This window comes from Streptomyces sp. TLI_053, assembly GCF_900105395.1.
Taxonomy (GTDB): domain Bacteria; phylum Actinomycetota; class Actinomycetes; order Streptomycetales; family Streptomycetaceae; genus Kitasatospora.
Genome location: NZ_LT629775.1, coordinates 57,219 through 287,904, shown reverse-complemented (window position 1 = coordinate 287,904; position 230,686 = coordinate 57,219). Strand labels below are relative to the sequence as shown.

General features: G+C 69.9%; 161 protein-coding genes, 12 pseudogenes and 1 riboswitch. Of the genes and pseudogenes, 92 read left to right on the top strand and 81 right to left on the bottom strand.

The window, feature by feature from the left end; all coding sequences use genetic code 11:
- Nucleotides 1-215 precede the first annotated feature (215 nt).
- Nucleotides 216-647 carry a hypothetical protein gene (locus BLU95_RS01105; protein ID WP_093858230.1) on the bottom strand — a complete coding sequence of 144 codons (432 nt, stop codon included), beginning with the start codon at nt 645-647 and terminating at the stop codon, nt 216-218.
- Between the two features lie 339 nt (nt 648-986).
- The gene (locus BLU95_RS44900; protein ID WP_159424695.1) at nt 987-5,681 is read right to left on the bottom strand and encodes an FG-GAP-like repeat-containing protein; all 4,695 of its coding nucleotides are present in this window, start codon (nt 5,679-5,681) and stop codon (nt 987-989) included.
- 729 nt (nt 5,682-6,410) lie between these two features.
- Between BLU95_RS44900 and BLU95_RS42010 the strand changes: the two genes are divergently transcribed.
- Nucleotides 6,411-12,809, top strand: a complete 6,399-nt coding sequence (locus BLU95_RS42010) for an RHS repeat domain-containing protein (RefSeq protein WP_159424694.1) — start codon at nt 6,411-6,413, stop codon at nt 12,807-12,809.
- Between the two features lie 186 nt (nt 12,810-12,995).
- On the opposite strand, the gene BLU95_RS01085 is transcribed toward BLU95_RS42010, so the two are convergent.
- The 3 genes from BLU95_RS01085 to BLU95_RS01075 all read right to left on the bottom strand — a co-directional run bounded on the left by BLU95_RS01085 (nt 12,996) and on the right by BLU95_RS01075 (nt 15,122).
- Nucleotides 12,996-13,193: a hypothetical protein gene (locus tag BLU95_RS01085; protein WP_093858226.1), complete on the bottom strand. Its 198-nt coding sequence runs from the start codon at nt 13,191-13,193 to the stop codon at nt 12,996-12,998.
- Between the two features lie 113 nt (nt 13,194-13,306).
- Complete coding sequence (locus tag BLU95_RS01080) at nt 13,307-13,915, bottom strand: hypothetical protein (RefSeq protein ID WP_093858225.1); 609 nt, start codon at nt 13,913-13,915, stop codon at nt 13,307-13,309.
- 352 nt (nt 13,916-14,267) lie between these two features.
- Nucleotides 14,268-15,122 (bottom strand): uridine kinase family protein, encoded by an 855-nt coding sequence (locus BLU95_RS01075; protein ID WP_093858224.1) that lies wholly within the window; start codon nt 15,120-15,122, stop codon nt 14,268-14,270.
- A gap of 854 nt (nt 15,123-15,976) precedes the next feature.
- Between BLU95_RS01075 and BLU95_RS01070 the strand changes: the two genes are divergently transcribed.
- Nucleotides 15,977-16,267 (top strand): hypothetical protein, encoded by a 291-nt coding sequence (locus BLU95_RS01070; RefSeq protein ID WP_159424693.1) that lies wholly within the window; start codon nt 15,977-15,979, stop codon nt 16,265-16,267.
- Nucleotides 16,268-16,667: 400 nt separating this feature from the next.
- Here the strand turns inward: BLU95_RS01070 and BLU95_RS01065 are convergent, their stop codons facing one another.
- Nucleotides 16,668-17,753 carry an IS110 family RNA-guided transposase gene (locus BLU95_RS01065; protein ID WP_093858222.1) on the bottom strand — a complete coding sequence of 362 codons (1,086 nt, stop codon included), beginning with the start codon at nt 17,751-17,753 and terminating at the stop codon, nt 16,668-16,670.
- Between the two features lie 247 nt (nt 17,754-18,000).
- Nucleotides 18,001-19,203, bottom strand: a complete 1,203-nt coding sequence (locus BLU95_RS01060; protein ID WP_093858221.1) for an IS110 family RNA-guided transposase — start codon at nt 19,201-19,203, stop codon at nt 18,001-18,003.
- Nucleotides 19,204-19,498: 295 nt separating this feature from the next.
- Here BLU95_RS01060 and BLU95_RS01055 point away from each other — a divergent pair.
- Nucleotides 19,499-20,059, top strand: a pseudogene (locus BLU95_RS01055) (IS5 family transposase); the annotation flags it as partial.
- A 274-nt stretch (nt 20,060-20,333) separates the two neighbouring features.
- Here the strand turns inward: BLU95_RS01055 and BLU95_RS01050 are convergent.
- From BLU95_RS01050 to BLU95_RS45455, 3 genes and pseudogenes are all read right to left on the bottom strand, one after another.
- The gene (locus tag BLU95_RS01050; protein WP_093858219.1) at nt 20,334-21,632 is read right to left on the bottom strand and encodes a tyrosine-type recombinase/integrase; all 1,299 of its coding nucleotides are present in this window, start codon (nt 21,630-21,632) and stop codon (nt 20,334-20,336) included.
- A complete protein-coding gene (locus tag BLU95_RS01045; RefSeq protein WP_093858218.1) occupies nt 21,632-21,820 on the bottom strand; it encodes a helix-turn-helix domain-containing protein in 189 nt (62 codons plus the stop codon). Before BLU95_RS01045 ends, BLU95_RS01050 begins: the two co-directional genes overlap by 1 nt.
- Nucleotides 21,817-22,983 (bottom strand): annotated as a pseudogene (locus BLU95_RS45455) (replication initiator). The gene BLU95_RS01045 and the pseudogene BLU95_RS45455 overlap by 4 nt, the downstream one beginning before the upstream one ends.
- Between BLU95_RS45455 and BLU95_RS01035 the strand changes: the two are divergent.
- From BLU95_RS01035 to BLU95_RS45775, 5 genes are all read left to right on the top strand, one after another.
- Nucleotides 22,969-23,346: a hypothetical protein gene (locus tag BLU95_RS01035; protein ID WP_353653532.1), complete on the top strand. Its 378-nt coding sequence runs from the start codon at nt 22,969-22,971 to the stop codon at nt 23,344-23,346. The pseudogene BLU95_RS45455 and the gene BLU95_RS01035 sit on opposite strands and share 15 nt — an antisense overlap.
- Nucleotides 23,346-23,597: a DUF7848 domain-containing protein gene (locus BLU95_RS01030; protein ID WP_093858217.1), complete on the top strand. Its 252-nt coding sequence runs from the start codon at nt 23,346-23,348 to the stop codon at nt 23,595-23,597. Before BLU95_RS01035 ends, BLU95_RS01030 begins: the two co-directional genes overlap by 1 nt.
- Before the next feature lie 210 nt (nt 23,598-23,807).
- Nucleotides 23,808-24,113, top strand: coding sequence for a hypothetical protein (locus BLU95_RS01025; protein ID WP_159424692.1), 306 nt, complete (start codon nt 23,808-23,810; stop codon nt 24,111-24,113).
- A 27-nt stretch (nt 24,114-24,140) separates the two neighbouring features.
- Nucleotides 24,141-24,473, top strand: coding sequence for a hypothetical protein (locus tag BLU95_RS42005; RefSeq protein ID WP_159424691.1), 333 nt, complete (start codon nt 24,141-24,143; stop codon nt 24,471-24,473).
- A gap of 715 nt (nt 24,474-25,188) precedes the next feature.
- A complete protein-coding gene (locus BLU95_RS45775) occupies nt 25,189-25,446 on the top strand; it encodes an Imm32 family immunity protein (RefSeq protein WP_093858215.1) in 258 nt (85 codons plus the stop codon).
- On the opposite strand, the gene BLU95_RS42000 is transcribed toward BLU95_RS45775, so the two are convergent.
- The gene (locus BLU95_RS42000) at nt 25,335-25,748 is read right to left on the bottom strand and encodes a hypothetical protein (protein WP_159424690.1); all 414 of its coding nucleotides are present in this window, start codon (nt 25,746-25,748) and stop codon (nt 25,335-25,337) included. The genes BLU95_RS45775 and BLU95_RS42000 overlap by 112 nt on opposite strands.
- A gap of 928 nt (nt 25,749-26,676) precedes the next feature.
- Here BLU95_RS42000 and BLU95_RS01010 point away from each other — a divergent pair.
- Complete coding sequence (locus tag BLU95_RS01010; RefSeq protein WP_093858214.1) at nt 26,677-27,765, top strand: helix-turn-helix domain-containing protein; 1,089 nt, start codon at nt 26,677-26,679, stop codon at nt 27,763-27,765.
- Between the two features lie 437 nt (nt 27,766-28,202).
- Here the strand turns inward: BLU95_RS01010 and BLU95_RS01005 are convergent, their stop codons facing one another.
- The 3 genes from BLU95_RS01005 to BLU95_RS00995 form a co-directional block, all read right to left on the bottom strand.
- Nucleotides 28,203-28,550 carry a PRC domain containing protein gene (locus BLU95_RS01005; protein ID WP_093858213.1) on the bottom strand — a complete coding sequence of 116 codons (348 nt, stop codon included), beginning with the start codon at nt 28,548-28,550 and terminating at the stop codon, nt 28,203-28,205.
- 205 nt (nt 28,551-28,755) lie between these two features.
- Nucleotides 28,756-30,426: an immunity 49 family protein gene (locus BLU95_RS01000; RefSeq protein ID WP_231978179.1), complete on the bottom strand. Its 1,671-nt coding sequence runs from the start codon at nt 30,424-30,426 to the stop codon at nt 28,756-28,758.
- A 121-nt stretch (nt 30,427-30,547) separates the two neighbouring features.
- Nucleotides 30,548-31,189 carry a DedA family protein gene (locus BLU95_RS00995; protein ID WP_093858212.1) on the bottom strand — a complete coding sequence of 214 codons (642 nt, stop codon included), beginning with the start codon at nt 31,187-31,189 and terminating at the stop codon, nt 30,548-30,550.
- 164 nt (nt 31,190-31,353) lie between these two features.
- On the opposite strand from BLU95_RS00995, the gene BLU95_RS00990 reads away from it, so the two are divergent.
- The 9 genes from BLU95_RS00990 to BLU95_RS00950 all read left to right on the top strand — a co-directional run bounded on the left by BLU95_RS00990 (nt 31,354) and on the right by BLU95_RS00950 (nt 44,337).
- The gene (locus BLU95_RS00990; protein ID WP_093858211.1) at nt 31,354-31,635 is read left to right on the top strand and encodes a hypothetical protein; all 282 of its coding nucleotides are present in this window, start codon (nt 31,354-31,356) and stop codon (nt 31,633-31,635) included.
- 32 nt (nt 31,636-31,667) lie between these two features.
- Nucleotides 31,668-32,099 carry a DUF6228 family protein gene (locus BLU95_RS00985; RefSeq protein WP_093864551.1) on the top strand — a complete coding sequence of 144 codons (432 nt, stop codon included), beginning with the start codon at nt 31,668-31,670 and terminating at the stop codon, nt 32,097-32,099.
- Nucleotides 32,100-33,296: 1,197 nt separating this feature from the next.
- Entirely contained in the window at nt 33,297-34,397 is a 1,101-nt protein-coding gene (locus BLU95_RS00980) for a hypothetical protein (RefSeq protein ID WP_093858210.1), read from the top strand.
- A gap of 641 nt (nt 34,398-35,038) precedes the next feature.
- Complete coding sequence (locus BLU95_RS41995) at nt 35,039-35,515, top strand: hypothetical protein (protein ID WP_159424688.1); 477 nt, start codon at nt 35,039-35,041, stop codon at nt 35,513-35,515.
- A 286-nt stretch (nt 35,516-35,801) separates the two neighbouring features.
- On the top strand, nt 35,802-36,488 hold the full coding sequence (locus BLU95_RS00970; RefSeq protein ID WP_159424687.1) for a hypothetical protein: 687 nt from the start codon (nt 35,802-35,804) through the stop codon (nt 36,486-36,488).
- Nucleotides 36,489-36,498: 10 nt separating this feature from the next.
- Complete coding sequence (locus BLU95_RS00965; protein ID WP_093858207.1) at nt 36,499-37,848, top strand: peptidoglycan-binding protein; 1,350 nt, start codon at nt 36,499-36,501, stop codon at nt 37,846-37,848.
- Entirely contained in the window at nt 37,845-38,516 is a 672-nt protein-coding gene (locus tag BLU95_RS00960; protein WP_093858206.1) for an ABC transporter ATP-binding protein, read from the top strand. The genes BLU95_RS00965 and BLU95_RS00960 overlap by 4 nt, the downstream gene beginning before the upstream one ends.
- Complete coding sequence (locus BLU95_RS00955) at nt 38,513-39,736, top strand: ABC transporter permease (RefSeq protein WP_093858205.1); 1,224 nt, start codon at nt 38,513-38,515, stop codon at nt 39,734-39,736. The genes BLU95_RS00960 and BLU95_RS00955 overlap by 4 nt, the downstream gene beginning before the upstream one ends.
- Before the next feature lie 311 nt (nt 39,737-40,047).
- Nucleotides 40,048-44,337: a golvesin C-terminal-like domain-containing protein gene (locus BLU95_RS00950; RefSeq protein WP_159424686.1), complete on the top strand. Its 4,290-nt coding sequence runs from the start codon at nt 40,048-40,050 to the stop codon at nt 44,335-44,337.
- A 79-nt stretch (nt 44,338-44,416) separates the two neighbouring features.
- Here BLU95_RS00950 and BLU95_RS00945 read toward each other — a convergent pair whose 3' ends face one another.
- Nucleotides 44,417-45,046: an IS110 family transposase gene (locus BLU95_RS00945; RefSeq protein ID WP_502689786.1), complete on the bottom strand. Its 630-nt coding sequence runs from the start codon at nt 45,044-45,046 to the stop codon at nt 44,417-44,419.
- 240 nt (nt 45,047-45,286) lie between these two features.
- Between BLU95_RS00945 and BLU95_RS00940 the strand changes: the two genes are divergently transcribed.
- Entirely contained in the window at nt 45,287-45,856 is a 570-nt protein-coding gene (locus tag BLU95_RS00940) for a DUF6461 domain-containing protein (protein WP_093858202.1), read from the top strand.
- Nucleotides 45,857-46,417: 561 nt separating this feature from the next.
- Here BLU95_RS00940 and BLU95_RS00935 read toward each other — a convergent pair.
- From BLU95_RS00935 to BLU95_RS43615, 6 genes are all read right to left on the bottom strand, one after another.
- Nucleotides 46,418-46,873, bottom strand: coding sequence for a hypothetical protein (locus BLU95_RS00935; protein WP_093858201.1), 456 nt, complete (start codon nt 46,871-46,873; stop codon nt 46,418-46,420).
- Between the two features lie 153 nt (nt 46,874-47,026).
- Nucleotides 47,027-47,479 (bottom strand): hypothetical protein, encoded by a 453-nt coding sequence (locus BLU95_RS00930; RefSeq protein ID WP_093858200.1) that lies wholly within the window; start codon nt 47,477-47,479, stop codon nt 47,027-47,029.
- Nucleotides 47,480-47,840: 361 nt separating this feature from the next.
- Nucleotides 47,841-48,371, bottom strand: a complete 531-nt coding sequence (locus BLU95_RS00925) for a hypothetical protein (RefSeq protein WP_159424685.1) — start codon at nt 48,369-48,371, stop codon at nt 47,841-47,843.
- Between the two features lie 79 nt (nt 48,372-48,450).
- Nucleotides 48,451-48,867: a hypothetical protein gene (locus BLU95_RS00920; protein WP_093858198.1), complete on the bottom strand. Its 417-nt coding sequence runs from the start codon at nt 48,865-48,867 to the stop codon at nt 48,451-48,453.
- Nucleotides 48,868-49,153: 286 nt separating this feature from the next.
- Nucleotides 49,154-51,493 (bottom strand): hypothetical protein, encoded by a 2,340-nt coding sequence (locus tag BLU95_RS41185; protein ID WP_159424684.1) that lies wholly within the window; start codon nt 51,491-51,493, stop codon nt 49,154-49,156.
- A 476-nt stretch (nt 51,494-51,969) separates the two neighbouring features.
- Nucleotides 51,970-52,455, bottom strand: coding sequence for a transposase (locus BLU95_RS43615; RefSeq protein WP_231978178.1), 486 nt, complete (start codon nt 52,453-52,455; stop codon nt 51,970-51,972).
- A 1,094-nt stretch (nt 52,456-53,549) separates the two neighbouring features.
- On the opposite strand from BLU95_RS43615, the gene BLU95_RS00900 reads away from it, so the two are divergent.
- Together BLU95_RS00900 and BLU95_RS45450 are read left to right on the top strand one after the other, a co-directional pair.
- Nucleotides 53,550-54,248, top strand: coding sequence for a hypothetical protein (locus tag BLU95_RS00900; protein ID WP_093858195.1), 699 nt, complete (start codon nt 53,550-53,552; stop codon nt 54,246-54,248).
- Between the two features lie 699 nt (nt 54,249-54,947).
- Nucleotides 54,948-55,529, top strand: a complete 582-nt coding sequence (locus BLU95_RS45450) for an RNaseH domain-containing protein (protein ID WP_093858194.1) — start codon at nt 54,948-54,950, stop codon at nt 55,527-55,529.
- Nucleotides 55,530-55,675: 146 nt separating this feature from the next.
- Here BLU95_RS45450 and BLU95_RS43610 read toward each other — a convergent pair whose 3' ends face one another.
- From BLU95_RS43610 to BLU95_RS00870, 5 genes are all read right to left on the bottom strand, one after another.
- Nucleotides 55,676-56,170, bottom strand: coding sequence for a hypothetical protein (locus BLU95_RS43610; protein ID WP_231978177.1), 495 nt, complete (start codon nt 56,168-56,170; stop codon nt 55,676-55,678).
- Between the two features lie 395 nt (nt 56,171-56,565).
- A complete protein-coding gene (locus tag BLU95_RS00885; RefSeq protein WP_093858193.1) occupies nt 56,566-56,844 on the bottom strand; it encodes a hypothetical protein in 279 nt (92 codons plus the stop codon).
- A gap of 281 nt (nt 56,845-57,125) precedes the next feature.
- Nucleotides 57,126-57,512, bottom strand: a complete 387-nt coding sequence (locus BLU95_RS00880) for a hypothetical protein (protein WP_093858192.1) — start codon at nt 57,510-57,512, stop codon at nt 57,126-57,128.
- 797 nt (nt 57,513-58,309) lie between these two features.
- Entirely contained in the window at nt 58,310-59,899 is a 1,590-nt protein-coding gene (locus BLU95_RS00875; RefSeq protein ID WP_093858191.1) for a choice-of-anchor A family protein, read from the bottom strand.
- A 308-nt stretch (nt 59,900-60,207) separates the two neighbouring features.
- Entirely contained in the window at nt 60,208-60,627 is a 420-nt protein-coding gene (locus tag BLU95_RS00870; protein WP_159424682.1) for a transposase, read from the bottom strand.
- A gap of 816 nt (nt 60,628-61,443) precedes the next feature.
- On the opposite strand from BLU95_RS00870, the gene BLU95_RS00865 reads away from it, so the two are divergent.
- From BLU95_RS00865 to BLU95_RS00825, 10 genes and pseudogenes are all read left to right on the top strand, one after another.
- Nucleotides 61,444-61,983, top strand: a complete 540-nt coding sequence (locus BLU95_RS00865; RefSeq protein ID WP_093858189.1) for a GNAT family N-acetyltransferase — start codon at nt 61,444-61,446, stop codon at nt 61,981-61,983.
- A gap of 138 nt (nt 61,984-62,121) precedes the next feature.
- Nucleotides 62,122-62,647: pseudogene (locus tag BLU95_RS45770) on the top strand (winged helix-turn-helix domain-containing protein); the annotation flags it as partial.
- Between the two features lie 63 nt (nt 62,648-62,710).
- The gene (locus BLU95_RS00855; RefSeq protein ID WP_502689785.1) at nt 62,711-62,884 is read left to right on the top strand and encodes a hypothetical protein; all 174 of its coding nucleotides are present in this window, start codon (nt 62,711-62,713) and stop codon (nt 62,882-62,884) included.
- Nucleotides 62,881-63,027, top strand: a complete 147-nt coding sequence (locus tag BLU95_RS42865) for a hypothetical protein (RefSeq protein ID WP_162497181.1) — start codon at nt 62,881-62,883, stop codon at nt 63,025-63,027. Before BLU95_RS00855 ends, BLU95_RS42865 begins: the two co-directional genes overlap by 4 nt.
- Nucleotides 63,028-63,037: 10 nt before the next feature.
- On the top strand, nt 63,038-63,232 hold the full coding sequence (locus tag BLU95_RS00850) for a hypothetical protein (RefSeq protein ID WP_093858188.1): 195 nt from the start codon (nt 63,038-63,040) through the stop codon (nt 63,230-63,232).
- A 7-nt stretch (nt 63,233-63,239) separates the two neighbouring features.
- A complete protein-coding gene (locus tag BLU95_RS00845; RefSeq protein ID WP_093858187.1) occupies nt 63,240-63,779 on the top strand; it encodes a DUF6879 family protein in 540 nt (179 codons plus the stop codon).
- Nucleotides 63,776-64,618: a helix-turn-helix domain-containing protein gene (locus tag BLU95_RS00840; protein ID WP_093858186.1), complete on the top strand. Its 843-nt coding sequence runs from the start codon at nt 63,776-63,778 to the stop codon at nt 64,616-64,618. The genes BLU95_RS00845 and BLU95_RS00840 overlap by 4 nt, the downstream gene beginning before the upstream one ends.
- Nucleotides 64,619-64,775: 157 nt before the next feature.
- The gene (locus BLU95_RS00835) at nt 64,776-65,276 is read left to right on the top strand and encodes a hypothetical protein (RefSeq protein WP_093858185.1); all 501 of its coding nucleotides are present in this window, start codon (nt 64,776-64,778) and stop codon (nt 65,274-65,276) included.
- Nucleotides 65,277-65,553: 277 nt separating this feature from the next.
- Nucleotides 65,554-65,913 carry a hypothetical protein gene (locus BLU95_RS00830; protein ID WP_093858184.1) on the top strand — a complete coding sequence of 120 codons (360 nt, stop codon included), beginning with the start codon at nt 65,554-65,556 and terminating at the stop codon, nt 65,911-65,913.
- Between the two features lie 449 nt (nt 65,914-66,362).
- Entirely contained in the window at nt 66,363-66,740 is a 378-nt protein-coding gene (locus tag BLU95_RS00825) for a peptidase inhibitor family I36 protein (RefSeq protein ID WP_093858183.1), read from the top strand.
- Nucleotides 66,741-67,976: 1,236 nt separating this feature from the next.
- On the opposite strand, the gene BLU95_RS00815 is transcribed toward BLU95_RS00825, so the two are convergent.
- The 4 genes from BLU95_RS00815 to BLU95_RS41990 form a co-directional block, all read right to left on the bottom strand.
- Entirely contained in the window at nt 67,977-70,880 is a 2,904-nt protein-coding gene (locus tag BLU95_RS00815) for a tetratricopeptide repeat protein (RefSeq protein WP_231978176.1), read from the bottom strand.
- A 239-nt stretch (nt 70,881-71,119) separates the two neighbouring features.
- Nucleotides 71,120-71,602, bottom strand: a complete 483-nt coding sequence (locus BLU95_RS44895) for a hypothetical protein (protein WP_159424681.1) — start codon at nt 71,600-71,602, stop codon at nt 71,120-71,122.
- Between the two features lie 499 nt (nt 71,603-72,101).
- Nucleotides 72,102-72,386 carry a hypothetical protein gene (locus tag BLU95_RS00805; protein WP_093858180.1) on the bottom strand — a complete coding sequence of 95 codons (285 nt, stop codon included), beginning with the start codon at nt 72,384-72,386 and terminating at the stop codon, nt 72,102-72,104.
- Between the two features lie 25 nt (nt 72,387-72,411).
- Nucleotides 72,412-73,365, bottom strand: a complete 954-nt coding sequence (locus BLU95_RS41990; RefSeq protein WP_093858179.1) for a hypothetical protein — start codon at nt 73,363-73,365, stop codon at nt 72,412-72,414.
- An 837-nt stretch (nt 73,366-74,202) separates the two neighbouring features.
- Between BLU95_RS41990 and BLU95_RS00795 the strand changes: the two genes are divergently transcribed.
- From BLU95_RS00795 to BLU95_RS00785, 3 genes are all read left to right on the top strand, one after another.
- Nucleotides 74,203-74,859, top strand: a complete 657-nt coding sequence (locus BLU95_RS00795; RefSeq protein WP_093858178.1) for a maleylpyruvate isomerase N-terminal domain-containing protein — start codon at nt 74,203-74,205, stop codon at nt 74,857-74,859.
- A 273-nt stretch (nt 74,860-75,132) separates the two neighbouring features.
- Entirely contained in the window at nt 75,133-76,020 is an 888-nt protein-coding gene (locus BLU95_RS00790; protein ID WP_159424680.1) for a transcriptional regulator, read from the top strand.
- A 32-nt stretch (nt 76,021-76,052) separates the two neighbouring features.
- On the top strand, nt 76,053-77,039 hold the full coding sequence (locus tag BLU95_RS00785) for an alanine racemase (protein ID WP_231978175.1): 987 nt from the start codon (nt 76,053-76,055) through the stop codon (nt 77,037-77,039).
- Between the two features lie 767 nt (nt 77,040-77,806).
- Here the strand turns inward: BLU95_RS00785 and BLU95_RS41985 are convergent.
- Complete coding sequence (locus BLU95_RS41985; RefSeq protein ID WP_159424679.1) at nt 77,807-77,980, bottom strand: hypothetical protein; 174 nt, start codon at nt 77,978-77,980, stop codon at nt 77,807-77,809.
- Nucleotides 77,981-78,988: 1,008 nt separating this feature from the next.
- Nucleotides 78,989-79,639 carry a 3,4-dihydroxy-2-butanone-4-phosphate synthase gene (gene ribB / locus BLU95_RS00780; protein ID WP_093858175.1) on the bottom strand — a complete coding sequence of 217 codons (651 nt, stop codon included), beginning with the start codon at nt 79,637-79,639 and terminating at the stop codon, nt 78,989-78,991.
- A 247-nt stretch (nt 79,640-79,886) separates the two neighbouring features.
- Nucleotides 79,887-80,017, bottom strand: a riboswitch (FMN riboswitch).
- Nucleotides 80,018-80,046: 29 nt separating this feature from the next.
- On the opposite strand from ribB, the gene BLU95_RS45445 reads away from it, so the two are divergent.
- Nucleotides 80,047-81,210: an ABC transporter permease gene (locus BLU95_RS45445; protein WP_502689784.1), complete on the top strand. Its 1,164-nt coding sequence runs from the start codon at nt 80,047-80,049 to the stop codon at nt 81,208-81,210.
- On the opposite strand, the pseudogene BLU95_RS45765 reads toward BLU95_RS45445, so the two are convergent.
- The 4 genes and pseudogenes from BLU95_RS45765 to BLU95_RS00765 form a co-directional block, all read right to left on the bottom strand.
- Nucleotides 81,186-81,794: pseudogene (locus BLU95_RS45765) on the bottom strand (MFS transporter); the annotation flags it as partial. The gene BLU95_RS45445 and the pseudogene BLU95_RS45765 overlap by 25 nt on opposite strands.
- Nucleotides 81,787-82,451: pseudogene (locus BLU95_RS45760) on the bottom strand (AMP-binding protein); the annotation flags it as partial. The pseudogenes BLU95_RS45765 and BLU95_RS45760, both read right to left, overlap by 8 nt.
- A 114-nt stretch (nt 82,452-82,565) precedes the next feature.
- The gene (locus BLU95_RS41980; RefSeq protein WP_159424678.1) at nt 82,566-82,733 is read right to left on the bottom strand and encodes a hypothetical protein; all 168 of its coding nucleotides are present in this window, start codon (nt 82,731-82,733) and stop codon (nt 82,566-82,568) included.
- 692 nt (nt 82,734-83,425) lie between these two features.
- Nucleotides 83,426-84,253 carry an SDR family oxidoreductase gene (locus BLU95_RS00765; protein WP_093858174.1) on the bottom strand — a complete coding sequence of 276 codons (828 nt, stop codon included), beginning with the start codon at nt 84,251-84,253 and terminating at the stop codon, nt 83,426-83,428.
- A 377-nt stretch (nt 84,254-84,630) separates the two neighbouring features.
- Here BLU95_RS00765 and BLU95_RS00760 point away from each other — a divergent pair, with 377 nt between their 5' ends.
- Together BLU95_RS00760 and BLU95_RS00755 are read left to right on the top strand one after the other, a co-directional pair.
- On the top strand, nt 84,631-85,071 hold the full coding sequence (locus BLU95_RS00760; RefSeq protein WP_159424677.1) for a hypothetical protein: 441 nt from the start codon (nt 84,631-84,633) through the stop codon (nt 85,069-85,071).
- Between the two features lie 1,714 nt (nt 85,072-86,785).
- Nucleotides 86,786-87,328, top strand: coding sequence for a hypothetical protein (locus BLU95_RS00755; protein WP_093858172.1), 543 nt, complete (start codon nt 86,786-86,788; stop codon nt 87,326-87,328).
- 468 nt (nt 87,329-87,796) lie between these two features.
- Here BLU95_RS00755 and BLU95_RS00750 read toward each other — a convergent pair whose 3' ends face one another.
- The gene (locus BLU95_RS00750; RefSeq protein ID WP_159424676.1) at nt 87,797-89,170 is read right to left on the bottom strand and encodes an NsdA family TPR-like regulatory protein; all 1,374 of its coding nucleotides are present in this window, start codon (nt 89,168-89,170) and stop codon (nt 87,797-87,799) included.
- A gap of 347 nt (nt 89,171-89,517) precedes the next feature.
- Between BLU95_RS00750 and BLU95_RS41975 the strand changes: the two genes are divergently transcribed.
- The 4 genes from BLU95_RS41975 (at nt 89,518) to BLU95_RS00735 (ending at nt 93,468) form a co-directional block, all read left to right on the top strand.
- On the top strand, nt 89,518-89,715 hold the full coding sequence (locus BLU95_RS41975; RefSeq protein WP_159424675.1) for a hypothetical protein: 198 nt from the start codon (nt 89,518-89,520) through the stop codon (nt 89,713-89,715).
- 65 nt (nt 89,716-89,780) lie between these two features.
- Nucleotides 89,781-91,913: a peptidase domain-containing ABC transporter gene (locus tag BLU95_RS00745; RefSeq protein ID WP_159424674.1), complete on the top strand. Its 2,133-nt coding sequence runs from the start codon at nt 89,781-89,783 to the stop codon at nt 91,911-91,913.
- The gene (locus BLU95_RS00740; protein WP_093858169.1) at nt 91,907-93,175 is read left to right on the top strand and encodes a glycosyltransferase family 2 protein; all 1,269 of its coding nucleotides are present in this window, start codon (nt 91,907-91,909) and stop codon (nt 93,173-93,175) included. The genes BLU95_RS00745 and BLU95_RS00740 overlap by 7 nt, the downstream gene beginning before the upstream one ends.
- Before the next feature lie 83 nt (nt 93,176-93,258).
- Nucleotides 93,259-93,468, top strand: coding sequence for a hypothetical protein (locus BLU95_RS00735; RefSeq protein ID WP_093858168.1), 210 nt, complete (start codon nt 93,259-93,261; stop codon nt 93,466-93,468).
- Nucleotides 93,469-93,853: 385 nt separating this feature from the next.
- On the opposite strand, the gene BLU95_RS00730 is transcribed toward BLU95_RS00735, so the two are convergent.
- The 3 genes from BLU95_RS00730 to BLU95_RS00720 form a co-directional block, all read right to left on the bottom strand.
- Nucleotides 93,854-94,525, bottom strand: a complete 672-nt coding sequence (locus BLU95_RS00730) for a hypothetical protein (protein WP_231978174.1) — start codon at nt 94,523-94,525, stop codon at nt 93,854-93,856.
- A gap of 1,207 nt (nt 94,526-95,732) precedes the next feature.
- Complete coding sequence (locus BLU95_RS00725) at nt 95,733-96,689, bottom strand: hypothetical protein (RefSeq protein ID WP_093858167.1); 957 nt, start codon at nt 96,687-96,689, stop codon at nt 95,733-95,735.
- A complete protein-coding gene (locus tag BLU95_RS00720; RefSeq protein WP_159424673.1) occupies nt 96,686-98,479 on the bottom strand; it encodes an AAA family ATPase in 1,794 nt (597 codons plus the stop codon). The genes BLU95_RS00725 and BLU95_RS00720 overlap by 4 nt, the downstream gene beginning before the upstream one ends.
- A gap of 203 nt (nt 98,480-98,682) precedes the next feature.
- Here BLU95_RS00720 and BLU95_RS00715 point away from each other — a divergent pair, with 203 nt between their 5' ends.
- Both BLU95_RS00715 and BLU95_RS43190 read left to right on the top strand, forming a co-directional pair.
- Nucleotides 98,683-99,045, top strand: a complete 363-nt coding sequence (locus BLU95_RS00715; protein WP_093858165.1) for a 3'-5' exonuclease — start codon at nt 98,683-98,685, stop codon at nt 99,043-99,045.
- A 417-nt stretch (nt 99,046-99,462) separates the two neighbouring features.
- Entirely contained in the window at nt 99,463-100,737 is a 1,275-nt protein-coding gene (locus tag BLU95_RS43190) for an HNH endonuclease signature motif containing protein (RefSeq protein ID WP_197698693.1), read from the top strand.
- Between the two features lie 628 nt (nt 100,738-101,365).
- On the opposite strand, the gene BLU95_RS43585 is transcribed toward BLU95_RS43190, so the two are convergent.
- The 4 genes from BLU95_RS43585 to BLU95_RS00690 form a co-directional block, all read right to left on the bottom strand.
- On the bottom strand, nt 101,366-103,336 hold the full coding sequence (locus BLU95_RS43585; protein WP_093858164.1) for a DUF3732 domain-containing protein: 1,971 nt from the start codon (nt 103,334-103,336) through the stop codon (nt 101,366-101,368).
- A 4-nt stretch (nt 103,337-103,340) separates the two neighbouring features.
- Complete coding sequence (locus tag BLU95_RS00700; protein WP_093858163.1) at nt 103,341-103,820, bottom strand: three component ABC system middle component; 480 nt, start codon at nt 103,818-103,820, stop codon at nt 103,341-103,343.
- A complete protein-coding gene (locus BLU95_RS00695; protein ID WP_093858162.1) occupies nt 103,813-104,997 on the bottom strand; it encodes an ABC-three component system protein in 1,185 nt (394 codons plus the stop codon). The genes BLU95_RS00700 and BLU95_RS00695 overlap by 8 nt, the downstream gene beginning before the upstream one ends.
- 1,233 nt (nt 104,998-106,230) lie before the next feature.
- A complete protein-coding gene (locus tag BLU95_RS00690) occupies nt 106,231-108,381 on the bottom strand; it encodes a hypothetical protein (protein WP_231978172.1) in 2,151 nt (716 codons plus the stop codon).
- A 378-nt stretch (nt 108,382-108,759) separates the two neighbouring features.
- Here BLU95_RS00690 and BLU95_RS00685 point away from each other — a divergent pair, with 378 nt between their 5' ends.
- The 4 genes from BLU95_RS00685 to BLU95_RS00670 all read left to right on the top strand — a co-directional run bounded on the left by BLU95_RS00685 (nt 108,760) and on the right by BLU95_RS00670 (nt 120,829).
- Nucleotides 108,760-115,176, top strand: coding sequence for an ATP-binding protein (locus BLU95_RS00685; protein WP_159424672.1), 6,417 nt, complete (start codon nt 108,760-108,762; stop codon nt 115,174-115,176).
- A 277-nt stretch (nt 115,177-115,453) separates the two neighbouring features.
- Nucleotides 115,454-116,728, top strand: a complete 1,275-nt coding sequence (locus BLU95_RS43180; protein ID WP_197698692.1) for an HNH endonuclease — start codon at nt 115,454-115,456, stop codon at nt 116,726-116,728.
- A gap of 632 nt (nt 116,729-117,360) precedes the next feature.
- Nucleotides 117,361-117,615, top strand: coding sequence for a hypothetical protein (locus tag BLU95_RS00675; protein WP_093858160.1), 255 nt, complete (start codon nt 117,361-117,363; stop codon nt 117,613-117,615).
- Between the two features lie 40 nt (nt 117,616-117,655).
- Entirely contained in the window at nt 117,656-120,829 is a 3,174-nt protein-coding gene (locus BLU95_RS00670) for a hypothetical protein (protein ID WP_093858159.1), read from the top strand.
- 329 nt (nt 120,830-121,158) lie between these two features.
- Here the strand turns inward: BLU95_RS00670 and BLU95_RS43580 are convergent, their stop codons facing one another.
- On the bottom strand, nt 121,159-121,617 hold the full coding sequence (locus tag BLU95_RS43580) for a DUF3732 domain-containing protein (RefSeq protein WP_231978171.1): 459 nt from the start codon (nt 121,615-121,617) through the stop codon (nt 121,159-121,161).
- Nucleotides 121,538-122,632, bottom strand: coding sequence for a terpene synthase family protein (locus BLU95_RS00660; RefSeq protein ID WP_093858158.1), 1,095 nt, complete (start codon nt 122,630-122,632; stop codon nt 121,538-121,540). The genes BLU95_RS43580 and BLU95_RS00660 overlap by 80 nt, the downstream gene beginning before the upstream one ends.
- Before the next feature lie 1,387 nt (nt 122,633-124,019).
- On the opposite strand from BLU95_RS00660, the gene BLU95_RS00650 reads away from it, so the two are divergent.
- Nucleotides 124,020-124,763, top strand: coding sequence for a hypothetical protein (locus BLU95_RS00650; protein WP_159424671.1), 744 nt, complete (start codon nt 124,020-124,022; stop codon nt 124,761-124,763).
- A 1,749-nt stretch (nt 124,764-126,512) separates the two neighbouring features.
- Here the strand turns inward: BLU95_RS00650 and BLU95_RS00645 are convergent.
- The 4 genes and pseudogenes from BLU95_RS00645 to BLU95_RS00630 form a co-directional block, all read right to left on the bottom strand.
- Complete coding sequence (locus tag BLU95_RS00645) at nt 126,513-127,808, bottom strand: NsdA family TPR-like regulatory protein (RefSeq protein WP_093858155.1); 1,296 nt, start codon at nt 127,806-127,808, stop codon at nt 126,513-126,515.
- 331 nt (nt 127,809-128,139) lie between these two features.
- Nucleotides 128,140-128,643, bottom strand: a pseudogene (locus tag BLU95_RS45440) (DDE-type integrase/transposase/recombinase); the annotation flags it as partial.
- 107 nt (nt 128,644-128,750) lie between these two features.
- Nucleotides 128,751-128,888, bottom strand: a pseudogene (locus tag BLU95_RS45435) (IS3 family transposase); the annotation flags it as partial.
- 364 nt (nt 128,889-129,252) lie between these two features.
- Nucleotides 129,253-130,290: a terpene synthase family protein gene (locus BLU95_RS00630; protein ID WP_093858153.1), complete on the bottom strand. Its 1,038-nt coding sequence runs from the start codon at nt 130,288-130,290 to the stop codon at nt 129,253-129,255.
- A 2,410-nt stretch (nt 130,291-132,700) separates the two neighbouring features.
- Here BLU95_RS00630 and mvk point away from each other — a divergent pair.
- The 10 genes from mvk (at nt 132,701) to BLU95_RS00575 (ending at nt 144,272) form a co-directional block, all read left to right on the top strand.
- On the top strand, nt 132,701-133,696 hold the full coding sequence (mvk, locus tag BLU95_RS00620; RefSeq protein WP_093858151.1) for a mevalonate kinase: 996 nt from the start codon (nt 132,701-132,703) through the stop codon (nt 133,694-133,696).
- Nucleotides 133,686-134,738 (top strand): diphosphomevalonate decarboxylase, encoded by a 1,053-nt coding sequence (gene mvaD, locus BLU95_RS00615; RefSeq protein ID WP_093858150.1) that lies wholly within the window; start codon nt 133,686-133,688, stop codon nt 134,736-134,738. Before mvk ends, mvaD begins: the two co-directional genes overlap by 11 nt.
- The gene (locus BLU95_RS00610) at nt 134,735-135,868 is read left to right on the top strand and encodes a phosphomevalonate kinase (protein WP_093858149.1); all 1,134 of its coding nucleotides are present in this window, start codon (nt 134,735-134,737) and stop codon (nt 135,866-135,868) included. The genes mvaD and BLU95_RS00610 overlap by 4 nt, the downstream gene beginning before the upstream one ends.
- Nucleotides 135,858-136,964, top strand: a complete 1,107-nt coding sequence (gene fni / locus BLU95_RS00605; RefSeq protein ID WP_093858148.1) for a type 2 isopentenyl-diphosphate Delta-isomerase — start codon at nt 135,858-135,860, stop codon at nt 136,962-136,964. The genes BLU95_RS00610 and fni overlap by 11 nt, the downstream gene beginning before the upstream one ends.
- 409 nt (nt 136,965-137,373) lie before the next feature.
- A complete protein-coding gene (locus tag BLU95_RS00600) occupies nt 137,374-138,546 on the top strand; it encodes a hydroxymethylglutaryl-CoA synthase (protein ID WP_093858147.1) in 1,173 nt (390 codons plus the stop codon).
- Between the two features lie 6 nt (nt 138,547-138,552).
- Nucleotides 138,553-139,587, top strand: a complete 1,035-nt coding sequence (locus BLU95_RS00595; RefSeq protein ID WP_093858146.1) for a beta-ketoacyl-ACP synthase III — start codon at nt 138,553-138,555, stop codon at nt 139,585-139,587.
- A 44-nt stretch (nt 139,588-139,631) separates the two neighbouring features.
- Nucleotides 139,632-139,874 carry an acyl carrier protein gene (locus tag BLU95_RS00590; RefSeq protein WP_093858145.1) on the top strand — a complete coding sequence of 81 codons (243 nt, stop codon included), beginning with the start codon at nt 139,632-139,634 and terminating at the stop codon, nt 139,872-139,874.
- A gap of 388 nt (nt 139,875-140,262) precedes the next feature.
- Complete coding sequence (locus tag BLU95_RS00585) at nt 140,263-141,342, top strand: hydroxymethylglutaryl-coenzyme A reductase family protein (protein ID WP_159424670.1); 1,080 nt, start codon at nt 140,263-140,265, stop codon at nt 141,340-141,342.
- Between the two features lie 379 nt (nt 141,343-141,721).
- A complete protein-coding gene (locus tag BLU95_RS00580) occupies nt 141,722-142,777 on the top strand; it encodes a polyprenyl synthetase family protein (protein ID WP_159424669.1) in 1,056 nt (351 codons plus the stop codon).
- A gap of 40 nt (nt 142,778-142,817) precedes the next feature.
- Complete coding sequence (locus BLU95_RS00575) at nt 142,818-144,272, top strand: MFS transporter (RefSeq protein WP_093858143.1); 1,455 nt, start codon at nt 142,818-142,820, stop codon at nt 144,270-144,272.
- 62 nt (nt 144,273-144,334) lie between these two features.
- Here the strand turns inward: BLU95_RS00575 and BLU95_RS42855 are convergent.
- Nucleotides 144,335-144,517: pseudogene (locus BLU95_RS42855) on the bottom strand (IS5/IS1182 family transposase); the annotation flags it as partial.
- Nucleotides 144,518-144,781: 264 nt separating this feature from the next.
- Between BLU95_RS42855 and BLU95_RS00565 the strand changes: the two are divergent.
- Nucleotides 144,782-145,726 carry a terpene synthase family protein gene (locus BLU95_RS00565; RefSeq protein ID WP_093858142.1) on the top strand — a complete coding sequence of 315 codons (945 nt, stop codon included), beginning with the start codon at nt 144,782-144,784 and terminating at the stop codon, nt 145,724-145,726.
- Nucleotides 145,727-146,797: 1,071 nt separating this feature from the next.
- Nucleotides 146,798-146,935 (top strand): hypothetical protein, encoded by a 138-nt coding sequence (locus tag BLU95_RS41960; RefSeq protein ID WP_159424667.1) that lies wholly within the window; start codon nt 146,798-146,800, stop codon nt 146,933-146,935.
- A gap of 359 nt (nt 146,936-147,294) precedes the next feature.
- Here the strand turns inward: BLU95_RS41960 and BLU95_RS41955 are convergent, their stop codons facing one another.
- Nucleotides 147,295-148,170 (bottom strand): hypothetical protein, encoded by an 876-nt coding sequence (locus BLU95_RS41955; protein WP_159424666.1) that lies wholly within the window; start codon nt 148,168-148,170, stop codon nt 147,295-147,297.
- Nucleotides 148,171-149,068: 898 nt separating this feature from the next.
- The gene (locus BLU95_RS00555) at nt 149,069-149,518 is read right to left on the bottom strand and encodes a hypothetical protein (protein WP_093858140.1); all 450 of its coding nucleotides are present in this window, start codon (nt 149,516-149,518) and stop codon (nt 149,069-149,071) included.
- A gap of 175 nt (nt 149,519-149,693) precedes the next feature.
- Between BLU95_RS00555 and BLU95_RS41950 the strand changes: the two genes are divergently transcribed.
- Nucleotides 149,694-149,888, top strand: coding sequence for a hypothetical protein (locus BLU95_RS41950; protein WP_159424665.1), 195 nt, complete (start codon nt 149,694-149,696; stop codon nt 149,886-149,888).
- Between the two features lie 826 nt (nt 149,889-150,714).
- On the opposite strand, the gene BLU95_RS00550 is transcribed toward BLU95_RS41950, so the two are convergent.
- Nucleotides 150,715-154,410, bottom strand: coding sequence for a family 78 glycoside hydrolase catalytic domain (locus BLU95_RS00550; RefSeq protein WP_159424664.1), 3,696 nt, complete (start codon nt 154,408-154,410; stop codon nt 150,715-150,717).
- A gap of 1,008 nt (nt 154,411-155,418) precedes the next feature.
- On the opposite strand from BLU95_RS00550, the gene BLU95_RS00545 reads away from it, so the two are divergent.
- From BLU95_RS00545 to BLU95_RS00525, 5 genes are all read left to right on the top strand, one after another.
- Nucleotides 155,419-155,862, top strand: a complete 444-nt coding sequence (locus BLU95_RS00545; protein ID WP_159424663.1) for an ATP-binding protein — start codon at nt 155,419-155,421, stop codon at nt 155,860-155,862.
- Nucleotides 155,863-156,028: 166 nt separating this feature from the next.
- Complete coding sequence (locus BLU95_RS00540; RefSeq protein ID WP_159424662.1) at nt 156,029-158,878, top strand: ATP-binding protein; 2,850 nt, start codon at nt 156,029-156,031, stop codon at nt 158,876-158,878.
- Between the two features lie 261 nt (nt 158,879-159,139).
- Nucleotides 159,140-160,120, top strand: a complete 981-nt coding sequence (locus BLU95_RS00535) for an ABC transporter permease (protein ID WP_093864544.1) — start codon at nt 159,140-159,142, stop codon at nt 160,118-160,120.
- Nucleotides 160,121-160,166: 46 nt separating this feature from the next.
- Nucleotides 160,167-163,328: a dipeptide ABC transporter ATP-binding protein gene (locus tag BLU95_RS00530; RefSeq protein WP_093858136.1), complete on the top strand. Its 3,162-nt coding sequence runs from the start codon at nt 160,167-160,169 to the stop codon at nt 163,326-163,328.
- Between the two features lie 358 nt (nt 163,329-163,686).
- Nucleotides 163,687-166,035 (top strand): terpene synthase family protein, encoded by a 2,349-nt coding sequence (locus tag BLU95_RS00525; protein WP_159424661.1) that lies wholly within the window; start codon nt 163,687-163,689, stop codon nt 166,033-166,035.
- On the opposite strand, the gene BLU95_RS00520 is transcribed toward BLU95_RS00525, so the two are convergent.
- The 4 genes from BLU95_RS00520 to BLU95_RS00505 all read right to left on the bottom strand — a co-directional run bounded on the left by BLU95_RS00520 (nt 166,025) and on the right by BLU95_RS00505 (nt 170,508).
- Nucleotides 166,025-166,732 carry a FadR/GntR family transcriptional regulator gene (locus tag BLU95_RS00520; protein WP_093858134.1) on the bottom strand — a complete coding sequence of 236 codons (708 nt, stop codon included), beginning with the start codon at nt 166,730-166,732 and terminating at the stop codon, nt 166,025-166,027. The two genes, BLU95_RS00525 and BLU95_RS00520, sit on opposite strands and share 11 nt — an antisense overlap.
- A gap of 75 nt (nt 166,733-166,807) precedes the next feature.
- Nucleotides 166,808-167,839, bottom strand: coding sequence for an ABC transporter permease (locus BLU95_RS00515; RefSeq protein ID WP_093858133.1), 1,032 nt, complete (start codon nt 167,837-167,839; stop codon nt 166,808-166,810).
- Nucleotides 167,823-169,379 (bottom strand): sugar ABC transporter ATP-binding protein, encoded by a 1,557-nt coding sequence (locus BLU95_RS00510; protein ID WP_093858132.1) that lies wholly within the window; start codon nt 169,377-169,379, stop codon nt 167,823-167,825. The genes BLU95_RS00515 and BLU95_RS00510 overlap by 17 nt, the downstream gene beginning before the upstream one ends.
- Before the next feature lie 85 nt (nt 169,380-169,464).
- Nucleotides 169,465-170,508, bottom strand: coding sequence for a sugar ABC transporter substrate-binding protein (locus BLU95_RS00505; protein ID WP_093858131.1), 1,044 nt, complete (start codon nt 170,506-170,508; stop codon nt 169,465-169,467).
- Between the two features lie 457 nt (nt 170,509-170,965).
- On the opposite strand from BLU95_RS00505, the gene BLU95_RS00500 reads away from it, so the two are divergent.
- From BLU95_RS00500 to BLU95_RS45750, 8 genes and pseudogenes are all read left to right on the top strand, one after another.
- Nucleotides 170,966-171,817 (top strand): fumarylacetoacetate hydrolase family protein, encoded by an 852-nt coding sequence (locus tag BLU95_RS00500; protein WP_093858130.1) that lies wholly within the window; start codon nt 170,966-170,968, stop codon nt 171,815-171,817.
- 11 nt (nt 171,818-171,828) lie between these two features.
- A complete protein-coding gene (locus tag BLU95_RS00495; RefSeq protein WP_093858129.1) occupies nt 171,829-173,169 on the top strand; it encodes an L-fuconate dehydratase in 1,341 nt (446 codons plus the stop codon).
- Nucleotides 173,166-173,927 (top strand): SDR family NAD(P)-dependent oxidoreductase, encoded by a 762-nt coding sequence (locus BLU95_RS00490; protein WP_093858128.1) that lies wholly within the window; start codon nt 173,166-173,168, stop codon nt 173,925-173,927. The genes BLU95_RS00495 and BLU95_RS00490 overlap by 4 nt, the downstream gene beginning before the upstream one ends.
- Nucleotides 173,924-174,922 carry an aldo/keto reductase gene (locus tag BLU95_RS00485; RefSeq protein ID WP_093858127.1) on the top strand — a complete coding sequence of 333 codons (999 nt, stop codon included), beginning with the start codon at nt 173,924-173,926 and terminating at the stop codon, nt 174,920-174,922. Before BLU95_RS00490 ends, BLU95_RS00485 begins: the two co-directional genes overlap by 4 nt.
- A gap of 38 nt (nt 174,923-174,960) precedes the next feature.
- Entirely contained in the window at nt 174,961-175,272 is a 312-nt protein-coding gene (locus BLU95_RS00480; RefSeq protein ID WP_093858126.1) for an L-rhamnose mutarotase, read from the top strand.
- Nucleotides 175,269-176,150 (top strand): amidohydrolase family protein, encoded by an 882-nt coding sequence (locus tag BLU95_RS00475; RefSeq protein ID WP_093858125.1) that lies wholly within the window; start codon nt 175,269-175,271, stop codon nt 176,148-176,150. The genes BLU95_RS00480 and BLU95_RS00475 overlap by 4 nt, the downstream gene beginning before the upstream one ends.
- Before the next feature lie 73 nt (nt 176,151-176,223).
- Nucleotides 176,224-176,551: pseudogene (locus tag BLU95_RS45755) on the top strand (FadR/GntR family transcriptional regulator); the annotation flags it as partial.
- Nucleotides 176,542-176,919, top strand: coding sequence for a FadR/GntR family transcriptional regulator (locus tag BLU95_RS45750; RefSeq protein WP_502689878.1), 378 nt, complete (start codon nt 176,542-176,544; stop codon nt 176,917-176,919). The pseudogene BLU95_RS45755 and the gene BLU95_RS45750, both read left to right, overlap by 10 nt.
- Nucleotides 176,920-177,039: 120 nt before the next feature.
- Here BLU95_RS45750 and BLU95_RS00465 read toward each other — a convergent pair.
- Both BLU95_RS00465 and BLU95_RS00460 read right to left on the bottom strand, forming a co-directional pair.
- Nucleotides 177,040-177,413: pseudogene (locus BLU95_RS00465) on the bottom strand (IS5 family transposase); the annotation flags it as partial.
- 678 nt (nt 177,414-178,091) lie between these two features.
- Nucleotides 178,092-178,692, bottom strand: a pseudogene (locus BLU95_RS00460) (DUF4158 domain-containing protein); the annotation flags it as partial.
- On the opposite strand from BLU95_RS00460, the gene BLU95_RS43575 reads away from it, so the two are divergent.
- A complete protein-coding gene (locus tag BLU95_RS43575) occupies nt 178,691-178,834 on the top strand; it encodes a hypothetical protein (RefSeq protein ID WP_231978953.1) in 144 nt (47 codons plus the stop codon). The pseudogene BLU95_RS00460 and the gene BLU95_RS43575 sit on opposite strands and share 2 nt — an antisense overlap.
- 39 nt (nt 178,835-178,873) lie before the next feature.
- Here the strand turns inward: BLU95_RS43575 and BLU95_RS00455 are convergent, their stop codons facing one another.
- From BLU95_RS00455 to BLU95_RS44885, 5 genes are all read right to left on the bottom strand, one after another.
- Nucleotides 178,874-179,185, bottom strand: a complete 312-nt coding sequence (locus tag BLU95_RS00455) for a hypothetical protein (RefSeq protein WP_159424659.1) — start codon at nt 179,183-179,185, stop codon at nt 178,874-178,876.
- 63 nt (nt 179,186-179,248) lie between these two features.
- Nucleotides 179,249-179,494, bottom strand: coding sequence for a hypothetical protein (locus BLU95_RS41945; RefSeq protein WP_159424658.1), 246 nt, complete (start codon nt 179,492-179,494; stop codon nt 179,249-179,251).
- A gap of 99 nt (nt 179,495-179,593) precedes the next feature.
- Complete coding sequence (locus tag BLU95_RS00445; protein ID WP_231978170.1) at nt 179,594-179,974, bottom strand: hypothetical protein; 381 nt, start codon at nt 179,972-179,974, stop codon at nt 179,594-179,596.
- Between the two features lie 395 nt (nt 179,975-180,369).
- On the bottom strand, nt 180,370-180,735 hold the full coding sequence (locus BLU95_RS00440) for a hypothetical protein (protein WP_159424657.1): 366 nt from the start codon (nt 180,733-180,735) through the stop codon (nt 180,370-180,372).
- 312 nt (nt 180,736-181,047) lie between these two features.
- A complete protein-coding gene (locus BLU95_RS44885; protein WP_093858119.1) occupies nt 181,048-183,957 on the bottom strand; it encodes an ATP-binding protein in 2,910 nt (969 codons plus the stop codon).
- Nucleotides 183,958-184,121: 164 nt separating this feature from the next.
- Between BLU95_RS44885 and BLU95_RS00430 the strand changes: the two genes are divergently transcribed.
- Nucleotides 184,122-185,768 (top strand): ABC transporter family substrate-binding protein, encoded by a 1,647-nt coding sequence (locus BLU95_RS00430; protein ID WP_231978169.1) that lies wholly within the window; start codon nt 184,122-184,124, stop codon nt 185,766-185,768.
- 51 nt (nt 185,769-185,819) lie between these two features.
- On the opposite strand, the gene BLU95_RS00425 is transcribed toward BLU95_RS00430, so the two are convergent.
- The 6 genes from BLU95_RS00425 to rhaI all read right to left on the bottom strand — a co-directional run bounded on the left by BLU95_RS00425 (nt 185,820) and on the right by rhaI (nt 193,753).
- Nucleotides 185,820-186,464 carry a LutC/YkgG family protein gene (locus BLU95_RS00425; RefSeq protein ID WP_093858117.1) on the bottom strand — a complete coding sequence of 215 codons (645 nt, stop codon included), beginning with the start codon at nt 186,462-186,464 and terminating at the stop codon, nt 185,820-185,822.
- Complete coding sequence (locus BLU95_RS00420; RefSeq protein ID WP_093858116.1) at nt 186,461-187,936, bottom strand: lactate utilization protein B; 1,476 nt, start codon at nt 187,934-187,936, stop codon at nt 186,461-186,463. Before BLU95_RS00420 ends, BLU95_RS00425 begins: the two co-directional genes overlap by 4 nt.
- Nucleotides 187,933-188,763 carry a (Fe-S)-binding protein gene (locus BLU95_RS00415; RefSeq protein WP_093858115.1) on the bottom strand — a complete coding sequence of 277 codons (831 nt, stop codon included), beginning with the start codon at nt 188,761-188,763 and terminating at the stop codon, nt 187,933-187,935. The genes BLU95_RS00420 and BLU95_RS00415 overlap by 4 nt, the downstream gene beginning before the upstream one ends.
- A gap of 41 nt (nt 188,764-188,804) precedes the next feature.
- On the bottom strand, nt 188,805-190,289 hold the full coding sequence (locus tag BLU95_RS00410; RefSeq protein ID WP_093864543.1) for a rhamnulokinase: 1,485 nt from the start codon (nt 190,287-190,289) through the stop codon (nt 188,805-188,807).
- 137 nt (nt 190,290-190,426) lie between these two features.
- Nucleotides 190,427-192,466, bottom strand: a complete 2,040-nt coding sequence (locus BLU95_RS00405) for a bifunctional aldolase/short-chain dehydrogenase (RefSeq protein ID WP_093858114.1) — start codon at nt 192,464-192,466, stop codon at nt 190,427-190,429.
- 114 nt (nt 192,467-192,580) lie between these two features.
- Nucleotides 192,581-193,753, bottom strand: coding sequence for an L-rhamnose isomerase (rhaI, locus tag BLU95_RS00400; protein ID WP_093858113.1), 1,173 nt, complete (start codon nt 193,751-193,753; stop codon nt 192,581-192,583).
- A gap of 499 nt (nt 193,754-194,252) precedes the next feature.
- On the opposite strand from rhaI, the gene BLU95_RS00395 reads away from it, so the two are divergent.
- The 6 genes from BLU95_RS00395 (at nt 194,253) to BLU95_RS00370 (ending at nt 200,503) form a co-directional block, all read left to right on the top strand.
- Entirely contained in the window at nt 194,253-195,773 is a 1,521-nt protein-coding gene (locus BLU95_RS00395; RefSeq protein WP_093858112.1) for a sugar ABC transporter ATP-binding protein, read from the top strand.
- Nucleotides 195,770-196,855 (top strand): ABC transporter permease, encoded by a 1,086-nt coding sequence (locus BLU95_RS00390; protein WP_093858111.1) that lies wholly within the window; start codon nt 195,770-195,772, stop codon nt 196,853-196,855. Before BLU95_RS00395 ends, BLU95_RS00390 begins: the two co-directional genes overlap by 4 nt.
- The gene (locus BLU95_RS00385) at nt 196,848-197,891 is read left to right on the top strand and encodes an ABC transporter permease (protein ID WP_093858110.1); all 1,044 of its coding nucleotides are present in this window, start codon (nt 196,848-196,850) and stop codon (nt 197,889-197,891) included. The genes BLU95_RS00390 and BLU95_RS00385 overlap by 8 nt, the downstream gene beginning before the upstream one ends.
- Before the next feature lie 49 nt (nt 197,892-197,940).
- Complete coding sequence (rhaS, locus tag BLU95_RS00380) at nt 197,941-199,035, top strand: rhamnose ABC transporter substrate-binding protein (RefSeq protein WP_093858109.1); 1,095 nt, start codon at nt 197,941-197,943, stop codon at nt 199,033-199,035.
- Between the two features lie 59 nt (nt 199,036-199,094).
- Nucleotides 199,095-199,415 carry an L-rhamnose mutarotase gene (locus BLU95_RS00375; protein ID WP_093858108.1) on the top strand — a complete coding sequence of 107 codons (321 nt, stop codon included), beginning with the start codon at nt 199,095-199,097 and terminating at the stop codon, nt 199,413-199,415.
- A gap of 71 nt (nt 199,416-199,486) precedes the next feature.
- A complete protein-coding gene (locus BLU95_RS00370; protein ID WP_093858107.1) occupies nt 199,487-200,503 on the top strand; it encodes a LacI family DNA-binding transcriptional regulator in 1,017 nt (338 codons plus the stop codon).
- A 99-nt stretch (nt 200,504-200,602) separates the two neighbouring features.
- Here BLU95_RS00370 and BLU95_RS00365 read toward each other — a convergent pair whose 3' ends face one another.
- On the bottom strand, nt 200,603-201,541 hold the full coding sequence (locus tag BLU95_RS00365) for a helix-turn-helix domain-containing protein (RefSeq protein WP_093858106.1): 939 nt from the start codon (nt 201,539-201,541) through the stop codon (nt 200,603-200,605).
- Between the two features lie 149 nt (nt 201,542-201,690).
- On the opposite strand from BLU95_RS00365, the gene BLU95_RS00360 reads away from it, so the two are divergent.
- Entirely contained in the window at nt 201,691-202,449 is a 759-nt protein-coding gene (locus BLU95_RS00360) for an SDR family oxidoreductase (RefSeq protein ID WP_093858105.1), read from the top strand.
- A 504-nt stretch (nt 202,450-202,953) separates the two neighbouring features.
- On the opposite strand, the gene BLU95_RS43175 is transcribed toward BLU95_RS00360, so the two are convergent.
- Nucleotides 202,954-203,145 carry a hypothetical protein gene (locus BLU95_RS43175; RefSeq protein WP_197698691.1) on the bottom strand — a complete coding sequence of 64 codons (192 nt, stop codon included), beginning with the start codon at nt 203,143-203,145 and terminating at the stop codon, nt 202,954-202,956.
- 1,182 nt (nt 203,146-204,327) lie between these two features.
- Between BLU95_RS43175 and BLU95_RS00350 the strand changes: the two genes are divergently transcribed.
- Both BLU95_RS00350 and BLU95_RS00345 read left to right on the top strand, forming a co-directional pair.
- Nucleotides 204,328-204,525: a hypothetical protein gene (locus BLU95_RS00350; protein WP_159424656.1), complete on the top strand. Its 198-nt coding sequence runs from the start codon at nt 204,328-204,330 to the stop codon at nt 204,523-204,525.
- A gap of 410 nt (nt 204,526-204,935) precedes the next feature.
- Nucleotides 204,936-205,334 carry a hypothetical protein gene (locus BLU95_RS00345; RefSeq protein ID WP_093858102.1) on the top strand — a complete coding sequence of 133 codons (399 nt, stop codon included), beginning with the start codon at nt 204,936-204,938 and terminating at the stop codon, nt 205,332-205,334.
- 1,093 nt (nt 205,335-206,427) lie between these two features.
- Here BLU95_RS00345 and BLU95_RS00340 read toward each other — a convergent pair.
- Together BLU95_RS00340 and BLU95_RS00335 are read right to left on the bottom strand one after the other, a co-directional pair.
- Complete coding sequence (locus BLU95_RS00340) at nt 206,428-207,999, bottom strand: glycoside hydrolase family 53 protein (protein WP_093858101.1); 1,572 nt, start codon at nt 207,997-207,999, stop codon at nt 206,428-206,430.
- Between the two features lie 56 nt (nt 208,000-208,055).
- On the bottom strand, nt 208,056-210,074 hold the full coding sequence (locus BLU95_RS00335; protein WP_093858100.1) for a beta-galactosidase: 2,019 nt from the start codon (nt 210,072-210,074) through the stop codon (nt 208,056-208,058).
- Between the two features lie 157 nt (nt 210,075-210,231).
- Between BLU95_RS00335 and BLU95_RS00330 the strand changes: the two genes are divergently transcribed.
- The 5 genes from BLU95_RS00330 to BLU95_RS00310 all read left to right on the top strand — a co-directional run bounded on the left by BLU95_RS00330 (nt 210,232) and on the right by BLU95_RS00310 (nt 215,200).
- The gene (locus BLU95_RS00330; protein WP_093858099.1) at nt 210,232-211,545 is read left to right on the top strand and encodes an ABC transporter substrate-binding protein; all 1,314 of its coding nucleotides are present in this window, start codon (nt 210,232-210,234) and stop codon (nt 211,543-211,545) included.
- A 74-nt stretch (nt 211,546-211,619) separates the two neighbouring features.
- Complete coding sequence (locus BLU95_RS00325; protein WP_093858098.1) at nt 211,620-212,534, top strand: carbohydrate ABC transporter permease; 915 nt, start codon at nt 211,620-211,622, stop codon at nt 212,532-212,534.
- Entirely contained in the window at nt 212,534-213,373 is an 840-nt protein-coding gene (locus tag BLU95_RS00320) for a carbohydrate ABC transporter permease (protein ID WP_093858097.1), read from the top strand. Before BLU95_RS00325 ends, BLU95_RS00320 begins: the two co-directional genes overlap by 1 nt.
- A gap of 52 nt (nt 213,374-213,425) precedes the next feature.
- Nucleotides 213,426-214,469 carry a LacI family DNA-binding transcriptional regulator gene (locus BLU95_RS00315; RefSeq protein WP_093858096.1) on the top strand — a complete coding sequence of 348 codons (1,044 nt, stop codon included), beginning with the start codon at nt 213,426-213,428 and terminating at the stop codon, nt 214,467-214,469.
- A gap of 470 nt (nt 214,470-214,939) precedes the next feature.
- Nucleotides 214,940-215,200: a hypothetical protein gene (locus BLU95_RS00310; RefSeq protein WP_159424655.1), complete on the top strand. Its 261-nt coding sequence runs from the start codon at nt 214,940-214,942 to the stop codon at nt 215,198-215,200.
- On the opposite strand, the gene BLU95_RS00305 is transcribed toward BLU95_RS00310, so the two are convergent.
- Nucleotides 215,175-216,077 carry a hypothetical protein gene (locus tag BLU95_RS00305; RefSeq protein ID WP_159424654.1) on the bottom strand — a complete coding sequence of 301 codons (903 nt, stop codon included), beginning with the start codon at nt 216,075-216,077 and terminating at the stop codon, nt 215,175-215,177. The two genes, BLU95_RS00310 and BLU95_RS00305, sit on opposite strands and share 26 nt — an antisense overlap.
- Nucleotides 216,078-216,101: 24 nt before the next feature.
- On the opposite strand from BLU95_RS00305, the pseudogene BLU95_RS45745 reads away from it, so the two are divergent.
- Both BLU95_RS45745 and BLU95_RS00295 read left to right on the top strand, forming a co-directional pair.
- Nucleotides 216,102-216,233: pseudogene (locus BLU95_RS45745) on the top strand (IS630 family transposase); the annotation flags it as partial.
- A gap of 380 nt (nt 216,234-216,613) precedes the next feature.
- On the top strand, nt 216,614-219,919 hold the full coding sequence (locus BLU95_RS00295; protein ID WP_093858093.1) for an alpha-L-rhamnosidase-related protein: 3,306 nt from the start codon (nt 216,614-216,616) through the stop codon (nt 219,917-219,919).
- A 99-nt stretch (nt 219,920-220,018) separates the two neighbouring features.
- On the opposite strand, the gene BLU95_RS43555 is transcribed toward BLU95_RS00295, so the two are convergent.
- The 5 genes from BLU95_RS43555 to BLU95_RS00265 form a co-directional block, all read right to left on the bottom strand.
- Nucleotides 220,019-220,903 (bottom strand): hypothetical protein, encoded by an 885-nt coding sequence (locus BLU95_RS43555; protein WP_231978167.1) that lies wholly within the window; start codon nt 220,901-220,903, stop codon nt 220,019-220,021.
- Nucleotides 220,904-221,671: 768 nt separating this feature from the next.
- Complete coding sequence (locus BLU95_RS00280; protein ID WP_159424652.1) at nt 221,672-222,604, bottom strand: spirocyclase AveC family protein; 933 nt, start codon at nt 222,602-222,604, stop codon at nt 221,672-221,674.
- Nucleotides 222,605-222,693: 89 nt separating this feature from the next.
- Nucleotides 222,694-223,563, bottom strand: coding sequence for an oxygenase MpaB family protein (locus BLU95_RS00275; RefSeq protein WP_093858091.1), 870 nt, complete (start codon nt 223,561-223,563; stop codon nt 222,694-222,696).
- The gene (locus tag BLU95_RS00270) at nt 223,560-228,785 is read right to left on the bottom strand and encodes a type I polyketide synthase (protein ID WP_286158669.1); all 5,226 of its coding nucleotides are present in this window, start codon (nt 228,783-228,785) and stop codon (nt 223,560-223,562) included. Before BLU95_RS00270 ends, BLU95_RS00275 begins: the two co-directional genes overlap by 4 nt.
- A 33-nt stretch (nt 228,786-228,818) precedes the next feature.
- Entirely contained in the window at nt 228,819-229,022 is a 204-nt protein-coding gene (locus BLU95_RS00265) for a DUF5988 family protein (RefSeq protein WP_093858089.1), read from the bottom strand.
- Nucleotides 229,023-230,686 lie beyond the last annotated feature (1,664 nt).

Sequence of the window (230,686 nt, the reverse complement as noted above, 5' to 3'; positions counted from 1 at the left end):
GGCGGGGACGGGGAGGACGCGCGGGGGGCGATTCCTTGTCCGACCCGCACGACAGGTCTCGCTCCCCGGTGTTCGCGGGGCGGTCCCGGCCCGGGGTGGTCGAGCCGCCGGGGCGTGCGGGGGTTCCTTCCGTCCTCCGGGCGGGGCCCGTTCACCGGCCGGTGCCGCCCCCGTCCGGCAGGGCCGGGGGGCGGTGGCGGCACGGCGGTGGCGGGTCAGGCCTTCGCGTCGGCGGAGGATTCCGCCCGCTGTTTGGCGACCAGGCGGTGGCGCAGGGCCGCGGCGGCGGGGTCGGCGTCGACCTCGCGCCAGCGGCGGCGGTCGAAGCCCGGGGTGTCGGCCCATTCCTCGGCGGCTTCCACCAGGGACTGCCAGCTCTGGCGCAGGCTGTTCAGGTTGTCGGTGCGGTGCCGGTCCTCGGGGGCGTCGGTCAGGCGCTGGAGCGTGGCCTCGGCGCGGGCGGTCGCGGTGCGCACGAGACTGGACAGTGCCCGTGCGGCGCGCTGTTCCGCGCTGCCGAACGCGGCGTCCCCCTCCAGGGGGCGGATCTGCTCGCGCAGGAAGGCGTGGATGGCCCGGACATCGGCCGGGGTGAGGTCGACCGCGTAGTGCAGCGGCTCGGTGGGCGGGGCAGTGGTGTCGGCCACGGGTGTTCCCTCGGTCTCGGGAAGGCGGCCGGACGTGTCGTCACGCCGGCTGGATCGCCTGGGACAGGCCATGTCTATCGGATGGGACGGGATGTGACGGGTGTTTCGGTGAGAACTGTCCGGCGGGGCGGCGGGCCGGGTGCGGTGCCGGCCGCCGCGCCCGCCGCCGAGGCGGCTTCCGCCGGGAGTTCCTGCCGGGGTGGTCCAACGAGCGGTCGCGTTCCCGCCCGCCCTGCCGGCCCGAGCACGCCGGCCCCGGTCGGCATCGGCTGGATGCCCGGCCGGGGCCGGCCACTGCCCCTGGGCGACCGGTGGCCGTTCAGGCGGGGTGGGCGGCGGCTACCAGAGGCCGGCCGCGGTCTCCCAGCCGGGCAGGTTGCCGGTGAACGTGCCGTCGGGGCGGCCGGGGACGACGGCGAGGCTGAAGCGGGTGTCGCCGTAGTCGTACATGAACGTCAGGTCGGCACGGTTGTCGCCGTCGTACTTGCCTCCGGTGAGGGTGAGCGCGTTCCAGTCCCAGTTGCCGGGCGGGATGTCCCAGCCGCCGGTGAAGCCGCTGACCGTGCCGTCGGGCCGGCCGGTGAAGGTGAAGAAGCGGACGCGGCCGTCGGGGTAGCTGTAGACGGCGCCGATGTCGGCGTAGCCGTCGCCGTTGAAGTCACCGGCGGCGTACTTCGCGCGCTCGGGCCACCAGTCGTTCGGGGCGCCGGTCCAGGCGATGGACGCGGCGTTGAATCCGCCGTCGGGGCGGGCGCGGAATGTGAGCAGCCGGGCGTTGCCGTTGCCGTAGTCGTACATGACGCCGATGTCGCTGCGGCCGTCCTTGTCGAAGTCACCGGCCAGCAGGGTGGAGGACACCGCGCACCAGTTGCCCGCGCCGGAGCGGTAGCTCGCGAGTTCGGTGGCGAAGCTGCCGCTGGTCTGGCCGTAGAGGGTGAACAGGCCGGAGTCGCAGTTGCCGAAGTCGTACAGGAAGGCGATGTCGTCGCGGTGGTCACCGTTGAAGTCGCCGGTGACCGGCTTGATCGCGTTCCAGCTCCAGTTGCCGGGCGGTACGTCGCGGCCCAGTTGCTCGTCGAAGGAACCGTCCGACCGGCTGAACCAGGTGAAGATCTTCACCCGGCCGTCCCCGTAGCCGTACAGGGCGGCCAGGTCGTCGCGTCCGTCGCCGTTGAAGTCTCCCGCCAGGTACTTGGCGCTGCCGTAGCACCACCAGTCCTTGGGCCAGCTCTTGCGCTCGACCGGGTTCGCGGGTTTGCCGTCGGGGCCGGTGGTGAACGTCCAGATGCCCATGGCGCAGGTGCCGTAGTCGACGAAGGTGGCGACGTCGTCGCGTCCGTCGCCGTTGAAGTCGCCGGCCACATTGGTGCGGGCCATCGGGCGTTCGTCACCGCCGTGGTAGTCGGTCGAGCCGCCCGCGACGCCGTTCCAGCGGATGTAGCCGCCGGTGAAGCTGGAGCGGCGCCCGGCGGCGACGGTGAACTCGTCACTGGTCGGGAAGCCCAGGTAGCTGTTCTCCCAACCCAGTCGGGACCACTTGGCGCGGATGTCGCCGTGCACCTCGTGCGCGCCGGTCTCCGGGCTCCAGTAGATCGACAGGTACGGTTCGGTGCCGCCCGAGGGCAGGACGAAGTGGTTGTACCGTCCGGGCTTGACCGGGGTCGCCGTCTCGTCCGTCGTGGGGAACCCGACGACGTTGTGCCCGCCGAGGGCGAGGTAGCGCTGGTAGATGGCACCGTGCATCTCGTGGGTGCCCGCCGAGCCGGTGAAGGTGATCGCTCCGGGCGTCATGCCGGGCGCGCCGGCGAAGGTCGAGATCCACGAGGTGTCCAGGCCGCCGATGTTGAGCTCGTCCGTGGTGGGGTATCCCAGGTAGCTCTGCTCCCATCCGAGTTCGGCCCACTTGTTGCGGATGTTGCCGTTGACGAAGTGGGCGCCGGTGTCGGGCGACCAGTAGACGGAGCCGGCCGAGCCGCCGCCGTCGTCGGCCGCGCCGGATCGGAAGTGTACGTAGCGGCCGATCCCGTCGGGGGTGACGGTGGTGCCGGTCACAGGGTTGCGAAGCGGCCCGGTCGGTCCGCCGAGGGCGAGGTACTTGTCGAGGATCGGTCCGCAGACACTCCGTCCGGAGAAGCTCTGGCAGTCGGTCCACAGGCTGACGCTGTCGGCGAGCGGCACGGCGGCGCCGAATCCGCCGCCGGGGCCCGTGCCGGTCCCGGGGTACAGGGACAGGTGCTTGTCGGCGCCGCGGGCCCACAGGTCCGGTTTGCCGTCGCCGGTGAGGTCGCCGCCGCTGCCCAGCAGCGGCTGAGCGGCGGTCCGGAAAGTACCGCCGACGGCGGTGCCGGGGCCGAGCACGAGGGTGCTGCCCGCGGTGGTGAGCGAGTACTGGGTGAGCGATCCCGTGGTCCCCTTCCGTGCCCACACCTCGGGCCGGCCGTCGCCGGTCAGATCACCGGGTGTGCTGAGGGTGGTGTCGGCCCAGCCCGAGCCGAGCAGCACCGGGCTCCGGCCCGCGGCGTCCAACGTGCCCGAGCCGTCGCCCTGGTAGAGCCACAGTTCGCCGCCGGAGAGCACGAGCAGGTCCGGGTAGCCGGAGCCGAGGCCGGTGTCGTCGCCGGTGGCGTTGTCGACGGCGAGCAGGTCCGTGGCGGCCGCGATCCGGGCCCGGTTGGTGTCGTCGCGGACGGGCATCGGCTGGTAGCCGGAGCACTCCTTGTCCACGCAGACGCGTCCGTCGCCGAGTCCGGGGTGCAGGTACATCTCGACCGTGCCCGTGGTCGGATCGGTGCGGCGCACGAGGGCGTCGGCGTAGCCGTCGCCGTTCCAGTCGCCGCGGCTGGTGAGGAGGTTGCCCTTCCAGGCGGTGGCGTTGTTGGGGAGGGTGTCGGTGTACCGGGAGGCGCGGGCGGGTGTGCCGAGGCCGGTGCCGGTGCCCGGGTAGAACAGGAGGCGGCCGTCCGGGTCCGTCGTGAGGACGTCCACCTTTCCGTCGCCGTCGAGGTCGCCCGGTGCGTCGACCGTGCCGCTGCCCCTGGCCCAGAAGTCGTAGGTCGTGACGTCCGAGTAGTTGCCCGCCCGGTCCTTGCTGCGGACGGACAGGGTGTGCGGTCCGGGGTTGGGGATCCGGAGGTCGATGCCGCGGTCGCAGCCCGCGCACGGGGCGTCGACCGCCCGGTGGTCGGGGTCCCATTCCGTCCAGTACTCGTACCGGGCGACGTCGTTCACCCCGTTGGCGGTGAAGGTGAACGGACCGGTGCCGCGGGCGGGCCCGGTCCGGGCCGGGTCGGGGCCGTAGGCGGTGGAGGTCACCACCGGTGGTTTGGAGGGCCTGGAGCGGTCGATGCCGAAGCGGCACGACGGGGACCACCCGGACCATGCCGCGTCGTCGAACGCCACCACGTCCCAGGTGTACTCGCCGGTGGGCAGGTCCCGGGTCGGCACGTCGAGCGTCCCGACGTTCCCGGCCGAGACCGCCACCATCCCGGCGTCCCGGACCGGGCCGCCCGTCGGGTAGAGCCGGAAGTACAGCTTGACGGTGCCGCCGTCGCGGTCCTGGCCGCGGGCGCGCAGCCGGACCGCCGGGGCGTCGCCGAGGACGACGGAGCCGTCGCAGCTGGTCCCCGGGTCCGTGGACAGCCAGTCCGGCGTCTCCGGAGGGTAGTTCGCCTCCGTGGACAGGATCGCGCTGGAAGCCTGGAACTTCGTCCACGAGTAGGCGGTGCTCTCGTCGTTCGCGCGCAGGCCGAGCGACCAGTTGTACCAGTGGTTGCCGGCGGCGAGCCGGGCCGGGCCGGTGGTGTCCCACTCGACGTCACCGCCGGGGCAGTCCGCGCCGCCGCCCGCTCCGGTCTTCGCGGTGGAGACCGGATAGCCCCACCAGCCGGCCGAGTTGTTCCAGTTGGTGGACGGGCTGATCTTGGGCGTGTCGTAGAGCGTGATCGGCTTCGCGGTGCAGGACCAGCTGTGGGTGGCTCGTAGGCGGAACGTCGATCCGATGATGTTGGCGTCCCACAGGTTCGTGGTGTCCAGTTCGAAGAAGGAGCGGGCGGTGCCGTTGGTGTCGGTCTCGTGGCCGACCCGGGCAACGGAGGTCCAGCTGTTGCCGTCGCCCTCGTTGAAGCCCGCGCCGTTCCAGTACCCGGTGTTGGGCGTGGGCTTGTACGCGGTCGTCCAGTTTTGCAGCCGGCCGGGGAAGGTCGGGTCGATCACCACGGGGAACACCGTGTCCGGCGCGGTGAGCAGCGACTGCTCGGGGGTGATCGTGAGCCTGGTGTCGTCGCCGGCGCCGGAGACGGTGGCCGTCATCGGGCGGGCCTCCAGGGGCGCGTCGGCGGGCGCAGCGCCGGGCGGCGGCGAGGCTTCCGGCGCGGCGTCGGGCACGGCCTCCGGCGCGGCTCCCGGCGCGGTGGAGCGCTTCGTCGCGGCCTTCGCCCGGGAGTCCCACATGAGCGGCTGGGAGCCGGTGAAGAACTCCTTGCCGGTGGAGTCCGCGGCCCGGAGCGTGCCGTCGCCCTCGGTGCGGACGGTCACTCCGGTGCCCTTGGTGGTGAACGTCAGCTGCCCGAGCTTCGGGTTCCGGGCCGCCTCCGCCGTCCTGACGACCAGGACCTCGGAGAACTCCTCGGCGTGCGCGGTGACGACCAGGTCGACGTCCGGGAGCACGTTCGCGTACGTCGCCACCGGGCCGGCGAGCGTCGGGACCGGGAGCGGGACGTCCCAGGAGAACGCGAGGCCGCGCCCGGCCCGGTCCAACTCGGCGAGCGCCTGTCCGGGCCTGCCGCCCGAGAAGCTCATGCCGAGCGGTGTGGCCACGGGCCGAACGCTTCCGTCCGGGGCGAACCGGAGCGTCGGGTCGATGGCGGTCCACTTGCCGTCGACCTTCACCCGCTGCGGCTGGAAGGCCTGTTCTACGGTGAAGGTGCCCGAGGGGTTCGCGAACACCTGGGTGTACTCGGTCCGGGCGGAGCCGACCTCGATCCTGCGACCGGCGAGCCGGGCCTGCGCCGAAGCCTCGGCGCGGGTGGCTCTCACCTCCGGGTCGTTCGGGGCACCGGCGACGCTCACCGCGGGCGCTACCGGTGCCGTTGCCGTCACCGGCGCGGCGGCGGCCGTCGGTAAGTGGACGGGAACGGCTGTCACCACGGCTGCTGCGACGGCCAGGGCGACCGGCCTCCAGCGGTGGCGCGTTCGCTCCTTGCGCGGGGTACGGGCGGTCAAGGCGACCTCCAGGGTCCGGGCCATGAGCGCCCCGGTCCCCGCGCGCGACTGCGTGAAGAGCCTTGGGCGCTGCGGGAGTTCGGAGACTAGCGTGCACCGGCCCGGGGTCGCGGTGTGACGAGGGTCACGCATCGGGAGCGGTCGGACGGCCTCCGGATCCGGCGCCGGCCGGCAGGTGGGTCGGATGCACCCTTCGCCCCCGATTCGTCCGCACGTAAGTGCGGTATAACGCGCCGTTCGTGCCGCTCCGGATGTCATGGTCCAGACATCGACAAAACGGCGCGTTGCGATGTGGTGCACATCATGCCCCTTGTCCGAGTCCTCAATGCCGCTGGGGCGACGCCCGATTGACGCAGCGCCACACCCGGCGAGAATTGACGGTGCATTGCTGATCTTCGAGTGCTCCGTTCGCACGGTCCCACAGCGATGTGTCATGCGGGGGCGGGGCATGACCGGGACGGGGGAACCGCCGTGGCATTCGCGTTCAGGGACAACCGCACTCCAATGCCGTTACCGCGCAGGGGAAGAGACCCCCTGCGACTGGTGACCGTGTCCGGCTTGGCCGGGCTGCTGCTCACGGGGCTGCTCGGCCCGACCGCGGCGTTCGCCGCGAAGCCGTCACCGCCCGGCGCCGTCGGTCCGGCCGCGGCTCCGGCCCGGGTGCGGCCGGTCGTACCGAAGCCCCTGCCGGCCGACACCGAGACCGTGACGCCACCGCCCGCCGTCGCCTGGCCGCAGGAGGCGGAAGCCGCGGTCGACCTCACGGCCGGCCGCACCGGCCCCACCGGCCCGGGCCGCTTCGCGGCGGTGGGCGGGCTGCCCGTGCAGCTCTCGCTCGACGCCGGACCGGGCGTACCCGACAGCACCACGGAACGGCGGACGACCCCCTCGGTGCGGGTGAAGGTGCTGGACGCCGGGAAGGCCCGCGCCGCCGGCGTCAGCGGCCTGCTCCTCACGGTGGACACCGGCACGCTCGGCGGCAGTCCGCTCTCGGTGCGGGTCGACTACCGGTCGATCGCCGGGGCGGGCGGCGCGGGCTGGGGCTCCCGGCTGCGACTGGTGCGGCTCCCCGCCTGCGTCCTCACCACCCCCGAGGTCCCGGCCTGCCAGGTCCGCACCGACCTCGCCTCGGTCAACGACGCCGGGGCCGCGACCGTGACCGCGCAGCTGCCCGGCACCCTGACCGAGGCGCGGACCGGCACGCAGACCGACCTGCCGACCGGCGCGCCCGCGACCCAGCCGCTCGAAGCGGCCCCGTCCGACACGCGGTCCCCCGTAGCGGCCGCACCGGCGGTGCTGGCGGCGGAGCCGCAGGCCGCGGGCGCGAGCGGCGACTTCAAGGCCACCGGCCTCGCCCCCTCCGGCTCGTGGACCGGCGGCAGTTCGGCGGGCGGGTTCGCCTGGACGTACCCCGTCCCCACACCCGAGGTGTTCGGCGGCCCGCGACCCGACCTCGCGCTGTCCTACTCCTCGCAGTCCGTCGACGGTCGCACCTCGGTCAGCAACAACCAGTCCAACTGGGTCGGCGACGGCTGGTCGTTCGCCGAGAACTTCGTCGAACGCCGCTACCGCACCTGCTCCGACGACATGGGCGGCACCGCCACCAACACCACCAGGAGCGGCGACCTCTGCTGGTACACCGACAACGCCACCCTCTCCCTCAACGGCACCACCGCCGAACTCGTCCGCGCCGCCGACGGCAGCTGGCACCCCGTCAACGACACCGCCGCGAAGGTGGAGCGGCTCACCGGCGCCGCGAACGGCGACAACGACGGCGAGTACTGGAAGGTCACCGACGCCAAGGGCGTGCAGTACTTCTTCGGCCTCAACCGACTGCCCGGCTGGACCGCCGGCAAGGACGAGACCAACTCGGCGTGGACCGTCCCCGTCTTCGGCAACAACCCCGGCGAGGACTGCAACAAACCCGGCAACCACGCCGCCTCCTGGTGCCAGCAGGCCTGGCGGTGGAACCTCGACCACGTCGTCGACCCGCGCGGCAACGCCATGACGGTCTACTACGCCAAGGAGACCAACAACTACGGCCGCAACGGCAACCTCACCACCGGCGCCTCCACCGCCACCTCCTACGTACGCGGCGGCCACCCGCTGCGGATGGAGTACGGCCTGCGCGCCGACGCCGTCTACGCCACCCCCGCCGCCCGGGTCGACTTCACCGTGACCGAACGGTGCGTACCCGACACCGCGGCCAGGATCACTTGCGCCCCGGGGGAGTTGAAGACCGACCCCGACCCCTCCAAGGACACCACCCGCTGGTGGCCCGACGTCCCCTTCGACCTCGACTGCGCCGACGGCAAGGAGTGCAAGGGCCAGTTCTCGCCCTCCTTCTGGACCCGCAAGCGCCTCACCGGCATCACCACCAAGGTCCTGGTGGGCGGCAGCCTCAAGGACGTCGACACCTGGACCCTCACCCAGACCTTCCCGCCCACCGGCGACACCGCCAAGGAGTTCCCGCTCTGGCTGGAGGCCATCACCCGCACCGGCACCGCCGGCACCGGCAGCCCGATCACCCTCCCCCCGGTCACCTTCAACGGCATCCAGCTCCCCAACCGCGTCGACGGCACCGGCGACGGCGCACCACCCTTCCTGCGCCGCCGCGTCAACAGCATCACCACCGAGACCGGCGCGACCGTCGCCGCCGTCTACTCCGCGCAGGACTGCACCACCACCGACCTCCCGGCCCCCGAGACCAACAACCGCCGCTGCTACCCGGTCTTCTGGCAGAAACCCTCCGACGCCAAGCCGACCCTCGACTGGTTCCACAAGTACGTGGTCACCCAGGTCCGCGAGGAGGACAACACCGGCGGCTCCCCGGCGAAGGTCACCGACTACACCTACCTCGGCGGACCCGCCTGGACGAAGTCCACCGACGAACTCGCCAAGCCCGAACACCGCACCTGGTCCGAGTACCGCGGCTATGCCACCGTCCAGACCCGCACTGGCGCCGGCAACGACCCGCGCACCCTCGCCGAGACCGTCTACCTGCGCGGCATCCCCGGCGCCAAGGTCGTCGACTCGGAGGGCAACACCGTCGACGACGACACCGCCTTCCAGGGCACGGCCCGCGAAACCCGCAGCTACCTCGGCGACGGCGGCCCCCTCGTCAGCGCCACCACCAACACCCCCTGGCAGTCCGGCCCCACCGCCACCCGCACCCGACCGGGCCTCCCCGACCTCGTCTCCCGCTACTCCGGCACCGCCCGCACCGCCACCCGCACCCTCGTCGACGGCGGCACCTGGCGCCGCACCGGGACCACCACGACCTACGACGCCTACGGGATGGTCACCGCGGTCGACGACGCCGGCGACCTCGCCGTCTCCACCGACGACCGCTGCACCCGCACCGAGTACGCCCGCAACACCGCGGCCAACCTGCTCGGCCTCCCGTCCCGCGTCGAAACCGTCGCCACGGGGTGCGCCAACACCCCGGTCAGGCCGCGCGACGTCGTCGCCGACAACCGCAGCGCCTACGACGGCGGCGCGGCGGGCACGCCACCGACCCGCGGACTGCTCACCGCGACCGAGCAGATCAAGGGCGACGGATCCGGCTACGCCCCGGTCACCACGGTCGGATACGACCTCTACGGTCGTGCGACGTCCATGACCAACGCCGCCGGTGCCACCACCAGCACCGCCTACACACCGGCGCAGGGCGAAGCCGCGGCGAGCAGCGTGGTCACCAATCCGCTCGGCCACACCGTCACCAGCGAGTTCGACCCGCGCCGCGGCCTCACCACCGCGACCGTGGACCCCAACGGCAAACGGACCGACTCGGTGTACGACGCCCTCGGCCGCCTCGTCCGGTCCTGGTCACCCGGCTGGCCCAAGGCCGGTCACGAGTCCTACCCCAGCGTGCAGTACGACTACCGGCTGAACGCCGGTGCGCCGACCGTGGTGACCACGAAGACCCTCATGCACACGGGTGCCTATCAGACCGGCTACACCGTGCTCGACTCGTTCCTGCGGGCCCGGCAGACCCAGACCGTGACCTTCGGCGGCCGACTGATCACGGAGACCTTCTACGACACCCACGGGTGGACCACTCGAGAGTTCAACCCCTACTGGACCACTGGGCCGCCGGAACCGAGGCTTGTCACGGGCGACCCGTACGGCGTGGTGAACCAGCGGGTCACCGAGTACGACGGCGCCGGTCGCCCGACCGCGGTCGTCTCCAAGTATCTCAACCAGGAGGTGACCCGCACCACCACCCTCTACGGCGGCGACCGCACCACCGTCCTCCCGCCGAACGGCGGCACCGCCACCACCACGATCACGGACGCGCGCGGCAATACCACCGAACTGCGCCAGTACACCAACACGGCGCGCACCGCCTGGACCACCACCTCGTACGCGTACCAGGACCGTGGACTCCTCACCCGGATGACGGCGCCCGGCGACAACACCTGGCACTACAGCTACGACGTCAGGGGGCGCCGGATCGCGACCGTCGATCCGGACCGGGGCACCAGCAGCACGACCTACGACGGACTCGACCGCCCGGTGACGGTCACCGGACCGACCGGTGTCACCCTCACCACCGACTACGACGCCCTCGGCCGAACCACCGCAGTGAGGAACGGCGCCACCACGCTGGCCGCGTGGACCTTCGACAGCATCGCCGAAGGTCAGCCCACCTCGTCCACCCGCTTCGTCGACGGACAGCCCTACACCACCACGATCACGGGCTACGACGACCGCTACCGGCCCACCGGACGCCGGGTCTCCGTACCCGCCGCCGAAGGCCGTCTCGCGGGCACCTACTCCTGGACGTACGACTACGACCCGCAGACCGGCAAACCGCGGAGTACCACCCTTCCGGCCGCCGGGCCGTTCGCCGCCGAGACCCTCGGCTTCGGCTACGAGAACCTCCTCGGGCTGCCCCTGAGCACCGGTGGAACCCTTCCCTACGTCCAGAACACCACCTACGACAACTACGGCTCGGTCAGTGGCATCGACTCGTCCATCACCGGCCGACGCGTCTACCAGCGTTTCGCCTACGACCCGCACACCCGGCGACTGACCGACACCGCGGTCAAACGCGACCTGGCGCCCGTCGACCTCACCGCCACCCACTACAGCTACGACGCCGTGGGCAACGTCACAGGTATCGCCGAGCAACAGCAGGCCGGCGCCGGTCCCGTCCTGACGGACACCCAGTGCTACACCTATGACGCGCTCCGTCGCATGACGGAGGCATGGACCGCGACCGACCGCTGCGCCGGGCCCGCCACCACCGGTGGGCCGGCGTCGAACGTCGGCGGCCCCGAGGCCTACTGGACCAGTTACCGCTTCGACGACAGCGGCAACCGCACCGGCGAGACCCGCCACGGCCTGGGCGTCGCCGACACCGTCCGCACCTACACCAACGCCGGCCACCGGACCACCGGTGTGGACGAGACCGGCCCCGCAGGGCGGCGCACCGAGACCTACGCCTACGACGCGGCCGGCAACACCGCCCGCCGGACCGCGACCGGGAGCGGCACCACCTTCGACCGGACCCTTATCTGGGACGCCCAAGGTCACCTCGCCACGGACAAGCCGGCCGGGAGCACCGACGGCTCCGGCTACCTCTACGACGCCGACGGGAACCGGCTCCTGCGCAAGGACGCCAACCTGGTCACCCTCTACCTCGGGGAGACCGAACTGACCTGGGACAAGGTTTCCACCGAGGTCCTCGGCACCCGCACCTACACCCACAACGGCACCGTCGTGGCTGTGCGCACCGGCAAGCCCGGCGGCGGCACCACGGTCGTCTTCCAGACGACCGACCGTCAGGGCACGGCGACGACCACCATCGACGGTGCCAACCAGCAGGTCACCCGCCGCAGGAAGACACCGTACGGCGCGCCACGTGGCGTCCAGCCCGCCACCTGGCCCAACGACAAGGGCTTCCTCGGCAAACCGCAGGACAGCACTGGTCTCACTCACATCGGGGCCCGTGAATACGATCCGGCGCTCGGCCGGTTCCTCAGTGTCGACCCGGTGATGGACGAGTCGAGTCCCGGGCAGTTGCACGGTTACACCTACGCGAACGCGAACCCGGTCTCCTTCGGCGACCCCACCGGGCTCGTCTGCGTCGCTTGGGAGAACCCGAGCGACGCCACCAGCCCGTGCACCCACGACACCGGGGAGGACGGCGACGAGCCCAAGTACCAGCCCTCACAGGGGCCGAGGGACGCTCCCGCGAAGCCGGGGACGAAATGCTCCAGCGCCTGTGGGAAGGGCCTGGAGTCGCTGATCGCGAGGTTCGACAACGGAACGGACAAGAAGGGCGCACGTTACAACCTCGCGGTGCAGTTGAGGGACTACGTCCTGGCCCGCACCGATCCGGGCTCCTGCGAACACGGTAGCGGGTCCAGGGGAACCGTGGCTGCCTGCTCCGAGATGTGGGAGCTGAGCGGATCGGACCGGGACTGGACGGATGTCCTGTACAACTGGGCGATCGGTGACGACAGCGGGATGGTGTTCGACGGCAACGACACACTGACCACGGCATTCGCCGGGCTCGACGACAACGTCGACATCATGTGGCACGTGATGATGACCATGGAACGAGACCGGTACGCCCGGCCGGACATCATGGGCGGCGACGGCAGCTACCACGACTCCTTTTTCAACATCGGCAAGGACCTGGCGGGGATGATGACCGGGGGCAGAGTGGGCACCGAGATGCCCAAGGCGTTCTTCGGATCGTACGACCTCGTGTACCAGCTGATCGAGGGCCCCGGCGGGCCGAACTCCACCACCACCGTGGCGTTCGCCGCAACCAACGACACCAGTGTGAGTTCACTGACGCACTTTCTTCCGGACGCCCCGCAGGGCCAGGCCGGAGCCACGGTGCGGCAGTACTACTTCTGGACGGCCACCATCGACATGTCCGGCCGCGTGTCGGTCAACCGGGGCCCGTACGCCGGAGGAGGCTGACCCGGCCCGGCTCGGTGATCGAGGCCGGCCGTCGGCGAGCCCCGACCTTCTTCGGGGCCGGAGTCGGCCGGCGGGCCCGGTGATGGTCCGGGCCCGCCGGCTGCGCTGATCAGGCGGTGGCCGCGGCCCCGCCGGCGGCCGGAGAGCCGGCCTTGGTGTGCTGGTTCAGCTTGCCGCCGAGGGCGGTCAGGTTGCCGTCTTCGCTGCTCGTGCCGCCGCCTTCACCGTCTCGCCGCAGCTGCCCGGTGCGGCCTTGACGACGGTGTCGGCCGCGATCTTGGCCGTCTTCTCCGCATGTTCGGTGGCGGTCTGCAGGGCCGCCTGGGCGCGTGCGCCCGCGTCCTTGTCGTTGCTGGCGGCGGCCTCGATGCCCTTGGTGAGCACTTGGTCACCATGGTCACCGGCAGCCGAACACCAGGATCCCCTGCGGGGTCGAGTCGAGGAGACCGGCCGGTGCGGTGACCGGCCGGCCGGACCGGTTTCCCGTCGTTCTCGTTTCAGCCCAGGGTGCAGGCGAGCTGGTCCTTGACCGCGTTGCGGAGGTCCTCCTGGGCGCGGCACTGGCCGCTGAAGACGTCCTCCCACTTGGGGCTGATGACGTGGACGTTCACGATCTCGGTGACGATGTTGACGTTGCCCTGGGCCACGATGGTGTTGTGTGCGATCGCCACCTGTGAGGTCGGAGCGGTGCCGGCACCGATGACGCCGCCTTCGCCGTAGAACAGGTTGGTGATCTTGGTGTAGACGGTGACCTCCTTGCCCTGGATGTTGTTGCCGACGACGGCGACGGTCCAGTCCTTGTAGTTGCGCTGCCAGCTGTAGTTGCTCCGCTGGTTCAGGGCCTGCACGGCGGCGTACTGGAGCCGAACGACCCAGTGGTGCTTGATCAGCGGACGCCCGCCCGGGTGGTCCCGGGGGTGCGCCGGCTCTCCCGGCTGCACGGCGCCGGCCAGGTCCTGGTTCCCGCTGCTCCGGCTTTCCGCCGCCGAACCCACCTGGGTCGCGGCGCCGGCCGGCGCGGCCACGCCACCAGTGACGGCGAGGGCCAGAACCCCCGCGGCCACGACCGTCTTCCATTCCCCGGCGAGCCGCTGAGCGATCGTCATCCTGGTATTCCTCGTTCCCGTACGTCGACGAACAGACGGCCACGCTCGCGCGCCCGCCACCGGTCATCACCCGGCACCCCCGACTTTCGCCGACCGGCGCGTGGTGGGCATCAGTCATCCGACTGCATCTGACGGCCCGCGACCGCCCCGGACGGCGTCGACCGGAGCACGGTCAGCGGCCGAGGGTGCGGTGGCGGCGGACCGACAGTGGCCGCCCGGGCCCGGGCCCGGGGCGCCGCCGTGCCCGGGCGGTGGTGCCGCCCGAACACCCCAGGTCCCGCCGTCCCTACAACACCTTGTCCAGCGCCGCGTGCGGGCCGAGCAGCCCGATCGGAATGCACTCTTCCCGCTGTCAGCAGCCACTGACAAGGAGCTTGGCTCGGGACTGTGGCCATGTGGTGTGCAGGTAGTAGTCCTCGGCGGCGCGCCAACGTTCGATCCACGCCTCGGGATTCTCTCCCCTTGCCCGCACGCGCTGCAGGCAGACGTCTCGCGGGGTGTCGACGTAGGTGGTGAAGTGGTAGTAACGGGCCAGCTCCGGGCGGGTGGAGTAGACCCCTTCGACGATGACCACGGTTCCAGGGGCGATCTCGCGCCAGGCTCCGAGTTGTCCGGTGGTCCAGTCGTAGATCTGGTAGCGGGCGGCCTGGCGGTCCCGTAGCGGGATCAGGACTTGGTCCCGGAGGCGTTCCCAGTCGAAGTAGCGGTGGTAGCCCTGTTCCGCGTCGAGTTGCTCCCGCTCGTGGTCGGGCATCGGACGGTAGAAGTCGTCGACGTGGACGATGACGGCGCCGTCGAGGTTCAGGGCCACTGCGGCAGCCAGTGTCGTTTTACCTGATCCCCCGGTGCCGTCGATGGCGATGATTCTGGTGGTGGCCTCCTGGGTCCGCGCCAGGTTCAGGAGGCCGTCGGCAACGTCCCTCGCCTGCTCGACCACGTCCGTGAGTTGCTGATGCGACGACAGCTCGGTGGTCCGCGCGGCGCTCGACAGCACGATCCGCTTCGCTTCCCCCAGGTCGCCGGGGCCGGCTCCCAGGAGTCCCCGGGTAACGATGATCGAGTCCATGACTTCGACCCCGAGGTCTCGCAGCAGCCGCTGGGCACGCTCCATGCCCTCGTCCCGGTCGAGCAACGGCTCGCACTGCTCGACCAGGTGGGTAAGTCGTGCGGCATGCTCCGGAGAAAGGCCCCGGATGTTTTCGAACATGGGAACTCCTCAAAGGCGGCGTGCAGGGCAAGGACAAGCGTAGGACGTGCGGGTGGACGCGCTTGTGGAGCAGGGTCGGGCAGGCTTCGGCAGCGGCTCGGACGTGGATGGCCAGGCGTTGGGCGACGGCGTCGCGGGTGAGGCGTCGCCTGGCTGTCCCGGCACATCCACCGGAGTCCGGCGGGCCACGGCGGCAACGGCGAACAGGTCGCGGCACGGTGACGCAGCTCCCACCCGGCTCGACCCGCCACCGCACCGCGGCGCACGCGCGCACCGGCCCTTCAAGAAGCTTCGCCTACGTGGCACAGTTGTCCACCGGGGAGCCGCGGCCGCCTCGTGGAACGGGTGCGCCGCTTCTTTGCTGTGAGACCGCTCGCGCGGTGACCGCACCCGGGCCCCAAGGCCCGGGCGCGGCCGCGGCAGAGGTCGAGGAGCTGGTTCTTGCGGATGGCGAGGTACGTTTCGCCGTCCGGTCGGTGGCGGTGTCCGCCGCCCGTCCGGGGTGCGGGCGGCGATCGTCGCGGCTGTACTGCTACTACCGGCGGCGTTGTGCCGACCGTCCGGTGTAGGGTCGGCGGGTACGGCTGGTCCTGCGGGCGCTTCGTTTCGTGTGCGGGAACGACCGGTGCGGACGGCGGACGTTCGCCGGGCAGATCGAGGCTCTGACGTTCCGGCACGCACGTCGCACGACCGCGCTCGTCACCCAGCTCACCGACCGACGTCGTGCTGTTCCCGGGCGGCCGGCCGGAGGCCGGATCTCCGGGCGTCTGGCCATGACCACGTGCCGGGACACCCTGCTCCGGCTCATTCGTGCGCTTCCCGTTCCGTCGTCGGGCCTCGTCCCTCGTCTGGGGGTGGACGAGTACCCCGTCCGGGGCGGTCGCACCTGTGTGACGGTCCTGGTGGACATGGACACCCATCGTCCCGTCGACGTCCTCGCTGATCGCACCGCGAACGCCTTCGCCACCAGGCTGCGCGACCACCCCTGCTCCGCCAGTACCTCGCAGACGTCGGCGGACCGGCGCCAGCGCAGGTGCAGCGCCAACTGGTGGCCGGTCCTGTGGGAATCGAACGGACACCAGAACATCTGGAGCACGTCGCAGTCGGCGGGCCCGCCGAACAGGCCGGGCACGTCCTTCCGGTAGAGCTGGGCGACGGCCAGCAGGGGGATCGGGTAGGTGTTCGCCAGCCACGGGGCGTGCCACCCGCGCTTCAGCGAGGAACGGACCTCCCGTTCGGCGCCGGTCGGCCCGGGCCTGACTCCCGGCTCCGGGGCACGTCGCCAGGCCTCGGCCCTAATCCGACGCTTGAGCCGGAACCTTGCTTGGAGATCTTGTGGGATCGCTCTGGGGCGGCAGGTCAGCCTGTGACGGACAGTTCGACGAGGCGGTCCGGTACCTGTCCAACGCCTTCGCCGACGGCGACGTAGCAGTCCCTCGGGGCCAGGGGGCATTGGATCTCCGAGGGTCGACGGGTTCGGCGCCGGGCGGGCGCCGAACCCGTCGTGCCCAGCTGTGTCGGGTTTGTGGGATGCTCCTATGGATGTCAAGCCGCAGGAGCGAGGTCGGTTTGAGTGATTTGTTGGGTTGGTGTGCTGGTCAGCGCGCGGTAGATCTCGCGGGCGACGAAGCGCTTGAGACAGCGCATGATGTCCTTCTTGGACAGGCCTTCCTTGGTGCGGCGTTCGACGTAGGCGCGGGTGCGCTCGTCGAAGCGCATACGGACCAGAACGATGGTGTGCAGGGCGTTGTTTGCCGCTCGGTCGCCTCCACGGTTGAGCCGATGGCGGTGAGTACGACCGGAGGACGCGGGGATCGGAGCGACCCCGGCCAGGTGGGCGAAGGCGGCCTCGGAACGCATCCGTTCGGGGTTGTCCCCGGCTGAGGCCAGCAGCTGGCCGGCGGTCTCCGGGCCGACACCGAACAGCGCGAGCAGCTCCGGGGCGGCCTCCTTGAGCAGCGGGCCGATCTCGGCGTCGAGTTCGGCGATCTCGTCGTCCAGTGCCTGGTGGCGGCGGGCCAGGCGCCGCAGTGCGGCCTTGGTCGCGGCCAGTGGCGCCGACAGGTCACTGCCGGAGCGCAGGCGGGCACAGGTGCGTATCAGGACGCTCCGGTCCAGGCCGGCCAGTCGTTCGCGCAGCATCGCCGGAGCGGACACGAGCAGACCGCGGATCTGGTTCATCGCCTGGGTGCGGGCCTTGACCGCACTGCGGCGTGTCACGCGCAGGACCCGGACAGCCTCGACCACGCCGTCGCGGCTCTTGGGGACACCGGTGGCCCGTCCGGAGGCCACCGCCGTCGCGGCGGCGTAGGCATCGATCGGGTCGGACTTGCCCTTCATTCGGCGGGTCTTGCGGTCCGGCCGGTCGACGTCGACGACCGTGACGCCGGCGGCGGTCAGGACCCGGGCGAGTTCGGCGCCGTAGGCACCGGTGCCCTCCACACCCACGGCGGTCACCGTCCCGTGCGCACGCATCCAGTCCAGCAGGGCCCGGTAGCCGGCGATGGTGGCGGGGAACTCCTGGTCGGCGAGGTGCCGGCCGAGCGGATCGATCACGGCCGCATGATGGGTCAGGCCATGGGTATCGACACCGCCGGTGATCTCCGGGTTGTCATGCGTCATGCTGGTCATGTCCGTCCTTGCCGCTTGTCCGAGCCGAGGGCGGCACGCGCCGGTCGGGCGGGTGGACAAGACAGTGACGGGGCTTCTGGACCAAGCTCCTATGAAGTCACAAGCGCCCGTCCGGCCGCGTGCGTGGCGGCCTCGCTGACGAGCCGACAAATCCCAAACAGGACAGTCCGAGACGTCAGTCAGAGGGCGAGTCAGGCTCATCAGCAGAACCACCAGTCACATCATCACTGTGCCCCTATAGCTTTCGTCAAGCAGTGGCCGTGGCCGGCGGCTGGTAGAGGGTGCCGTCGCGGAGCATGGCGAAGAGGACGTCGATGCGGCGGCGGGCAAGTGCGACGAGGGCCGCGACGTGGTGCTTGCCCTCGCGTCGTTTCCGGTCGTAGTAGGCGCGTGACTCCGGCTGGGACAGCGAGGCGAACGCGGCGAGGTAGAAGGCCCGTTTGAGCTGTTTGTTGCCGCGCCGGGACGGGTGCTCGCCCCGGACGGACGACCCGGAGGCGCGGGTGACGGGCGCCAGGCCGGCGTAGGCGGCGAGGTGGGCGGCGCTCGGGAAGGCGCGGGCGTCACCGACGTCGACGAGGATCCGGGCGGCGGTCCTGACCCCGATGCCGGGCATCGAGGTCAGGACCGGGGAAAGAGGGTGGGCCTCCAGGAGTTCCTCGATCCTCGCGGCGAGGAGTCTGCGCTGGTCGAGGACCGCGGTCAGCGAGGTGGCGAGGCTGGGGACGATCAGCGCGGCGGCCTCGGTGCCGGGCACGACGACGGTCTGCTCGTCGAGGGCTGCGAATATGTCCTCGACCAGGCGCTCGGCCATCCGCGGGGCCTTGGACCGTAGCAGTGCGGTCAGTCGCCGTCGGCCTGCCTTCCTCAACTGGGCCGGGGAACCGTGCCGTTCGAGCAATGACAGGACGGCCGGGTGGTCGAGCCGAGGCCCCAGGACCCGCTCCAAGGAGGGGTGGATCTGGGTGAGCAGGCCGCGCAGGCGGTTCTTGATCCTCGTCGACTCGCCGGCGAGGTCGTCGTCGAATCCGGCGATCATCTCCAGCTCGGCGACGGTCTCGTCGGCTGGCACCAGGTCGCGCAGGGTGTGCGGCATGGCGCGGGCGGCGTCCGCGATGACGTGCGCGTCGCGGGCGTCGGTCTTCGCCTCGCCCGGATAGAGGTCCGCGATCCGGCGCATGGTCAGGCCGGGCAGGTAGGCGGTGCGGCAGCCGGTGTCGCGGGCGACGGCCAGCGGCAGGGCGCCGATGGTGGCCGGCTGGTCGACCACCACGAGCACGGTCCCGTGCTTGGCCTGGAGTTTCGTGAACAGCTCGCGGAGCCTGGGCTCGTTGTTGGGCAGTGCCTTGTCGAAGACCTTCTTGCCGGCCGGGGTGAGCGCGGTCGCGTGGTGCTCGCCCTTGCCGACGTCCAGGCCGAGATAGACGTCAATGCTGTCGGTGCTGGTCAACTGCCCCTCCCCAGGTCTCGCTCTCCCGGCCCTGTGGCATCGGCGTGCCGGCATCCACGTTACGGAGAGCCTGCCTCGCCCGGTGTGGGATCGGCGCTCAAGCCCCTCATCAGCGGTCTGCCAACGCCTCCGAGCCCGGTGACACCACCTTTTCGATCATCCTCGACAGGGGGCGGAAGTCATGCCGGGCCGGGAGGCCGGGAACCCCGTTGCGGGGCCACGAAAACGGTAACGGGGTTCCGCTGCCGCAGCAGGAGGCCGTGCTGCGGGTCGTGCGGAGCCGACGCCGGACGTCGCAGCCGACTCCGCGCAGGTTCGTGCCCAGGCACGCCGTCGGCGCGGGGCCCGGGCCGCGAGAGCCGGACTCGGCCGGTCCCGGGGCGGTCTGAGCAGCAAGGTCCATGCGGCTGTCGACTCCGTCGGCCTGCCGTTGGCGTTCGTGCTGACCCCGGGCCAGGCCGCGGACTGCCGTCAGTTCCGGCCCGTGCTGGAGAAGATCCGGGTGCGCGGCCCGGTCGGCCGGCCGCGCACCCGGCCGGACACGGTGGCCGCCGACAAGGCCTACTCCTCGAAGGCCAACCGCGCCTACCTGCGCGGACGCGGGATCACCGCGGTGATCCCGGAGAGGGCGGACCAGGCGGCGAACCGGAAGCGGAAGGGTTCCGCCGGCGGCCGACCCGTCACGTTCGATCCCGACCGCTACAAGCGGCGCAACACCGTCGAGCGGTGCTTCCAGAAGCTCAAGACCTGGCGTGGCCTGGCGACCCGGTACGACAAGAGCCCGGAAAGCTACCTGGCAGGCATCCACCTACGCGGATCGATCATGTGGCTGAAGTCCCTGACTCCAGCCACATGATCCGAACCCTGAACAGCTCCTAGTGGCGACGGCGACTGACGAGTTCGGCTCTGCGGCGTGAAGTAATGTCAGAATAGGCGGCATCGTCGTTTTGGCTCAATCGGCTGATAGAGACCGCTCTATTTGCTCGCCAATTGCGGCTAGCTAGTTTCACCGGTTTGCAGGAATTAAAGAAATCTGCGAATTGGCTATGTGGGTGTCATGGCAGAAGGGCCTCGCCGAACTTCTCGGCGAGGCCCTTCTAAGCTCTTGACGGCAGTAGTTGACGGCAACGTCAGCGGACGGGTGCTGCACAAAGCGGTGGGTCGTCGCCGTCGTCGGGGTTGGTGGTGGCCTCGGAGGGCTTGCCGAGGGTACGGCCGAGGAGATGGATGGCGTCGCGCTGGAGGCGCAGCCGGACGTGCGCGTAGACGGTGGCGGTGACGCCGATGTGGGCGTGACCGAGGAGTTCCTTGATGACGACGAGTTCGACGCCCTGTTCGAGCAGGAGGGTCGTAGTCGAGTGCCTCAGGTCGTGGAAGCGGATCTGCCGGAGGTGAGCACGGCGGAGCAGGGCCTTGAAGTGGCGGGTGAGGGTGGCGGGTTCGATGGGGTGTCCGTCGGGTCGGGTGAAGACGTGGCGGCTGTCCACCCAGCCCGCGCCGGCCTTCTCCTTCTCCTGGGCTTGCTGCTTGCGGTGGGCGCGGAGTGAGAGCAGACAGGGGGCCGGGAGGACGATGCGGCGTTCGGAGCTGACTGTCTTGGTGGGGAGGGTGGTCAAACCGCCGGTGCGGGTGCGCTGGAGGGTGCGGCGGATGCTTGCGGTGCCGCTGCCGTGGTCGAGGTCTTCCCAGCGAAGGCCGAGGAGTTCGCCCTTGCGCAGCCCGGTGCGCAGGGCGAGTTCGAACAGTGCCTGCAGGCGGTGGCTGCTGGTGGCGGCCAGGAACATGCGCGCCTCCCTGGTAGTGAGGGGTTCGAAGCGGCGCGGGCGGGGCGTGCCCGTGCGGACGTTGCGGGCGACGTTGCGGGGGATCTCCTCTTCGCGGACCGCGTGCTCCAGCGCGGACTTGAGTACGGAGTGCACGTAGGCCAGGGTCGGCGCGGAGAGCCGCTTGTGGCAGCACTTCCCGACGGCGCAGCACTGTGGCTGGTCGCGTCCGGCGTCGAGGCCGCGCGCGCAGCACTGGCAGGCGGTGCGGAGCTCGTTGAGCCCGGTGCGGACGTCCTTGGCGGTGAGTTTGGCGAGCTTCTTCCGGCCCAGGCCCGGGATCAGGTAGAGCCGGGCGACGGCGGTGTATCGGGTGTGGGTGTTCTCTCGGAGGTGGTGGACGGCGACGTTCTCCAGCCAGTACGTGAGGAAGGCCGCGAGGCTTCCCTGGGCGGTGACGACGGGGAGGCCGCGGTTGCTGGCGGCGACCTTCTCCGTCAACTTCACGAGCGCGTCGTTCCGCGTCACGCCGTAGACGCGGACGCGCTTGCGGGTGTTGCCGGGCGCGAGGACGTAGCCGACGGCTTCCCAGCGGCCGTCCTTGCGCTGGTAGACGGTGCCGTCGCTGTTGGCGCGGGTCCTGCGAGAGATGGAGGGCGTGGTCATCAGGCTGCTTCCTGTTCGAGTCGGGTGTGGATGAGGTGGTCGAGGGCATGGGTGGGGATGCGGCGGGCACTGCCGAGGGTGAGGGAGGCGAGCTGCCGGGTGCGGATGAGGTCGTAGACGGCGGATCGGCTGATCTTGAGCCGGTCCATGACCTCGGGGACGGTGAGGAGCTGGGCGCTGGCGATCACGCGGTGACCCCCGTCCGGTCGGCGCGGGTCGACCGGTGACCGCAGCGGTGGCCGCCGGAGTGACCGGGGCCTTCCGGGCGACGCCGGTCAGGCCGGGTGGGCCGCCGTGTTTCCAGGAGGTCGGCGAGGTGGGCGAGTTCGGGCAGGAGCCCGGTCCCCGCGTACTGCCAGTGCGAGACGACCAAGGTCGTGTCCGCACTCCCTCGCTGACCGGCCCCGTCGCGGTGACCGGCACAGCGACCAGCGGTCAGGTCACCGTGGTCAGCGCGGTCACCGCCCCGGTCAGTGACCGGCTGCCGACCGGTGGACACGTTGCTGCCGACGGCCGTCTGCTCGGTGTGCTGGCCGACCGGTGCCGGAGCGGTGGCGTCGGCTTGGCGGGTTCGCCAAGTAGTGCGTTCGGCTCGGAGGCGGGTGAGGGTGGTGGAGTAGTGGCGGGTTCGGGTGGAGAAGTGGCCTCGGAAGCCAAGCATGTGGGCCTACTGCCGCAGGCGGAGGTGGGCGTGCTCGGGACGTGCGCCGAGGTGCCAAGCGGTGTGGATCATGCGGCGGGCGTGGTCGGTGATGTCGAACTGGGCGAGCTCGGCGAGGAAGCGGAGGCGGCGGTCGAGGGTGCCGGTGGTGGTCTCGGCACCCTTGGTGGCGTACTTGGCGATGTAGGCGGCGACGTGCCGGTCGGTCACCGGGCCGTCGCCAGTGAAGTCGGTGCCACGGATCGGGCGGACGTCGATCTGCCGCCCGAACCGGAACACCAACGCCGGTACCCGGTCAGCGCCCTGGGCCCGGGGTGCGTCCCCGGCGGGCTGCGGTCGTTCCCGGTGGGGCTGGCCTTCGTGCGGGACGCGGGTGCGTCGGGCGGCTGCGTGGACGGCGTGGTCGAGGAGCTCGGTGGTGGCCCAGACGGGCGGCGCGCTTGCGGGGCCGGTGGGTCCGTCGAGGCGGATGACAGCGTGGAAGTGGACCTGGCCGCGTTTCTGGTACTCGGCGACCTTGGCGTACGACAGGGTGGCGTGGTGTCGCAGGGTGCGCTGTGTGAGCCCCGCCGTCTTGGCGATCTCGCGGTGCAGGTGGGTGGTGAAGGGCTCCGCAAGCGTGCGCGCGGAGCCGTGCGCAGCCGCGACCGGTCCCGGCTGACCGACGTGCGGGCGATGCAGGACAGCCACTGCAAGGCCGACCACGGGCAGGCGCCGATGAACAACAAGGGCAGTCACGCGGAGCGCACGATTGACGGACTGCGGCTGCTTCCGTGGACCGCCTCGGACGGTCGCCTCTGCTACCTGAGCACCAACGGTCAGGGTTACCTCTCGACGCTCGCGGACGGCATCGAGACGATGCAGCTCAGCATGGGCGAGGAACTGTTGGAGTACGCCCGGGGTGTCTTGGATCCGGGAGAGCGGGTGCCATCGAGCGTCGAGTATCGGTGGCTGGCCTGCCGGCTGACCGAGGCCCTGTCGGATGCGCTCAGGGTCGCGGACTCACGCGGGCAGCGCATCCCGGCGCCGCAGGAGCAGGACGGGGAAAGCTGATGGGCAAGACCAGCCGCTACCCCTTCCGCGAGTACCACGTGACCACCGTGATCGATCTCTTGGCGCTGCGGACCTTCGAGGCGGTCTGCGTCACCGGCGAAGAACGGGACTGCGCTGCCGCGTCCGGCGAGCTGCACACTCCCGAGGAGCTGACGCGCTGGATCGCCGGACACTGCGCGCAGACTGGTCACCAGTCGTACGAGCAGACCACGCGCACCATCGTCCGCGCCGAGCCCGGTGCCTGGCAGTAGGATCACGCGCGCACCCGGCGACAGCACAACTGGTCTACACCTCTGACGGCAGTAGCGACGGCAACAAGCACGGACTTCAGCGCACATCCACGAACACCGACGGACCGTCAAACCACCGCTGACCTGCGAAAAAGCAGGTGGAGAGGGGTCGCGTAGCACACGTACTATGTACTTGCCGGTACGGTGCCCGTACTGGTGCACAATTCTGAATTGTGCCCAGAGAAGATCGACGACGTCTTCCATAACCCCAGCGGCAGATCTTCTCAGGATCAGTTCGAATACCACTGGGACAAGCACGCCAAGGGGCGCGGTGTCACGCGTGAGCAGTACCTCCAGGATGCGCAAGACTGGGCGACGGGAATCGCCCAGCCAGGAGGGAAGAGGGGGCTCAACGCCAGCTTGGAGACGCTGGCGGACGGTGCGCGCGGGATAAAATACGTGGACCCCCAGACGGGTAAGGGCGGGATCATCGGACCCGGCGGCAAGGCTGTAACCTTCTGGTATGGCGCCGACTAATGAGAGGACGAGTTGTTGTCGGATTTCATGGAGAGCTACGCCCTCTGGCGATCCTTGCCATTTCCCGGCCTGCGCCGCGGTGAGAATCTGTTGCGTGCGGGAGAGAACCTTGCACTTATTCATGGCGACCTAGCTCTCGCCGACGAACATGTGACCCAGGTGATCCTTTTTGTCAACGAGGGGGTATTCAGGCCGAGTCGGGCGGACGTCATGGCGTTGCTTGAAGGGATAATCTCTCGCCTGGAACGATTTGGCGAAAGCATGGCCGCCGAAGAGCGAGAAGTTGTCGACGCCCATTATCAGTATGCAGTTCTACTGCATCAAATCTATGCTGAATTTCTGCGCATAGGGGCTCCGTAGCCCGTCGCCTGACCGGCAGGGAATAACAATGAGCCGTCTAAAGTATGGGCGGCTCATTGTTTCTGCTGGAGCCTTTGGCGCGCGACGCGGTTGCAGGTCGCGTCGGCGAACTTCCCGTCTCTCCAAGTCGAAAACTGATCTCTGACGCGAAGCTCGGTCGCCCGGCGCGGGGTATTCCCAGTCGATAACGGCCAGCGATAACACGGAGGCCCCACCGGAATGATGTCCCGGTGGGGCCTCTGTGGTGCCTGACGGCAGTAGCTGACGGCACGTACTATGTACTCGCTGGCAACACGCCGATCTTGGTTCATGTCTCGATGCCGTGCGAGCCTTGGATCTCAGTTGGAAAATTCGATAGCAAGGGCCATCCGGTAGATGGAACGCGCATATCTACTGACGATGCTCTCAAATCGGCAGAAGCATGGGTCGGGCCCGGGTATACGGAGCCTGTTCCGGGCAGTGGTCGTTTCGTTTCCGCAGACGGAACGCGCGTTGCTAGAATGGGAGAGACGGACATTACTGGGCAGCATGGCGGCGGTCCGCACATGAACTTCGAGCGATTGGCCCCAAATCCTAAGAAGCCTGGAAAAATGATGGTCATTGAGAATCGACACGTTTATCTGGGTTGAATCCGGTAGTGCGCCGAGGTGGCTGCCTGGGGCGATGGTCTCGGGTGGTCACTTCCTTTGAGTCCAAGCAGTATTTGGGAGTGAAAATGGAGCACGTGCTAAATGTTCCCGAGATTCGGCCTGGCGGGGGGCTTCGATTTGAGTGGGAAGATGACTTTGAAATTTCCCTCTCTGCAACTTCGGCCGAGGTCGTACTCAGGGCAAATCGCGCAGGCCTTGTTTCCTTGGCACGTCATCTGCTCACTCTCGCGCAGGAGGGTGCGAGTTCAGGGGCGCACGTCCATCTCACGGCAGACCAGGAAATTGACTCGAGCGTGGATCTGATCCTTGAGCTAATGGCCTGAATTTGAAATCCAGCAGCCCCGGCCAGATGAAATCTGGCCGGGGCTGCTGGTGTCTGACGGCAGTAACTGGCGATGACGTCGGCGGACGGGTGCTGAATAAGGTGCAGGCTCGCCACCGCCGTGCGGTAGCGCCGGTTGGCGGGGGTCGGCAGCCGTTCGGCCAGGCCGAACGGCGCGGTGACCCGTTTCCCGATGCCTCGCACGACGGTGAGTCCGGCGTCGTCGATGACGGCCTCCGATCCGTCGTCGAGGTGGCTGTGGTAGAGGATCCGGGTGCCGATCGCGGCGGCGAGGCGGTACATCTGGCGGTCCGTCTCCAGGGTCTGGCCGTCCTGCCAGGTGTCCGTGCGCTCGGCGGTCGTGCGGGCGGCGACCTGGAGGTAGGCGGGGAAGCGGGACGGCGGCGCGGTGGGTCGTGAGGGGTGGAGGCCGGGGTGGCTCCGCGTGGGGCCGGGACGATGACGTGAGACGTGAGCCGGTTGCAGCGGTCGGTGTCCGGTGCGGGGCCGTGCCGGGGCAGGGCCGGTGGCTCGATGCCGCTGTTCCTCGTTCCGGGACGAGGAACAGGGGTGTGTGGTCCTGGTCGTGCGTGGTGAGCGTGTCGGCGCGGCCCGGGCGTGCCGGCCCAGGAGGCCGCAGTCCGGTTGCCGTGCGCCGAGGAGCCCGGACCGGTGCGGTCGACCGCGCGGCGGTCGGGCACGGGCGGAGGTTCGGGGCGTTCGTCGGGCTGGTGGTGGGAGGTACCCGGGCCCGGCCGGTCACCGCCGGCCCGAGGAGGGCGGCGCCGGTCGTGCGCCGGTCACCGCACCACGTTCGCGTGCCCGTTCGTGAGCGTGGCCCCCGGTGGTACGCGGAGCGGGCGGGCGCCCATGGCGGTACCCCGGCCAGCCGCCCGGACCCCGGCGATCCGAGCACGGCAGCTGGCGTCCGCGTCCGTCGAGCACCGGCCGGGTCGCTCGGCAGCAGCGCGGGCGGGCGCCGCGCTGATGCTTGCTCCTCGCGTGCTCCTCGTCCGCCCGGACGCACCACCGTCGTCTCGGCTGCACGCCCGCCCGCCCTGAAGCGCGAGCGGCCGGCGGTCGGCATGCGAAGCACGCCTGCCGGTCCTCCTCGTTCGGGCATGCAACGTCTTCACCTCGCTCCCCGTCGGTCACGGTTGAGGGTCGTTCGCTCGCCCCGTCGTCGCTCGAGCCGCTGGGAACGCGCTTCCGGGAGTCCGGCTGCGGTGGCATGATGTGGATCAATACGCAGGTCAGAGCGGTGAGGATCGTTTTGGAGAAGTCGGAGATCCGCTCCGGAGCGGCCGTGCGCTACACGACCGCGGGGCTGCCGGCGTCGCGCAGGCGCGCGTACTGGCGGGAGGCTCTCTCGGAGACCTTCGGATCCGTGGACACGAAGGTGCCCGCCGAGGTCGACCACGGGTCGATCCACGCGTCGCCACTGGGCCCGCTCCAGGCCGTGACCGTGGAGGGGGACGCCCACCGGGCGGAACGGAGCCGGCGTCTCATCGCGGGCAGCGACAACGAGGAGTTCGTCGTCGTCAAGCTCCTCAACCGGGGCACGGTGCACGTCGAGCAGAACTCCCGGGAGAGCTCCATGGCCGCGGGGCAGCTCTTCATGTACGACATGGCACGCCCGATCCGGTTGATCGTGCCCGAGAGGTTCCGTACCCAGTCCCTGGTGATGCCCCGCCAGGCGCTGGGACTGGGGGAGTCCGGCCTCCAGCGGATCACCGCGGTGCCGCTGGGCGGCGACTCGCCCCTCGGCAGGCTGGTGGGGTCGTTCCTGTCCGGGCTCGTCGACACGGCGGACACCTACCAGCCGCACACGGGAGCCTCGGTCGCCGACCACGCGGTGAGCCTGATCCGGACGCTGGCGCAGGAACAACTGGGCCAGGACCTGCGGGAGGCGCCGGACGCCTCGCGGATGATGCTGCTGCGGGTCCAGGCGTACATCAACGAACATCTCGCCGACCGGAACCTCACCCCGGAGACGATCGCCCGTCATCACCACGTGTCCCTGCGCTATCTGCACAAGATCTTCGAGCACGAGGGGCTCACCGTCAGCCGCTGGATCCATCGCCGCCGCCTGGAGCAGTGCCACCGCGCCCTCGGTGACCCACGGAAGGCGGGCAGGGCCATCGCGGCCGTGGCCCACGACTGGGGCTTCGCCAACGCCCCGCACTTCAGCCGTTCGTTCAAGTCCGTCTACGGCGTCTCCCCGCGCGAATGGCGCAGTACGGCCCTGTCCGCGGTCGGGAAGCCGGACTACGCGCAGCGGTCCGGCGGCACTACCGCCTGCCCGGCGGACACCGCCTGACCGAGGGGGACCCGAATACCCTGGGCAACCGCCCCCGCCCCTCACCCGCGCCGGAAGGGACCGGTGGAGGCGGGCCGGGCAGGCCGGCGCAATCCGATACGGACCCCGGCCCTGCGCCCGCCGCGCCCGCCGCACCGGAGGCGGCACCTCGGTGTGCGGCCTCCGCTTCCGGGGTGGGGTCCACCGGCCCGCGCCCCGGCGGTTCCACGGGGCCGAGGCGCCTTGCGGGGTGGCGGGCGTGACGGACCGCCGGGCCGGCCGGACTCCCGGGGCGGCGGCCGGCCTCCTGCCGCTTCTCCCGCCACGGGGTCGGTGATCCTGCGGCGGGGTGACTGGATCGCGGCGGGCCGCCTCGAGCGGGGCGCCGTCCGCCCTCTGTCGTCCGCCGGGCCCCGACCACGCGGTCGGGGCCCGGCGGACGACAGAGGGCGGACGGGTCAGGCGGCACCGCTGTAGTAGTCGCCGACCGTGAGGTGGTAGTCGAGGTCGCCGGCGTGCCGGTCCTGGTGGTACTCGGGCGCGTTCTTGATCTCGTCCTTCGTCCGGTTCACCCACACCGCCCGTTCCCCGGCGTCCACCCGCCGGACCGTTCCGGCGGGCAGGAGGATCTCTCGGCCGAGGACCCACGGGCCAGTGTCGACCACGAGGTGCGCGAAGTCGACGTCCGGGCTGTGCCGGTCGAGCTTCCCGACGTACCCGTCCTTTGCTTCGACCCGGTATCCCGTCAGGTCCAGTGTCGCGCCGTATCCCTCGGCGTTGCTGTAGTCCCACAGTCCGCTGCTCACGGAAGCCTCCTGTGCGGTCGCCGGTCTGCGTGGTGCGACGGTCGCCTTCCCCGGTCGGACCGGAGTATGCGGACCCGGTGCCGTCCGGGGCCCTTGTCCGGCATTCCGCCGCCCGGGTCCGTGCACACCCGGACGGGGCGGGGTGCCCCCGGTCGCTGCGGTTCCTCCCGCGCAGGTGGCCGTGGCGGCCCGTGGCGGCCCGGGGTCAGGTCCGGCCGGCGGCCTGCAGGAGGCGGGGCGGGAGGTAGGGCGAGCGGACGCGGGTGACCCAGCCGCGGGTGCGGCGGGCGTGGCAGGCGAGGGCGAGGACGTCGAGGCTGAGCGGTGCGCCCGGTTCGGTGCCGCGGTCGGCGACGCTGTGGTGGTCGCGGTGGGCTTCCAGGGCGTCGAGGAGGGCGAGGTCGAAGCCGGTCGCGTCGCCCCCGATCAGCTGCGAGAGGAGGACGGCCGGGGCCGGGAGCCAGCCCTCCCGGATGCGCTCCGCCTCCTTCAGCGCCCGCTCGGTGGCCGGGAGCGGGTCGGCGCCGCGGAGGTGGTCGTGCAGGGCGGTGCGGTAGGAGGCGGACGGGGAGCGGTCCTCGGCGGCGATCGTGGGGCCGGCCAGGACCAGGGGTTCGAGGTCCTCGCGGGAGCCCGTGATCAGGGCGAAGGACAGGGCGGTCTGCCAGAGCGCCGGGCCGAAGTCCCGGTCCCGGCGGGCGGGGAAGCGAAGGGCGCGGCCGTCGATCGTCGCCTCGGTCTCGGTGCCCGGCTCGGCGAGGGCGGCCCGGAACACGGCGGCGCCCAGCTGGGAGCCGCGCCGCAGGGTGGCGATCACGGCGTCGGTGGCGTCGTCGCACTCCGAGGCGCGTGCCGCGAGGAGGTAGGTCTGGTAGCGCAGGGCGCCCGTGAGGTCCCGGGCGTTCAGCGGCCGGCCCTCCCCGGCCGTGACGGCTTCCAGGGTGAGCCGCTCCAACCGCGCCTCGTTCTCCGGGCTGCACGGGAGGGCCGGGCCGGTCCGCCCGACGTGGACGGGCCCGGCGGCGAGCGCGGCCAGGGCGTCGGGTCGCGGGTCGCGGCCGAAGGCGCGGACGCGCGGGCCGGCCGTCTCGAAGCCGGTGATCAGGGCGTGCGGGAGGTAGTCGGTGTCGACCGACGGAGTCCAGCCGTGGGTGCGGTACGCGAGGGCGGCGAGGGCTATCGGGACCAGCGGCAGGAGGCTCGCCGGGCCGGTGCCCTGCGGCTCGTCCCGGAGCAGAGCGAGCAGGGCGGCGTCGAAGGCCTCGCGGTCCCCGGCGGCGAGGGCACGCAGAACGCGCAGGCCGGGCTGCAGGTCGGCGACGGGTGCGGTGCTGCCGTCCGGGACGCCGTCGTCCTCGAAGAAGTAGGCCAGGAGGCCGTCGACGAGTTCGAGGGTGGGCGTGGCCGGCCCGCCGGGCATCAGCTGCCGGGCCCAGCCGAAGGCCTCGCCGTGGACGGAGACCTGGTCGCAGACGATGGCGAGGCAGAAGGCGTCGAGCCACTCCCCGGCGGTGACCCGGTGGTGGGGGTCGCGCTCCCGGCCGCGCTCGCGGTCGTAGCTCATGCCGAAGTTCGGGTAGTCGAGGAAGACGTGGAAGCTGTCGACCGGGTAGTAGGCGGCGAAGGAAACGGCGCCGGCGGCCGCGGCGGCGGCGTCCCTGAGCACGGCCCTGGCCTCGGCGCAGTGCAGGTCGGGCCGGGTGGTGGAGAGGGCGCCGAGGTAGTCGAGGAAGGAGTCGGAGATCATCTGCCACTCGGTGGTGGTCATCAGACCGGCGCGGGAGTAGGAGTGGACCTGCCTCCCGATCCGGTTCACGAAGTCCTCGCGGGCTTCCGCCACCCGCGCCCCGTCCACCTGGTGACGTTCGATCCGCACAGTCCCGCTCCCTTGATCATCGGCTGCCCCCAGCCTAGGCAGTGGGTCCGACACCCGGGCCCGCGGGTTCCGGCACCGGGGCCTGTCCCGGCACCCGCCGGCGGACCGCCGCCGGGGCGGTTCAGGGCTCCCGGCCGCTGCCGCGGTCCGACCGGTCCCGACCGTGCGAGCGCCGCCGCCGCAGGTAGTGGACCAGCACCGCGACGGCGACGGCCGCGCCGATCGCGATCGCGGTGAGCCGGCCGACCGTGCCCTCCACCCTGGTGTAGGCGGCTCCGGCGAAGTAGCCGAGCAAGGTGAAACCGACGCCCCAGGCGACCCCACCGAGGGCGTTGTAGAGCAGGAACCGGCGGTACGGCATCCGCGACATCCCGGCCAGCGAGGGCACCAGCGGGCGGAAGAAGGCGATGAACCGTCCGACGAGGACGGCGGCCGGCCCCCGTCGGCGGAGCAGGTCCTGCGCCGTGTCGATCCGCTCGGCGTGGCGCCGCAACGGGCGGGTGCGCAGGATCGCCGGACCGAGGTGGCGGCCGATCTCGTAGCCGGCGGAGTCACCGAGGACGGCCGCGCAGACCACGACCACGACCATCCAGCCGAGGGAGGCCCTGCCCTGGTGGGAGAGGAAGCCACCGAGTACCGCAGCGCTCTCGCCAGGGATGAAGAAACTGAAGAACAGGGCGTCCTCGGCGAGGACCGTGCCACCGACGATCGCGTACACGACGGGTCCGGACAGGCCGCGCAGCCAGTCGGTGATCGAGTGCACGGGCCCACACCCCATCGGCGATCGTGTCTCTTCCACCCCAATGTAGTGTTTCCTCCCCGATGCCTCCCCCGCGCCTCGCCCTGCGGCGCGGGCCACTTGCCACCGCAAGCCCGGCGGCGGGGCGCTGGCTGGTCACCGAGCTGGAGCGGCGAGGTGACGCCGCCATGCGGGAGGCCGCCCCCGGCCTGCCGGCGGACCTGGCCGTCCGGCCGGCGTACGGGCTTTACGAGCACGAGGCGGCCGCGCGGTTGCGCCACAACGCCAGGTCCGCCCAGCCCGATGTCGAATTCGTCCTGGAGATGCGGGTCACCTACTGGGACCAGGGTGGCTGCGTAGGTGGAAATGAAGAACGTTTGTTGATGAGAGCTGGCAGCGCCGAGCGGCTGATGCGCCCTCAAATGTCGATGACAAGTAGGAACGGCTCCGGAGCCTGGGAATGGTGGTGACGCCGACCTGGGGTGTCCGTATTCTTCGCTGGGTGAGTCTGATCGAGATGGTTCCAGGGCAGGTCGAGCTCGTCGTGAAGGGTACAGAGGCGTCGTCGGCTTCTGTCCGGTTGTTCGACTGGTCCCGGGCGGAGTACGAGGTCGCCTTCGCTGTGGAGGCCATCGACGACGGTGTGCAGGCGCGGCTGGAGGCCGTGACCGTGACCGTCTGGGACAAGATGAGCGAGTTCTTCGACGGCCTCGCGCGCGACTTCCGCGGTTGGGAGGGCGAGCGTGTCTGGACCAACAATCACCTGGTCGTGACGGCGGCGTTCGGCTCAGGTGGTCATGTGTATCTGGGCTGGACCCTGCGGTCCGGGTTCTTCCCCGGCGACTGGAGCTGCACTGTGACGACCGTGATCGAGGTCGGCGAAGGAATGACCGCGCTCGCCGCGGACCTGCGGGAATTCCTGCGCGAGGAGTAGGCCGTCGGTGGTCGGCCCGTCCTGGGCACCAATCCAGCTGTCCGCCACGCTCATCCGGAGTGGGTCCTCGCAGGCCTGTGCTGCTCGCGGGCTCTCGCGAACCGCGTTGAGGCGGTCCGGGTCGGCGGGCCAGGAGCCGTCGAGGACGGTGAGGGCGGCGTGGCCGCCGCACTGCCGGGCGCGGTCCGCGCGGGTCAGTGAGAGCGGGGTGCGGTGGGCGCCGACGACGAGCCGCGTGAGGACCTCGTCCGGCGGCCGTGCCGCGGCGAGGCTGATCAGGTCGTCGGCGACGGGGAGGTCCAACGACGTGACGGGCGGGGCCGGTTCGCGGTCCGGCCGCACGGCCTGGCGTAGGAGGTGGGCCGCGCGATCCTACCGGCCCCATGCGCCCGGCCGCCGGGAAACACCGGGCAACCCACTGTTCCCGGCGACCCGTCGGCCCGGGCCGCCCCGCACTCCTCCACGTAGTGCCCGGCCGACCAAAGGAACCGGTCTCACCGAGGTAGGGCCGTGTCCCGCTGAAGTCGGAGAGGCCACCGGGGCATCAGTGACGGGGCCCGGGCACGGTGACGCGGCCTCCACCCAGCTCGACCCGCCACCGTACTGCGGCGCACGCGCACGCCTACGGGCCTTCAGGAAGCTTCGCCTACGTGGCACAGTGGTCCGCCGGGGAGCTGCGGCCGCCTCGTGGAACAGGTGTGCCGCTTCTTCGCTGTGAGACCGCTCGCGCGGTGACCGCGCCCGGGCCCCAGGGCCCGGGCGCGGCCCGGCATGACGCGACCGGCGGCGGTGACCGATGTTCGGGGCCCGCCACGGTGATCGGCGGGCCGCACCCGCCCGGCCCGCACGATCCACCCCCACGAGCGCGGACGCCGCCTTGGCGTGACCGTCCCCCGGCCGGTGGACCACGTCCGCGACCGGCGCCGGCGCGCTCACCGCACCGGCCGCCCACCCGGTTTCGGCATTGAGGCTCGCAAGCAACGGAACGCGGCCTTGTGACTCCACGGCCGGTCCATGGTTGTGCTGCAGACAACCTGGGACCAGCCCGCCTCCCTTCCCGCTGTTGAGATGCCCGACGGATCCCTTGAGACGGCGCTCGCACTCGCTGCGACGGTGCCACCAGGTCTGGGCCCGGCCAAGCACTGGTGACAGGTCACCCTTACCTGCGCCGACCACCCGCTCCCGCCGCTTCCGCCGTTGACGGGTCCGGCTCTGATCGCCGCGGACCAGAGCCTGTGGCAGACCTTCGTCCGCGCTGCTGACAGCGGTACCACCTACGGGTCGCACCGCTTCGACATCGTCGCCTCAGGCGCCTCTCTTGCCGGCACCCTCGCTGCTCCCAAACTCGTCTGGCCGGGCATAGGGAGCATCCTGGAACGGGCCACCGCAGCTTCGGGAACCCGGCTGCGCCCCAGCGCCGCGGGCAAGCGCGCCGCCATCGCCGAACCCCTCCTCGGCGCGCGCAAGGCCCTCGAAGCCCTGGCGGCCAGCCCCGGCTGGCCGCTCCTGCGCCGCTTCCTGCCCGACGATTCCCGCAAGGACCTGCCCCAGGACAGCTGGTGGAAGCTGAAGTCCGCGGTCGTGCTGTCCTGGGAAGCAGTCGTCGCGCAGGACGACGCTGATTGGGACGCACCCGCGCGGCGCGCACAGATCGACGAGTGGACCAGGCAAGGTGTGCTGCGCCGGGGGCTGGTGCTGGGCTGCGGCCACTGCCCGATCTTCGAGTTCTACCCGCTCGCTGAAATCAGCCAGGACCACCGCTGCCGGCGCTGCGGGGGCGGCAACAGTCTCGTGCAGGACCGCTGGAAGCCGTTCGGCGAGCCGCGCTGGTTCTTCGACCTCCACCCGGCCGTTCTGGAGCTGATCGCGAACGACGGCGACGTCCCGCTGCTGGCCACCCAGTACCTGCGAACCCAGCCCTGGGCCCGGCCCGCACTGGTCGGGGAGGAATTCGAACTCCTCCGAGACGGGAACCCCTTCGTCGAGATCGACTTCGCAGTCGCCACCAACGACGAACTGTGGCTCGGCGAGGCGAAGAAGGGCGACAGGTTCGACGGCAATCGCAAGGAGCAGAAGCGGGAGATCTGCAAACTCTTCGAAGGCTGTTCGGCAGTCGGAGCTACCGGACTCGTGCCGGCGACCGCTCAACCTGCCTGGAGCGCTGAACTGATCGGGGTCATCCGGGACGAACTGCGCGGCCGCAGGCAAGCGTACAAGGACATTCCCGGGGTGCGGCTTCTGGCGGGCCTTCGGGAACACCCGCGACTGACATCGCTGTCGCCGAGCGACGCCGGCTGACGGCCGGGTGAGGCCGAGTCGGACACGAGGTGGTGGAGCACAGAAGCGGCGTGCGGCGGAAAGTGGACGGTCCGTGATCGTGGGAGCCAGGTCGGCCCGGTGCAGGTGGTCGGCCCGGGCTCACGAGCGTTCAAGGGCTCCGGCGCGGCATCCGGACCGCCCTGATCGGCAGCAGCCGACAGGCGACCGCGGATTGACTCCGGTCCGTGAGCCGGGCGTTGAGGGTTCGAGGGCTCTGCACCTGGGGCCGTACCGCGACTTTTGTCCGCGGCTCGTCTGCTTTGCGGGACAATCCTTGGCCGGATGGATGTACCCGCCCCGCCGACTGGTTGGGATTTTCCGTGTCGGGACCCGCTGATCGGCTGGATACGCGTCGCGTCGAGTGCGATTCACGGGTGGACCTGATGCTTGATCGTTATCAAACATTCGACGGCTTGTCCGGTTTTGTTCGACATTGGGACGGTGGATTTCTTGGAATCTTCCCCGGTGGCCCTGCCGGTGGAGGTGATTGAAAGACAGAGTTCACCTGCCGCCTCCGGGTTGCACTTTCGTGTGCTCTCGGACGAAGATCCTTCCGATGCCTGACCGGGCGGTCTCTTCGGGCCTGTCCGGGGGAGTTCTATTTCATGAAGGGGAATGCAATGGTGATCTCTCGATCTGCTCGTACGGTCTTTGCCGGTTCCATCGCGGCGCTGGCGATCGGCTGCCTGTCCGCGCCCTCGGCGTCCGCCAACGGGGCGGACAACCACCAGAGTGCGGACGCGTGCAACAGTCATGTGACCAGTGGCTTCAAGTTCTCGCTCTGGTACAACTCTTCGTACGCCGGGTCGCACCGCAACTTCGGCTCGGCTGTCGCCAATTTCGATGACGAGCCCTACGGCGGTTCGATGCCCAGTACCGAGCCGCAGCCCCTCCACTTCTGCCCCGACCAGGGCAACGGGTCAAATGTGCGCGTCAAGAACAATGCCGCGTCCGCGCAGAACCGCAGCACCAGCAACAATTCCGTCATCTTCTTCAGTAGCTGGATGAAGGGTGCCAGGGACACGCTGACGCCGATGTCCAGCTGGTTCAAGCTGAAAGAAACGTACAACAACAACGCTTCTTTCGACTGGCGCTGACGGACGTTGTTGCGGCAGGCGTAGCCCGGCGCGACGCCGGAAATCTCTTCCACCTTTTTCTGTGTCCGATTGGAGATCGGGAACCATCATGCCTTTTGGTCGCCGGGGTTTGGCGGTGCTTGGCGCCGCAGCGGTGTGCGTCACCGCCGCCGGGTGCTCCCACGATTCGACGTCCGCCGCAGGCCGCCCCGACCCCGCACCGGCCACGGCCGCGCCGGTCCCCACGGGTGCCGGCTTCGACCGCGCCAACCCGGCGACGTGGAAGCTCCCCCTGGAGGCGTACCTCATGTCGGACGAGGAACTGAGCCAGCTGGGACGCGCCATGAGCTCCCTGACCGAGGACTGCATGCGCGACGCCGGCCGCAGTAACTACCGCGCGCTGCCGCAACTGCCCAAGGCCGGACCCAAGACCCTGACCGACCAGCGCTACGGCAGCCACGACGCCGTGCTGGCCGGCACCCGCGGGTATCACCCCGACGCCGCGGAGAAGGCCGCCCACGACGCGGCCGTGGAAGCCATGGTCGCCTCGGGAACGCGGGGCGAGGACGCCGTGGCCGAGAACGGATGCGGGCAGCAGGCCAAGCAGCGGATCGGCGATGCGCAGGCGGGATTCCAGCTGGCCGAGCGACTGGCCAACGAAGCGTTCCTCAAGGCCAAGCAGGAACCCGAGGTCACGGCGGCGTTCACGCAGTGGTCGGCGTGCATGAAGGAAAGCGGCTACAACTACCGCGAGCCGCTCGACGCCTCGGACGACCCGAAGTTCGGGCGCGAGGTGACCAAGGCCGAGATCGACACGGCCCTGACCGACCTGAAGTGCCGCACCCGCACGGACGTGGCGTGGATCTGGTACGAGGCCGAGGCCCGGTTGCAGAAGGACGCTGCGGAGAAGAACGCCCAGGCCCTGCATGCCGCGCGCACGAACCTGGACACCACCGTGAAGAACATCAGCGCCGTCCTGGCCGGCAAGCGCTAGGGAGGCGCAGATGACATCGGATGGTCCTGCCGCCGCACCAATCGACGGCCCGCAGGAGCCGCGACAGGACGCGCCCTCCCGCGGGAGCCGGCGCGAGGACCCGGGTACGCGCCGCCGCGGGCTGCTGGCCGCCGTGGTGATCGGTTCGGTACTGGTGGGCGCGGCCGGTGCCGGTGCCGCCGCCCTGCTGAAGTCACCCGCCCAGGTGGCGGCCGAGACTGCGGCACCCGAGCCGGACACGCTCACCGCCCCGGTCGAGCACAAGGTCATCGCGGACCTGCTGGTCACCCGCGGCAAGGTCACCGCCGCGTCGACCACCGATATCTCCGTACCGAGCGGCGGCGGAGCACCGGGCACCCGCCCGCTGGTCACCAAGGTCAAGGTGAAGGCCGGCGACCAACTCTCGCACGGAAAGGTGCTGTTCGAGATGTCGGGCCGCCCGGTGTTCACGCTCGCCGGAGCACTGCCCGCGTACCGGGACCTGCAGACCGGGGCCAAGGGCGAGGACGTCGCCCAGCTCCAGAACGCCCTGGCCAGGGCCGGCCACCGCACCTCGCCGGACGCCTCCGGGACGTTCGGCGCCGGTACCGAACGAGCGGTGACCGCGTTCTACAAGTCGATCGGCTACGCCCCGGTCCGGAACACGGTTCCGGCGCCCGACGCCAAGCCGGCCCCGGACGGCCCGGCCCGGTCGGGACCGGGCGACAAGAGCAGCGACGGAAAGACGGCGCCGATGACGCCGACGGCCTCACCGACCACCCCCGCCCGGCCCCGCACGACCGTCACGGTGCCCATGTCGGAAGTGGTGTTCCTGAACACCCTGCCCGTACGCGCGGACACCGTCGAGGCCACCGTCGGCAAGGCACCGGGAGAGAAGCTGATGACGGTCTCCACCGGCAGCCCCCTCGTCGTCGCCGACGTGTCGGCCCGGGAGAAGACCCTCCTCAGGAATGGCCAGCCGGCCGAGATCGTCGCCGAGGACACCGGGGCGAGGACACCCGGGACCGTCCAGGACGTCACCGACGCCCCCCGGACGGCCAAGGGGGACCAGCCCGGCGCAGCCTCCGGCTACCTGCTGCGCGTCCTGCCCGCAGCCCCGCTCCCCGCCGAACTCGCCGGCAAGGAGGTCCGGGTCTCCGTCACCGCCTCCTCCTCCGAAGGACCGGTTCTCGCCGTACCGTCGACGGCAGTCTCGACAGGTGCCGACGGCCGGACCGGCGTCACCGTACTCGGCGCCGACGGCATCCGCCGCGTCCCGGTACACCCCGGCGCCTCCGGCGGCGGATTCGTCGAGGTCGTCCCCGACACGGGCGCGACGCTCGTCCCCGGCGACAAGGTCGTGGTCGGCGGCAGCCGATGAGCGAACCGGTCATCGAGCTGCACCGCGCCGGGCTGACCTACCCCGGCCCGCCCGAGGTGACGGCACTGCACCCGTGCGACCTGAGCGTGGAACGCGGCGACTACATCACGGTCATGGGCCCCTCCGGCGCCGGAAAGTCCACCTTCCTCAACATCATCGGCCTCCTCGACGAGCCCACGTGCGGCCGCTACGTCCTGGACGGCATCGACACCGCCACCATCGGCGACGCCGAGCGCACCTCCCTGCGCGGCAGGCGCATCGGATTCGTCTTCCAGTCCTTCCACCTGCTGGCCCACCGCAGCGCCCGCGAGAACGTCGAACTGGCCATGCTCTACCAGCGCGTCGCCCGCGGTGTGCGCAGGCAGCGGGCCGAACAGGCACTGCGCCGCGTCGGCCTGGGCCACCGCCTCGGCGCGCTGCCCACCAGACTCTCCGGAGGCGAACGCCAGCGCGTCGCCATCGCCCGGGCGCTGGCCGCCGAACCGTCCCTGCTGCTGTGCGACGAGCCGACCGGCAACCTCGATTCGCAGACCGCCGGCTCCCTCCTCGACCTGCTCGACGGCCTGCACCGCGACGGCATGACCATCGTCGTGATCACCCACGATCCCGAGGTCGCCCGCCGTGGCCGACGGACCATCACCATTCGCGACGGCCAGGTGCTGGCATGAAGCTACCCCGTTCCCGGATGTCCTTTCGCGACCTCGCCTCGGAGGCCGTGGCCGGCGTACTGCAGCGCCCGGCCCGCTCCGCGCTGACCGCCGTCGGCACCGTGCTGGGCGTCGGAACCCTGATCGCCGTCACCGGCCTCACCAGCACCGCCGCCTCCCAGATCGACGCCCGCTTCAGCGAACTGACCGCGACCGAGGTCACCGTCGACGACATCGCGCCCCAAACGCCCGGCCAGAACAGCCCGGCGTTCCCCGCGGACGCCGACGCACGGATCGAGGCGCTTCGGGGCGTCACCGCCGCCGGTGTCTCCTGGCACGTACGGCTGCCGACCGGCCAGAGCGTCGCCAGCGGCCCGCCCGGCGCAACCTACTCCGTCACCGACCGCCAGGCTCAGCTCGTCGCCGCGTCCGCCGGCACCCTGCGGGCCACCGAACCCGCCCTGCGCCAGGGCCGTGCCTACGACGACTTCCACGACCGGCACCGCCAGCGGGTCGCCCTGCTCGGCGCCACCACCGCCGCACGACTGGGCATCACCGACCTGCGGGCGCAGCCCGCCGTGTTCATCGGCAGCACCCCCTTCTCCGTCATCGGCATCATCAACGACGTCCGGCGCCGTCCGGACCTGCTCACCTCCGTGATCGTCCCGCGCACCACCGCCGAGGAACTCTGGGGCCCGCCGACCGACGACCGCGCCAAGATGCTCATCACCACCCGGCTCGGCGCGGCCACCCAGGTCGCCGCCGAAGCCCCCCTGGCCCTGCGCCCCGAGCATCCCGACCACCTGCGCGCCACCCCGCCGCCCGACCCCCGCAGCCTGCGCACAGGAGTGGAGAACGACCTCGGGCAGCTCTTCCTCCTCCTCGCGACGGTCTGTCTCGTGATCGGGGCGGTCGGCATCGCCAACACCACGCTGGTCGCCGTCCTGGAACGCAGCGGTGAGATCGGTCTGCGCCGCGCCCTCGGCGCCCGCGCAGGACACATCACCGCCCAGTTCCTCGCCGAATCCACCATGCTGGGCCTGCTCGGCGGCCTGGCCGGGGCCTGCCTGGGCACCGTGACCATCGTCGCCGTCGCCGCCGCAAAGCAGTGGACCCCGGTCCTGCACCCGGCCACCATCGCCACCGCCCCGCTCCTGGGACTGGCCACCGGGCTGATCGCCGGTGTCTACCCCGCCTGGCGGGCCTCCCGGATCCAACCCGCCGAAGCGCTCAGACGGTAACCCCCAGTACCCGATCGCCCGAAGTGTCCCCTCGCACCGCCAGGGGACACCAGGCCCCGCCGCCGCCCTGCCGACCGGTCTCCTCGTCACCCGCCCCGGTCGCCGGCAGCCCGCGCCCCGACTTGGGCGCGGACCCCCCCTCGCGAGAAGTTGCCCCCGACTACGGAGGCGCCCGGCCCCGGACAGCGCCGCGACCGCCGCCCGGGTACCCACCGCCACCTCGCGCACGCGTTCGGCTTCGGCCTCCCCGCTTCCGGTCCGCGCCACAGGCCCGGGCCGGCCGTCGCGCCACAACGCGGCACCCACCGAAGATGAAGGAGCCACTCTTGCGGCTGAAACCAATTTTCGGACGCCCGGCCGCAGTGGTGATCACCACTGCCCTGGCCGCGTCCCTGATACAGGGGGTGGCGGCCAGAGCCGATACCCCGGTGCCCGCCGACCCGCCCTCACAGCAGACTGTCGAGCACCCCTCCGAGATCGACCCCGCCAAGCGCACGGAGATCCTCGGCAAGGGCTGGGAGCACTCCGCTGACAAGGCCTGGACGACCTCCGGCGACGGCGACGGCTTCCACATCCTGGCCGCGAACGCCAAGGACGGCTACAACTGGCGGACCGTCACCACACTGCGTGAGAACGGCTTCGACGCTGATCAGTGGATCGGCAACGCCTGCCTCACCGGCTCCGGCAAGCACGTCGTCGCCGTCTACGCGCCACGGACCTTCACCAACAAGCCCGAACTGTTCGAGCGCGGGGGCTTCAGCGCCGTCGTCGACCTGGAGAGCGGGAACGTCGCCAAGCTGCCGGTCCACGCCTCGCTCGCCTATTTCAGCCCCGGCTGCGGCAACGGCGAGGACGCCGTCCTCACCCAGGGCGGCGAGGACAAGGGCGGCACCCGGCTGATCCGGGTCGACGCGGCGGCGGCGAAGAGCTCCGCCCCCGTCACCGTCGATGGACAGGTCACCTCCGCTGTCCCGGTCAAGGAAGGCGCCATCGTTGCGGCCGACACCAACCGCCTGATCACGATCAGCGACAAGGGGGAGCGTCGACAGCTCGCCGTCACCGACGGCACACCGTTTCACGTGAAGGCGGACCAGGACGGCGGCGTCGTGTTCATGGACGCCGCCGGGAACAACGCCCAGGTCAAGCGCGTGCAGACCGACACGCCCGTGCCGGACCCCAAGACCCGGACCCTCGCCACGGGCGAACTCCCGGAACTCGGGCTCACCTCCGCCGCACAGGGCAAGGTCTACATCACCGGCAGCCCGAAGAAGGTCGAGACCCTCCCGGAAGGGGTGAGGACCGTCCAGGCCCCCGCCGACGCCACCGTCTCCACCGAAGGCCTCGCCGCCGTCGCCCGCCCCAGCCCGACGGTACCGGGCAACCCGGTACCGTCCTCGGACACCGCAGCAGGACCCAGGCCCGTCGCCATCACCGTCAGCGTCCCCTCGACCGGCAAGTCGGCCGAGTTCACCGTGACCCCCTCCCCAGCCGCCGAAGGCGCCGTCGCCGTGCCGTCGCCCGCGCTCCCAGGCAGCACACCGGCCCCCTCGGTGCCCGCTGGGCTGAAGGGACGCAGCGCTCCCGCACAGATATTCCCGGCCGCCGCAGCCACGCCGGTGCGAGAAGGCTCGCCTTCGGATCCGGTCGAGACCGAGCGCACCTGTGCGGTCCCACGCAATGACCCGCGCAACCAGGCCATGCAGCCCAAACCCCGCCAGGTCGAATGGGCCGTCGACCAGGCAGTCGTCGGCAACCTCAACATCCAGCGGCCGGCGAACTGGAAGAACCTCGCCATGCCGGCCTACACCCCGCAGGGACTCTTCCCCTCGATCCCGCTGGAAGGCGGGGGCCGCGTCCCCGCGCAGATCATGCTGGGCATCATCGCCCAGGAATCCAACATGTGGCAGGCCAGCCGTGTCGCGGTGCCCGGCGTCACCGGCAACACACTGATCGGCAACTTCTACGGCCGCGAACTGTACAACGCCTCTACCGGCGACGACTGGGACATCCACTGGGACAAGGCCGACTGCGGCTACGGCCTCACCCAGCAGACGGACGGCATGCGCCTGCCGCAGGACAGCCCGGACGGGAAAGCCCTGCCACACCAGACCCAGCGCGCGGTCGCCCTCGACTACGCCACCAACGTGGCGGCTGGCCTGCGCACCCTCCAGGAGAAGTGGAACCAGACCAGGTCGGCGGGCATGGTCCTCAACAACGGGGACTCCGCGAAGGTGGAGAACTGGTTCTACGCGGCCTGGGCCTACAACTCCGGCTTCTACGCCAAGACTGCCGACGGCTCCCCCTGGGGCCTGGGTTGGTCCAACAACCCGGCGAACCCCAACTACCCGGCCAACCGCAAGCCGTTTCTCCACCACAACAGTTATGCCGATGCCGCCCACCCGCAGAACTGGCCCTACCCGGAGAAGGTCATGGGCTGGGCCGCATACCCGATCGAGGCGCTGGAATCCCCGGGCAAGACCGTCTCCGGCTACCGCCAAGCCTGGTGGAACGGCGACGCCAACCGCACCGCCAGCACCCCGCCGCGGGACCTGTTCTGCAACGACTCGAACTCCTGCAGGCCCGGCCAGTCCTTCACCCCCAACGCGCCGGAGGTGGCCGGGGCCAAGGCCGGCCCCTGCGCCCGCCAGAACGCCGCAGGCCAGTACGACCTGAAGTGCTGGTTCAACCAGTCGGCCACCTGGAAGAAGGACTGCTCCTACTCCTGCGGCAACGACCTCGTCCGCTTCAACACCACCTACCCGGAAGAAGCCGACGGCACCGCCTATCCGCCCAAATGCGCCGTTGGCGCGAGCCTCCCGGCCGGCGCCCTGATCATCGACGACATCGCCGACAACATTGCCTCCGTGCGTCCGAACTGCCAGCGCACCCCCAACGCCGGGACGTTCACCTTCGACTTCCCCAAGGACTCGACCGGCCACTACCCGTCCAAGGTTGACCTCCACCAACTCGGTGCGGGATTCGGTGGCCACTTCTACTTCTCCCACACACGAAAGGACGACGAGAAGGGCCGACGGCTGAAGATCACGGGCACCTGGACCTTCAAGGACAAGGTCGCCGGGCCCGCCACGGTATACATCCACATCCCCGACCACGGGGCGCAGACGGCTGACGCCCGCTACCAGGTCGAGACCGCCGACGGGATCAGGACCTTCCCGATCCATCAGAAGGCGAACGCGAACCGCTGGCTCGCCATCGGGGACTTCTGGTTCCGCGACCCGCCCAAGATCTCGCTCAGCACCATCGCCCTCGACGGCACCGGGGACGCCGACATCGCCTGGGACGCCGTCGCCGTCGCCCCCTTGGAACCCTCGGCAGCGGTCCTCCCGGACGTCATCCTGCCTCCCGAGAACCCCGACGCCCCCGAGTCCGACTACGAGGAGAGCGGCAAGCCCCTGCTCCTCGACAACACCGTCACCCCGAGCGCCAAGACCCCCAGCCTGTTCCGGTCGCCGAAGGCGGCGGCCGAGGCCCGGACAGCGGTGCGCTCGGCGGCCGCCGGCGCGGGCATCCCGCCCTCGCTCGTCGACTGGTGCAACAACGGCCCAGGGCAGAAGCAGATCACCAGGTTCGAGACCTGCTTCGCCAAACCGGTTGACGTCATCGCCTACCAGGACAAGGTCCCCGTCGGCCACGCCCGGTTCCTCATGCAGGACGAGACCAAGGCGGTCAAGAACAACACGAAGATCCAGCACAGGGTCATCCTGGTACCCGTCGACAACAACATCCCCGAACTCACGCTGACGTTCAAGCCGCAGTGCCTGCCTGCCGCCGAGTGCACCATGTCCAGCGCCACGTGGACAGGATCGCCGACCTGGGTTCCCGGCGACGCGCACGCCGTCAGCATCGACTACACCACCACCTGGTACCAGGGCGCGAAGAGCCTCTCCACGCTCCAGTTCCTCTCCACTCTCACCGGGTCGGTACCGGGCTCCACGACCGTCTCCGACGCCACCTGGGGCGACAACCGATTCAGCTTCCGGTGCGACGAGAGGCCCCACGGAACGGGTTTCAACCGCGGCTGCGTTGTGCCCGCCTACACGCCCACCTACACCGTGAACACGGCACGCTTCCCGACCGCGAGCGCCATGTACTGGATCCTCCAGAAGCGGCTGCGGACCACCCCCGGCAGCAAGGCCAACAAGACCCCGTTGCACCGGGAGGCCGACCAGGACGTACGCGACCGCAACCGCGCCAAGATCTGCCCGGACAACTACCCCCGTTACGACCAGGTCCCGAAACCGACCTGCGACGAATACCCCTTCGCCGCGACGAAGGAGAGCGGCGGCCAGAACGGAGCGACCGGCAACGACTGCGTCCAACTGGTCGGACTCCAACTGCCCAACGGCGGATGGGAACTGCGCACCGACCCCCGGCCTCAGTTCTCCGGACCGCCCACCTGGTCCGAGGTCTGCGGGCGGGCAACCATCACCGACCCGCACAACAACGGGGCCGGACGGCACCTGGGGATCTTCTACAACGCCCAACGAGTCATCGACAACGACCCCTTCTACGTCGACACACCGGGGTTCGAGAACTGCACGAACACGGTCTGCAGGATCGACCCGGCGATCAAGCCGTAAGGTCATGAACACCTGCGGCGGGACGGGCACCCCCGTCCCGCCGCGCCTCAGTCACAGAAGGAGCTTCCCAATCGTGATGTCAAGCCGCAGTCGTGACGGGAGGTGAACCTTGATAGCACTGTCCGTCATGGATCATTGCCCACAGGACGTTGAGCCTGCGCCGGGCGAGAGCGAGCAGAGCCTGCTTGTGGCCCTTCCCCTCGGCCCGTTTGCGCTGGTAGCACGCCTTGGAGGTGGGGCACGTCGTGGTGCTGACCATGGCCGAGAGGTGCATGCTCCGCAGCAGGCCGCGGTGGTATCGCTTGGGCCTGCGGAGGTTGCCGCTCACGCGGCCGGAGTCGCGGGGTCCGGGGGCAAGGCAGGCGAACCCGGCCAGGCGATCGGCGATGGCGAAGGCGTCCTTCGCATCGGTCTTGCCTTTGCCGCCCTTGTAGGTGGCCGAGGCGCGGTAGACCGCCAGGCCCGTCAGACAGGCCATGGGTTGGTCGTGGCCGAGCGGCAGACCGATCAGCAGGGCGGCACCGCCGTGGTTGAGGTCGACGGCCCACAGCACGTCGGTGGACATCGCCAGGACATCGCCGATGGGATCCAGCAGTTCCGCCTCGCCGTTCAGGACCCGGCGGGACAGCAGCCGCTCACCGTCAGCGTTGATCACCACGCAGTGGTGGTGTTCCTTGCCGATGTCCACCCCGGCCCACATCTCGGGCACGTTCCGCTCCGCCAGCTCGTCCCATCACGTCACACCCGCAGACGACCTCGCCGACGTTGTCCTGCGGCAGTGATCGAGTCGCGTCTCCCAATTGGCGGTCGAGCCGTCGCAGGGCTCCGGACGGCCAAGTCCTTTGAGTCATCCAACGGCGGCACGCACATCAGCCATACCCAGAACACCTGGCCGTTCTGATCCTACGAATTGTCAGAGCAGACCCACACCTAGAAAGGTAGGACCCACATGAGCGACCACACGCACGACCACAGCTGGTTCCGCACCCACTACCCGTCCCTGCAGGACGCTTACTGCCTGACCCTGGTCGAAGGCGTACCGGCCGGCGAACTGCTGCGTCGGGCAGGCGCGCTGAGCGGCCCCTGGGTCACGGGCATCGACGCAGTCTGCGAGGCGGCCGAGAACCTGGAGGCCGAAACCGGCGGCGAGCGGATGCTCGTCGCCGTGGCCGACCTGGCCGACGGCTGGACCCTGGTCCTCGAGCCCAACGGCTACCTCGGCGTCCACGAGGAGACCATCGCGGCATGGGCGGACACCACCCTCGTCTCCCACTTCCGCAACGTCAACGCGAGCACCCGATTCTGCTGGTATGCGAACGGAACCGCCCGCCTGCGCACCGAGGACATGGCCCCCGGCACCGTCTCCGCCGCCGTACCGGATTTCGACCCGGCCCCCTACCCGGACAGGACCGAACTCGCCCTGGCCCTCGCCGAACACCTCACCGGCGTCCACCTGACCCCGGAACTCCTCGAAGGCACCCCCTTCGCCACCGGGACCGTCGACGAACCCTGGAACTGACCTCAGCAAGGGTCCATCGGCACGCCGCAACCGGTGAACCCGGGGCCGCGCGGGCCACGAAACACACCACCGAGGCAGACAGCGCGCAACGCCCACCCCGATCCTCCCAGGCCACCCAGACGCCCTCACCCCAGCCACCCGACGCATCTGCCTCCCGCCCGTGCGGCCGCCTGCACCGTGGGCCGTGACCGGTGCGCCACCGCGCCGACGAGCAGTGGTACGAGGCGGCCGCGCGGATGGCCGAGGCCGCCTGGTACGGAACCGTTGCCGCCGGCCTCGCGCCGTTGCACGGGCGGGAGCGGTTCCGCGAGTCCTCGACGACGACTTCGCAGGCCGCGCGGGGGAGAGCCGCCGCTGGCCCCGGGACGGCCCGAGCGGCCGCGGAGCCCGCCCTCGCGCTGCGCAGGGCGGCCGAGCTGAAGCACCTGCTGCGTACCCGGGCAGGGGAGCGGGCGGCGGTTACTGCGCCCGAGGCCTCGACATCGAGCTCAACGACATCGCCTGGATGGACCTGGAGATCTGCCCCCGCCGCACCCCTTTGTCCCACTGTGGCCGGGCGCTTCAGCCGCAGTGCTCGTTGCTGTAGCCGCCGTCACCATATCCCGAGAACTCGTTGTACCTCAGCTCCCCCATGAAGTCGATGCAGGCCTCCTTGCCGTACGTGTAGACCGGGCCGGCGTACCGGGTGTAGTTCTGGCCGGTGCCGTCGCTCACCCAGGTGCCGCCCCCGGAGCGCCGGATGAAGACAGCGATCCGGTTCTGGCCGGTGACTGTCGCGTCGTTCCCGCGGGCGATCGCGCAGTTGTATCCGTTCCCGCTGTTGTAGTAGATATCTATGAATCCGACCACCACGCCGAGGTTGTGACGGTCGTTGATGGTCCAGCTCTTCTTGAAGGCGTACGAGCTTCCGCACTTGTTGACCCGGTCGGCGGCGTGGGCCGAGCCGGCGGAGAGGCCCACGAAGCCTCCGGCGAGGACCGTGGCCGTGAGTACGGTCGCGAGGTGCTTCTTGATCACGGAGAGCTCCTTCGTCAAGTCTTGGTTGCTGAGGGCCGGAACGGCCGGGCTACCGTCGCTGTGGGACGGCTCGGGCCCGGCTCCGGAGCGTTGCCTGGTCACAGTGGGCGGCCGACCGCCCCGTCGTCAGCGGTCGGCCGCCAGGCCATGGTTTCAGCCGCAGTGCTGGGAGTTGTAGCCGGAAGCCCCTTGACCCGCGGACTCGTTGTACTTCAGCCCCCCGACGAAGTCGATGCAGGCCCCCTTGGCGTACGCGTAGACCGGGCCCGCGTACCGGGTGTAGTTACTGCCGGCACCGTCGTTGATCCAGTCGTTCGTTCCGGAGCGTCGGACGGCGACGAAGATCTCGTGGTGATTGGTGACTGTCGCGTCGTTCCCGCGGGCGATCGCGCAGTTGTATCCGTTCCCGCTGTTGTAGTAAATGTCGATGAATCCGGCCACGCGTGCGTCGCCGTTGTCGTTGATGGTCCAGCTCTTCTTGAAGGCGTACGAGCTTCCGCACTTGTTGACCCGGTCGGCGGCGTGGGCCGAGCCGGCGGAGAGGCCCACGAAGCCTCCGGCGAGGACCGTGGCCGTGAGTACGGTCGCGAGGTGCTTCTTGATCACGGAGAGCTCCTTCGTCAAGTCTTGGCGCGGGCTCCGACGAGTTGCCGAAGACCCGGTGGAGCTCCCACAGTGCGAGCACATTTGATTGTCCGCCAACAAAACCAGGTCGCGGCCCAGGTGAACAGCGGACAACCCGGAATGGCCGCGGACACAAGGACGCCCTGCCGTCCCTGCGGCTGCCCGTTGTCCCCGACCTGGCGAGCGACACCCTGATGATCCCGGCCACCGCCGTCACCCTCCTGCTGCGCGCCATCGCCGTCGACCGGAGCGCCTGCGACGACCCTGACCACCAGGAGACGGCGGCCCCCTTCGCTGCCTCCCTCACCGGTGGGGACTCCCGCCCGGCCTTGGTGTCCGGCCCTCACGCACCTTCACCGTTGGCCTCGGCCATCTTGTCCCGGACGGAGTACGCCCTGCCGTCCGGCCCCGTAGAGGAGATGTCACCGACCGGATCGCCGCGAGTTCCCAGGACGACCACGAAGTTCGGGCCTTCCGCGGAGAGCGTGCCGACGATCGGCACGTCCTCCACGGCACCCCGCCGTTCCACGCGGACGGCAGTGACCTCCTTTCTGGCGATGCCGAACGCCACCGTCGAGCCGTCCGGAAATCTCTGCACCGCGACATTGAAAGGCGCGACCTCAAGGCTCATTCCGCAGTCGGCAGAGCTCTCCAGCAGGTCTACCTTCACCATCAGACAGGAAATCCCCTCACCGTTCTCACCGCGCAGCAACTGCCAGGTGTGTCCGACCGCCTGGCCGGACGCCACGGGACGGTAGCCGGACGGGGCCTTCCGGGATCCGCCGTGCGGCGTGGAACAGCCGGCGACCGCGGTGGCTGCGAACGCGAGCAGGAGCAATGCGAAGCGCACCGGCCTCGCTGGAGCGTCTTTCATGCCGACTTCCTCTTTGGTCCGGACGGGACGACCGTCCCGGGCGGCCCGGCCGCCCGGGACGGTCACGCGGTACGACCTGCTACCAGGCGTAGTGATCGACGCTGATCCCCGCGAGTGCGGTGGTGTGCTTCGCGGTCACCCGCGTGTAGTACTCGCCCCAGCTGAGCAGGTCCTTGTTCTCGATGCAGTACCGCCCGCTGCTGTAGTGGTCGGAGCTCCAGAAGGCCCCGGACTGGTCCTTCGCCCGCCGGATGGAGCTGAACCAGCCGTTCGGGTCCCATCCGTTCGCACCCGCGTAGCCGCTCACGCTGGTGCAGGAGGTGTTGTAGCGGCCGGTCGCGTTGACCGTGCTCTTCCACTTGTCGCCGCTCGCGCCCAGGTTCTCCAGGTTTCCGAGGTACTGGTGGACCTCGGTGGCGGATGCCACTCCGGGAGCCGCCAGCAGCAGGGTGCCGCTCGCGATCAGGGCCGCCGCTGCGGTCTTGAGCTTCCTCATCGTTTCCTCCTCACAAAGTCGATTCCCTACGGTGACCACGCCCGGGCATCCGACTTTCCGTCGGAATTCCTCGGATCGCGTGCTCCTCGCACCGGGCCCGTCCTGGGCCCGTGGAATCGTCGGTGGTCCCACCATCCGGTCCGCCTGTTTGTCCATCAACGGCGAACGGTCGAAGGCCAGGTGAGTGCCGGACAACCCGCTTTGTCCGCCGAGGAGTCGGAGGCCGATCGGAGACGCTTCGCGAGCACGCCGGGGTGACCGGCGTTCCACGCCCGGGAGCGCCGGGCTACCTGGCGGCGGTCAGGGTGACCGCCGGGCCGCCGATTCTCGTCCAGCGGGTGGGATTGCCGCTGGGTGCTTCGTAGACGGCGCTGTGGTCGGGCGCGAGGCGGAAGATGTGGTCGTTCGTGACGGCGAACTCGGCCCCCGCCTCGCTGACGGGGTCCCAGAACTGGGGCCGGCGGCTGTAGCGAAGGAAGGTGCCCCGGTCGGGGCTGGTGGCGAACACGTCCGACGGGCCGGCGTAGAGGTCCTGGGCGGGACCGCCGATGAGGCTCCAGTCACTGCCCGTGCCGTCCCACTGGAGCACCTGCCTGCGGTCCGGCGAGAGTCCGTAGAGGTGGGTGTCGCTGACGGCGAAGGTCGCTCCCTCGTTGCCCACGTAGGGCCAGAAGTCCTTCTCCTCGTCGTAGCGGAAGATTTGGGTGTTGCGCGGATCGGTCGCGAACAGGCCCGCCGCGCCCCCGAACAGCCGCCCGGCCGGGCCGCCCACCCTGGTCCAGCCGGTTCCGGTGCCCTTCCAGCGGTAGACGCCGGTGTGGTCCGAGGCGAGGCGGTAGAGCCGACTGCCGCTGATCGCGAAGTCGGCGCCGGGCTCGCCGACGGGCGTCCAGCTGCCGGGGGTCCCGCCGTAACCGAGCAGCCGCTTGTTGTCCGCGTCCACGACGAACACCCCGGCCCGTCCGGCGAGGACCCGCTCCGCCGGGCCCCCGATGCGCGTCCAGGCCGTGCCGCTGCCCTGCCACTGATAGACGGCCCGGTCGTCCGGGGAGATCGAGTACAGTGCGCCCGGTACGGACGGCACGACCCCGGGCCATGGCGACGGTTCGGGCACCGCGACGGGCGCAACGTCCGGCGTGCTGCGGTCCTGCGGGGTGCTCGACGCCTCGGGCGGCGACGCCGAGGTCGCGCTGGCTGCAGGTGCCGCGTTTCCAGGAGGCAGGGCAGCCGACGGACGCGTCGTCGGGGCGGCCGCACCGGACGAAGGAGAGGCCGGCGACTGGGGACTCGTCGACGGCGAGCCGGGCAGGGGCGCCGTGCCGGCCGGGGACGGAACCGGGGCGGGTGCCAGGCCGGCCGGGGACGGAACCGGGGCGGGCGCCGTCGATGCCTGACCGTCCGTCCCCGGGGAGGCCGGCCTGGCAGGAGTTCCACCCGCGGACCAGGACGGGGAGGGCGCCGAGGATCCTTCGGACTCGACGACCGCCGGCACGTGCTGGCCGTCACCCAAGCTCGGCACCGACGCATCCGGTACCGCGACCGGCCCGCCGACCCGCGTGCCGAGCAGCATCCCGGCCAGCACCAGCACCACGGCCGCCAGGATGGCGGTGACCACCCGGGAACGCCTCCGCGCCGGGCCCGCGGCGGGCCCGCCCGTGAACGGGACGACGCGCACAGGGCCGAGGCGGACAACGGGGCCGGGCGGACAGTTGTCCGCACCGCCGACGATCTCACCGCGGACAATCCGGGGAAGCGGTGGGCGCGGCACCGCGAGAGACCGTCCGTCCGTCTCCCGGCTCCGGACGGCGGCGGCCTCGCGTTCCCGGGCCTCGCGTTCTCCGACGAGGTCACCGGCCATCCGTCGCAGCACCGGCAGGTGCGCCCGCGCCCGGCCGATCACCGCTGGTTCGGCACCGGGCAGCCGGTGCTCGTCCGCCCGGGCGTGCGTACCGGCTCCGACGGCCGACCGCCCGGCGGTGGTCGGTTCCGCTTCCGGGTCCGCCTCCCGCTCCGGTGCACGCGGCGGCTGTGCCGCCCGCCGTGCCTCCTCCACGGTCCGCCGCAGGCGCCGCACCTCGGCCAGACCGCGGGCGACCTCCCGCAGGCGGGACCGGCGCGGCTCCGCCGTGTCCCCCTCCGCCCACCGCGGCGCAGCCGCACCGGTGCCGTCCGAAGCCCGGTCGCCCAGTTCCCTCCGCAGTTCGGCCACGGCCGCGGTCAACGCGCGGATCAGCTCGTCCGCCTCCGCCACGTTCGCCTCGGCCCGGCTCTGCGCCTGCCGGGCCCGCTCGATCGCCTGCTGCGCGTCGGCCCGCCCCTGTGCCGGGCGCCGCGCGCCCCGCGCCGCGGCGGCGGCCCCCTCGTGCAGTCGCGCGGCGCGGGCCAGCAACGCCCTCCGGGCCTGCGGTTCCGGTACCCGGTCGTGGACCACCCGCTCCAGCAGGTGCCACGGGATGTCCTTCTCCCCCGACCGGTACTCGCTCCAACTGGTCTTGCCCGCGCGGTAGTGCCGGGCGAGTTCGCGGACGGTGATTCCGGACGTCACCTCCCGCACGAACCGTGCCAGGTCGTCAGCCTGGTCGGTCTCCCCCTTGAGTCGCCCCTGCGGGCGTCCGACACCAGTCACCCTGTACCCCCTCAGCCTGTCCGCGGCCCGCCCGGACCGGACAGGCATTTGTCGGTACACCATCAGACACGTCTCGCCCCACGGCCTCCACCGTTTCTTCGGACAAACTTTCCTGGCAGCGACACGTGGTGCGTGGGCCGGCGCTGCCCGGTCTCTGCCGGCGGCAGTGCGGCGGCCCGGCTACGGCCCTGGCGGTTCCTCCCGGGGCCGTGCTCGGACGCTCGTCGTGCCGCGCCCGGGCCCGCGTGGACCCGGGCCCGCGTACACCCGGTGCCGGTGCCGGTGGCCGCTGCGGCGGCCGGCCGCCTTGCCTCGGATGATGCGCCGCCCTTCCCGGGGGAACAGGAAATCTTGCGGTCCATTGGCCAGAGAATGGCTCGCCCGCTCCCGGAGTGTGCCGAAGATCTTCCTGTTCCCGGTCGGTTGCGGAGGTGACGGGACGAACAGGCCCTCGCCGTCCCGTGCCTGCTCCACCACTACGCCCTGATCACCCACGACACCCGCAACGGCGACCGCGCCGTACGCCTGCACGCCCTCACCGCCCGCGCTGCCCGTGAATTCATCCCGCCCACCCAACTTCCCGCGACCTGACCGTCGTTCTGCGCGCCAACACCGAAACCCTCGCTGCCCACGCCGACGACCGTCTCTGGCACCTCCACCGCCACCCGGTCCTGTGCACCGCGGGCACCAGCCTGAACAGCACCGGCCAGTTCGGCGTCGCCGTGACCCACTGGCAGAGCCTCGCAACCGACGCCGAACGGATCCTGCGCGTCGACGATCCCCGCCGTCTGCTCCCGGTCGCCGCCGGCAGTCTTGCGGACCCGGTCGCGCAGCCGGTCGTGGAACTCGCCGAACAGACCCCTGTCCCGCCAGCGCCGGAAGAACGCGTGGACGCGGTCCCATGCGGGGAAGTCCGCAGGCATCGCCCGCCAGGCGATGCCGCCCGCGACCAGGTAGCGCACCGCGTCCACCATCTGCCAGTGGCACTAGCCCTCCGGCTGCCCGCCCCGGCCCTCCAACCGGCCCGGCACCGGCAACGCATCGCGGACCACGGCCCCATTCGGCATCCGTCATGTCCGACGGGTAATTCGGCCGCCCGTCCGGTTGATCCGCCGCGTTCCCTAGCCGGTGAGCGAGACAGCCACACTCACGAGCAACCGAGTTGGAACCTGCGGGCGCGAGAGCGTACAACGCGGCGGCGGTGATCCCACACGTCCGCCCCGCGCGGAGGGGCGGCATGGAGGCCGACTCCTTTCACCACCGGACACCGGCGCCGCCCGCACGCAGCCATGATCGTCGGGGCATTTCAGGAGCTTGTCCGGGCTGGTGGTCGCCGGGGAGGCACCCGATGCACTCGAGTTGGCCCTGGCCGGGAGAGGTACTGCGATGCCGCGCAGGCAGGCTGGCTGCGGATGACGCGGGGCCGTCGGACACCGCCGGCGGCTCGGCCCAAGCGTGGGCCCAGGCTGGAAGCGGCGCCGGGGCGAAGGACCCCAACAGTGACCGTGACACTGGGCGGCAGTAGATCGGTCTGCCTGTTGGACCGCCCGTGGGGACGAGATCGTTCTGCCCGTCGATCGTGTCGGACGCAGTGTGGAACTGGTTGAGCCGTAGCTGCCTGAACCGGCTGCGGAGCTGATGGCACGCCGACCGGCTGCGTGGAATGACGTCCGCATGCGGGCCATCTCTACCTGGATCCGCTTCGTGGTCGGGCCGATCCTGTGAGTCTCAAGTAGGCCGGCCGTGGCTGGCTACGGCGGCGGCCGTCGGCACCCGGGTTGAGGGGCTTCGCGCCCGTTGGACGGAGCCGGGCTCCCGCGCGGCGCGTTTGCTGGGCTTCCGAAGGTCGGGAAACGAGTGCTTTCACTGCCCGGGATGACAATTCGCGTGAACTTGTCCTTGAAGTTTGTAAGTTTCGAAACAGCTCCACTCAATCCCATTGCCTGGCCGGATATCTTTGCCTCTGCGGGAAGTGGCCGCGCCTTCGACGGTCGGCCCGGAGGATATTATCCTGCGCCCTCGTCATCATTCGCTAGCGAATCACAGGTGGAGAGCAATGGCAGACTTTGTGTACGGCGAGAAGTTCTCGGAGACGAATCCCGTTGCCCGTTTCACGCCCGATCAGTACAGGAGGATCGCCGGACTCCCCAACTCCGATTTCATCAAGCTTCGCAATCGAGTGCTGAGCATGGAGGGCGACGACCCTCAGACGAAGGCCCTGAAGGCATCTTTCTACTCCAATGCCATCACGGGAGTCCCTGCATGGGCCCAGTCTGCTGCGGCCATGAACGCTGCGGCCCAGCATGACTTCCGCTACACCATCGGGCCGACGGTCCTTCCGGAGGGCGAACAGATCGACGACCGCCATGCGGCGGACTGGCAGATGGCCGACGATATATCGAAAATTAAAAATCTTCCAAGGAGTGGAATCCCGGCGATCGATGCGGCGATCGATGCAGTGGATTCGACCGTCTCAAGCATTCACGCCCTTTCCAAAGCTCTTGTCCTGCGGGGTGTTGGGTGGCTGAACTATACGCCATCTCCGGTGAGCGAAACTCCCCCGTCAGGTCTTCCTGAATTGGATGACGATTCTCCCCTCGGTGGCCGATCCGGTAGATCCGGGCGTTCTTCGGAGGAGACGGACGACGATGGGGATGACGGCGACGAGAGTGGCGAGGGGGACGGCGGCGGCGAGGGCACCGGCACCGGGATCGCCGCAGTCGCGATGAAACGAACAGGCGCCTCGGACCGGTGACGCAGCAGGCGCAGGCCGGAGTCGGGGAGCGCACGGCGTCTCGCCACCTCAGAGGGCTGACCGCCGTCCAGAAAAGGATGGACTCCGCTGTCCTCGCCCAGCCACGGCCCGTCACGCTCTCCTGGCAGGAACCCGACCCGCACCACCCCGGACAGCTCCTGTGCAGGCAGGCCCTGATCCACGACACCACCACCCGACCGGCCGACACCACCCGGCCGTGCACCCGCACCGAGATCCTCGACCGCTGGGGAACGGCCGGCACCCACATCAACCCACCCGACCGACAACTCACCTCCTGGGTCCAACGCTTCGACCTCACCACCAACGACGCCATGCCGCGCACCATCGGCTCCCTGCGCTCCATGGCGGACACCGTCGGCGACGTCCACGGGTGGGGCGAGTGGTCGCTGCCGGTGTTCGAGGCGGCCTGCGCACGCCTGTTCCGCTGGTGGAGCTGGAGGCCGGAGCAGCTGGACGATGCCGGCCGCGGCGAGATCGACGTGCAGGTCCGCGCGCTGGATTGCTGGTGCCGGGTGATCTACGACGACCGGGAGATGGAGGGGGCTCAAGACTGGCCGGATGTCAGCCGCCGAAACCTTGCGGGCCCGGCCGGTTCACGTGGTTCGCGCCGTTGTCACTTCTCTCTCGGTGTCCGACTTCGCGAGCTGCGCACCGAGGTCGGGGTGAACGGCCTCGAAGGTGTCCAAGCCGGAGAACGGCAGGCAGGCCGCCACGCCCGCGGACCTGCAGGCGTGGGTACAGGCCGCCCGGAGTCGGAGGGTGAGCCGAAAGGTCGCCTCCAGGGTCTGGAATCGCGCTACCGGACGTGGAAGCGACTGCGACGGCCGGCGCCGAGACCCACACCGCCCCGCGACACCGGACGACTGGCTGCACCAGCGCACGACCACCACCGGTGTCACCAGCTGGTACCTGGCCCAGGCATCCCGGACCTACAACGGATTCGGGCAGACCTCCGTCAACGGCTCCCAGCACACGCGGTTCACCATCCCCGAGCACCAGCGCACTGCGCTTCTGGCTAAGGACTGGAGCAGCTTCACCGCCATCCAGATCACCGTCCCCGAGCCTGGACCGTACCCGGCCGAGAACCTCGCCGCGCTCGCTGCCGCCCTATGTCACCAGTCCTTGGTCTGGGACTCCCGAACCCGCCACCCCGCTCCCCTCCGCGTCGCGGGATGCGTCGACCGGAACCATACCGAGTACCGGGGAGCCAGTCTCACGGAACAGGGACCAAGTGACGAGGAGAACGCGGATCAGCCATGACCCCGCAACTTCGGGGCAGTGATCCGCTGATGGCATTCCGGTTGCCCGGCCTGCTGACCTGTGGGCATCCCACTGTGTTTTGACAGTCCGGGAGAGTCGTGGGAAAGGCCGGGCGAGTCAGACGGCGGACAGTGGCTGGTGTGGGCTCAGACCGCATCAGAGAGCTCGATGTGGAGGGACGGGCCGAAGACCTGGTCGAAGGCGAGGGCGCGGTCGGATGGGACGAGGAGGTAGGGCGCGCCGGAACCTGCGGTGGTTCGCGGCCCGTGGATACCCGTGCCGAGGGCGTCGCTGGGGGTGAGGAGGTCGAGGTTGTCGAAGGCGTAGTACAGCGGCAGGCGGGTCCAGGCGACGAGCTGGAGATGGGCGGTGACGGCGGCGTTCTCGATGGCGTGCCGACTGCTGGTCCGGCTGGTCATCCGGCTCTTGCAGTCGATCAAGACGACCTGCCTGTCACGGGCCGCGATGAGGTCGGGGGTCCAGCGAAGGAAACTGTCGGTGCTGCGGAGGGCCAGGCGCACGGGCTCGCCCATGACTCCTTGGCCCCAGGGACTGACATCCCAGCCGCGGTGGTTGAGTTCCTCGGTGACGCGTCGCTCATGGGCGTCACCGATCACCTTCCTGTCGTGAAAGCTCGGCATGCTGGAAGTGTGGCGCGACCTGGCCCTGACGAAACGACAACTGCTCCTGGCACGCCCGGGTTCGGCCAGGCCCGTTCGCTGTCCGTGGAGGTTCGTGGTTGTCCGCGGGGGTCCCAGGCTGTCTCACCGTGTCTCATCGTCGGCGGTCTGAACATGACCGGATTCAGCCCCCGTCGACGAAGGGTTTTCTGCGATCTGGACGGTGGTCCTCCACCAGCGGTGATCGCGCCTCGGACGCCGGTGATCGCGCCTCGGACGCCGGTGGTCGGGCCGGTGGGTGTGCGGGGTGTCGGCTGGGAGCGCGGGGGATTGCCGGAGCAGAGCCGCCCGGGAGCATCCGCCACTTGTCGGCGAGGCGGCGCGGTCGCGGCCCGGGGTGAGTCCTCGACCTCCCACTACTGTTCGGTGTCCGCCCGCGGGTCGGGGCACCAGCGGAGCGCCGCCCCGGCCCTGGCCGACGCGCCGAACGCCTCGGCCAGGCCCAGGACGGCTGTCCGGTCCGCGCCCGGCAGCGGTGTGTGGTACTCGGAGAGCTGGCCGGCGAGAGCCCCGACGGCCAGCTCCCACTCGCCCGCATCCCCTGTCGACATCGTGCCGGCTGCCGGCACCGCCGGGTCCAGCAGGCCCGCGAGTCGCAGGAACCCGGGGTAGTGGATCGTGAAGGGAGCCGTCACGGCAGCTGTAGCACCGAGAGCCCGATGGCTCCGCCAGGACCTCCCGCGCGACCCGACGTCGCGATCGGGATCCCCCGGCGGGCCGGTCACCGGCACCGGGCGACCGGTCCTCGACAATGTCGCCGTCCCGGCCGAACGGCCGGCCCGTGGCGGCCACGTGCTCGTCGGCGCCACGGTCGCGGAGGCCGCCTTCGCGGTCATCGGCACCATCGACCCGCACGATCGGGCGGTCCACCTCCACCGCAGGAGCGGGTCGGTACGTCCCCGGGGCGGACGACGGGTCACGGTGGGTCGGTGAGGCGAGCGGCAACCGTCAGGAGCAGCAGCCGGCCGGTGGCGGCGGCGGCCCTGAAGTCGAGGACACCGGCGAACGGCCCGGTGACCAGCAGCAGGGTGCGGTGCGCGCGGAGCGCGCGCTGCCACTGACGCCCGGCGGCGACAGGACCCTCGTACCAGGGGCGCCCACCGGGCCGGTGCACGGCCAGCTGCTGCCCGTCGAGGACGGCGGACCACCCGGGGGCGGGGTCGCACCCGGGGACGTGCGCCGTCCACCCCTCCCCGGACAGAACCGCAGGCCCGGCCATGGCGGGCACGACCAGGACGGGGCGTCGGTCGGGCAGCAGCTCCGGCCACGGCGAGCCGCGCAGACCCGTACCGGTCAACTCCACACACGACCCCTTTCCCCGGCCCGGGCCGCCCCACAACCCCGCAGGCCCCATCATCGGCCACCACCCGGGCCAGCGGAGGCGAAATCCGCCGACGAACCGACCGACACCCCTGCGGGAGGACGCCACTGCCGACCCACACGCCCCGCCCCGCCCCCTGCTCTGCAGGCCGCTGCGCCGGGCCGCAGGGCGAGCCGGACACCCACCCGCCTCCGCGACACTCCGCACCGGCGTACCGCCCCTTTCGAGCCCACGCCGCTACGCTGCCGGTGGTGCCCGCCCGGCCTCGAGACGCACACCCCGGGCCATCACCGGTGGGCACCACCAACCCGCGCCCGGCCCCGCAGCCCGCCTTGCCACTCACCCGGGCACCTACCGTCCTGGTTCGGCTGACCCCCGCCTGCGCGGGGAGGACGTCTTGGTGGCAACGCCCCACTGCTCAGCGAGCGGCTGACCCCGCGGGCGCGGGGAGGACCTCACTGCCCGGTGTGACAAGTCGCCACCTGTTCGAGCCGGGATGGGCACTTGTCCTGGCGATCCGCGCGGAGCCAGATCACGATGCGCTGTGGGCTATGCGGAGCGAAGAACGGGGTCGATCCCGGTCAGGATCTCGTGCAGTTGATGAGCGCCCAGGGCAACGCGGTCGTCTCAAATGCCAGCACAACTCCCAGCTGATCCGTCGACCAACGCGACACAACGGCCGGGGGACACGGCACTGCCGGAACAGGGACCAAAGGGGGCGGCCGGGGCTATGACCACCGGCTACCCCCTTCGAGGTAGTGCTCCACATACGCGGGCTGTCAGCCGGTCCGACCACGACGGTGCCTGGCGGCGAACACGGCGATGACAGCACCGAGACCGACCAGGACGAGACCCGCCAGGCCGAAGACCAGCGAGCTTCCGTCCGCGCCAGTGTGAGGCAACTGGCCGCCGCCGGACTGGGCACTGGTCGGGTCCGCGCCGGTGCTCGGCGTGGCCCCGCCAGCACCCGAGGAGCTCGGCTCGGAAGTGGCCGGCGTCGGCGAGGAGGACGGATCGGGCGAGGACGACGGGCTCGACGAAGGCGAGGAGCTGGGGCTGGAGGACGGCGAGGACGACGGGCTCGACGAAGGCGAGGAGCTGGGGCTGGAGGACGGCGAGGACGACGGGCTCGACGAAGGCGAGGAGCTGGGGCTGGAGGACGGCGAGGACGACGGGCTCGACGAAGGCGAGGAGCTGGGCGAGGGGCTCGACGACGGCGTGCAGCCCGGCAGGTCCCCGTCGAACGGGTAGCTGTGGAGCTCGTACCCGCCCGTCCCTGTGTGGATCAGGTTGCCCGCGAGGTACACGCGCCCGTTCATGCCCGGTATGGAGATGGTCGTCGTGCCGCCCGGGTTGCCCACGAGCACCGAGCCCTGGAACTGGGAGCTGCCGAGGAGCTGGACGTTGGTGGCGGTCGGGAAGTTGTACATCAGCTTCGACCGCATGTCGGTGGTCTGGTCCCCCGCCAGGCCCGTGCCCGTGTAGGTGTTGATGATCGGGCTGTCCCCGAGCATGTTCACCACGACGGTGGCGCCGGCCGGGATGTTGTTGAAGACCAGGCCGATCTGCCCGCCGTCGGCCCTGGTGAGGTTCTGCGAGACATTGAAGACCTGCTTCATGCTGGTCCCGTCACCGGTGAAGACCGCAGCCTCGTTGGCCGTTCCTTGGGGGGTGGTGCTCTCGACGACTCTCATCGCACCGGTAGCCGCAGCCTTTCCCACGCAGTCGGAGGTTTCCTCGATCTGGGTCAGCATGCTCTGGTAGGGCGCGGCGGCGTTCGGGTCCGCGATGGACTCGCCGGTTGGGGCGATGCTGACGGTGCCGGTGCCGGTGCCGGTGACGGTGCCCGCGTGGCGCAGGTTGCCGAAGGCCGTGCCGTGCGAGTCACTGCCGCCGATGAAGAGCATGTTGCCCATGACCACATCGATCGTGCCGCCGACGGTGACGAAGTCGCTGCCGTTCGGCGGCACCACGCGCGAGCCGACGTCGACGACGCCCATGCTGTAGTTTGCGGCGCCCGCCTTGTTGACGGTCAGGTTCCCGAGGGTGACGATCTTTCCCTCGGCCTCGGCCGCGTTGCCGTCGACAGTGAAGTTGCCGCCGGTGAAGACGCTGATGCTGGCGTCCTGGCCGGTGAAGTCGCCGTTGGTGAGCTCCGGCCAGGTCGCCGGGCAGTCCGGCCCGGTACAGGCGCCCAGCGGCGCGGCCAGCGGCGCGGCCGTACCCACCGACGACAGCACGACGGCAATCGGCAGCGCCGTGACGGCGGTGGCCGCGGCGATGCGGACGGCCCTGCGGCGCCCGGTGGCGGGCGCCCTCCTCGTAGCGGTGCTCCTGTGACCCGGCGTACCGGTGCGACCCTGACTCACTTCTCAATACTCCTTGATGCAATGACAATAGAGATAGGCATGTTTCTGCCTCCACGCATACTCTCGGCCACACCCGACAAGAAAGCTGATCCGACAGTGTGAACCATGCGTGCACTTACATATTCCGCGGGTTCCTTTCCTCCCGGCCTGGCACGGCAATGGCCAGTGTTCCGACGGAAGCCATCGGGCCGCAGTATATTCGCACACGCATGCCCTGCGGCCGATCCTGAGGAAAAGCACATTTCCGCTCAGCGGCAGAGCGCGCCTCTGCGGCGCCACGTGCGCCTCGTTGCATGTTCCCTTAAAACTCAGGAAGTGCGTCGAATCCCGGTTCTCCATTTCACGTCGGTCACGTTCGGCTGCCCCTCCATCCCTGAAGGGCTGACGCGGCCGCCCTTCAGGATGTCCACGTGTGCGACCCGTTCATCGAGGTCCAGCGGGTCGGCCTCTCGTAGCTCGGCCATCAGCTCTGCCAGCAGGAGGAGATGCAGACGGGGCCAGATTCCGATCTCGACCCACTCCCTCAACCGACGCCAGGAGGTCACGCCGGCACAGCCCACGGTGGCGACAGGAACCTGACGCCAAGCGACACCGGTCCGCAGGACATACATGATGCCGCCGAGAGCGGTGCGATTAGGCACACGCGGCCGTCCGCGGCCCCCACGGACAGGCGGCATCAGTGGGGCCACTTGCTCCCACAATTCGTCCGAGATGAGATCAGAGCGCATTCCAGGCATCATGCCCGCTATCAACATCGGATGCAATTCCGGAGCGCTCAAATCTCACCTTATGCAACCAGGAAGGGACTTTAGTCCTACCTTTAGGCAGGTTTTCAACCAACGCGAGAAGCTTTCGCGGGACAGAGTGGCGGGACAGAGTGATCGTATGCGATGATTCACTCTCCATCCGGCGACCGGATCACCTCAGGTACCAGTAAATGAGAATTTGATGAATATATCGGAGTACGGGGCGTCGCATGAACCCTGAACTACTTGTCCTAGCCCCCGACGCCTACGACCAGGAAGTCGCGCCGCGCCTACAGCGCGCGTACCATGCCGTTCTCCGAGAGAACGACGACGGCTCACGCCCGGGCCTTTGGCCACGCGCTGATCTGATCGTGCCGGCATCCGCCCAGAAACGGCCCCGTATCGTCGAGGCCATAGACAGTACGGCGTTCGCGACTCTTCTTCGCGGTTCTCATGCCTGGCCAAGGAGTGAGCGGCCCACATCGGTACCTGATCCGGCTTTCGATCCTGAGGTACCCATCGCCACCGTGATGACGGCGGCTTGGCTACTGAAGTTGAATGCGTGATGTCGGGTCCTGTCGCTCGGGGGTGACAGGTCCAGCTCGCGGTTTCCCAATGTGGCCAGAGCCCAACGAAGATGTTCGTGCCCTCGCTGATCGGCCCACGTGCAGTCTTGGGCCCTCTCCATCTGCCCGGCCCGTGAACACCGACGTCCAGATCGGGCCGATGGGTCAGAACTGCTGCCGTTGACCGTCATTTGAGCCTCCTGCCCAGCGAGCGTGCGATAGTTTCCCAGCCATGACTGATCTTGGACTCGTCGTCTGGCCACCTGCCCCGATACGGACCGAGCGGCTCGTGCTCCGCGAGTCCGAGGCCCGGGACCGCGCGGCGGTCATCGAGCTGAACTCCTCGCCAGAGGTGAACACCTACCTCGGTGTCCCTCGACCGCGCGCCGAGCTCGAACGCACGGTGCCCGAGGTGCCCGGGCAGCGCCGTGGCTGGTTCGTGGCTGAGCTCGACGGAGCAATGATCGGCACGATCCAGCTCAAACCGCACGCCCCGAGCAACCACCGTCTGGAGGCCGGGGAGACGGAGCTCGGCTACTTGTTCCTATCGGAAGCATGGGGCCACGGGTACGCCACCGAGGCGTGCACAGCGGCACTCGACTGGTTTGCCGGCGCGCTGCCCGGTGAGCCGGTGGTGCTCTACACACAGACCGCCAACGCCAGCTCGATGCGCCTCGCGGCGAAGCTGGGATTCACCGAGGTGGAGCGGTTCGAGGCGTGGGGCGCCGAGCAGTGGTTTGGCGTGTGGTCCTCGGTCACCCTGTTCGGTTGAGCCTGTGCTCGACAGCGGGGATTCACGAGGTCACCGATCGGTCGTCGGCCGCGGCGCGCCGCTTGAGTACTCAGCTTGATTGGGTGATGGTCGAGCCTTTCGCCTGACGGGGCCCGTCGGTTCCGGTAGCCCTTGGCTGTGAGGCACGCGCAGGGCGGCGGGCTGACCGACGCGGAGAGGACCGCGCGGGAGCGGATCCGGCTGCAGGCCGTGGAACGCTTCGAGGGCGGGGAGAAGAATCGGGAGATCGCTGCCGCGCTGCGGGTGAGCGAGCGGTCGGTGGAGCGGTGGCGCCGGGCCTGGCGCGAGCGCGGAGAAGTCGGGGTCCAGTCGAAGGGCTCGCCGGGCCGTGCTCCAACTCCCGCTCCAGCCCGCCCCGGATCGCCAGGCTGGAGCGGGAGTTGGAGCACGGCCCGCTCGTCCACGGCTGGGCGGACCAGCGGTGGACACTGGCGAGGGTGAAGACGCTGATCGGCCGGCTGTTCCACGTCTCCTACACCGTGGAGGGCACCTGGCGGCTGCTGAAGCGACACGGCTGGTCGTGGCAGCAGCCCACTCGCCGGGCGATCGAGCGCGACGATGCGGCGGTCGAGGTGTGGAGGAAGGAGACCTGGCCGCAGGTAAAAGCACCGCGGCGGCGCTCGGGGCCTGGGTCGTCTTCGAGTTGCGCCGTGAGGCGCTGTGATTCGTGTGGAGGTGAGAGACCTTCACCGCTGACCTGCGGTGGGTGGTCGAGCAGGTCAACGGCACCCTTATGCTCCACCGGCGCCTCGCCCGTGACTACGACCACCGGCCCGACAACGCGGCCTCCCGCGCCTACTGGGCCCCCACCGCGGTCATGCTCTGCCGCCTCACCACCCCCAGCCCCGCTTGGCGCGACGATGTCGAGCTGGCCGCGTGAACGTCGCCGAACTCCTGCGGCTGCTGCAAGCCGAGCACGGCGAGACCGCCGCACGAGCCGACTACCTGCGCGAACAGATCGACCAACTCACCAGTGCCCTGGCCGAGGCCGAGGTGTCAACGGTCTCTGAAATTTGGTTCTGACCCCCTTTCAGTGCCGGAGCCAGTTTTCACGAACGAGCACGGCGACTGTCCGACCCTGTACGAGACGGAGACGGGCGACATCGTCGTACAGGGCGACGAGTTGACCGACCCGGACGGCATCGCTCAGCTGCTCCACCTGAAAACCGGTGAGACGGCAGTCGTGATCCCGCGGGCGCTGCTGACGCGGTTCGCGCCGAAGGACTAGGCCGACTGTGCCCGAGATCATTCCCTTCGCCGAGGCGGCGCCGCGCCTGTTCGAGACGTTCGCACACACCGCGTTCCGTCTGGAGACACGTCGCGGCTACGCATCGGATCGTGCCGGAGCCAGGTACCAGGCGTTCGTGGCCGGTGTGATGCCGCAGTACGAGCCGGAAGTCGCCTGGAACGTCAGCGTCCGAGCAGCAGTCGCGGACGGTCGCCGGTTCGAACGTGTTCGCATCGTCGACGACCCGCCCACCGACGGGCAGCGTTTCCTCCTCGCGTCCGGACCGGGCAACGTCGAGGCCGGCGAGGACATCCGCAACCTCTGGCGCACCGACGCCGACCAGCTCGATCTACCCGACTTCGACTTCTGGCTGTTCGACAGCGCCGTCCTCGCGAGGTTCCACTTCGACGACGACGACCGGACGCTCGGAGTCGAGCTGATCACCGACCCGGCCGAAGTACTCCGAGCCTGCCAGGCGCGTGATGCGTCGTGGCACTTCGCGGTCCCCACCGTCGAGTTCGCCGCGGCGGTACCGTCCCGCGTGTGAGTACCGACCATCAGCAGGGCCGGGTGGCCCTCGGAGCGCGCCTTCGCGAGCTGCGCACCGAGGCGGACCTCTCCGGCCGGGCCCTCGCCGGACAGCTCGGCTGGGTGCAGTCGAAGGTGTCGAAACTGGAGACCGGCCGGCAGACGCCGAGCCCGGCGGACCTGGACGCCTGGGCCTCGGCGACCGGCAGCCCCGGAGCCGCAGTCGAGCTGCGGGCCCGGTTGCGAGGGTTGGAGACGCAGTACCGGTCCTGGAACCGCCAGCTCTCCGGCGGACATCGCGAGCGGCAGGAGGCCGCGGTCCTGGAAACGCGCCGCACGCAGGTCGTCCGGGCCTTCGAGTCCGCCCGGATCCCGGGCCTGCTCCAGACTGCCGACTACGCGCGGCACATGCTCGCGGCGGGCTGCGAGTTCATCGGCTCGCCCAGGGACACCGAGGACGCCGTGCGGACCCGCATACGCCGCCAGGAAGCGCTCTACGACGCCGGCCGCCGCTTTCACTTCCTCGTCTGGGAGGCCGCGCTGTACGTGACGATCGGCCCGCCCGAGGTGATGGCCGCCCAACTGGACCGGCTCGTCGGGCTGCTGGGCCTCGACACCGTCGACCTCGGCATCATCCCGCTCGGCAGCGCACCGCGCCGCACACCGGCGCACGGGTTCTGGATCTACGACGAGCGCCTCGTGATCGTCGAGACGATCAATGCCGAGCTGTGGCTCGACAGTCCCGCCGACATCGCCCTCTACCGCAAGGCCTGGGACTGGCTGGCCGAGAGCGCCGTTACCGGCCACCAGGCGCACCGGCTCATCGGCCGTGCGGGGGCCTCGCTGACACCTCGCTGAGGATCACCGAGCACGATCCCAGCCGATCGGAGAATCATCGAGGATCACGGCCTGATCCGAGAATCGCCGCGCCCTACCGTACCGGTGCGGCCGAGGACCGCACCTGCTCGGTTTCCTCGGCCCCGCCCCGTTCGGCACGGCCAAGGAGAGACAAGGCATGGGCCCGACCAACGACGAGGAATGGACCGTGAGCGTCGGGGGCGGGCTCCTGCCCCCGACGACCCTGGCACCCGCGGCCGCCCTGACCGAGATCTGGCGGACCGTGCGGGACTTCGACCTCGGGCCCCAGCAGCACGCCGCACTGCGGCGGCTGTTCGGAGCCGGCGGCACCGAGGCCGTCGAGGACTGCCTGGACGGCGACGTCTTCGACTTCCCCGTCGTACTGCCCGGGGACCGGCTCGTCGCCGTCCGGGTCCGGCGCGGCGACGGCCTGACCGGCCGCCACCGGAACGCCGCCCGGTACGAGCCCGTACAACTGCCCGCAGAGGGGCGTGATCCGGGACTGTGGGCCGTGAAGGACAGCGCGACGGACGACCTGGTCCGCGACGACGGGCACGTGCTCCGCTGGGGAATCCGGTCCAGCGCGGAGTCCTGGATTCGCAGAGAGGTCTCCCGCGGCGACTACCGGCAATGGAACGGTCGCGCCAACGCCGGCTGACCCCCGCGGGCGCGGGGAGGACAGCCCCGGCACCCTGACCGCCGCCAACGCGTCCGGCTGACCCCCGCGTTCGCGGGGAGGACTCGTCCGGCGAGAGCCCGCCCGACTCGATCAACGGCTGACCCCGCGGGCGCGGGAGGACCTTTCGCAACCTGCAGCGTTGTCGTTGCTTCGCCATCATGCTGTGGTGGCTCACGACATAGTGTTCTTCCTGGCACCCGACGACGGGGCTGTCACCGCGATGCGGGGGCGGCGACCAAGTCCAGAATTTGATTCCGTGACCTGCCGCTTCATCGAACCGGACAGTGCCATCGCCGAGTGGGACATGTACCTCCAGGAGCCCTCTGCGAAGGTGCCGACACCCGAGCAGCTCCACGGGCGGTGGCCGCAGTGGGTCACTGCCCCATCGAACGACGGCGTCGAGGTGTTCGTTCTGCCACAGCGGTTGACCCGGGCGCTGGCCGACGCCGGCTCCACGGAGCTGGAAGAACTCGCCGATCGCTGGACCACCAGGCTCAGGTCCCACGACGGCGACGACATGACCGACGACGATCTGCCGGCGGTCCTCCAGGGAGTCGCCCAGCTCGCGGTGTCCGCGGTGAGCACTGGCGCAGGCCTGTACAGCTGGAGCTTCTGACCGACCGTCCAGCAGAACGCGGCGATCCCGCTGATGACTTTGGCAGGGAATGATCCACCGCCGCCTTCCCGCTGGGCGTCGGGAAGGCGTTCGGCGATTCGCCTGCCGGCCAGCGCACCGGGCAGCCGATCCCGTGATGTCCCGATCTGGCCATGATCAACCTCCAAATCCGCAGTCGCGGCCCGCCGGTTGTTATCGACAGCGATAGCCCTGTGCCTCGAACGCTCCGGATGCAATGCTTGATGGGCAGCAGTTTTGGCCGTTTTCGCTGGTCGGATCTGTGACTGACAGATGAGCCGGAACAGGCTGCCGCAGTGATGCTCCAGACGATCCGGACTGGCTTGTTCCTGGGTTACCGCTCGCCATGGTACAGGTGAAACTGCCTGTTACGACCCGAACTGTATCGGACGGGTCGGTGGAAGAGTTCGTTTCATTCCAAAGGAGGGTCAGTGAATTCCCGTACGAAGTTCACTCTGGCCATGACCGTTGGCCTCTTCGGCAGCGCACTTGTGCTTTCTCCTGCGGCCCAGGCCAGCAACACCACCATCAGTGGCTACGAAACCTGCGGCTCCGGTTGGATCTGCTTCTACTCGGAGCAGAACGGCAACGGTCAGAAGTGTCAGTGGAGCGAGAACGCACCGAACGCCCGTCCGCAGTGTTCGTGGATGGCTGGAGGCACCAAAACCCGGTCGGTGTACAACCACACTGGTGACAAGTACGAGTACTTCCACAACGCCAACTACAGCAGCCGGATCGGCAGCACCACCGCCGGAAACAAGGGAAACCTTGCCGGAACCTACACGATCGGTTCTCTGCGGAGGGCCTAGGGCGCCTTTCACCTTGAGCTCCGAAGCTGGCAGCTTGAAACGGAGACCCTGCGGGTGATGGGGGACCTTGGAACTGTTGCTACCTGGCCTGGGCGACTCCTCCCGGGTTGATGGTCAATGACGAGGGGGTGTTCAGCTCCGGTGCCCCGTGGCATTTGAGAGGAACACCGCTTCGTTGTCCGCCTTCGCATGAGCCGGTCCTGCCCACAGATGACGCTCTTGGCATGTCTGTTCACAGTCGACGACCCGGCTGAGCATCGGATACGGCACCTGCGAAGCGCGGCTCGCCAACGAGAGAAGGACGGCACCGCGCGCCTGGGCCTGACGACGTCCAGACCATCCCGGCACCCCGACCGCCCCCGCAGCCGGTCCCGGCCGCTGGGCCCCCAGTGCCGCGCCCGGCTCGGCCGCAGGCGCGGAAGGAAATCCCGGTCGGCGGGGTGCGGTGCCGACTTCGGCGCGCTGCGTACCGCCTGCGGGCCGGTCGGGGCGTTGTCGGCATTCCGGTGGGTCGTTGTGCGTGGTGTTGTTCAGGCATCGTGGGAGGCGTACATGACCACGGCGACCAGCAGCGGCACCACGCACAGCAGTGCGGACTGCACCCCAGACCTCCCGTGCATGGGCCTCCTGGCGTGTGACGTCCACCGTCCGCAGGGCGTGGTGGTTTCCCTGATCGAGCTCACGGGATTGCCCGGGATCCCCGACGACTGCGACTACGACTGCGTCGGCTTCCTGCGCTACGACCGCCACCGGAGGTGACGCCGAGTACGACAGCGGATCGGGTCCGCCACCGCCTACGGCGCCCGCTCGGGGACCAGGTCGGCGGCGAGCAGGGGCATGGCGAGGCGGTGGGCGGTGGCTGCGCACAGCGCGTCCGCCATGGTCAGGTCGTGGCCTGGCTACTTCAGTGCGCTGTCGTCCTGTCCTTCGACCGTTTGCTACTGCGCCGTCCTTGTGCCGGTTCGGGGCGGATCGCGGTTTACTCGCCGACACCGGCGAGGTGGAACCCGCCACCTGCGTTCGCGGCCCCGCGCCCCGGTCTCGTTCGCGCTCGCCGGGCGGGGCCGAGACCAATGCCCTGGAACATCGGGAACCTGCTGCTGGAGGCCGAGAGGGGTTGTGGGCAGGGTGCTTGCGGGAACGGGCGCGCGGTGAGGCCTGCCGGTGCTCGCCGCACAGACTGTCGACCGGTGGCTGCCTCCCGGCGGGTCTGCGTCACGGGGCGAGGAGGTGGGGTCATGGCCGACTCCTGTCCGCAGCATCGTCTCCAGGACTGAATGGTGCCGGCGTGGCCACGACCTGCAGAGCCCGTGACCGGAAGTCGGCGGCGGCTTCCGGCTGCCCGTCGGCGTCCAGCACCGCGGCGCAAAGCCCGTACGCGCCGGCGAGCACGGGGCCGTACTCGGCCTGATCACCCGACAGGTACGGGCCGACCGCCTGGACCACCTCGGCCGCATCCCGCCACGCGCCCGCCGTGTCACCGGGCAGCAGACCACGCCCCCGCTCGGTCAGCACACGCGCCAGGCCCACCCTGGACATCATGGTGTCCGGGTGCGAGGGACCGAGAACACGGTCCCGGTCCTCCACAACGCAACGCAACAGGTCAATGGTCTCGCCGGTGCGTCCTGCCCGGCGGTAGGAGGTGGCGAGGTTGCCGCGGGCGGTCAGGGTGTCGGGGTGGTCCTCGCCGAGCAGCCGCTCGGCGTCGGCGACCACCCGCTCCTCGATCACGATCGCCTCGCCGGTGCGCCCCGCCTGGCGGTAGGAGGCGGCGAGGTTGCCGCGGGCGGTCAGGGTGTCGGGGTGGTCCTCGCCGAGCAGCCGCTCGCGATCGGACAGCACCTGCTCCAGAAGGGCGATCGCCTCGCCGGTGCGCCCCGCCTGCCAGTAGGAGGCGGCGAGGTTGGCACGGGCGGTCAGGGTGTCGGGGTGGTCCTCGCCGAGCAGCCGCTCGCGATCGGACAGCAGCCGCTCCTCGATCACGATCGCCTCGCCGGTGCGCCCCGCCTTCCAATAGGAGGCGGCGAGGTTGCCACAGGCGGTCAGCGTACTGGGGTGGTCCTCGCCGAGCAGCCGCTCGCGATCGGACAGCACCTGCTCCAGAAGGGTGATCGCCTCGCCGGTGCGCCCGGCCTTCCAGTAGGAGGCGGCGAGGTTGCCGCGGGCGGTCAGGGTATCGGGGTGGTCCTCGCCGAGTAGCCGCTCGCTGTCGGACAGCACCTGCTCCAGAAGGGTGATCGCCTCGCCGGTGCGTCCCGCCTGGCGGTAGGAGGTGGCGAGGTTGCCGCGGGCGGTCAGGGTGTGGGGGTGGTCCTCGCCGAGCAGCCGCTCGCGATCGGACAGCACCTGCTCCAGAAGGGTGATCGCCTCGCCGGTGCGCCCCGCCTGCCAGTAGGAGGCGGCGAGGTTGCCGCGGGCGGTCAGCGTACTGGGGTGGTCCTCGCCGAGCAGCCGCTCGGCGTCGGCGACCACCCGCTCCTCGATCACGATCGCCTCGCCGGTGCGCCCCGCCTGCCGGTGAGAGGTGGCGAGATTGGCACGGGCGGTCAGGGTGTCGGGGTGGTCCTCGCCGAGCAGCCGCTCGGCGTCGGCCGCGAAGTGCTGCCAGTAGGTGACAGCGGCGTGGGGCAGGCCGGCGCGGAGCAGGCTGTTACCCGCGGTGAACAGGACGGAGTGGCTGCCGGGGCGCCAGAGGAGGTCGTCGGCGTGGGTGCTGAGGGTGTCGGTGTTGGCGCGCAGCACGGTGGTCAGGTCGCGTGCGGTGTGCTCGTGTTCGGGCCAGGTCGCGGCGAGGGCGTCGGCGGCGGCGCGGACGGTGGCGGGGAGTTGGGCGGGCGGCGTGGTTTCGCGGGCGGCGCGGGCGGTGAGGGCGTGCAGTCGGACGGCGCGGTGGGTGTCGTGGGTGGTGTGGGTGATGAGGGCGTAGTGGTGGAGCAGGCGCAGGGTGGCACGGGCCTGGTCGGGGGTGACGGGTTCCGGGTCCGGGCGGGTGCCCTGGGTCGGTGTTCGGAGGGTGGTGAGGTAGTGGGTGACCGTGTCGGTGGCCCAGAGGGTGTCGGGGTGGCCGGCGGGGTCGAGGTGGGCGGCGAGGCGGATCGCTGGGGTGGCGAGGCCGACGGGTTCGCGTTGCTGGGCGGCGTCGAGGGCCAGGAGGAGGGAGGTGGTGACCTGGCGGCCGTAGCCGTCGGTGTCCGCGCCCGGCGGCAGCAGCGTATCCAGGCGGGAGGCGCGGTCGGTGAACAGGCGGAGGTAGGTGGCGCAGTCGGTGTCCTCGTTGATCATGTAGGCGGCGGCGTGGGCCAGCGCGAGCGGCAGCCCGCCCAGCGCCTCGGCCAGGTCGTCGGCGCGGTCGTCGAGGAGATGCCCGGCGCCGGCTTCGCCGAGGCGCTCGCGCAGGTAGGCGAGGGCTTCGTCGGTGGTGTAGGTGCCGATGTCGACGATCGCGCGGCCGGTTCCGGTGACGAGGGCGTCGCGGCGGCGGGTGGTGGCCAGCACCCGCCCGTTCGTGCCGGCGGGCGGGCGGGGCCACCACTGGGCGGCGTGCTCTAGGTCGGTGAGGTCGTCCAGGACCACCAGCCAGGAGCGGTCGGTGACCGCCAGCCAGTCCAGGAACGCGGCGGCGTCGCGCTCCGCGTCCTGCCCGTCCGCGCCGGGCAGAGCGGCCTTCGCCGCGGCCTGCGCGTACGTCGAGACGATCTGGGTGATCTCGGTGGCGTCCACCCACACCAGCACGTCGATGCCGTCGGTGTGGGCCCGGTGGGCGCAGAAGGCGGCGAGCTGGGACTTGCCGACGCCCCCGCCGCCGGACAGGACCTGGGTGAGGACCACGGTGGCGTTGCGCTCCCGGGCCCGGTCGATCTTCTCCGTCAGGCCGGGGCGGGACTGGAACGCGGAGGCGAGCGGCGGCACCGTACCCACCCGTACCGGCCGCCACGCCGGTGCGGTCGGCGTTTCGGGGTGGTGGTGGGTGTGGTTGATGGTCAGGTCGCGGCCGACCTGGAGCACATCACGGCCGACCGTGGTGTGCTCGATCCGGTTGTCCACCACGGTGTGCTCGACCCGGCTGCCCGCACCGATCGCGGAGTGGGTGATGTCGCGCCCCGCACCGACGGACCCCTCGCCCGACACATCGACCCGCACCGAGGACGACGTCGCCGGGCTCCCTGTGCCCGCCGGGGCCGGGGGCGGGGGCGCGTTGTCGGGGCGGGCCGGGGCAGGAATCGAGGGATCGTCTTCGACTCGGGGCGCCGGTTCGCCCTGCCCAGCCGTGTCGACTTGGCCGGTCGGGCCGGTCGGGCCGGTCGGGCCGGTCGGGCCGCCGGCGGCGGGGGCGCCGGTGTGCTCGCCGGGTTTCCTGCGCCACGGCCAGGACCGTGGTGTCATTGGTGGTTCCCGTTCAGGTCGATGCCGTGGATGTCGCCGCCGGCGCCGACGGAGCCGGGGCCGGTGACGTGGATGTCGCGCCTGTCGATCCGCGGCGTGACACCGCCGTTGTCGTCGGGCGCGGTCGGTCGTACGGTCCCGGCCGCGGTGATGTCGCCCCCGGCGCCGACACCGCCTCCCTCGACCCGGACCCGGACCTCCCGCACAGCACCGTCCCCGGCACCGTCGCCACCGCCCGCTGCCGCAGCGAAGCCGCCGCCGGTGTCCGGCGCCCCGGTCCCCGCCGCACCCGCCCCGGGCGGGCGTTCGCGCAGCAGGGCCCGGACCGTGAACGCCAGGCCCGCCAGGGCGAGGACTGCGCCCACCACGCTCGCGACCTTGTCCGCCGTCTCCAGATCCACCCACAACGCCACCGCGACCAGTCCGGCCCCGGCCGCCGCGCACAGCCCGGCCACCGTCCACCACACCCATCGACGCATCCGCGCCCGCCCCCTCGCCGACTCCCCGACCGCACAGCCCCCGTGGCCGGAAGTGTCCCACCACCCGGCCCGACCCGAGCGGCGAACCACCAAACGGACCGGTCCGCCGCCAGGAGGATCATGACCCCCCAGAGCGGCAGCCCCTGATGGGCGGCCCGGTACTCACCGATCAGCGCCGACAGCGTTCATCGGCTGGCACAGCATCGTCCCGCTGTGGGTGATCAGTGCCGACCGCTCCTGCGGTAGTCGAACGCGCATCGCGGGTCGGCATGGGCCTGTTGTCCGCCACCTGGAGCTGGCACCGGTTATGCCGGTGAGAGTCAGCATCGAGCGTCCGTAGAGAGCGAAGGCGTGGTGTCCCGTTGACCACCTGGGTTCGGCGGGACACCACGCCTTCGGTGTTCACCGGTCCGGCCGTGCAGGTTCTCCGGACGGGGGATCGAGGCCGAACCTTGAACAGTTCCTGGGCCGGCACCGGACCCGCCGGATCTGGATGAACTCAGCGCGGGCTGTTCCGGCGATGATGGAGGACGTCCGCGGCAGCACCGGCGAGGCCGCCCAGGGTGAGGGCCGGGATCACGGAACTGCCCACATTGCCCTGTGCGATGCCCAAGCCGACGATGCCGGTTGCAACCGTCACGGCCGAAACCCTGCCGGTGACGGACTTTGGGACGAGGTGCAGCGGGTGGCCGTGGCGGCGGCGATTGCGGTGGCGGACGGCCAGGACCACGAAGGCCACTCCCAGTAGCCCGGGGACCAGGATGTAAATGGCGGTGGTGTTCATTGCAGCCTCCCGTTGAATCCTGGCACTACTGGCAGTATCCGCCGCTGTACTGGTCGGCCGCGAAGGTGGGGACCTTGATCTTCACGCACTGCCCCTTACCTGCCGCGATCGTGGCTACTCGAGAGATGTTCGCCGCGTTGAGGACACCGTAGACATCGAACGGCGGAGGCGCCCACGCGAACAGGACCGCGACGAAGGCACTGTTCGCCGCTGTGGAGATCGTCTCGTCCTTGTCGAAGTAGACGGTTCCGGTGATGATGCCCCAGGTCCACTTGGGGTCTGCGACGACGGGGAAGGTGGTGTCCTTGGTGGTGTGCACCTCCTGGACGAGGGTGTTGCCGTCGCGCTTGTAGCTGGTGGGGACGGTCCGTCCGTTGGCGTCCTTGGCCCAGGGGGCGTCTATCTGTCCCATCACGAACCTGCCGCCCTGCGGGGAGCTCTTGGTGATGTCGTAGCCGCCCTGGTCGTTGGCTATGAGCTCGGCGCCGTCGGGCAGGTTCAGGGTGAAGCGGTGTTCGGTCGGCGCGCCGGCGTCCTTGAGTGTGACCAGGGAGCGGGCGCCGCCGTCGGTGGTGGGCTGTACGGCGATGTCGGTGTTCTTCGCGGCGTCCGGGTAGACGATGGTGCCGGCGCCGGCCTTGACCCCTGTGACGTTCTTGGTGTTCGGCAGATCGACGGTGAGGGTGGAGCCGTCGGGTGCGACCGTCCTCACCTCGCCCGCCGAGCCGGTCGGCGCGGTGACGGTGACGTTCCCGGCGGCGGTGCTGACCGTGGCCTCGCCCGCGCCGCCGGACGTCGCCTTGGCTAGTGCGAGGTTGTCTGTGCCAGTGGCGCGTTCGACGGTGTTCGCGGCCCGGTTCGCTGCAGAGGACCCGTCATCGGCGAGTGCGGCCGGAGCGACCGCGAGGAGTACGGACCCGGCGGCGATGGCAGTGACCAGGCAAGAGGCAATGAGCTGACGGTGGTGACGGTGGTTCACGGAGCACTCTCTTTTTCTGTCCGTTCGGAGTCATCGGCGCAAGGCGGTGGTAGTGCCTGCACCGAGGTGACCTTAGGTCAAAAGGTGCCATATGCCGTAGGTCTGATGAAAGGGGCATATGGGTAATTGATCAAGAAACGGGACTTCCGTCCTGAATCGGCACACTGATCGGCGGATCGATGGACCTGGCTCGGCGACCCGGTCGGGAACTACCAGCTGCCCCGAAGCGGCCTGGTGCCAGCCAGCCAGCCAGCCAGCCGGTCTTGGTCGGACGCCACCGATCCGGATACCGGGACCGTCGGGTGCGGGACGCAGAGCGGGATCAGTCCACCACCGGCCCGCCTGCCGGTCCGGGTGGCTGTCGTCCGCCCCGGAGGTGTGAGGACGGACATCGCCACCGCCGGACTGTCGCAGGCGCGTGGCCGGGGACTGGCCTCGGCGCCCGCCCGACTCGACCGCCTGCGCGGGTACAGCGAGGAATTCCTGAGGATGCCCGCACCGCAGGCCGCCCGCATCCGCGGCGGCTCCGGTGCCGGGTCCGCAGGCCCGCGTCGAGCACGACCGGCCCCGAGGAAGCCTGGGCAACCTGGTGCAGCGGCGCCACCGTCCGTGCGGTGTCGATGCCTGCCGCCATAGCTCCCTTGATCCCTCCTGGCGTTCCCGGCCCGGCGGACTCGGGTCCGGGGCCGTCGGGCCACGGCCCTACGTCCCGGCACCGAGGTCCCGGCACCCGGCCCGGGATGCGGCGCGGGGGAGTGGCCGCAGCCCACGGGCGTCGATCCCGCGGCCCGTCCCGCGGCCCGTCCGGTGGGCGGCGGGCGGTGGTAGCTTGCCGGGGTGGGACTGTTCGAACGGTCATGGGCCGCGCTGCGGTCGGCGGTGGACGCGCTCGCGCCGGAGGACTTCCCGGCGCCGTTGGGGTGCGCGGGCTGGCTGGTGCGAGATTTGGTCTGCCACCTGGTCATCGACGCCCAGGACGTGCTGATCACGCTGGTCACCCCGGCCGGGGCGGAACCGACCCGTGACGCGGCGTCGTACTGGCAGGTCTCGTCCGAACCACCGGACGGACAGGACCCGTTGGACGCGCTCACGGTACGGCTCGCCGCCGCCTACGGGGACCCGGCCCTGCTGCGGTTCCATCTGGAGGACGTGGGCTGCGCGGCGGGGCGCGCCGCCCGACTGGCCGACCCGTGCCTGCGGGTGTCCACCCAGGGCCAGGTCCTGACGGCCGGTGACTACCTGGACGCGTACGTCCTGGAGTGGACGCTGCACCATCTGGACCTGGTCGCCCACCTCCCACACGTTCCGGGCCCGCCCGCCGAGGGTGCGGCCGCGTCCCGCCGATTGCTGGAACGCATCGCCGGGGCGGCCTTCCCGCCCGGACTCCCGGACACGGACGCCCTGTTGATCGGTACGGGGCGCCGGAGCGCGACCCCCGCCGAAACGGCGACCCTCGGCCCGCTCGGCGCGCGCCTGCCGCTGTTCCTCGGCTGACGACGGCCCGGGCGGGGGCAAGTTGAACCGGTGGCGCGGTAGGCGGCAGTGCCTTGGGCGGTGCCTCGTCCTTTGGTGTCGGCTGAACGTACATGCCTACGATCGGGTGTTCTCGTCGGAACTTTCGGGCGGGGCGACGGGAACCGGCCGAGGCCAGGTGCTCCGTCACCCCTGCGTGGATCGGGGAATCGGATGTCTTACCAACCTGGCAGAACCTTCGCGCCCGCGCTGCCCGGAACGTGCCAGGGCGACCCGGTGGAGCGTCACGCTCGGATGACGACCACCCTTCCGATCACGTCCCTCCTGCCGGGGGAGTCCCCACGTAGCCGCGGGCTCGACCAGGAGCACGTTGCTCCGTCGGCCGGCCAGGAAGAAGCGTTGCCGCCGATCCTGGTGAGACGCTCGGACCTGCGGGTTGCCGACGGGACGCACCGGCTCGAAGCGGCCCGCGGAGAGGGGCGGGCGGCAGTCGAGGTGGAGCTCTTCGACGTCACGGCGCACGAATCCTTCCTGCACGCGGCCGGGATCGACGGTCGGCATGGCCTGGCGCTCTCGCCGGCCGACCGGCGCGCCGCCGGCACCAGGATCCTGGCGTCGCACCCGCAGCTGTCGGACCGTGCGATCGCCCAGGTGCCCGGCCTCGGTGCCAGGACCGTCGCCACCCAGCGACACCGCTCAACCCCGGAAGCGCACTGGAACACCCGCACCGGCCGCGACGGACGCACACGACCGCTCGACCCCGCTGTTGGCCGCCGCCGCGCAGCCGACCTGATCACCGGCGATCCGAACGCCTCGCTGCGTACGGTCGCCCGGCTCGCGGGTATCGCACCCGCAACGGCTGCGGACGTCCGCAAACGCCTGTCCGCCGGCCAGCTCGCCACCACCGGCCCTGTGCCCGTCGACACCCGGCCAGCCCCGCCGCATGCCGCAGGGCGCAAGGCCGACGCCCCTGACCGCGGCACACAGCTCCCCGTACGGACCGCCCCACGTCCCGGCGACCATCACGAGCCGCGGACGGTCCCACCGAACCTCAGGCGGACCCTGATGCTCGAGAAGCTTTCGCACGATCCGTCACTGCGTCCGAAGGAGGAGGGTCGTCACCGCCTGCAACTGCTGCGGCAGAACGTCGGCGCACGCGAGGAAAGGCGGCAAGGCGGATGAGGCTCCCCGAGGGGCTGACGACACCGTCGCTCGTGGTGGACCTCGCCGCGCTCGACGGCAACATCGCACGCATGCAAGCCGCCGCGCGGACGGGCGGATTCGCCCTGCGTCCGCACGCCAAGGCCCACAAGTGCCCGCAGGTGGCACGGCGGCAGTTGGCCGCCGGTGCAGAGGGTCTGACGGTCGCAACCCTCGCCGAGGCCGAAGTATTCGTCGCCGCCGGGTGCGAGGACCTGTTCGTGGCGACCCCGATGTGGATCGACGAGGCGAAGGGGCGTCGGCTGGGGCAGGCACTGGGCGGTGCCGCAGGGTCCGTGGAGGTCCTCGTGGAGGTGGACTGCGGTATCGGCCGAACGGGGGTGTCCCCTTCCAGGGCCGGGGAGCTGACCAGGTCAGCGCACACTGCCGGGCTTCGCGTGGCAGGAGTGTTCACCTTTCCCGGACACGGCTACGGCCACGACCCCGGAGCCCGCGAACGCGCCGCGCGGGACGAGGAGCGAGTCCTGGCGGAGGCCGTGGGGTCGATGCGGGAGGAAGGCGTGGAGTCCCCTGTCGTCAGCGGCGGCTCCACCCCCACCGCAGGTGCCTGGCGGCCCGGAGTCGTCAATGAGCTGCGCCCCGGCGTCTACGTCTTCAACGACGCCACACAGCACGCGATCGGGACCTGCTCCGTCGACGACCTGGCTCTGATGGCGACGGCGACCGTGATCAGCGTGCCCGCCCATGACCGGTTCGTCCTGGACGTCGGGACCAAGGTGCTGGGCGCTGACCGGTCCCCCTGGGTGTCGGGTCGGGGGTTCCTGCCGCAGTACCCGAAGGCGACGGTCACTGGACTGTGGGAACACCATGCGGTCGTCCGGCCGGCGGAAGGACACGGAGTACCCGCTCTCGGCCGCGTTCTCACAGTCGTCCCCAACCACGTCTGTACAGCGGTCAACCTGGCCGATGAACTCGTCGTCATCGAGGACGGCGAAGTGCTCGACCACTGGTCCGTCGCAGCTCGCGGAGCGAACACGTGACGGTGGCCAGGTCCCACCCCGTGGTCGAAGGAGTCCCGCTCCACCTGCGGTGACGCAGGCCATGGACATGGATCCGGCCCTGCGGCGGGACGGCCGGAGAGGGGCACCCCGGGGGCGTTCGTGAGGTAACGACCTGCGGATATTCGTGTCCGGTGAGACATTTGACCGCGAGCCGGAAGACGATGTGACGGATCCTCGGACGACCGGCCCTGCGGGGGGCCGGTCGTCCCCGCGCACGGGACGACGTGCCCTCGGGTCCAGCCGTACCCGACGCCCCGCCACCGGACGGTCGGCAGGACGGCGGCGGTGGTAGCGGTGCAGCCGCGACGACTTCCGTCCGCACCCCGGGCGGACGGCCGAGGCCGCCACTGACCGGAGGTCTGTCGCTGATCGAGGAGTCCGTGCCGACCACGCTCGGGTGGTGGGCATGACCTCGGCGTGATGGACTGCGTGTAGTGGACCTTCTCTTCTCGGGGACCGGCGTGGAGGTCGAGGAGATGTTTCTGGTGGTGGCGAAGGTCGACTCGCCGTGCGAATTTGATCCAGAATCACGGTTGGACCGTGGACGACACAATGGCCGTGCGTGTGAGGACGCCGGAGGTGTGATTCCTGCGGCGCCTTCGTGGGACGAGCCCGGCCGCCGCCACCGGTAGGGGCAGCGGCCGGATTGCCGGGGCAGATGAGCCCTCACACGGTCAGCGAGGGCAGTTCCCCGGCCGTGGCTGTTCCGAGTCTCTTCTCCCGGGCGGACATGCACGTCGTGTCCGTCACCTCCGCCACGACCCCGTCCTGGTCAGGATCAAGGTGTAGCCCGCGCTGAGGACCAACACGGCGCCGACGACAGGGACCGCGATCTTCTCGGCCGCCTCCTTGTTGAAACGGCCGACAACCAAGGCGTCGGCCGAGTCTGTCCCAGCCTTGATCAGGCAGTTCTTGCCCATGAGTGTCTTCCGGCGGGGTCTGATCCACCGACCGACTGACCTCGGGTCCTCGACCGGACCCGTCGGCCCTGTCCGGAGGCCGCTCGTCTGCATCCACCGGCCCGGTCTGCGTGACTTCACAAGAGGGCCGCATCGACACGGCTGCCACGCCGTCATGCAGTACCGCGCTGTGCGCGTACGGGGGGAGAACGACGCCGACAGGGTCGTCGACAGGACGGACAGGGGCGCCGATGGCCCGGCCGACCGGACGTGCGGGGCCGGAACCGGCAGCCGGCTCCACCGCCTTCCTCGAGTCCTACGTCGACATCGGCGTCGGACTCGGCGCCTGGCGGAGCTGCTGGATCCGGGGCCCGTGCACAGACCGATCCCGACCCCACCGTCCCGCCCTTCGCCCGCCGCGCCCGCCGGCCGCTCCACTGGTGATACCGGCCCGACGTCCCCGGCACCCCGGCACGGCGGACACCTTGGTGTCCTCGTCGACCAGCACGATTCCCCCTCCCCGGGCCCGGGGCGGTTCACTTCGGCGCAGTGTGAGGCGGAGACCTGGGAGTCGGACGCTCCGATGGCCGAGGAACTCGCGACTGCCGTGGCCGGCCGACCACTGTCCCCCGACCCGGAGCCGTTGGGCGATCACGCCAGCCTGCGGGCGTGATCCAGGGCTCCGGCCCAGTACGAGTTGATCGACAACCACCGCGGTTGATCCGGACGCCGGTTGCGGCCCGGCTGACCGCACTCACCGAGGCCAGGCCGCGGGCTGTGGGCGTGCCGATGCCGCACCGGCGACGGAATCCTCCGCACTGGCGCACCGGTGGCACACGGGAGCGTTCGCCCGTACCGGCGCCGGTACGGGCGAACGCTCCACCGCCCGCGGTTACGGCAGGAGGGAGTTGTCAAAAGCGTCCTGCACCGTGACCGGCTCGGTGCGCAGGCTGCGGGAGCGCGTCGACTCCTCCAGGCGCTCCCCGACGGCCGGCTCGGAGCAGCCGGGCTCCGAGCCGACCGGGTCGCTCAGGTGGTCGACTGCTGGGCGGCCAGCCGGTAGGCGACCAGATCGCCCACCGAGATCAGCGCCAACCCGTCGCGTGCGGCGAGTTCCCGCAGGTCGTCGAGGCGGGCCATGCTCCAGTCGGGCCGTACGACCTCGCACATGGTGGTGACGCCGGACAGCCCGGCCAGTCGGGACAGGTCCACCCCGGCCTCGGTGTGGCCGTCGCGCTCCAGCACTCCGCCGCGCGCGGCACGCACCGGGAAGATGTGGCCGGGTCGGGCGAAGTCGCCCGCCTGGGCGGTCGGGTCTGACAACGCCTGTACGGTGCGGGCCCGCTCGTCGACCGGGATACCGGTGGTCCCGCCGGCGAGCAGGTCCACCGACACGGTGAAGGCCGTACTGTGCAGGCCGGAGTTGTCCGCCGTCATCTGCGGCAGATCGAGCTCCGCGCACCGCTCGTAAGGCACCGCCGCGCAGACCACACCGGAGGAGTGGTCGAGCATGTACCGCATCGCGGTCTCGTCGGTGTACTCGGCGGCCACCATCAGGTCGCCCTCGTTCTCGCGGGACTCGTCGTCGAAGACAACCACGAAGGCACCGCGACGGAAGGACTCGATCGCCTGTTCCACCTGCCGCAAGCGGTCAGTGCGGTTGAGAAGGGTGTTTGCCATCTGATCTCTCCTGAGGTCGGGGAACCCCTGGGCCCGTGGGCCCGGGAGTTCACTGATCTGCGAGAGAACGCGGCCATCCAGAAGGACGCGTGCTTGCGCACACGGCCTCCGCAATGGACGGCGTCAGGTGCGCGGGGAGGGATGGCGAGTGGCAGCTCGCCCCCGTGCACAGACGCCGTTCCGGGGAGAGCGAGCACCGAATCCGGGCGCCGGGGCGGCAAGCCGCTCCTGGCCGGACAATGTGTCGCCGCGCACTACCTTTCATCCGGACTTTCACCGTCGGTCCTGGAGTTTCACCAGGTCAACCAGCCGATGGCGTCGGCTGGGTCGCGGACTTTAACCGCCGGTTCGGAATTGCACCGACCCCGGAGCGCGCGAACACTCGGGAGGATCATGCCACGTATGCGGTGGATTGTGGATGTGTTCCACGGCACACACGCCGACCCGGCACTCGGCGGCCGTGCACAGGAGCTGCCTCGGTCACCGGGAGAATCGGCCACCTGTACGGCTCGGGCACAGGCGAAGCGGACAGCAGCCGTGTGAGGACGGGCCCCAAGAAGCCGACGGGAGCCGTCCGGGATCGGCTCGGGGCGGTGCTGACCCCGCTCGCGCCCGGCGTGCTTCTCCTCCTGCCGCGGGCGGGCGCGGTCGAGGGTTGCGCCGTGTCCTCGTTCTTCCTCCCTCACCCGGTCGACCTGGCAGGGGCGTTCGTAGCGGCCCTGGGCCGGGGCGCGCTGCTGGACGCGACGGTCACGGCACTGTACGAGAGCCTCGCCGGCGTCGCGCCGGGGACGGCCGTGGCGCTGCCGCTCGGTTGTCTGCTCGCCTGCGGCCGCCTCGCGGCCCGCGCGCTGCAGCCGTACCTGGCAGCGCGTCAGGCCGTCCCGGCAGTAGCCCTCGCACCGCTGCTCGCCTCGGGGCTCGGGTGCGGGACGTGGCCCGTGGTGGTGCTGTGCGCGCCGGTGGTGTTCTTCCCCGTTCTGGTCAACAACCTCTGGGCATCCGAGGCCTGGAGCGGGAGGTCCTGGCCGCGGCACGGGCCGACGGGGTCGGAGCGTGGGGGATTGACGCGGCGCATCGAGTTCCCGCTCGCCCCGCCGAGCGTGCTCCCCGGGCTCCGGGCCGGCGTCGCGTTGTCGGCCACCGGCGCGATGGTGCGCGAGTTCGTGATGGGCGGTGAGGGCCTGGGTCAACTGCTCGCCGTGCAGCGCAACGGCTCGGAGACGTTCGGGACGTTATCCACCCTCCTGATGCTCTCGCTCCTGGCCGTTGCCCTGTACGGGGCGTTGCGGCTGGTGGAGGGTGGCGTCGAGCGGCGCCGACCGAGGCGCCTGACGGGCAATCAGGTACGGGCGGTGTACACGGGGCGGGTGCGTTCGGTCCACCGCATGGTGGCGGGGAACAGCAGGTACCCGAGGAGGAAGACCGCGCCCACGAGCAGCCAGCCGAGCCAGGCCAGCCGGTCGGTGAGAGCGGTGACCATGAGCGGCCCGAGAACCCTGGGCAGTGCGGTGCCCAGTTGGAACGCGCCGCCGTACTGTCCCTGCGCACCGGGGTCCGCGAGGTCGTAGCGGAGCGTCCAGCGCGCACTGTTCCCCCACAGCTCGCCGAGCGTCAGCAGGGCGACCGAGCAGGCGAGTACGGCGACCGCGAGCCAGGTGGGGAGGCGGTCGGTGGCCGATGCCAGGGCGCAGGACGCCGCCAGGCCGAGGAACGCCCACCGGTGGAGCCTCGTCGCACCGGCGAGGGTGTCGGCACCGCGAGCCGCGCGGACCTGGAACACCATCACGAGCAGGGTGTTGACCCCGATCAGCCACGAGGCCGCGGGCCGGGGCGCGTGGGTGTGGGACACCACCCACAGCGGCAGGCCGACGGTCAGCAGGATGTCTCCCAGCATGACGATCCCGCTGACCTGGGCCATCGCCAGGTAGGGCAGGTCGCGCAGCGCGGTGAGGCCGGACGGTGCGTCCTTGCGCTCGCGGGTGCCGGGGATCCTGGGGAGGCGCAGGTACAGCACGCACACCAGGAGCGCGGTGCCGGCGTTGCCGAGCATCAGCGCGGTGTAGGCAGCTCTGGTGTCCGCGGCCACGGCGAGGCCCGCCGCCAACACGCCCAGGGAGAAACCTCCGTTGAAGACCGCCCGGCTGTACGCGGACACCGTGACCCGTTGCTCGGGCCCGATCAGGGCGGACAGGATGGCCTGCCGTCCGACGTCCGCGGCGATCTCGCCGGGCTCGATCCGGAAGCCGCGGATCTTCACCTGGTCGTCGGCGCGGCCGAGGAACTCCAGCGTCCCGTCGGCGCGGCGGCGGGCGAGGTCGCCGGTGCGGTACATCAGCGAGCCGGGCGGGCCGAAGGGGTCGGCGAGGAAGCGCTCGGCGGTGAGGTCGGGGCGGCCGAGGTAGCCGAGGGCGAGGCAGGCGCCGGCCACGTAGAGCTCACCGGCGGCGCCGTCGGGGGCGGGGCGCAGCGAGCCGTCGAGCACGTAGGCGCGCGAGCCGCGGACGACCCGGCCGACCGGGGCGCCGTCCGGACCGGGGGTCCAGGTGTAGGCGTCGACGGTGGTCTCGGTGGGGCCGTAGAGGTTGACGGGGCTCAGGCCGTCGACGGCGGTGAGGCGGCGCCAGAGCGGCTCGGGGGTGGCCTCGCCGCCGACCGCGACCACGGCGGGGCGGTGGGCGTCCTCGGCGAGCAGGCCCTCGGCGATCAGCACGTCCAGGTAGGAGGGGGTGACGTCGAGGTAGTCGATCCGCTCGTCGCGGACGTGGCCGACGAGGGCGGCCGGGTCGCGGTAGGTCTCGTCGTCGAGCAACTGGGCCGAGAGCGTCATGGCCATCCCTGTTCAGTCGATGACCATGGTGCTGCGCGATTTCGTCGTCCATGATGTGGCCGACCGGGAGGAGCTTCACGACCGGTTGCTCGGCGCCTACCTGGACGAATGGACCGGGTACGCCTCGTCGGAGGAACTGCGGCAGGCGCACCGGATCGCCCAGCCGGCCGCGGTGCTCTGCCGGGCGCTCAGCTGGCGCGACAGTGTCGCCTCGCTCGGGAAGCCGCGCCGCCACCAGTACTTGCGCCCGGCGGTGGCGGGCAACACCCGGCGCCTTCGGCCCGGGCAGCTGTCGGCGGGTCCCGGGCCCGCCGACCTCCGGCCGTCGCCGGTTCACGAATATCCACAGAGGCTCCGCCCCGCGTGCTCGCCGAGCACGCGGGGCGGAGTGGTGCACGGAGGAGCGCGGCTGCCCAGCGTCTCGTGTGGCCCACGCGGGAGAGCGCGACGCCGACCCTGCGGTACGCCCCTGCCGCCGGCCCGCCTGCCGCGGTCCAGGCAGCACATGCCCACACGCCGGCCCTTCTCCGGGTACCCGCGCGGCGAACCGGAGGATCCGTGGGCGCCCGGTCGACAGGGTCGGTGCCGAGGTCGGCCGGGCACTGCATCCTCCGGTGGAGGTGGTGCGGACGGTGTAGGTGACGATGCCTGTGCTTCCGGCCGAGGCCGCGACTTCGGGCAGGGGAGTACTGGATCAGGGGGGATGGGATTCGAGTGATCCCGCGTGTCATGGAGGGGCGGGCCGTTCGAACTCCTCGCCCGGCGAGGTATCCAGCTCGACGCCCGGCTTCCGCAGCTGCTGGCCGCGCGGCGCAGGTTGCCGGTCGGCCTCGTCCCGGGACGACAGATCCGACGCCGGCGTGACAGTGGGCCTGCGGCGTGTTCCGTCTTGTTCGAGGGCTGTGCGTTCTCGCCGGAGTCTGAGCGTGGGCGGTCGCGTCGCCGGGGAGAGGGGTTCACGTCCCGGCGGCGAGGAACTGGCGGGCGCCGCGGAGTGCTGTCCGGAGCCGGTCCTGGGTGGCACGGCTGTCGAGGCGGACGTCGAGTGCCCCGGGAAGTGCGCTGTCGGCCCGCAGGCCGGTGGGAAGCCGGGAGGCGTCGAGCCCGTCGCGTCGGGCGATGAGGGTGGCGAGTTCGTGGCGGCTCAGGGCATCGGTTCCTGCCAGGTGGTGGACGCCGGACCGGTCGCCGCAGGCGAGTTCCAGCAGGGCGGCGGCCAGGTCGGCGACGTGTACGGGGCAGCGGATGTCGTCGGTGAACAGGACGCCGGTGCGGGTGCCGGCGGCGAGGTCGTGCACCGCGCGTACGTGTTCCGATCTCCGGTCGCCGATGATCAGGGAGGTGCGGGCTACGACGGCGCCCGGGTTCACGAGGCGGACACCTGTCTCCGCCGCGGCCTTCGCGGCACCGTAGGGGGTGAGGGGGTCGGGGAGGCAGGATTCGTCGTAGTGGACGCGCAGGCCGGAGAACACGGCGTCGCTGGACACATGGACCAGGCGGCTGCCGTGCTTCGCCGCGGTCATCGCCAGGCGGACCGGTCCCTCGGCCGTGACCGTCCAGTCGGGTCCCCCGCTCGTCGCGTTGACGACCACGTGGGGTTCCACCTCGGTCATGATCGCCTCGATGCGGCTGAAGTCGCGCAGGTCGAGGGCGTGCCACGAGACCCCCGGGGTGCTGCCGGGCCGGGTGGTGAACGTCGCAGCCGTCGTGCGGCCCGCCGCTGCGGCCTGGCGGACCAGCTCGGTGCCCAGGAATCCACTGCCACCGATGATCAGAATGGTCATGGTGCGACACAGTAGAGGAGGACAGCTGGAGAACACCGGCCTGCGGGGCCGACTCGCCAGCGCTCGCCAGGACGACCGGGAGGAGCGCTCGATCGCCTGGCCGGAGCGGGGCCGCCGCTGTTCGCCGCGGCCGCGAAGCGCCTCTTCACCGCCCGCCGACCGATGCGGGGAACGGGGCCACAAACGACGCGCTGAACGGGCGTCACCCACGGCGCAGATCGGGGCGTCATGAGTGACGGCCTGCTCGCTCCACGCGGTGAGCAGGAGGGAAGATTCAAGGAAGGTGTACGAAGGTCTCATTTCGCGGAATGGGACCCACCACTAGATTCGATGGAAAGCGAGAGCAGTACGTTTTCTCGTGCCGATCGTTCATGGGAATGAAGTTGAAGAAATTCGCAGCAGGTCTCACCTCAATAGTGATAGCGGGAAGCATCCTCGTGACCGGCACCGCCGCCCACGCGGCTCCGGCTGAGCCGATGTCGGTGTCGGTGTCGGTGACTGAACTCCCCGCGGGCACCGCCACCGAGGCGTCCACGGGTGTGAACGTGATCGACGCCCCCGTTCTGGTGGACCCGCGGCAGGACCACAACGCCGTCAACTGCCGCTTCGGGAAGAACGAGGCGGACCGGGAGAAGTACTGCAAGGCACTCGGGGCCAGGCCGATGACGGAGACGGCGAAGAACTGCCTGATCCGCATGGGCGTCGGCGGCGCCGCCGCCCTGATCGCCGGAAAGGTGAACAAGAAGGTGGCCAGGGAGATCACGGTGAACACGGTGGCGGCCGGGGCCTCGGGCTGCCTGACGGCGCTGCTCACGTGACCGGGGGTCTTGCCAAGGCAGGGGTCCTGGCCCTCTGGGGCGGGGTCCTGGTGGCAGCCGATCACGTGACCTCCTCCTTCTGGTACCGGATCGCCGTCGCTGTCGCCACCGCTGTCCCGATGGCGTGGGCTCTCGACCGGATCGGCGGCCGCCGCCCCTGAGGTTTCGCGTGGACCGGCCCGCCGACCGGTCCACGCGAAACCTCAGGGGCGGCGGCCCGGGTCCCACGTCGAACCGACGGTCACCAACGGCAGGCCGCGCGGCGGGTTTCGCCGGCACTGAACGGCGCTCGGAGGGGGTCGGGGCCCGTCCGGCTCCTGGAGGGTCTCGACGAGAGAGCTGTTCGGCCGTCGGATCTGGTCGTGCTGGCGGGAGTTGAGCCGGGACAGGAATCCCGGTCTCCGGGCTCTGGAGGGTTCCCGCCGTTGCGGAGTGCGTCCCCCCGGGGGGTGGGCAGCTGGGTGGGGACGGTGCCCGTGTCCTGGTGGGTGGCGGGCCGGCGGTGATCGGTGCGGCGGGCTCGCCCGGACGTTGCCCTGGGGTGCGGGCGTTCGGATTCGGGGTGCTGGTGTCGTGGGGGAGGGGCCGGGCGCCGGGTGCGGTGTTCACCATGTCCGATGGTCCGGTGGCTCCCGATGCCGCGCCCGGGGCCGGTTTGCGCGTCGGGTCGGTGTGTCGGGCAGGTGCGCCTGTCGTGGGCGGTGCGGTGTGCGGTCGTCGTCGTGCCGCGCCCGGGCCCGTGCGTACCGTGCCGGCGCCGGCGGTGGTGGCCGGCCGCCCGGCCTGGGACGATGCGCCGTCTTCCCTGGGGAGCAGGAAATCTTGCGGTCCTGCTGGCAAAGAATGGCTCGCACGATCCCGGGGTGTGCCGAAGATTTTCCTGTTCCCGGGTGTGTTGCGGAGGTGACGGGATGTCGGTCCGGGCGGGATGCGTGCCGGTGCCGGGGGAGTGTCGTTGCGGGCACGGGCGGTGCCCGCAACCGGAGCCGTGGGCGCCGCCGGAACCGTCCGTGACGCGTGCGGTGCCCGGCGGGTGGTTTCCCCTTCGTGCTGGCTGAGGTTGTCGGGGCGCCCTTCGCGGTGACGTCGTGCCGGTGTCCTCGTGTGCCTGTGCCGCCAACCCGCCCCGCCCGCGTGGTCGGAGGCTGCTGCTGGCCAGGCCGCGCACCGACCGAGGCGGCTCGCCTTCCCCGGAGGGCCGGACCGGTGGGCGGAGCACCCCCGGCGCTGGGGCGCCACCGTGCCGGACTCCCTGAAGCCGGGCTCGAGGACCACCGGTGCCGAAGCCACCGCTGTCCCGGTGGGAGCCAGGGCGGTCCGATCCGGAATTGGCTGCCGGTCGGCATGCCCGGGGGCCTGCCGCGCTGGCGGAGGTCGGCGAAGTGACGCCGTCGAGTGTCGGTCCGGAGCTGGAGCTGCGGGAGTGCGCGCTGTGTGTCAGCGACCGGGAGGAGAAAGAGCTGGGTCTGCGGGTGTTGCCTGTTCCGGCCCGGTGCGGGAGCGGTTGGCCGTCCGTCTCCCGGCCCCGGCGGGCCGGTGGCGGGAGGAGCGGGTGCGGGACGCCGGGCCGGCCCGGCGGGGGAGCGGCTGGGCTTGTGGCGGGGCGGCGAACGGTCAGACTCCTGTTGGGGGTTGCTGCCTGTGGGTGGGGGAATTCCCTGTGCAGTGGGGCAGATGTCTGTCTGTCCTGGCGGTACGGGGGAAGGGTGGGGCAGTGGGTGAGGAACTGTGTCCAGAGGAGAGGCTGCGTCTGGTCCAGTGGCACTTGGTGCGGGCGGACGGGCTTCGTCTGGGGCTGGTGAACCGGGCAGGTGCTCTCCTGAGCGCTGATGCGCTCGTCGTGACCGGTGTGGTGTTCGCCTCCGGGGCGACGTCCTCGGAGGTGTCGCCCGTCCTCGGGGCGGTCGGGCTGGCCGCGTTGGTCGTGAGCGTGTGTTCGGTGGCCCTGGCGGCTCTGGTGCTCACCGGGTCGGGAAGGCTGCCTGCGTTGTCGCGGCCGTCCGGCGCCGTGGTGCCGATCGCGTTCAGCTACGGCGACACCGTCGAGGCGTTCGCCTCCGTGGAGCAGTTCCGCGCGGGGCTCTGTGCGCAGACCCTCGAGGCGGCTGCCGATGCCGCCGCTGTCGAGCTGTGGCGGTGCATCAGTGTCCATCAGGTCCGGGCGCGAAGGATGCGCCACGCCACGCAGTACCTGCTGGGCGGTGCGGTGCTCCTGGTCGCGATGGCCGCGGCGAGGCTCGTCACCGCTCTTGCCTGAGGCCCGGGCCGGTCCCAGGGACCGGGCGGCGTTCCGTCCCGTCTGCCTTCGGCCGCGCCGCCGTACCGGCCCGCGGGCCGGCGCTCCCGGACCGCCGGTGTGCGGGTCACGGACCGGTTGGCGTGCAGAGGAAGCCGGCGCGGAGCGGGGCCCGCAGGGCCACCCGGTGCGGATGCCCACCTCGCCCGGCCGGTGGTCGACGACGGCGGCGGGGCCCTGGACGTCGACAGGCTGCCTTCCGTCGATCGTCACGAGGAGTCCGTGGGGGGCATCCCGGGCGGTGATCGGTGTGAACGGGCCAGGGACGCCCTGTCCGACGTGCTGGACGGACTCGGTGCCCACTGCTGTCCCCTGACCGGGGGCGCCCTGTTGCCGGGGAGGCGGCTGTGGCTTCGCGTCCTGGCCCGGATCGGCGGCGACGCGCTCGGTCGCTCGGTCGGTCGGGCACGGCCGGGGCCGACGGCGCGGTCAGTCGGGACCGGTCCGCCAGTACGGGGCGGGCCGGTCGGCCAGGTGGTCGAGCAGTTCCCGTGTGCCGGGATGTGCGGAGTGGGGGGTCAGACGGTGGCGGAACCAGCGGGCGAGTCCGGGTGGCAGGGTGCCCGCCCGGTCGGCGGCGGCGCGAACGGCGGCGGTGGCCGCGTCGATGTCCCCGGTGGCCAGCTGGGCCTCCACGACCGGGCGCAGGCGTGCGGCGGCGTGCGGGGAGGGAGGCTGTGAGGGGGGCGTGCCGTCGGTGAGGACGCTGTGGTAGCAGGAGAGCGCGCGGACCGGTTCTCCCAGGCGCAGCCAGGTCTGGCCGCGGGCGAGGGTGAGGAACTCGTCGTTGACGTAGCTGCCGGTGGGGTCGGCTTGCGCGTCCCAGGTCGGGGAGGTCCCGGCCAGGGCTCGCTCGGCGTGGTCCAGGGCCCGGAGGGCGGCGGCGTGTTCGCCGAGCCGGGCGAGCGCGCGGGCGTGGCGGGTGTGCTGGATGACGGCGAGGCGGTGGGTGGGGCGGGGGTCGACGGTGCGGGAGGCCCGGAGCAGGGAGAGGGCATCGCGGGGGTCTCCGCGGCGCAGGTGCCTGAGGGAGAGCAGGGAGAGATAGGCGGCGGTGTGGCGGGGCGCGCCCGCGGCGGACGCGGCCCGGATCGCGGCCAGGGCGTAGCGCTCGGCACGGACCTCTTCCCCCAGCGCGCCGCTGATCCAGGTGCACAGGGCGGCGCTGCGGGCCGCGAGGAGGAGCAGCCGGGCGCCTGTGGCGGGGTCGTATCCGCAGCGGGTCAGCAGGTCGCTGACGAGTCGGTACTCGGCGCGGGCAGCCAGGTAGAGGGCGCCCTGGTGCATGGGGCTGCCGGCTTCGAGTTCTTCGAGGGCGCGGATGCGGGCCTCGGACCAGGTGAGTGTCGCGGGGGTGATGCGGGGGCCGTCGCGGGCGGGGGGCCGGGGATCGGTGAGTGCTTGTACGGCGCCGCGGATCTGGCCGGCGAGGGAGGGTCCGGTGATGATCAGCGTGGGGCCGCAGTCCCAGGTCGCTTCCGCGGTCGCCCGCGTGACCCCGATGGCGGCCTGCGGGTTCCACGGTTGTCCCGACAGCGCGTGGTCACCGGTGGCGCCCGGCAGCCATCGCGGCCAGCCCAGGCGCAGGACGATGTCCCGGTCCACGTCGTGGATGCGGGCGATGGCGAGCTGGGCGCTGAGTTCGGGGGTGATCCGGCCGGATTCCCAGCGGGACACCTTCTCCCGCCGCGCGGCCATCTGCCCGTGACCGAGTTCCGCGTGCACCCGGGCGATCAGCTGGGCGTACGCGGACTGCGAGAGGCCGGTCGCGGTTCTGAGCGCGACCAGGGGATGCGCTGCCATGTCGGTGTGTCGGGCGTGCGTGCCGGCCCCGACCGGCACGTGGAAATTTCGTCGAAGTATCAACAAATCTCGAATTCATAGTAACAGATCGACTCCGAAGCGTCAAAGTCGCGAGGCAACACCGAGCACCCCGATCCGCCTTGCCCGTCAGGTCTCGTCCGATTTCTAATGTTCAGGCGGGGCGAGCGGCCGACCGGAAATTCCGGGCGCCGCACCCAAGGGGATCCGAACCGGATTCCCGAATCCGATCACCATCGATCACCACCGATCGCCGCCGCATTCCGATGAATATCACGGAGCACACGCATGTGCTTTCCGGAGATCAACCGAGAGACAAGGACAGCAAGATGAGTCTGACCGACCTGCGGGCGATGGGCTTCCCGGCACTCGACGCCGCCGCCGCCGAAGCAGCGGCCGGAGAGGGCCTCAACGCCGCCCAGTGCGCCCACATCAAGGCGCTCAGCTTCACCAGCGCGGTGATCTCCTGCGGCGGGACCCCGGCGAACTACATGGCCATCTACAACCGCGAGTGCAAGGGCAAGTAGGGACATCGCCGAGCGCCGCGGCCGGCCCCACGGCCGGCCGCGGCACCCGGCAGAGGAACCATGCAGTGAACTTCCGACGATTCCACACCCACCAGAGCGGCGACACCGACTGCGGCCCCGCCTGCGTCCGCACCGTCCTGCGCCGACACGGCCGCCTCGTCGACACCACCGTCCTACGGGACTCCGTCGGGCTGGGGCAGCGGGGCTCGACCCTCGCCCGCCTGCACCGCGTCCTCGCCGACCACGGCGTGGCGTCCGAACTCCTGCGCCTGGACACCGCACAGCTCGCCCTGGCCCTGGAGGTCGCGGGACCGGCGATCATCCGGGTGCACATCGACAGCCGACCGCACTTCATCGTCGTCCACACCGTGCGCGGCAACCGGTTCGTGGTCAGCGACCCGCTGTTCTCCGGCCCCACCCTCATCGATCCGCAGGACCTCACCGAAGTGTTCACCGGCCACGCCCTGGTGACCGGCCGCCCGGTCACGGGCCTCTCGCGGTGGGCGCGCCTGCGCGGACCCCGCCCACAGCCGGTGCTGCGGCCACTGGTCAGGGCGCACTGGCCCGCGCTGGCCCTCCTGCTCTCGCTGACCGGCGCGGTCTCCCTGGCCGCACTGGCCACCAGTCTCTTCCTCAAAGTCGGCACCGACCTGGTACTGCGGGAGGACTCCACCCACTCCCTCGACCTGCTCGCCGCCGTCCTGGCCCTGGTGGTCATGGTCGCCGCCGGCGCCAACCACCTGCGCGGGCGGATGAGCGTCACCCTCGGACAGTCCCTCCAGCGCCGGCTGTCCGAGGACTACATCCGCCGACTGCTGCGCCTGCCGCTCGCCTTCCACCAGGGGCGGCGCGCCGGGGACCTGGTGAACCGCGTCGACGACGTGGGGGAGATCCAGTCCCTGGTGGCCTCCTCCACGGTCCGCGCAGCCATCGACCTGGGCATCGCGCTGCTCACCGGTAGCTACCTCGCCTTCGACGACCCGCCGGTTCTGGGCATCCTGGCGGCCTCCGCCGCGGTGAACCTCTGGTCCTCCTGGCTCCTGTTCCGTCCGATCCGGACGGCGTCGGAGGAGGCCCTCCAGCGCGACGCGACGCTCAAGGCCGAACTGTTCAACATCCTGCGCGGCTACGAGCATGTCGTGGCCCTCGCAGCCCGTGACTTCGCCGTCCGCCGCGTACTGGACCGGCTCGAACACCGGATCGCCGCCGAGACGAGGCTGGGGCGGCTGGGCAACACCAACACCGTGCTCAAGGGCCTCAACCTGGGCCTGACCACACTCCTCGTCGTGTGGGCATGCCTGCACCAGAACCACGCCGGCACCCGGAGCGTGGGCGAGATCCTCTCCACCGTCGCCCTGGCCGGCTGCTTCCTCGCCGCGGTCGACTCCCTGGCCGGCCTGCAGGTCGCATTCCAGCACTTGGCAGCCGCTGTCGGCCGCTACCGCGACGTGACACAACAGCGCGAGGACCCCTTGCTCACCGTCCCCGCCGGCGCCGGCAGGCCTACCGTGCCGAACACCGGCGTCGACGCACGAGCCCTGACCGTCGTCTACCCGGAGCAGACCCGACCCGCCCTCGCCGACTTCGACCTGTCCGTCGGCCCGGGGGAGCGGATCCGCCTCGTCGGCGCCAACGGCCGGGGCAAGAGCACCGCCCTCAAGGCCCTCGCCGGGTTCATCGCCCACCACGGCGGCACGGTGCGGATCGGCGGTCGGGACCTCGCCGCGATCGGCGACGCGTCGCTGCGCGAACGCGTCCTCTACCTGGCCGACACCCCTCTGCTGCTGGCCGCCAGTGTGCGGGAGAACCTCGACTTCGGCGTGCCGGCCGACGACCGGGCCCGGGCTCTCGCCTGCCGGACGGCCTGCTTCGACGAGGTCGTGGCCGGCCTGCCCGAAGGGCTCGACACCCTGGTGCACGAGGACGGCAGCGGGCTGTCCCGTGGCCAGGTCCAGCGTCTGGCACTGGCCCGGGCTGTCCTGCGCAGGCCTGATGTCTACCTCCTCGACGAGGCGTTCAGCGGGATCGACCGCACCACGGTCCACCGGATCTGGGCCAACCTCGCCGAGCTCCCGGCCGCCAAGGTCGTGGTGTCGCACACCGCCGCCACCGACCTCGCCTTCGACCGCGTCATCGAGCTGCCCGCCCCCGCCCCCGCCACCCCGGCCCCGCACGCCGAGGAGCACCCGGCATGCTGATCCACGACCTGCTCGACCGGCCCGACACACATCCTGGCCCGGCCCTCGAGGGCCTCGCGCTGATCAGCGGGATGTCCCCGCAACTGGCACACCTTCCGGTTCCCGCCGGTGACCGACGGCACCGAACGGCGCCCCGCGTCACCGCTGTCGTCCTGACCCAGGACGAGGAGGACACGATCGGCCGCTGCCTGGACGCCCTCACCCAGGACGTCGACGAGGCGCTGATCGTGGACTCCGGCTCCTCGGACCGCACCCTGGACATCGTGGCGGCACATCCGCTGCCCACCCGGGTCGTCCACGCCCCGTGGCAGGAGGACTTCGCGCACCAACGCAACCTCGCCCTCGACCACGTTCACGACGGCTGGGTCCTCATGATCGACGCCGACGAGGTGCTCGCACCCGCCGACGCCGGAACCGTCCGCCGCGCCGCAGTCCTCCTGGACCACATCCTGCCCCATGCCGACCTCGCGGCGTGCCCGCTGGTGCTCGACGATCACGACCCGGCCGGCCGCTACCCCGACCTGCCGCGCCTCGTGCGGGCGCGCACCGCACTGCGCTACCGCGGTCGCATCCACGAGCGTCCCTACGACAGCGACGGCAACGCGCCCCCGACGGTCCACCTCACCACCGTCCTTCGCCACCACGGCTACCACCCGACCGTCATCACCGCGAAGGCAAAGCTCGACCGCCACGCCAGGCTGACGGCACTGTGCCGTGCCGAGGAGCCGGACAATCCGAAGTGGGTGTTCTACCAGGCCCGGGCCGAACTTCCCCAGCACACCGGCCCCGAGGCCGCGCGGTCCCTCTTCGGCCGGCTCGCCGCGGCACCCGCCCGCGACGGCCTCCCCCCGTGCGACTACACCGACGAACGCCGCCAGGACACCTGGGTACTGCTGTGCGAACTTGCCCTGCGCTTCGGCGGATCGGACGAGATCGACACCTACACCGCGCTCCTGGAGCGGGCCGGGCGCGGCGCCGAGGCCACCTACTTCCGCACCGTCGTCACGACGAGCCGCAGCCTGAGGGTCCTCGCCGGGCTCGCCGACACCGCGGCCGACGCGGTGCGCGAGACCGCCTGTGCGGACATCCGGGTCATGGGGCGCCTTCACGAACTGCACGGCCTGCTGTCCCTGGCGACCGGCCGTTACGAGCATGCCGCTCCGGCCCTGGGGGCAGCACTCGCGCTCGGCGCCGGAACGTTCCTGAGCGCCGAACTGGAACGGCTGCGGGAGGAAATCGGGCCGAAGGATCCGGCCCGCTGAGCCCCGGCCCCGCCTCCCGCCGACAGGAACCGGGAAATGCGCGGCCGTAGCATGGAAGAAATCCACGATCAAGGAGGAAACGAATGTCGATGGGACCGGGTCTCGCCGGAATGCCGATGGACGAATGGAAGATCCGCACACCGAACGGAAAGGAATACGCCTTCGACACCGAGCAGGAAGCCCGCGAGGCGCTCCACGAATACGACCCGGGCAGCACGCTGTGGAAAAGAAAGGCATACCGCGGCTTCGCCGGGATCAGCACCTCCCCCCGCGGTTGGACGCAGGTCGACTGACAGCCAGGATGCACACGAGCGGCTTCCGGACGGGGCCGACAGAACCCTGTCAAGGACCCGAGGTCGGTCGGTCGGTGGGTCGGGCCCCGCCGGAAGACGCTCATGAGCATCCGCACTGTTCAGTCGACCTGCGACTTCACAAGCGCCCGGTCGGAGGCCCCATCGCTGTCCTGTCCACCTGCCGGACCGGTGCCTGCCCCCCTGACCGCTCCAACGGAGAGGATGATGACGTCATGGTGGGCCCGGTTGGCAGCAGGTCGTCTCGAAGGAGCCCGGTGCCGGTTCGGCCGGTGCCTTGGTGCGCGTTACGGGTCGCAGCAGTGTGTCCGGGAGGCCCGGCGTGGCCTGTCCTGATCGTTCATGTGGACAGGGGGTCGACCGGCGGTCAGGGGTGGCCCAGTTGCTCGGCGTCATGCGAACCTTCCCGGACCTCGGCGGTGGCGCGGGGATCGCCTGCGGTCGGCTGGGCTTCGAGGTGTTCGGCCTGGTCCGACGGGTCGTCGGCGGAGACCGGGAGGGTCGTCCCGAACTGGAGCCAGGGCCGGTCTGCATCGGCCCGGTTGCGGGGATGCATCAGGACGACGTGGAGTCGGTCCGGTTCGTTGCGGGAGGCCCGGACGCCGTGCAACTCGCAGTCCCATCTGGCGAGCCAGTCCCCGCGTGTCCTCGGTCGCGCCTCGAGCAGCCGCGCAACCGCCCCTGCCGGCCACTCCCGACTGCGGTCCTCCTTGGCTCGCAGGACCTCGTCCTTGTACTGACCGGCGGTGAACCGAAGCTCCGGCAGGTCGAAGTCCTGATTGGCAGGGTCGCGCCAGCCGGTCCGGGCAACATGATTCCCGTCACGCCTGACCGTCATGTACAGGGCGCCACAGCACTCCTCCACGCCGCACCCGGACCAGGCGGGACGAACTTCCCGGGGCGTCGCCGCGGCATGCAACGGCCCGTCCGGGCCCAACAGATACCGGGGGCCTACTCCTTGGTACCGGGAGCCTCCCACGCCACCGGGGACCGCCTCGGCCAGAAGATCCCGGCCGTTGACGATCGGGCGGACCTCCACGCTGCCCTTGTTGGGTGGTGGGCACGATGCTCAGACGGAGAAGGTCCGGTCTCGTGGTCATCGGCTGATGATCGCGGAGCCGGCTCGCTGTTGTCACGTGAAATTTCGCGTGACCTCCGATCAGGACGGTGGTCGGGCGGCTCGAAGCCATGCCGGGGCCTCCGGACACGATCGCGGACAGCGTCCCCAGCGCCTCTGGACACACCAGGGCGGTCGCGGTCCACGCCGCGGCGGGCTCCGGGTGGGCGGTGCGCGAGTACGTCGGGACCTCCGTAAGACCGAACTCCGTGAAACGCGATCCTCCGGACGGTGAAGCTGCGCGCCTTCAACCCGCGCGCCACCGAGTTGCGAAGTCTCAGCTGGATGTCCTGAGGCTGTCTCACTGATGTGTCAATGACGCCTTGGCCAAGGGCGCAGGCAGGTGCGGGCGTCCTCCTTCACCTGGATGTCATTGAATGAGATCGGCGTATGACGACTTGTGGGAATTTCCAAGTCACTCTGGTGAGAATTGCAATGGCCGCAGCCCTCTGGCCAGCCGCTTTGGAGCCGCTGCGTCTGCATACGCAGGAAATCGGCTCCGCTGAAGGCGCCGGGACTCGGCCGGGCTTGCGGTGTGGTCAGAGCGGGGTCGTCTTGTCATGCAGGAGGAGTGAGGACCGGAGGGAGGGAAACGGCAGCCCTGCGTGCGCGGGGACGGTGCGGTCGGTCAGCGCGAGCTCGGTGATGCCGCGGGTGTCAGCCCTGCGTGCGCGGGGACGGTTCCGAGGTAGACGACGCTGCCTTCGCCGTAGGGGTGTCAGCCCTGCATGTGCGGGGACGGCATTTCCTGACCTGTGACTCTAGCTGTTTAAGACGCTGTTCTGTGCCGGTTCGGCGGGCCAGGGCAGCGGCGGCCGGCTGGGGGGAGCGGGACAGGCCAGCCCGTGGCACCCGGTCGGCGTGGAGAGGCCACGGCGCGCCCGGACAACCACTGCCAGGCGTGCGTGCACGGTGCCCACGTCGGCGACGGTCAGCCCAGACTCGCCCGGAACAGCCCCGCGCACCGGTCCCGCGAAGCCCTCCCGTGTGCATGGCCGACGGGGGCGTACCGCAGCCGACCCGCCCCGGAGAGAGGGGCGAAGCATTCCCGCGGGCGGCTGAACCGGAGCGGCGGGTCGGCAGGGCGAATCAAGGACGGAGGCCGAGGGCCGACCCGCCCACGCCGGTCCTACACGGGTGGAGCGCTATCAGGGCAGCTGCTCTCACGCAGCCACTGCTCCAGCTTCTCGAACAGGGGGTGGCGCAGGTCGTTGAGATCCACCTTTCCCATGAGCAGCAGTTCCAGCGAGGGGCCGGCTTGGTATGTCCGGGTCGTGTCTCGGTTGAAGACGGACTTGCAGCGCGCTTTGAGGAACTGAACGACGAGCTCGCTGATGTCGTGGCCGTTGACGAAGTGCCGGGGGTCGCCTGTGACGAGCTTCTCGAGCTCACCGAACCGCTTGAGGAGTGATTCCTTCGTGGTGGCGCCGCGTTCCGCCTTCCCGGTCCCGTTCAGGGCGTCCTGGAATATCTCGCCGACAGTGATGGGCAAGGACGTGGCCGAGAAGATCTTCTCGAAGGCCTTGTTCGGAACAGCTGCTCCGCATCCCGATTCACGCAGACAGGCGCGGATTAGGAAGAGCGTCACCAGGCCCGGTGTGACCGCCGTGAGGACGTCTGCGGCGGTCACCGTCTCCGGCGCTCCAAGCCCCATCCTCAGAAGCTTGTTCATGGTCCGTTCGTTGAACGCGTAGGCCTCGAGCGCCGAGAAGTCTGTGCGCAGGAGGAGGTCGTTCTCCGCGTCGGCGTCGAGCCCGATGCTCACGAGGTCCGCGTCCATCACCAGGCGGGCCGCCCCGGAGTCGACTCCCAGCTCCGACAGGACGTTCGACAGGTGCAGCACTCTGCTTCGTTGCCCGGTCAACAGGCCGTACTTGATCAGCTCCGAGTCCGGAAGGTCCACGCGGTCGGAGACGGCATAGACCCGGACAAGCCCCCGCGACGGTGTCTCGGAGACGAACCAGGTGAAGAAGTTTCTGTCGCCGCGCCCCTCTACGATGACGTCCCGAATCTCGGGCTCCAGGAAGTACAGCGTGGCCAGTTCCTCCGGGCGGCGTCGAAGCTCCATCTCCCCGTCCCGCGTCACTGCTCTGTCTCCTCCGACTCCCAAGCCTCGCCGTCGGCCTGACCTTCCTCCTCCAGGTCGAGCTCGGGCTCGCGCTGACGGGAGATCATCCGAGCGAGGGAGCTGCGGTGCCCGGTCACTACCTCGATGGAGTGGGTGGCGACGATGAACTGGACCTGGCTGCCCTCGGTGCAGGCCAGCATCGCGTCCATGAGCTGCCGCTGCCACTTCACATTCAGGCTCAGCTCGGGCTCGTCGATCAGGAACAGCCGTGTGTTCCCGGGCGCGAGAAGAGTGTTGAGTAGGAGTAGGAGGATCTGCCGCTCTCCGGACGACAACTGCTCCGGGAAGAGGCTCCCGCCCAGACCCGAGTTCCGGCTACGGGAGCCGATTGCACTGGGCATGCGACCCGGCACGTGCCTGACCTGAAGTCCGCGGCCGCGACTGTAGGTGACCTCCTTCCCGCTGCTGTTGAAGAACCGATTCATCTCCGTCGTGAAGGTGCGGACCAGGCTGACGGTCCCCGCCAAAGCCTCAAGCCGCGCCTGCTGCGCATCGATGAAGGGGCTCAGCACGTCCTCGACCACACCGATCTTCGACGAGGGCACAGCTTTGACCGCCTCGACGAACTGGTCCCGCTCGAACGAGGGAAGTAGACCGTACCTGCTGTACTCACGGCTCTGTTCCGCCAATTGGTCGAGGCTCTCGATGAGCTCCTCGCGAGTCCTCTCGTCGGCTTTGGTGAGGTCGGTGGACGCCGCGCGTTGCAGAATTCCGAGGTAGGCGCTGTTGGAGCCCTTTGACCCCTGGACGCTGCCGGCGAGCGCCTTCCTCTGGATCATCGCGTTCACGCGGCTGATCGCATTGGCCAGCTCCGCCGCCACCCCGCCGCCAGGACCCTCGTCCTGCTGCACACCGAGTCTGGGCGGCGGCCGATAGTCCGCCTCATAGCGCGGACGCCTGTCGGGCTGCGACGTGATCGTATCCCCGTAGATCTGCCTGTCGTCGGCCAGGAGATACGGGGCGGCGTTCAGCTTCTCGAGGTAGGCGACGAACGCGTTGTCCGTTCCCAGTACACGTCGTCTGGAAGCGACCTCCCGTTGACGCCGGATCGGGTCGCCGTGCCAGCGCGGCCCGGATTGCGGATCGTCGAAGAGCCCTTCCTGCGACGGCCCGGGAGCCGACAGGCTTTCCGGGGAGACGGCGATCACGTCACCGCGGTTCGGAAGCTCGACGTACAGCTGCTCCAACCGGGGCACTCCGTCCGTCGTCACCTTGACGAGAAAGCCCCCGACCAGAAGCCCGTTCAGCTTGGAGATCCGGATGACGTCCCCGTTGGTGAGGTGAACGATAAACGACTTGAACGGGGTCCTGGCAATGCCAGCCCGATGATCATGAGAGTCGGACGGGGACAACGTATGCCACAGGAGCTTGAGAATGGTGGTCTTGCCACTGCCGTTGTTCCCGTAGATCAGCGTCAGGCGATCGCTCTGCATGTCTGAGCTCGTGCCGACGCCGAAACTCAACTCATAGCTGTAGAGCCCGAAGAGCTCCTCCACCTCAACGGCGGAGACGAGCGGCTGGTGAAATGGTCTCATTCCGTCCCTTTCGGACCGGTGCAGGCGGCAACCCGCACAGAAGCGACAACAGTAGTCCGCGGTCGGCTTTGCGCGGGTCGCGGCCCGCATCGCCCCGTGACACTTCAGGATCTCCTGAAGAACGACACCGCCTGCCTGCTCCTCGGACTGCTCCGGCTCGCCGACCGGCCTAACGGCCTGGCCCCCCGTGTGGCGCGAGGCCTCGGCAGGCATGCTCCGCATCCACGGATCCGGCGACGACGAAGCCACTCAACGCCACACCGGCGAACACCTCGCCCCGCCTCACCGCTCAACTGCGTACCTGGCTGCACGCCAACCCGCCGTCGGCCACCTCGGCCGCCACCGTCGTCGGACACCTTCTGGACCTCCTCGACGCACCCGCGCTGCGCCGGTACGTGAAGGCAACGACTCCCTCCATGGACCTCGACCTCATCACCGAGGCGTTCGAAGCCCGCCTTGACGCCGCCGTTTACGAAGCAGCCGAATGGAGCGATGTCCTCGAGGGGCTCGAGGCCGCCGACGCGATCGTCCTGCTCACCGCACACCGCAGCAAAGGCCTCGAGTACGACACCGTCTTCCTCCTCGGCCTCGACGAGAACCAGTGGTGGGCCTACAGCCGAGACCCGATCGAAAGCCAGAGGGCCTTCTTCGTCGGTCTCTCCAGGGCCGCGGAGCGTCTGATCGTCACCACCACCATGCCGGACGCCCGCACGGGACCCATTGCCGGCCTCTTTGCGCTCCTCGACCACGCCGGCGTGCCCGAGATCACCCGATCATGATCCCGAGCCCGGTGAGAGCTTCCGCAGTACAAGGGCCCTCCGGGGGCGATGGCCCAGGACTTCCTGCGCCGGGCCGCAGGCCGGACCCGCACCGACGACGCAAGCACACGGCCTTCGAGCCCGCGATACAGCGCGAGCCGGTGGGTACGGGCGACCGCGGTGACGGCGTCGAGCCGGACACCGTCCAGCCGCTCCAGCACTCCCTCCGCGGTGTGCGGCCGGTGGCGGAGGGCTGATGCGTGGAGCGCGAGGTGCCTCGCTTCCGCGCGGGCCGGATCAGGCTCCTTGCGAGCGGTCATGCTTCTCCGGGGCGGCCGGGAGGAGGTTCAACGTGGTCCGGGCCGGCCCGAAGTTTGTGCGTCGCCTGATCCCTCGGGGCCGTCGGCTTGCTCGTCGGGCGGATCATAGGATGTCGCGGTGATCGAGGACAGGCCCACCGATGTGGAAGAGGACGACTTCCTGGAGTTCGTCGGCGACTACACCAGTGTCTGGGCGAGCGACCGACGCAGTGTGGTCCTTCGGCGCACCCGGTGGTTCACGGTCCTCGTCTCGCTGCACCGCGGATCCCGGCCCCGGGTCACGCTCACCCTGACCGGGCCGTACTGGGCGCCCGGGGACGGGAAACGGCGGGCGGAGGTCCTGTCGGGCCTGCGCCGGGAGCAGGACGACCTGCTGGACATCCTGGGCCCGGGGTGCGAGGTGCGCTTCGACCGGCAGCGCAGCGCGGTCTCGGTGACAGCGGACGTGCCGGTGCGCTGGGAGTCGAACGGGTGCCCGCCGGCCGAGCACCTGGCGTCGCGCAGCCGCGCCCGCAAGTGGATCGTCCGCGCGGACGAGCTCCTGGTGCACGGTGCCCGGCTCGGCCTGGGACGGCGGCCCGCTGAGCCGGAGCCGGGCCGGGCTCGGACCCTGCCGCCGCGTCCGGTTCCGGCGCGGTCGGTGCCGCAGCCCCGCCTCAAGGGGGAGCCGGTGGTGGAGTGGCCCATTCCGCTCACCGCAGCCCGTGCGCAGGATTCGCCGCCGTCGCGCGAAAGTGTCGGCCGTTCCGTGCCGACACTTCCCCCGCTCCCACCGGCGGTACCCGGGCCGGCACGCGCCGAGCCGGCCCCGCCAGTGGCCGAGAGGGCCGGCAGGATCTGCCCGGTGTGCGGCGAACGGCTGACCACGCCGGGCCGTAGCCGTCACCAGCGGTGCGAGGGCCGTGCGCTCACTGTGGACGCTGCGGTGCGGCGTGCGGCTCCGCAGCCTGCGGAACCCCGGCCTGCGGCACGGGAACCCGCCACCGCGGAGGCCGTGGAGCGCTACCGGACGCTGGTGGCGGACGTGGAGCGGCGCGAGGCCGCTCTCCCCGGCCGGCGGCGTGATGCGGTGAGCCGGAACCCGGTGCGGATCCCGCAGGCCCGGGAGGCTGTACTGCTTCGTTGCCAGGGGTTCTGCGAGAACCCTGGCTGTGGTGGTCAGCCCGTCGACTGCACCGATGACGGCCGGGCGATCCTGGAGGTGGACCACGTGCGGCGGCTTGCGGAGGGTGGGCGTGACCATCCGTCGCAGATGGTTGCGCTGTGCCCCAACTGCCATGCGATGAAGGAGCGTGGCTCGTGCCGGGAGGAGCTCGTCCGGGTACTCCTGGTGGTGGCCCGTGAGGCGCACGGGCGGTGGCTACCGGGGCAGGGGGCTTGCGCCGGCCGGTAGATGTTCGGGAGAGGCTCCTCGGTGCCCGACGGGCAGGGCTGTGACGGTCGGGGCCCCGGGTGCGGTGGACGGCTCGGCCAGGGGTGTCGGCCTCGCACGGGTGGCAGCGAGAAGCCTCGCCCCGGATCACACGGCCTCGACGCCGGTGCCGGCCCCGCACTTGCGGGGACGAGCGGGCCTTGCGTCGGAGCCGGGTTGCCACACCGTGTCAGCCCTGCGCGCGCGGGGATCGCGTCTTCACGTCTGCGGCGACGGCACGGCTGTTGATGACCTCCGGGGCGCTGGCCCCGAGCCCGGCCGTGGTGGCGTGGGTGCGGGTTCGCGAGGGGGTCTCGCTTACCGCTTGCGCACCGTGATCGAATCGGCCGCCGGGAGTTCATGACAGCGGGTCGGTCATGACCGTTTCCCCCGGTGCTCTCGAGCCGCCTTCCTTCAGACGCCCGCAGCGATCTCTTCCAGCAAGGTCCTGGGCATTCGGTTCACGATCCGCCTGTCAGCCGGCCGGATGCTCACGGAGGCAAGGCCAGGGCGGCCACCCTCCTTCCCCTGTCTGGTGCTCTGTGCGTCGTGGCGGCAGGGGCGCCGGCAGTGGAGGAGCCCGGTGCCGCGGAGGCGGGATTCACACGGGTCAGGCACCGGCGGAGTGCTGGTCGATCCAGGTCTGGGGGATGAGGGCTTCGCCGTCGCGCCAGTTGTAGCGGACGCAGTCCTGGAACCAGGGGTCGGGGAGGTTGGCGTGGTCGCTGACGATCATCTGGAAGCCGGGGGAGAGGCTGGTGGTGACCTGATGCATGAGTTCGAAGAGCCGTTTGACGGTTTCTCGGTCCTCGTCGAGGGTGATGTCTTCGAGGCGACCGCTTCGTTTGGCCATGTCGGAGGGGTAGTAGGGCTGGGTCGGCTGGTCGAGCATCAGGAACCGCGGGACGGGCCGTTGGTTGGCGACCAGGTACTGGTGCAGGGCGAGGTGGGCGGCGATGTGGTAGCCGACCCAGTTCTTGCCGCTGCCGATCCGCAACAGTTCCGTCGGGCCCTGTGGGGTGTCCGCGACGACGGTCAGTCTCTTCACATCGAGGCGCACCAGGCGGTCGCCGTGTTCGAGGCGCAGGTGGCGGGCGTGACTGGTCAGCTTGCCGCTGATGTAGCTGAGGCTGTGGATGAGGCGGTCCTCGGCGTCGTCGCCGTCGAGTTGGGCTTCGAGTCCGGTGACGACGCGTTGGGCGATCGCGACGTCGGCTTCCAGGCGCTGCAGGTCGCCGCCGGGGCCGGCCGCGTCGATCTGAGAGAGGTAGGCGTCGATGCGGCCGCGAGTGTAGGCCTGGGTCTCGGAGTGGGCGAGGAGTCCGGCGTGGCGTGAGCGTTCCTCGGCGATGACGCTCAGCGCGCCTTCGACGCCGCGCAGCTGCTGGCGGATCTCCGCGGCCTGGAGGTCCAGTTCCCGCAGGGCGTGCTCGCGGCGCGGGCGTGCGGCGTGGACCGCGTCCAGTTGCCGGGTGAGGTCGCCCAGGGTGGCATGCATGTCGGTGACGGTCGGATCGGGCTCGTCCAGCACCGACCCACACACCGGGCACGATTCCTCGCCGGGGAATGCGTCGGGGACGAGGTGGAGCGCGGACAGGCGGGACATACCGCGGCCGACCGCGCTGGTATAGCCGCTCTCCTGGGCCTGGAGGTCGGTCAGGAGCTTACGTTCCTCGGCGATGACCCGTAGCTGGCGCCTCAGAGTGCCGGCCTGCTGGCCGAGTTCCAGTTCCCGGCCCCGCTGTGTCTCGTCGTCGGTGACGCGCCGGCTCTGGAAGGACGCCGCACGCCGCAAAGCGCCGGTGATCGCGGCCCGGTCGTTGCCGAGTGCTTCGCCGTCGTCGACGAGCCCGTGCACGCCGGCCTCGGCCAGCAGGGACCGCAGGCGCGTCTCGACGTCACGGTTGAGGTCCTGCGCGCTCCTCAGTTCGCCCTGGGCCCGGCGCAGAGCCCGGCGGGCCTGGAGGAGTTCCTGCTGTCGGGCGGCCTGGTCCTCGGGGACGGCACCCAGGAAGTAGGGCAGGGTCGCCTTGAGCGCGGAGCGGATGGCTGCGTCGTCGTTCTGCCGGTGGAACAGGCCCCGCTTGGAGCCCACTTCGTCCTGGTTCTGCAGGCAGAGCAGGGCGGCGTGGCCGAGGTTGGCGCTCAGGGGGGAGGCGAGGCTGCCGGGTGCGGTCCCGCTGAGGGGATCGCCGATGCCGATCCTGCGGCCCAACTGCTGGCGGATCTGCGTGGAGTCGGCGTTGACCCGCAGGTCGGCCAGCTCCGGCGGCTCGAGGTCGGCCCCGATCTCCAGCATGCCGTTGGTGACGGACCTGGCGCCCCTGCGCGGTGCGGGCCGTGCGACGAGGGCGCGCGTGTCCTGGAGCTGGAAGATGACCGCGTACCAGGCGACCGTGGCGGTGATCGGGCCGACCGGCAGTGTCACCTCGTCCCGGCCCAGGCAGAAGTCCACGATGTCCAGCAGGGCGCTCTTGCCGGTCTGGGAGGTGCCCGTGACGATGTTCAGTTCGCCGAGCCGGAATTCCAGGACGCGCTTCTCGCCGCTCTTGCTGTAAAGGATGATCGACCGCAGCTGCACGCGCCTAGGGTCTCATGCCCAGCAAGGCGAAGACCGTCGAAGGGCTGTCGGTGCGGGTCATCCACCTGCCGGCCAGAGCGGCGGCCCGCAACAGCTCGCCCAACTCGTCTTCCGACCTGCCGGGGCCGCCGAGAAGGCCCCGCACCGCGCCCTGCTCCACGGCGAGCATGCGGTGGCGGACACCGAACCGCATACCCTCACGGATCGACGGAAGCAGCGAGGCCGTCCGCGCGGGCAGCCCCGCCACCAACACGGGATGGTCACTGACCCACGACGACAGATGCGTGCGCACCGAGCCCGGCAGCGCCTGACGGGTGGGCCGGTGCAGGACGAGCGGCGCCACCACGAAACTCAGCGGCCACACCATCAGCCGGCCGCCGCTCTCACGCTCGTAGGCCCGCGCGGCACAGGACTGCACCGCGGCGAGCAGTGCCGGATTCAAGAACGCGGAGCCGGCCTGCGACCGGTCGCCCCAGCTAGGCACGGGCAGCCCGGGTCAGAGCCGCGACCCGGTCCACAAAGTCCGGATGCCAGCCGATCCGCCCGCGATCGGCCAGCTCATGGCACTTGCCCCGCCCGAAGAACGCCTCGCCGTAGCGCTCGCGGACCTGGTACCTCGTCTGGTCCAAGGTCTTCCTCAACAACTCCCGGCCAGCCCGCTCCCGCTGCGCGTCACTGGCGTCCTCACCCAGATCGTCGAGCATCCAGTCGAACTCACGCTCCCACTCATCGGACAGGTTCCCCTCGAACCGCGCGAGCTCGTCCAGACCGACCAGGTCGTCCTCCAGCCACTCCACCGTCTGCGTGTACGCGCGGTAGTAGTCCACCATCGCCTTGTTCAGCTGCCGGGCAGCGCCCACCCACCGCAGCTGGTGCGCGAAGCACGCGTCCGCGAGATCCTCCTCGGCCCGGGCGGGAAAGTCCTCCCGGCCGACCAGTGTCGGCAGCCGGTCCGCAGTGTAGTCGTCCCTGATCCGGCTCACGGCGGCCATCAACCGGTCCACCGACACACTTGTGCGGCGCTTCTGCAGCATCTCCACCGTCTGCTCGTACCACCACGCCCACAGCTGCCGCATGAACGGATTCTCATGCCCCTGCGGCAGCCCAGCCCGCAGCCTCGCACGGACCGCCCTGTCCACGTCGTCGATGGTCGGGGAACCGTCGATCACCCGCATCCGCCGCACGAACACCGCCCGCTCGGCAACCGGCAGCCCCAGGAACCTCTCCCGCGCCCCCCGGGTTGCCTTCGCGTCGGAGCCCTGCGCCGCAGCCGTCAGCAGATCCAACGCCGCCACGGGATCGCGCCCCGGAAGACGCAGCGCCGCCATCGCACTACCCGCCCGCGCCCGCTGAGTGGTCACCAGCGTCAACCACGGCCCGCACGCATCACCCGGATCATGAGTGTCCATCCACGACCGGACGGTCCGCCAGACATCGTCGTCCATGTCCCCCAGCAACCGCACACCCCGGATGTGGTGCTTCACCTGCAAGAGATCGACCGGCCGCCCGCCCTCCTCCCACGCGACATCATCGTGCAGCTCCAAGCTGATTGCCCCGTCCGGACGCTCCTCGGCGCCGCGCAACAACTCGAGCAGGGCCAGCTGCGCCTGGAACAGGTAGCCCAGAGCTGACGAGGAAGCCTCGTGTGTGGAGGATGCCATTTTCCCAGTCTCCCGATCCTCTGTCCGCCGTGTCCAGGAGGCATTAAATCGAACATGTGAATCAATATGCAGGTTAGTGGCTCGCGAGGGTACCGCTCTCGCTTTCCGGGAACTCCGCATGCTCTGGTCGTACCAGTTGGCGCCTCCTGTGCTGGCACCAAGCGGAGCCGTGCCTCCGGCGCGGCCGAGGAGATCGGGTCCGAAGGACACGGCCTGCGACAACTGGGCATACCGGCGACCCGCAGGAAGCCTCTGAGGGCTTGGGAAGGAGGAGGCCCGGGCCCCGTTCCCATCGGGCCGAGCGCCCCCGAGCGTGCAGGGACGGGCCGGACGGGGGCTTGAAGGCGTCGGTCTGCTGCTGCTCAGCATGCGCGCGGCGACGATGTCGGCAGGCACCCGACACAGGCATGGCCGCGTGCCGACTCCAAGTTCTGCGGAAGGGTGAGGACTCGTTCCACCGGCGGACCCGGTTCCCCGCGCTGTCGGCCCTGCGTACGAAGGGACGGCCTGACGAGACGTCTGAACATGAACAGATACGCGGGGGTGTCGGCCCTGCATCGCGTATGCAGGGCTGACACGGGCGATCAGACCCCCGAGCTGTGGAAGGCACCCTCGTCCCGCGCGCCCGGGGGCGAGGAGAGGCGCACCGAGTATGTGGACCGGGCCGAGGTGTCAGCCCTGCGTGCGCGGGGACGGTCCGTAGCAGGCCTCGGGCTTCCCGGTGACACCGGTGTCAGCCCTGCGTGCGCGGGGACGGTTGGCGGGGGTAGCGGGTCCGTGCGGCCCGGATGGTGTCAGCCCTGCATACGCGAGGACCTTCCGTGTGAGGGGGCGAGACTTTTCATCATCGGACGGTGGAGGCGCAGGCAGTGTCATCCCTGCACGCGCAGGGACGGTACGGAGGCGATCGACAGCAAGCTCCTGGCGCCGGTGTCAGCCCTGCGTGCGCGGGGACGGTGGGGCCAGGCCGAGCCGGTCCTCCTCGGGGAAGGAATCAGCCCGCGTGCGCGGGACGGCACTACCTGTCCCGTGACTTTAGCTGCCCACGACGCTGTTGTGTGCCGACTCGGCGGATTGTCGGGCGTAGGGCGGACCAGGACGGGCGGATCGGGGGTCGGCGCAGTGGATCTGTCGATGATGGCAGCGGTCAGGGGTGCCCGCGGGTAGAGGTGGTGCCGTCCCGGTCGTTGGGCCTGTTCCAGAGGTTTCTGTAGGTGCGGAGCTCGTCCGCTGTCAGTTCGGGGTCGCCTGTGACCGCGGACAGGGTGGTGTCCCAGTCCCGGAAGCCGTCGGTGCGGGGAGTGAGGAGGACACCGATGTGAGGTTCGCGAGGTCCGTGTGCTCGCCGCGTTCGTGATGCCGGAGCCGGAGCCATGCGGAGAACGCGGCGCGCGTGGTGTCGGTCAGGGCGGAGCATACGGCGAAGCCGAGCTGGTCCTCGCCGGGCCCGGCCATGAACGTTCGCATCCACCACGCCGTGGTGCCTTCCGCGGCCTCGGGGGCCGCGGCCAGAGCGTCGAGGAGACGGCGGCCCAGTTCCGTGCGGTGCCCGACCGGCAGGCTGTCGAGGGAAGCCAGGACCTCCTGCAGGGTCTCCTGCTCCTCGGGGGCGATCGGGCTGGTGGCGACATCCTCGAGCATGAGGCGCACCATGGTGTGGGCCTCGTCGTCGTCGCTGCCGGCCGGGGCCGCGGGCAGCAGCGGAATGCTGCGTGTCTGTGCGCCGCGTGGCGCCCATGACGGTTCCACCGGTCCCGGGGGAGCGTCGGCGTCGGCGGCGGCCAGTTCGTAGTAGCGTTCCGGCTCGCCGCCGAGGACGGGCGTCGAGGTGGCGACGCGGTGGAGGTAGGCGACCACCGCGTGGGTGGAACGCAGCTGGTCGAACAGGAACTCCCAGTCCCGGCGCAGCAGGGCGATCACGGGCGTTGCGCCGTCCTGTGCGGGGACGTCCAGCTCTTGTGGGGGGTCGGGGTGCTCGATGACGGTGACGCCGACCCAGGCGATGGCCGGACTGTCGATGTCGAGACCGGTACCCCGCCCGCTGACCATCCGGGCGCCCTGGGCCTTGAGCCGGCGTGCGCTGCCCTGGATCTGCTTTCCCGCCGAGACCAGCTGTTTGAGGACCCAGGACCTCTCGCGTTCGGCAGTACCGGGCTCGCCTTCGCGTGCCTTGACCTGAACGATGACGCCCCGGCCGCCGACCACGAGCAGTCCGTCGCTGATCTCCCGCACCCCGCGTCCTTTGCGTTCCACGCTCGGTGACATCACGAAGTCGGGCAGTCCCCAGGTCGCTGCGGCGTCGGTGACGGCCGTCTCCGCGGCGCTGCCCCGCCGGTCATGGTGGCGCAGAGGCGTGGCGTGCGGGACGGCCCGCTCGTACACCCCGTGGGGCGTGCTCACCATCAGGGTGAGCGTGTCGCTGTCCTGGACCCGTCCCAGACCGATGCCCGACGAGGCAAGGGCCGCGAGCTCGTCGGCCGACCAGTGCCTCGAGGACCGTGTGGCGTCGATCCAGGTGTCCGAACGGTCGGCAGGGTCGGGGGGCAGTACGCGTCGGCTGCCCGGGACCTGGCTGGAGAGCCAGGCGAACGAGAGCGCGAACCGGGTCACCGTCTCGATCGCGAGTGTCTGCCTCCCATCGAAAGTGTCCTCGGTGTCGAGTGGGGCGAACCCTTCGGTGAAGCACAGGTCGACGTAGGTGCCTGCCTGCGTGCTCACGGCGACACCCGGGTGGTAGGAGCTCAGCCGGTAGCGCGCCAGGACGCGTTCCTCGTCCCCGAGCGGACCGGGCTCCGCGGCCTCCAGCCACTCGACCACGGCGGGCGCTTCGGCATGGACCTGCGGCTCGACGGGAGTCGCCCACACGCCCACCGTCGCGCCCGCATCCAGAGCCGCCTCCCACTCCAGCAGGTGGGCCAGGCCCCGGCGGATCCCGTCGACGACCTCGTCGCCCGTTTGTCCGTGGAAGGGCTGGCAGTCCCGGACCATCGCCACGTGCGAGCGCAAGGTCCCGTCCATGCACGACTCCGCCAGCAACGCCCGGAGCCCCTCCGGCGAATCGGCGACCGGGAAGAACCGGGGCATTTCCGGCCTGCGCGGACGGCGCTGCACACTGAACGCCTCGACCGACTCCTCCACCAGCGCATCCAGGCACGCCCACAGCTCTACGACACATCGGCGGAACAGCCTGGTCAGTTCAGCCTGCGCCCCGGGCGGCCACGCCACCCTCGCACCGATGACGCCGGATCCATCGGCATCCGTGACCACACCCTCCTCGACAAGCCCGTCCTCAAGAAGCCGGCCCCACAACACCGCCATCGCCGCCTTGGCCTGCCGCGCATCCTGCAGATGCTGCCACGCGCGGGGATAGTGCTCTCTGATCACAGGGTCGACCGTAGCGCCGGGCACTGTCACTGCCCGCTACTCGGGTCCGGTCGGCGGACTGCGCTCGTCGGCGGGCGGGCCACCTGCAGCATCCCGGGTTCTCGACAACACGGGCCGCCCCGACAGGGGTGACCTGTCGGAAGGGACCGCTACCGTACGCACGACCGAGCGCCCGGCCGGTTCGCCCGCCGGTGCCCGGCCTGGTGTCCTCACCGACTGCCGCAGCCCGGGCGGCTGCAGCGTGCCCGAAGAGCATGGCGGCCGGGGAACAGACCGGGGCACGCCACGCAGACCGCGTCTCGGTGACAGGCTCTCCAGCAGGGCTGCGGCCGGGCGCAGCGCTTGTCCGCCACGGCGCGCAGAACCAGCTGCAGCTGCTTGTCGGCCGCCTGCCGCTGTCACAGGTTCGTCACGTCTCCACCAGACGGGTGCCCGACCGGAGACAATGGCGACGACATGGGCGATCTCACTGCCGCGCACCGCGGGTACGAGTACCAGGACCTGATGGAGGCGTGCCGTGTCGTCGACATGCTCCTCGGCGGGATCAGCGCGGTCCATGTCGACGAGAAGCTGGTGGACGACGACCGCTTCGACGACCTCACCGTCATCAACGAGGACGGGTCCCGTGAACGGACCCAGTTCAAACACTCGGACGACGACGGTCCTCTCGGCTACGCCACGTTCACGACCGACAAGCGTGATCTGAGGCTGGACCGCCTCGTGGCGGCTGCCGTCGCCGACAGGGACGGCCCCGGGGCTGATGCCAGCACGCACCGGCTGCGCATCGTGGTGCGCGACGCGCCACCGGACGATGCCGTACTGAGCGCGGTCATGGTGCCCGCCCGCCCTTCCGACAGGCCGTTCCTGGCGGGGATGAACACCACGCTGCTGCGGTTCGACGCCGAGGCCCTGTGGCGAGGGTTCGAGCTTCCCGCGCAGGGCCGGCGCAGGGCGGGCGACGTCCTCGGGTTCCTGACCGGCGGTGACACAGCCGTGTCCAAAGAGGACCTGGAATGGCTGTGCGAGCACCTGGTGGTGGAAGTCGGCGCACCGGCCATGACGATGGACCTCCAGCAACCTGGCCCGGCCGAGCAGCTTCTCCTCCAACGTGTACAGGGCGAGCTCGGCGCGGGGATCTACCCCAACGAGGGGCGTTCGCCGGTGGACGTCGCCGAGGCGCTGATCCGCGCGGTCCGCTCCGCCCGGCAACGCGGCACCAAGGTGACGCCGCGCGAGCTGCTGCGCCATGCCCAGTTGCGCAGCGACCTCGGCGCCGTCGTGCGAAAGAACCCTGTCGACCGCGCCCTGGAAGTGGCCCGGCCCGCCACGGTCGGCGTCCTTGCGGAAGCGGCCGCGACGGCGGCAGCCGACGGGGGAGTCCTGCTGGTCACAGGTCCTCCGGGACAGGGCAAGTCGTGGGCGTGCCAGCAACTGGTCGACCAACTCACCGGCGACGGATGGCTGGTCGCCGAGCACTACTGCTACCTCGGCGACGCCGATGGCGACCAGTTGACCCGGGTGGTCACCGAAACGGTCTTCGGGAGTCTGCTGGGCCGGCTGGCCGAGGCGGAGCCCGAACTCGTCCAGGAGCAGCGCCCGCGTTTCGCCGCCGACGCGCAAGCGCTGACCACGGCGGTGGACACCGCTCTGCGCAAGGACCCCGCCCGGCGCGTGGCGCTCGTCGTGGACGGACTGGACCATGTCACCCGCGTCCAAGGAGGAAGGACCAGGAGAGCCGATCCGTCCCTGGCCCTCGCCGCCGTCCTCGGCGCGCTGCCGCTTCCGCCCGGCAGTGCCCTCATCGTGCTCAGCCAGCCCGGAAGCCACCTTGCCCCCCTCCACGACACGGGTGCGGCTTCCGTTGCCGTGCCGCCGCTGACCGCGCACGAGTGCCGCGCCGTGGCGCGGCGGCTCGAACTCGTCCCGGCGGCGGACGACGATCGCACCGAACCGCTCCTGACCGACGACCGCGACGTGACCGACTTCCTGGACGCGCTGCTGGAACGCTCGGGCGGCAACGCCCTGTACACGACGTACCTCTGCCGCGAGGTCGCCCTCCGGCCGGAGACGATCACGAGAGCCGCCGCAGTGGTGCGGGCGCTCCCCGCCTACCAGGGATCGTTGGAGGGCTACTACGACCACCTCCACGACACCCTCGGCGCGGAAGCCGACATCGTCGCGGACATCATCGCCCTGCTCGGCGTGTCCGTCACCCGCGAGGAGCTCGGGCAGATCGTCCCGGACCGGGCGCACAGGATCGACGGCGCGCTGAAAGTGCTGGCCCCAGTGCTCTGTGCGACGGCCGGACCCGGAGAAATCCGCGTCTACCACGAGTCGTTCGCCCGCTACCTGCGCCTGGGCTACGACAACGACCCCGAGGCCCTGGAATCGACTCTGGCGCTGATCGCCACCTGGCTGACCGGGAAGGGACTGTTCGACGACTCGCGGGCCTTCCGCCGCCTCCTGCAGATCCTCGCCGAAGCGGGACGCGACGCGGAAGTGCTCGACCACATCGGGCGGGACTTCGTCACCCGCGCCGTCGCCACCGCCCACCCGGCCTCGGCGATCAGGGACAACCTGGCCACCGGCGTGCGCTGCGCCGCCAGGACGGCGAACTGGCCCCTCGTCGCGCGCTGTGTCGAACTGGCCAGGGCCGCGCAGACGTACGAGTTCGAGCGCTTCGAGTCGGACCTGGTGGAATTCGCCGACGTGCCGATCGCCTTGATGGGGGCTCAGACGCTGGCGGATCGGCTCCTGCACGACGGGCGGACCGTCATGCCCGCCCGGGCAGGTCTGCAGATGTGCGCCGTCCTCGACGAGGCAGGCGCCGTGGCACCCTGGCACGCGTACATGACGGCACACGACCACGAGGCGGAATCGGACCACACCTCCTACGGGGCGCAGTCCGACCGGGCCGTCGAACTGGCCTACCTGCGCGGCCGGCTGCGCCTGTCGGCGACCGACCACGGGACAGGGGAGGAAGCGCGCGAGGACGGGCCCGGCCGGCCGGTGTCGCTGGACCGCGTCGCCGAGTGGCTCGACGAACGGGGTGACCAGGCAGCGGCCGACGCCGTCGTGAAGATACTCCTCGACACGGTCGGGATCGAGGCCGTCACCGACCTGGTGCCGCGCCTTGGGACCGGCGGCCCGGTATGCCTCTCGCTCGCCGAGCAGATCGCCGCAGGTGCGGTACCGGGAGTGGCGGGCAGCACCGCGCACTGGGCGCGGAAGGCCGCTGGCCTGGGCTACGTGCCGGGAACGGCGCACCGGCTCATCGCACTGGGGGTCGCCGCCGCCGACCTCGCCGCAGGCCCTGCGGCAGACGAAACCGCGACGGCCCGTGACACCCTGTTCTCCCTCACCCGCGACGTCCAGGACGAACAGGTCCGGTGGAGCCCCATGCTCGCGGCCAGGTGGCTCGACGCACTGGCGGTCACCGCACGGACCGACCCCATCGCCCTGGACGCGGCACCGGCTCTCATCCAGGGACCCGGCTGGTACCCCTGCTGGCTGCGGTTCGCGATCGCCCTCGCCCGCGCCGAAGCCGCCGAAGCACCCACCCGTTCCGGCCTGGCCACCGAAGCCATCGGGCTCCTGACCGCAGACCTCAGCCGCGACACCGGCAAACCGCGCGCCTGCGACCTCTACCCGATCCATCCGCTCATCGAAGACTCGGTACGCCGGGCGGCCGCCCTCGTGTCCGACCAGGACTGGCCCCAGGCCTGGAAGACCCTCATCCACGTCAGCCGGGAAATCAGCGTCAGCCTGCGCGGCGAGATGGGCGGACCGCTGCCGGCCGACACGCTCCTGACGATCGCCGTCGAGCACACCACGCCCGCACGGCGGGCCGGCGTGGACGAAGCCGTCCGCAACGAGCTCCTCCAACAGGCCGGCGGACGCTTCTACGGCGATCTCGCCCGCTACCGCCTCATCCACGCGCGCCACGCCCTCACCACCGACGACCCCGCCGGGGCCGAGGAACTCTGGCTCGCGGCCTGCGGCTTCCTGGTGGCCTACGGCTGGCGCAAGGACATCACCGTCTACGAGGTCCTTGATCCGCTGCCCGCCCTGGTCGCCGCCGACCCGGCCCGGGGCCGGACCAGGGTGGCGCGCATCCAGCCGCTGTGCGAACGCCTCGTCCTCCACACCGACGGCAAGGAGACCAACGCCGCCCGCCCGCGATGGTGGAACGTCCTCGCCGCAGCAGACCCCGCGGCCCTCGCCGATCTCGCCGCCACCGGCCTGCTCAGCGACTGCAACGGCCCGAACCCCCTCCTCCACGGCGCCCGAAAAGCCCTCTGGGACGCATGGAACGACACCGCCGACCCGGTCATGGCAACCGCCCTGCGCCTCACCCTCGACACCCCGCTCCGCCAAGGCGACGCCGCACTCCTGGACCGGCTCGCCCGGACCATCGACCCCTCCACGCCCGACGGCGTTCCACAACTGCTGCGCCTCGCACTGAGCAGGGCCGACGAGCGACAGGCCCACCGCGACTCCTCCACCGACCACACCGAGCCGGACGAAGCGCAACTGGTCGCGGAACTCAACGCCGTCGCCGAACGCATCGGCGCCCCGCACCTCGCCCCTCTGCCCGAACCACCGGCCGCCGACGAACCCCACAACCACCGCACCGCACCCGCCCCCACGCAGCCGGCCACGGTCCCGACCTCTCCCGCCGCCCCGCCGCCCGCGCCCTCCGAACCGGTCGGCCTGATCCGGGTGCTGCGCGCATGGCACCTGAGCCCGTACACGGCCGACACACCGCAACACACCCTCGAACAGATGACAGACCTTGTCGGTGACGGCCTCCTCGACCTCGCCACCCGAGGACAGACCGACGAGGCCGCACAAGTCCTGCGCGCCATCGCCGGCCCCTTCGACTTCCGCGACGGCCCCCTCCTGCTGCGCCACCTCGCGGACAAGCTCCACCAGAACGGCCACGACGCTCTCGCCGCCGAAGCCTACGCACTGACCTGGGTACGCACCCGCGGGCACGGCGGATGGCTGAACTTCGGAGGCGAGACAGCCCTCGACGCCCTTCGCACGGCCTCCCAACTCGACCCCGCCCTCACCCACCGCGTCATCACCGAGGAAGTGGAAGCAGTGGTCGGCGCCGGCCGGTACGGGACCCACGGCATCACCCAGGCACTGATCTTCGCCTTCGCCCACCAAGCCCTCGGCCTACCCCCGAACGACTCCCTCGACGTGGCCTTCGCCCTCTGGGACGAAGCCGCAACGGTCATCGAGAACAGAGCACCCCGCGTCCACGACAGCGACGACCCCCAGCACCCCTACCGCGCCCCCGACAACGACAACGGCACCCCCGCACCCGGCAATCTCGACCGCGCCTTCGCGACCGCGACACTGGCGGCGCTCGCCCACGCCGACCGGGAAGGCAAACGCCGCGCGATGGTCGCGACACGGGCCCTGACAACACTGCGCCCCGAAGCCACAGCACCCGCCGTCGCCCTCGCGCTCAAGCAACTCTCCGACCCGGCAACCCTGATGTGGCTACTGTGCCTCCTCCACGAACAGGGACCGGCGGCCCAACGCGTCGTCGACCACTGCCAGCACGCACTCGAAGCACTGGCCCAAGGACCGCTGCTCACCGTCCGAGCTCTCGCCCGCCGACTACTCACCAATGCGGCAGGCCTGCCCATGGGACCCTCCGACCCGGCCGCACTGAACCCGCCGATCCTCCTGCGGACCTCCACCGCACCGGAAGACAGCCAGAAAGACCGCTTCGTGCGAGGGATGGTCGCAGAGGTGGCACGCGTACGGCTGAACAAAGCCGAGCAGCTGCAACCCGGGCTGATCCGAGCGGTCCTCACCGAGGCCCGCCGTCAACTCGACACCGAGCGCATCATCGAGCGGAACAAGACCCAGCTCCGCGCCAACCGCAGTGCCGACGAGGACGAGCTGCCGGACGCCTACCTCGCCCTCGAGGAAGCCATCGAAAAGGCGATCCAGACGGTGGCAGCCGGCAGCCGCGCGCACAGGGTCTCGCACGGCACGGGTGCGAGCGATCCGACCGATTGGGAGGACCAACTGGCCACCGTGCTGACAGACGACCCCCGCATCCCGCTGGCCTTCGAAGAAGCACGCTGGCCGCGCCCCGACCTTCCTCTTCCACCCGGCCCGGACAACCCGTCCGACCAAAACACCCCGGCGGCCCGAACAACCACCGAGACCACCTCCGTGCGGCCACTGGCACAAGCCGCCGCCCTCACCGGACAGAACCTCCCGGACTGGCGCATCCTTGCTTCCGCGGAGCAACGCAGGTTCCTGTCACCGCAGACCAGGACGACCGGCCTGACCGTCGTGACCCTCTCAGGCCCGGAAGTGACGGACACCGGGAATCAGCAAGGCAGCGCCGCCCCCTTCCTCCTGAACGGAGACCTCGAGGAGTGGACCCGACCCTCGGGGCAACACCCCGACGCTGACCTCCCGCCGGGAACCCCACTCCTCGGCCTCGACCGAAACATGGCCGCCACCGCAGACGCCGCCCAAGGCCTGGGCCTGCCCGGCTTCGCACTGACACCCACCCCATGGCTGCGCGCCGCGCTGCGCCTGACACCCGGAGCACCGCTGACACTGGACGACGACCGCGGTCCGGCCCTACGGCTCATCTGCTGGCGCACCGAGTACGAGCACATCGCCTACTGCCTGCCGTGGCCACGGACGACTGGCTGCGCAGTTGCAATCCGCCCCGATCTCCTGGACGTCTTGTCCGAACGAATGTCCGCGCCGATCGTCATCCGAGACTTCGTCATGCAATCGGGAGCGGACTGAGACGAGAAGAACGAGACACTGCAGTTGGAAGGACAGAGAGGCTGGGATAGGGCCAGCACTCCCTCCGTGGTGTGCTGCCAATGGAGGGCTGATGCGTGGAGCGCGAGGTGCCTCGCTTTCGCCCGGGCCGGATCAGTCCCCTTGCGAGCGGTCATGCTTCTCCGGGCCGATCGGCCGGGTGAGGTCCCACGTGGTCCGGGCGGGGCCGGAGACTGTGCGTCGCCGCAGCCACGTGGGGCCGTCGGCTTGCTCGTCGGGCGGATCGTAGGATGTCGCGGTGATCGAGGACAGGCCCACCGATGTGGAAGCGGACGACTTCCTGGAGTTTGTCGGCGCCTACACCAGTGCCTGGGCGAGCGACCGACGCAGTGTGGTCCTTCGGCGCACCCGGTGGTTCACGGTCCTCGTCTCGCTGCACCGCGGATCCCGCCCCCGGGTCACGCTCACCCTGACCGGGCCGTACTGGGCGCCCGGGGACGGGAAACGGCGAGCGGAGGTCCTGTCGGGCCTGCGCCGAGAGCAGGACGACCTGCTGGACATCCTGGGCCCGGAGTGCGAGGTGCGCTTCGACCGGCAGCGCAGCGCGGTCTCGGTGACAGCGGACGTACCGGTGCGCTGGGAGTCGAACGGGTGCCCGCCGACCGAGCACCTGGCGTCGCGCAGCCGCGCCCGCAAGTGGATCGTCCGCGCGGACGAGCTCCTGGTGCACGGTGCCCGGCTCGGCCTGGGACGGCGGCCCCCTGAGCCGGAGCCGGGCCGGACTCGGACCCTGCCGCCGCGTCCGGTTCCAGCGCGGTCGGTGCCGCAGCCCCGCCTCAAGGGGGAGTCGGTGGTGGAGTGGCCCATTCCGCTCACCGCAGCCCGCGCGCAGAATGCGCCGCCGTCACGCGAAAGTGTCGGCCCTTCCGCGCCGACACTTCCCCCGCTCCCACCGGCGGTACCCGGGCCGGCACGCGCCGAGCCGGCCCCGCCAGTGGCCGAGAGGGCCGGCAGGATCTGCCCGGTGTGCGGCGAACGGCTGACCACGCCGGGCCGCAGCCGTCACCAGCGGTGCGAGGGCCGTGCGCTCACTGTGGACGCTGCGGTGCGGCGTGCGGCTCCGCAGCCTGCGGAACGCCGGCCCGCGGCACGCGAACCCGCCACCGCGGAGGCCGTGGAGCGCTACCGGACACTGGTGGGCGACGTGGACCGGCGCGAGGCCGCTCTCCCCGGCCGGCGCCGGGAAGCGGTGAGCCGGAACCCAGTACGGATCCCGCAGGCCCGGGAGGCTGTACTGCTCCGTTGCCAGGGGTTCTGCGAGAACCCTGGCTGCGGCGGTCAGCCCGTCGACTGCACCGACGACGGCCGGGCGATCCTGGAGGTGGACCACGTGCGGCGGCTTGCGGAGGGCGGGCGTGACCATCCTTCGCAGATGGTTGCGCTGTGCCCCAACTGCCATGCGATGAAGGAGCGTGGCTCGCGCCGGGAGGAACTGGTCCGGGCGCTCCTGGTGGTGGCCCGTGAGGCGCACGGGCGATGGCTACCGGGCCAGGGGGCTCGCGGCGGACGGTAGATGTTCGGGCGAGGCCGCTCCCCGGTGCCCGACGGGCAGGGCTGTCACGGTCGAGGTCCCGGGTGCCGTGGACGGCCCGGCCATAAGTGCGGCCTCGCACGGGTGGCAACGAGAAGCCTCGCCCCGCACCACACGGCCTCGACGCCGGTGCCGTCCCCGCAGCTGCGGGGACGGCACCGGCTCCATCCACGTCGGCCACTCGTCCGGGGTGTCAGCCCTGCGTGCGCAGGGACGGTTTCAACCCGCCCTACTCCTACCGAGTCGCCGAGGTGTCAGCCCTGCGTGTGCGGGGACGGTACCGCCCATGCGGTACTGATCAGGGTGCAGAGGGTGTCAGCCCGGCGTGCGCGGGGACGGTGCCGTGCCCGGGCTGCTGGGCTCCGACTCCGCGGTGTCAGCCCGGCGTGTGCGGGGACGGTACTTCCTGACCTGTGACTTTAGCTGTCCAAGGCGCTGTTCTGTGCACGTTTGGCGGGTTGAGCTTATAGCGGTACGGGTTGGCAGGAGCGGGGTGAGATCGGGGTGGGCGGGTTGAGGGTCGACATGGCTGCGAGTGGCTGACCGGTCGCAGGGCCGGGTGCGAACGGTCAAGCTTCACCGGGGACGGGCGCACGACATGCGGTGAGATCACGATGACCGAGGAATTCGTTGTGCGCCGGTCGGCGCAGGACTTTCCACCGATGGATCACCGCGTGGGCCGGTGGATGCAGTCTGACTGGGGTCCGGGCCGAGAGCACATGGCCCGGGGCAGGGGGCTGCGGCAGGCGTCGCTGTTCGGCGCTCGGACTTTCGCGGTGACCGACACCGAGGAGAGCGTAACGGTCGACCGGTCGAAGGACACGGGGGAGCCGGTGTCATCGGACGACTTGTCTGTCGGCGGTTGGTGATAGTGATGGATGCGCGGCACCAGCGGAGCAGGAGAGCAGAATGGCAGACGAGCGAGACGATCCGGAGCAGGTACGCCTGAGCGCGCTTGTGAGCCGGCGCCAGTCCGGTTCCCTTCCACCGCCCATGGCCGCGGCCATCCTTCCGTGCGGGGATCTCGCACCACCGGTTTTTGAACGCCTGGTCGGTGAGACGATGTGGCTGGTGGACGGGATGAACGACATCCGGGGCTACGGGCGTTCCGGTCAGGACCAAGGCGGTCTCGACCTGATCGGCCGCAAGGACGGAAGCACACACGTCTACCAGGTTCGAAGGATCCGCTCCTTGAGTGCCACCGCGTTGCGTAAGGCGGTGGCCGACTTCGCAGGCCCGGCACGGACGAGAACCCCCCAGCCGCAGTGGACGCAGCGGCGATTCGAAGCAGTCCGCTTCGTCCTGGCCGTGGGCTGCAAGGTCGACGACACCGCGGTCGAGAACGAACTCGTCGCCCTGCAGGAGGAGTACGAGGGCGATCTGCGGATCGACCTCTACGACGCCGGCGCGTTGACCCGCTTCCTGCGGGAGCGGCCGAGTGTCGTGGGCGGGGTGTTCGGCCCGCAGTGGGCCATGGCCCTTTACGGCCTCGAGCTGCCCGCCCCGCCCGTGTTGCCGAGCGGCTACGCCCTGCTCAACGATCCTCTGGAACACCTGGGGCTCTCACCTGCCCTGGCAAGAGCCGAGACGATGGCCATTGCCGACCCGCTCGAGGCAGCGGTGCTGATAGCAGATCTGGTAGAGATCCTTCTGCAGGAGAACTACCGGGCCCACGCCGAGGTGTTCCGCGTCCGCCGAAGGGAACTGCTCGAGGAAGCGGGCGAGCCCGACGAGGCCCTGGCCCTCTCGGCGGGCATCCTGATGGACCGCCATGACGACGGACTGCGAGCACAGGACGAACTCGTCCACGCCGAGCGCCTCGCCCGTGCCTGCACAGGAGCCCAGACACATCTCTACACCGCACTGCGGGCCCTCGACGACTGGTACGTCCACGGGTACGACCTGGAACCTGTCGTCAGCGCCGTCACCGCGATCGTGCACGCCGACCTGCCGCTGGCGGGCCGAATCCTGCTCGCGGTCGCCGAGCAGGTCGTGGTGGACGACGACCCGCTGGACAACCCGCAGGACCTGCAGGCCCTGCTGGATGCCGTCGCAGGCTCCCAACCGGCCGATATCCGCATACGGATGCAATGCTGCTCGGCGGACCTCACCATCCGCGCAGGTACACAACCCGGCCAGGCCTACGCCGACCTGGCCAGCCGGGCACTCGGCGGACGCATCCCCGAGCGGTTCGCGTCCCTGGTACTCATGCGCCAGGGACGCGCACTGGCCATGGCGGACGAGGGACCCGACGCCCTCGAGGCATACCGCCGAGCCGTCCTGGCGGCCATACGCGCGGGCCTGGGAGCGGACGCCCGCTGCGCCCTGCGGTCCATCTCGATGCTCTCCCACCAGTTCTCGTTCGGCGTGAGCGGCTTCGACCAGTCCGTCAAGGCCCTGCAGGGGGCCCGCACGATCGGATCCCGTGAGCAGGGAATCATCCACGGAGTGATCGACCCGGTGGTCGGCGCGCTGGAGGAACTGGTTGACAACCGCCCGCGCGGGGCTGTCCGTATGGCTCGCCGCTGGCTCTGGAAGGAGCGGCTCGGCGGAGCCCTGATGGATGAGAAGATCGCCCGCAGGCGGCTGGGCGAGGCTTGGGAGCTCGCCGAACTGCCTCGGCACGCCGTGGGGCAGTACGTTCTCGCCGGAGAGCGGGAGAAGGCCGTCGCCGCCGCCACGAAAGCAGAGGAGTTTCTCGGTTCCGGCCGCTTCCTCGAGGTCGGGGCCCGCTGGGTGAGAGCAGCGGCGGCAGCCGTCCTCGAAGCACAGGGCGACTTGGTCCCCGACGACGAGGTCGACACCCTCGCCCATGCTCTGGCCGACATCGTCCTGGCCGGTCCGCCCGACGGGCCGTCGGCAAGCGACCCCGTCGGGCACGCAACCGGTGCGCTGGCCGCGCTCGGCCACCGACTCCCGCAGACCGTCGCCACCCGCATCCTGCCGACCGTCCTGACCTGGTTGCCCAGAGAACCCCAGCACTACCGGTACACCGATCAGTCGATGCTCATGTTCCTGTCGGCCTGCACCGAAGCCCGCCTCACCGAGGCAGGCCAAGCAGTCGACGCACTCTGGGAAGCCGTGAAACTCGACATCCACCGGGCAGAGGCGCACCTGGCCGCCGTCACCGTGCACCACGACCGCATCGAACAGGAACTGCGCCAACACGCCGGTGACGGCAACCTCAACGCCGCAATCGTCCTGGCGAGCTGGCACATCGACGACCCCGCAGTGGAGAACACTGCACGAGAACTCGCCGCGCACGTCCTCGCCGAACCCGTGGGAACACCCCGCAACGGCTACGAGATCGGTGACGGCCCCGCCCTGTGCGCGGCACTCCTGGCCGCAGCCACCGCAGGCAACAGCACCCGTGACACGCAAACCGCCGCCCTCGGACAACTACGGATCGACGTCGCACACCACCTGCTGTCCTGGGCACAGGACCACCTCGACACCGCGGACCGGCGCACCACCGCGCTGCGGGCACTGGCCCAACTGGCCTCCACCCTGCCGCGCACGACCCGCACCGCCATGGTCGACGCCCTGATCGCCGTCCACGACCACCCGGGCAGCCACACCCTGGACGACTTCGAACAGCGCTCCCGACACCCCCTGAGCACCTTCACCATGACCACCGACGCCCAGAACCTGCGGGCGGCAGCACTCCACGCAGCCGCCGAATGCGCCACGACTCCCGAACAGGCTGCAACCGTCGAACGCCTCACCCTCGCCCATGCCAGTGGCCACCAGGACAACACCGGAACAACCCGCCTCTGCGCCCAGACCCTGCGCACCACCGACCTGCTCGCACCGGTCCCGCTCCACCTCGTAGCCGCGCACCGGGCGGCCCCCCTTCGCCAGTGCGCGGTCATCTGCTGGGCCCGCCGGCCCCATGAAGCTCCCGACCTCGCGCAGGTCTTCGCCCAGGACGCGAACACCGCTGTCAGGGTCAACCTGGCACACGTGCTGAGCCACTTCCCGCTCACTCAACAGGAACCGTACGGCCCGGTCCTCGACCTCCTGCGAGAAGACCGCAGCGCCCGGGTGCGGCAGGCAGCGACCGGCCTGCTTCCGAGTCAGTGACGAGCGGAGCCGCTGCTGCGCTCTCTGCCCGGCAGCGGGATACGAGAGCCCTGGCCGGGTGTGAAACACCCCGGTCAGGGAGGCCGTACTGCTGCGCTGCCGGGAGCCCTGCACGAGCCCTGACTGCGGCTGCCAGCCCGCCGAGCGCACCGATGACGACCGGGCGATCCTGGCGGCGAAGCGCATGCGGGGACGGCTCGGCGCAGGTCAGATGCCGGCGCGGTGTCGGTCGATCCAGGACCCGGGGGATGAGGGCTTCGCCGTCGCGCCAGCTGTAGCGGGCGCAGTCCTGGAACCAGGGGCGGGGAGGTTCGCGTGGTCGCTGACGATCACCAGGAAGCCGGGGGAGAGGCTGGTGGTGACCTGGTGCATCGGTTCGAAGAGCCGTTTGACGGTTTCGCGGTCCTCGTCGAGGGCATGTCGGAGGGGTAGTTACGGCTGGGTCGGCTGGTCGGGCATGGGAACCGCGGGGCGGGCCGCTGGTGGGCGACGAGGTACTGCAGGGCGAGGTGGACGGTGATGTGACAGCCGACCCGGTTCTTGCCGCTGGCGATCCGCAGCCATTCCGTCGGGCCCTGTGGGGTGTCCGCGACGACGGTCGGTCTCTTCGCATCGAGGCGCGCCGGGCTGTCACCGTGTTCGAGGCGCAGACGGCGGGCGTGGCTGGTCAGCCTGCCGCTGGTGCAGCCGAGGCTGTGGACGAGGCGGTCAGAGGTGGTCCCACCACCAGGAAACGGAGGGGTAGGCGAGGGGTGTGTCGGTCTTGGGCGGACGGTTGGTGAGTTCACCCCAGACCAGGCGGATCGGCTGGGGCGGGGTCCCGACGGGGTCGGTGTAGCGGGGGACGAGCGGAGGCCAGTCGATCGCGTCGACGCGGACCTCGAGGAGTGCGAGGTCGAGGTAGGCGAGGGTGTCACGGGCCAGTCCGGCCTGGTCGGCCCGGTGCCGCAGCCGCAGGAGCAGGTGCATGATCCGGTCGCGGTAGCCGGTGAGGAGGGCGACCGCAGTGGCGGTGTCGCAGTGGTGCTCCCGTTGGAGAAGTGGCACGGCCGAGGGCTCGGCCGAAGGTTCGCGTCCGGACTCGACGGCTTGCAGGGTCTCCTTCGGCAGGGAGTAGATGTCGTCGTCGAGGCCGATCAGGGTCCAGGCGGCCTCGACGGCGGCGCGCACCAGCGGGTGGTGGCGTTCCGGTTCCGGGACGGACAGTCCGCAGGCGATCTCGGCCGAGATCAGCGGCAGGGCGGAGCCCGCGAGGCGGGCCCGTACGGCGAGGAAGTCGTCGAACGAGGTGGGTGCGCCGGTGGTGCGCCGGGCCGATTCCCAGAGGGCTCCCCAGCTGAAGTCACGGTGGACCTCAACCCAGCGCCGCCACAGTTGCGGCAGCGTGCAGTCCCGCACCCTGCGGGAGAGGGCCGCGAAGGCGTTCATCAGCGGATCCGCTGACGCTCCGTGGGGAAGGTGGTCGGGGCGTGCCAGGAGTTCCGTCCAGTCGTGCAGCCAGTTCATCAGCTTGCCCGTGCTGGTGGCCGTGGGGCCGAGGTCGGTGCGCAGGTCGTCGAAGAGGAACATCAGGTAGGCCCAGTCGACGCCGGGCTGGACCAGGTCGGTCGGCGCATCGGGCGTCACCTGGCCCACGAGGATGTGCGACTTCGTGGCTTCGGCCTTCCTCCGGATCTCCGGGGCGGTGAACAGGCCCTGGGCCGCCAGCCAGTCCAGGGCCCGGCTCTCGAGGTGTTCCTGGGCCGGGTGCGGTCGGGAGGGGTGCAGCGGGCAGTAGCGGGCAGGTACGTGGAATTCGACCATCCGGGTCCTTGTCCTTCCTTCGGACGCGGCAGGGAACGGTGGGCCGCGGCGGGCTCACCCGGCTTCCTGGAGGCGGGGTGCGGTCGCGCAGGTCGGTCGAGCCGGTGGACGAGGAGGGCCGGCAGGGGCGTGGCGAGGACGGCGGTCGCAACGATGAGGCTTCCCGGTCGCGCCGCCCGAGGATCCGGCGGGTCGGACGGAAGGGCCGCACCGCTCGGCACTTCCGCTGTCAGCAGGAGGACGAGGAGCGGCGGTAGCGGGTCGCCGGAACCAGGTGGCGACGGGGTTGGGTGAACACGGCGGCCGGCCGGGCGGCGGCCGCGAGCGAGGTGGTGGTGATGCCCGGCCGATCGCCCAGGAGGGTGTTCGGTCCCTGGACGGCCGTGGCTGCGACGAGCAGTTCCCCCGGCCCTCGTCGTGGCTCGGAGCGTGCGATGGCGGGCCTCCAGCAGGGCACTGCGGCTCCCGAGGAGCCGGTGCGGCAGAAGAAGTTCCACGAGGAGGTAGAAGGGCTCGGGGCGTCCCGGGCCGTCCGGAGGCAGCGAGGCAACGGTGGCACCGGAAGTGTTCGGTGGGCTCGGCTCACCCGCACCAGGCCGGCGAGGGATCCTGCGACCGCGGCCGCCGTGAGGAGCGTGAACAGTGGCATGCGGCTCTCCTCAGCCGTTGCCCGGCGTGATGTCGGCCGACTCGGTGGGTGCGCCGGCCTTCCTTGAAACCGGGGTTCTTGCAGACCATCGGGCTTCAGGAGCCCTGGCCGCGGCACAGGTTGCCCCCGGCACGGGTTCACCGGAGCGCCGCAGTCCGTACAGGTGCCGCCCACTCGGAGCAGGCGGGGACGAGCGGATCCAGGCGGCAGTTGCCGGGTGGGCGGGGTGCCCTGCGTGCGCAGGGACGGCAGATCCCGGGCCGACCGGGCGGCCTCGTTCGGGGTGGTGGTGTCAGCCCTGCGTGCGCAGGAGGGACGTTCCTCCCTGTGATTCTAACTGTCCGAGACGCTGTTCTGTGCAGGTACGGGCGGACCTGCACAGGACAGCCGTGGCTGCTGGTGGGTCGTCACGAGCGGGGGGGTGGAGCGGGCGGGGCGAGGGCCGACGTGGCGGATCTGCCGACGAGGACCCCGCTCAGGGGCCCACCGGCACGGAGTTCCTGTCCTGACCGTCTTCCCTGTCCCAGGGCTTCCTGCAACCACGGAGTTCGCCCTCCGGCGGACGTGAGGTTCGCAAGGTCCGTGCGCCCCTCGCGCGCTCGTGATGCCAAAGCCGCAGCCGTACGCAGAAGCGCGGCGTCCGTGGTCCGGTCCGGGCGGACCCGGTGAAGCGGCTGTTCCGTCGGTTCCTTCAACGACGGTGCCGACTGTCGCAGCCGGCGGCTAACCTACGCCGGTATGAGCGCTGCTTCCCGACGGCCGATCGGTGAGTTGCCGGGCGATCCGGCCCGGCTGCACCTCACCTACACCCACGGCCACCCCCTCAGGCCCTGGGACGACGAGGACACCCTGGAGTGCTGGCACGCCCGGATCTCCTACGGCCTCGACGGTGACGACGACGAGCAGGACGAGGATCCCGAGGAGACCGCGACCGACGGCCTGCCGGCGACTCCTGAACCCGGGTCACCGGTCGGCCGTGTCATCCTCTACCGGCTGAGGGCGGACACCGGACGCAACCGGTGGCGCGTCGCCGACGACCACTCCGGCGATCTCGAGGTCATCGCCAGCGCAGTCCTCGCCAGGAACGGCCGCGGCTACACCACGGCCTTCGAGGACGCCGTCACCCTGCCGGCCGGTGACCTGCTCGTCCTCGACCGTGTCCGCCTCGCCAAGGAGTGGCGCGGCTTCGGCCTCGGGCCGATCTGCGCGGCGGAGGCGATACGCCGACTGTCCGCCGGCTGCTGTGCCGTTGCCACGTATCCGGCCATGGCCGAGTATCCGGCCGACCGGCAGGAGGTGACCGAGGCCTACCGCAGCACCGCGAAGAAGAAGATCGAGGCCCTGTGGGAGAGCATCGGCTTCCACCCCTTCAAGAACGGCGTGTGGCTGCTGGACCCGGCACTGCGAGAGCCCGGCGACCGCCTCGTGGCATGCCGGGCCGATCTGGAGAACCTTTCCGCGCGCTGGTCCCGGCAACGCTGAACCAGAACGGGGCGGCGGCCCGGACAGCGCTGCGCCCGTCCCTCCCGGCCGGTCGGCGCGATCCCGTTCGGCCTCACCACGGCCCGCCGTGCCCACGACAGCCGCTGCTGGTTGCCGAACACGCCCGGCCCCCGGCGCTCATCGTGAACGCCGGCCCACCCCGGGGGACCGACCGCCCGCGCGAGGACGTCCTGCGCCTCGAGGGCCTGCTCGGCCCCGGCACTGCGGCACGATTGTCGTACAGCGTCGGAGCGGCGGCCGACGCCGCCCACTCGGCTGCGGGGACTGTCCCGCCCGTGGCCGAGTACCTGCGCATCCGGCAGCTGATCTCCCACCTGCACCGCCACTTCGTCCTGACCGAGTGGCGCAGGGCTTCGAAATGCCCACCGACCTGCTACTCGATCAGCAGATCAGGGACCTGGCCGACCTGGCCGTTCAGATCATCGCTCTCACCAACGATCGGGGATGACCCTCAACGGCGTGTCGGTGCCGGCCGCTCTCGTACAGCGGGGCCGGCAAGCAGCTTCGTCCGACCGAGGACCTCGCGCTCGGCCTCGAGCGGACCGAGGAGAAGGTCCCGTTGCCGACCTCGGTGCCGCGGCCCGCACCGGTCCGGCGACGGACGCCGGACCTCGTCCGGCTCCTACGGCCGTCGCCCACGGGCGAGTCCGGTCCGCCGGGCCGGGTCAATGGGTGCTCATGAGTCGCTATGACAGGATCGACTGTGAACGTGCACATGAGGGTAGCATCGTATCGTCCAATCGTTTGGCCAGGAGGAAGGTCATTGACAAGCCTCCATAAGCTCGGTCTACTGTGAACGTACACAGTTATTGGACGGCAGCCTCGGGAGGGTCGATCCCCGTGAACCGTCACCCCTCGCGCCGTGGCGGCCACCGTGCTGACCGCCGTGCGTGAGCTCTCGGTCTGCCCCGTCTTCGCCCTCCGGCCGAGTCGACGGGCGCCACCTGCTGGCCGGCGCCGTGGGAGCCTGGGCCGGATACGAGAGGGTCCCGTGAGGCCGCTTGCAGCGCCTGCGAGGGAACGGAGTGACAGCGCCCGCGCCCCGTTGCGCGACCGGCCGGCTCAGGGCTCTGCGGGCCGTCCGCAGCGTTGCCGCTCAGGTAGGCGTCTTGGGCGGCAATGCTTGCCGGGTCTTTCAGAGTTTCCGCCACGTGGGCGCAGCGCAGTCGCTCGCGTGGCGCGGTCGAGAAGCCAGGGGAGCCTGGTCAGCCGAGCAATCCGTTGCCTGCCTGCCCAGCACCCGGGTGTGCTTTCCTTGCCGGATCCCAGGAATGCCCCTGCGAGCAGCGACGGCGTTCCAGTTCGTCAAAGGCACGAGCTGCCTTGCTCCGGTCGTCGACGGCGAGCGTTTGCGCCGGTCGTCGACTGTGTCCTCGTGACGGGCCTGGTGGTGCCCTTGACGGTGCCCTGAGTGGTTCGGTGCGCGCCCCTGCGACAGGGCTGCCCGGCCGGACGGCATCTCCGCCCCACCTTGCTGTCGAGCCCGAGTCCCGGCCCGTCACGGAGAGCCTCTCCGCCGAGAGCGATCGGGCTGACGAGGATGGGTGTGGGAACGGCTGGTTCCGTGGTTCGGTAAACGTTCCGCAGACCGTTCGAGGCTGCGGAGACCGGTTCTCCTAAGGAATGTTTGTGGACGATCCCCCTTTCGGTCCGCACACCAGGCCCTGCGACATCCCGCCGGCTCTCCGCCCGGCAAGGGATGTTGACCCGGTCTCCGTGCGCGGTCTGTCAGAGCGCAGACCCGCAGTGGTTGGCCAGCTGGCGGCGCAGTGCTGTTGCCCGGTAGTGGTTCGGGACGACCGCGAGGGCTGCGTGCAGGCGGCGTGCTGCTGCTTCGGACTGCGCGGCCCGGACGGCGGGCAGGAGTTCGAGGAACAGCGCCGTGTGGGTGCACGCGTCGTCGACATGACCGTTCTCGGCGAGTAGCTGGGCGAGGGCTGCGTGCGTGTGGGCTCGTCGGCGGCGCTGATCGGCAGGCCGGTGTGCCAGGCTGGCGCGGAAGGCCTGCGCGGCCCTGCTGGGTTCGCCCAGAGTGGTGAATATCCGTGCGCGCTGGTATTCCAGCCCGGCGCGGGGATAGCTCTCGAACAGTCCCTGCCCCGACCCGGTCTGCTGGGAGAATTCCTTCTCCGCGTGCGTCAGGTCGGTGACAGCCTGGCGGTCGTGGCCCTGGGCAGCGTGGACGAGGGCGAGCTGGACATGGACGTAGGCCCGCAGCCCCGGCACCGCGATGCTGGCGTGCTCCAGCGATGTCTGGGCGAGGTCGAGTGCGGCCGCGGTGTCACCGGTGGCCTGGGCCTGGGCCGAAAGTGCGCGCAGGATGATTGCGTTCAGCATCTGGTCCCCGCTGGCTGAGGACAGCTCGATGGCGGCGCGGAAGAAGATCTGGGAGTCGGCCTCATGGCCGGCGTTGTAGGACATGGTGGCCATCAGGTGGGCCAGGCGCGCGTAGCCGGCCGTCTGGACAGTGCCGGGCGCGGGAACGGCGGAGAAGGCGATGTAGCCGGCGAGGGCGGCGCGCACGTGGGCGGGGCTGTGCGTGCCGTCCATCAGCGCGAAGCTGGCGGTGATCTCCTTGAGGACGTCGGAGCCTTGCAGGACCGGCCGGGGCTCGGTCGTCGTGACGTCGAGGAATGTGCGGTAGCTGACGATGCGTCGGGTGGGGGCTTCCTCCAGGCCCAGGACTGCGCGACTGGCCAAAATCAGGTTCGTGACAGGGTCCCGGCCGCTGTTCGCCGTGGCGGCACGGCGCGGGGGGAAGCCGGCGTCGGTGTCGGTGATGACGCGTCTGAGTCTGGTGGACAGAACGATGAGGATCAGGTCGCGCGTCGCGGGACGGGGCAAAGTGCCGGCCAGCCAGTGGGCGACCGCCGTGTCGTCGTATCGCGTTGACAGGCCGCGTTGGCACGACTGGGTGTTGACGGCACGCGCGAGCTGGGCGTTGCGCCAGTTGGCTTGCGCGATCAATGCTGCCAGGCGCGTGTTGCGTGACCGGGACAACTTCGCCCCCAAAATGGCTTTCATACTTTCGCGGATTTCATGACTTCAATTCATTGTCCACTGCCGGCAGACAACCCGTAAAGGGTTGGAAGACCCAGCCGCCCAAAGTAACTCCTCTGCCGCGTGTGCTCGCCTTTGCGCCACCCCCCACATCCCTGTCACGACTTCCGGCCGCACCTGCCCACCGGGCCCACCGCCCCGCGTCGCCTCTCATTCGTTCACTGCGGGGCCGAAGGCGCCTCAGCACACGGCTTCCAGCTGCCGAACCGGGTCGACCCCCCCGCCCGTGAGCTGGACTACCTTCCAGGTGCACGGTCCGAAGTGGGCTTGCCCCCGGGTAGGTGGACACGGGGTTTCATTGCGGCGAGTGTGATCCCACGGAACGCCGCTGTCCGATGTTCGAACTGGATCGGACTGAGGTGGCCGAGCGTGGAGTGGTGACGGCTGAGGCTGTCGAAGGAGACCCAGGGGAACAATCCCCAGCCTCGCCGGACACTGGCTGCTCCAGCGTGCCCCGTGCATCAACTCCGCTGTCAGCTAAGCGAAGAAGCTCTCCGCGGGTGGCGCTGGCGTAGCTGGAGTCGACGCCCCCGATGCTTCGCCGGATCCGGTGGCATCGGCACAAGCCGCGAACTCGGCCGATCCGTATGGGGCGAGCCACTGTGTCGGAGTGGAAGATCACGCCGTCGACCAGGCCGCCGCGGGCCGCCACCGCGGCCTCCCGGGCGTCGGCGACGAGCCGGGTGTGCATGGGGCCGGCCACCGACCAGCCCACGAGCCGGCGCGAGTGCAGGTCGATGACGGTAGCCAGATACATCCACGAGCCGCCGAGCGGCAGATACGTGATGTCGCCGACCCACCGGACATCGGGCCCGCCCCGGTGAAGTCCCGTCCAACCAGGTCCGGCCCTGCCGGCACACTCTGGTCCAGACGGTGACTCGGCAGATGTTGCGCAGGTGACGGGCTGACGATGCCGCGTTCGTCCATCAGGCGGGCTGTCAGCTTGGGTTTGACCAGACGACCTTGGGCCCGCAGTTCCGCGTGCACCTTCGGCGCGCCGTGGGCGCCCCGCGTCTCCCGGGGGACCGCGCGGATCACGCCCACCAGCGCGGCCTCCGCAGCAGCCCGGTCGGCACGCGCCCGAGCACCGGCCCGCCAGGCGCAGTAACCGAATCGCGCGGAACCCAGGGTCTCGCGCGACCGCTGGACACCGAACTCGGTGCCATGGGTGGCGGGTGAAGTCCCAGCGGCGGGACCTCACTTCATCGTCGGTGCCGAGTACGCGGCTGCCCCGGCGCAGGACCTCCTTCTCGACCTGCCACTCGAGCTCGGCCCGCTCCTCGGCGTTCAGCGTCTGCCCGGCCGAGCCGGCCCGGCATCGGCAGCGCACCCAGTTCCGCAGGGTCTGCGCGGCTCCGTCGAGGGCTGCCCCTTCGCACCCCGCGCTGTGGGGCGGCAGCCACCACTGTCAGCCGAGCTGGTCCCACCACCAGGCGATCGTCGGGTACGGGGCGGGCTCAGACGAGAGCTCCGCTGGCGGGGCGGTGAGAACCACTGGCCGGGGGGCGTTCCTTGGCGTGACGTAGCGCGTGGCGCTGGTGCCGAAGCGAACATTGCCGCCGATGACCAGATCGAGGGTGGCGAAGTATCGGGCGAGGTCCTCGCTCGCGTCGGTGAGGATCTTGTCGCGCAGGCGGACGTAGAGCGACATGATCCGGTCGCGCAGGCGGACGCCTTCCACGATGGACTCTGCTTCGGACAGGTACGGGTTGTCATGTCGCATGGCCTTGAACAGGTTGTACTTCGCCTTGCCCGGTTGGGACTCCCTCAACAGCGAGTACCGGTCGTTGTCCAGTGCGGAGGCGAAAGCCCCTGCTTCGCAGGCGGCGCGGACACAGGAACGGGCGAGTTCACCGTCAGGGGTCTCGATGCCGGCAACGGCGTCGATGCAGCCGTGGGTGGCATACACGCCGACGGCGCCGACACGCATGGCGAGATAGTCGTTGACGCCCAGCTGCTTCTGCTTCTCTCGCAGGGCCGTCTCCCAGGTCATCTGCCAGAGCCAGGTGGACTGCGCGTTGACGAACCGCTCGAACTGAAGGGGAGTGGTGCGGGCTCGGATCCGGAGCAAGGAATCCCTCAGCGCGGCCTCCAAGGGCGTGCCGTACGCGCCGTAGGTGTCGATCGAGCGCATCACGCGCGCCCAACGGTTCATGTCGTCCACCACATCGCAGGTGGCGGCCGTACCAGGCTCGGGCACGGCATGGTCGTTGACGACGAACGCCCAGGCCGAGTAGTCGGCCAGTGCCTGGGCCAGTTCACCCGTGACGCGCGGGAAGAAGTGGGCTGTCATCGCCGCCCCGGTGTCGGCGTGGGCGGCATCCCCGAACCCGAACCTCCGTACCCAGGCGCGAGTGCCCTGTGAGAGGAGGTCGTTGTCGGGGCTGAGTTCGCTCTTGAAGGGGCAGTAGAAGGTGAGGAGGTGCGGCGGAAGGTCAGACATCATGGGGTGCTAACTCCTCATGTCCCGTGGAGTGCTCGGTTCAGCCGTCCCGGCCAATGGTCAATTGGGTCAGACGTTCGGGTCCGCAGCGGCCAGCGGCTCGGGCGAACTGCCCGACAAGTGTTCCTGCGAGTACGCCCCGGCCTGTCGCGCTGTCCGGGCGCAGCCTCCCGCCTCTGCGCGGGGCGCGTCGGGCAGGCGACGCCGGAAAGTGCCCACCAGGACGGCCCGGCGCATCCGGGCCGCGTGGATGAGGGCGTCGTGCAGTAACGGGGCACTGTGCACTGGCTCGGCCGGCAGCGCGCTTCCGTGCCCGTATTCCGCAGGACCTCCCGCACCTTGAACGCCGGCCGCGGCGGAGGGACCACAGGGGCAGGAGCCTTGCCGCCCCGATGACAGCGTGGGACAGCCGTGCCACAGCGCTCGTCCTCCCATCAAGGCAGTCGACAGGACCTGCCACAAGTACGGGCCGGGGGCGCACCGGAAGCACATGGTGCGCCACGGGACCGCCCTCCTCCCCCCGTACGCCTCCACGCACCGCCCGCACTCGAGAGGGAGGTGCCCGAGCTGTTCTCCGCAAGGACAGCGTTCCCACGTGGGTGGGGCCTCCGGCGTCTGCGCCGCCCGGGGCTCGATGCTGGAGGGGGTGCGGGCCGGTGGTTGGGTGAGCGGGAGTCGTGGGCGCGTCGTGGCAGTCCGAGCGGCTCCTCACCCGGGGTCCGGGGAGGTTCGTGCCCGCCTCTTCCGGGGAGCGTCCCGCGTTCCCGGCCGTCTGCGGCCCCGTGCACGGTCGGCGGTGGCCTGCGCACGCTCGGGGCGTCGCACCGGCCGCCAGTCGACGTTGACGGCACGCGCGAGCTGGGTGCTGTGCCGGCCGGCTTCGGCGATCAGTGCTGCCAGGCGCGTGGTTGCGTGACCAGGACAACTCCACCCCTGCATGGCTTTTCATACTTTCACGGCTTTCATGGCTTCCAGCCATCGTCCTCTTCCCGCAGGGGAGTTGCAGGGGGTTCGATGGGTACACAGTCGCCTGCGGCAGATCCTCCGCCGCGAGGGTGCACCCTTGCGCGGACCCCCTGAGCCCCCCCACTCCCGACAGGGCCTCTGCCGGGACCACCGTCCCGCCGTTTCTGTCCCACTCACTCACTGCAGCGTGTGGACGCCCCGCAAACCCCGGGCTTCCGGCCGTCACAACCGGTCACCGGTCCGTCAGCCGGGACACCGCCTGGGCGCGAGGTCCGCACCGACCGCAGATCCCCGGCGAACCTACTGCAGCCGCCACCATCCTCGCCCCCCACTACCCGACCCCGCAGTGGACAGGGGCGGCATCCCCGACGTTCATCGACGACAAGAACCGCGACGTCACGTCACCGGAACAGCCAGCCGACCGCCCCCGGAGCCCCAAGGCTTGCTTCGTCGCCGAAGGCAAGCGACCCCGTTCTGCACACTCGGCCAGTCCGCGGTCCGCCACGACCCGGCATCGTGTCAGACCGTCACCAACACCGCAGCACTGGCAGATCCTCATGCCTCCGCCCTGACCCGCGACATCCTTGACCGCTCCGGCACGCGTCGAAGCGAGCCCCCCAGCGCACCGAACCCTCCCAGCACGCCACCGCCGCTCTGCCAGGACCACGGACCAGACCGTCCGGGCACCGGCACGGCCATCCGTGCCGGCGACCTCGCACCGCGCCGATCGGACGGACCCGCCCACACGGCCGGTCCGCCCCCCGGAACGCCACCGATCAAGCACTGCGCCCACCGGACACCACGCGCACCGAAGGCCCCACCGCCCGTACCCGAGTCTCGCGGCGACCGGCGACCTGACAGGCAATGCCGCCTCCGCCGACCGTCCTCCGCCACAGGAACACCGAGTACACGGCCGAAACCCCCAGGGACGCCTGCGCCGTCGTCACCGGCTCCGAGCAGAACCCGACCACCTCACCGCCCGCGCCGTGCTCGTTCGGGAGACCATCCACCTACGGCACGACCGCCTCGATCTCGTCGGTAACCCCCATCCGACCCACGAACCACACCCCGACAACCTGCGTGAGGGCAGACCTACGGTGCTGGTCAACCCACGCGCCCCACCACGACGCCCCGACCGGTGCCCTCGGCCGCGTCCCCGACAGGCGACCCACAGCCCGACAGGAACGCTGCCGCACAGCACGTTCGCCACCGCCCAGAGCCCCGAACGAGGTCGATCACACGATCCGCCGGGCGGAACGGGCACCAACGCACCCGCCCCACACCACGCAAGCCCCACGGGCCGCCGCCACCGCGGCAGCCCGCCGCACCACCCGAACAGCCCCGCTCCCAGTCTTCCTCTGCGAGGAGCCACCCTGACACCAAGGAGCCCATGATGGCCGCTTCCGACGCCGTCCGCCGCACCCCCACACCATGCTCCGGAACGGCCATGGCTGACAGGACGAGAAGCCCGGCCGGCCCATCACCCGCCCGGCCCGCCGGTACCGGCCACGCACACGGCAAGATCATCCTGCTCGGCGAGCATGCCGCCGTCTACGGCGCTCCCGCCCTGGCCGCGCCCGTCCCGCAGCTGACGGTCACGGCTACCGCCAGGCCTGCTGCCGAAGGGCACGACCGGACCGCCCTGACAGCCCCGCAGCACCCCGGTGGGGAGCAGGACGCACTGCGCGCCGTTCTGTCGACGTTCCGCACGACGGCCGGAATCGCTTCCGCCAGGCGAGTCGAGCTGCGCGTCGACTGCGCGGTTCCCCTCGGCCGCGGACTGGGATCCAGTGCGGCTTGCGCCCGGGCCGTCGTGCTGGCCTTGGGTGATCTGTTCGGGGTCGCGCTCGACGAGGGCACCGTGTTCGACCTGGTACAGGTGGCGGAGAGAGTGGTGCACGGAAAAGCCAGCGGCGTCGACGCCGTCGCGACCGGCGCACACACGCTGGTGCTCTTCCGCCCGCGGAGCCGGCACGGCCTGCCGGTCGCCTGTGGCGCCGTGCCCGCCGGCTGGAGCGTGGTCGTCGCCGACAGCGGGACCCCCGGGCACACGGGGGAGGCCGTAGCACTGCTGAGCGAGCGGTTCGAGCACGACAGCGGCGCGGGGCCCCGCTTCGTGCGCGCTGCGACCCGGCTGGTCAGGGCAGCGCTGCGCGACCTCGCAGAAGGCGACCTCGCAGGACTGGGCACGCGACTGACCGCCTACCACGTCCTGCTCCGCCAGCTGGGGCTGAGCACGGACCGCATCGACGCCCTGGTGGACGGCGCGCTCGCCGCCGGGGCACTGGGCGCCAAGCTGACCGGTGGCGGCCTGGGCGGGTGCGCCATCGCCCTGGCCGCCGACGCCGCCGCCGCCGCGCGTGTGCAGACAGCACTGCAGGCCGCAGGCGCGACACGCACCTGGACCGTGGCCGGCGAAGGGATGGTGAGCCGTGCCCACTGAGCCGACAGAACACACCGCCCACGGCACCCGCGCCGCCGGCGAGGGGGCGGCGACCGCAGTGGCCCATCCGAACATCGCGCTGGTCAAGTACTGGGGAAAGCGGAACGAGGACCTGGTCCTGCCGGTCACCGGCAGCCTGTCGATGACCCTGGACGTGTGCCCGACGACGACCAGCGTCCGGCTCGGTCGGCCGGGGCGGCCCGACAGCGTCACACTGGGCGGCCGACATGCCGAGGGCGTCTTCCACGCCCGGGTCACCGCGTTCCTGGACCTGTTGCGGGCGCTGGCCCGGCGCCGGGAGTCGGCCGCCGTCGACACCCGCAACACCGTCCCGACCGGGGCCGGCCTGGCGTCCTCGGCCAGCGGCTTCGCCGCCCTCGCCCTGGCCGGCGCCGCCGCCTACGGCCTGGACCTGGACCCGCTCGCGCTGTCCCGGCTCGCCCGCCGCGGCTCCGGATCCGCAGCCCGCTCGGTCCGCGGCGGCTTCGTGATCTGGCACGCCGGCACCGGCATGGGTCCCACCGCCGACGCCGCCTCCTACGCCGAACCCGTGCCCGTACCCGACGGCTTCTGCCCGGCAATGGTGATCGCCGTCGTCGACCCCGGACACAAGACTCTTTCCAGTCGCACCGCGATGCGACGCACCATGGACACCTCACCGCTGTACCCCGCATGGGCCGAATCGAGCACGGCGGACCTGGACCACATGCGCACGGCCCTGGCCCGCGGCGATCTGGCCACGGTCGGAGAGATCACCGAACGCAACGCCCTGGGCATGCACGCCACCATGCTGGCGGCCCGCCCGGCGGTGCGCTACCTGTCCCCGGCCAGCCTGACCGTCCTGGACGCCGTCCAGACGCTGCGCGCGCGAGGCGTGCCCGCCTACGCCACCATGGACGCCGGCCCCAACGTCAAAGTCCTGTGCCACCGGACAAACAGCGAACAAGTGGCCGCCGCCGTCTGCCGCAGCACCGCAGGCGTCACCGTCCTAACCGCCCGCCCCGGGCCGGACGCCCGCCTGCTGCCGGGAAACGGGTCATGACCGCCCGCACGGTGACGCGCAGCGCGCCCGGCAAACTCTTCATCGCCGGCGAGTACGCGGTGCTGGAGCCCGGCCACCCCGCGATCCTGGCGGCCGTCGACCGCCGGATCACCGCCACCGTCCGTCCGTCCGCGGCAGCGGACATCGAGATCGTCACCAGCCTCCTGCCCGCACCCCTGCGGCTTCGCCGCAGCGACGGAGCACTCATCCCCCGCCGGGCGACCACCGCAGCCTCCAGAGCCCACCGGAAGGTCATCCACGTGGTCCGGGCCATCCAGAAGGTCGACGAACTCGCCCGGGCCCGAGGCCTCGCCGTCCCCCCGGTCCAGGTGGAACTGCGCAGCACCCTCCACCGGGCAGGCACGAAGATCGGGCTCGGATCCAGCGGCGCCGCGACCGTGGCCACCACCGCCGCCGTAGCAGCCTCCTACGGCATCACCCTGACCCCCCGGGAGGTCTTCCGCCTGGCGATGCTCGCCACCGTCATCAACGACGGCGGGTCGGGCGGCGACGTCGCCGCGGCCGTCTGGGGCGGATGGATCGCCTTCCGGTCCCCCGACCGCGTAGCCGTCGCCCGCTTGACCCGGCAGCAAGGCATCGAGGCGGCACTGCGCCTACCGTGGCCCGGATTCACCCTGCGACACCTGCCCGCACCGCACCGACTCGCCCTGCATGCCGGCTGGACCGGAAACCCCGCATCCTCCGACACCCTGCGTGAACGCTTCCAGGCCTTCCGCGGCACGCCCCACCACCACCGGTTCCTGACCCGCAGCGACACGCTGGTGCTCACCGCGATCCACGCCCTGCAGCACGGCGACGAACATCGCTTCCTCACCGGGATCAGTGCGCTGCGCCGCTTGCTCGCCGCCCTGGACCACCAGGCGGCGCTGGGTCTGTACACCCCCCGGCTGACGGTGTTGTGCCAGAGCGCCGAGGCCCTGGGCGCCACGGCGAAGCCGTCGGGAGCGGGCGGCGGCGACTGCGGAATCGCGTTCACCGACGCCGGTGCACCGGACGACGCGCGGCGCCTTCACAGCGCGTGGCAGGCCGCCGGGATCGTCCCGCTGAGCCTGCGTACCGCCGCCCCGTGCCCCCGGCCGACGACCTCTGGAGGCCCGGATGTCCGCTGAACGCAAGGACGACCACGTGCGCCACGCCCACGCACAGCACCAGCAGCGATCGGGCCGCAACGACTTCGACGACGTCTCGTTCATCCACCACGCCCTGGCTGGCATCGACTCCGACAGCGTCGACCTGAGCACCAGCTTCGGCGGCCTGAACTGGCCGCTCCCGCTCTACATCAATGCTATGACCGGCGGCAGCGCGATGACCGGCGCGATCAATCGCACCCTGGCGATCGCTGCACACGAGACCGGCGTGCCCATGGCCACCGGATCGGTCAGCGCCTACTTCGCCGACGCCCGAGTCGCCGACACGTTCACCGTGGTGCGCAAGGAGAACCCGAACGGCTTCGTCATGGCGAACATCAACGCCAATGCCTCCCCCGACCGCGCCCGGCAGGCCATCGATCTGCTGCAGGCGAACGCGCTGCAGATCCACCTCAACGCAGTCCAGGAGATCGTGATGCCCGAGGGTGACCGCTCCTTCGGTCACTGGCCGGCGCGGATCCAGGCAATCACGGCCGCCGTTGCAGTCCCCGTCATCGTCAAGGAGGTCGGATTCGGGCTCAGCCGACGCACCATCGAACTTCTGCACGATCTGGGAGTCACTGTCGCGGACGTCTCCGGTCGCGGCGGCACCGACTTCGCCCTCATCGAGAACCAGCGCCGCCCCGCCACCGACTACGCCTGTCTCGGCCACTGGGGCCAGTCCGCACCCGCCTGCCTGCTGGACAGCCAGGGCCTGGGAGTTGACCTCCTCGCCTCCGGCGGAGTCCGCCACGCACTTGACGTGGCCCGCGCGCTGGCGCTGGGCGCCCGCGCGGTCGGCGCCTCGAGCCCGTTCCTGGCCCAGGCGGTCGAGGGAGGCGAGCAGGCCCTGATCGCCCACATTCGCCAGTGGCTGGAGCAGCTGACAGCTCTCATGACCGTCCTGGGAGCCCGGACCCCCGCCGATCTGACCTCATGCGACGTACTGATCGGCGGTGACCTGCGGCACTGGTGCATCGCCCGCGGTATCGACCCGACCGCTGCGGCCACGCGCTCTGCGCATCCCCCGCTCGTCCCAGCCCCCACCCGCACCGGCACCACGCGAGGAACCCGATGAACGCCCCCACAGCCGCCACATACACACCCCTGGACGGAATGGACACACGGCCCATCTCCGGCAACAGACCCGAGGGCGAGAGAAGGGCCCTGCCGGCAACGCACCGATCGCTCCTGCGGCCGTTCGTGCCGACCGGCGCACGGCCGTCGCGGACGGCCCCCCGCGCCATCGCCACCACCACGGCCGACGAGAAGACCCGTTCAGCGGAGGTTGGCCTGAGCCGCCTCACCTGCCGTGAGCACCACGAAACGGGCCACAAGCCGCGTCGGACAACCGGCCTCGCGGCCGCGGCCACACCGCACGGCGGACTGCCTCTGCCGGCCGTGCACACCAACCCGAGCGAACCCGTGCGGGCGCACCTGCGGACCGATCGCCAGGTCAGCCACTTCGAATCGGAAGAAGCACACCGATGAACCGTCGGACCACCGTCGGCATCCATGACCTGTCCTTCGCCAGCGCCGAGTTCGTCCTCACCCATGCCACGCTCGCCGCCCACAACGGCGCTCGCCTGGCCAAGTACCACACCGGCATCGGCCAACAGGCCATGAGCGTGCCCGCCGCGGACGAGGACGTCGTCACCCTGGCCGCCACCGCCGCGCAGCCCGTCGTCCAACGCCACGGCACGGACCGCATCCGCACCGTCCTGTTCGCCACCGAGTCCTCCATCGACCAGTCCAAGTCCGCAGGCGTCTACGTCCACTCGCTGCTGGAGCTGCCTGCGGCCACACGCGTCGTCGAACTCAAACAGGCCTGCTACGCGGCGACCGCGGGCCTCCAACTGGCCCTCGCCCTGGTCACCCGGGACCCCGGCCAGCAGGTCCTGGTGATCGGCAGCGACATCAGCCGCTACCCGCTCGACAGCCCCGGCGAAGCCACCCAGGGAGCCGCGGCCGTAGCCCTGCTGGTGGCAGCCGACCCCGCACTCCTGCGCATCGAACATCCCTCCGGCCTGTACACCGCGGACATCATGGACTTCTGGCGCCCCAACTACCTGTCGACCGCCCTGGTCAACGGGCAGGAATCCATCAGCGCCTACCTCCAGGCACTGGAGGGGACCTGGAACGACTACACCAAGCACGGCGGCCGGCCCCTGGGCGACTTCGCCGCGATCTGCTACCACCAGCCATTCACCACCATGGCCCACAAAGCCCACCGACACCTCCTACGGCACTGCGGCCACCAGAGTGAGCACCCGGCAACGACCGCCCTCACCTGCACCACCGCCTACAACACCCAACTCGGCAACAGCTACACCGCCTCGATGTACCTGGCCCTGGCCGGGCTCCTCGACCACGCCGACGACCTGACCGGACAACCAGTGGGCCTGATGAGCTACGGCTCAGGCAGCGTCGCGGAGTTCTTCGCCGGCACCGTCGTCCCCGGATACCGCCGCCACCTGCGCCGCACCGCCCACCGCACCGTCGTCGACCGCCGCCAGGCACTCACCTACGCCCGCTACCGCGACCTGCACGAGACACAGCTGCCCACCGACGGCGGCGACCACCCCCTGCCCCCGCAGACCACCGGACCCTTCCGACTCGCCGCCCTGACCGGCCACAAACGCATCTACACCCCGCGGTGACCCACCATGACCAAACCCCCCGAGCGCCCTCGCTACGCGGCCCTGACCGGACTGGGAAGCCACGTACCGCCCCGTACCGTCACCAACGACGACCTGGCCGAGCTCCTGGCCACCACCGACGAGTGGATCACCACCCGCACCGGCATCAAGACGCGCCACTGGGCCGAGCCCGGAACCGCCACCAGCGACCTGGCACTCGAAGCCGCCGCCCGCGCCCTGCGATCGGCCCGCCTGCCCGCCGAACCCGGCACCGTCGACGCGGTCATCCTGGCCACCACCACCCCTGACCAGCCCTGCCCCGCCACCGCCCCCCAGATCGCCGCACGACTGGGCCTCGGCCACTGCGCCGCCTACGATATCGCCGCCGTGTGCTCGGGCTTCCTGTACGCGCTGGCCGCCGCGGCAGGCCAGATTGCCGCAGGGCAGGCCCGCCGCATCCTGGTGATCGGCGCCGAGACCTACTCCACCATCCTCAACCCGGGCGACCGCACCACCGCGGTGATCTTCGGCGACGGAGCCGGGGCCGTCGTCCTGGAGGCCACCGCCGATCGGGACCAGCCCGGGGTCCTCCGCGCCTTCGACCTCGGCTCCGACGGCACCCACTACGAGCTGATCACCGTCCCGGCCGGCGGATCGCGCCAGCGCACCACACCGGGCGAACCAAACCCCGACTCCCACTACTTCGCCATGGACGGCAGACAGGTGTTCACACAGGCGGTCACCCGCATGGCCGACTCCTGCAGGACCGTGCTCGACCGCCTGGGCTGGCCCGTCGAACAGGTCGACCACCTCGTCGGCCATCAGGCGAACCTGCGCATCCTGACCGCACTCGCACGCGACCTGGGCATCCCGCTACAACGCGCCGCCGTACACCTGGACCGAGTCGGCAACACCTCCGCCGCCTCCATCCCCCTCGCCCTCGACGACGCCCACCGGCGCGGCGCGCTGACCCCTGGCGACACAGTCCTCCTCACCGCCTTCGGCGGCGGACTCACCTGGGGCTCCGCAGCCCTGCTGTGGCCCTCCGTCTCCCCACCCTGACCCTTCGGACCCGTCCCCACGCCCCGCACCACGAACGGGAAGCCATGCCCCCTGCCCCCACACCCCAGGCCCACCTGATCACCTTGCTGACCGACGAGTTCACGGTCCCCGGCCCGATCACCGCCACCACCACCTACGACAGCCTCGACCTGGACTCCCTCGTACTCGTCGAACTCGCCGTCATACTCTCCCGGCACTACAAGATCGACATCTCCGCCGAGGAACTCGCCCACGCAGGGAACATCGACGCGACGGCCCGACTCCTCCGCAACAAGCGTACGAACTGAACCGACTCGGCACGGACGCAGACCAGCGCCGAGCACAGGAACTCGAACACCCGACGCCCCACCGCACAGACGACAGCCGGCGCTGCCCGCCACGAACCCGAGACGACCACGAAATGGAAACCCGAGCGAGGCCAGAACCCTACGGCACACAGCCTGCGGCCGCCCGCAGGCCCGGGCCCTGGAAACCGGCCCGGCGGCGAGAATCCCCTCTCGCCACGACACCACGGTCGGGACGTTCGCAGCACGCCGCCGGCCCACCCCCGTGCGGCCCCGCAGAAGCAGTCGGCAACACGGCACCCGCCCGACAGAAAGTCCGCACCAGAACCACAGCACCAGAACCACCATCTGCCCGGTGCCGCCGCATCGGGACGACCTCCGGAGGCACCCCATGACCGACATCGACGCCATCGCCGGCGTCCCCATGCGCTGGGTAGGTCCGGTGCGCATCTCGGGCAACGTCACCACCACCGAGACCCATGTCCCGCTGGCCACCTACGAGTCACCCCTGTGGCCCTCGGTGGGCCGGGGCGCCAAGGTCTCGATGCTCGCCGAGCAGGGCATCGTCGCCACCCTGGTGGACGAGCGGATGACCCGCTCGGTGCTGGTCGAGGCGACCGACGCGGGGACGGCGCTGGCCGCCGCCCGGAGCATCCGGGACCGCTTCGCGGAGCTGCAGGAGGTGGTGCGCGGGTGCAGCCGGTTCGCCGAACTCGTCGGCGTCCGGCACGAGATCAACGCCAACCTGCTGTTCGTCCGGTTCGAGTTCACCACCGGCGACGCCTCCGGGCACAACATGGCCACCCTCGCCTCCGACGTGCTGCTGCAGCACCTGCTGCAGACCGTCCCCGGCATCTCCTACGGGTCGATCTCGGGGAACTACTGCACCGACAAGAAGGCCACCGCGGTCAACGGCATCCTCGGCCGCGGCAAGAACGTGGTGACCGAGCTGCTGGTGCCGCGCGAGGTCGTCACCGGGGTGCTGCACACCACGGCGGCGAAGATCGTCCAGCTGAACATCCGCAAGAACATGCTCGGCACCCTGCTCGCCGGCGGCATCCGCTCGGCGAACGCCCACTTCGCGAACATGCTGCTCGGCTTCTACCTGGCCACCGGCCAGGACGCGGCCAACATCGTCGAGGGCTCGCAGGGCGTCGTGATGGCCGAGGACCGCGACGGCGACCTGTACTTCGCCTGCACCCTGCCGAACCTGATCGTCGGCACGGTCGGCAACGGCAAGGGGCTCGCCTTCGTGGAGACCAACCTGGCCCGGCTCGGCTGCCGGGCCGACCGCGAGCCCGGCGAGAACGCCCGCCGGCTCGCCGTGATCGCGGCGGCGACCGTGCTCTGCGGCGAGCTGTCGCTGCTCGCGGCGCAGACCAACCCGGGCGAGCTGATGCGCGCCCACGTCCACCTCGAACGCAGAAGCCAGCCGGGCGAGGGCCTGAGAATGCACGGCTCGGGCCCATGAACGGGAAACCAACGGTGATCGGCTTGCCCAGCTGCGCGCTCGGCTCCCGAATTGCTGACCGTACCGCGCTAGGAAACAGCAGTCCGAAGCCCCTCTCGGGCTCACCCCGGCGCGAAAATCCAGACAGAACCTCCCGGCGACATCGCGCCGACTCGGCGGCCCTCCCCATTCGCCGCGAATCGCCATCACGGGATCCATGTCGGCTGCGATCCGGCGAAGCCCGCGAACCTGGCCTTTGGCGTCCCCAGCCGCAACGCCAAAGGCCAGGTCCCCGTCCGCAGACAGGTCGTCCGTACCGTCCCCGAAGCCAAGATCGTCGAAGCACCCCTGGACGAAGCCCTGCGCCTCCTCGACCAGACCGAAACCCCGAGGCCGCCTCATGACCCTTACCACCGACGCTGGCCTGATCCGCCATAGGGTCGACACCCTCCTCGAAGACTTCCTGCACACCCAAGAAAACTCCGCAGAACTGCCCGAACTAGACCTGTTCATCAGCCTGTTGCGGGACCACCTCGCCGCAGGCGGCAAACGCATCCGCCCCCTGATGTGCGTCACCGGCTGGTACACCGCCACTGACCGGGAGCCACCGCCCCTCGTCTACCGCGTGGCCGCCTCACTGGAGTTGTTTCACGCCTTCGCCCTCATCCACGACGACATCATGGACAACAGTGCCACCCGACGCGGTCGCCCCACCGCACACCGCGCTCTCGCCGCTCTCCACGCCCACCGCCCCGACCCCGACACCTTCGGCATCAACGCCGCCATCCTCCTCGGCGACCTCGCCTTCGGCTGGTCCTACGACCTCCTCCACGCCACCGGCAACGATGCTGACAACCTCGCAGCCACCTGGCCCATACTCAACGCCCTGCGCACCGAAACCCTCATAGGCCAGTACCTCGACCTCCACGCCGCCGGCCAACCCACCCCCGATGCCACCCTGCCCTGGCGCGTCATACGGTACAAAACCGCCAAATACACTATCGAACGCCCCCTTCACCTCGGCGCCAGCCTCGCCGGAGCCGCCCCATCCCTCCTCGCCACCCTCACCGCCTACGCCCTGCCCCTCGGCGAAGCCTTCCAGCTCCGCGACGATCTCCTCGGCGTCTTCGGCGATCCCCAACACACAGGCAAATCCACCCTCGAAGACCTCCGCGACGGCAAGCACACCGTCCTCATCGCCACCGCCCTCGCCCACGCCACCCCCGACCAAGAACATCTCCTGCGCAGCCACCTCGGAACCCCCGAGCTCACCCCCACCGCAGCCACAGCCATCCGCGACGTCCTGGAAGCCACGGGCGCCCGGGACGCAGTGGAACAGATGATCCGCGACCGCTGCGACCGCGCCCTTCGAGCCCTCCAGCACACCCAGGTCCGACCCCAGACCCAAGCTCTCCTGCAGCAGATGGTCCACCGCCTCACCGACCGCATGACCTAACCCCACCCCCAGCCGCCCCCAGGACGCACCGAGGAAGACCATGACGAGCCCACCCGCCGCCACCCACCCGCCTCCCCTCACCACCCGCCGGCCCGGCGCCGCGGTGGCCGTCCTGTGCACAGGACTGGGCCTAGTCGGACTCGACACCACTGTCATGAACACCGCGCTTCCCGGTCTCCAGGCCGACCTCCAGCCCAGTCCGACCGAAGTGCACTGGATCGCCGATGCCTACACCCTGGCCCTGGCCGCCGGAGTCCTCGCCGCAGGCGCCTGGGGAGACCGCCACGGCCGACGCCGAGCGTTCACCACTGGCCTCACCGTCTGTCTGGCCGCGTCCCTCTACGGTGCCCTCGCCGACACCCCCGGCCACATCATCGCTGCCCGCTTCCTCATGGGCACCGGCAGTGCCCTGTTCATGCCCTCCACCCTCTCCCTCATCACCGCCATCCACCCCACCGGCCCCCGTCGGCGGCGTGCGGTCGCCGCCTGGGCCTGCGTCGCCGGCATCGGCGGACTCACCGGACCCCTTGTCGGCGGCCTCCTCATCGAGCACTACTCCTGGCGCGCCGGCTTCTGGATGAACCCGCCCGTCATCGTCCTGGCACTCGTGGGCGCGAAAGCCTGGCTTCCCGAACACCGCCACTCCCACCCCACACCCTGCGACCCCGTCGCACTCGCCGCGGCAGCCGCCGGACTGTTCCTCTTCGTGTGGGCGGTCATCGAAGCCCCCGCCCGCGGTTGGACACACCCCGCCACCTGGACCGCCCTCGCAGCCGCGCCCCTCCTGTGGGCCCTCGCCAGGCGCCGCCGCGGCCCTGCCGCCCTGCACCCACAACTCGTGCGCGACCCAGCCTCACGCGCAGCAGCCCTCGTGCTCGCCGCCATGTTCTTCGCGCTCTACGGAGCCCTCTACATCCTCACCCTCTACTTCCAACTCGTCCTCGGCGACTCACCCGCCCGAGCGGGAACCGCCCTCCTGCCCCTCGTCGCAGCCGCCGCCGCAGGCACCGCCCTCGCCCTGCCCGCCACAGCCCGATGGGGACCCCGCACCGTGCTCATCACCGGCATCGCACTTCTCGCCCTTGGATTCGCCGCCCTGGCCCAGGTCACGCTCACCTCCCACGCCACCTACCTCCACGCCTTCGCGATCACCGCAGGCACCGGAGCGGGACTGGCAGCCGTCCCCGCCACCGAAGCCATCATGAGCGCCGTCCCCGTCGACGAGGCCGGAAACGCAGCCGCCTTCAACGACCTCCTCAGAGAAGTCGCAGGCGCCGTCGGCATCGCCGTCCTCGGCGCGGCCCTCACCAGAGCACTCACCGTACTCCCGCAGCCCACCCGCACACCCACCGCTGCAGGGATGCCCGCACCCGCACAAGATGCCTTCATCGAAGGCCTCCACACCGCCGCATGGATCGCCAGCACCATCCTTCTGCTCAGCATCGCCGCCGCAGCCACCCACCCCCGAGGAAAACGCCGGAGCACCGCACCATGAGCACCCCCGCCCAGCCCAGACGACCTGTCCTGCTCGCCCTCCCGCGGCCGTTGCGCGCGCGTGGTGCGGCCCGGTAGGGCGGGCGAGGTCCATAGCAGCTCGCCGACCGGAGCGGCGAGGACCTGGAAATTCGCGCCATGCAGTCGGTACTTGGCGGAGGATTCTGCCCGGCTGTCGCCGACATGGTCGCACTCGGCGAGGGTTCCGCCCAGCAGGGCGAAGTCCGGAATATGCTCACGCAGCGCGGCGACGGCGGGACGGAGTCGGTCAAGACCGCCGTCGAGCACCTCGCGTTCTCGCTCCCCGAAGATATCCGACGTAACCTCCACGTGGAGGCTGAACCTCTGTGAATCGACGGCAGGAGTCCTGCAAGGTGATCTTCCGCCTCTAAAGGTATGCCATCCCCCGAAAAGGTAATTCTCTACCAAGGAGACGTTCTCTTGAAAAACACTCTTGAATACCACGTACCGAACCTCACTGAAGGGCTGTCTCCCGTCCGGAGACACGCCTTGTCGGAAATCACCATCGAGTACACCGTCGACTGGCTGAGCCGGATTGTCGGACAGGTTCTGCCAGCGGCCCTGGCGGAATCATTCGCGCGCAACGGAACGGCAATCTTTACTTCCTACTGCTGGCCGGACACGCTGCCCGACCGCCTCCGGACCCTCAGCGTAATGAACGCATTCGCCTTTTTCGCGGACGACATGGGGTCGAATGCCTACGGCGATGTGATCGGCGCCGAAGCCACCAGGTCGTGGGTCATTGAGTACATCTACGCATGCATGGGGGAACGGCGAAAGCTAACCACGCCGTGGGGCAAGGAGACCGCGGACGCATGGGAAGAACTGGCTTCCTTCGAGCCGGCGGCCACATCGGCCCTGATGCGGAAGGAGTGGCTCACATGGATGGCCACCTATGCCCCCGCACCCCCTCAAGAATTCTCGGAAGCGGACCGCTACGCAAACGCCGGAGGACCGGTGACGCTCCCTATGACGGCATTCTGCCTCGGGCTCGACGTATCCGCGCCGATGAAGGACCGAGCCTTCCGGCAAGCAGCCAAGGATGCGACGCTCCTGTCGATCCTGATCAACGATGTGATCTCGCTCGGCGGAGAAGTCATCAACAAGGACGAGTCCCGCAACGCCATCATCATGACCATGCGCGACCGACAGATCACCCTGCAGCAGGCGGTGGATCTGGTCTGTGACCGGATCGCTCGGCTCAGAAATCGCTTCCTGAGCCAGAGGATCGCGATTTTGTCATCGCCGGTCGGGCAACTCGAGGGTGCTGCTTCGTATCTTGAAGCATTCGAATATGTGATAACGGGAGTTGCTTTCTATCACGCAACATCGGGCCGTTATAAATTCTCGCCGAACTCGACCTGGGAGGGGTCGGGGCCCGCTTTCATCAAGATCCGCGACGGTCAAGTCCTGGCTGTCGCTGCGCCTGAGTGAAGTCTTTTTGCGGAGACTTTGCCCTGTCGTTCGGAAATCAAGACGCAGAGCGCCCCGTTCGCGGTCACGGGAACCCGAGAAGGCCGAGCGATCGTCTCGGGCTCCATGCGTTGCGTCGTACGGCGGCGATACGGCGGACGCCGGCACGGCGAAGCGCGCCGATGGTGAGGCTGTGCGAGTGACCGTGCCGTCCTGCTGGCACAGCCTCAGGACGCCGACCTCGAAGGCGAGGTCGAGCCGCACCGTCCGCAGCGGGATCTTCGACCCGTACGAGGACCGGAACCGGGCAAGACGACGCATCAGGTCGGCGGCCTGCGGCGAGAGAGCGGGATCGACGCCGACGCGCCCTGGGCCGAGTCCGGCGACCGGGGCCATCCACTGGTCGTAGCCGAGGCTGGAACTGCTGCAGTGTGCACTCAACCGCTGCGCGCTCCCGGCGCGGCTTGCCCGGCCTCCTGCGTCCCACAGCGGTGTCCTCCGGCTCAGCATGCGACGGCCGGGCCACCACGGCACTGCGGCACGTCAAGGTTGCATCGCGCAGAGCCGACAGCTCATGAAGTCCGCGACGGGCCGGGAGCCGAGGCGCTGGTAGGGCGCGATGGGGTTGCATCCACCACTGCGGCCTTTGCATCAAGTCCTCTACCTCTTGGTCGAGTTCACGATCATGCGAAGGCCGCACTGCCGTCCCGGGAGCACCCGGACGAGTGATCGCCGGGACGGTCTGTCAAATCCGGACGTTGAGCGACAAGGAGAGGTTTCTTTCAATCCATCTACTCCTATTGCGAGTTGGAACTATCGACCAGGTTCGGTCGCGGTCCGACGGTGCCTCTGCGGCGGTAGGTCGTGCGTTGACAGTCGTCGTGTCCGTCGACGATCTTCCGGTCGCCCCTGGTGATCGGTGCTGATGGCGGCGGACTGTGGCGGTAGTGGCAGGGTGGAGTGTGCTTCTTGCCGACGACAGGCCGGCGTCGTCGTTCTGCTGGTGGGTGGTGATCCGCCGTGTCCGTGTCGCCGATTGGGAGTGTGGCCGCAGGCCGCCGCCACGAGTTGGTCGCGTCGAGCCTGCGTCACGTGGAAGCGGTGTCGGCCGGCTGTCAGCCTGTGGGCGAGGACGGCGTGCCGCTGGAGGAGTTCCTGCGGGTCCCCGTGGAGGACATCGGTCTGTCGGGCAGCACCGTGAAGACCTACTGGTGGGCGGCGTCCCGCTGACCGGCCGAACAACGTGTCACGGGGGTGGTGCGGGAGGCCCACAGGATCCTGATCGCGGCCGACGGCCCGGACGCTGTGATCGGTGCCCCGCACGTCACCGAACGGACAGGGTGAAAGGGTCGGGATGCCGAGGCTTCCGTGCTCGCGTACTGAGGTGCAGACACCCCTGATCCAGCCCAGCGCCTGTTCCTTCTCTTGCCGGCGTCACCGGGCTCGTTCGGCCAGGTCGAGTCGTGGCCCCGGCGCTGGTAGAGCGCCGGGGCCACGGGCCGCAGAGGGCCGGCTCGGCCGCGTCTTGGCAGACAGGTCCTGTCGGATGGTTGCCGCGGCGGGTGCTCGGTCGGATGTTGTCCGATTCGTTACGGGACCGGAAGCCAGGTGACGGAGACGTAGCCGTTCCCCCCGCGGGTTCCTGAGGTGACGGGGGCGGTCTGGGTGGTCTGGGTTCCGCCGTAGCCGCCGGCGCCGGTGCCGGAAGGCAGTGCTACTCCAGGCAGCCCGCCGGGGGTACCGCCACCGCCACCTGTAGTGCCGCCGTTGCTGCCCGCGCCTCCGTAGGCGGAGAGCCCGTCGTTGGTGAACTCGCAGGTGCCTCCCGCGCCGCCTCCACCGCCCCCGCCATCGGTTCCTTGACCGTTTCCGATGTCGGGTCGTCCGGCGGAACCGTTTCTCGGTGATCCGCCGATGCCGCCCCAGGCGCCGCCACCGGACGAGGTCGATCCGCGTACGGAGCCACTTGCGCCCCCGCCGCCGCCGCCGGAGCTGGCCAGGATTCCGCCGTAGCCGCCGCCGGGGGTCAGGTTGGTCACGGAGCTCCCGCCGGCACCGCCGCCGCCGCCGCGGGAGAAGCCTTCCGTGCGGGTTGCTCCTGCCTTGCCGGACGCATCGGGATCGCTCCCGCTCGCGCCCCCCTGTCCGCCGGTGGTGGTACCTGCGCCGCCTCCGGCGCCCACGGTGATGCGAAGGGTGGTGGCGGAGGAGGCGGTGACCGTCTTCTCGCACAGGGCCAGGCCGCCGGCACCGCCGCCTCCGCCGCCGGAGCGGTAGAGCGGATTGGTGCTGTTGAACCCGCTGGAGCCGCCGCCCCCGCCCGCACCGACCGTGGTGAGCGTCAGCTGCACATGCCTCAGGAGCGGATCGGTGCTCGCCGGGATGGAGAGCGTGTACACACCGGGCTGGGCGTACGTCCTGGTGCCGGCAGCGGCTTCTGCCTGAGCGGCACTGGCAATGCTCACGGGTGTGGCCGTCGTGCACAGGACGACTGCCACTGCGGCACCACTGAACCAGCGCTTTGACATACGGGGACGGGGCATTGCTCGGGTATCCCTTCTTCTCCACGGCAGCCGCGAGCCGGCTTCGTCCTGCCATGAAAGCTGACGTTCCTCACGCCACGACAGACCCGAACGAGTGACAGCGTGCGGGCCCTGTCAGTGCCCAGGCCGGGACGGCAGCGGGGTTCGCGGGACGTGGGCTGCGAGCCTCTCCGCGACGGGGTTGGGGCCGACTCGGGATGCGCGCTTCCGGCGCGGCTTGCCCGGCCTCCTGCGTCCCACAGTGGTGTCCTCCCGGCTCGGCATGCGACGGCCGGGCCACCACGGTACTGCGGCACGTCAAGGTTGCATCGCGCAGAGGCGACAGCTCATGAAGCCCGTGACGGGCCGGGAGCCGAGGCGCTGGTGAAGCGCGTTGCTGATGGGACTGCACTCGCCATTGCGGACTTCGCACCCGACCGGGGTACTTCGTGCGCCAGCGGGACGGTCGGCGGGCCCCGGGCACCCGAGCCCGTCGGCCCTGCCGGTAGGCCCTCGGGTAGACCTGCGGACGGCCCGCCCGATCAGCACGGCGCCGTTGTGGCTGTGAAGTTGTCCCGGCCGCTTCGAAGCCATGGCCCTCAACGTCATCAGTTTCTTGGCTCACCGCCCACCGGCGCCTTGCCCGGACCACGAGGCCAGCCAGGTCCGCTGCGGGACGATGTCGACCTCACCGCCTGCTCGGCCAGGTCGAGTCGTGGCCCCGGCGCTGGTAGAGCGCCGGGGCCACGGGCCGCAGAGGGCCGGCTCGGCCGCGTCTTGGCGGACAGGTCCTGTCGGATGGTTGCCGCAGCGGGTGCTCGGTCGGATGTTGTCCGATTCGTTACGGGACCGGAAGCCAGGTGACGGAGACGTAGCCGTTTCCCCCGCGACTTCCTGAGGTGACGGGGGCGGTCTGGGTGGTCTGGGTTCCGCCGTTGCCGCCGGCGCCGGTGCCGGAAGGCAGTGCTACTCCGGGCAGCCCGCCGGGGGTACCGCCACCGCCACCCCTGGTAGTCCCGTTGCCGCCTGCGCCGCCGTAGGCGGAGAGCCCGTCGTTGGCGAACTCGCAGGTGCCTCCCGCGCCGCCTCCACCGCCCCCGCCCTCGTTCCCTTGACCGTCGCTGACGTCCGGCTGTCCGGCGGAACCGTTTCTCGGGGATCCGCCGAGGCCGCCCCTGGCACCGCCCCAGGAGTCGCCGAGTCCGTACACCACACCACTCGCACCCCCGCCGCCGCCGCCGGAGCTGGCGAGGATCCCGCCGTAGCTACCGCCGGGGGTCAGGTTGGTCACGGAGCTCCCGCCGGCACCGCCGCCACCGCCGCGATCGAAGCCTTCTGTGCGGGTTGCTCCCGTTCTGCCGGACGCATCGGGATCGCTCCCGCTCGCACCCCCCTGTCCGCCGGTGGTGGTACCTGCGCCGCCTCCGGCGCCCACGGTGATGCGAAGGGTGGTGGCGGAGGCGGCGGTGACGGTCTTCTCGCACAGGGCCAGGCCGCCGGCACCGCCGCCCCCGCCGCCGGAGCGCAGGATGGTGCTGGTGCTGCTGAACCCGCTGGAGCCGCCGCCCCCGCCCGCACCGACCGTGACGACCGTCAACCGGACACGCGTCAGAAGTGGACTGGTGCTCGCCGGAATGGTGAGTGTGTACACCCCGGGCTGACCGTACGTCGTCGTCGTGCCGACAGCGGCGGCCGGAGCGGCGTTGGCGCTGCTTCCCGGGGCGACCGTCGTGCACAGCGCCACTGCCACTGCGGTACCGCCGAGCCAGCGCTTTGACAAAAGGGGACGGGGCATTGCTCGGGTTTCCCTTCTTCCTTCACGGCAGGCCGCGAGCCGGTCTCGCCCTGTCATGAAAGCTGGTACTCCTCGCGGTGCGACAGGAGCCGAACGAGTGACAGTGCCCGGGCTGTATCACCGATTGGGCCGGGACCAGGGATTCCTGCTGCGAGTCTCGGGGAGGCAGCGTTCCGGCCGGGGAAGGGGGAGTGCCTGCCGATGTGCCGCTTTCCCCGACCGGGCCTTCGGCCGGGTCCGCACGGACATCGCGCTCCACCGTTGTCGGGCGGCCCCGTCCTCGGCCGAGTCGGCATGACCCGGTCCTGCGGGTCGGCGCCGCCACGATCGATGGGCCCTGGCCCGTTCGCCGCTGCCCCCGGGAGTGCGCATCACAGTCGCCGCGGCGCCGCTCGCCTGCGCGAACCGCTTCACGGGTCTTACGCCGTACGGCGGTCCCGACGGCTTCCGGAGCCGCCACCGGTCCGGGCCCGGAGCGGACACCTGCGTGGTGCCTCGGCCCCCTGTGTCCGGGCCAACGTCTGCTCGGCGGTGTCTCCTCGTCCGCTCTCGGCCGTGTTGGAGCGGGGAGGCCCGTGGTCCGGCTCGGTCCGGCGGGGCGGGTGTTCCTCGCGGACATGGACCGGCCCCGGTCACCAGGAGACTGGTGACCGGGGCCGTGGACGGCTGGAGCGGGTGGCTCCGTGCCGGCGCTACTGGGCGGTGAACTGGTACGAGCCGCTCGCGACGCGGTAGACCTTGAAGCCCGGCTCGTCGGATACGAACTGCGCCCCGGTCGGCGCGACCACGTTCTGTCCCGCCTTGACGGGTACGTGGACGAGTGCCGTCCTGCTGACCGGGATCGTGACATCCAGGGTCAGAGCACTGCCGGACACCTTCCAGCTGGACGAGAGGCTGCCGCCGGACGTCGCCAGGGAGGAGGAGGCGCGGTCAAGCCCGGTGGGGACGTGGGGCTTGATGACCGCCTCGCCCTCACTGCTCTCGATACCGGCCAGGTCCATGAGCAGCCAGTCCTCGACCGTGCCGAGGAACGGATGGCCCTGCGACCTCGACCACGCGCCCCACTCCTCCCACAGGGAGGTGGCACCGAGCGACTTCCAGTAGCCCCAGCTGGGGTACGTCGTCGAGGAGGCCACGGCGTACGCGGTGTCGACGTAACCGAACTCGGTCAGGACGCGCAGCAGGTACTTCGTGCCGAGGACACCCGTGCCCAGGTGGTTGCCCCGCGACTGGACATCGTTGTTGATCTTCTGGGCGATCGCGGCGGTGTCCGCTTCCGGCGCGAGGCCGAATTCCAGCGGAAGCACGTTGTTGGTCTGCCAGAAGGCTCCGCCCGGCTTGGACCGGTAGAGGTGGTTGGCCGCGTCGTAGAAGGAGCTGTTGAACGTGCTCTTCATCTGCTCCGCACGGTCGGCGAAGAGCGCTGCGTCGCTCGACTTGCCCAGCTGCTGGGCGATGTCGGCGAACTGGTCGACGCTGCGGTAGCGGTACGCCTTGCCGACGAACGCCTTGTTGTCGTCGCTGTTGCAGTCGGTGTCAGGGCAGACCCAGTCGCCCCACATCTCCTGCGTCGAGGCCCGCTGGCTCCACTCGAACTCGGCGTACTTCTTCAGCTCGTCGTAGCGGGCGGCCACGACGTCGCGCTGGCCGTGCTGGAGCAGCAGGACGGCTGTCTCGGTGACGGCATTGGCCCACGCGCTGCTGCGGGCCGTGTCCCCGTGGATGGGGGCGAACATCGGCATGTCGCCGTTGCTCACCTGGCTGTCGACGATGTCGTTGAACCACTTGGCGTAGAAGGCACTGGTGTCGAAGTTGCGCCGCATCGCCTCTTCCATGAGCGCGCCGTCCGCCAGCCACGGCAGCTTCTCCACATAGGATCCGTCGGTCGGAACGCCCTGCACGGCGTTGTTCAGCAGGGTGTCCCGGGTGGCCTGGTGGATCCAGTTGAGAGTGTCGTTGCCGGAGCTGAAGGTACCGACGCTCGTCAGGTCGTTGTGCATGCGCAGGGCCTGGACCTGCGGTTGCGGTGCACCGGCGGGCAGGTTGCTGATCTCGAGGTACCGGAAGCCCCTGTAGGTGAAAGCGGGCGTCCACGCGTCCGCGGCCTTGCCGTCGTCGGTGAACGTGTCGTCCTGGTAGCGTCCGTGGACCACGACGACCCGGCCGTTGCTCAGCTTCTCCCCGTACCGGAGGTTGACCTGGGTGCCGGCGGGCAGGTCGAAGGTGACCCGGGCGTTGCCGGCGATGTTCTGGCCGAAGTCGTAGACGCGCACGCCCGTCGCCGGGCTGGCCACCGAGACCGGGTTCAAGGTGCCGCTCACGCGGGTCGGGGGTACGGGTGAGGCCTGCAGCTGCACGGTCGCGGGCTGGTTGACCGTCACTGCGGGCTTCCAGTTTCCTGCGTCGAAGCCCGCGGTGCTCCATCCGTCCTGTTCCAGCCTGGCGTCGTAGCCTTCGCTGTCGGGGGTGCTGGCGGTGAAGGGCAGCGTGGGTCCCAGGTCCGTGGTCCACTGTGGCCCGGTCGTCACGAGCTTGCTCGTGCCGTCGGTGTAGGTGACCTCCATCACCGCGCGGGTGCGCAGGACGCCGTCCCAGGCACCGCGCCTGTCGGCGGACACCCAGTCGTGCACACCCTCGAAATAGCCCTGGCCGAGCGCGATGCCGATGGCATTGGCCCCCTGCTTCACGGCGCTGGTCACGTCGATCGTGTCGTAGTGGACCCGCTCGTCGTACCTCGACCACGGGGAGCCGAGCTGGGCGTCACCTGCCCGCTGGTCGTTGACGTAGGCGACGTAGGCGCCCAGGCCCGCGACGTACAGCCGTGCGCTCTTGACGGCCTTGTCCGCGGTGAAGTCGGTGCGCAGCAGCGGCAGCGAGACGGGGCGGGGCTGCGGGGCCGGGGGCGGGGTGGTGTTGGCGTACGACGCCAGTACGGGCTTGAACGCCGTCAGCTGGAAGCTCTTCATGAAGGAGACGGTGGCGGGGGAGCCTGCGACCGTCTGGGACTTGTCGGTGCGCGGGTAGACCTTGACCTTGCTGACGGTCTTCTCGGCGCCCAGATCGATGGTGATCGTGGCGGGGCTGGCGCTGCCGTTGGCGGTGAGCACCTGGTTGGGGGACGGCGGCCAGGTGGTGAACCCGCGCGCCTGGCCGTTGTTGGTGTTGGTGACGCCGTCGGTCAGCAGGCCGCGGCCCCAGCCCCACTCCTCCAGGCCCGCGCTCGTCGTGACGGGGCGGCTGCGCGCGACGTTGTTGCCCGCCTGGTCCAGGAGTTCGACCTCCGCGAGTTGCAGCATGAAGCCGTTCGGCGTGTCCGCGTAGACGTCGCTCACCTCGGGAACCGCGAGGGTCAGCTTGCTGGTCGTCGTGGGCCGGCCCAGGTCGATGGTGTAGGGGTTGCCCTGGGTCGAGTAGGCCGGGTTGGGCACGTTGTCGTTGGCCGCGACGCCCGACCATCCCGCCGTGGAGTCGGCAGCCCGCACCGTGACCGCGGTCGGGAAGTTGGGGCTTCTCCCGTCGGCGGTCCTCGCATCACTACGGGGGTAGAGAACGATGCGGTCGATCTTCTGGACGGAGCCGAGGTCGACGGTCAGGGTGATCGGCTGGTTGAGGGAGGCACTGGTGTGCGGCTGCGAGGAGTACCCCCGCGCGGTTGCGGTTGCGCTGTCACGGACGCCGTCCGTCAGGAACGACGTGGACCAGCCCCAGTTGTCGATCGACTCGGAAGAGGTCACCGCAGCACCCTTGGCCACGTTCACGCCGCCGGCACCGTCGCGGGCCTCGAGTTCGGCCAGTTGCAGGTAGCGGCCCGAGTCCCCGGAGACAGGGGCACCGAGTCCGTTCACCTCGAGCGTCAGGTAGCGCGTGGTCGCAGGACCGCCGGTGAGGGGGATCGTCACCGGCTGGAGCCCGGGGTCGTTGCCCGGACCGCCCGGGGTCTTCCAGTCGGGATGGGTGATCCACTGCGCGTCGCCCCAGTCGGCGGGTGACATCATCGCCGTCCCGAAGGTGGCGGTCGGGCTCCAGCCGGTCACCGCGCCCGCTTCGTCGTAGACACGCACCTGCCAGCCGTAGAGGCTGCGCCCGTCGAGGGCCGGTCCGTCGTAGACCACGGAGTCGATGCCTGCCGCCGTGATCTTTCCACTGTCCCATACGGTGTTCGAAGGCGTGTTCTTCCAGACACGTACCTGAGCGGCGCTGACGGAGGCCCCTAGGCCGGGCGAGGTGACGTCCCACGCCAGACGCGGCTTCGGGGTGTCGATGCCGGGGGGGTTCAGCAGGCCGTTGGTGGTGAGCGCCGACAGAGTCAGGGTGTCGGCAGTCCCGGCCGCAGCCACGGCCGGCGCGTTGAGGCCGTAGCCCGTGAGACTGCCTATCAGAAGAGCCACCACCGCGGTGTAACGATTCAGTCCATGGTTCCGCATCACGCGTTTCCGCCCTTACATGAGGTCTCGCCGTCGACGTCGGACAGACCGAGGGGTGGGCTGCGTCGGTGGCGAGTGATCGGAACTGTAAGGGCCGCGTTAATCCCACGTGAAGCCGTCATGTCCCGCAGTAAAATTTGGGATTCTGGCCCTTTTGTGTGGCGGTGGCGGGTGGAGCGCACCGGCTCTTGCGGACCGGTCCTGCGGTTTCGCCGTCGTGAGAGCGGGGTCGGCCGGCACCGCGGTGGGCGGTGCGACGGCGGGGGAGCGCGGCCGCGCCGGGGTGAGGGTCGGCCCGGCAGCGAGGCTCCGAAGTGCTGCAGGTGCCGTGGCCCGTCGCGAGACCGTCCTCGCCGACCGACGGCTCGCCGCTCCGTGGGCGCCCCTGTCCTGTCCGCAGGGGCCGGAGGGTGCCCGCGCAGTCGGTGGCACGGGCCCGCAGGCGTTCTGCGCAGGCGCGGCGGCCGCGCCTGGGCCTGAACCGCGCCCGCCCCCTGCCGGGTTCGTTTCGGCAGGAACCGAACCGGGGCGGCGAAAAGCCCCGGGGCCGGGCGACCCTTCCGCTCGGATCTTTCGGGCGCTTTGCGCGCGCGCATTGACCAACGGTGGGCCGGGGTCGTAACTTCGCCGCAACCAATGATTGAATCGATTCACGCCAGGGAAGGCGGGGGCGACAGATGCGGGGCCTGCGAACGCGGAGCGTGGAGCGCGGAGCGATCACGCCGGGGGACCCACGAATGGGTAGTGAGCACCCATTTAACCCGCACTGTTCGAGGCGGTTGCGTAAGAGGCAGAGGCGGTTGACCGCTAGAGGCAGCCGACTGGTGCGAGGAGGCGGTCATGTTCTTCAGTCTTGCCTATGTCAGCCCAATGCCCCCTGCTGCGTCCGCACCGGACGCAGCACCGCAACGGGGCGCCGCCCAGGTGTTCGGCGCTCCGACGCGTCCTCGCCGCACTGCACGGGAGCGGAAAGTGACCGACGACGTCCGGACCAGCGAGGACGGAAAGGAGACGCGCCTGCTGCTCGCCCCCCTCGCGCGGGCAATCCCGCAGGCCCGCCGCATCGTCCGCCAGACGGTGACAGGCCGAGGCTGGGACGAACTCGCAGAACCCGCCGCACTGCTCTTCACCGAACTGGCCGCCAACGCCATCCGGCATAGCAAAGCCGCGCCCGGCGAGGACGCTGCGCCGGTCGCCGTCACCGTGCGGTTCGACGACGGCTCGCTCACCGTCGAGGTCCGCAACACCGGTCGGACGGCCGAACCGATCACGGCACCTGTCCAGCCCCCCGCGGCCGATGCCGAGAACGGCAGGGGACTCTTCCTGGTCGAAGCGCTCGCCACCGACTGGGGAAGCTGCTGCCGCAACGACGGCACAGTCATCTGGTTCGCCCTCGACCGCCACAGCTGCGTGTAGAGGCACGCCACCACCGCAGACGGACCTGCCCCGGCCATCACCGTCCGTCCCACGCCCCGCACCGTGCGGCGGACCCTCCGCGGAGAGTCCCATCTCCGGCACGGCCGACGGCAAGGCCGGCGAAAGACCCCTTCGAGGCGAAGACAACCCGAGACACGGAGAACCCATGCCGACTGCGGACGCCACCCGACGCGAGCACACCGCATTCGTCGGCCGGGAGAACGAGCTGGCCGACCTGCACGCCGCTCTGGAAGCACTCCCTGCCGTGACAGTCGTCGAAGGAGAAGCCGGAATCGGCAAGTCCCGGCTCCTGCTCGAAGCAACCGGACGAATGAGAGCCACAGGCACCCACGTCCTCTGGGCGAACTGCTACCCCCTGCGACACCCCTATCCGTTCCAGCCCGTCCTCGAAGCGCTGCACAGCCTGCGCTCCGACCCGCCCGCCGGCGCATCCCCGAACCTCGTGAGCCCCGCGATGACCGCGCTCCTGGCTCCCGCCCCGTCCCGGTCCGCAACACCCGCAGCCCCGCCCGCCCCCGCAGCGTATGACCTCGTCGCCGACCTGAAGGACCTGCTGCGCCGTGTGGCACCCGTCGTCCTGGTGATCGAGGACATGCAATGGAGCGACGAGTCGAGCCGCGAACTCCTGCTCCTCCTGGCGGCAAACATGCCGGACGGAGCCGGCCTGGTACTCAGCCACCGCCGCAGCGACCTGCTCCCTCACCCCCCGCTCCTGGGCGCCGCCTACCACCCGCAGCCGGCCGTCCGCACCACGGAACTGCAACTCACGCCTCTGCCGCCGGCAGCCGTCCGTGACCTCGCCTCCCGAACCCTGGGCAGCGAGATATCGCCCCGATCCGCCGAGAGGCTCCACGCCCGTAGCGACGGCGTACCCAGAACACTCATCGAGGACCTCACCGCGCTGAGGCGACACCTGGGCCGTCCGCCGCACACCGAAGAAGACCTCACGGCCACCCTCGACACCCTCGTAGTGCCCCGCGTCATCCGGGAGACGGTGACAGCCACCCTCCAGCAACTGCCACCCGAAGCCGTCACCGTCGTACGCGCCGCAGCCGCCCTGGACAACCCGTTCGACCTGGCCCTGGTGGCCGACGTGGCGGGCATCAGCACCGAAAGCGCCTCCAAAGGCATCTCGGCCGCTCTGACCTGCGGCCTCCTGCGCGAGGCCGGACCTACCTCCTACACATTCCGCCGCTCCGCCGCCCGTACCGCCGTGTACCAGGACATCCCCGGCCCCGACAGAAAACGCATGCACCGCCACGCCATCAGCACCATGTGGACACGCCCCAGCCCGCCCCTCGCCCACATCGCCCAGCAAGCCCGGCAACTGGGAGACACAGCCCTGTGGATCCAGCAGGCGAACGCAGCCGCCGGCCAGGCCACCGCCCGGGGAGACCGGGCCGAGGCAACCCGCCTCCTGCTCGAAGTCCTCCAAGCCCCGACGATGGACACCGACACCCTCTCGCGCGCCGCACTCATGCTCGCCAGGAACTCCTTCCACCTCGCACAGCACAAGGAGACGCTCCGCACCCTGCGCCGCACCCTCGCAAGACCCGGCCTGCCCGCCCGCACCTGGGCCGAACTGACCCTGCACACCGAACGCCTCGCCGTCGTGCACGCAGGCGACAGCGGACGCATCGCCGACCTGCGCGCCGCAGCGACCGAACTGCAGGCAGACCCCGCACTCGCCGCCGAGGCGGCCAGCACCATCGCCATGGCCGCCGACGACGAACAGGACGCCCAAACGTGGCTCGACGCCGCCCAGCACGCCGCCGCGGCGAGCGGTGACACACCGGCGGCCGCCGTGGTCCGTACCGCCACCTCCGCCCTGGCGGCCGCCCAGGGAGACGAGGACTTCTGGAAGGCCGTCGAGAACACCCCTCGCCGGCCGACCGACCCGCACACCGCCCTGGAGACGAACCGGACCCTGTGCACACTGGGCTCACTGGCACTGGGCTTCGGACTCGACACCACAGCCCGCCGCCTGCTCACCGACAGCCAGGCCATGGCAGGCGTGCTCGGCAGCGACCTTCTGCAATGCCAGAGTGCGACCGCCCTGGCCCTCCTGGACTGGTGGACCGGAGCGTGGAACGGACTCCCGCAGCGGCTGCAGGAACTGCACGAACAGTATCCGGAGATGGCCATGGCCGAGGCCGCCCGTTCGCTCACCCTGGCCAACCTCTGTCTGGCAACCGGCGAACACGACCGCGCCTTCGAACACCTCCGCCGCGCCGCTGACAGAGGCGGACACTACGCATCCGAAGGAGTGCGCGCAGCCCTCGCCCGGCTGCACCTGGACCGCAGCGAACCCGAGGAGGCATGGAGACAGACCGCACACCGCCTCCGCCACCCGATCCCCGCACTTCAGTGGCGCCAGGCAACCGGCCTCCTGCCCGTAGCCGTACAGGCCGCACTGGCCACCGGCAGGCCCGCAGAGGCCAGGACCATCGTGACCGGCGCGGAGCAGGCCACCCGAGGCCGGTGCACACCAGCGCCCGAAGCCGAGATCCACCAAGCCCGAGGGCACATGAGTCTCGCGAACGACCCCGCACTCGCTGCGGCCCACTACGCGCGGGCAAGATCGCTGTGGCACGACATCGGCCGCCCCTACCAGAGTGCTCAGGCCTCGGAGCAACAGGCGGATGCCCTCCTCAGAGCAGGCCGACCCGACGAAGCAGCCGTCGTACTCCGCACGGCGAAGACCACCTACAACGAACTCGGCGCCTCCAACGACGAGAGCCGCTGCCAGGACACACTGCGAACAGCCGAGGAAACCAAACCGAAGCCGAGAGGCAGACGCAGCTACGGTCAGGACCTCTCCCCGCGAGAACTGGAAGTCGCCCGCCTGGTCGCCGACGGCGCCACCAACCGGGAGATCGCCGGCGCGCTCTTCCTGTCACTGCGCACAGTGGAGCACCACGTCACGAAGGTCCTGCGCAAGCTCGACGTGTCCCACCGCCGCGAGGTCAACCGCGCCCTGCTCATGCCCCGGTGACCGGCCACAGCCCACCCCCAGCGACCACATAAGAAAGGCAGCACACCTCCCCGAGGGCCGACGCACTCCCGGGCGCGCACGCCGCGCTCGGCCGCGCAGTCCAGGGTAAGTACGACGACTCCCACATCCGCAGACCACAAACCCCCGCCGCCGGCGCAGACCGTTTCCCGAACTGCCCGGCGGCGCGTCCCAACCTCCGCAATGCCCGACCTGGCATACGATCCACGCACCACGGCGCCCAGATCCACCAAAGTTGCCCCATTGATCCGATACATTCTCCGCACCGCGGCCCTGTACACGATCCTCGTACTGGCCGCCGCCACCGTGACGTACTTCCTGGCCGCACTGAGTCTCGACCCCCGCTCCAACTACCTCCAGCGCAACCCCCGACCCTCGGACGCCGTCATCACGGCCACACTCAACGCCTACAACCTCAACCCCGACGTCCCCGTCGTGGAACGGTTCCTGCACTGGGCCGGCGACGTGGCACACGGAGACCTGGGCCGAACCGTGACCGGCAGCAAGGTCAACACCGAGTTCGCCCGACGCGTCGCAGTAAGCACACGCCTGCTCCTGGTCGCCACAATCCTCGGAACCGCATGCGGCGTCCTCGTCGGCACCTGGAGCGCCGTCAGACAGTACAAGCTCGTCGACCGAGTGACGGCGATCATGTCCTTCACCATCCTGGCCGTACCCGTTTTCGTCCTCGCCACGACAGCCCAACTCTGGGCCCGAGGCGTGAACGACCTCCTGGGAACCACCTTGATCGAGTACACCGGAGAGTACTCACCCCAAGCCCACGGAACCCTGGAACGACTCGTGAGCCGCGCCCAGCACCTCATCCTGCCCAGCCTCGTCCTCATCGCCTTCGAAACAGCCCTCTTCAGCCGCTACCAACGCAGCGCCATGCTCGACGTTCTCAGCAGCGAATTCCTCCGAACAGCGCGCGCGAAAGGCCTGGCACGGCGCACCGCCCTCCTGAAACACGGCCTGCGCGTGGCCCTGCTCCCACTCATCCCACTGCTCGTCTACAACACAGTGCTTCTCTTCACCGGGGCGGCGTTCATCGAGAAGGCTTTCGGCTGGAGGGGCATGGGGGACTGGCTCATCGACGCCATCACGACGAACGACGTCAACGCCGTGGCGAGCATCGGCCTTTTCACAGCCGCACTCGTACTGATCGCCGCCCTGCTCTGCGAAGTCGCGCACGTCGCCCTGGACCCCCGGATCGCGGTGCGATGACCACCGCAACCCCGCCCGCACGGCCACGCACCACCCAGGACATCCCGTGACCACCGGATTCACCGGCCCGGCGAACCGACCAACCGCACAGACCGATCAGCGCAGAACCCGCGGCGGCCGCAGACGGCTCATCTGGACGCGCCTCGCACGCAACCGCGGCGCGACGACGGGACTCGTCCTCCTCGCCCTGCTCTTCGCCCTGGCCTACGTGACCCCTCTTCTCTACCCCTGGAGCCACACCGAACTGGACTACACGGCCTTCCAACAGCCACCGAGCCCCCACCACTGGTTCGGCACCGACCCCGCAGGCGCCGACGTCCTCGCAGCCACCACGCGCGGCATGCAACGCTCTCTGACCGTCGGCCTCCTGACCGGGCTGGCCGCCACCGCGCTGGCGACACTCGTCGGCGGCTGCGCCGGCTACTTCGGCAAGGGCACCGACCGCGTCCTCATGGGGCTCGTCAGCATGATGCTGGTGCTCCCGAGCTTCCTCGTTGTCGCCGTGGTCGCCAGCCGCATCGGCGGTCGAAGCTGGATGCTCTTCGTCCTCCTTCTGGCAGGCTTCAGCTGGATGCTCACCGGCCGCGTCGTACGCGACATGATCCGGGCACTGAGGAACGTGGAGTACGCGAGAGCAGCCGAGTACGCAGGAGTGCCGGCGCACGCCGTCCTCACCCGCCACATGCTTCCCGCCATCGCCTCCTTCCTCATCATCGACGCCACCCTCCAGGTGGGTGGGGCAATCATTGGAGAAGCGGGCCTGTCGTACTTCGGGTTCGGGGTACAACCGCCCGATGTCTCACTCGGCGGCGTGATCGCTGCGGGGACTCCTGCGGCATCCTCCTTCCCGTGGCTGTTCTATTTCCCGGCCGGTTCCCTCGTCCTCGTGTGCCTCTCGGTCTTCCTGATCGGCGACGGCCTGCGCGATGCGCTGGATCCCGGCGCGGCCGGCGCCAAGAAACGGGCCACAGCCCCGAACACCCGCCAGCGCAGCGCAAGCCGCCCCTCCTCGAAGCGCGGGAGACGGGAACTGCCGAACACCCCGCCCCCATGGCCGGACACCCAACCCGGCGCCGTACCCGCACTCGAAGTCACGGACCTGAATGTCTCTTTCCCCAGCGAGGACGGACCGGTGCAAGCAGTGAAGGCACTGACCTTCTCCGTCGCGGCCGGGGAGAACCTCGGCGTCATCGGCGAATCGGGATCGGGCAAGAGCACCGTGGCGGCCGCGATCATGGGCCTGTTGCCCGAAGCCGCCACCGTCCGCGGCTCCGTGAAACTGTTCGGCCGCGAGCTCATCGCCCTGCCGGACCGGGACCTCACCGAAGTCCGAGGCAAGCAGATCGCCCTGATCCCACAAGACCCGCGGGCCGCCCTCACCCCCGTGTACACCCTCGGCGAACAGATCACCGAGGCACTCCGCGTCCACCAGAAGCTGGACAAGAAGACCGCCCAGGCACGGGCCGTCGAACTGCTCGAACTCGTGGGCGTACCCGAACCCAGCCGAAGGGCCGATGCCTACCCGCACGAGTGCTCCGGCGGGATCTGCCAGCGAGCCGTCATCGCCATGGCCATCGCAAACAACCCCCAGGTGCTCATCGCCGACGAACCCACCAGTTCCCTGGACACCATTGCACAGGCACAGATCCTCGACGTGCTGAGAACAGCCGCGCTCACAACCGGCGCCGCCCTCGTCCTCATCACCCATGACCTCGGCGCACTGGCCGGAATCGCCGACCAGGTCCAGGTCATGTACGCCGGACGAGCGGTGGAGCGAGGAACAGCCGAGGCAGTGTTCCACCGACCCCTCATGCCCTACACCATCGGCCTCCTGGGCGCAGTGCCTCACCCGGGGCCCTCCACACAACAGGCCCTCACACCCATCGAGGGCACCCCGCCCCCCGCAGGACACACCCCCGCAGGATGCTCCTTCGCCGGCCGGTGCCCCATCGCTGTCGACGTCTGCCGTCGGCTCGACCCACTCCTCACGGCCATCGTCGAGACGGAGCCCCACACAGCCGCATGCCACCGCGCACCAGAGCTCGCCCGCGGACAGCTCGACAGAAACCGGATCTACCCCTCACACAGTACGCAGACAGGCGCGCACCAACCGCCGCCGCCCCGCGAACAACGCCCCGTCGCTCTCCAGATCGACGACCTGGTACGCCACTTCCCTGTACTAACGGGAGCCGTTCTGAGGAGAAGGACCGGCACCGTCCGGGCAGTCGACGGCGTCAGCCTCGACATCAGGACGGCAGAGACGCTCGCACTCATCGGTGAATCGGGATGCGGGAAATCCACCATGCTGAACGCCATCGTCGATTCCGTCACCACCACGGCCGGCAGACGAGCCCCTGGGAACACGCAAGGGACCGTCACACTCTACGGACACCCGACGGGCGGCCTGAACCGTACCGAGCGCGCCCGACTGCGCCGAGACGTACAGATCGTCTTCCAGGATCCGGGCACGTCACTGGATCCCCGCATGCCAGTCGCCGACCTCCTCGCAGAACCACTGCGCGCCCAGGGCTGGAAGCCGCAGCACATCAGGCAACGAGTCGACGAACTGCTCGACCTCGTAGGACTCGATGCCGAGCACACGCGCCGATTTCCCTCCGAACTCTCAGGCGGCCAGCGCCAGCGGGTGAGCATCGGCCGGGCCCTCGCTGCAGCCCCGCAACTACTGCTGCTCGACGAACCGGTCTCCGCACTGGACGTCTCCGTCCAGGCATCCGTGCTCAACCTCTTGGACACGCTCAGGAAACGCTTGGCACTGAGCTACCTCTTCGTGGCGCACGACCTCGCAGTAGCCCGCTATGTCGCGGACCGAGTGGCGATCATGTACCTGGGCCGCGTCGTCGAGCTCGGCAACGCACAGTCCGTCTTCTCCGCGCCGGCCCACCCCTACACCCAGGCCCTCCTGTCAGCATCACCCGCTCCCGACCCGGCGGTGGAGCGCACACGTCGCAGGATCCGCCTGACCAACGCCACTTTCGACGCCTCACACATCCCGGCCGGATGCCGCTTCCGCAACAGATGCCCGAGGCATCCAGCCCTCCGACCCGCAGACCGACTGCGATGCGAGCAGCAAGACCCGCATCTGCAGGACTACGCAGCCGACCACACCGTGGCCTGTCACTTTCCCGGCCCCTCGCGGGACGAGGAGTGGACTCCAGCACAGGGCGAAATCACGGGAGAACTTCAATGACGCACTCGCGCACGAGAACACGGTGGTCCACCTCGCCTCCAGGACGCCACGTCCTCATCGAGATCAAGGACCGTGGCGGGGAGTCGGTACGCCTGTACTTGCGAGGAGGCATTACCACGCGGCCGGAAGCAGCGTTGAGCAATGCATGAGGCACTACGAGCAAAGTCAACCGCGTCTGTCCACCAGCGGCGGCAGGGCTGCACCCCGCACAGGTGGTGGTGCCGGTCCGGTGGGGGCGGGCACGTGCAGTGTTTGGTGGCAGAGGGCCGAGTGCGGGGCACGTGCGTGGGCGAACCGGTGGGGTCTGGTGAGCGGTACCGGCCAGGAACGGCGTCTGGCAGGAGCAGCCCACGGACGGATGGCCGGCGCGGTGGCACCGTCGGCCTCACCCGCAGAGCTGGAAATGCTTGCCTGCTGGGGGGCGTTCATCACCCTGGTTGACGACTGCTTCGACCGGCGTTCGGCACACGCCTCAGTGTCCGAGGTGCGAACTGTGCTCGATCCCCTGGTGAGCATCCTGACAGGCAACGCCTCCAGATCAGAGCCCGGAGCACCCCTCGTGGCTGCCCTGGAAGACCTGTGGCAGCGCACGCTCGCCGGGGCGGCGCCCGGGTGGTGCACACGGTTCGCGGCCTCCTACACCGCTTTCGCGGAAGCTACCTGCCAGGAGGCTCAGTGGCGTCAGGAGCGGTACGTGCCCTCGGTGCGGGAGTACGTCCAACTGCGGCGGCGCACGATCACCGTGGTTCCGCTGCTGCAGGTGACCGAACGGCACCTGAATCCGTGGCCGCAGGCCGGAGTGCTGCACGAGGTATGCGCCGATGTCGTGGGCTGGACGAACGACCTATTCGACGCAGGGGCAGAGTCCACCGACGATGCGGGTTTGGTCGGCGTACTGGCCCGTGAGCGGGGTGTCGGCCGCGGAGAGGCGGCAGCGATGGCCCGTGCGATGATCGAAGAGCGGCTGGAGCACTTCGAGACGGTCGCCCTACAGCTGACCGCCGCGCATCCGCACCTGCTGGACAACAGGTCGCGGATCGAAGGTCTGCGTACCTTCCTACACGGTGCGGTGGCCTGGCAGTACGAGAGCCGCCGCTACCGGGCAACCCTGCCCGTGCAGCAGGAATCAAAACAGCGACGGGCGGCAGCGGACCCGGTCGAGGAAGCCGCTGTGCGGCTGGAACGTCGGCTGGCCCTGGCTGTGGCGCCCGGCGGCGCACTGCCGGACCGGTGCGAAGGCCGGGTCCTCGAAACCGCTCTCCTTCTTGCCCTGATGCGCACACACGGCACGCACCAGGAAGAGCAGCGGCAGTTGACATGCTGGCTGGAGGAGCGACGCGAAAAGGCCGACTCGCTTGATGCACTCCTCATCGACGCCGTTCTGCGTCCGCACACCCTGCCGCCTGGGGCAGCCGACGCGGCAGCGCCCGTTACCGATCGCGTCACCGCCTCGACAGGCCAGCGTGGCCGACTCAAGCACACCATGCTGCACGCCGTCCTGTACGTGCTCGGCGGTCTAAAACTACGCGACGAGGACATCCCGGATGCTGGGCCCGGACACGCGTTGTCCACGTTCACCCAGGTCAATCTCCTGGCCGCGCGAGTCATCTACGCCCAGGCCACTGCCTACCCGCACACGGTCTCGACAAGCGAACGCTTCCAGCTCGCCGACCTCCTGGATGACGATGGAGGACGACTCCTGTGGGAGGCCAGCGCCGCCACCCACCTGCTCGGGCTCAACGCCCTGCAATCCTGCCGGCCCCGCCACCCGCTGATCAGCCGGGCCCTGACCGGCCTGTTGCTGGCCCGTGATCGTGAGGGCGGGATGCCGTTCCTCGACAGTCAGGACATCTGGCTGACCGCCACAGGAGGCCTCGCCTACCTCACCAGGCCCGGACTACGCCTCTACACACCTCGGATGGGCGCTTTCGTCGCCGCCCGGCAGGCCGCGGACGGCGGCTGGCCCTTCGCCAGCGGCATCCGCCAGACCGACGTCGACACCACCACCCGCTGCATGGAGTTCCTCCACGCCCTCGATTCCCATCATTACCGTGACTATCTCACCCGCGGCGCCGAGTATCTCGCTGGGAAAGCCGGTCCCGGCGGCGGCTTTCCCACCTGGCGCGAAGGCGATGACCCGGACCTCGACATGACCGCCGGCGCCATCCTCGCCCTCGCCCCCCTCGGCACGCGCTACGCCCCGCTCGTCATCGACGCCACTCGGTTCGTCATCGACGCCCAGCACCCGGACGGCACCTGGTCTCCCAGCTGGACACTCAGCGAGCCCAGCGTCATTCTCCGCGCCGTCGACGCCCTCCACGCCGCACGCCACACCCCCGGTATCGACCCCGCCCGACTCTCGGCTGCGGCCGCCCGCGCCGTAGCCCGGCTGACGGCCACCCAGCAACCGGACGGTGGCTGGGGTCACAGCCCACACCACGACAGCGATGCCCTCTCCACCGCCCAGGCCCTGCCCATCGTCACGCGCTGCGGGCCCCCGCACGTGACTGCCGCCGGGATGGCCTATCTGCTCTCCTGCCAGGACGATACCGGCTGCTTCCCCTCCCCACCCGACCAGACCGGGCCCCGCCCTCTGGCCTTTGACTACCCTGTCGTCGCCGACCTCCACGCACTCACCGCGCTCACCCGCGCCCAGCCACTTTCCATGACGAAAATCATTGCTGAGCGAAACCGCTCTACGAGGTAGACGTTCCGAAGCTGGGGGAGTCGGTTGTGAATCCGTTGGCCAGCCATTCCTCGACGGAGGCTACGTGCACGGCGCTCGCACTGGCGGCCAACCCTGAGTCGCCGATGGCCAGCGCCCGCCAGATGGTCCCGTGGTCCCGGTGGGCCTGCTCCTGGGCCGGCGCGTGACGGATTCCGCGCACGATGCGCAGGCGCTGGGTGTGGGTGGAGAGGATGCCGAGCAGGGTGGACAGGACCGGATTGCCGACGGTGTCGGCGATGGTGCGGTGGAACTCGAGGTCGAGTTCGACGAACTCCTCGATGCTGATGTTCTCCGCGCTGCGGTCGAGAATGGCGCGGAGCACGGCCAACTGCTCTTCGGTGACCTTGTCGGCGGCGAGGCCCGTGACCGGCGGTTCGAGCAGACGTCGGACCTGGATGAGTTGGAGAGCCGTGTGGCCCCGGGAGGCGTCTGCGGCGAAGGCCAGCGACTCGAGGAGGAGGTGCGGCTCCAAACCGGAGACGTAGGTGCCGTCACCCTGCTTGGGGACCAGGATCCGCATCGCGGTGAGCGCCCGGACCGCCTCGCGGAGGGAACTGCGGGACAGCACGAGCAGTTCGGCGAGGTCAGCCTCGTTGGGGAGGCGGGCGCCAGGCAGAAGCGCTCCGGAGAGGATCATCTCCTTGATCTTTTCGATGGCCTGGTCGGTCACCGACATGGCGGGATCCCTCCTTCAAGCTGGTGTGCGGGCCGCCCGTGTCCGGCGGCTTCTGGGCTCTGGCGCCCGGAGGCGTTACTCCTGCTTCTCGCCGGAGGCGAAGCGGGAGATGATCAGGGCGACGATGATGATCGCGCCGTTGAGGAACTGGTTCCACAGTGGTGGGACGCCGGCCAGAGTCATGACGTTGACCACGAGCTGGAGAGTCAGGACGCCGGTGAGGGCGCCGAAGAGGGTGCCACGGCCGCCGTTGAGACTGACGCCGCCGATGACGGTGGCGGCGAAGACCTGGAAGATCCAGCCGTTGCCCTGGTCAGCGGAGATGGAGCCGTAGTGGCCGGTGTAGAGAATGCCGGCGAAGGCTGCGAGCAGGCTGCCGAGGATCAGGACGATCCAGGTGATCCGGTCGACCCGGATGCCGGCGGCGCGGGCGGCCTCGGAGTTGCCGCCGATCGCGTACAGGGCGCGGCCGTGGCGCAGCCAGGCGAGGGCGCTGCCGCCAGCCAGGAACAGCAGGGAGCAGATCCAGATCGCGGCGGGCGTACCGAGCCAGCTGGTCCGGCCGAGGTAGGTGAAGGAAGACGGCAGGTTGACGATCGACTTGCCCTCGGAGACCGCGACCTGCAGACCGCGCAGCAGGGTGAGCGCGCCGAGGGTGACGATGAAGCCGTTGAGTCGCAGCTTGAGGATCAGGAAGCCGTTGATCGCGCCGATCAGTGCGCCGATGGCCAGACACAGCGGGATGGCCGTCCAGCCGGGCAAGAGGCCGAGGCCGTTGAAGCGGGCGCCGTGCTCGGGCAGGACCAGCCACACGGCGATGACCGGCGCGACGCCGATGGTGGACTCCAGCGACAGGTCCATCCGGCCGGCGATCAGGATCAGTGCCTCGCCGAGCACCAGCAGGCTCAGCTCGGTGGCCTGCTGGCCGACACCGAGCAGGTTGTCGGAGGTCAGGAACGCGGGCGAGACGATGAAGCCGATGACGCCCAGGGCGAGCAGCACCGGGACGAGTGACAGGTCGCGGTAGCGGGCCAGCTCGAAGCGGCGCCAGGGCGTGGCGGTGGGGGCGGTCGCGGACCGCTGGCGCAACTCAGTGGTGGGAGACATCGGATTCCTTCGTGTCGGTCGGGCCTGACATGCCCTCCATGGCGGCGACCAGTTGTTCGTCGCTCCAGCCGTACGGGAACTCGGCTACGACGCGGCCGCGGAACATGGCCAGGACGCGGTCGCAGACCCGCAGGTCGTCGAGTTCGTCGGACACGATCACAGCGGTCTTCCCGTTGTCGGCGGCGTCGCGGACGGTGCCGAGCAGGGACTCCTTGGACTTGATGTCCACGCCGTTGGTCGGCCGGATGGCGACCAGGACCTGCGGCGCGGTGGCCAGCGCCCGGGCGATGACGACCTTCTGCTGGTTGCCGCCGGACAGTGCGGACACCGGGGTGGCGGCGCTCGGTGTCTTGATGTCCAGGTCGTTGATCATCCGCTGGGCGAAGGACCGGGTGCGCGAGGGCAGCACCGTACCGAACGGGCCGAGCTGGTCGGCGACGGTCAGGGTGGCGTTCTCGGCGACGCTGCGTGGGGGGATCAGGCCCTGGATGTGCCGGTCCTCGGGAACGAAGCCGATTCCGGCGGCGAGAGCGGCGGGGACCTTGCCGGTGCGCACCGCTCGCCCTGCGACGGCGACCGTCCCGGCCTGCGGGCGGTGCAGACCGGCGAGGGTTTCGCCGAGCCGGACGTTGCCGCTGGCGGCGGCGCCGGCCAGGCCCACGACCTCGCCGGCCCGCGCGGTCAGTGAGAAGTCCTGGTATGCGCCGGCCAGGCTCAGACCGGTGACCTCCAGCAGCGGAGCGCCGTCCGCGCGCGCGCGTCCGGCGACGGACCAGGAGGGCTCGGTGCTGCGGGCGCTCTCGCCGGTCATTGCCTCGACCAGGGCGTGTTGGTTCAGCTCGGCGACGGGCGCGGTGACGATGTGCCGGGCGTCGCGGTAGACCGTGACGGTCGAGCAGAGCTCGTAGACCTCCTGCAGGTGGTGCGAGATGAACAGGAATGCCACGCCCTGCCGCTGGAGGTCCTCGAGCTTGTCGAAGAGTTTCTCGATGCCGCGGGCGTCGAGCTTGGCGGTGGGCTCGTCCAGGATGATGAACCGGGCGCCGAAGGACAGCGCGCGGGCGATCTCCACGAACTGGCGCTGCTCGACGGTCAGGTCCTCGGCGCGGGTGGTCGGGTCAACCTCCACGCCGTACTCGGCGAGCAGTTCGCTCGCCCGCCGGCGCAGTTCCTTCCAACTGATCGGCCGCAGTGCACCGGTGCTCTGCCGGTCGAGGAAGAGGTTCTCGGCGACGGTCAGTGCGGGGATGATGGTGGAGCGCTGGTATACACAGGCGACTCTGGAGCGCCAGGCGTGGGTGTCCTCGGGGGCCGGGGCCGGCTCGCCGTTGAAGCGCAGGGTGCCGGTGTCCGGGCTCTGCAGTCCAGTGAGGATCGAGACGAGCGTCGACTTGCCGGCGCCGTTGCGCCCCACCAGGGCGTGCGACTCGCCGGGGTCCACTGTGATGCGGGCTTCGCTGAGGGCGACGGTGGCGCCGAAGCGCTTGCTGATCCCGTCGGCCTCGACGACGGGGCCCCGGACGGGGCTGGGGTCCGCCATGGCGGGGTCCTTTCCGCTGAGGCTCGTGGGTGGCGGCTGTATAGAGGGGAGGCTTGCCTGCCGTCCACGCACGAGGGTCGGTGGGCTACTTGCTGCCGTTGTTGCCCCAGAGGGACTTGTCGTCGACGTTGTCCTTGGTGATGAGCGGCGCCGGCAGCTGGTCCTCCAGGCCGTTGGGCAGCTGGATGATGTTCGACTGGTGGTCGGTGGGGCCAGGCTGGAAGGTCTTGCCCTCGGCGCCCGCCTCGGCGTAATAGAGGGCGTACTTGGCGTAGAGGTCGGCGGGCTGTGAGACGGTCGCGTCGATGTCGCCCTTGCGGATCGCGTCGAACTCCTGCGGGATGCCATCGTTGGAGACGATCGCGATGTGGCCTGCCTGGCCGGTGGGCTTGAGCAGGCCCTTCTGCTGGAGCAGGGCGAGGGTCGGCTGCAGGAAGACGCCGCCGGCCTGCATGTAGATGCCGCCGAGGTCGGGGTTGGCGGCCAGAGTGGACTGGAGTTTGGCGGAGGCGACATCACCCTTCCAGTCGGTGGCCAGCTCGATCACCTGGATGCCGGGGAACTTCTCCTTCATGCAGGCGGCGAAGGCCTCGGAGCGGTCGCGGCCGTTGATCGAGCTGAGCGAACCCTGGAGCTCGGCGACCTTGCCCTGGCCGCCGAGCTGAGTGCCGAGGAACTCGCAGGCCTTGGAGCCGTACGCCTTGTTGTCGGCACGGACCACCATGTAGACGTTGCCCTTGTCGGGGCGGGTGTCGACGCTGACCACCGGGATCTTCTTGGCGGAGAGCTGGTCGAGGGTGGAAGCGATGGCGCCGGTGTCCTGCGGGGCCATCACAACGGCCTTGGCGCCGGTGTTCACGAAGACCTGGACGTTGGCGACCAGCTTGGTCACGTCGTTCTGCGAGTTGCTGACCGGCAGGGTGTTCAGCCCCTGGGAGGAGGCGTCCGCCTTGATGTACTGCCCGTAGGAGTTCCAGAAGTCGGAGTCCGCGCGGGGCAGGTCGACGCCGAGCGCCGGCTTGCTGGCGGAGGAGTTCGCGTCGCTGCCGCGGTTGCAGGCCGTGGCGAGCCCCGCCAGGACGACCACGGTAGCGGTGGTGGCCACGATTCGGGAGGAGCGAAGCTTCATGGTGCTGATCTCCTTGGCTGGGTTGCCGATGCCCCGCTGAAGTGGCTGCGAACCGGGGTGGTTCGACTCGGGGAGGACCGACAGGGGGAGTGCAGGGGTGGGCTAGCCGGCCTCCCACCAGCCCTCATTACGGAGCCGGTCTGCGTCGTGGGGCGGTCCGGGCAGATGACACCGGGCTGTCCCTCCCGCATTCATCGGATGGCTTGCGGTGGTGAGGACATTACGAGCAAGGCACACCACTGACAAGAGCAAACCTCGGACGAGTCTGCACCGTGACATTCAAGTGCCCTGGGCCACCAAGGAGATCACGGCGAGACATGGTCAAGTCGTTTGAGTTCGCAAACATCGGAGGAATCCTTGCGTGGGATCGCCTGCAGCTCTTATGGTCGGAGCGCCTGCCGATTCATCCGATGTGTTGGCCGATGAGGAACTCGGCCTGGGGAAACAGGAGAGCGACATGAAGCTACTGCGACTCGGATCCCCGGGAGCGGAGACACCGGTCGTCCTCGACGGAAACGGCACGGCGTTCGACCTCTCGGGCCTGACGGCGGACATCGACGGTGCGTTCCTCTCCTCCGATGGGATCGACCGCACTCGAGCTGCCCTGGACGAGGGGACGCTGCCAGTCGTCGAGACGGCTGGGCTGCGGGTCGGGGCACCGGTCGCCAGGCCGGGCAAGCTGGTGTGCATCGGCCTCAACTACCGCGACCACGCGAAGGAGACCGGCGCAGCGGTCCCGCTGCGGCCGGTGGTCTTCATGAAGGACCCGACGACCGTGGTAGGCCCGTACGACCGGGTGCTGATCCCGCGCGGTTCGGTGAAGACCGACTGGGAGGTGGAGCTCGCGGTCGTGATCGGCCGCACGGCCCGCTACCTGGCCGACCCGGCCGAGGCGGCGGACCACATCGCGGGCTACACGATCAGCAACGACGTCTCTGAACGGGAGTTCCAGCTCGAGTACTCCGCCCAGTGGGACCTCGGCAAGTCTTGTGAGACCTTCAACCCGATGGGCCCATGGCTCGTCCCGGCCGACGAGGTCGACGACGTCCAGGCGCTGGGCCTACGGCTGGCGGTCAACGGAGAGGTGCGTCAGGACGGCAACACCAAGAACATGATCTTCGATGGGGCCTACCTGGTCTGGTACCTCAGCCAGTACATGGTGCTGAACCCCGGCGACGTCATCAACACCGGTACCCCGGCCGGTGTGGCCCTCGGCCTGCCCGACACCCCGTTCCTGCACGACGGCGACGCCGTCGAACTGTCCATCGACGGCCTGGGCACACAGCGTCAGACGTTCATCAACGCGTGAAAGGCACCATATTGTCCGCAACCACCGAGCGGATCACCGCCGTCGACACCTATGACGTCCGCTTCCCCACCTCGTGGGAGCTGGACGGGTCCGACGCGATGAATCCCGACCCCGACTACTCCGCCGCCTACCTGATCCTGCGCACCTCGGCGGGCGGCCACGAGGGCCACGGCTTCACCTTCACCATCGGCCGCGGCAACGACGTGCAGGTGGCCGCGATCGATGCGCTGCGCGACCACGTCGTCGGCCGACCGGTCGCCGAGCTGTGCGCCGACCCCGGATCGGTCTACCGCGACCTGATCGGCGACAGCCAACTGCGCTGGCTCGGCCCCGAGAAGGGCGTGATGCACATGGCCATCGGCGCCGTGGTCAACGCTGTCTGGGACCTGGCGGCCAAGCGCAAGGCCAAACCGCTGTGGCAACTGCTCGCCGACGCCGACCCCCAATGGCTGGTCTCCCAGGTCGACTTCCGCTACATCGCCGACGCGCTCACCCCCGATGAGGCCTTCGAACTGCTCACCAAGGGCAAGCAGGGCTCCGCCGAACGTGCCGCCGACCTGCTGCGGCACGGCTACCCCGCCTACACCACCTCACCCGGCTGGCTCGGCTACAGCGACGAGAAGCTCACCCGTCTCGCCAAGGAGGCCGTAGCGGCCGGCTTCACCCAGATCAAGCTGAAAGTCGGCGCCGACCTGGCCGACGACGTCCGCCGCTGCCGGGCTGCCCGAGAGGCGGTCGGACCGGACATCCGGCTGGCGATCGACGCCAACCAGCGCTGGAACGTCGCCGAGGCGATCCAGTGGACCAACGCCCTGGCCGAGTTCGACCCGTACTGGATCGAGGAGCCCACCAGCCCCGACGACGTGCTCGGCCACGCCACGGTCCGCCGCGGCGTCCACCCGATCAAGGTCGCCACCGGCGAGCACGTCCAGAACCGGATCGTCTTCAAGCAACTGCTCCAGGCCGAGGCGATCGACGTCCTCCAACTGGATTCAGCCCGGGTCGCCGGGGTCAACGAGAACCTCGCCGTGCTGCTGCTCGCCGCCAAGTTCGGTATCCCGGTCTGCCCGCACGCCGGTGGCGTGGGTCTGTGCGAGCTGGTCCAGCACCTGTCGATGTTCGACTACGTCGCTCTCACCGGCACCACCGAAGACCGGGTCATCGAATTCGTCGACCACCTCCACCAGCACTTCCTCGACCCGGTGGTGATCGACGGCGGCCACTACCGGGCACCCACCCTGCCAGGTTTCTCCGCCACCATGCACCGCGCCACCATCGACACCTTCCGCTACCCCAACGGCACGTTCTGGGTCGCCGACCGGGCCGAGTCGAAGCACGAGGGCCAGGCATGACGATCGAGCTCCAGGGCCACACCGCCCTGGTCACCGGCGGCGCCTCCGGCATCGGCCTGGCCACGGCCCGAATGCTCAGCGAACGCGGCGCGGACGTCGCCGTGCTGGACCTCGACCCCCGCGCCGTCTCCACCCCGCTGCACAGGTTCACCACCGACGTCCGCGACGACGCGTCGGTCCGCTCGGCCGTCGAAGGGGCGGCCGAGGCGCTCGGCGGCATCGACATCCTGGTCAACTGCGCCGGCATCGGCGCGACCGGTTCGGTCGAGGACAACGACGACGCGCAGTGGCAGCGCATCCTGGACGTCAACGTGCTCGGCATCGTCCGCACCACCCGCGCGGCCCTGCCGTACCTGCGCCGGTCCGCCGCCGCCTCGGTGGTCAACATCGGCTCCATCGTCGTCACCACCGGCCTGCCGCAACGCGCGCTGTACGCGGCCAGCAAGGGCGCCGTGTACTCGCTGACGCTGTCGATGGCCGCCGACCACGTCCGCGAGGGCATCCGCTTCAACTGCGTCAGCCCCGGCACCGTCGACACCCCGTGGGTCGGCCGGCTGCTCGACGCCGCCCAAGACCCGGCCGCCGAGCGGGCGGCACTCAACAGCCGCCAGCCGCACGGGCGCCTGGTGACCGCGGAGGAAGTGGCCGCCGCCGTCGCCTACCTGGCCTCACCGGCGGCCGGCAGCACCACCGGCACCGCCCTCGCAGTCGACGGCGGCATGGCAAACCTGCGCCTGCGGCCGGAGCCGAAGCCGTGAGCCTCGCTCAGAACCGGCTCGGGCACAGCCCGGTCCAGGTCACCTCCCTCGCCTTCGGCGCGGCCGGCATCGGCAACCTGTTCACCCCGGTCACCGACGCCGAGGCCGAGCAGGCGATCACCGCCGCCTGGGACCGCGGGATCCGGTACTTCGACACCGCCCCGCACTACGGCCTGGGCCTGTCCGAGCGCCGACTCGGCACCGTGCTGCGCGGCCTGCCCCGGGACGAGTACGTGCTGTCCACCAAGGTCGGCCGGATCCTCGAACCCGCCCCGACCGCCGGCGGCGACGACCTCGCCAACGGCTTCGCCGTCCCCGCCACCCACCGCCGCCGCTGGGACTTCAACGCCGAAGGGGTACGCCGCTCCATCGAGGAGAGCCTGAACCGGCTCGGCCTGGACCGCATCGACATCGCCTACCTGCACGACCCCGACAACCACGCCGAGCAGGCCCTCGACCAGGCATACCCCGAGCTGGAGCGCCTGCGTACCGAAGGCGTGCTCGGCGCGATCGGTGTGGGGATGAACCAGGCCGAGCTGCCCGCCCGATTCGTCCGCGACACCGACATCGATGTCGTCCTGCTGGCCGGCCGCTACAGCCTGCTCGACCAGCACGGCCTGGCCGAGTTGCTACCGCTGGCCGAGCAGCGCGGCGTCGGGGTGGTGATCGGCGGCGTCTTCAACTCCGGACTGCTCGCCGACCCCCGCCCCGGCGCCACCTTCGACTACACCGCCGCTCCCGCCGAACTGGTGTCGCGGGCCCTCGACCTCGAGGGCGTGTGCGAGAAGTACGACGTACCGCTCCGGGCTGCGGCGCTATGCTTCCCCTTCGGGCACCCGGCCGTTGCCAGTGTCCTGGTGGGCACCCGCAGCGCCGCCCAGGTGGATGACGCGGCCGCAATGCTGCGCCACCGCATCCCCGGCGCGCTGTGGGCCGAGTTGAAGGAGCACGGACTGCTCGCCGCAGACGTGCCGATCCCCTTGGAGGCGGGCTAAATGCGGATCGCCCTGTTCATCACCTGCTTCAACGAGTCATGAGGATCGCCCTGCACACGCGCGTGCGCGAGGACCGGATCGAGGAGTACGAGGCCGCCCACCGCGCCGTCCCGACCGAACTCGCCGCCGCCATCCGGGCGGCGGGCGTCTCGTCCTGGACGATCTGGCGCAGCGGCTGCGAGCTGTTCCACCTGCTCGACTGCGAGGACTACGGCAGACTGCTCGCCGAGCTCGAACACCTCCCGGTCAACATGGCTTGGCAGGCCAGGATGGCCGACCTGCTCGATGTCGCCCATGACTACTCCTCGGACGGCGCCGAGACCGTGCTGCCGGTGGTGTGGCAGCTGTGACCCACCGGCAGATCATCGACGCCCACCACCACTTCTGGGACCCTGCGGTCCGTCCGCAGCCCTGGATCACCGGCGAGGCCCTCGCCCCGCTCGCCCGCTCGTTCGATGCGGGGGACCTCGCCGTCGAGGCTCGGGCGGCCGGCGTGACCGCCACTGTCGTCGTGCAGACCGTATGCGTCCCCGAGGAGACCCCGGAGCTGCTCCTCCTCGCCCAGGGCAGTGACCTCGTGGCGGGAGTGGTCGGGTGGATCGACCTGACCGCCCCCGACGTTGCCGACAGGATCGCCGCCCTGCGCGAGGGGCCGGGCGGGGACCGTCTGGTCGGCATCCGGCACCAGGTCCAGGAAGAGCAGGACCCCGGATGGCTTCTCAGGCCGGACGTCCGCCGAGGCCTGCTCGCCGTCGCTGGCGCCGGCCTCGCCTATGACCTACTAGTCAAGGCACACCAGTTACCGGTGGCGGCCATCGCCGCAGCGGAACTCACCGGAGTCGCCTTCGTCCTCGACCACCTCGGAAAGCCACCGATCGCCACGGCCGTTCTCGCTCCCTGGGCCGCTGATGTTCGACGCCTTGCGGCACTGCCTAACACCGTCTGCAAGCTCTCCGGCATGGTCACGGAAGCGGCCCCGGGAGCCTGGCGGCCTGAGGATTTCGCTCCGTATGCCGATGCCGTCCTCGACGCATTCGGCCCGCATCGTCTCCTCTTCGGTTCCGACTGGCCCGTCTGCACCTTGGAAGCCGGCTATGGGGAGGTTGTTCGGATCGCCGACTGCCTGACGGATGGACTCAGCCACGCCGAGAAGGACGCTGTGTTCAGCCGCAATGCAGCGCGGGTCTACGGCCTTCAAGCGCCGGGATCCCCGGTGGGTGCGGCCTGAGCAGGGCTTGGACCCGCGTTCGAGTGATGCCGCGCGGTCTATGCTGCAGACACCAGGACCAAGGAGGCGCCCAGTGCCAGTCACCGACGAGGCCATCGAGAAGATCAAAGCGATGATCGTCAGTGGTGAGCTCGGCCCCGGTTCTAGGCTTCCCAAGGAGGCTGACCTCGCCGAGCGGCTGGGGCTCTCGCGCAACTCCCTGCGCGAGGCGGTCAAGGCCCTGTCGCTCATCCGGGTCCTCGATGTTCGGCAGGGTGACGGTACCTACGTCACCAGCCTGGAGCCCAACCTGCTGCTCGAATCTCTGGGCTTCGTCGTTGACTTCCACCAGGACGACACAGTGCTGGAGTTCCTTGAGGTACGACGCATCCTGGAACCCGCGGCATCGGCGATGGCCGCGAGGGTCATGTCGGACGACGACATTTCCGGTCTGCGACAGGTGCTCGACAGTCTTCGCGAGGACGCCACACTGCAGCAACTCATCGAGAACGACCTGGAGTTCCACCGCCGGATCGCGGCCGGTTCAGGAAACTCTGTACTCTGCTCGCTGATCGACGGATTGTCCGGGCCGACCGCACGTGCACGCATCTGGCGCGGGCTGACCGAGGAGGGCGCCGTTGCGCGAACCCGGCAGCAGCACCGCGCCATCGTCGACGCGATTGCGGGCCGTACCCCGGACCTCGCGCACGCCTGGGCGACCATCCACGTGTCGGGCGTCGAGCACTGGCTGCGCGGCACCCTCGGGGCAGCAGGCTCCTCGCTCGGCTGACATCAGCCTCGCCAGCCGCAAAGCAGTACTGAGGTCAGTCTGTGTCGTGCCACGGTCGGCGCTGACCCCAGCAGACCCGTGGCCGCACGCAGCGTGAGCAGGAGAACGCACACCGCAGTTGCTGCCCGGTCGCGCGCGGTCGACCGGGCTTGGACCGCTTTTGGGCCCCGTCGGGCGGCCCGGACGTGGGTGGAGTCGATCACCGCCCGAAACCAGTCGAGCTGCCGGGCGGACCGGAGCTTTCGCAGCAGGACCAGATGGAGCCGGTCCCACACTCCGGCTTCGTTCCAGGCCGCCAGGCGCCGCCAGCAGGTCATGCCCGAGCCGAAGCCGAGCTCCTGGGGCAGGTACTCCCACTGGATGCCGGTGTGCAGCACGAACAGGATCCCGCACAGTGCCTGCCGGTCCGGCACACGCGGCCGCCCGGGCTTCACCTTCGGGCCCGGTTCGGGCAGCAACGGCTCGATCAGGCACCACAGTTCGTCCGACACGATCCACGGACGAGACTCCCTCTTTCCCACGGACGGACTAACGAGCCGATCAACGGACAGTCACACGTCGCGGGGCTTCTGTTAGGGCCTCTAAAGCCGGGGATACCCTTAAGATCAGGGATGGAAGGTGTGCGCGGGCCCAGGACTCCGGACATCGTTGTGACGGAGGGCGCGTAGCCGCAGGCGCCCCAGATCACGGGACGCGGCACGGCCGGGCGGCCGCGCCGCGAGGCCCTCCCTTCCGACATGCAAGACTGGAATAGATCCTATCTATTGACGCATTCTCGGTTCTCCATGGCCGCCTAATCGATACCCAGCGTCTCGGCTTTCCCTCTGATCTTCCGCATAACTCTAGGCAGGGCGCAGGCTTGCGCCCCTTTAATACATCCGATGTTCGAGGTAGTTCTGACTGGGCGGACGCGAGCCGCATACCCGCTGCCCGGGTCTGCTCTGTGGACAGGCACGGTCCTCACGACGACGAGGTCCGCATCCGCCGGGCGTTCCGGCTGTTCCCGAAGGAGCACCCCTGTATTCCGTTCCAGAGCCACCAGCCTCTACGGAGTGCTGGGGACGGTCGGCGTGACCATCTGCGCCGCTCTGCCCCCGGTCGGCCCAGCGTACGCCGCCGCGCCGACCGTGCTGTACACATCGCTTTCCGGCTCCGGCGGGACCTGCTCTCTGATCGTCGGGCAGCGAGCGGTCCGCTCGGCGGGCGGCGTTGGCCACCGTGGCGTACAGCCGCCACTCCGCGACCGTCCGGACCTCCACGACCTGCCACACCAGCGCCGACACACCGGGCAGCAGCACCCGGTTGCGCCGCAGCCACCCCACCGCCTGGTTGAACAGCGCCACCGGCCCCTCGGCGTGTCCAGGCCCGCCCGTGCAGGAAGGTGCGGAACCGCCGGCCTGACGCCGCGTCCTCGAACTGGTGGCAGCCGTAGGCGTCCCGGATCTCCCAGGCGTGCTCGTACGCCGTCATCTGCCGCTCGGTGTACCGCTTCACCACCGAGGGGTCCTTCACGCCCAGGTGCTCGGCCACGTACGCGACCACCGACCACGGCACGTCCAGCGGGTCCTCCAGGAAGAGCCCCAGGTAGCAGACCGTGCACGTCTGCAGCGCGAAGCCCAGACGGTTGCGATCACCTTGCCGTTTCCCGATCAGCTGCCGGTCCACGTCATCGAGGTAGAAGAACCTCTCGATCTCCGGGCGCGTCGGCTCTTCAACGAACCGTGCGTACGCCCCGGCCTGCTCAGCTCCAAGGTCGGGATTCCCGCTGGGCATGCTCGCGCTAGGGGTCGGCGCTGTGGTGAGCGCCGCCGGCGCCGCCACGGCCATGTGGACGGCCATGGCCGTCTTCCCGTTGGCCACCCTGGCGGCCATCTTGGCCACCGGCCGCGCCGTCCGCCCGCGGGTGGCCAACTGATCACCCGGCAGAACCTGGACTGATCCGCAGGCAACTGGTTCAGCGTCGGGCGTGGTGGGTGTCGCCGGCCGACGCGCCAGTCTCCTCGTCGGGGAAGCCTACGGTCAGGGTGATCCGGTACTCGAAGACGTCCCTGCGATGGCCGGGGACTTTGGCCCAGCTGATGGCGTGGATTTCGGCATCGGGGGCCTGCCTGCACCAGTGGGCCGCCTCTTCGAGGGCGCGGGCGGCCGAGGTGCCGGTGCACACGACTGCGGGGTAGGCGGCGAGCGTCACGTCGGCGCCCCGGCGGGCGGGCATGGAGCGCAGCGCGTCGGCGGCGTGCGCCAGGTCCCGGGGCAGGTCGTTCACGACGCGGGGCGGGGCGGGCGCGACCGGGGCGGCCGGCGGCGTCGGCCGGGTGGCGGTGGACGGTCACGCCGACCAGGATGCCCGCCTGATCGGCTTCGCGCGCGACGGCGTTGTAAAGCTCTCCGCCATGTTCACCAGGCCGCCGCTGAGCACGCAATCCGTGCCGCTCACCAGGTGACCGCCGTCCTTCGTCGGCCGGGCCCGCATCCGTACGTGCCTCGGGTTGCCATTGAAATTCGGGAAGCGCCACACATGCTCGTCGCGGGACGACGCCGGCTGGGCGGGTTCGGGCAGCACCACGCGGACCATCAAGACCCCTCTCGATGGCAGGTGTCGATCACGCTACCGAGAGCCACCGGGCCGCCACGGCGAAACAGTGCAGTGGAACCGCCGCTGCCGGCGGTCAAGTCAGCGGCGTACGACGCTGAACCCGCTGTCGTTCAGGGCCGCAGTCCACACGTCTCGGTCGAACCACTTCGTGATGTCCGGCGCGTGCTCGGCGAGGGCGTTCATCCGTGCCGGCCAGTCGTGGCCGAACGGACCGCGACTACCATCGCAGCCCGAGCATCCTTCCTCGCCGTGGATGTGGCCCGCGAGCCAGCTGTTCACCGCGACGTTCATGATCACCGCGTACAGGTCGCCACCGGTCTCGCCAGCGCATCCGGCACGCTCGACAGGATCAGTGCCCAGCTCCCGGTTGTCGATCGGCGGCATCGGCGCCTGCCCGACCCAGCGCTCTTCGCTGCCGCCCTGGAACTCCTGTTTCTGCTGTGCGATCGTGTCGGCCAACCCCGCCGGATCGAAGTACCGCAGGCGGAACGCACCTGGATGCCCAACCGCTCGGCCACTGTGCTCATGTTCCGCTCGATGACATCCTCCACCGTGCCCGGGTACCGTAACGCCCCGGCGGGCGAGGTCGGCGAGCGTCTGCGCGACGGCTTCCTTGAAAGCCTTGGTGTTCCTCGCGGGCAGCAGGCTATGGCCTCGCCGGTACTCCTCGAACCGGAATGGGCACTGGGGGCAGTCATCTCACGCACCGTCACGACGACTACTCAGTGTTACTCACTACCTGGCCGTAGCTAGAGGACGGGCTGAAGCTGTCGGCCCAGGTAGGTCCAGCCCGCAGAGCTACCAAAGCGGTCGCACCGACCACCGCTGCCGACCAGACAGCAACTGTCTCCGAATCAGTTGATGGTTCGGTAGTGGTCCGCGCCACCCCACAGGTTGAGAGGGTCAAGGTTGTTGTCCTCCTCGCCCGGCTCCAGCGTGATGAGGGGAACGAGGCACAACCCGTTGGCGTAGATCGCGATGGCCGGCCCGCTCGGGCCGGAGGTGTTCCTCGCGGAGAGGATGCGGTGAGGGATCTGCTCGCACACCCCGCCGGTGTCCTCCAACGCCTCTGTGCTACCACCGAAGTTCCGGTTCTGATAGCCGGTGCCGACCACGGCCTGCAGCTTCAGGTCACTTGCGTCGGCAGGGGCCACAATCACGAGCCCCAGAGCCGCCGACACGGCCAGCGCCAACGCCAATTTCCGGATCGGAATCATCACGGATGTGTCCTTTCATGGATCCGGCCCAGCTGCCGCGCCAACAATCGCCGTGCAGCCGGCAGTCGGACCGAGTGTAGGATTTCCGCCTTACTTCAACCACAGTCCCAACGAGATTGGGGGCGCGCACGACGATTCGGGCAGCGCTTCCTCGAAGGAAAAGACGCCGGCGCACGCCGGTCGCACATTCCGCGCCCGAGACCGCAGGCAGAAGCATGTCGACGGTTTCGGCCCGCACGATCGACATTGCCGAGCACAGGGGACCGGGACACTCCGGGCGCACAACCGGCATCAACACGCCGTAGCCGCTCCGCGTCAGTCAGACCGCGCACGCAACGCATCACTCACTGCGGTGCGTTCAGTCACTCCGAGTTTGCTCAAAGCACGAGCAACGTGATGTTCCACGGTCCTCACCGACAGGAAGAGAACCCCCGCGATCTCCTTGTTCGAGGCGCCAGCGGCAAGAAGCTGTGCCACCTCGACCTCACGCGGCGACAGCTGGCCGCCGTACCCCCGCCGCCCGCGTGCGGAAGACTGTGCTGATCCGGTCGTACCGCCGTTCGCGGCCCGACGGCAGCGGGCGGCATCGTAGGTGGCGCCAAGCCGAACAAAGGCGTCCGCCACCGCGTTCAGCTCATCCTTCGCCGATTCCGGCGAGACGGCAGCAACGGCACCGGCGCGCGCCTCCAGCGCCTGTGCCCGCGGGTAAGGACGCCCGACCCTCCGCCACACCTGTGCGGCATCGTCGAAATGGGCGGCTGAGGCCTGTGGATCGCTCTCGGCCAGGAGAAGACCGCGTGCCATGGACACCTCGGCGTCCGCAGCCGGCGCCACGAACGCGCAAGCGAGCCGTTCCTGCTGCGCCTTGACCGCCTCGTCCACGAGGCGAGCGCCCTCCGCGTCATCGCCACAGGCCAGAGCTGCTCTGACAGCGACGGGCACCAGACCGCTGCCGCGAGCCCAGGCCCCAGCATGCCGCAGGAGTTCCAGGGCGGGCTGCACCGTAGCCCGGGCCCGGGCCGGGTCACTGCTCGCAAGCTGGACCGACGCTCGTGCCGCAGCCCCTTCCAGTTCGCACGTCACCTCGCCCTCCCTGCAGTCCGCAAGCGCCTCGTAGTATTCGAGAGCTTTGCTCCATTCGCCCCGGGCGGCTGCCGTGATGCCGCACACCAGCCCTCGGACGGGAGCGATCATCGCCATGCCCGGGTAGTGGAACGCGAGCTCGTCGAAGCGCTTCTCGATCCCGGGCCAGTGACCGCCGAGCCAATCCAGGCGAAGCAATTGCGTCCGGGCATAGCACTCCAGGGATGGATTAACCCCCTGCCCGGACAGACGCCCGCACTCCTCGACGAGTGCCTTGGCTCTCTCGTCCATGCCGGAGCGGATCCCGGAAAGGCCGACGTTGTACAGCGTGATCAACGTCTGCCGGTGCACTTCGGGGTCGGCCGAGTCACGGGGGAGCGCGTCAGTGGCCTCCCACGCGGTGCTGTCGCCCAGGCCGGCACGCACCGACAGTCGCGCGGACAGGACGGCGGCCCGTCCTGAAGGGAAGTCGTCACCTTCGAGCAGAGCATCGGCCCGGTCCAGCCACCCGGCGATCTGGTCGGGTGTCTGCGTGTGCTCGTCGAGCACCATTCCCACCATGCACAGGACCGCGTACCGCGGCCAGGGTGTGAGCTCGGCGATGGCCCGCTCCATCTCCCTGTAGCCGGCGACGTCGCCGGCTTGGTTGACCATCAAGGTGGCGAGGGTGGCCCGGACACGGGCGCGGGTCAGCTGCGGCAGACGCGGGTCGGCGATGAGGCGGCGCGAGATCTCCACACTGCGCCTGTAGTCCGTGGCCTTGTGAGCGATCTCGGCCAGGGCGAGTGCCGCTTCCGAGCGCATCTTCGGGTCCGTGTCCGGCTGGTCCAGGAGCTGGTGCAACAGCTCGGAAGCGGCACCGTCATCGCCCAGGGCGATGGCCTGCCTGGCAGCCGTTTCGGCGGCTCGGGGCCAGTTTTCCATGTCCCCTCTCGCCCGGATGTGGTGGGCGATCTGCACGAGCGGCGGCGGATCGCAGGCCTCGAGCGCGCGTACCGCCTCGCCGTGCAGGACAGTCCGTACGGGGCCGAGCGTATTGGTGTACACAGCCTGGCGGGCCAGCACGTGGCGGAACCCGTATCGTCCCGGCGCAGTCTCGCACAGCACCTTCGCCCTGAGTGCCTCGACGAGCCCGCGGGCGCCCTCGGCCGGCGACAGGCCGGCGACCCGGGTGAGAAGAACCTGGTCTGCCGCCACTTCGACCACCGCTGCCGCCTCCACCACTGCCAGCCCGGCGGCACTCAGATTGTCCATGCGCTCGAAGATGGCCTCGCGCAGCGTCCGGGGGACCCCGCTCTCGCGCAGGGCCACCCGCGCTGCCACGTCGTCCGACGGCCGGCCTGCTATCTCTTGCCGCTCGGTCAACGTGATCAGGTCTTCCTCCACCACCAGCGGCACACCGGCGCTGCGCTCGAACAACGTGTGTCCCAGCGCCGCCGCGCCGGTCGTGCCCAGCGCCTGCGTCACCAGCCGAATGATGTCGGGCTCGCTCAGGGGCCGCAGTCGGACCTCGGTGCCGCGGCCGACAGCGGGAAGGCGGTAGGAACTGCCCAGAACCGGCTTGGCCGCACCAAGGTCCTCCTCCCGGTAGGTGAGGACCAGCCCGCAGTCCGCGGGCGGGTTGCTCGCGAGCAGGAACAGCGCCTCACGCGTGGGTTCGTCGGCCCAGTGCAGGTCCTCGACGACCAAGATCGCAGGGCCGACTGCTTGGAGGACGACGCGCACCGCCTCGGCCACCAGGTCCCGATGGGGCTGTTCCTGCCCGGGCCGAAGCGCCCGGTCCGCCACGAGGCTCTCGATCTCCGGGAGCAACGTCGACAGCGCAGCGGCCTCCGGAGCCAGCAACGTCGTCGGCGGGAGCAGCTTGGTCACGCCCCGGAGGCCGCGAACGATGGGCTCGTAGGGAAGAGGCTCGCGCAGGGGACTGCAGTGGCCGAAGAGTGCTTTCACCTGTGCTGTGCCGTTCAGTGCCCGCACAGCCTCGTGGACCAGGCGCGTCTTGCCGGATCCGGCCTCGCCCTCCACCAGGACGACGGCGGGCGGGTGTTCCAGCGCGGCGACGACTGCCTGCAGCTCCCGCTCACGTCCGACCATGCCGAAGTGGAAGTCGCCGCCTTCTGCGTTTGTGACATTGCCAGTCATGACGGTTCCCGGGCCACAGGGGGATCGCTTTCGTGGTTCCTGGCCGCCTACGGTGCGCTGCCAGGCGATATCAGAGACATACGCATACCATCCTAACAAGGATGGGACGACAGGAACCGGGAGGCGTTACCGTGCGGGCACCCAGTCGATACAAGTCTTTTCTGGTGGCATTGACCACTGCTGGTGCGCTTCTTCTTTCCGGCTGCTCCGCCAGTGACGGCGAGAATTCGCAGAATACTGCAACGGTGGACAGTTTGAATTCGGCTGATCGATCCGAACTGTCTTCAGGTGGAACGCTCAAATGGCCGGTCGAGGACATCACCGAGAATCTCAACAGTCACCACGTGGACGGCAGCAACATCGATACGGACCGTATCATGTCCTCGATGATGCCTGTCATCATGAAGGCCGATCCGGCTGGAAATGTCTCGCCCGACCCTGACTATCTGTCCGATGTGAAGGTGACGCAGGATTCCGGCAGGCAGACCGTCACCTACACGATCAACCCGAAGGCCCGATGGACTGACGGGGAAGCGATCTCATACCGGGACTTCCAGGCGCTCTGGCGTGCGGGGAATGGGAAGGATTCCGCCTACAGGACGGCATCCCAAACGGGATACGATCTCATCTCGGATGTGTCGAGAGGGGCGAGTGATACGGAGGTGGTTGTTTCGTTCGCCAGCCCGTTCGGCGAATGGAAGTCACTGTTCAACCCGCTCTATCCGGCCTCCGTGATCGGCACGGCACAGGGCTTCAACGAAGGTTATGTCGAGAAGGTGCCCGTCACGGCCGGCCCATTCAAATTCTCCGCCCTGGACCCGACCGCCAAGACCCTGTCGGTCGCCCGGGACCCCGCATGGTGGGGGGAGCGGACGATGCTCGACGGGATTGTCTTCCGTTCGCTGGAGGAGTCGGTGGCCGGCAGCGCCTTCGCGAACGGCGAGGTCGACTTCGTCAATATCGGGGCCAATGCCTCCGTCTATGCCCAGGCCACGAAGGTGAAGGACTCCCAGGTTCTTCGAGCCGGGGCTCCCAATTTCCGACACTTCACTCTCAACGGGCAGGGAAAAATTCTCCAGGATGTACGTGTCCGCCGCGCGCTCGCCCGTGCAGTCGACCGCGAGGTGATTGCGAAGTCCGCCCTGCAGAGCCTGGACCAGGCTGCTGCCACCCTGGGCAGTCATTTTCTCTTCCCTGGACAGGAGGGATATCAGGACAACGCCGGGGAAATCGGAACGTTCGACCCGGAGGCGGCTAAGCGGGAACTGGACGCGGCGGGATGGAAAATGGATGGGGGCGGGCGTACGAAGGACGGTGTCCCGTTGAAAATCAGACTCGTCATCCCGTCCGACCTGCAGGAGGCGGCCAATGAGGGCAAGCTCCTGCAGACCATGCTCGCGCGTGTAGGAATTTCCTTGGAGATCCAATCCGTCCCAGGTGCACAGCTGTTTGACAAGTATATTATTCCCGGCGACTACGACGTCACTGCGTTCAACTGGTTCGGCTCCGCCTTCCCCGTGGCCGCAAACCAGCCGATTTATGCTGCCCCGGAGAACGGGTCCATCCAGCTGAACTTCGCCCGAGTCGGAAGCCCTGAGATCGATGCCGCGATGAACCGCGCATCGGCCTCGCTGGACAGCAAGGAAGCCCTTCAGGAGATCAATAAGGCGGACTCGCTCGTATGGCAGGAAGCTGCAGTGATTCCGCTGTACCAATCGCCGCAGATCGTCGTCAGCAAGAAGTCCCTGGCCAACTTCGGGGCCAACGGATTCGCCTCGATCAAATATCAGGACATCGGATTCATCAAGTAGTGGATCCGGACCCTCGCCGACCGTGCTTCCTCACCGAGCGAGCTATTTTGCTCAGTCGGTGAGGAGAACGACTTCGAGTGTCCGCGGGCCGTGGACGCCCTCGACTCGGTCCAGTTCGATGTCACTGGTGGCGGAGGGACCGGAAATCCAGGTCAGCGGGCGCCGCGGGTCCAGCCGCTCCAACGCCAGGGGCAACGCTGCCACGACCTGATGCGCCTGGACGACACACACATGGTGGTCGGGAATCAGAGTGGCGCGACGGGTCCCCTGACCCGGACCGGCGTCCAGAACGATCGTCCCCGTCTCAGCGATTGCCACGGCGCAGCCGGTGATTACGGAGTCGATGCTGTCCAGGTCGGCCGGGGTGAGGCCGGCATGCTCGGGAACCTGCGTGATGTCGGCTGTGGCGCTCAGCCAGCCCGCAGGCAGACCGGCGGGGACGAGGAGAGTCCGGGTGTGTCTGTCGGCCCAGATCCGGGTGAGTGCGCGCGGAAGCTGCCCGGTGCTGCACCGGTGGACGACGGCCCTGTAGTCCGCGAGGTTCTCCGCGAGGACGTCGGCCACCGCCTCGGGACGGTCCGGCAGGTGCGAGGGCTGGTAGGACCGGCTGACCACGACGTCGAGGGGCGTCTCGTCGTCGGGAACGTCGCTGAGCGCGCGCCGGATACGTTCCAGCATCTGGTCACGGGAGGTCATGACTCGTTCCGTTCGTCCTTGGCGCGCTGCCACCAGTCGCGGAAGGGTTCGGGGGGAAGGACCGGCAGGTCGCGCGTCTGGGACCACGCGCGGCCGGGGCCGGGAAGACGGGAGGGGTGTAGGCGACGGGTGGCCGAGGCGACGCGTTGCCCGGTCCGCAGGACGGCAGGGTGGGCGAGCGCCCAGGCGCTCGTACGCATCGCGGCACGCTCCAGGGCGTGACCCGAAGCCGGTGCGAGGGTGGCCTGCTCGCCGTCGACGGTGACCTCTCCGCCCTGCACGACCCGTTCGCGCAGGTGGACGAGGACCTCGGGGATGTCGATGGCGACCGGGCAGACCTCGTAACAGGCGCCGCAGAGGGTGGAGGCGTAAGGGAGCGAGGCGTCGACCTCGCTGGTGGTGCCGCGCAGCTGCGGAGTGAGGATCGCGCCGATCGGCCCCGGGTAGGGGGAGCCGTAGGCGTGCCCGCCGGCCCGCTCGTACACCGGGCACACATTCAGGCAGGCGGAGCAGCGGATGCACCGCAGGGCCTGGCGCCCGACCTCGTCGGCGAGGGTGTCTGTGCGGCCGTTGTCGAGCAGAACGAGGTGGAAGGCCGTGGGGCCGTCGCCCTTGGTGATCCCGGTCCAGGTGGAGGTGTAGGGGTTCATCCGCTCGGCGGTGGAGGAACGAGGGAGCAACTGGAGGTAGACCTCGAGGTCGCGCCAGGTGGGGATGACCTTCTCGATGCCGACGACGGAGATCAGTGTCTCGGGGAGGGTCAGGCACATACGGCCGTTGCCCTCGGACTCGACGACGACGAGGGTGCCGGTCTCGGCGACGAGGAAGTTGGCGCCCGAGACGGCGACCTTGGCGCGCAGGAACTTCTCCCGCAAGTGCAGGCGGGCCGCCTCGGCGAGGTCGGCCGGCGAGTCGCTCAGTCCTTCGGGAGCGGGCCTGCCCCACTTGCCCATAGCGTCGGTGAAGATGTCCCGGATCTCCCCACGGTTGCGGTGGATCGCGGGCACGAGAATGTGGGAAGGCAGGTCGTCGCCGAGCTGGACGATCAGCTCGGCGAGGTCGGTCTCGTAGGCAGTGATCCCCTCTGCGGCAAGAGCGTCGTTGAGACCGATCTCCTGGGTGGCCATCGACTTGACCTTGACGACCTCCGACTCGCCTGCTGCCTTCGTCAGGTAGGCGACGATCCGGTTGGCCTCGGCGGCGTCGGCGGCCCAGTGAACGGTCCCGCCCGCCGCCGTGACGGCGGCTTCGGCCTGCAGCAGGTAGTGGTCGAGGTGGCGCAGGGTACGGTCCTTGATCTCCTTGCCGGCCCTGCGCAGGTCCGCCCAGTCGGGCAGCTCCCGGACAGCCGCGGCCCGCTTGTCGCGGATCGTGTGGGTCGCGTGGCGCAGGTTGCCGCGCAGACGTTCGTCCCTGGTGGACTCGGCAGCCGCCTTGGGGAAGGCGGGCATGCCCAGGTAGGTGCCGCTCATCGGCCGGCTCCTCGGGTGGTGGTTCGGCCGGGTCCCATGACGATGTGGACCGGACTCGTGGCGAGCCCCGGAACCGTCAGCGGGTGCTCCTCGGTGCTGGCGAGAATCTCGGCGATATGGACGGTGGGAAGGTCGCTGCCGCGACGCGAGAGGGTCGCGCCGATGTGCATCAGACACGAGTTGTCGGCCGCGCACAGCACATCGCTGCCGGTGGCCTCGGCGTTGCGGGCCTTGTCGGCGCCCATCGCGGCGGACACGGACGCGTTCTTGAGGGCGAAGGTACCACCGAAGCCGCAGCACTCGTCGGCTCCGCCGAGCTCGGCCAGCGTCAAGCCCCTGACCTGCTGCAGCAGGTCGAGGGGGCGCCTCCCCAGTCCGAGCAGGCGCAGGCCGTGACAGGTGGGGTGGTAGGTGACGGTGTACGGGAAGTAAGCGCCGACGTCGGTCACCCCCAGCACATCGACGAGGAACTCGGTGAGTTCGTAGGTCTTCGCCGCGATCGCGGCCAGCTCCTGCCCGAGCGCGCTGCCCCGGCCTTCGGCCAGCGCCCGCTCACCGAGGCGGGGGTAGATGTCCCGGATCATCGATCCGCAGGACCCCGACGGGGTGACGACGGCGTCGTACCCGGCGAACACCTCGGCGGTACGCCGGGCGAGAGGCTCTGCGAAGTGCCGGTAGCCGGTGTTGTAGTGGGCCTGCCCGCAGCAGGTCTGCTCCATCGGGAAGTCGACGTCCACACCGAGGCGGTTCAGCAGGCTGACGACTGCCTGGCCGGTACTGGGATAGAGCGTGTCGTTGAGGCAGGTGAGAAGCAGTGCGACGCGCATCGCGTCTCCCTCGGTCGTCGTGGTCGGATGCTGACGGCGGGTCAGGACAGTCGCTCTTCGAGGCTGTCCCAGATCCGCTGATCGCCCTGCGGACGGTAGCGGCGGAGCGGCTGGGTGTCGGCGACCAGGCGCCGCATGGAGACCAGGTCACCGAGCAGGCCGTGCGCGCGGGCCTGGACCAGGACATTACCGAGCGCGGTGGCCTCGGCGGGCCCGGCGACCACGGGCAGACCGGTGGCATCGGCGGTGAACTGACACAGCAGTTCGTTACGGCTGCCACCACCGACCATGTGGACGTGGGTGATGTCCTGACCGGCGAGCTCGGCGGCGGCGCGAAGGGTCCGACGGTGGGCCAGCGCCAGACTCTCGAGGATGCAGCGTACGGTCGCCCCCTGGCTCGCCGGGGGACGCTGGCCGGTGCGGACGCAGTACCGGGCGATGGCATCGGGCATGTCTTCGGGGGCGAGGAAGTCAGGCGCATCCGGGTCGATGACCGCCGCGAAGGGCTCGGCCCCGGCGGCTTCTGCGAGCAGCGGCACCAGCGCCGACGGCATCCGGCGCATGGTCCAGCTGCGTCGGCATTCCTCCAGCAGCCACATGCCCATGATGTTGCGCAGGTAGCGGACGGTGCCGTCGATGCCGCGCTCGTTGGTGAAGTTGGCGGCTCGGGAGGCGTCGGTGAGGACCGGCTTGTCGAGTTCGAGTCCCGCCAGGGACCAGGTGCCGCAGGAGATGTATGCGGAGTTGGGCTCGGTGGCCGGGACGGCGACGATGGCAGAGGCGGTGTCGTGGGAGGCGACGGCGACCACCGGGGTGGCAGCGGGCAGGCCGGTGGCAGTGGCGACGTGCGGCAGGAGGGTGCCGATGATGCTGCCGGGTTCGCGGACCGGCGGCAGGAGGCTCTCGTCGATGCCGGCCAGCCGGGCGAGGTCGGGGGACCAGGTGCCGGTGATGGCGTCCAGCAGGCCGGTGGTGGAGGCGTTGGTGGCTTCGGCGCCGGTGTTGCCGGTGAGCCAGTAGGCGAGCAGGTCAGGGACGAGCAGGAGGGTGCGAGCGGCGTCCAGCAGCGCGGTTCCGCGGGCGGCGGCGAGTTGGAAGACCGTGTTGAACGGCAGGTGCTGCAGGCCGGTGGTCTGGTAGAGGTGGGAGGCTCCGGCTCGGTCGCGGACCTGGTCGGCGATATGGAGGGTACGGGGGTCGCGGTAGTGGTGGGGCAGGCCCAGGAGGGCTCCGTCGGCGTCGAGGAAGCCGTAGTCGACGGCCCAGCTGTCGATGCCGACGGAGGCGAGGGGGCCGCTTTGGTGGGCTGCGCGCAGACCGGTCAGGATGCCGGTGTAGAGGGCGGGGAGGTCCCAGTGCAGGCCGGTGGGAAGCCGCAGGGGGGTGTTGTCGAAGCGGTTGGCTTCGACGAGTTCGAGCGTGCTGCGGCCGACGTGGCCGACGATCACCCGGCCGCTGGTGGCTCCGAGGTCCGCTGCGGCGAAGGCGGCGGTCGGGGTGGGGGTGCGGGGCTGTTCACGGCGGATGATCCTCGAAGGCGCGGGGGCTGGGGTGGGTGGCGCGGCCGCGGTTGGCAGTCCGCGGCCGCGCCGGCGCTCCGGTTGCGGCCCGTGCGGGTTGCGTATGACGGACGCTCGCCGCAGGGGCCCGGAGCTGCTCGGTGTCAGCGCAGGAACGCTGTGGCGACTCCTGCGTCGACGGGGATGTGCAGGCCGGTGGTGTGGGTGAGGTCGCCGCCGGTGAGGGCGAAGACGGCGTTGGCGACGTGCTCGGGCAGGACCTCGCGCTTGAGGAGGGTGCGCTGGGCGTAGAACTCGCCGAGCTTGTCCTCCTCGATCCCGTAGGTGGCGGCCCGCTGGGCGCCCCACCCTCCGGCGAAGATGCCGGAACCGCGGACCACGCCGTCGGGGTTGACGCCGTTGACGCGGATGCCGTGCTCGCCGAGTTCGGCGGCCAGCAACCGCACCTGGTGGGCCTGGTCGGCCTTGGTGGCGGAGTAGGCGATGTTGTTCGGGCCCGCGAAGACGGCGTTCTTGGAGGCGATGTAGACGATGTCGCCGCCCAGGTGCTGCTGCATCATGATGCGGGCGGCCTCGCGGGAGACGAGGAAGGAACCGCGGGCCATGATGTCGTGCTGCAGGTCCCAGTCCTTGGCGGTGGTCTCCAGGAGCGGCTTGGAGATGGAGATGCCCGCGTTGTTGACGACCAGGTCGACGCCGCCGAAGGCGAGGGCCGCAGCCTTGAAGCCTTCGGCGATCTGCTCCTCGCTGGTGACGTCGACACTCACGGCGATGGCCTTGTCGGGGCCGCCGAGATCGTCGGCCACGGCCCGGGCGTTGTCGGCGTTGATGTCCGCGATCACCACGCAGGCGCCTTCGGCGGACAGCCGCTCGGCGATGGCCCGGCCGATGCCGGAGCCGGCGCCGGTGACGAGGGCGACACGCGATGCGAGGGGCTTGGCCTTGGGCATCCGCTGCAGCTTCGCCTCCTCCAGCGCCCAGTACTCGATGGCGAACTTCTCGCTCTCCTCGATCGGGGCGTAGGTGGACAGCGCCTCGGCGCCGCGCATCACGTTGATCGCGTTGAGGTAGAACTCGCCGGCGACTCGAGCGGTCTGCTTGTCCTTGCCGAAGGAGAACATGCCCACGCCTGGAACCAGGACGATCGCCGGGTCGGCACCCCGGATCGCGGGGGAGTCACCGGTTGCGTACCGGTCGTAGTAGTCCCGGTAGTCGGCGCGGTAGGCGGCGTGGAGTTCGGCGAGGCGGGCTTCGACGTTCTCGAGGGAGGCGTCGGAGGGCAGGTCGAGGACCAGCGGGCGGACCTTGGTGCGCAGGAAGTGGTCGGGGCAGGAAGTGCCGAGCGCGGCCAGCCGTGGGTGCTCGGCACGGGAGAGGAACTCCAGGACCGGAGCGGCGTCGGTGAAGTGGCCGACCTGCGGCACGTCGGTGGAGGCCAGGCCGCGGATGACGGGGGCCAGGGCGGCGGCGCGCTCGCGGCGCTCGGCCTCGGGCAGCGCCCGGTAGCCCTCGATCTCGGCCCCGAACGGCTCGGGGCGGCCGCGTTCGGCGATGAACGCCTCGGCGGTGCGGATGATGTGCAGGGAGTTGGCTTCGCACTCCTGGCTGGTGTCGCCCCAGGCGGTGATCCCGTGGCCGCCGAGGATGCAGCCGATCGCCAGAGGGTTGGCTTCCTTGATCGCCGCGATGTCCAGGCCGAGCTGGAAGCCGGGCCGGCGCCACGGCACCCACACGACGCTGTCGCCGAAACACTCGGCGGTGAGCTTCTCGCCGTCGGCGGCGGTGGCCAGCGCGATGCCGGAGTCGGGGTGCAGGTGGTCCACGTGCTCGGCGTCGACGAGGCCGTGCATCGCGGTGTCGATGGAGGGAGCCGCGCCGCCGCGCCCGAACAGGCAGAAGTCGAAGGCGGCGACCATCTCGTCCTCGCGCTCGACACCGGGGTAGACCCCGGCCAGGGCGCGCAGGCGGTCCAGGCGCAGGGCGGCCAGGCCGGAGGCAGTGAGGGTGCCCAGATCACCGCCGGACCCCTTGACCCAGACCAGATCCACGTCCTCCCCGGTGGCCGGGTCGGTGTCGACGCCCTTGGCGGAGGTGTTCCCGCCGGCGTAGTTGGTGTTGCGCGGGTCCGAGCCGAGCCGGTTGGAACGGGCCAGGAGTTCTGCGACTTCGAGGTGCAGGGCCATGATGGAAGGGTCTTCCTTGTCGGTCCGAGGGTGGCGGCGATGGGGCACGGGCCGGCCGGGGGAGGGGGGTGCGCCGGAGCCGGCCGGCCCGTGGTATCGGGGGAGGGGCCGGGCTCAGGCGCCCCAGCCGGCCTGCTCGCCGCCGACCCGCTCGGCGACGATCTTGGAAGCCCAGCCGGAGGCCCGGTAGGCGGCCAGGGGGTCCGGGGCGAGTCCGGCCTCGGCGCGGACCTCGGCGAGCAAGGGCCGCACGTCGGTGGCGAAGGCGTCCATCAGGACGGCGTTCGCTCCCAGCACGTCGCCGCTGGCCTGCGCGGCGGCGAGCGCCTCGCCGTCGACCAGGAGGGCCTTCGCCGTGGCCTCCTGGACGTTCATCACCGAGCGGATGACCGCGGGGATCTTCTCCTCGATGTTGTGGCACTGGTCGAGCATGAACGCGACGCCGCTCTCCGGGGCCAAGCCGTTGTTGGCGGTGACCTCCCGCAGGATGCGGAACAGCTGGAACGGGTCGGCGGCACCGGCCATCAGGTCGTCGTCCGCGTAGAAGCGCGAGTTGAAGTCGAACCCGCCGAGCTTCCCCTCGCGCAGCAGGAACGCCACGATGAACTCGATGTTGGTGCCCGGTGCGTGGTGCCCGGTGTCGACGACGACCGTGGCCTTGGGCCCCAGGCGCAGGCAGTGCGCGTAGGCGGTGCCCCAGTCCGGCACGTCCATCGTGTAGAAGGCCGGCTCGAACAGCTTGTACTCCAGCAGGATCCGCTGGTCGTCGCCGAGGCGCTCGTACACCTCCGACAGGGCGTCGGCCAGGCGCTGCTGGCGCCCGGTGATGTCGTCCTGGCCGGGATAGTTCGTTCCGTCGGAGAACCACAGCTTCAGGTCCCTGGAACCGGTGGCGTCCATGATGTCGACGCACTCCAGCAGGTGCTCCACCGCCTTGCGCCGAACCCGCGGGTCCGGATTGGTGACCGAGCCGAGCTTGTAGTCGTCGTCCTGGAAGACGTTCGCGTTGATCGCGCCGATCTGCAGCCCGTGGTCGTGGGCGAAGGCGGTGAGCTTGCCGTAGTCGTCGACACGGTCCCAGGGGATGTGCAGGGACACCTTGGGGGCCACGCCGGTGACGGCGTGCACCTGGGCGGCGTCGGCCAGCTTCTCGAACGGGTCGCGCGGCACTCCCGCCTGCGCGAACACCTTGAACCGGGTGCCCGAGTTCCCGTAGCCCCACGAGGGGGTCTCGATCACCTGGGACGTCAGGGCCGCCTTTATAGCCGCGGCAGCGCGGTCAGCCATCTCTACCTCTGATCTACGAGGCCCGGCCGGTTCGCGAGGAGTGCCACCGGCTGAGTGAATCGTTTCATCGTGGCGCCGAACTTAACTAGGCCGCAACATCAAGTCAAGGGCAAGTAGTGAGATGAATCAATTCATTCGGGCAGGTGCTGGACCGGTCGGGCGGACACCTCTCCGCTGCGGAGGGCGACCGGTCGCGGCGGCATGCGAAGGGGGGTCGATGCCCCCCGCCCCCGCCGGCGGAGGCGGAAGGCGGGGGAGCGGTCGGTGGGTGCGGGTGGCGCCCTGGGGGAGCCTGTTATTGAATCGTGTCAACTGGGTGTTCGGATGCAACCGTCCCGCTCGGGGCGGCCAATACTCCCGAGTATCCCTGCGCCGGGCCGGAACCTGCGGAAACCTGGCCCCACCAACCTCTTGACGCTCGATCGCCGACGCGACTAACTTCCCGGCAACTGGGTTGAAACATTTCACTTCAGCTCGCAGAGTCATTGGAGAGAGCCCCATGACGCACTCTGAACCGGAGACCCCTCCGGTCCTCGCGCTCCAGGGGGTGAGCAAGTCCTTTGGCGCCGTCCGCGCCCTGCGCGATGTCTCCCTGCGCCTGTACGCAGGAGAGGCCCACGCCCTCGCGGGCGAGAACGGCGCCGGCAAGTCCACCCTGATCAAGACCCTCGCCGGAGTGCACCGGCCCGATACGGGCACCGTGCTGCTGGACGGCAGCCCCGTGGAGTTCCATGGCCCCGGCGACGCCCGCGACGCCGGCGTGGCCGTCATCTACCAGGAGCCCACCCTATTCCCCGACCTGTCGGTCGCGGAGAACATCTTCGTGGGCCGCCAGCCGCGCCGCTCCCTCGGCCGAGTCGACCACAAGGCCGTCATGCAGGCCGCCGCGGCCCTCTTCCGCCGCCTGGGCGTGGATCTCGACCCCGCCCAGCCCGCCCGAGGCCTGTCCATCGCCGACCAGCAGCTCGTCGAGATCGCCAAGGCGCTCTCCTTCGACGCCCGGGTCCTGATCATGGACGAGCCGACCGCAGCCCTTACCGGCAGCGAGGTCGAGCGGCTGTTCGGCGTCGTGAAGGCGCTGCGCGAGCAGGGCGCCGCCGTCCTGTTCATCTCGCACCGGCTCGAGGAGATCTTCGCCCTCTGCCAGCGCGTCACCACCCTCCGCGACGGCGGATGGATCGCCAGCGAGCTGCTCGCCGGCCTCACCGAGGGTGACCTCGTGCGCCGCATGGTCGGCCGCGACCTGAGCGAGCTCTACCCGAAGCAGACCGCTGAGATCGGCGAGGTCGCCCTCAGCGTCCGGCGCCTGACCCGCGAAGGCGTCTTCACCGATGTCTCCTTCGAGGTCCGCCGTGGCGAGATCGTCGGCCTCGCCGGCCTTGTCGGAGCCGGACGCAGCGAGGTCGCCCGCGCAATCTTCGGCGTCGACAAGTGGGACGGCGGACGCGTGCACCTCGACGGCCGCCCATTGCGCCCCGGCGCCCCGAGCACCGCGATGGCCGCAGGCCTGGCCCTGGTCCCCGAGGACCGCCGTGCCCAAGGCCTGGTGATGGAGATGTCCATCGAGCGCAACGTCAACCTCACCGGCTTCGACTCCACCTCCCGCGCCGGACTGATGAACCGCAGTGCCGAACGCGACCGCGCCCTGGACTGGGCCACGAAGCTGCAGGTGAAGTACTCCAGACTCGCCAACGTCGTGGGCACCCTCTCCGGCGGTAACCAGCAAAAGGTCGTCCTCGCCAAGTGGCTTGCGACCAACCCCAAGGTCCTGATCGTCGACGAACCCACCCGCGGCATCGACGTCGGCACCAAGGCCGAGGTCCACCGCCTGCTCTCCGAACTGGCCACCCAAGGACTCGCCGTCCTCATGATCTCGTCGGACCTGCCGGAGATCCTCGGCATGGCCGACCGCGTACTCGTCATGCACGAAGGCCGGCTCACCGCCGACATCCCCCGCCGCGAGGCAACCGAGGAGACCGTGATGGCCGCAGCCACCGGACGCGTAAGGAGAGCGGCATGATCTCGACCGCCGATCCGGTGAAGGCGGCCGACCCGGTGCCCCCGCCCCCCACCCGAAGCGTGCTGGACACTCTCTTCAAGATCCGAGAACTGGCCATCGCCGCAGTCCTCGTCCTCATGCTCCTGGGCACCCAGCTGTCCAACAGCGCGTTCCTGTCCGCGCAGGGCATTAAGGACCTGCTGCTCAACGCCACAATCCTCGTGCTCGTCGCCGTCGGCCAGGCAGCCGTGGTCATCACCCGCAACGTCGACCTGTCCGTCGGCTCGGTCCTCGGCATCTGTGCCTTCGCCTCCGGCATCTACCTCCAGGACGGCGGGAACCCGGTCGTCGCCGTCCTGCTGGCCGTCGCCCTCGGAGTCCTCTTCGGAGCCCTCAACGGCCTGCTCGTCAGCGTCGGCCAAGTCCCCGCCCTGGTCGTCACACTCGGCACCCTGTACATCATCCGCGGCATCGACTCGATCTGGGTCGGCTCCCGGCAGATCACCGCCAGCGACCTTCCCGCAGGCTTCATCTCCTTCGGTCACGACGGCATCTGGGTCATCCCCTACCTCGCCATCCTCACCACCGCAGTCCTGGTCGCCGCCGCTTACTACCTGCGCAGCTACCGCAGCGGCCGGGATCTCTACGCGCTCGGCTCCAGCCCCGAGGCCGCCCGCCTGGCCGGAGTCCCCGTCCGCAAGCGCACCCTCACCGCCTACGTCCTGTGCGGCGCCCTGTCGGGACTCGCCGGCTCGCTCTACCTCGCCCGATTCGGCAACGTCGACTCCAGCACCGGCAGCGGCTACGAACTCATCGTCGTCAGCGCCGTCGTGGTCGGTGGCGTCGCCTTCACCGGCGGATCCGGAACCGTCTACGGAGCCGCCATCGGTGCACTCCTGCTGACCTCCATCAACAGCGTGCTGCCGTCCCTGGGCGTCAGCTCCGTCTGGGTCCAGGCCATCGACGGCGTCCTGCTGCTCCTGGCCATCGCGGTCGACCGCGTCATGGCGCTGCGTGTGGCCGACGTGCTGCGAAAGCGCGCGGCACAGCAGCGGACGGCCCACACCGAGGACCTCCCAACGAGGAGCACCCACCGTGCCTGACACCACCAAGAAGACCGCGGCTCGCGCGGCCACCGGCAGCCCCCTCGCAGGAACCGTCCGCTGGGACACCGCCGTCGGCGCGCTCCTCGTCCTGTTGCTGCTGCTCTCCTTCTCCTTCGTCGACAACTTCAGCAACCCGCTGAACCTGTCCTTCCTGATCGGCAACACCCTGCCGATCGCCCTCCTCGCACTCCCCATGACGATGCTCGTCGTCTCCGGCGAGATCGACCTGTCCGTCGGATCGACCGCAGGCCTGTCCGGCGCGGTGATGGGTGTCCTGTGGAACAACGGGATGGCCATCGAGATGATCATTCCGATCTGCCTGTTGCTGGGCACAGCCTGCGGCCTGGTCAACGGCCTGCTCGTCACCCGCCTCGGTCTGCCCTCGCTGGCCGTCACCATCGGCACGCTCGCCGCGTACCGGGGCATCGCCCAGATCGTCCTCGGCGCGAACTCCGTCACCGATTTCCCCCAGCAGTACCTGGACTTCGGGTCCGGCCAGATCGGCGACACCTTCCTGCCCTACGCGGTCATCCCGTGGGCCGTCCTCGCCGTCGCGGCCGTCGTCCTGCTGCACGCCACCCGCTTCGGCCGTTCCCTCTTCGCGGTCGGAGCTTCCGAGGAGGCCGCCCGGTTCGCCGGAATCCGGGTCAAGCGGATGCGTCTGTCGATGTTCGTCGCGACCGGTGCCATCTCCGCGCTGACCGGTGTTTTCTGGGCCCTGCACTACGCCAGTGCCCGCTACGACAACGCCACCGGCCTCGAGCTGTCGGTGATCGCGGGCGTCCTTCTCGGAGGCATCGACTTCGACGGAGGCAAGGGCACCCTCGGCGGCGCGCTGGCCGGCGTTTTCCTCCTCGGGACGCTGCAGAACGTCATGAGCCTCGTCAACGTCTCGGCACAGTCCCAGATCGTCGTCACCGGAGTCCTGCTGGTGATCTCCGTCCTCGCCCCGCGCATCGGACGGCAGGTCGCCCAGGCACGCGCCCGGCGCAAAGCCGCCGATGCACCGCCCCCCAAACTCGTCACTTCCTGAGCACCCCCGCCACCACCTGCCACCCCCGCCACCACCTGAAGGAAGCACGATGTCTCACTCCCGCCTCATCTCCCGTAAGAGTGCTGCCGCCGCCACTGCCGTCGTCCTCGTCCTGACCGCCGCCGCCTGCGGAAGCGGCACGACCAAGGGCTCCTCCGGTGCCTCTGGCGCCGGCGGCGCGGGCAACAGCACCGCCTCGGCCAACCCCGACGCGGAGACCAAGAAGGGTCTCACCGTCGCTTTCCTGCCCAAGCAGGTCAACAACCCGTACTTCACCTCCGCCGACAACGGAGGCAAGGAAGCGGTCGAGGGCGCGGGAAGCAAGTACAAGGAGGTCGGTCCCACCAGCGGCACCGACACCGCCGGCCAGGTCTCCTACGTCAACACCCTCACCCAGCAGAAGGTCGACGCGATCGCGGTCTCCGCCCAGGACCCGGGTGCCCTGTGCACCTCGCTCAACCAGGCCCGCAAGGGCGGCATCAAGGTCGTCACCTACGACTCGGACACCAATGAGTCCTGCCGCGACGTGTTCGTCTCCCAGGCCAGCGCCGAGGACCTCGGCCGTACCGAGGTGCAGCTGCTCGCCAAGCAGATCGGCAACAAGGGAAAGATCGCGATCCTTTCCGCAGCACAGACGGCCACCAACCAGAACACGTGGATCGACTTCATGAAGGACGAGCTGAAGAAGCCGGAGTACAAGGACATCGAGCTCGTGAAGGTCGCCTACGGCAACGACGACGCCCAGCAGTCCTTCCAGCAGACTCAGGGCCTGCTGCAGCAGTACCCGGATCTCCAGGGCATCATCTCGCCCACCACGGTCGGCATCAAGGCCGCCGCCCAGTACCTGAGCGGCTCCCAGTACAAGGGCAAGGTCGCGCTGACCGGCCTCGGCATCCCGAGCGACATGCGCTCCTACGTCAAGGACGGCACCGTCCAGGCATTCGAGCTGTGGGACCCGGCCAAGCTGGGCGCGCTGGCCGGCTACACCTCCATCGCCCTGGCCTCCGGCCAGATCACCGGCGCCTCCGGCCAGAGCTTCACCGCCGGGTCGATGGGCACCTTCACCGTCGGCGACAAGGGCGTGATCTCGCTCGGCAAGCCCACCGTCTTCGACCAGTCGAACATCGACCAGTTCAACTTCTGATCCCATCGAGCAGGCCCGCCGCCCCCTCGGGCGGCGGGCCACCCACATGTGAGGACACCGTGCAACGCATCTGCTTCCTCCTGAAGGTCAGACAAGAATGTCTTGAGGAGTACCGGAGCCGACACGCAGCGGTATGGCCGGAAATGCTCCAGGCCCTCACCGCTGCCGGCTGGCGCAACTACTCGCTCTTCCTCCGTGATGACGGCACTCTTGTGGGCTACCTGGAGAGCGACGACTTCGACGCCGCGCGAGCGGCCATGGACGCCACCGACGTCAATGCCCGATGGCAGGAGCAGATGGCCGGCTTCTTCGAGGACACGCGAGGCGGCGCGCCCGATGCTGCGATCGCACCCCTGGCCGAGGTCTTCCATCTCGCCTGACATGTTCGAATAACCATAGGATGACCTGCTGTCGCCCGGAGCGGGACAGGCAGCAGGCGGGAAGAGTCCAGGTGGGACGTATGGTGGGGATCAAGGACGTGGCCACGGCGGCCGGCGTGTCCGTGGGTACCGTTTCCAACGTCATCAACAGACCGGACCTCGTGTCCGAGGAAACGCGGCTGCGAGTGCAGGGCGTCATCGCCCGCCTGGGTTACGTTCGCAGCGAGTCCGCACGCCAGCTCCGGGCCGGCCAGAGCCGCATCATGGCCCTGCTCGTTCTGGACATGGGCAACCCGTTCTTCGTCGACCTCGCTCGCGGAGCCGAACGCGCCGCGCGCCGAGCCGGCCTCCGGGTCATCGTCTGCAACAGCAGCCAGAGCACCGACGACGAAGCCGCATACATGGAGCTCTTCGCCGAACAACGCGTTCGCGGGGTCCTGGTCACCCCGGCCGACGCCACCGGCGCCTCTGTCGACCTCCTCACACGCAGCAACATTCCGTTCGTCCTGGTGGACCGAACCGTGCCGGGTGCGGACGCCTGTTCGGTGGCCGTCGACGACGTCGAAGGCGGCACTATCGCTGTGGCCCACCTCCTGGGAGCAGGGCACACAGCCATTGCCTACGTAGGCGGCCGACACCCGCTCCAGCAGGTACGTGACCGCCGTGCCGGAGCCCTGCAGGCCCTCGCCGCAGCGGGTCTGGGACCCGAGGCACTGACAGACCTGGCAGTGGACAACCTGGACACCGCCTCCGGCAGAGACGCGGGCTCGCGCCTGATCGGCCTTGTCCCCCGACCGACCGCAGTGTTCTGTGCCAACGACCTCCTGGCACTCGGCGTCCTGCAGTCCGTCTACGCCGCAGGACTCCACGTGCCGCGAGACCTCGCCATCGTCGGCTACGACGACATCGAGTTCGCCGCAGCAGCGGCCGTCCCGCTGACCTCTGTGCGCCAACCCGCCACCGACATGGGCCGCACCGCCGCCGAACTACTCCTCGACGAGACAGGCAAGCGCTCCGACCGCCACGAGCACCGCCAAGTGGTCTTCAGGCCGGAGCTTGTCGTACGACGCTCCACCCTCACCCTCTGACGTCCTGACGCCCCTCGAACCGGGGACAGGAAGCAGCGACCTAATTCCCGCCGTCCCGAGCGGCATGTCACCCGAGCGGGGAGCGCTTGCGCGCCGACCCTACCCGGCCCAGTCCCGTATGCCCTCCTCCTGCTGGCCATACTGCCGACCGTACCCCGCGGGCCTGGCGTCACGCTGAACGCGCAGTGCACGAGGGCTTTGGCCGGTGTGCGTCTGCATGGTGCGCGTGAGGTGACTCTGGTCGGCGAAGCCGCACTGCTGAGCCACGAGCGCAGCCGGCAGGTCGGTGTTCAGCAGGGCCTCACGGGCCCGCTCCAAGCGCAGTCGGATGAGGTACTGGTGCGGCGCCCAACCGGTGGCTGCGCGGAAGGACCGGGCGAAGTGCGAGGGGCTCAGTCCCGCGACGGCGGCGAGGTCGTCGAGCGTGAGGCGGGACGAAAGAAAAGCGTTCATGTGATCGATGACCCGGGCGAGTCGCCTGGGTGGCAAGGCACCGCCGTAGGAGGGCGGCGCGCGGTGCTGGCTCCCCGCCGTCCTGATCACATGTGCGGCCAAGGCCTGGACCAGAGACTGCGCATACAACAGGTCGGCAGGATGGGACTGCTCGTACTCGCTGACCAGACGCTCGACGAGCATGGCCAGGAACGGGTCGTTGAGATGGAAACGGGGGATGATCTCCAAAGGCCCCGGAAGATCGCTCTCAGCTGCTAGTTTCTCCAGCCAAGCCGGTTCGAGGGCGACAAGCATCAGCTCCGCATCAGCCTCCCACCGGGGTCGGGAGGCCCAGCCGGCGGGATTCACCAACGACTGTCCGTAGTAGAACCGTTCACGCCGTGCCGCGCCGTCCGCGGACCACCGCAGGCTGTTCGACTTTCCCGCATGGAGGACCACGATGTGCCTCGACGGGCCGACCGGAACCGGACTCCAGTCGCCTGCGCCGGCCGCACGCTCGGTAGCCCGTTCCACCACGGCCTCGTCGAGATGTTCTCCACTGCCACACAGAGTCACGAGGTGCGGCTTGATGAGTGAGGTGGCCATGGGCCGATTGTGAGCCGTCCGGGTGTAGAACGCACGCGCGCCGGTCTCAGCGCTTTTGTTCAAGAGAACGTCTGATTGTGCAAGACGGTCCCGCCTCGGCCCGTGCAGGTTGGTGAGCAACATCCCATCGACACGAGGAGCAACTCATCATGAGCAGCGATCGCAGCCTGGCTGGCAAGGTCGTCCTGGTCGGGGCTGGCGCCAAGAACCTCGGCGGTCTGATCAGCCGCACCGTGGCCGCCGACGGCGCCAAGGTCGTCCTGCACTACCACTCGGACTCCACCGCAGGAGATGCGGACTCCGTGGTCGCGGCCGTCAAGTCGGCGGGTGGTGAAGCCGTGGCCGTGCAGGGCGATCTGTCGAAGGTCGCCGACGTCGAGCGGGTCTTCGCCGTCGCGAAGGAAACCTTCGGTGGGATCGACGTCGCGGTGAACACGGCCGGGATGGTTCTGCGCAAGCCGATCGTGGAGACCACGGAGGCCGAGTACGACCGCATGTCGGACGTCAATGCCAAGGCCGCGTACTTCTTCATCCGAGAAGCCGGCAAACACCTCAACGACAACGGCAGGATCATTACCATCGTGACCTCGCTGCTCGCCGCTTTCACCGATGGCTACTCCACCTACGCCGGCCTCAAGGCCCCCGTCGAGCACTACACCCGGGCCGCGGCCAAGGAGTTCGCCGAGCGCGGCATCTCCGTCAACAACATCGCGCCGGGTCCGATGGACACCCCCTTCTTCTACGGCCAGGAGACCCCGGAACGCGTCCTCTTCCACAAGTCCCAGGCGATGGGCAACAACCTGACCAAGATCGAAGACATCGTCCCGATCGTCACCTTCCTCGCCACCGACGGCTGGTGGATCACCGGCCAGACCCTCTTCGCCAACGGCGGCTACACCACCCGTTGACCCTAGCCAGCAGACCGGCCGGCACCGCCGTCAAGTGCCGGCCGGTCGTCCCGGCCGCTGCCGAAGAACCCCACATAGGCGTTCCCAACACCCCGCTCCGCCCGATCAGCCTCGGTGCCGCCTCCACCCCGCCCCTACACAGCCCGACGGACAGCGGACACAGCCGCCGAGAAAGTCACCGCTCCCGGAGCAACAGGGTGAAGAGCGGACACGAGTACGACCATACGTGTAAACAACCACTTCTCGACGCGAGGCTCCACGCGCCACGCGGGAATGAGAGTCGTCCAGTCGACCCGGCATCATCCCTCACCCGAACACCACGACCCGGGCAGAGGGCGCCAGGACGGAAGGAGACCCATGCCACTCACCATGACACTGCCCAGGGCGGCGACCCTGGGCCTTGCGACCGTATGCTGCTCCGCACTGCTGGCTGCTACCGCGCCTACCGCGCATGCCGCCGGAAGCATCAGGTTCGCTCCGGGAGATCACTCGTTCATCGTGCCCTCAGGTGTCACCCGGATCACCGTGGACGCCTGGTCCGCCGGTGCTGGCGGTGGCGGTGGCGGCGGTGGAAGCGCCGGGGGCGGCGGAGGGGGTGGAGGCGGATCGCTTCTTGCCGACGGAGGGGGCGGCGGAGGGGGCGCAGGAGGCGGCGGCGGGGGCAACGGCGCCGGTTCCGGAGGGGGCGGATCCCATGCCCGCTGCCTTGTGACAGTCGTGCCAGGGCAGACGTTGACCATCCGGGTGGGCAAGGGCGGGGCAGGTGGCGCGGGGGGACGTGGCGGCACTCCCGGTACTGGCGGTCTCGGCGGCACCAATCTCGGAACCTCTGGACTGCCAGGCCTGCAAGGTGGCCGTGGCGCTGACGGCCACAACGGATCCAACGGGACCAACACCTCCCTCAGAAGCAACAACCAGATCCGCGTGATCGCCTTCGGAGGCTTGGCCGACATTCCGCCGGACGATGGCGCCCCGGTCGACAACTACGGATCGGGCGCAGGATATGGCGCCAATGGAGCCAGTCCGGGCTCCGGCAACACCGCCATCGGCTCGCCCGGCCGCGGCGGTGCTCCGTCCGAGGGCGGCTTTGCCTCGACCGGGCCGCTGAACGCAGGAAGGGACACAGGCATGGCCTGCACAGGTGGCTCAACAACCCTGCAGACCAACCGGGGAACCTTCACCGAAGGATCCCGAGGTGCCAACGGCAGTCGTGGAGTCATCGGCTCCGGTGCCGACAGCTTCGGTGGCGGTGAAGGAGGCGACGGCGGTGCAGGCGGGGCAGGTGGCGCTGGAGGCCCCCGCACTCGGCTCCCCGCAGTCAGCGAAGTCCAGGCCCCAGTGGGCACCGCCGACGGCGGCAAGGGCGGCAACGGCGGGAACGGCGGGAACGGCGGGGACGGAGGACGCGGCGGCGGTACCGCGAGTGTCGGCGGCCCGGGAGAAGCTGGCCAAACGTCGAACGCCGCCTCCGCTGGAGCCCCCGGTGAAGCGGGCGGCGACGGATACCTGATCATTCGCTGGTAGGATCCTCGGCCGACTTTCGTGCGCCGAGCGCTCTTCTGCGGTCAGTCCGTCGAACGGAAGTCAGCCCGCCCCACATCACTCGGCCGGAGAGCCCGCCCGACCGGAGGACCTGAGAAGCGGGCCGGCCATTGGGAACTCTCGCACGGCCGTTCCATAATGTCGGCTCTGTACCGGGTACAGGCGTAGCCGGTCGATTCTGCCCCGCTGGTGTCCAAGCCAACTGGCCGCCAGCGGGGAGTCTTCCGTGTCCGCTGGAACTGCTACCGAGCTGCTCCCCGCAGACCACCGATGGGCACTCCTTCTCAAGCAGTCGAGTCGCGGCCGCTCATACAGACACCTGCCTCCGCAGCCGCTGTGACGTCCGGCGCCGACACCGAGTTCGACAAAGCGATCGCGCTGTTCCGCAGGCTTGAGCTGTCGCATATCCGCCGGGCGACGGCCGAGATCATCCCGATTATGAAGGCCCAGCGATGGGATCCCGCCGAGATCGTGCGGGCCCTGCTCGCAGAGGAGGCCGTCGGTCGCGACGCGCCCAACCTCCGCACCCGTTGAACCCGCGTCCCGACTGGCAAGACCTTCCACATCGGGAGCGAAGCATTCTCGATCCCGATCCCTGCGCAGTCCGCGCTGCGGACCCGGGAGTGGGTCAGCCGGCGCGGGAACCTCGGCCTCCTCGGGACCTCGCAGGCGGACATCCAGCGGCGCCCTACGTAGGTGAACCACAGAGAGTTTCTGCCGCAGTGCTGTTGAGGTGTACGAACGCCGCCATGATCCTCTCCCCGAGGGATACCAGCGGCAACTGAAACGGAAGGCGCCACGGGCACGACGGTACGGCTTGTTGTGATCTTGCTGCGAAGCAGGACCCCGCTCGTTTTGGCTATTCACCCGCCCTGCGGCCGTCGCTTGGCGGATCATGTGAATCTGCCGGCGCCAGGATAAGCGGGCTCGAGCGGGGAAGGGGAATGTGCGTGGAAATCATCAGGGGCGTCGGCCTGTGCGGTCTGCCCTGGCCGGAGCTACTGCCGGACCGCCGTCCGGTCCTGGTCGCGCCCGAGCACCCCGACCGTCCGCTTGTCCTCGAGGACGGTTGGACCGACCGCGACACCCTCACAGCCGGCCCGCAACCCGGCTGGTCCGCCGTTCTGGCCGGCATGAGGCTGACCATCAAGCGCCCGGGTGGCGAGAACTGGTTCGACGGCGAGATCGCCGGTACGCGCGAGTGGCGTCGTCGGATCCACAGCCAGCGCACCCTGCTGTTGATCACCGGCCCGTTCGCAGGCGTTTTCGACTTCCACCCGGCAGCCGCAGCCGGACAGCTCTTCCTCCTCACCACGGCAGTCCGCCTCGCGGACGGCCTCTGAGCGCGGCTGGCAGACACGTCAGCAGCCCGCTCTGGTCGGCCCCCGTGCCCGGCCGGGCCGGAAGGGTGACCAGGGGTATTCCGGATCGGGTCGGGCCGATCGGGCACGGCCCTGTTCCGGGACCACAGAGCAGCGGTCAGCGCAGGGTGTAGATCGAAACCTCGGGAGGTACAGGACGGAGGCAGCCGAGTACTGCGGGGCGAGAACAGCTTCGAGGAAAGGTTTCGTCACCCGATGCCCAAGGAACCGTCCCCTGTGGCAGCTACGGGGGCGATGGTGGGATGCAACTTCGGTTGCCGCGCTTGTCGGAGGACGCCCCGGCCTCCAAGGGAGCGAAGTGGGCGTCGTGTCGTGGGACTGCCACCGCACCCTGCGGATTCCCGAGCCCCAGCCAGTTCACAACAAGGCGGCCAGCGAACTTGAGACCGCCGTCGCGTTCCTGCAGCTCGTCGTGCACGGGGCCGTCAGCACCCACCACCGCATCGCACTCGACAATGCGGACCTGCGATTCTGTGAAACTGCCGCAACGCCCTGCGCATCGCGAGCACGGTACCGGGCGGCGGCTTCCCACTGTTCGACAGCACTGGAACACTTCCTGCGACTCCCCCGGGACCCGGCGAGTCCCGAATGCGGACCTTGTGCGGTGACCGGATGTGGTGTCGCTCGTTGGACCGAGTGTCTGCTGGCCGCAGGACGGTGGTACGCGGGTTCACACCCCCCGGGCCCGCGTACCACCGGCTGCCCGCCCCGGCCGCAACGGTATGACTTGTGCACCGGGGCGGCTCAGTGGGACGAGCCCAGGCGGGAGGCGTGGCCGGCCGCGGTACCGAGTTCGCCGCCCTGCCCGCCAAGCCAAGGCCATCTCTGGTGCCCGACTGCTGCTTGTCGGGTGGATTGCGGTCCTGCCCGCCGTCCAGGACCACGGCGACGAGGACTTGCTCGACGTGGTCTTCGTCCTGCGCGTCGCGAAGATTCTGATCACCGGCCCCGATGACTGGCGGAGCTTGCCGAGACCGTACGTCCGGCCTTGGAGACACCAGATCGGCCTGAACTCTCCTCCGTGCGACTGGATACGCGACCCGATCCGGTTCGATCAGCGGTGCTTGAACCAATTCGCAGCGCTGGTCACCTTGTCGCCGTAGTCGAACAGCGCCTGGTTCTCCCACGCGTTCCCCGATGCGGGGTTGGCCGGGTCCCAGCCGTTGCCCGCGACAGCTGTCCAAGTCGGTTCCCAGTAGAAGACACCCAGGCCACGGCCATTGGGGACGGCCTCGACCACGCTCATCACGTCGCGCAGGTTGGCGGCCTGACCGGCCTGCGTGGCGGGATAGCCGCTCTGGATGTTGACCGCCAGGAAGTTGTTCTTCAGCGCGTCGTCGTTGGCGGTGGTGAAGGCGTAGGCCGTCTCCGCGACGAAGACCTGTTTGCCGTAGCGCGCGGCGGCGTCGTCCAGGGTGGCCTGGAGGTCGCTCAGCGGCCCGTGCCAGTAGCTGTAGTAGGAGAGGCCGATCAGGTCGAAGGGCACTCCGCGGGCCACAGCTTGGTCGAGAAAGCCCCGTGTACCCGCCAGGTCAGTGCCGTTGGCCAGGTGCAGCGCTACCTTGGTCGAACCGCTCACCGCTTTGGCGGCATCGGCTCCCTGCTCGAGCAGTGCGGCCAGAGCTGTCCAGTTCGACGTGGAGCCGTCGGGCAGCAGTATGCCGCCGTTGATCTCGTTGCCGATCTGCACCATGTCCGCCGTGGTGCCCTGCGTCTTGAGGGCATTCAGGACGTCGTAGGTGTGGTCGTAGACCGCGGTCCGGAGCTGCGCCGGGGTGTAGGCGGCCCAAGCAGCTGGCTTGTCCTGCTGACCGGGGTGGGCCCAGTGGTCGGAGTAGTGGAAGTCCACCAGGATTCCCATGCCGAGCGCCTTGGCGCGCTTGGCGATGGCCAGCACTTGGGCCTTGGTGTTGTAGCCGTCGGCCGAGTTGACCCAGACCTTGAGACGGACGTAGTTCATTCCGTTGGAGCGGAGGATCGTCATGGCATCGCAGGGGGTGCCGGAGGCGAATCGGTAGATGCCGCCCTTGTCCTCGCTCTTCTTCAACGAGGACAGGTCACCGCCCTTCACCGCCAGGCCGGTAGAGCCCGGGGTCAGGGTGAGGTCGTCCACGTTCAGCCAATCGCCGGCGTTGGCGTCGGAGTTGATGCTGATGGTGCACTGGTTGTTGGTGACCGCGATGGAGGCGACGATCCGGATCCAGGCGAAGTTCGCGGTGGGTGGCAGGTCGGTGCGTTGTTCGGGCGACCCGCAGCTGCGCAGAGCGAGGTAGGCTGACTTCTGACCGCCGCTGGAGCGGACCCAGGCGGTCAGGGTGTAGTTCCCGTTGGCGAGGCCGGAAAGGTACTGGTAGGTCTCCACCTTGTAGGCAGAGCCGGACCAGTGGGTGAGTCGGTACGAACCGGAGTGGCCGCCGGTCTCGGTGTAGGAGGCGGCGTTCTGCCCGGTGGCCGAGTAGGTCGACCAGCCGGCTGGGGTCGCTGTTCCCGAACCGTCCTGCTCGAAACCGGAGTTGGTCAGGGAGGAAGCCGCGCTCGCACCCGTGGGGAGGGAGAGGAGGGCCGAGGAAGCAAGCAGGGCAGTGGCTGTTCCACTGCTCAGCAAGTGTCTGGTTCTCTGATGCATCGTCGTCCTTGGCGATGAGGTGGGGTGCGGGGGAGGACAGAGCGTTGGAGGGCCCTTCACGCGTGCCGAACCACGCGGGTGGCGCCGGCCGGGACGGTGAGCTCGTCCGTAACCGGGGCACCTGTGAGAAGTTCGGTGCCGGGGGAGGGCAGCGGGACAACGGCGTCCGTGCTGCTGTGGTTGATCGCGAAGAGGTAGTGGTTTGTTGCGCCGACCCGTTCCACTACCTCGACGTCGTGGGGCAGGCGACGCTCGATCAGACCGGCGTCCGAGCAAGCTCGGGTGAGAACCGCGCCCACGTCGCGCGCGCTCAGCCGACTGGAGACGTACCAGGCGGAGCCGTAGCCGAGTGGGTGCCGGGTGATGGCGGGGTGTCCGGCGGCCGGCCCGTCCACGTAGCTCCAGACGGTGTCGGCACCGCGCGGAACGACGAACTCTGACCATACGTCACCGGTCAGCTGCTGCCCCTCTCCGGCCAGCAAGACCTGCTCGCCCGCCCTCAGCGGCGCGAACTCCTCGACAGTCAGGCCAAGCACATCCCGCAGCGCGCCGGGGTGAGGTCCGGGGGGAACGGTGTCGTGGCTGTCGACGATGCCGGAGAAGCAGGAGACCACGAGTGTGCCGCCGTTGCGAACGTACCGGGCCAGGTTGCGCGAGGATGCCTCGGTCATCAGATATAGGGCCGGGACGAGCACCAGAGGATATTCTCCAAGATCGGCCTCGGGGTGTGCGAAGTCGACCGTCAGATGGTGGTCGTAGGCTGCGGCGTACCAGGTGTCGGCCCGCTCGCGTGGGTCCAGGTCCGTACTGGGTCGCCACTCCAGCTTCTGCGCCCACCATGACTGCCAGTCCCAGAGGATCGCCGCGTCGGCCTTGACCCGGCTGCCGCGGACGGAGCCCAGCGAGCCCAGGTCGGCACCCAGGGATACGACTTCGCGCCAGATCCGGCTCTCGGTGCCGGCGTGCGGCAGCATCGCGGAGTGAAACTTCTCGGCCCCGAAGCGGGAGGCTCGCCACTGGAAGAACATTGCACCTTCCGAGCCGCGGGCGACATGGGCCATGCTGTTGCGGGCCAACTCGCCGGGTCGTTTTGCGATGTTGCGGTGCTGCCAGTTGACCGCGCTCGTGGAGTGCTCCAGCAGCAGCCAGGGCCTGCCGCCCGCCACCGCGCGGGTGAGGTCGGCGGACATCGCCAGGTTGACATGGTTCCGTTCGGCCTCGGCGACCAGGTAGTGGTCGTTCGAGACGATGTCGACCTCACGGCCCCAGGCCCAGTAGTCCAAGGACTCGCACTGGGAGAGCGCGGTCATGAAGTTGGTGGTGACCGGGATGCCGGGCGACAGCCTGTGCAGCATGTCCCGCTCGCGCTTGAAGTTGTCCAGGATCGCGTCGTTGGTGAACCGCGCCCAGTCGAGTTGCTGTGCCGGGTTGCCAGCGGTAGGGGTCAGCCGGGGCGGGCGCACGTCCTGCCACTGGACGTAACGCTGCCCCCAGAAAGCGGTGCCCCACGCGGAATTGAGTTCGGGCAGGGTCCGGTAGCGGTCGGTGAGCCAGCGGCGGAAGTGCGCGGCGGACGTCTCGCAGTAGCAGGCGCTGACCGGTACGCCGTACTCGTTGTGCACGTGCCAGAGTGCCAGCGCGGGGTGGGTGGCGTAACGCCTGGCGAGCTTCTCCGTGATCGAGAGCGCAGCGTCCTGGTAGGCGGGTGAGCTGTGGCAGATGGCGCCGCGGCCGCCGAACTCGTACCGGATTCCCTCCCGGTTGACGGGCAGGGCCTCCGGGTGTTCCCGGTAGAACCAGGCAGGCGGCACCACCGTCGGAGTGCCGAGGTCGGCCCGGATGCCGTTCTCGTCCAGAAGGTCCAGCAGCCGGTCCAGCCAGCCGAAGTTGTACATGCCACGCTCAATCTCCAGAAGCGCCCAGGAGAAGATCCCGACGCTGACCATGGTCACCCCGGCCTGGCGCATCAGCCGGACGTCCTCCCGCCAGACCTCCTCCGGCCACTGCTCAGGGTTGTAGTCCCCGCCGTAGGCGAGGGAGTCCAGTCCGAGAGGCCAGGACAGCGGATGATCCATGTGATGCTCCCTCAGATCTGTGAACGTGCACGGCCTTTTGGGATCCGCGTCTCGCCCAGGTAACCGTATCGCCCGAAGCATTGACAAGTATCCGGAACATTTCCCTACTGTGAACGTGCACAGTCGCTGACCGTGATCCCCGGGAGGATCGATCCCCATGAACCGTCGTCTCTCCGTCGTGGCGGCCACCGCGCTGACCGGCGTGCTCGTACTCTCCGCCTGCTCCAGTTCCACGGACCAGGCAGAGCCGAGGACCGCCACCGGCCCGGTCGACCTCACCTTCTGGTCCTGGACCCCGAACATGGACAACGTCGTGGCGCTCTGGAACCAGGCCCACCCCGACATCCACGTCAGCGTGCAGAAGCAGGCCAGCGGCGACGACCTGATAACCAAGACCATCACCGCAGCCAAGGCGGGCAACGCTCCCGACCTGGTCCAGACCGAGTACCAGGCGCTCCCCACCCTGGTGTCCAACGGAGTTCTCGCCGACATCGCCAAGCGCAGCGGCAGCGTCAAGGGCCAGTTCGCCCCCGGCGTCTGGCAGCAGGTCTCGCTCGGCTCCGAGGCGGTCTACGCGATCCCGCAGGACACCGCGCCGCTCGCCCTCTTCTACCGGCAGGACCTGTTCCAGCAGTACGGACTCACCATCCCCACCACCTGGACCGAATTCGCCGAGGTCGCGCGGAAACTGAAGCAGAAGGACCCGAGCAGAGCACTCACAACCTTCTCCGCCAACGACTCCGGTCTGTTCGCCGGCCTGGCCCAGCAGGCCGGAGCCAAGTGGTGGACCACCTCGGGCGAGACGTGGAAGGTCGCCATCGACGACCCCGCCACCAGGAAGGTCGCCGACTTCTGGGGCGGCCTGGTCAGCGAAGGAGTCGTTGACAACCAGCCCATGTATACCCCGGCCTGGAGCAAGGCACTGAACGACGGCACCCAGATCGCCTGGGTCAGCGCGGTCTGGGCCCCTGGCGTTCTCACCAGCTCCGCCCCCGGTACCAAGGGCACATGGGCGATCGCCCCGCTTCCGCAGTGGACCGCAGGCCAGAACATCACCGGGAGCTGGGGAGGATCCGCCACCGGCGTCACTGCCGGTGCCGTGAAGGCCGGCCACGCTGACGCGGCCGCCGCGTTCGCCGCCTGGCTGAACACCGACCCGACCGCCGTAACCGCCCTGGTCAAAGAATCCGGCATCTACCCGGCCGCCACCTCGGCGCAGACCGGCTCGGCGCTGGCCACTGCCCCGGACTTCTTCTCGAACCAGGCCGACTTCTACACCAGGGCCGCCGAGATCGCCAAGGGCACCGCACCAGCCGCCTGGGGACCGAACGTCAATGTTGCCTACTCCACCTTCAAGGACGCCTTCGGCAGGGCCGCCCAGTCCAAGGGTGACTTCGCCGCCGCACTGACCGCAATGCAGCAGGCCACGGTCGCCGACCTGAAGAAGAACGGCTTCGCGACCGAGGGCTGAGAATCCAGCCGACCCAGGCCCGCAGCTGACGGCTCATCAGCCCAGGGCGCCGTACCGACTCCCCAAGGACCGTCATGGCGACCCCACATCCCAGGCCGACCAGGCGACTCGCCCCGTACGCCTTCCTGACCCCCGCCACGCTCCTGTTCGTCCTGTTCTTCGCGCTGCCGATCGGCTACGCGGTCCTCCTCAGCTTCCGCGCCGTCCGTGTGAAAGGACTCGGCCTGAACCCGGGCACCCGTACCGAGGTTTGGGTCGGAATATCCAACTACACCTCCGCGCTGGGCGATCCGGAACTGCTCAACGGCGCCGCACGGACCCTGCTCTACGGCACCCTCCTGGTCCCCACCATGCTGGGCGCGGCACTGTTCTTCGCACTGCTGCTGGACACCCCGGCGGTACGATTCGGTGCCTTCTCCCGACTGGCCATCTTCCTGCCCTACGCGGTACCCGGGATCGTCGCCTCGCTGCTTTGGGGCTTCCTCTACCTGCCGAGCGTCAGCCCCGGCTACTTCCTGTTGCAGCAGGCCGGGATGAGCGGCCCCGACCTTCTCTCCGGCAACGCCCTCTACGTTGCACTCGCCAACATCGCGGTCTGGGGCGGCACAGGCTTCAACATGATCGTGATCTACACCTCGCTCCGATCCGTCCCCAATGAGCTGTATGAGGCTGCCCGGCTCGACGGCTGTTCGGAGCTGCAGATCGCCCTGAAGATCAAGATCCCGACAGTGCTGCCTTCCCTGGTACTCACCTTCTTCTTCTCGACGATCGCCACTCTCCAGGTCTTCAGCGAGCCGATGACTCTCAAGCCGATGACCAACTCGCTCAGCTCCACCTGGAGCCCGCTGATGAAGGTCTACCGGGACGCGTTCGTCCAAGGGGACATCCACTCCGCTGCCGCCACCTCGGTGGTCATCGCGCTGGTCACCCTCGCCCTCTCCTTCGGCTTTCTCAAGCTGGTCAACAAGCGCACCGAAGGAGACGGCTGATGCGTAGCACCAAGCCCACCCGGTGGATCCCCACCCTGCTCCTGCTGCTCGGCGGGGTCTACTGCCTGGTACCGATCATCTGGGTGGTGACAGCCTCCACCAAGACCGACACCGAGCTGTTCTCCACCTTCACTCTCACCCCCGGTACCGGATTCCTGGACAACCTGGCCGATCTCTCCGCTTACCGCGACGGCGTGTACTGGCACTGGATGCTCAACTCCGGGCTCTATGCAGGCATTGGCGCCCTGCTCTCGGCCGCTCTCTCCGGGGTGACCGGCTACGCGCTCGCCAAGTACCGCTTCCGCGGTCGAAACGCGCTCTTCAACGCCTTGCTGGCCGGAGTGCTGATGCCCCCGATAACCCTTGCTGTCCCGCAGTATCTCCTGATGGCCGAGGCCGGCCTGGCGGACAGCTACTGGTCGGTACTGCTTCCCAGTATTGTCAGCCCGTACGGCATCTACCTGGCCCGGATCTACGCGGCCGCTGCCGTGCCGGACGAGGTGCTGGAGGCCGGACGGGTCGACGGAGCCCGCGAGTCCCGTCTGTTCCGCAGTGTCGCACTGCCCATGATGGTGCCCGGCCTGGTGACGGTCTTCCTGTTCCAGTTCGTGGCGATCTGGAACAACTTCCTGCTGCCGTACATCATGCTCGGCGACGATTCGAGGTTCCCGGTCACTGTCGGCCTGTACTCACTGCTCCAGCAGGGCGCCAACGCACCTGCCCTCTACACCCTGGTGATCACCGGGGCACTCCTCTCGATCGTGCCGCTCGTCGCCCTCTTCCTCGGCCTCCAGCGGTATTGGCGGATCGACCTGCTCTCCGGTTCCGTGAAAGCCTGACCCGACATGAGAGAGTCCTGACAAACGCCAGTACCACCTTCGAGGAAGCAACATGACGGAGCCCGCGCCCCGACGCCAGACCGGCCGGACCCGGCGCCCGCCGACCATCCACGATGTTGCCGCCGAGGCCGGCGTCTCGCGCGGCACCGTCTCCCGGGTCCTCCAAGGAGGCCACAACGTCAGCCCGGCGGCCATGGAGTCGGTCAACGCGGCAATCAAGAAGTTGGGCTACGTGGTCAACCGAGCTGCCCGAAGCTTGGTCACCCAGCGCTCTGGCTCGGTCGCCTTCCTGCTCACAGAGCCGCAGGAACGCTTCTTCGAGGACCCCAACTTCGTCACGCTGCTCAGGGGCTGCACCGCAGCCCTGGCCGTACACGATATCCCCCTGATCCTGATGACGGCTGGGAACGAGGCCGAGCGTCGTCGGGTCTCCCGGTACCTAGCGGCCGGCCACGTGGACGGGGTACTACTGGTCTCCTCACACACCGGCAACCCGATCCTGGAGGAGCTCCACCGAGCCGAGCTGCCGGTCGTCTGTTGCGGCAAGCCACTCGGCCACCGTGGCCGGATCGCGTATGTCGCCGCCGACGACCGGGAGGGCGCCAAGGACATGGTCCGCCACCTGCTCGACTCCGGCCGCTGCCGAGTGGCCACCGTTGCAGGCCCACAGGACACCCCAGGTGGAGTGGAGCGGCTGATCGGCTACCGCGAAGTGCTCGCCGAGTACGGCCTCGCCTACGAGGAGGACCTGGTCGCCTTTGGTGACTACACCCGCGTCGGCGGCGAGACCGCTGCGGCGCATCTGCTGGAGCGCGCACCCGATCTGGACGCCCTATTCGTGGCCTCCGACCTCATGGCCGAGGGAGCCCTCGCCGCTTTGGCGCGGGCAGGCCGACAAGTGCCCGGCGACGTCGCGGTCGGTGGCTTCGACGACTCACCGGTTGCCCTGGCTGCTCGCGTGCCGCTGACGACCATTCGGCAGCCCTGGGACCGGATCAGCGAAGAGATGGTCCGCCTGCTCCTGATCCGAATCACCGGCGAGGACCCCGCCACCGTGATCCTTCCAACCGAGCTCGTAGTGCGTTCCTCCGCCTGACAAACGACGCCCGGACGACCTGAGGGGAAGCCGAAGACATGAACTGGCGGCGCAGCACTGTGACAGACCAGCAGTATGCTTCCTGACGACCTGTGGGAGCGGGGGACTCCGGGCTGCCACCCGCTCCCGAAACGGCGTCGCCGCCATCCCGGACGACTGCATGTTCCAAACCGGGCGGCTCTCCGGCGACGAGTTCACCACCGGCAAGGCCGCCGCGAACGCCGGTGACCAGAGCGTGAGCCTGGGCGAGCGGGTGCCGATGGCCCGGATGCTCACCGTTCGGCTGATGTCCGGCTGGTCGTCCAAGGACCCCGCGTCCTTCGACGTGCTGTTCGCCACGGCGGCCGGCAACTCGGCCGGGGCCAGCCACGTGCGGGACCTGTTGGTCTACACGCCGGAGTGGACGCGGTGTCGGCCAGCAGCACGTGCGCGAGGGCCTCCCCGGCGTAGGCGGCCGGATCGGCGTGGACTTGAGCACCAGCGAGCTCTCCGGCGGCGGGCGATGCACCGCGAACACCGCGGCGGTGTACCAGGCGCTGACCACGCTGATGCGGCCGTTCACGCCCGGGTGGTCGGCGGCGAGCACCCGGCGGGCGAGCACGAGCAGGTCGACGGCATCGGCGGGCATCGGGGCGGCCAGCCACCCGGCGGGGCGGGTGCGGGCCAGCCCGGTCAGCGCCTGGGCGGCCGTGGCCGGCGCGGTGGTCACCGCGTTCCCACCGGGGCGGTGATGCCGGCGGCCAGGTTCACGTAGGACAGGGCGGCGAGGTCGGGGCGCTGGTGCTCGCCGTAGATGCCGAAGAGGGCGTAGACGAGGCTGTCCAGCGGGCGGCCGAGCTGCCAGCACTTCATCGCACTGCCGGCCACGTCCCACACCTGCAGTCGGCCCTGGAGGAGAGCGAGGTAGTCCTGGAAGAACATCTTCGCGCCGAACGGGTAGACGGCCATGGCCTCCTCGCGGCCGGTCGCCTCGACCTGGACGAAGTCGGCGGTGGTGACGTTCCAGGCGAACTGCAGGAGTTCGCCGCCGGGGCCGTTCTTGAGTCGCAGCACCGCACGGTGGGGGCCGAGCGGGCCGGAGAGGTACTCGTGGATGCTGCACGCCAGCATCCCGGTGCCGGTGGCCAGCAGCTCGCGGCCCAGCCGTGGCAGCTCCGCCCTCACGACGGCGAGGGCCTGGTCCTGGTCGGCGGGCTTGTCGGCGAGCGGGGACAGCTGGACGTCGCCGGGGTCGGCGAGGAACGCGGCGTGGGTGATGAGCGCCTCGTACTCGAAGTCGTCGTCGATCCGCACCCAGCCGACCTGGTCGGCCGTCACCTTCTGCGCCGGCGAGGCCGGGACGGTCAGCCGCTCGCCCGGGCGCGGGCCGTGGACCCGGAACAGGTTCTGCAGGCCGCTGGCGGCCTCGGCCATCCTCGGGTGATCGGAGTACAGGAACGGGCCGTCCGGGCTGCCCGGGAGAAGGAAGCCGTTGCCGCACAGCGCCACGTCGGCGATGCCGTCGAGCGGGGCGAGGACCTCCAGCAGCAGCTGGTTGAGGACGCTCAGGCCGGTCTTGTGGCGGGTGCCGTCCATGCCGGGCAGCAGGTTGACCGAGGAGGCGGGCATGCCGGGCGGCACGATCTGCGAATTGCATTCACCGACCCCGACCATCTCACCCGAACTCTCCGGCGAGGCCTGCGACATATCCAACTTTGGCCCACCCTGATCGAGGGATGCCTGGTCTGCACCGGTCTGGCACTCACCCCACCGACCCCACGCTGAAAGCCTCAGTAACCGGCGACAGCTGGGGGTGCCGAACTGGAAGCCGCCTCGCGCGCTCCGGCCGCTTCTGTCGGTCTGCGCGACGTATTGACTCCGCTGAGACCGCATGTTCATATGTGGCCCACGAAGAACGATTCAGCCCTGCGGCCGCGATTACGCTGACGGACTGAGTCGGTAACGGACAGTGCCCACCGCGAGGCTGGACTTTCTGGGCGACGACGTCCGTTCACCTCTCGCGAAGCCTGATCATCGGTTGACGCCCTGAAGTCATGTGGCGTTCCGGATCCCTGGGCGGTGCTGTCCCCGTGGGCCAGCCTTCACTGGACCGATCTCACTCGGCGTCCGCATCGGGAGTTCCTGTGTCTCAGTCACGTCGCGAAATGCTGCGCAACGCCATCGGGGTTTCACTCGTCGTTGGTTCGGCGAGCCTGGCAGTCCCTGCCGTCACCGCATCCGCTGCCGAAGAGTGGTCCGGTCGGTGGATGTGGGCCGGCACAGGGGCCGCCAACCAGTGGGCCGCCTTCCGGCGGTCCGTACAGCTTGCGGGCGTACCCGCGGCGGCGCCCACCCGCATCGCCGTGGACTCGAAGTACTGGCTCCACGTCAACGGCAGGCTGGTGGTCTTTGAAGGCGGCCTGAAGCGGGGACCGAACCCGAACGACACGTACTACGACACCGTGGACCTCGCGCCCTACCTGGTCGCGGGGGAAAACACCATCGCACTCTTGGCATGGCACTTCGGCAAGCACGGCTTGTCGCACAAGAACAGCGGCAAGGCCGGCGTCCTCTTCGAGTCCGCCATCGTCGTGGGCGCCACTACCACCTTCGTCGGCAGTGGCACGGGCTGGCGGGCCGTGGTCCATCCCGGCTACAGCGCCAATACGAGTGGTGGCCAGCCGAACTGGCGGCTCGCAGAATCCAACGTCTACTACGACGCTCGCAGTGCGACCAGCATGAACGGCTGGCACACGCCCTCGTACGACGACACAGGGTGGCCGCCGTCGACGGACCAGGGCGCTGCGGGCGCGGCCCCCTGGAACGCGCTGGTGAAGCGCCCCATACCCTTCTTCCGGACCAGTGAACTGCTCAACTACACCAACCACTTGGCCCTCCCCGGCCAAGGGCAGGGAACCACCCCCATCACAGCGAGGCTGCCGTCCAACCTCCAGATCACGCCCTACCTCAAGGTCGACGCCCCTGCCGGAGCAGTCATCGACATCGAGACGGACCACTACAGCGACGGTGGCGAGAAGAATCTGCGCTCCACCTACATTACAGAGGGTGGGGTCCAGGAGTTCGAGTCATTGGGGTGGCTGAGCGGAACCGCTGTCCGCTACACGATCCCGTCGTCCGTGACCGTCCTTGAACTGAAGTACCGGGAGAGCGGCTACGACACGAGCTTCGCCGGTTCTTTCACGAGCAGCGACCCGTACTTCGATGCGCTGTGGGGCAAAGCCGCCCGCACGATGTACCTCAACATGCGTGATACGTACTTCGACTGTCCCACGCGTGAACGGGCCCAGTGGTGGGGCGACGTGGTGAACCAACTGAAGGAGGGTTTCTACACCTTTGATCCCCGCAGCCACGACCTGGGCCGCAAGGCGATCTCCGAGCTGGCCGCATGGCAAAAGCCGGACGGCGTGCTGTACTCCCCGGTCCCTGCCGGCAATTGGAGCAGTGAACTCTCAACCCAGATGCTGGCCTCGATCTGGGGTTTCGAGACCTTCTACACCTACACCGGAGACGCCTCCGCGGTCGGTTCGGTGTACCCCCAGGTGAAGAAGTACCTGAATCTCTGGACCTTCGACGGAGACGGTCTGGTGCAACACCGAGCGGGAGGCTGGGACTGGGAGGACTGGGGCTGCAGCATCGACGCGCGCGTACTCGACAACGCCTGGTACTACCTGGCGCTCGGTTCGGCGGTCAAACTGGCCGAACTGGCGGGCAGCTCGGTCGACATCCCGACGTGGCAGGGGCGTCGCAACGCCATCAAGGCCAACTTCGACCGCGTCCTGTGGGACGCCGGCCGCAAGGAGTACCGCTCCCCCGGCTACCAGGGAGACACCGACGACCGCGCGAACGCGCTGGCAGTGATCGCCGGCCTCAGCGCCGCAGCCAACTACGCAGACATCATTCGCGTGTTGTCGCAGCACATGAACGCCAGCCCCTACCTGGAGTTCTACGTGCTCGAGGCGTTGTACCTCCTGGACGCCGCCTTTGTCGCGGAGGCACGGATGCGCACGCGCTTCGCCGGACAAGTGGGCGATCCGGGCTACACACTGTGGGAGCTCTGGTCCAAGGGTGGCAGTGGCACCGACAACCACGCCTGGAACGGTGGCCCCCTGTATGTGCTGTCGGCCTACGCAGCAGGCGTCCGGCCGACCGGGCCCGGTTGGGTGCAGTACGACGCAGTGCCCAGATCAGGCTCTTTCACCCGCATCAAGACGGTCACCCCCACGGTCATGGGCAACATCACCTTCGACATTGCGCGGGCTGGTGACGGGGTGACCCTTGAACTGGATTCGCCCGCTGGCACGACGGCCAGACTGGGTGTTCCCACCTACGGGGGAAGCCGCCCCGAGATCAAGGCCGGAGGAAGTGTTGTGTTCCGGGACGGCGCCGCAACCGGTCAGGTCTCCGGACTGACGTACGCCGGAAAGGACACCACTCATGTCTACTTCACGCTGCAGCCGGGCACGTGGACGCTCACGGCGACCGGCGTGGGACGCGCGAACAACCTGGCTGCAGGGAAGCCGGTCAGTACCAACAACACCCTGGAGAACACCCACTGGGGCGCTTCCCGCCTGACCGACGGCCACACGACGAGTGTCGACGGAGCGAAGGGATACACCAGCAACGATTTCCCCTCGGCGGGCGTCCCGAGCTCACCGGTCTGGATCGAGATCGACCTGGGAGCGGACGCGGACGTGGACGCTGTGCGACTCTTCCCTCGCACGGACACACCTGCGGTCGGCGGAGGCACGGCCGGCTTCCCCGTCGACTTCTCCATCCAGACCCGCACCGCGAGCAGCAGCACCTACAGTACGGTCCGTTCCCTTGAGGCCCAGCCGAACCCCAACGGTCGGCCCCAGACCTATGGCTTCAAGACGGCCCGGGCGCGTTACGTGCGGGTGTCGGCCACTCGGCTGGGCACTCCCGCTGCTGATGAATCGACCCGCTATCGCTTCCAGCTCGCCGAGGTGCAGGTACCTTCCCGCGGCGTCACGGTCACCAGCAACACCTCCCTGGAGAACAGTGACTGGGGGACCGACAGGCTCCTCGACGGCTGCCTGACCAGCGTCAGCGGAGCGAAGGGGTATACGAGCCACGACTTCGCCTCGGCGGATGTGGCCGGCTCTCCGGTGTGGGTCGAAATCGACCTCGGCGCCCTTCGGCCCATCAGCTCGGTGAAGCTCTGCCCCCGAACCGACACGCCGTCCTCCGCAGGGGGGACTGCCGGCTTCCCTGTCGACTTCACCATTCAGACACGCTCACAGGAGGGCATCAGCTACAGCACGGTACGGACGGTCACCGGTCAGCCATCACCGAACGGACAGCCGCAGACCTACTCCCTCTCCTCCGCCTACGGCCGTTATCTCCGGCTGCATGTCACACGCCTGGGCGCGCCCGCAGCCGACGAGTCGGGCCGGTACCGGCTGCAACTCGCAGAGATCGTCATCGAGTGATCCCGGGCGCCTGAGTCGACGGCCCGCCAGGCGGGCCGTCAACAGGCTGCTGCCAGCCAGATGTCCTAAAAGGTTCGCAGTCGGTGGGACGTTCTCGGGTCAGCCAAGGGCCGAGCCGGCCTCACCGACGGTCCCTCGAAACCACTGTTCGATTCCTTCGGTGTGGATGGGCATCCACGCTTGAGCCACATCAGGTCGGCGCGAGGCCGCCGCGTCCAAGATTTTGCCCAAAAGATGGCTGGTCGAGCGGTCGTTCGCGTGGCTGATGTGCTCACGCTGCCTGGCCCGCGACTGCGAGACGCGCACCGACAGCTCGGAGGAGATGATCCGCTGGTTGATGAGCATGGTCATGAGCCACCGCATCGTCCGGCGGGCACGCTGGACAGTCCCGGGCTCGTCTTCACCAGCCATCCCCGCGCGGCCAGACGTTCCGCCTTCGACCGCACTCCCTCCACTCTCGCCGGGACCTGCTCCGGGCCGAGTGCTGCGGCGGGTTGCCGACAGGCCATCGTCACCCCGCCCGAGTCGCTGCCACCGGCCAGGATGTCCATGATTCGCCGGTAGTCCGGCGTGCTCTCCGCCGTGCCGGTGGAGGTGTTCTAGGAGCTGGGCGGCGTGGTTTCCGGTGGTCAGGGTCCTGGTCCTGGGCTTGTTGGGGTTCTTGCCCAGGCGGACCGGACGGCCGTAGTAGCGCCCCCAGTTCTCGTCGGCCAGGTTGTCCAGCAGATGTGGGGCGATGCCCGCGACTTCTTCCATCGCGGCGCGGACCGCTTCGGTGAACAGCTCCAGGCGGGTCAGGTCGCGGACCGCGGCCAGGACGTGGGTGGAGTCGGTGCGCGGGGTGGTGCGTTCCCGCACCAGGCTGGCCTCCTTCAAGTGGGCCAGCGCGAGGTCGAGGAGGCGGTCGGCGTGGTCACCTTCGGTGAGCCGGTCGCGGAGGCCGCTCAGCACACTGTGGTGGAAGCCGGGATCGTCCAGCTCCATGGCCATCGCGTACGTGAAGTCGATGCGGCAGCGGACTGCCTCGGCGGCTTGGGCTGGGCGGGCGAAAGGCCCGGCCGGCCGTCACGCGGATACCAGTCGGTGGAGTCCTCGTCATGCCACAGCCCGTCCAGGCGGTCTCTCACCCACATCGCCGCCGTACTGGTCGGGTTGCTCGCTCGCGAGATCTGCGCGGTCAGAGGCGGGACTTGATCACCGGAACGAGGACGGAGCGACAACGGACACCTCGACAGCTACTTGGGCACTCGGTACACCCTGAGCCTGCCCACGGAACACCTCGACGCACTGGGCAACTCCAAGATCACCGACGGAGTCAAGCTGAGGCGAACGACCATCAGGTTCGCCGCCACCAAAGCGTCAGAATCCAGGAACCCGTCGCCTTCGGTCCACCAGGGCGTAGAGCCGGCTGTCGAAGGCGGATGTCATCTGCACGCACCATGATGCCGTCTGGGACAGGGGGCAGCTCGTCAACCGGTTCCGCTCCCAACTGCGCGAGTACTTTTCCCCCGCGCTGCTGGCCTTTCACGGAGGTGGCAGGCTGGGACTCAGCTTCGACCACGCCCGCACCATCCTCGCCGCTGCCTCGACCTCGGCGACTCTCGCGAGCTCACCCGCAGCCAACTATCCCCCTGCGCGACCGAGCCAGCCGTAATTCGCCGTTCAGTCGACGACGAGATCGAGCGGCGCCTGCACGAGCTGTCCCGCAGGTTAGCAGCTAACAGAGGGCTCGGTACTGAGGAGGCCACGACCTCACCTCAAATAGGAAGGCAGGTCGGAGGGTGCAGGATCTCCGATGTATCCGATGAACGCGTTGAACGCCAGGTACCCGAAGGCAAGAAGGTTGCCGTAGCCGATGCCGGCGAGCAGCCGAGTCCAGTTCGCAGCGGGCGTACCCGAGCGCTCGAGCCCCCGGAAGATGTGAGGGGTGACACCGCGGACCCGCTGTCCGTACAGCATCATCGCCGGTAGGCTGAGGAACACGGAGAAGGAGACGAGCTCCGTGATCGGGAGCTGGTACCAGTGCCCACCGAAGATCGACAGCGAACGGATCGCCCCGGTCCAGGAGTACAGGCCGCCCACGAAGATCATTGCTTCTTCGCTGATGAATGCCATGGCGAGCCCTGAGACGAGACAGGCGATGAACAGGCGCCCCGTTCCCCAGGTCGGCCATCGCCGGTTGATCCGTGTGACGACGGAGGTGAGGGGCCATATCAGGACCATGATGGCGAACCAGGCCAGTCCGCTGGAGCCGAGTACCGTCATGATCAGTCGGTCGGGGGCGGGTCCGTGCCAGCCCGGCAGGTAGGGGCCCAGCCCTGGGGCGTGGACGGCGTAGTGGCTGTATCTCGCTGTGGCCGCGGCGTAGTTCAGGATCTGGTCCTGCCAGAACGACAGGGCGAAGCCGATGGCGAGGGCGGTGTCGAGCGTGACGCTGCCGGTGCGGCGGCATCCGCGTGACGCGATGACGGCCACACCCACGGCTCCCACGGCGAGCACGGCCTGCACGGCCCAGGTCATGACTTCGCGGGCCGGTGTTACCGCGGCGTCCCGGAACTCCAGGTGGAGGTTGCCGGCCGCGGCCCACCGGCTGACCACCCATACCGAGGCCACGAGGGCGACCGCTCCGAGGACGACCCACAGCATTCCCGCGCCGCGCCCGGTACGCGGGAGGACCTGTGACATCGGAGAGATCTGCCAGGTGCGTCGGAAGCGTGCTGGTGCTCGGCGTGGCGTGCGATCCGACTCGTCCGACCGGTCGTGCGGGTGGGCGCTCATGGCGACTGGTTCTCGTCCTTGGCCGTGGAGGGCACCGGGCCGAGGTGGTCGAGGGTCCAGCCGGTCGGGTAGCTGCGCGGGTTCGGCCGATAGGGGCGGTGGTCGGGGCGTGGAGGGGTCCTTCGGACGAGAGCGCCCCGCAGGGCCAGCGCGGTGCGGACGCTGCGGGTGAGGACGGGAGAGGCCTGCTCGAGGCCGAGTAACGACCGGACGTCCGGGGCGATGAGGGCGGCGGTGACCGCGGGGGCGTAGCGGCGTAGCGGCGGGGGCCACCAGCTTTGGACCACGCGGATGATCTGGTGGGCGACCTCCTGGTTGGCGGGATGGTAGCGGGCGCGTTCGCGTAGGGCTGTGGCGAACAGCTCGGCGTGCCCGTCCAGGTCGTCGGGGATGTCCTTGATGCCCATCAGACGGCCCATCCGGTTGTTGACGGCGACGAGGGCGCGGGATTCGTGGTCGCTGAGGGGGCGCCAGCCGTAGGCGTTGATCCATTGGATCGGCGTGAGGACGTGGGAGGCGAGGGTGGCCAGGTAGTCGTCGTTGGAGATGCCGTAGTGGCTGTGGATGCGGTTGAGCTTGCGGACGGTCGCGCGGCCGTGGAGGGAGTCGAGGCCGAGGCGTTTCATCTCGTACTCGAAGAGCATCCCGTCGTCGTAGCGTTTCTGTCCGTGGTGGCGGATCTGTCCGGTGGCGGCGAACACCTGGCTGACGGTGGGGAAGGCGCAGTCGTTCATGATGCCGAAGGCGAAGCCGAAGCGGTACTCGAACGGGAACTCGTAGCGGGTGACGAGCGTGGCGATCTCCTCGCAGTCGCGCTCGGGGTGGAGGGTACGGACGTAGTGCAGGCGGTCGTAGCGTCCTCTCATCGGACGTCCTCCTGACCGGTGGCCGCGTGGCCGTGGCCCAGGTGTTCGAGGAGCCAGTCGGCGAGGGCGGCGGGGCTGGGTTTGACCCAGATGACGCCGGGCTTAATGGTGACGTCCAAGGCGCGCTGGAGGCGCTGTTGGAGCTGCACGGCACCGAGGGAGTCCATGCCCAGCAGGATCATGTTGGTGTGTGCGCCGATGTGGCGGGTGGTGCCGCCGAGGAGCTCGCGGATGCTGTCGATGACGAAGGTCTCGAGGATCTGTCGACGCTCGCCCGGATGCCCGGCGGCGGAGACGGCCAGGCGTACGGGCGAGGTGATGTTCTCGGTGGGAGCGGTGTCGAGGATCGCGGCCATCAGTGGGGAGTGCCGCAGGTGCGGGTAGGGGGCGGTCCAGCGGTGTGCGTCCAATGGGGAGTAGGCGGTGGTGGTGTGGCCGGCCGCGAGGATGCGTTCGAGGGCGTCCATGCCGTCGGCGGGGCTGATGGTCAGGAAGCCCCGGGCAGCCAGGTGCTGGCCGCGGCCTACGTCTCGCCATGCTCCCCACTGGACGGCTGTGGCAGGCAGAGCGTGTGATCGGCGCCAGAGGGCCAGGGCGTCGAGAAAGGCGTTGGCGGCGGCGTAGCCGCCCTGGCCGGGGGAGCCGAGGAGGGAGGCTTCGGAGGAGAAGAGGACGAAGTGGTCGAGGTCATGCCCGGCGGTGGCCTCGTGGAGCGTCCAGGCCCCGGCTGCCTTGCCCCGCCAGACGCGTTCCAGGAGCGCGTCGTCCAGGGAGCCGAGGGTGGCGTCCTCGACCACGCCGGCGCAGTGGAGCACGCCCTTGAGGAGCGCGCCTCGGGCGGTCGCCGCTTGCACGCAGCGTGCGGCGACGGCGGGGTGGGCGATGTCGCCGAGGACGACCTCCACCTCGGCGCCCGCCCGGCGCAACGCGGTCAGGCGGGCGGCGGTGGGCCCGGTGGGGGCGGAGCGCGCGCAGGCTATGACGCGCTCGGCGCCGTGCCCGGCCAACCACTCGACGGTGACCAGGCCCAGGCCGCCCATGGCTCCGGTGACGACGTACGACGCTTGCGGGCGTACCAGGACGGATCCCGCACCGGGCGGCGGAGTGTCGCCTCCGGGGCAGATGCGGGCGACGTGTCGGCCGTCGGGCCGCAGCCAGGTCTGAGCGAAGGGTGGACCGGGGTTCAGCAGTTCGTCGGCGACGGTGTCGAGCGGCGTGTCCGGGCCGAATGCGAGCGAGCTCGCTGCGAGTTCGGGATGCTCGTAGGCAGCCGTGCGCAGCAGTCCGCCGAGTCCTGCTGCAGCCAGGGATGCCGCGGGGTCGGCGTCGGCCGAGGTGCGGGTGAGTACCATGAGGCGCGGTGGACGTCGGAGGGCAGCGAGCCGTCGCACCACGGCGACGAGCGCGGCCGTCTCCTCGTAGGCGGCGCGTGAGGGGTCGTGCCCGGGCCCGGGCCGGGCAGTGATGAATACGACGCCCTCGTAGGCCTTCGGGGCCAGCAGGGCCGTCGAGGCTTCGTTTCGGGACAGCCGGCTGGTGTCGGCGCCGCGTCGGCGCAGGACCTCCGCCAGTTCCCGGGACCACGGTTGGCTCGGGTCGGTGAGGAGCAGCCAGTGGGCCACGGATCGGGCGCTGTCGTCCTGTCGGGCGGGTTCGGGAACCCAGGCCAGGTGGGACAGACGGGAGGCGAACCGTTGGGCGGGCGGGGTGATGTTGGCCAGGCGCAGGCCGCGGATCTCGGCCACCAAGGTGCCGTCGGCGGTGAGCAGGCGGGCCGTGGCGGAGCAGGTGAGCTCGTCGGCCTCGTCGATCCGCACGTGCGCTGTGCGGGCGTGCGCGGCGCTTCCGAGGACGATCACGTCGTCGAATCCGGCGACGACGACGGGGCCGGGTTCGACGACGTGGTGGTCCAGCCACACGGAGGCGACGACCTGGACAAGTTCGTCGGCCAGGGCGGGGTGCAGGAGCAGCGCGTGGGAGGAGACCCGTGCGGAGGGGGCCAGACGGAGCCCGGCGACGGCCTCGTCCCGCTCGGGGTCGGTACGGATGTGGTCGATGGCGGTGAACGCGGGGCCGTGGAAGACGTCGCGGTGTTCGCGAAGGTGACGGTGGAGGCTTTCCGGCGGGCTGTCGTGCCATGCGGCCGTGTCGGGGTCATGCGTCGCGTCGTACTCAGTGGCGGTGCCCGCCGGGGTGTACCGGGTGACTGTGCCGCGGGCGTGCGTCACGGTTCCCTGTTCGGTGTGTGTGACGATCTCCACGCGCGCGGTGCCGCCGTCCGTGACCAGCGTGGTGGTGACCAGGGGTTCGGGGTCGAGGACCAGAGGGTGTGACACTTGCACGCGGCTGGCGCGGACGTGGGCGGTGCCGAAGGCGCGGGATCCGGCTGCCAGGATCATCTCGGCGAAGGCGGTGCCGGGCAGGACCGGCGTGCCGGCCACTTGGTGGTCAGCCAGCCAGGGCAGGCGGGTCGGACCGATCGGGGTCTGCCAGAGCCAGCGGCCGGCCCGCTCCGGGTCACGGACCTCGCCCCCGAGCAGAGGGTGCTCAGCAGCACCGACCAGGTGGGGCGCGATGAGGCGGTACGGCGTCCGGTCGCCGCCGTGTCGCTCCCGGTTCCAGGAGGTGGTGGGGACGTCGGCCAGTTCGCCCTGCGAGTGGCGGAGCCAGTCGATTCCGTGATGTCCGGCGCAGTGCAGGGCTGCGAGATGGGTGAGGAAGGCGCTCTGGTCGTCGGTTCCCTCGCGCAGGGTGCCGATGGCGACGACATCGTGGATGCCCAGTCGGCGCGCGGAGTCCTGGATGGGGCGAACGGCCAGGGGGTGGGCGGTGCACTCGACGAACACCCGGTGTCCGCGCCCGAGCGCGGACTCGACGGCGGGATGGAAGCGGACGGTGTCGCGTTGGTTGCGCACCCAGTACGCGGCATCGAGAGGGCCGGGGGTGAGGGGGTCGTGGGTGACGGTCGAGTACAGCGGGATGGTCGCGGTGGCAGGGCGGATGTCTGACAGGGCCTGGCCGAGGTCGACGAGGATGGGTTCGACCTGGGCACTGTGGGAGGCGACGTCGACGTCGATCAGGCGGGCAGGTACTCCTGCGGCCTCCCAGCGGGCCGTCAGGGCGGCGACCTGCTGGGCGTCCCCGGATACCACGGTGGCGCCGGGGCCGGTCAGCACGGCGAGGCTGACCTGGTCCGCCTGCTTCTGGCGCAGCGCCTTGCGCACGGAGTCGGCGTCCAGGAGGACGGAGGCCATCGCGCCTCCGGTAATGGTGGCCAGCCGAGCGGAGCGGCGGCAGATCACCTTCACCCCGTCCTCCAGGGTCAGCGCTCCGGCGACGACGGCGGCGGCTACTTCTCCCAGCGACTGTCCGATCACTGCGGACGGTTCGACGCCCCAGGACTGCCACATCGCGGTGAGCGCGAGCTGGACGGCGAACAGGGTGGGCTGGATACGGGCCAGCCCGGTCAGTTGCTCGGGGTGGGTGAGCACCCGCCGCAGCGAGAAGTCAGCCTCCGCGGCGATCAGCGGCTCGAGGCGGCCGATCACGTCCTGGAACACGGGCTCCTCACGGAGCACGCCCTGGCACATGCCCACCCGCTGGGAGCCCTGGCCCGTGTAGACGAACACCGGTCCGGGGTGCGCGGGCGGCAGGATCGTGCCGCCCGCGACTACATTCGGATGCTCCGTTCCCTCGGCGAACGCTTCTACGCCGGTGGCGAGTTGGTGCCGGTCGCGGGCGACGACGCACAGTCGCTGCTCGGCGTGCGAGCGCCGTACGGCCAGGGTGTGGACGATGTCGTCCAGAGGTGTGTCGGCTCCTTCTCCTCCTAGCCAGTGCGCCAGGTTTCCGGCGGCCAGGCTCAGTGAGGCGGACGACGTCGCGGACAGCGGCAGGAGTCGGGGCCGTCCGTCGGTCGGGGCACGACGGGTGGCGCGCGTGTACCGGGGTGGTGCCTCCAGCACCAGGTGCGCGTTGGTGCCGCTGACCCCGTAGGAGCACACTGCGGCCAGCCTGGGAGTGTCGGCCACCGGCCAGTGGGCCAGCCGGGTGGGCACGAAGAGCCGCGAGGCGTCGTCGCGGGGGATCGACGGGTTCCACTGTCGGAAGCCGGCGTTGGGCACGACCAGGCCGCGGCGCAGGCATTCCACCGCCTTGATGGCTCCGGCGATGCCCGACACCGGTTCGCAGTGGCCGATGTTCGTCTTGACCGACCCCAGCGCGCACCGGCCGCGGCCGCTGCCGTACACGGCGTCGATCGAGGCGTACTCGACAGGATCACCGACGGCGGTGCCCGGCCCGTGAGCCTCGACCAGACCGACATCACCCGCATCGATCTCGGCGCGTTCTACGGCGGTTCGGAAGACCTGCTGCTGCATCTCGGTTGAGGGCGCGGTGAGCCGGCTGGACTGCCCGTCGTTGTTCACTGCGCTGCCCCGGATGACCGCCAGCACCCGGTCGCCGTCTCGCTTTGCGTCCGTGAGGCGTTTGAGGAGGAGCACTCCGGCGCCCTCACCGCGCACGTAGCCGTCCGCCCGCGCGTCGAAGGCGTGGCACGCACCGCTTCGGGACAGCAGCAACGGCGCCTCCAGCACGTGCGTTTGCGGCGACAGCATCAGCAGTACCGCACCGGCCAGGGCGGTGTCGCACTCGCCCAGCGTCAGCGCCGCGCACGCGCTGTCCACCGCGACGAGCCCGGACGAGCAGTGCGTGCTGATCACCATGACCGGGCCTCGCAGGTCCATCGCGAATGCGATGCGCCCCGCCGCCCCGGCCGTGAAGTTCCCGAACAGGTAAGGGCTGTTGGGGGCCTCCTCAGGCGGTCGGGCCTCCCGGAACAGGTTGTCGGGCGCGTAGGTACCCATGTAGACGCCGGTTCGGGAACCGCGGATGCGGTCCGTCGGGATACCGGCGTGCTCCACCGCCTCCCACGCCACCTCGGCGAGGAGCCTGAACTGCGGGTCGACCGATTCGCGCTCGCTCGGCGCGACGGAGAGCGCGTACGGGTCCCATGCCCAGGGATCCCCGTCGATGAAGCATCCCCACCCGGCAGCGCGGGCTTCGTCCGGATCGTGTACGGCGGCCAGAGCGGACGCGTCCCACCGCTGCGGAGGAACGGGCCCCGCAGTCCGGTACCCGCCTGCGGCGAGGGCCCACAGTCCGGATGCGGAGCGCACCGACCCTGGGAAACGACAGCCGATTCCGATGATCGCGATGGGCACGACATTCGATGCAGACACCACACACCTCCCGGGCTACTCGGCGATCGCCGTGCTGTAGGTCCACCGCAGGACCGGGACTTCACGGCCGTCGACGGCCGTGCTCTCCCCGGTAGACTCGAAGTGATGCTGACGCCCGCCGAACGGCACTGACACCTTCTCCGGAGCCTCACGGCCGTTCACCTGTCTCACCCGCGGGTCCAGGTCCTCCGGGCCGCCCTCGAGGAACACGGTCACCATTGGGTCTCTCCTTCTTGCCGAAAGTCGTTCACGCCGACCGGAGCTGTGCCGGAGCCGACCAGGGGCGCGCCCGGAGGCTTGTGAACGTGGGATCGTTCGCGGCTTGGGCGCATCGGCGCCACAGGAAAGCCGGCGGGGTGACTTCGCCGCTCGTTCGACGAACGTGTCCGGGGGCGAAAGTTCTCAGCGAGCGGGACCTCGATTGGAGTCACCGCGTGGGACCTATTCATGCAGCGGTCCTGGGGGCTGTCAACCCTCCGGGCGAGCCACCCGGCGCGCCAAAGGTCCTCGCGCGCCCCCGGAAGCGGATCCGGGATGACCTACTGGGGCGTCCCGTGCCGCACGCCACGATCCGTCCTCAGGGTGCCCGCTTCCACAGTCCGGAGTATCGGGGCAGTCGCCCTCTGAGTTCATGCATCCGAGCCGGCACCGGGGGTTTCCCGTCGTATCGGGGAAGGTTGCAACGCCGAGGTCGTCGACACTGCCCGCATGAGCCTTACGGCAGGTCTCCCGGAGTGACGACCCGACCCGATCGACCGCCTCCGCCGGCATCTTACGGTGCGCGGACTCCACCGAGGGCAGCACGATCCGCAGCCTGCACGCACCGCGCCTCGGCTGCTCCAACTCGGCCTCCGCCAACCGCGAGAGCACCTCCACTGCTTCCGTCCGAAGGACCGAGGTGAAGCGCTGCGAGGCCCAGTACGGTTCGAGGCGTGTCAACGGCCCCTTGGCCGACGGATTCGTTGTTGACGTGACGGGCGCAATCCGGTGGGCGGTGGACGCCCGCTCCTGGTGCGCGCCGTCCAGTGCTCAGCGGATAGTGGTGGGAGCGGTTCCGGACCTGCAAGATGGCGACCGTCCCAACCAGTGGTGCTGAACCGCCGATCAGGCGAAGCGTCTCTGTGGCAACGTCGTTGAGGACGTGCGGTCTGTTCTTGGTGGGCTGAGTGCAGGTCGCGCGGCGCGGCGGGCCGGAGTTTGCCGCGCCCGGCGGTTCACACGTCGGTGGTTCGAAGGGTCCGCGCGCACCTGACCTTCCTGGGCCGGCCCGGACGGCAAGCACCACTGGGTCCTCCGTCGGTGGGCTGCCCCGTTGGCCGGCGCGCAGGCCGGCGGCAGCCGCTGAGACGCCGCCAGAACCCTCCGGCAGCCGGATGTCGTCCGGCCGGTTCACGGAGGGCCCTGCCACCCTGGTCGCCGACCGCGGGCAAACCGCGACACGTAACGGTCGCCTGCCGCAGTGGGGTGGCGACCGTGCCCTTGAACACCCACTGCGGCATCGCCCACGACTCCCTCCGGGGCAGGGCCGGGGCCTGCTCCAACTCGCCTGCAAGCTCCACGCCTCAACCTGAAACGATCAGTAAGGCCACCGGTCGCGTGCTGATGCGTCTCGTGGCCGCGAAGCCCGTCGATGCCCATTGATCGGATGTATGAAGTGATCCACTCTGGTTGGCCTGCCTCTCTACTGGTTCTTTTGACGACTCCCTAGACAAGGGGCACCGGCTGCGCGTTAATACATAGGACATCTAGACGCAGTAAAGGAATACGGCTACCGCGCGCCACGGGGTGTTCTCGGGTTTGGTCTACAGGCCAGGCCGGGTCAATCGCGTGCGGGTCACGCGTAGGCGCTGGCCCCTGTACGGGATGGGCCGCGCCAACAGCAC

Bases quoted from the DNA above. Each gene is read 5' to 3' on its own strand.
- BLU95_RS42000 (WP_159424690.1), bottom strand. From the start codon at position 25,748: ATGTACCGCCTCGCCGCCGCGATCGGCACCCGGATCCTCTACCACAGC.
- BLU95_RS43555 (WP_231978167.1), bottom strand. From the start codon at position 220,903: ATGGAGCTGGACGATCCCGGCTTCCACCACAGTGTGCTGAGCGGCCTC.
- BLU95_RS00320 (WP_093858097.1), top strand. From the start codon at position 212,534: ATGCGTAGCACCAAGCCCACCCGGTGGATCCCCACCCTGCTCCTGCTG.
- BLU95_RS00340 (WP_093858101.1), bottom strand. From the start codon at position 207,999: ATGCATCAGAGAACCAGACACTTGCTGAGCAGTGGAACAGCCACTGCC.
- BLU95_RS00490 (WP_093858128.1), top strand. From the start codon at position 173,166: ATGACGATCGAGCTCCAGGGCCACACCGCCCTGGTCACCGGCGGCGCC.
- BLU95_RS00990 (WP_093858211.1), top strand. From the start codon at position 31,354: ATGCGGGAGGCCGCCCCCGGCCTGCCGGCGGACCTGGCCGTCCGGCCG.
- BLU95_RS00960 (WP_093858206.1), top strand. From the start codon at position 37,845: ATGAGCGAACCGGTCATCGAGCTGCACCGCGCCGGGCTGACCTACCCC.
- BLU95_RS00425 (WP_093858117.1), bottom strand. From the start codon at position 186,464: ATGACCTCCCGTGACCAGATGCTGGAACGTATCCGGCGCGCGCTCAGC.
- BLU95_RS00365 (WP_093858106.1), bottom strand. From the start codon at position 201,541: ATGGCCACCTCACTCATCAAGCCGCACCTCGTGACTCTGTGTGGCAGT.
- BLU95_RS00540 (WP_159424662.1), top strand. From the start codon at position 156,029: ATGCCGACTGCGGACGCCACCCGACGCGAGCACACCGCATTCGTCGGC.
- BLU95_RS00325 (WP_093858098.1), top strand. From the start codon at position 211,620: ATGGCGACCCCACATCCCAGGCCGACCAGGCGACTCGCCCCGTACGCC.
- BLU95_RS00765 (WP_093858174.1), bottom strand. From the start codon at position 84,253: ATGACCATTCTGATCATCGGTGGCAGTGGATTCCTGGGCACCGAGCTG.
- BLU95_RS00590 (WP_093858145.1), top strand. From the start codon at position 139,632: ATGCCCCCTGCCCCCACACCCCAGGCCCACCTGATCACCTTGCTGACC.
- BLU95_RS00505 (WP_093858131.1), bottom strand. From the start codon at position 170,508: ATGAAGCTTCGCTCCTCCCGAATCGTGGCCACCACCGCTACCGTGGTC.
- BLU95_RS00950 (WP_159424686.1), top strand. From the start codon at position 40,048: ATGAAGGAGCCACTCTTGCGGCTGAAACCAATTTTCGGACGCCCGGCC.
- BLU95_RS43575 (WP_231978953.1), top strand. From the start codon at position 178,691: ATGCTCGCGCTAGGGGTCGGCGCTGTGGTGAGCGCCGCCGGCGCCGCC.
- mvk (WP_093858151.1), top strand. From the start codon at position 132,701: ATGGCTGACAGGACGAGAAGCCCGGCCGGCCCATCACCCGCCCGGCCC.
- BLU95_RS00610 (WP_093858149.1), top strand. From the start codon at position 134,735: ATGACCGCCCGCACGGTGACGCGCAGCGCGCCCGGCAAACTCTTCATC.
- BLU95_RS41975 (WP_159424675.1), top strand. From the start codon at position 89,518: ATGAGTCTGACCGACCTGCGGGCGATGGGCTTCCCGGCACTCGACGCC.
- BLU95_RS00315 (WP_093858096.1), top strand. From the start codon at position 213,426: ATGACGGAGCCCGCGCCCCGACGCCAGACCGGCCGGACCCGGCGCCCG.
- BLU95_RS00760 (WP_159424677.1), top strand. From the start codon at position 84,631: ATGAAGTTGAAGAAATTCGCAGCAGGTCTCACCTCAATAGTGATAGCG.
- BLU95_RS00650 (WP_159424671.1), top strand. From the start codon at position 124,020: ATGAGCGCTGCTTCCCGACGGCCGATCGGTGAGTTGCCGGGCGATCCG.
- BLU95_RS00695 (WP_093858162.1), bottom strand. From the start codon at position 104,997: ATGGCATCCTCCACACACGAGGCTTCCTCGTCAGCTCTGGGCTACCTG.
- BLU95_RS41985 (WP_159424679.1), bottom strand. From the start codon at position 77,980: ATGGGCAAGAACTGCCTGATCAAGGCTGGGACAGACTCGGCCGACGCC.
- BLU95_RS00395 (WP_093858112.1), top strand. From the start codon at position 194,253: ATGACGCACTCTGAACCGGAGACCCCTCCGGTCCTCGCGCTCCAGGGG.
- BLU95_RS00390 (WP_093858111.1), top strand. From the start codon at position 195,770: ATGATCTCGACCGCCGATCCGGTGAAGGCGGCCGACCCGGTGCCCCCG.
- BLU95_RS00720 (WP_159424673.1), bottom strand. From the start codon at position 98,479: ATGCCTGCCGAGGCCTCGCGCCACACGGGGGGCCAGGCCGTTAGGCCG.
- BLU95_RS00305 (WP_159424654.1), bottom strand. From the start codon at position 216,077: ATGCCCGCCTCCTCGGTCAACCTGCTGCCCGGCATGGACGGCACCCGC.
- BLU95_RS00275 (WP_093858091.1), bottom strand. From the start codon at position 223,563: ATGAGAGGACGCTACGACCGCCTGCACTACGTCCGTACCCTCCACCCC.
- BLU95_RS00280 (WP_159424652.1), bottom strand. From the start codon at position 222,604: ATGTCACAGGTCCTCCCGCGTACCGGGCGCGGCGCGGGAATGCTGTGG.
- BLU95_RS00715 (WP_093858165.1), top strand. From the start codon at position 98,683: ATGGACCTCGACCTCATCACCGAGGCGTTCGAAGCCCGCCTTGACGCC.
- BLU95_RS00420 (WP_093858116.1), bottom strand. From the start codon at position 187,936: ATGAGCGGCACCTACCTGGGCATGCCCGCCTTCCCCAAGGCGGCTGCC.
- rhaI (WP_093858113.1), bottom strand. From the start codon at position 193,753: ATGGCTGACCGCGCTGCCGCGGCTATAAAGGCGGCCCTGACGTCCCAG.
- rhaS (WP_093858109.1), top strand. From the start codon at position 197,941: ATGTCTCACTCCCGCCTCATCTCCCGTAAGAGTGCTGCCGCCGCCACT.
- BLU95_RS00740 (WP_093858169.1), top strand. From the start codon at position 91,907: ATGCTGATCCACGACCTGCTCGACCGGCCCGACACACATCCTGGCCCG.
- BLU95_RS00925 (WP_159424685.1), bottom strand. From the start codon at position 48,371: ATGAAAGACGCTCCAGCGAGGCCGGTGCGCTTCGCATTGCTCCTGCTC.
- BLU95_RS00405 (WP_093858114.1), bottom strand. From the start codon at position 192,466: ATGGCCCTGCACCTCGAAGTCGCAGAACTCCTGGCCCGTTCCAACCGG.
- BLU95_RS00345 (WP_093858102.1), top strand. From the start codon at position 204,936: ATGTGCGTGGAAATCATCAGGGGCGTCGGCCTGTGCGGTCTGCCCTGG.
- BLU95_RS45775 (WP_093858215.1), top strand. From the start codon at position 25,189: ATGGAGCACGTGCTAAATGTTCCCGAGATTCGGCCTGGCGGGGGGCTT.
- BLU95_RS00940 (WP_093858202.1), top strand. From the start codon at position 45,287: ATGAGCGACCACACGCACGACCACAGCTGGTTCCGCACCCACTACCCG.
- BLU95_RS01065 (WP_093858222.1), bottom strand. From the start codon at position 17,753: ATGACCAGCATGACGCATGACAACCCGGAGATCACCGGCGGTGTCGAT.
- BLU95_RS00670 (WP_093858159.1), top strand. From the start codon at position 117,656: ATGGCAGACGAGCGAGACGATCCGGAGCAGGTACGCCTGAGCGCGCTT.
- BLU95_RS00525 (WP_159424661.1), top strand. From the start codon at position 163,687: ATGGCCGGCGCGGTGGCACCGTCGGCCTCACCCGCAGAGCTGGAAATG.
- BLU95_RS43610 (WP_231978177.1), bottom strand. From the start codon at position 56,170: ATGCCGAGCTTTCACGACAGGAAGGTGATCGGTGACGCCCATGAGCGA.
- BLU95_RS00265 (WP_093858089.1), bottom strand. From the start codon at position 229,022: ATGGTGACCGTGTTCCTCGAGGGCGGCCCGGAGGACCTGGACCCGCGG.
- BLU95_RS00330 (WP_093858099.1), top strand. From the start codon at position 210,232: ATGAACCGTCGTCTCTCCGTCGTGGCGGCCACCGCGCTGACCGGCGTG.
- BLU95_RS01050 (WP_093858219.1), bottom strand. From the start codon at position 21,632: ATGACCACGCCCTCCATCTCTCGCAGGACCCGCGCCAACAGCGACGGC.
- BLU95_RS00865 (WP_093858189.1), top strand. From the start codon at position 61,444: ATGACTGATCTTGGACTCGTCGTCTGGCCACCTGCCCCGATACGGACC.
- BLU95_RS01080 (WP_093858225.1), bottom strand. From the start codon at position 13,915: ATGACGATCGCTCAGCGGCTCGCCGGGGAATGGAAGACGGTCGTGGCC.
- BLU95_RS00970 (WP_159424687.1), top strand. From the start codon at position 35,802: ATGTCGGACGAGGAACTGAGCCAGCTGGGACGCGCCATGAGCTCCCTG.
- BLU95_RS00585 (WP_159424670.1), top strand. From the start codon at position 140,263: ATGACCGACATCGACGCCATCGCCGGCGTCCCCATGCGCTGGGTAGGT.
- BLU95_RS00920 (WP_093858198.1), bottom strand. From the start codon at position 48,867: ATGAGGAAGCTCAAGACCGCAGCGGCGGCCCTGATCGCGAGCGGCACC.
- BLU95_RS00965 (WP_093858207.1), top strand. From the start codon at position 36,499: ATGACATCGGATGGTCCTGCCGCCGCACCAATCGACGGCCCGCAGGAG.
- BLU95_RS00500 (WP_093858130.1), top strand. From the start codon at position 170,966: ATGAAGCTACTGCGACTCGGATCCCCGGGAGCGGAGACACCGGTCGTC.
- BLU95_RS01030 (WP_093858217.1), top strand. From the start codon at position 23,346: ATGGGCAAGACCAGCCGCTACCCCTTCCGCGAGTACCACGTGACCACC.
- BLU95_RS00480 (WP_093858126.1), top strand. From the start codon at position 174,961: ATGAGGATCGCCCTGCACACGCGCGTGCGCGAGGACCGGATCGAGGAG.
- BLU95_RS00645 (WP_093858155.1), bottom strand. From the start codon at position 127,808: ATGAAAGCCATTTTGGGGGCGAAGTTGTCCCGGTCACGCAACACGCGC.
- BLU95_RS43175 (WP_197698691.1), bottom strand. From the start codon at position 203,145: ATGGGATCCGCCCCCTCCGGAACCGGCGCCGTTGCCCCCGCCGCCGCC.
- BLU95_RS01035 (WP_353653532.1), top strand. From the start codon at position 22,969: ATGCAGGACAGCCACTGCAAGGCCGACCACGGGCAGGCGCCGATGAAC.
- BLU95_RS00900 (WP_093858195.1), top strand. From the start codon at position 53,550: ATGGCAGACTTTGTGTACGGCGAGAAGTTCTCGGAGACGAATCCCGTT.
- BLU95_RS00835 (WP_093858185.1), top strand. From the start codon at position 64,776: ATGGGCCCGACCAACGACGAGGAATGGACCGTGAGCGTCGGGGGCGGG.
- BLU95_RS00600 (WP_093858147.1), top strand. From the start codon at position 137,374: ATGAACCGTCGGACCACCGTCGGCATCCATGACCTGTCCTTCGCCAGC.
- BLU95_RS00360 (WP_093858105.1), top strand. From the start codon at position 201,691: ATGAGCAGCGATCGCAGCCTGGCTGGCAAGGTCGTCCTGGTCGGGGCT.
- BLU95_RS00295 (WP_093858093.1), top strand. From the start codon at position 216,614: ATGCTGCGCAACGCCATCGGGGTTTCACTCGTCGTTGGTTCGGCGAGC.
- BLU95_RS41945 (WP_159424658.1), bottom strand. From the start codon at position 179,494: ATGGTCCGCGTGGTGCTGCCCGAACCCGCCCAGCCGGCGTCGTCCCGC.
- BLU95_RS44895 (WP_159424681.1), bottom strand. From the start codon at position 71,602: ATGCGTCGATGGGTGTGGTGGACGGTGGCCGGGCTGTGCGCGGCGGCC.
- fni (WP_093858148.1), top strand. From the start codon at position 135,858: ATGTCCGCTGAACGCAAGGACGACCACGTGCGCCACGCCCACGCACAG.
- BLU95_RS00595 (WP_093858146.1), top strand. From the start codon at position 138,553: ATGACCAAACCCCCCGAGCGCCCTCGCTACGCGGCCCTGACCGGACTG.
- BLU95_RS01075 (WP_093858224.1), bottom strand. From the start codon at position 15,122: ATGTTCGAAAACATCCGGGGCCTTTCTCCGGAGCATGCCGCACGACTT.
- ribB (WP_093858175.1), bottom strand. From the start codon at position 79,639: ATGGCAAACACCCTTCTCAACCGCACTGACCGCTTGCGGCAGGTGGAA.
- BLU95_RS00675 (WP_093858160.1), top strand. From the start codon at position 117,361: ATGACCGAGGAATTCGTTGTGCGCCGGTCGGCGCAGGACTTTCCACCG.
- BLU95_RS44885 (WP_093858119.1), bottom strand. From the start codon at position 183,957: ATGACTGGCAATGTCACAAACGCAGAAGGCGGCGACTTCCACTTCGGC.
- BLU95_RS45750 (WP_502689878.1), top strand. From the start codon at position 176,542: ATGGCCGCGAGGGTCATGTCGGACGACGACATTTCCGGTCTGCGACAG.
- BLU95_RS00750 (WP_159424676.1), bottom strand. From the start codon at position 89,170: ATGGCAGCGCATCCCCTGGTCGCGCTCAGAACCGCGACCGGCCTCTCG.
- BLU95_RS00520 (WP_093858134.1), bottom strand. From the start codon at position 166,732: ATGTCGGTGACCGACCAGGCCATCGAAAAGATCAAGGAGATGATCCTC.
- BLU95_RS00580 (WP_159424669.1), top strand. From the start codon at position 141,722: ATGACCCTTACCACCGACGCTGGCCTGATCCGCCATAGGGTCGACACC.
- BLU95_RS00955 (WP_093858205.1), top strand. From the start codon at position 38,513: ATGAAGCTACCCCGTTCCCGGATGTCCTTTCGCGACCTCGCCTCGGAG.
- BLU95_RS00660 (WP_093858158.1), bottom strand. From the start codon at position 122,632: ATGGTCGAATTCCACGTACCTGCCCGCTACTGCCCGCTGCACCCCTCC.
- BLU95_RS00575 (WP_093858143.1), top strand. From the start codon at position 142,818: ATGACGAGCCCACCCGCCGCCACCCACCCGCCTCCCCTCACCACCCGC.
- BLU95_RS00335 (WP_093858100.1), bottom strand. From the start codon at position 210,074: ATGGATCATCCGCTGTCCTGGCCTCTCGGACTGGACTCCCTCGCCTAC.
- BLU95_RS42005 (WP_159424691.1), top strand. From the start codon at position 24,141: ATGGAGAGCTACGCCCTCTGGCGATCCTTGCCATTTCCCGGCCTGCGC.
- BLU95_RS00790 (WP_159424680.1), top strand. From the start codon at position 75,133: ATGACGACCACCCTTCCGATCACGTCCCTCCTGCCGGGGGAGTCCCCA.
- BLU95_RS41995 (WP_159424688.1), top strand. From the start codon at position 35,039: ATGGTGATCTCTCGATCTGCTCGTACGGTCTTTGCCGGTTCCATCGCG.
- BLU95_RS00870 (WP_159424682.1), bottom strand. From the start codon at position 60,627: ATGCGCTCTGATCTCATCTCGGACGAATTGTGGGAGCAAGTGGCCCCA.
- BLU95_RS01010 (WP_093858214.1), top strand. From the start codon at position 26,677: ATGATGTGGATCAATACGCAGGTCAGAGCGGTGAGGATCGTTTTGGAG.
- BLU95_RS00515 (WP_093858133.1), bottom strand. From the start codon at position 167,839: ATGTCTCCCACCACTGAGTTGCGCCAGCGGTCCGCGACCGCCCCCACC.
- BLU95_RS00735 (WP_093858168.1), top strand. From the start codon at position 93,259: ATGTCGATGGGACCGGGTCTCGCCGGAATGCCGATGGACGAATGGAAG.
- BLU95_RS00805 (WP_093858180.1), bottom strand. From the start codon at position 72,386: ATGAACACCACCGCCATTTACATCCTGGTCCCCGGGCTACTGGGAGTG.
- BLU95_RS00415 (WP_093858115.1), bottom strand. From the start codon at position 188,763: ATGCGCGTCGCACTGCTTCTCACCTGCCTCAACGACACGCTCTATCCC.
- BLU95_RS00630 (WP_093858153.1), bottom strand. From the start codon at position 130,290: ATGATGTCTGACCTTCCGCCGCACCTCCTCACCTTCTACTGCCCCTTC.
- BLU95_RS00510 (WP_093858132.1), bottom strand. From the start codon at position 169,379: ATGGCGGACCCCAGCCCCGTCCGGGGCCCCGTCGTCGAGGCCGACGGG.